Raw genomic sequence first — 230,686 nt, 5'->3', positions numbered from 1 at the left:
CAACTGTAGAACCAGAACCACCATGAAAAACAAAATCAATGTGATTATGAGGTAGGTTGTGCTTTTTTGATAAATATTCTTGTGAGTTTTTAAGAATTTTCGGTGTCAGCTTTACATTGCCAGGTTTGTAAACACCATGAACGTTACCAAAGGCAGCAGCAATGGTAAACTGATCACTTACTTTTATGAGTTCCTCATACGCATATGCTACTTCTTCTGGTTGTGTGTATAATTTAGAATCATCCACATCTGTATTATCTACACCATCTTCTTCGCCACCTGTTATACCTAATTCTATTTCCAGAGTCATGCCCATTTTACTCATGCGCTCAAGGTAGGTCTTACATATTTCGATATTTTCCTCTAATGGTTCTTCAGATAAATCAATCATATGAGAACTGTATAGGGATTTTCCTGTTTCCTTAAAATGTTGTTCACTGGCATCCAATAACCCATCGATCCATGGCAGTAATTTCTTTGCGCAGTGATCCGTATGTAATATGACAGGCACACCATAAGCTTCTGCCATCAAGTGAACGTGTTTAGCTCCAGCAATTGATCCAGCGATTGCTGCTTTTTGATCTTCATTACTAAGACCTTTTCCAGCATTGAATTGCGCACCACCATTAGAAAATTGAATGATGACTGGTGCATTTAATGCTTTGGCTGTTTCAAGTACGCCGTTGATGGTGTTGGATCCTATAACGTTGACCGCTGGAAGCGCGAAGCCTTTGTCTTTAGCTAATTTAAAAATCTCTTGAACTTCCTTTCCTGTTGCAACGCCTGCTTTTATGTTGTGACTCATGTGTTTTTGGTTGAATAATTAAAAATCAAAAATAAAGAAAATTTGACTAATATCTTAGGTTTTTTGAGACTTTGAAGTAGCTAGAGTTAGCGCAAACGATATCGTGAGGACCGTCTTTACAACTTTAAAAAGGATAGTTAACACCAATATTGTAGACGGCTTTACTAAAGTTGTAATCCTTAAACCAACGTTCGCCTAATTCTCTTGACGGGTCATAGGTTTTAAAGCCAATATCACCTCTTAAGACAAAGAATCCGAAATCATATCTAATACCGAAACCAGACCCGACGGCCATATCTCTCAAAGAGCTAAATCCATCAAACGTGGCTCGGTCATCCTCAACATTATCAAACACATTCCAGATGTTACCTGCATCTACGAAAACAGCACCATTGAACCGACCAAGAATATTAAATCGCTGTTCAGCACTTAAGGTAATTTTAAGGTTAGCTTCATTAAATTCGTTGGTAGTTAAAGAACTTCCTGGTCCGAGATTATAGGCTGTCCAAGCACGAATGTCGTTTGGTCCTCCAGCAAAGAAACTTTCGGCAAAAGGGATACTGTTAGAATTTCCGTAGGGAATAGCGATACCAAAATAGGTGCGTATGGCAAACTCATTATTTCTGCCTAAATCCCAATGTTTTACATAATCGACCTCCGTTTTTGCATATTGTGAAAATGGCACGCCGAACATCTCATAACGACCATCTGCGTTACGAGATAAGTTGAAAACACTGGATAAATTAGAGAGTAAATTACCCGCCAATTCTAACCGCAATCTCAAAATTGAGAAGTCATTGTCAAATAAATTCTCACGTCTATTCTTTATATAGTTAAAGCTTGATGAAAAAATCAAGTTGTCTTCAGTAAGACGGTCTTTTCGCTGCTTGATGTTATTAACTGTGATATAATTATCATCATTTGGTGTTAGGGATGTGTTATTATTTAGAACATCATTGATAAAAGCATCCGCTGGAGAAAACGGATTGGACAGACTAGAATTATTTAGTGTTTCGTTATTACCAATATAGGCAATGTCTCTAGCTATGGAATTCAACCTATCGAAAGACGTCGTGTAAACACCAAAATAGTTATTGGTGTTCAGGTTTTTTACAAATTGAACATTAAACAAGTCTAAATTGTTAGTCACTTTCGTCGAAGGATACCAATTGTAATTAACGGTTCCTGTAAATGCTTGTTTGTCTAATCCAATGTTACGCTGACTGGTCGCATTTAAACTAATACGCGTACTTGGCGACATGTACTTTGGAATGATTTTCTCAGTATTAAAAGGCAGAAAAAAACGTGGAATTTTCAAGTTTAAATTTCCACCAAGTTCGTTGATGTCGAAAAATTGATCTTTGCTGTTGGAGGCATCCTTTGAAGAACCAATGGCTCCAAGAGCCGATATTTCCAAAGTTTCAGCGCCTCTAAAAATGTTCCGAATAACCAAACCTGTACTAAAGGCAAAACCAATGGTTTGAATATTACTTTGAGACACTTCGAAACTACTAGTGAGCTCGAATTTTTTCTTTGGAACCAAAAATATATTAGCTGTAAGTGTCGAATCTGCTTCGTTTTCGACATATTCAATTCTGGGATATCTGAAGGCTTGTAATTCACTCAAATATCGGTACGTTCGTGTTCTGTCTAAATCTCTAAAGACTTCATTTTTATTGATAAAAACAGCATCTGTAATTGCTTTGGGTCGGTATTTAAACTTGTCAAAACTGTATAAGTGGTAATCTTTAAATTGTATGGAATCGGTGATGACGTCATTTCGATTTTCATTTTTAAAATCAGTAAAAATATTGACATCTTTTATTTTATAAATCTTAAAAGGGACTCTTGTAATGGAGTCCTCGACCCGAATTGCTCTATCTGCGATGAGCAAATCAGTATTAATTTTTTTGTTGGTATCAATGGTGTCTAAATCAAACGTGATGTAGTCTTGTCCAAAATGATAATAGCCAGAATTACGCAAAGAAGCTGTTAGTCGGTCGCGTTCTTCTGAATAATTAGCTTCATCATATTGCTGTCCTTTTTTAATGAGAGAACCACTCTTTAATTGTTGGCGATATAATGAATCCATACTTGGCGTTTTTATAAATGCCTTTATGGAATCTAAAATATAGGGATCTCCAGTAGTAACCTTATATGTGACATTAGCCCTCTGACTGCTATCTTTTTCAGTTTCAAAAGAGGTTTCTACATTAAACCAACCTTTACTGAAGTAGTACTTTTTTAAGGCATTGGCTGTTTTTTCTGCGCGCTTTTCATCGTAGATGACTGGAGCTTCTCCTGTTTTTTTTAACCAGGTATTGAATTTTTTTCTAGACTGCAACTCACGATAAAATTGTTTCTTAGACAGAAGTTTTGTTTTCCAAGCGACTTTCCGTGGATTATCCAGAACTTTCGCTTGTAATATCGAGTCAATGTTGGGTCTTGCAAGGTTATAAATATGGATACGTAATGGCACGCCTAAAAGTTTGCCATTGGGTTTTTGGTAGATGAGGTTATTAACTGTTTCGGTATTGGTCTTTTTATCATTCACCAAAACGGTATTATCAACCAAAAGGTGCTCATCTTCACCAACCCGTTTCATGACATTACACGAAAACATCGTGCATAGCAAACCGCAGAATAATATCTTGGATAAACGTATTTTCAAAAAAGAAGATGTTAGCATTTAAGTTATGACCAAATTTACGGTTTTATTGTCTTGTTATCATAACAAATAATAGACCAAAAAAGTATTACTTTGTATTTTAGGCTCTATAACACAAAATTAAATACATTTTAATGCTTACAAAGAACCATATTAAATTAATTGCAAGTCTGCATCAAAAAAAATACAGGCAACAACACGGGCTCTTTGTTGTTGAGGGAGTAAAAGGCGTTCAGGAGTTTTTAAATTCGCATTTTGAATTGTTTCATTTGTTTGCAACAGAGCCTATTTTTGACGCTAAAACCATTGAGATTTCCGATAAAGAACTGAATAAAATAAGTCAGTTAAAATCACCTAATAAAGTCCTTGCGGTCTTTAGAATTCCTGAGCAAAAAATGACGACTCCTCAAGGATTGGTATTAGCCTTGGATGATGTACGTGATCCTGGAAACTTAGGAACCATCATAAGACTTTGTGATTGGTTTGGAATTGAGAATTTGGTTTGCAGTAAGGCAACCGTTGATTGTTATAATACCAAAGTTGTTCAGGCTACCATGGGTTCTTTAACACGCGTGACTATTCAGTATGTCGATTTAGAACATTATATGAAGTCAGCTTCGATACCAGTTTTTGGAACTTTTATGGATGGTGATAGTATTTACTCGGAAGAACTTCCTAGCGAGGGCATTGTCATTATGGGTAATGAGGCCAATGGTATTTCAGACGCTATTGCCAAATTAGTCACCAAAAAATTGCGCATTCCGAGATTTGGAAAGCTTCAAGCTACAGAGAGTTTAAATGTCGCTACCGCTACAGCCATCGTGTTGAGCGAATTTAAAAGATCGTAAAGGATCAATAGTTTACTGAAACGTAAAATTTAAGAAAATACCGCGTGTTTTTAAGGTGGTAATGTTGCTGGTCCAAGGACTGTTCGGATCTTCATCACGAACCAATTCATCGTTGAGGGCAAAAACACCGCGAATAGAAGGTGTGAATTTAAACCATTGGTTGTAGAAATCTACACCAACACCCAACTCATAGAATAGCACATTTTTTTTAGTTCTAAATTGGCCAGCAGCATTATCATCAGGATTTTCTTGATTACTGGATAAGTTGAGCGCCATGGAAAACCCTCCTATAATGAAAGGTTTAAAATTGTTCAGTCGTTTTGTTGAGACTTTGAGTAAAAGTGGAAAATGAACATACGTCGATTTCACCTCGCGCATTAAATCGGCATTTGTAAAGTCAATACCATTAAAATAGCTTGGGTCATATAACAAGGTTCTCGTGGTTATAAAGAGTCCTGGTTCAAATCTGAGATCAAAATATTCATGAAGGCGAAGATTTGAAATTAATCCAACACTGAAGCCCATATTGGTTTCTACCAAGATATCTTTTTTGTCTTGTTCGTAATTGAACTGATAGTCGTAATTGTTCAAGCCAAGATAGAAACCCCAAGACACTCTTTTTTTGTCAAAGTTCTCGATGTTTTTAATTTTTTCTTTGCTAAATAATTGAGCATTAACGCCTTGTGTGGCCAAAATTAAGGTTAAAACGATCAGTATTTTTCTCATAAATATTACGATAATGACGTATCAAGTATGTTTTAAGCTTTAGATGCTGTGTAAATGGTGGCAACACCCAAAGTTTGTGGTTTGTCTTGCACGTTAATAAACCCAATTTTACGTAAAATATTGTTTAAAACCTCGCCATATGGAAAAACAGATGCAGATTCACTCAAATAAGCATAAGCAGATCGATCTTTTGAGAAGAGTCTCCCAATGGTTGGTAAAATGTATTTTGAATAAGCTTTGTACCCTTGTTTGAATGGGGTTTTAGTAGGTACAGACGTTTCTAATATCACAAATATACCGTTGGGTTTCAAGACTCTTAAAATTTCAGCTAGGCCCTTTTCCAGATGTTCAAAATTACGCACACCAAAAGCTACAGTTATGGCATCAAAGCTATTGTCTTCAAAGGGTAAGTTTTCAGAATCACCAATCACCATTTCAATTAAATGACCCAATTCTTTTTGCTTAATTTTTTGTCGACCAACTTCTAACATGCCATCGCTAATATCCAAGCCTACAATTTCTTTAGCACTCGTTTTTGTTAAACTTATAGCCAAATCTCCTGTTCCAGTAGCAATATCCAAAATACGTTCTGGTTGGGTTTCAGAAACTATAGCAACAACCTTATTGCGCCATTTTATGTCAATTCCAAAAGAAATTACACGATTGAGACCATCGTATTCTTTTGAAATATTATCAAACATTTTAGTGACCTGTTGCTTTTTATTCAACTCACTATCCTTGTAAGGCGTAACTTTTGAGGACATTATTTTTTTTTGCAAATATACTTAAAACTAATAGCTTTAAATAATTTGTGACTTACTTTTAAGAGCATAGTATTCACATAATAATGTGCTATATTTGTATGTTTTTTTGAATAAACAGACGGATGAAAATTATAATTGCAGGTGCAGGAGAAGTTGGGTTTCATTTAGCCAAGTTATTGTCTTATGAATCACAAGAGATTACATTAATAGATATCGATAAAAATAATCTAGCTTATGCGAGTGATCATTTGGATATCAGAGTCATCAAAGGTGATGTGACATCCATTGCGATTTTGAATGAAGCACGAATTAATAATTCCGATTTATTTATAGCTGTAACGTCTTCAGAAACCACCAATATTACGGCTTGTGTGCTGGCAAAACAGTTAGGTGCGAAGCAAACCATTGCCAGAATTTCAAATTCTGAATTTCTAGATGAAAAGGATGAAGTTGGATTTACCAAATTTGGTATTGATGAATTAATTTCACCAGAAATCCTCGCAGCGGCTGAAATAGAATTACTCCTCAATCAATATGGCTTTAATGATAGCTATGAATTTGAAGAAGGAGCCTTAACCATGTTGAGCTTAAGGTTGTCAAGAACGGCAAGTTTTGTTGGTAAAACGGTCAAGGAAGCTGCTCAAGTGTTTCCAGAATTGCATTTTGTTCCTATTGCTATTCAACGTTTTGGAACACAATATACGATCATTCCAAGAGGTGATACCGAATTCAAAGAAGGTGACAAAGTGGTGTTTATCACTTCAAAAGGTGGAGACGATGAACTCTTCCAACTTTCGGGAAAAGTGCGAACGGAACTCAAGAATATCATGATTCTTGGTGGTAGTAAAATTGGTTACAAGACAGCGCGTGATCTATGTCATGGTAAATTTAATGTCAAGCTCATTGAAAGTGACAAGGAAACGGCCTTCGAATGTGCCGATGATTTGCCAAATGCCTTGGTTATTAATGGTGATGGTAGAAATGTAGAGTTGCTGGAAGAAGAGAATATTGGTAATATGGATGCCTTTATCTCTGTTACGGGAAATTCTGAAACCAATATCATGTCTTGTCTCGTAGCCAAATCGAAAGGTGTTAAAAAAACGATTGCCTTAGTTGAAAATATGGATTATTATCAACTGTCTCAATCTATTGGTATTGACACACTGATTAATAAGAAACTTTTGGCAGCCAACAATATTTTTCGTTACATAAGACGCGGTGAAGTATTAGCGATGACCAAGTTGAGTAATATGAATGCTGAATTGTTGGAGTTTGAGGTAAATTCAAAATCAAAAATTACTGAAAATGTTATCAAAGATCTCGATTTTCCGCGATCAGCTATTATTGGAGGTGTTATACGAGACGAAATTGGTATCATTCCTTTAGGTGATTTTCAAATTCAAATTGGGGATAAGGTCGTTGTCTGTTGCTTACCAAGATCGATTACCAAGGTTGAAAAATTCTTTTTCTAATTTTTAATTAATGAAGCTCAATTACAGAATCATTTTTCACTTTTTCGGGTTACTGTGTTTATTCAATGGCGGATTTATGTTATTGTCTACGATTATTAGCCTTGTGTACAAGGACGGTGTGACCATAGAACTAATGGGAGCAGGTTTGATTGTACTTCTGATGGGTGTCATCGCCATGTACTTGACGAAAAATCATAAAAAGGAATTGAGCAAAAGAGATGGTTACATCGTTGTGGCTTTTGGTTGGATTGTTATGGCCTTAACTGGCACATTACCCTATTTAATAACGGGTGCTATTCCTAGCTTTACAAATGCCTTTTTTGAGACCATGTCTGGTTATACGACCACAGGCGCTAGTATTTTAAATGATATAGAGTCTATTCCTAAAGGTGTTTTATTTTGGAGAAGTATGACACATTGGATAGGAGGTATGGGAATTATTGTATTAGCCATTGCCATTCTTCCATTGTTAGGAATAGGAGGGATGCAATTGTTTGCTGCAGAGGCTCCAGGACCTAATGCAGATAAACTCCATCCAAGAATTACCGATACTGCGAAACGATTATGGCTGATTTATTTCGGATATACAGCGGCTGAAACTATTTTGCTCCAAGTGGCAGGAATGTCATTCTTTGATGCTATTAATCATTCGCTTTGCACCTTATCTACAGGAGGTTTTTCAACAAAAAATGCCAGTGTAGCTTATTGGAATGGTCAACCAATCATTCAATATATTATCATTGTTTTCATGTTTTTGGCTGGAACAAATTTCGTATTGAGCTACTTTGCCTTTAAGGGTAAGGTTCAAAAAGCCATTCGTGATGAAGAATTCAAACTCTATTTTAAGTTTATTTTCCTGTTTACAGTCATCGCATCATTGATTATTTATTTCCGGGCAGATTTTGGAATTTCCTCAATAGATCATCCTATGGTTTGGGGAAAAGCGGAAGCATCCATTAGGCACGCCTTATTTCAAGTAATTGCCATTATAACCACCACAGGTTTTGTAACTGCAGATTACACCTTATGGACTCCATTTTTAGTAGTGTTTTTCTTTGGACTCATGTTTTTAGGTGGTTCAGCTGGAAGTACATCTGGAGGTGTCAAAGTGGTGAGGCACATGATTATGATAAAAAATGGCTTTTTAGAATTTAAACGTGCACTGCATCCCAATGCGATTTTACCAGTTCGTTACAATAAAAAAGCGGTTAATGGTGAAATTGTATTTAACATACTAGGTTTTTTCATTTTGTATATGTTATCGTTTATCGTTGGAGCATTGGTGTTTTCTATGTTTCAAATAGATTTTGAATCGGCCGTAGGATTATCGGCATCAAGCCTAGGGAATGTAGGTCCTGCGCTTGGGAATTATGGACCAGTTAATAATTATGCGGAATTACCTGCTTTGGGTAAATGGTGGGCTTCTTTTTTAATGCTTATTGGACGATTGGAGTTGTTCACGGTCCTTATTTTATTGACACCTTTTTTCTGGAGAAACCGATAAATTTTCAAAATAATTTAGAAATAAATGTTGATTGGAACTATTAATATTTATAGGTGTTTCCCGTGTTTTATATTGATATTAAACGATTTATGAATGAATCGCTTTGTAACATTTTTATGTTACCTGCGTCTTATTTGTATAATCAATAACTTTATCAATCATGGAATTAGTATTAACATCACAAAAATTAGAACCTTCCCCCGAACGTAAATTAACGACACCTTTTGTTAGACCTGAAGGTTTGTTAAATTCAAACTATAAGTCTGTCGTTAAGTGCAATTTACAACACACGAATGCCTCTTCTATTTTCGGTGTGAAGCAATTAATAAAAAGCAGACAATATAAGATTACTTCAAGTATTGAAACCGTATTAAAGCTGTCTGTTTTTGTTACGGTATTAGCCTTTATTATCTAAGTAAACATGTCTGATGGCCTTTAGGGGTAAGATTGCAATAAGACTAAGACTAAGAACTTTCTCAAGAAATGATGGCAATGGCTGTGGTATTCTAAATCATACCACATGCCATACTTTAGGCGATCAAGGATATTTTCGTCTTCGATGTTATTAGGTTTTAAAAGTAATTCGAGACAATTTAAATACTGAAAAGCGTCATAGTAAATGACCTTAAGTTTAACTAAATCACTAAATAATTATGGGAGGAGCAGGATCAATGATGCATATGATAACGTCGTTAAAAAATAATAAGAGACGACATAAAAATCATGTGCCATTTCGTAAAAATAATGCTGAGAATCGTTTTAAAGAGAAACCAGCCTATGATTTTCCTGAAGCGACTCCTGAAATTCTTATGAAGATTAAAGCTGAAACGATAAAAACTCAAAGGACGATTTTGATGAGAACCATCGTGATATTTATTGTTTTGGTGGTATTACTTATTTTGGCATTTATCTAAAATCAATAACTATGCCTCTTGGAGAATCAATGATTAGCTCTTTGAAGAGTAACAAAAGCATCATGCTTGATAAAACATCAAGGTTTAGGAAAACACTTGGTGGCTACAATAAAAAAAAGAAATCAAGCTTTGATTTTCCAGATGCCAAACCAGAATTGTTGGTACACATCAGACAACGTGCAAAAAAAGATCATACCAAGAGACTAATGGTTGTTATATTTCTTTTTGTCACAATTGCTGTAGGTGTGGGATTTTTATTGAAACATTTTAATGTTATCTAAATTTAGCTCACCGCTTCTTTTATGCGTTTAATGGCTTCTATAATTTGTTCTTGTGAAGCCGCATAAGAAATTCTAATACAGTTCGGATTTCCAAAAGCTTCGCCAGTAACGGTCGCCACATTCGCAAACTCTAATAAGAATAAAGAGAAATCTGAAGCATTCGCAATAGTTTTTCCTTTGAGAGTTTTTCCGAAATAATGGGAAATATCAGGGAATACATAAAAGGCGCCTTCTGGCACATTAGTTTTGAAGCCTTCAATATCATTTAGCAAGTTTAAAATGAGTTCGCGTCTCACCTTAAATTGATCTATCATATACTGCACTCTTGAAGGTGGCTCGTTCAAAGCTGTGATTACGGCTCGTTGTGCAATGCAATTCGCACCACTAGTGACCTGACCTTGCATTTTAGTACAGGCCTTTGCGATGGTTTCAGAAGCACCAATGTAGCCAATTCTCCAGCCCGTCATAGCAAAGGCTTTAGATACGCCGTTTACAGTTACCGTTCTATCATACATGTCTTCAAATTGTGCCATGCTTGCATGATCACCAATAAAATTGATATGTTCATAAATTTCATCAGAGACCACAATAATATTCGGATATTTTTGAAGGACATCTGCTAAGGCTCTCAATTCATCTTTACTGTAAACAGAGCCACTTGGATTACAAGGAGAGCTGTACCAAATCATTTTGGTCTTAGGCGTTATGGCATCCTCAAGTTGTTGTGGTGTGAGTTTAAAGTCATGGTCGATGCTGGTTTTTACTTCGACTGGTACACCCTCGTTTAATTTTACAATATCACTATAACTCACCCAGTAAGGACAGGGTAATATCACTTCATCGCCAGGATTCAATAAGACTGCTGCAATGTTTGCTAAAGATTGCTTTGCTCCAGTTGAAACAACAATTTGAGATCTTGAATATTGAAGTCCGTTATCCCTTTTAAATTTTGTAATGATGGCATCTTTTAATTCCACATAACCATCCACAGGTGAGTAGGAATTATAATCGTCGTTGATGGCCTGGATGGCCGCTTCTTTTATAAAATCCGGTGTGTTGAAATCGGGTTCCCCCAAACTTAAACCGATAATATCTTTTCCTTCTGCTTTTAGTTCTCTCGCTTTTGCAGCCATGGCAAGAGTGGCAGATGTTGCCATGTTGAGAACTCGATCTGAAAGTTGTGCCATTAAATTTATATTGGTTTTTTTAGCTCATTACTGGTTTTGTTCCCATTTCTTTTAAAAATCTGAAGTGGGCAATAATCGCTTTTCTTGTGGTTTCGTATTCTTTATACGGTAAATTGAATTCTTTAGCAGTATCCCGAACAATTTTAGATATTTTCCCATAATGAATATGACTAATATGAGGAAATATATGATGTTCCACCTGATGATTGAGACCACCAGTATACCAGTTTATGATTTTACTTTTAGCACCAAAATTAACGGTTGTTTTGAGCTGATGAATTGCCCATGTGTTTTTCATGGTGCCATTTTCTTCAGGGAGTGGCATTTCAGCTTCATCCATCACATGTGCTAACTGAAATACGACACTTAAGATAAGACCTGCTACATAATGCATGACAAAGAAACCTATCAAAATTTTCCACCAAGCGATGTCTAGAACCAACATTGGAATAACAATCCAAATCGCTACATAAATGAGTTTAGAGATAACTAATTTACTCCAATTCCAAACGGGATTAGGTAATTTTCCATAAGATAATTTGCGTTTCATGTAACGATACATTTGCTGGAAATCAGTCGTAATCGCCCAATTTATGGTTAATAAGCCATATAATAACACCGAATAATAGTGTTGGAACTTGTGATATTTACGCCATTCAGAATGTTTTGAAAATCGCAAAATACGCCCAGCTTCTAAGTCTTCATCATGACCATGGATATTCGTGTAAGTGTGATGTAACACATTATGTTGCACTTTCCAATTATAAACATTACCAGCTAAAATGTAGATGCTACTGCCCATGAGGCGATTGATCCACTCTTTGTTTGAAAACGACCCATGATTCCCATCATGCATCACATTCATTCCAACGCCTGCCATACCAACACCCATGACTATAGTCAATAGGAGTTGCGCCCATCCTGGAATTTGTAAAGTAAGTATTAAAAAATAAGGTGTGAGAAATAAGGAAAACATGATAATGGTTTTTAACCATAATTTCCAGTTTCCAGTACGCTTGATATTATTTTCTTTGAAATAATTATTTACGCGTTTGTTTAATGTTCTGAAGAACTTTGCCGAGTCCGTTCTTGAGAAAGATAAAGTTTGATTTGCCATTAATCTACATATTTTCAATATAACGTCAAATTCTTATAATGTTATATTTCAAGGCAAATATAAATAATAAAAGCTCCTTTAACTGTAATAAAATGCTAAAAATATCCACATAAAATTGTCTATTTTTGTGAAAATTTCAATTAAATGGAGCTTATACACCGTTATTTTCCAAATTTGTCAGACAAACAAATTGATCAATTTCAGCGATTAGAACGTCTTTATCAGGACTGGAATGTCAAGATCAATGTCGTATCTAGAAAGGATATTGACGAGCTTTACTTACGTCATGTGTTACATTCATTAGGAATAGCTAAAGTGATCCGTTTTAAAGACCAATCACATATTTTAGATGTTGGTACAGGTGGTGGTTTTCCCGGGATTCCGTTAGCGATATTACATCCAGAAAGTCAATTTCATTTAGTGGATAGCATTGCAAAAAAGATAAAGGTGGTAAATGAAGTGGTTGAAGGTCTAGGTTTGACTAACGTGAAAACGAGCCATAGTAGGGTGGAGGACATTGACGAGCAATTTGATTTTATTGTGAGTCGTGCTGTTGCCGCGATGCCTACATTTGTCCATTGGGTGAAAGGCAAGATTGCTAAAACACAGCGCCATGAACTGAAAAATGGGATATTGTACCTGAAAGGAGGTGACCTCAGTGAAGAGCTTAAAACTTACCAAACGGCGACGATATATAAGTTAACAGACTATTACGAGGATGATTTTTTTGAAACGAAAAAAGTGGTGCACTTACCCTTAAAATTTAAGGGTTAGAACCTAACCTTACAGATCTGTCATTAGTTAAAAGGACGTTGATACACTGAGGGAAAATCCAGTGTTTTGAGGCACGAACCTGCAAATACCACCAACACAAACTAAGCCCCCTCTTTGTCGGCCGTAGCTTCCCATAATTCTTGTTGCGCCTTTCGTATAACTACCACCAAATGTGTAATAATGGATTTGAAGATCTTCATCAGGATTCCCGTAATTCCATATATCAGTCGCATAGACGCTTAATCTACTATTGAAATTATATTCCAAAGTGCCGCCTGCCCAGTTTTTCGCTCTTTCGGAAAATTCATCATTTGAAAATAGATGCGAGAGTTCCATTCTAAGTGATTTTCCTTTATTAAATTTACGAGTTACTTCTCCCACAAGAGCAGTCGCATTGACTTCCCCAGTACGATCTTCAACATAGCGCGCATTGTAAAAGGTGTTCACTATCGTTACAATAGATGACCACTTAGGAGCCCATTTTTTTCTTACTTCAAGGCTCAATTCTTCAAAGTACTTTTCACCAAACCCAAAGAAATCCGTGTCTCCATAAGTTCTGTCAACAATATTGAAATCGCCTTTCAAGCCAGACCATGAGGCATAATTAAACGCTAGTTTAGTTCCGTATTTGCCACCGAGTTTCGTGTCTTTTTTGATGTTGTAATAAATGTCAACTTGCCCACCAATTTCACCTGCTTTAAACAGAGGATTAAATGTAAGCCTTGGTTGCGATTGATACACGTAGATATTCGTTAAGCCGTAGTCTTGTTGTTTGGTTAATGCTGGAATGAAGTTGATGTAATTTTGGTTAAATACATTGGCTGATTCATCACGTTCTGAGAAAAAAGCCATATTCTCCATCCTTCTAAAAGTCGCATCAATGCCCAGCCCAGAAGTCGCATATCCTACATTGAAAAGGACAGCACTACCATCAAAATAGACATCATTGATAGTATTGCCTAATTCTGTGTATACGTCTTCACTTTTGATAATATATTCTAAACCTGAATAAAAACCACCTTCAGAAAGACCAAGTCTAAATGAATAGGAATTTGTTAATGACTCAAAATTAGGATTGTCAATATCCAAATCTTCATCCCTACCCACATAACTTAAGCCCAGATCTAAACCAGTCGTTTCAAATTTAAACAAGGTGCCAAGGTCGACATCGGTATTAAATCCAAAGATGCTACCATCAGACACTTCAAAACCATCACGTTGTCTTCCATATAGAGCTGAAATTTCTACAGTATTTATAGGTCTATACTTCACATTAGCACCACGAATGGCATTATTAATTCCTAATTGTCTATCCTCCCATGATCGTAAAATAAGTCCGCTTCCAAATTGTTCATAAAAGTGACCAAGCGTTACCTCCAACTTTTCATTTCGATAACCAGCTGCAAATGTCCCTACATCTGTTCCTTTGTATTTTGGATAAAAATTGAGGATTGCATTGGGTTCATAAGATTCAATTTGCAAATGAGCAAACCAATTCTTGTAGTTATAATTTAATCTGAGATAGTTATTTGATCTAAAATGATCTTCTTCTTGAAAATCTCCCGTTTTGGGATCATCGATATAATATTGTGAGTTAGATTCGATTCCGCCACTTAATTTTCCGTAATTTTTTTCTTCTTGAGACCATACAAATAGAGGGATGCATAGCAAAAGTGCTAATAATTTAAATTGATCCATTAGGTTTGATGTGAAATAGTTAGTTGTGAGATTTATTTAGAGAACTCTCTGATTTTTTCATAAAGCTCATCTTCAGTGCCAGGAGTATATCCTGAATGTCTATATACAATTTTGTTATTCTTGACGAGTAAAGTTAATGGTACGGTTGGTGCGTTAAGGAGTCTTTTTAAGTCGCTATTGGTATCTAACAAAACATCAAATTCCCAACCTTTTCCATATACTAAAGGCTTAACCCTTTTTACCGTTCTAGAATCATCTACTGATACCGCATAAAGTTTTACATTAGTTTCATCCATCCAGTCTGAATATACTTCATTGATGGCATCCAACTCATTTTTACAAGGAACACACCACGTTGCCCATAAAGACAAAATTACTAGTTGATCATTTTCGGAGATAGTTTGTAAATCGACACTACTACCATCTAAAGATTCCATTTGTAGATTCGGCAATACGTCTTGCCCTAAGGCAAATGAATAAAAGCAGATGGTTAAGATTAGAGTCGTTAGGGTTTTCATTTGATAATTTTTTAATAGTTCTTTTGAACAAAGTTAGTTTATTTTCTAATTTTTCTGTGGAAAGATCAAATAAATAAAATTTAAAGATATATATTCGTAAATCTTAAAAATTTAACACTTATAAATTTAGTATTATGAAAATCAAAAGTTTAACAAAAGTATTTCTTTTTGTTGCTGTTGCTGCCCTTTTCTCTTGTAGTTCTTCGGATGAAAATAATGATGGAGGCAATAGTGGACCATCATCGATTTCTGTGACTGCAAGTTCACAATTTGTGGATTTTGGAGGTACAGTAACTTTTACTGTTAAGACCAACGAAGGTCTTGACGTGACATCAGAATCAACTATTTTGGTCAATAGCCAGGCTGTTGCAGGAAATTCATTTACCGCAACTGAAACAGGAGATTACGCTGTTACAGCTACCTACGGTGAATTAACAAGTTCAGCGATTAATGTGAATGTATTGCCTGTTTTAGTAGGTATTGAAATTGTTCCAAATAGTACGACTTATAACATTGGAGATCGTGTTGAATTTACGGTTTTAGGAATAGATAATGATGGAAATACAAGTAATATTACTTCAGGATGTGATTTTATAATTGATGGAAATGATGCATTTACAGGGAATGTTGTCATTCCAGGAGCTGTAGGTTCTATAACAGCCTATGCAACGTTTGGAGAATTTACTAGTCAAACTGAAACTGTTACGGTTACGGATAATGCTTCAACGCCTGGTACGTATCAGAAAAAAGCATTAATTGAAGATTATACTGGTACATGGTGTGGCTATTGCCCAAGAGTTTCTTATGCCATTGAATTATCAAAAGAGCAATCAGAAAATGTGGTAGCTGTTGGTATTCACAATGGTGATCCTATGGCTAATTCATTTGGAAGTCAAATGGAGAATGCTGTAAATATCACAGGATTCCCTACAGCTTATATTAACCGTTCTGAACTTTGGGATTTCCCAGAGCCAAGTAATGTGTCACAAGTAACTAGTAAAGCAAATGGCGTTACTACTGGTGGTATTGCAGTTAATACAGCGATTAAAGGAAATAACTTATCCTTTTTAGTGAGTGCTGGTTTTGGTGAAAATATTTCAGGAGCTAAATTAGTAGTCTTCTTATTAGAAAGTGGATTGGTTTACAATCAAACAAATTATACAACTTATTATGGTGGTGGAGCGACTATAAACAATTTTACGCATGACCACGTTTTACGTCATTCTTTCACAAGTGTACTTGGTGATAACATCTCGGCTTCAGATGCTGTGGGAGGAAATACGTATCGTATGAAAATGGACTATGTTGTACCGAATAACTTAGTACAGAATCCAGCTAAAATAGAAATCGTTGCGATGTTGTTAGATGCTAATGGCGAGCTAATTAATGTTAATATGGCTAAAGCTGGAGAGTTCTCAGATTTTTAATAAGGATTTGAATAATACATAAAAAAAAAGAGGTTAGAACATTCTAACCTCTTTTTTTTATACACTACATTCGTGATGTTACTGTACAATAATTTTTGTTTTGTATTGATAAAGGTCTTGCGTCTGGATGCTTAAAATATACATGCCTGATTCTAACTGTAACGGTAGTGTTGTGCGTCTACTTAATGATTGATTTGTAGTCTTTAAAACTGTTTTCCCAGTAACATCAACTAGTGATATACGCACATTTTCAATAACATTACTACTTAAAATAGTTAGTTCCTCTTTCACAGGGTTCTTTTCAACTTTAATGGATGTGATTGCTTCAAAATTGCTGTTAGATAAAGTTTCAGGTATAATTTCACTTAATGCAAAAGCGACATTTTGCTCTGTTAATTGCACATGATTTTCATTGTCATCTGGCATATACCAATTCACGAAAGGCGTGCTGTTAATAGTATCACCATTATCAGGAATTCCTAAATCAATAGTATGAAACCAGTTCACTTCGTTATTTGTTACTTCTAAAGCCATACCGCTCACCGATGGTATAAAACTAAATTTATCTAGCTGTAAAGCTCCTATAAAATCACCAATCAATCCTGTACTGCCTAATCCTTCAGTAAATCCGCCTAAATCAAATAAACCTCCGGAAGAAGCATCAACACCATCACTAAAACTTGGCGCTTCAGCGTCGACTTCAATATCAAAAATATCGATAAAGCCTAAGAACACCACATTGATTTTACTAATGAGAGCTGTTGTATTTGCACTTGGTGTAAGATTGATTTGTATGGTAGCATCTGTAGAAGGACCAACACCAACGAAGGTGTCGTTTAAAACAGTAAAGCCAGGTGTAACGGCTGTATTTGTGATTGACTGAAAAGGTGTTCCAATACCACTCCCATTGATGATGGCAACGTTTCTTGTGTTTTCAGGGAAACCAGTGGCTGTTAGTGAATTGATGTTAGATTCAAAAGTGACTCTATAAGGATGTGCTTCTGGTAAAAGTTTTGTAGGATCAAAATTTACAGGATCTCCATCAATTAAATGTGATTCAAAATGATCAACCAATAACTGTCTGGCAGCAGGCGATTTGAGAAGTCCATTAACAATTCCTTGTAATTCTACGACATTTAAATCTGCCCCGAGTCCGAAACCTAAGAAATTAAATTGATGTTGAAAACCGAGGGGAATATTGGCACCAAGGTGAGGCGAATCAAAAGAAATCCATAATCTCGTTTCATGATTTTGGGAATTGTTCTCCATATAATTAAGAGCATAACGAGAGATCAAACCACCCATACTTGGTCCAATAATTACTAATTCTTCATCACCTACCTTGTCAGCGTTTAAGGTGTTGATGAGATCTACTAATAGCATAGCGTTTCGTTCGATAAAATCGGCGCCACCATCCACTAAGGTGCTTCCTGGGTAATCAAGTTCGTCAATGACTAAGTCGGCGTTGTTATCTGTAGCGTCATCAATGATTAGTAAGGAATTGTCTGCGAGTCTGAAATATGAAGGAAAGTTCAAAATGACAACATCAAATCCTTGAGCTCTAACCAAATCAGCAAGATTTTGATTGCCTTCTGACCCTGTGAAGTCTAGTAAACTATAGAGTCCAGGGACTGTTCTACCATCTCCAGGATCAAATCCATCGACGAGTATGATAGGTTTGTCAAGGACACCAGTATCGGTATCTAAAAAAATCTCATATTCTCCTAAACCTGCAAAACTAGTAATTCCAGTGTAGCCGCTTAAGTCAGGAGCAATGGTCGATTCAAACTCAACAGTTTGAGCTTGCAAGAAGAATGGTGATAACAATAATAGAAAAACGTATTTTTTTACCATGATGCATGATTTATAGATTAGATTAACAAGATACAAAGTTTCAGTAAGTTAATAAGATGTTACTATAGGTTTTGGATGAATACTCAAAAAAAATCCCCAAACTGTCAAGCTTGAGGATTCGTTTTTAAAGTCTTTGCTTTAATTTACCCTAAAAAAGGATATTTGTAATCTGTAGGTGTTACAAAGGTTTCCTTGATCATTCGAGGTGATACCCATCTCAATAAATTTAGGGCACTACCAGCTTTATCATTAGTTCCGGATGCTCTTGCACCTCCAAACGGTTGTTGTCCTACAACAGCACCCGTTGGTTTGTCGTTAATGTAGAAGTTTCCAGCGCAATTTTGTAAGGTCTTAGTGGCTTCTTGGATCGCGTATCTGTCTGTAGCTAAAATAGCACCAGTTAGTGCATATTCGCTAGTGCCATCAACTAGTTTTAAGGTTTCAGAATAGTTGTTTTCGTCATAAACATATATGGTAATCACAGGTCCAAATAATTCGGTGCACATGGTCGTGTATTTCGGGTTGGTTGTGACGATAACAGTTGGTTCAATAAAATAGCCTTTACTTTTGTCGTAATTTCCACCAACAATAATTTCTGCATCGGCATCCGCTTTTGCACCATCTATGTATTTCGCGAGTTTATCAAATGAACCCTCGTGTATCACTGCTGTAATAAAATTACTCATATCTTCTGGAGATCCCATTTTAAAAGAATTGACATCTTCTATGACACGATCTTTAACCGTTTCCCAGATATTTGAAGGAATGTATGCTCGAGAAGCTGCACTACATTTTTGTCCTTGAAACTCAAAAGCGCCTCTTGTAATTGCAGTGGCAACCTGAATCGGATTTGCCGTTTTATGGGCGATAATAAAGTCTTTTCCTCCAGTTTCACCCACGATACGAGGATACGTTTTATAATTGTGAATATTATTTCCTATTTTTTTCCATAGTTCTTTGAAAATGAATGTTGATCCTGTGAAATGTAATCCAGAAAAATCTGGACTATCCATAACAACATCAGTAATCATTGCAGGATCACCAAAAACTACATTAATCACGCCATCTGGTACGCCAGCTTCTTTAAAGACATCCATGATGACTTTTGCGGAGTATATCTGACTATCACTAGGTTTCCATACAACGACATTACCCATCATAGCCATACACGATGGCAAGTTGCCTGCAATAGCTGTAAAGTTAAAAGGGGTAACTGCATAAGTAAATCCTTCAAGAGGTCTATATTCTAATCTGTTCCAAGCACTGCTTGTACTTTCTGGTTGATCATGATAGATATCTGTCATGTATTGTACGTTGAATCTTAAAAAATCGATTAACTCACAGGCAGAATCAATTTCAGCTTGGTGTATCGTTTTAGATTGCGCAATCATTGTCGCGGCATTTATTTTTGCTCGGTAAGGCCCTGCAATTAATTCAGCAGCCTTCAGAAAAATACCTGCACGTTGTTCCCATGGAAGCTGAGACCAATTTTTTCTGGCTTCAAGAGCCGTAGCAATCGCTTCTTCTACATGAGATTTTTCGGCTAAATGATACGTGCCAACTACATGCTGATGGTCATGCGGTGCCGACATGGTTTTGGTATTACCAGTAGAAACGTCTTTGCCATTAATATAAAGAGGGACATCAATTTTAGTATTCCACATGTCCTTATATGCTTGTAAGACTTCTTCGCGCTCAGGAGATCCTGGAGCGTATGTCTTTACAGGTTCATTAATAGCTATTGGTACATTGAAAAATCCTTTTCCCATGGTGTATTTAAATTTATAATTATGTGTTCTTTTGAAGGTGCAAAGTTACGATATTTTTGACGACTATGTAAGTGAAACAACCTTAAAACAAGGTTAAAAATAACAGTAATTTTTTGTAAGTTGCTCACATAAATAAAATCATGAACGACGCCTTTATTCTTACGTTGGCTTATCCTGAGACTATCGTATCTCATGCAGAAGAGTGGTATTCGCCACTTTTGCGATTTGCCTTTATTGGAAATAAGGCTCATGTTAGGGCAGGCCATGCAGCATTGGTATTGATTGATAAATCAACAGGAATTTTAGAATATCATGATTTTGGAAGGTACATTACGCCTTCACCCAATGGTAGGGTGAGAGGGCGTGAAACTGATTTTGAACTGCACTTTCCTATTGTAGCAGATATTGCAAATGATCGCATTCTGAATTTAGAGGACATTTTGATTTTTTTGGCAACACACCCAAAATTGACCCATGGTGATGGTGATTTATATGCTTCGGTATGTAATGCAGTTAATTATGATTTGGCTAGAGCACATATAGATATGATGCAAAATAAAGGGTTTATTAGGTATGCTGCCTTCATAAAAGATGCTTGTAATTGCGCCCGATTTGTAACTGATACTTTGATTGCATGTGTTACCGATGATACGATAAAAAAAGAGCTCGTGAATTCCAAAAGATTTACACCAAGTACGATCGGAAATGTGGTGATTGCTGATACTGAAAATGATATTTTGGTAATCACAGAAAGCGGTATTATCTCTGAATTCTCTTCAACTGTAAGTAAGGAAAACAGACGCTTGTTTCTAGATACTCTCAATGGCTATAAACCAAGTTTGAAAGGCACTTTAGAACCTAAGCACAATTCAGAGAGGAAGGAACATGCTCAATGGTTAGGAGGTATTGCGGCAGGCGCATGGTTTGAATTGTATGATACAGAGAACTATTGGGAGTTTAGATTCAGGCGAATTTCACCTTACGGTCACATCGATTGCGATGGGGTGTATAACATTTGTTCTGAGGGTTTCGATATAGAGCGCCATTACCAATTTGTACACTATTCCAATTGCCGATTTTTCCATATTCAGCAGGCTGACATGACGTATAGGTTCGATTTTTTGGATCACTACAATTAGTTCAACGCGAAAGGTGCACTTAATTTGAAGGAAGGAATAATGACTTTGAACTTATTGGTATTCGTAAAATTAACCATATTATAATGCCCTTGCATTGCCCCAAAAGGCGATGTTAATAAACAGCCAGAGTTGTATGTATGGGATTCACCTGGTTTAAGGACCGGTTTTTTGCCGATAACACCTTCTCCTTCGATAACTTCTACATTGTTTAAGGCATCCATTATTTTCCAGTATCTCGAATTGAGTTGTACAGAATCTTTACTTTGATTTTCAATCGTTACTTTGTAGCCAAACGCAAAATGTACCTTATAATTTTTATAGAAGGTGCCTTCGAAAGAGGTTTCGACAGAAATTTTTATGCCACTTGTAACTTGTTGAACCATGAAGTAATTTGAAATAATAGCTTACAAAAATAACTAAATTCCCACTAAATATGGGCACTTTTTTAAAATTAAGCAAATTTTTAACAACTTTTAAATGCGCTACCGACTAAGTGAATTATAAATCGGTTGAATGCTCAAAATCTTCGATGGTTTTAAAAAAGTTTATAATGTCTGTTTCCTCCAAAACACTATTGATGGTCACCATTCTTACAAATTCTTGATCTCTGAATTGTCCGAAACCAACCATTAATTCAGCATGATCATAAAGTGCTGTACATAATAAATTAGCAGGAATGTTTTTATAGTTAAAACATACAGAAATGGAGTTGTCAAAACTGTATAATGTGTAATCTTTATGTGATCGGATGTAGTTTCTCGCAATTTCTGCTAATTCAAATTGTTTGTTGACTAAAGCTCTAAGACCATTACTCCCTATCGATTTCCATAACGTCCATAATTTTAAGGCATCATTACGTCGGCCACATTGAATAGATGTTTTTCCGAGGTTAAAATCGTCATCGTTTGTTTGGTAAAGGTATTCGGCTTCATTAGAAAAAGACTCGTATAAGTATTTTTTGTCTTTTACCACGATTATTGAGCAGCTTAATGGTGTACCAAGCATTTTATGCGCATTGACGCTAAATGAATCGGTGAGCTCAATGCCTGCTACCAAATGCTTGTAAGAGTCACTAAAAATAACTGCACCACAGTAGGCACCGTCGAGGTGTAACCAAAGCTGATGAGATTTACAAACTTTACTTATGGCCTTAATATTGTCAAAAGCACCCAAGACGGTTGTTCCGGCCGTGGCATTGACAAAAAAAGGTTGAAATCCTTTGGCTTTATCCATGGTTATTTGACGTTCCAAATCCTCAGCGAGCATCTCACCTCGATCATTTGTTTTTATCGTTCTCACCTGCTGTCTGCCTACACCAATAAATGCGGCATTTTTAGCTATTGAATAATGCGATACTTCTGAAGTATAGAGCGTCATTTTAGAAGTGACTCCCGACATACGAACGTTAGGATCATGTTTGTCGCGCGCCATTAAAGCAGCCATAAAATTACTCATAGATCCACCTGGCGCAAAGGTGCCATCAGATGTTTCAGGATATCCTATGATCTCACATATTTTATGAAGAATGGTTTTTTCAATTCCTACCTGCGGACCAGCAACTTTATAAGTGTACATGCTATTGTTAAGCATGACTGCCAACAAATCTCCCAGCGTCGCTCTACTCATTCTTCCACCAAACAGTTGATTGAAAAATTTACGTGAAGCCGTTTTTGGAGTGTACTTAATAATGGCTCTCAAGGCAGCTTCAAAATCACGGTCTATAGAACCTTCAGCATGAAGTTCAAGATCTAAAGTTTCATAAAGTGAATTGGTGTCAATTGGTTTTGCTACTGGATGCTGTTGCTCTTCGGAAATTAATGTTGTGACAAGTTCATTAAATAAGGTTAAGTCGTTTTGCATAAATCAGTACTGTTCAAAATTTTGGCTTTGTGTAAATTTATTCCTATTTTTTCAGAATGATAAAGAAAACACTTAATAATATCCCGAGCTACCATTGAAATCTTCAGCATACCTTCAAAACTTAATAGACTTGTTGTCGGATTCGAGCAAAGATGATTACAGTTCCATATTGAATAATTTCAATTTTGAAGCTATAGACTTTGGTCCTTTCCTTAATTGGTCTGATGAAAAGTATACGCGTAATTGTCTTTACCGGGATTCTAGATTTGAACTTATTTTGCTCTGCTGGGAAAAAGGTCAGGAAACGGCTGTGCATGGGCATGATGGTGAGGATTGCTGGGTTTATTTGTTGGAGGGACAAATGGAAGAAGTTTTTTATGAGATGAATCCTCAAAAAACACTAGAACGTTTAAATGCGCATCGCGTGGTGCCAAAGCAACTGACTTTTATGAATGACAGATTAGGATACCATAAATTGAAAAACATTCATCAAGGTAAATCAATGAGTTTACATGTGTATGCCAAGCCTATTGACAATTGTGTGTATTTTGATGAAAAAACAGAAGCATTCCAAAAGGTGAGCCTATCCTACGATACTGTGCCGGAACCGATTGAATAGAATCGACTTAATTCGAGATGTTGACAGAGGTCGCTTCGCCAAATCCGATGAGTTCATCAAATCTCGCACCCAAATCCCTGTAGTAAACTAACACTTTATAATTGTTTTCCGTTTGCCAAAAATTACCACTTATTAAACCTTCATTGAGCTTACCATTTTTATCTACAACCACATATTTATAATTGTAAAAACCTTGCTTTAACTTTATAGCAACTTCATAACGACCGCTTTCGCTATTAAAGGTGAGCTTATTATTACTGGTTAAAGCGTAATTATTAAAGTTTCCGTAGACATAGATGTCGCTACCATCAGTGAGTTTGGGATAATTAAGCGAAAAATGAACATAAGTATAATCTGCTTCAATATCAGTGTCGTCCGTGTCAATGGCGGTCACGAGGAAGTTACCGTTTATGTCTGGATTGTAGGTGTATGGCTGATTTGCGCGTGGTGCATCAGCAAATAAATAACTGTGATAAATATCCTGTAAATCTATAAATTGAACACCTACATTGGCGCCTCTCACATTTTTAGTTTCAAAAAACCGATATTCATTACTGGCCCAAAAAGCGGTTTCGTTGGTATATTTATAAATGAGTTCATTGCCTATTGTATATTGCGGCTTGACACCAGTAATGGCTGTATTGAGGTTGTTGTTTTGTATGATAAGGGTATTGACCGTACGTTTAGGATTGTTAAGATTCATGCCGCCCGAATTGATAGTAATGTCAACACTTTGTTTGCTTTCTATAAATTTAACATCGCGCATCCGTTTGATAGCAACACCAACACCTAAGCGTTCTTTGTATATCATGAATTTTCTAGTAAAAACGACTTCTTGATTTTCATCATATATAGAGATGATGTAATTGCCCGATTTGGTAAGAGCACGCGTTTGTTGATTTGGGATTTGTAAATCGTAATGGGAGTATAATTGATAGGCATTAAAGGAATTTCTGTAATTAATAATACGGTAATTATCAAAGCCATCCATGTATTCCATTTTCACAAGGTTGGATCTGGTCCAATCAAAATTGTAATGTTCAATAGTGTAGTAGAAGTCGGGTTCATTAGTAGTGAGGACATCAAATTCTAAATGAAAGGCCTCACCTAAACGAATGATAGGAAGTTGACCTTGGGAAGACGTACGGCTTCTAAAAGTTATGGTTTTAATATAATCAGGAGGATGAATTTCCGATGTTTGAGAAAATCCTTGTGCTACAAAAAGCAGCGTTAAAAGTAAAAAACAGGCCTTTTTAATCATTAAATTCAGTTTGATAGGTAAAGATAAACAAAATCTGTGCCTTTGTGTAGTCATATTATTTAGAATGAATAAAAATAATAAACTTAAAATGTCAGACTATTTTATTACACAGTAAATTCGTAAATTTGCACGGATTTTTAGACAACTAATTTCAATATAAAGCGTATGTCAAAAGACATTAAAATTAAAAAAGGTCTGGATATTAAACTTGTTGGTGAAGCTGAAAAAACAGTAGAACAAGCCATTATAAGTAATTTCTGCACGATCAGACCTGAGGATTTTCACAGCGTTGTTCCAAAACTTATTGCAAAAGAAGGTGCCACTTTAAAAGTAGGTGATGTGATCTTTTATGATAAATCACACGAGGACGTTAAGTTTGTTTCTCCTGTTTCTGGAACGGTTGTAGAAGTGCAAAGAGGTCCTAAAAGGCGTATCGATGCCATCAAGATCCAAGCGGATAAGGAGTCATCCTTTAAAGACTTTGGAAAATTTGATTTGACTTCAGATGCTGAAAAAATAAAATCACACTTATTGGCATCTGGATGTTGGCCATTTATAAAGCAAAGACCTTATGATGTGATAGCTAATCCAAATAAATCGCCAAAAGCTATTTTTATTTCTGGTTACGCTACCGCTCCTTTGGCGGCCGATTTAGATTTTGTTCTTCAAGGTAAAGAGGCAGAATTGCAAACCGCTATTACTGCATTGTCCAAATTAACAGAGGGTAGTGTTCATATTGGAATTGGATCTAATAGCTCACCTTTATCAGGAATGAATGATGCTGTTATTCACAGTGTTTCAGGACCACATCCATCTGGAAATGTAGGGACGCAAATCAATAAAATTGATCCTGTCAATAAAGGAGAAACCGTTTGGACTGTAAACGCACAAGATCTTGTGATCGTTGGAGAATTATTACTTACAGGTAAATTCAATGCTGAACGTATCGTCGCATTAGCGGGTTCATCGGTCAAGAAACCAAGATATTTCAAAACCAAGATTGGAAGTGAAGTAGCAACGATGGTTTATGATAATGGCGTAGATAAAGATGGAAATGATCGCATTATTTCTGGAAACGTCTTGTCTGGTAAACAAGTGAAACCTGACGGAAGTTTAGGATATTACGATAATCTAATCACAGTAATTCCTGAGGGTGACGATTATGAATTTTTCGGATGGAACAAACCTGTTTTTGATAAAATTTCAACGTCAAGAGCGTTGACTTTCTCTTGGTTGAGTCCGAAGAAAAAATACGATTTAAATACGAATACAAATGGCGAGCATCGTGCCTTTGTTGTTACAGGTTCGTACGAGGAAGTGTTTCCATTAGATATTTATCCAATGCAAATCCTTAAGGCTTGTAAATATGAAGATTTAGATGAAATGGAAGCTTTAGGAATGTACGAAGTAGCTCCTGAGGATTTCGCATTGACAGAATTCATATGTGTGTCTAAACAACCACATCAAGATATAATCAGAAAAGGTTTAGACTTAATGCTTAAAGAAATAGGATAATGGGTTTAAAAAGTAACTTACATAACTTAAAGGAAAAATATAAAGGAACCAAAATGGCTCCCGCGTTTAACGCACTGCACACCTTTTTATATTTACCAAATGAGACCACGCATAATGGCACTCATATAAAAGCAGCTGATGATTTAAAACGTACGATGAATACGGTAATCATGGCGCTTATACCTTGTTTAATTTTTGGCATGTATAATGCTGGTTATCAGCATTATTTAGCACTAGGAGAGATTGAGGCTTCCAATGGCTTTTTAGGTGCAACATTCTGGACAATAGATAATTTAATTGTTGGTTTAACTCAAGTGTTACCGCTTGTTGTGGTGTCTTATGGTGTTGGATTGGCCGTTGAATTTTTATTCGCAGTAATCAAAGGACACGAAGTTGAAGAAGGCTATTTGGTAACGGGAATGCTTGTGCCGCTAATTGTACCAGTTGATATTCCGTTATGGATGCTTGCCGTTGCAGTCGTTTTCGGTGTGGTTATAGGAAAGGAAGTGTTTGGTGGAACAGGAATGAATATTTTAAATCCAGCACTAACCATTAGAGCCTTTCTATTCTTCGCCTATCCAACATGGATGTCTGGTGATAAAGTTTGGGTACATGGTGCGGTAGAACGCGATCAAATGATTGCTGCAGGAGCAGACAATTTGGATGCGATTTCTGGTGAGACCATCTTAGGAAGTCTTGCCCAAAATAACGCTGTGGATTACAGTGTTTGGGATATGTTCTGGGGATTAATTCCTGGATCGGTTGGTGAAACATCAAAGTTCTTGATTATCATCGGTGCTTTGTTCTTAATATTTACAAAAATAGGAAGCTGGAGAATCATCCTTTCAACGCTTATTGGAGCATTGACAATGGGATTAATATTCAATGGTGTTGTTTCAGCTGAATGGATTGGTGAGTCAAGTAAATTCTACGGATTAATGAACGTCCCGTTCTGGCAACATTTAATCATTGGTAGTATTTTATTTGGTGCGGTATACATGGCTACAGACCCTGTAACTGCCTCGCAAACTAATAAAGGAAAATGGATTTACGGATTTTTGATCGGTTTTATATCTATCATGATTCGAGTATTTAATCCAGCCTATCCAGAAGGTGTGTTCTTAGCTATTTTGTTAATGAACGTTTTTGCACCAACCATTGATCACTATGTGGTTCAAGGTAATGTCAAACGTCGTATGAAACGTCTAAAAGTAAAAACTGCTTAAGCGATGGAAAAAAGAACAGATAAAAATTCGTATACCATTATATTCGCCATAGTTATGGTGTTTGTTGTAGGTGCGTTGTTAGCGTATTTAGCGTCATCATTAAAACCTACAATTTCTGAAAATCAGCGTTTAGAGAAACAACAGAATATTCTCTATGCGATGGGTATCAATAACAATGAAGAAACTAGTGCCGTTTTTGTGTCTACGGAAGAGGCACCTGAATTGTTTACCCAAAACATTAAAGAGCAATTAGTATTGGAATCTAAAGACGGTCAAATCATTAATGAAATGACCAGACAAGAATATATGGATGCCAACAATGGTCAAGAACCTTACTTGATTGATATCAAAAAACAAAAAAGTAATGCCAAAAATGGTAATGCTCGCAAGCTACCATTATTTGTTGGCGAAAAGGATGGTAAAACCGTTTATGTTGCGCCTATTTACGGTAAAGGACTTTGGGATGCCATTTGGGGTTACATAGCTATTGATAAGGATATGGTCGTTCAAGGTGCTTACTTCGACCATAAAGGTGAAACACCTGGGTTGGGTGCAAATATCAAACAACGCTATTTTATGGATGACTTCTACGGCGAACATTTACTTACTGAAAACGGTGCTTTTAAAGGTATTACAGTTGCCAAAGGAAATGCAGATCCGAAGAATGAAGATAAAACAGACAATGAAGTAGACGCTATAGCAGGTGCTACAATTACTGGCGATGGAGTTACAGCCATGATAAAAAGTGATTTAAAACTCTACAAGCCCTATTTTGATAATCTAAAAAAACAATCTAACTAATATGGGACTACTTTCAAAAAAAGACGCAGCTCTAATAAAAGACCCTTTAGCAGATAATAACCCAATTACAATTCAGGTTTTGGGTATCTGTTCTGCCTTAGCAATTACAGCAGAGCTAGAAGCATCTATCGTGATGTCAATTTCAGTATTATTTGTATTGGGTGTTGGAAACGTTGTTATCTCTTTAATGCGTAATATCATTCCGTCAAAAATTAGAATTATCGTACAATTAATCGTTGTAGCGACCTTAGTAATTATAGTCGATTTGGTGTTAAAAGCTTTTGCCTATGAACTTAGTAAGACCCTGTCGGTTTTCGTCGGACTTATTATCACGAACTGTATCATCATGGGACGTTTTGAAGCTTTCGCACTAGGAAATGGACCTTGGCGTTCATTTTTAGATGGTATCGGAAATGCTTTAGGATATGCCGTTATTCTAATCATTGTTGGGTTTTTTAGAGAGCTTTTCGGCTCCGGAACCTTATTAGGAATTCCTGTATTAGGGGATCCAATTGAAAAAACAGGATTGTATAGTATTGGCTATGAAAATAATGGTTTTATGCTATTATCACCGATGGCTTTGATTGTCGTAGGTATCATTATTTGGGTACAACGTTCAAGAAATAAAGATTTAGTAGAAGATTAAAAGTTAATCCTAGCATAGGATTTAAACGCTCAGAATATGGAACATATAGAATTATTTTTCAAATCAATATTTATAGATAACATGGTATTCGCCACCTTCCTAGGAATGTGTTCGTACCTTGCAGTTTCTAAGAAAGTATCAACAGCTGTGGGATTAGGTGCAGCCGTTATCTTCGTTTTGGCCATCACAGTACCACTCAACTGGTTGTTGGATCAGTACATTTTGCAACCTGGAGCATTATCTTGGTTGGGTGCTGAATATGCCGATTACGATTTAAGCTTTTTATCATTCATCATGTTTATCGCCACGATTGCCACTATGGTACAACTGGTAGAAATAGTCGTAGAGAAATTTTCACCGTCCTTGTATAATTCGTTGGGGATTTTCTTACCGTTAATCGCTGTGAACTGTGCCATCTTAGGTGGGTCTTTATTTATGCAATCTCGTGAAATTGCGACCTTAGGTTTAGCAACTACCTATGGTGTTGGATCAGGAATCGGTTGGTTTTTAGCCATATTAGCCATTGCAGCTATTCGCGAAAAGATAAGATATTCAAGTGTACCACCTGCATTAAGAGGCTTAGGTATCACATTTATCATAACGGGTTTAATGGCTATCGGATTTATGAGTTTTGGTGGTATGTTAACTGGTGGTGATGACGAAGAAAAGGAAACGAAAACGGCTCAGATGGAGTCTGAAGTAGATAAGAAAGAGTCAACGGATAAAACGTTGGTGGCTGAAGGGAATCTTAATAACAACACTAAAATAGAAGAGTAGTATGATTATTTTAGCAGCAGGAACAGGAGGAACGGTTTTAGCAACAGTAGTAGCGTTTTTAGTGGTAACGCTCATATTGGTATTGTTGTTATTATTTGTAAAACAAAAATTATCACCATCTGGTCCAGTGACCATTAAAATTAATGGTGAAAAAGAAATAGAAGTCGCCTCTGGAGGGACTTTATTGTCTACATTAGGTGGTGAAAAAATATTCTTACCATCTGCTTGTGGTGGTGGTGGAACTTGTATTCAATGTGAATGCCACGTCCTATCTGGTGGTGGTGAAGCCTTGCCTACAGAAACACCTCACTTTAGTAGAAAAGAATTACAAAATGGAGCGCGTTTATCATGTCAAGTAAAAGTGAAGCAAGACATGGAAATTACGATTCCTGAAGAGGTTTTCGGTATCAAAAAATGGGAAGCAACCGTTGTAAGAAATTATAATGTAGCCTCTTTTATCAAGGAATTTGTTGTTGAAATTCCTGAAGATATGAATTACAAGGCTGGTGGCTACATTCAAATTGAGATACCACCATGCGAAATAAAGTATTCAGATATTGATATTACTGCACACCCAGAAGAGCATGAAACACCTGATAAATTTCAAGCAGAATGGGATAAATTTGGTCTTTGGCCTCTCGTTATGAAAAATGACGAAACGGTAGAAAGAGCCTATTCCATGGCTTCTTATCCAGCTGAAGGACGTGAGATCATGTTGAATGTTCGTATTGCAACACCACCATGGGATCGTAATAAGAATGCATGGATGGATGTCAACCCTGGGATTGCGTCATCGTATATCTTCGCTCAAAAACCTGGAGATAAAGTAGTGATTTCAGGCCCTTACGGTGAATTCTTTATCAATGAATCTGAAAGTGAAATGTTATATGTTGGTGGTGGTGCTGGAATGGCGCCAATGCGATCACATTTATACCACCTTTTCAAAACCCTAAAAACAGGAAGAAAAGTTACCTATTGGTATGGAGGACGTTCTAAGCGTGAGTTATTTTACATAGATCATTTTAGAGCTTTAGAAAAAGACTTCCCTAATTTTAGATTCTTTATGGCTTTATCTGAGCCACTGGAAGAAGATAACTGGAAAGTTAAAAAAGATATTAATGACGAATCAGGTGATGGTTTCGTCGGATTTATTCACAATTGTGTGATTGATAACTACCTGAATCATCACGATGCTCCAGAGGATATTGAATTATATTTCTGTGGACCACCACTAATGAACCAAGCTGTTCAGAAAATGGGTGAGGATTTCGGTATTCCTGATGAACACATCCGATTTGATGATTTTGGAGGCTAGTTCAATAGTTAACTTAAATATAAAAGCCAACTCGTTAATGAGTTGGCTTTTTTTTTGGACTAAATTAAAATCTCAATAGCTGAGTTCGTATTTAGGACGATCGTTTTCAAATTCGAATAATTTGGTGTAATCCATAACATTTGGAACCTGATCTAGTTCGCATAACAGTGTAATCACGGCTGCAAGTCCTTCAAAAAGTAAGTCTTTGTCTTTTGGATTATTGGGTCGTTTATGAGATCTATGAAAGGGTAATTGGTAACGACAAGCTTTTAAGAACGTTGCTTCTATTTGAAGTAACTCGTATGGTGAATAACCATTAAAACGTCGTCCTAAACTTTGATGTACTTTTCCAATATAATTCAGGTTCAAAGTACCGTGTTCGTCTGACAGGTGTTTCCAGGCATCGGTACGATCCAAAATATTCCCAACAGCACAACTCTTACAGCACTCTGGGTGTAACTCATCATTATGAAACGCATGATAGAGCTTTTGAATGGCTTGTTCTAAACGATAGGATGTTTTCATGTGGATATATCTGATGGTTTTTTTCGACATTAAAAGATACAAAAATCTTCGGAATTGTAAATCGCTACAAAAAGTTTAAGAAGATGTGGCTACTTATATTCTATAATGATAAACACAGCGGTCTTATCACCAATATTGAGAACTTCGTGTATGGACAGTGCTTCTTTGCTAAAAGTATACCCACTTGGAACGTCAACTTCTCGCGTTCCCGTGGAGTCTGTTATTCTAAAAGTACTACCTGTAACAGTATAGCCGACATGCGGATCGTGATAATGTTTTTCGTGACCTATACCTGGAGGAAAGGTACATCGCAATACTCGTATCTCATCATTTTCTTCAAGCACTTCAGCAACTGGCTTCCCCTGCCACCCGGCTTCTAATGGGTCTGGTAAATTGGGCTTATTGTTACAATTCAACAGCAACAAAAATAGACCGAAACATCCGCAAAATTTGCTGCTGTTCAAGCGATAGTAATGATTAAAATTCATACGATAAATTTACAATTTATTTATAGCTAACATAACAAAATAGAAGTAATGAACGTTACAATTGATATGAAAAAACTTCTACTTAGTATTTTAATTTTGTGTGCTTTGTTTGTGGTTGCCTATCAATTCAAACCTGTTAAACAAGTGGTAGAGTTGGTTGCGGCGAAAGCTGAACCGATTCAGTTAATCAACAAAGATAGTACTACCATTAAATCTAGAGTAAATGCACCTTTAGGTTACCAACGTGCTGTTTATGCTAAAGGAAGTTTTGAGGAATACCTTCGGAATTATAAATTAAAACCTTACGGAACACAAATTATAAATTATGATGATTCCCCTTATTTTTGGCAACGAGGACATATTGGTGTCTTAGAGGTGCCTGTTCCGAAAAACGGTTTGCAACAATGTGCAGATGCACTCATAAGAATTAGAAGTGAATACCTATGGGACAACAATCGTAAGGACGAGATAGGATTTAATTTCACTTCTGGTCATTACTTTTCTTGGATAAAATATGCTGAAGGCTACAGACCACAAATTAATGGTAATAAAGTGACCTTTATAAAATCGGCAGCAGCCAATCACAGCAAGGAAAATTTTTATAAGTATCTCAATTTGATTTATATGTATTCAGGAACATTGTCACTTTTTAATGAGTTGCCAGCTATTGAAAACGCCAGAGATTTAAAAATTGGTGACATGCTTATCAAAGGTGGCTCTCCTGGTCATATCGTGATGATAGGCGATGAGGTAGTCAATGCTGAGGGAGAGAAACTATTCTTGTTGTTTCAGGGTAACACACCTGCACAAAGTGTTCACCTAGTGAAAAATCTTGAGGATGCTCAGATATCGCCATGGTACCAATTGGAAAAGGGTGCTGTAGTTCCTGTATCAAATTACACGTTTTATGATGCTAAGTTTGTAAGGTTTAAATAGCAAGTTTGTATCTTTGTGCCATGGGCAAAGCATTATCAAAACAAGAATTGCACAACCTTGCAATGAACCATGTAGGAAAAGATCTTGAACAAAGAGGCTTTGAGTTTGTAGCGATAAATAGTCAGCTTAAAAGACATCCACAATTTGTCTGTATTGATAAAAACAGCCAGTACTTCTTTGTTATCGTAAGAGCTGTTATTCTCCCAGAAAATCCAAATAATTATGACGTCATTTGGATGGAAACTTTTAAGAAGCATGCTTCAGAAAAAGATGCTAAAGTGCTATATGCTGGTGTTGGTCTCGGAAATCCTGAAGGTGAGCATCTACCCATTTATCTCAATGAGGAATACCTGATTGAGTACAATGGTATTCAAGTTATAGAAACCAATTTAAACTAAATGAAATATCTTACGTTTTTTGTCTTGCTCGTGATGGTCTTTTCTTGTGAAAGTGATCTAGAAAATACCAAATTATCAGGTCCAGTGTTTGGCACATCGTATACCATCATTTATGATGGAGAAATGGACTACACAGAGCAAATTGATAGTCTGTTTGAAACGGTGAACCAATCTTTGTCTACCTATATACCTAATTCTGATATTTCTAAAATAAATAGGAATGAACCAATAGCAATTGATGAACATTTCAAAATTGTCTTGGACGCTTCAAAACGTATCCATAAAGCGACAAATGGTGCTTTCGATCCCACGATAGGAATTGTAGTCAACGCTTGGGATTTTGGTCCTAAAGGAAAAATTGTAGAATTGGATAGCATGAAAATTGACAGTATGATGCAATATGTTGGATTTGATAAAGTGAATCGTGTGGATGATAAGGTGTTGAAAATGCAAGGTGCTTTTTTAGATTTTAATGCCATAGCTAAGGGTTATGGAGTGGACGTCATTGGTACATTTTTGGAAAGTCAAGGCATTCAAAATTATTTGGTTGAAATTGGTGGAGAGATTCGTGTGAAAGGTCAAAATCTAGAAAAGGGTAGTCCATGGAAAGTCGGTTTGGATGAGCCGCGATTTGATGGTGAGCAATCCGTTTACAAAGCTATCAGTTTGAAGGATGAAGCCATGGCAACCTCTGGTACTTATAGAAAATTCAAGGTTGATGATCAAGGTAATCGTTATGCTCATATTATTAATACAGAAACAGGTTACCCAACAAAAACAAATGTTTTAAGTGTCTCTGTCATTGCCGAAGATTGTATGACCGCAGATGCTTATGCCACAGCTTTTCAAGCGATGGGAATTGAAAAGGTCTCATCCTTTTTGGAAACGCATCCTGATATTAAAGTGTTCTTTATTTATGAGAATGATGACAAGGCGTTGGAAACATTAAGTATTAATAACTTTCCTAAAGATTAGGCTTGTATGCAACAGGAATAATTTCGCCTTTAGCTAAACAATATTTTTCAATGTCTTCTGCGGAAAGTTGAGCCGTATAATCGACTTCTTCGACTTTAAAACCAACGCTGCGCAGTTTGTCAAAATAATCACGACCATACACACGAACATGGTCATATTGTCCGAAGATTTTGGCACGTTCCGCTTTGTCTGTGATAGTATCATCTTCAAAGGTCACGTCCCTTGACAAGTCCTGAGGTATTTGAAAGATACCGTAGCCACCAGGTTTCATAACGCGATACAATTCTTGCATTGCTTTGGTGTCATCAGGAATATGCTCTAATACATGATTACATAAAATAACATCATAGCTATTATCTTCAAACGGAAGGTTACAAATATCCGCTTTGACGTCGGCAATCGGTGATAGCAAGTCCGTAGTAGTGTAATTCAAGTTCTTAAGGTTCCTGAATCGTTTTAAAAAGCATTGCTCTGGTGCAAAATGCAGTACTTTCTTTTCCGCAGAAAAAAAATCGGTATCACTTTTTAAGTAGAGCCATAATAGGCGATGCCTTTCTAAAGACAATGTTGATGGCGATAGTACATTATGACGTTGATTGCCGTAGCCGTAAGGCAGAAAGGATCTAAAACACCTACCATCAATTGGGTCTATGTAAGTATTGCCCTTTAATAACAACGCCAAAATGGGACGAGCGACATAACTTAACCTAATTAATAAAGGTCTTGGGATGGTGTTTAATATGAGTTTAAATAGCGATTTCAATGGTTTTCAACTTCTATGGACATATCACTTGAAATAAGGTTTGAAATACCATTCCATAGTTCGATACGATACGAAAGTGCCGCCTTGGCTACTTGTAAGACATCATCCCATTTTTTGGAATCACGACCACATAATTCTTCAATCATCTTTAATGATAAAGGACCGTGTTCATCACCATCTAACTCAATATGTCTATTCAAATAGTAAGTGAGTTTATTATAAGATTGATCTTTGGTTTCAGATTGATTAATAATCTGTAAAAACATGTCTGGAATCACGTCCTCTCTACCAAAAGTAAATGCAGCAGCGATTTTGTGAGTTTCATTTGTAGCGATGATATCAAATGTAAACTGTATGAATCTTTTCGTTTCTAAAGGTAAGTCTAAATGGTTAGCGGCCTGTTCAATCGAAACGCCTTTTGTGATTTCAGCAATAAACGAGCTAATAGTTTCTGTATGGGCACCAATTTGATGCATGGCATCGAGGTACATTTCAAAATGGCTTTTAGGTTCACCTAATTCATTGATATCGCTTTCTTCACCTAGCACAATCTCATTGATAAATCGTGCTGTAGATGCATGTTCTACTGGTGTCCATGGGACCTTAGTAGTGGTTAATTGATTCTGAAGGGCTTTAAGCAATGACATAAAGTCCCAAACGGCAAATACGTGCTGCTCCATAAAGATTTTAATATCTTCCAAAGTAGATAATGTGCCGTAAATTTTATGATTGTTGAGTTGCTCCCTTAAAGGTAATAAAGCGACTTCAAGCTGTTTTATAGACATAATTTGAAATTAAAGTACAAAGGCTTCTTTTCTAAATTCATCTTCTTCATTGGATGAAATACCTAATGCTTCATGTACGTAAGCAAATGTTGAAAGGATTTCTGGTTTGCCATCTACAAGCGCTACGTCATGTTCAAAATGTACGCTTGGCTTTCCGTCTTGAGTGACTATGGTCCAACCGTCTTTCAATTGCTTTACACGATGCGTTCCTCCATTAATCATAGGCTCAATGGCAACCACCATTCCTTCAATAAATTTTTTACCGCGACCTCTACGACCATAATTTGGCATTTCAGGATCTTCATGCATTTTACGACCTAAACCATGACCCACGAGTTCTCTTACAACACCATATCCATGCGATTCACAGTGGTTTTGTATAGCGTAACCAACGTCTCCAACGCGATTTCCTTTTTTAAATTCGCGGATACCAACATACAACGACTCTTTAGTCACTTCTACCAGCTTTTTAGTCTCAGGTGTTACTTCACCGATTTCAAATGTATACGCATGATCACCATAAAATCCATTCATAAGGGCTCCACAATCTATAGAGACGATATCACCTTCCTTTAACGGTGTATTGGTTGGTAAGCCATGTACTACTGCTTCATTGACACTACATAAAAGTGTTGAAGGACAATCATATAAGCCTAAAAACCCAGGTAAGGCACCTTGTTCTCGAATGAAATCCTCAGCTAATTTATCCAGTTGCATGGTGGTTACGCCTGCTTTGACTTCCTTAGCAAGCATTCCTAAAGTTTTAGATACTACCAACGCACTCTGACGCATTAATTCAATCTCTTCTTTTGTTTTTACTATAATCATCGTTTGAAAAATATGTGCAAAGATACTTAAAATTAAAAATGTTTTTCTTTTTTACAGAAATATGATAATTGGCAGTTTTTATGTTTAACTTCTGTCCTAATTTTGTAATAGCAACTAAAGTCAATAGTTATGTATAAGTCGGTATCTGCAGAGGAAGCGGTGAAAGTTATTACCTCAAATAATAGAGTTTATATTCAAGCGGCTGCGGCTGCTCCGCAAGCCCTAATTAAAGCGATGACCGCAAGGCACGAGGAATTGAGAAATGTAGAAATTTGTCATTTGCATACAGAAGGCCCAGCGCCTTATGCCAACCCTGAACTCACTGAAAGTTTTCATGTCAATTCTTTCTTTATTGGTAAGAATGTGAGACATACTTTAAAAGCGGGAAATGGCTCGTATACGCCAGTTTTTTTAAGTGAATTGCCGCTTTTGTTTAAAAGACGAATCATTGATTTAGATGTGGCACTCATACAAGTGTCCATACCAGACAAACACGGCTATTGCTCTTTAGGGGTTTCGGTTGAAGCAACATTAGCCGCTATAGATAATGCTACTTATGTGATTGCGCAAATAAACAACGAAATGCCAAGAACTCATGGCGCAGGGATTATTCACGTTTCGGAAATTGACTATTTTGTGGAGTTTAATGAGCCATTACCAACGCATCCGGTCACCACGCCAACAGATATTGAGGACAAAATTGGCGGATTTGTGGCTAACTTAATTGAAGATCGCAGTACATTGCAAATGGGTATTGGAAATATTCCGAATGCGGTATTGGCAAGATTAACAAATCATAAAGATTTAGGATTACATACAGAAATGTTCTCCGATGGTGTAATCGATTTGATTTTAAAAGATGTGATCAATGGCAACTACAAAGGAATTGATAGAGGAAGAGCCTTAACCACTTTTTTAATGGGCTCTAAACGGTTATATGATTACGTTGATGATAATCCCTTCATTGAGATGAGAGCTTCCAACTATACGAATGATGTATCCATCATTAAACAGAATCCCAAAATGGTTGCGATCAATTCAGCGATAGAGGTGGATGTTACAGGACAGGTTTGCGCGGACTCAATTGGACCTCATATGTATTCAGGTGTTGGTGGTCAAATGGATTTTATAAGAGGTGCTTCATTGAGTGAAGGTGGTAAAGCGATAATAGCTCTACCTTCGACGACTAAGAAAGGAATAAGTAGAATCGTTCCGTCTTTAAAGCCCGGAGCAGGAGTAGTAACAACCCGGTCTCATGTACATTATGTTGTTACGGAATACGGCGTTGCTAATTTATATGGAAAGACTATAAAAGAGCGGGTCAAAGCCTTGGTTGAAATTGCTCATCCAGACCACAGAGCGTCTATTGATAGAACCTACTTTAATTTAATTGCTGGTATCGTTTAACGTTTGAGAAAAGAGAAGAAGCCTTTTTTCTTGGTTTTAATATCTGGAATCTCATTAGTAATTAATTGATACACCTCTCCCCATCCAAGTACACCACCGATATTTCTATCGTCAATGTAAATGTCTGCATAAATTTTTCTGCTAACAGAGTCGTCATATTTTTCTTCAGGAAAACTTTGATTCACTGCGTAAAATGTGATACCGTGATCTTTACAAAATGCTACGGCTTCATCTAATTTGGAACCACTTCGATAGGTCCATAGAATGAGTCGGTGTCCATCTTTTTGGAGTCGCTTCATCGTCTCGAAGGCGAAGATTCGAGGTTTCCCAATTTTCGGGTATGCATCTTCTACGATGGTGCCATCAAAATCTACAGCTACAACTAGTTTATCTTGAAAATTCATGAGCTAATTTTTATGAAACACAAATTTACAGAAATTATCATACTAATGAATGTTGTGTCATCGCCTCAGGTTGTTCAATACCCATGAGCTTCAAAATAGTTGGTGCAATATCACCTAAAATACCATCTTTAATGACTGGCTTTTCATTGTCAATAAGGATTACCGGAACAGGGTTGGTAGTATGAGCTGTATTTGGTGTGCCATCTGGATTAATCATGGTTTCACAATTGCCATGATCTGCTATTAAAATGGTCGTATAGTTATGATCTAATGCTGCTTCTATAACTTCTTTCACACAAGTGTCTACGGCTTCACAGGCTTTTATCGCTGCCGCCATATCACCAGTGTGTCCTACCATATCACCATTCGCAAAGTTCAAACATACGAAATCAACCTCTTCTTTTTTGAGTTCAGGTATTAAGGCATCTTTCAGTTCAAAAGCGCTCATTTCAGGTTTCAAATCATAGGTAGCTACTTTTGGTGAGTTTCTTAAAATTCTAGTCTCACCTTCAAAAGGTGTTTCTTGGCCTCCAGAAAAGAAAAAGGTGACATGCGGATATTTTTCCGTCTCGGCAATTCTTATTTGTTTTTTATGATGTTTTTCTAGAACTGCTCCTAATGTGTCAGTCAAGTTATCCTTATTAAAAACCACATTTATTCCTGAGTACGATTCATCGTAGTTTGTAAGCGTTACGTAGTGCAGGTCTAATTTGTGCATATTCTGCTCATGGAAATCTTTTTGAGATAATGCTTCCGTTAATTCACGTCCACGATCTGTTCTAAAATTGAAGAAGACTACCACGTCGCCATCCTTAATTTTAGTAATGGGTTGGTCGTTTTGATCAACCATCACAATTGGTTTTATGAACTCATCCGTAATGTTTTCATTATAACTTTCCTCAATGGCTTCCGTCGCTGATGTCGCAAAATGCCCCTTTCCATGAACCATGGCATCATAGGCGAGTTTAATACGCTCCCAACGTTTATCTCTATCCATTGCATAATAGCGTCCAGTGATAGACGCTAACTCTGTACGGGAATTTTTAATATGGTTTTCCAAGGATGTGATAAATCCAAAACCAGATTTTGGATCTACATCTCTTCCATCGGTAAAGGCATGTACGAAAGAGTTTTGAACACCATACGCATTTGCCGCGTCAATTAGGCCGAACAAATGGTCAATATGGGAATGAACACCACCATCACTAACCAAACCTAGAAAATGTATCGGTTTATTATTGCTTTTTGCATAATCAAAGGCATCAACCAAAGTTTTTTCATCTTTCAAGGTGTTGTTTTTAACGGCTAGATTAATTTTTACAAGATCTTGGTATACAATTCGTCCTGCTCCTAAATTCATATGTCCAACTTCACTATTTCCCATTTGTCCTTCGGGTAGACCAACGTGCAAGCCGTCTGTTCTCAAAGTTGCGTTTGAGTAATTGTGATAAAGTGAATCTATATAATAAGTTTTGGCATTATCTATTGCAGAAACTTTCGGGTCTGGAGACAAGCCCCAACCATCCAAAATCATTAAAATTACTTTTTTGTCCATAGTTGAAATATTAGAGTTTCAAAGATAAATGTTTCATGTTGTTATTCTATTAATCACATTGGAAAATCTCGTTAGTTATCAATTAATTATTTGATCTTTTCCTTATGTTGAAGTCATGATTTTAAATTATGATAGCATTAACAGATTTGTTTACAAAGAGTTAAATAAATGTTATTAAACATTTTTTTGTGTAACACTATTGAAAATATATCGTCTCTTTAGTATAATCAAAAAACATAAATCAATTTAATTAAAATCTTTCATCATGAAAAAATCAGCAGTAATTATCGCATTGGCATTAGGGTTCTCTTTTACAACCTTGAATGCTACCAACAACATTGTAACTCCAGTTAATCTGGAATCTCACGAAACTTTGACCAAAAGAGTGGTAGATCCTTTTTGTATCTCTATTGTAAAAGGAGATATTGAAACGGTTAAAAAGCTTATCGACTTAGGACAGAACATCAACAAAAAATCTAATGGATTGACTCCAGCGATGTATGCCGCCAAATACAACAGGTTAGACATTCTTAAGCTACTTGTTGAAAAGGGCGCTAAGTTAGATCTGAAATCTTCAAAAGGGATGACAGCAGAAAAATATGCTGAACTCTCTAATGCAAAAGATACATTGGCATATATCAAAGGTTTAGAGTCTTAAAAACATGTTTCAGTAGAATGAAGCAATTATTTGAGTTAGTTAGTTAAAATGCACTTTAAGTTTTTAAAGTGCATTTTTGTATTTTTCAATAGACTCTTGAATTTTCTCTATTCTATTATCAGGATCAGGATGCGTACTTTGGAATTCTGGCACTCGGTTAGGTCCAGTAGCAGCTTTTAGAATTTCCATAACACCAATCATTTCATTTGGATCATAACCGGCTCTCATCATAAACCTAACACCTAGGTCATCACTCTCTAATTCGTCATCTCTTCCATTTGTTAATAGTGTTTGCTGCCCAATACCACTTACTAATCCGCCAATATCACCACCTACAGAACCTGCTGTAGCTAATCCTTGCCAATATTCGCTTTCCGCTATACGTTCAGCACTATGTCTTCCTAGAACATGGCCTATTTCATGTCCGAGAACACCCGCTAGTTGATCTTCATTTTCTAGTTTAGCAAATAACGCATAGGTGATAAATACTTGTCCGCCTGGAAGTGCAAATGCATTGATTGTATTTGGATCTGCGAGTAAATGAAATTCATATTTATAAGGGGTTTCATTGGCAATACTACTATTAACTAGTTTATTGCCAACATTATCAACCATGGCTTGGTATTGGTTATTTGGATGAAGTCCACCATGTTGTTGTGCCATTTGTGGCGCACTTGCCAAACCAATTTGTATTTCCTTATCAGGAGACATGGATATCGTCTGCATTCTACCCGTGTATGGGTTCTCTTCTCTTTGGCTACAGCGTTTTACAACGAAAAAGAGTGCTATTGCTACACCAATAAGCAGTCTAATCTTTAGGTTTCTTCCTCTCATGATTGAAATAATTAGTATATAAATTTACAAAAGTTCTGGATTTATATCCAAAATATTTTGGTTTAAGTAATTCGATATGAATTCGTCAGAAAAATGATCGCCTCCCAAGAGGTCTTCTGAAGTTATGATATGTTTTAAATCGCGTTTCTGAAAGGCTTTTAAATAAGCTTTTGATAAGGGTTTATAACTATAGTGCCAAGGTTCATACTTAAATCCTTGACGATTAGTTAGGTTGGTGTAAACTAAATGAAATCCATAATCATTGGCATGTTTATCCATCCATTTTTTCAATTTTGAGTAGCAACCATTATCATTAAAATGTCGCGGATGTAATACGTTGGCCGGTTGTGGAACATTACCATCGATAATATCTAAATCTGTACCCCAATGATGTCTTGAAGTTCCAGGTATTGTGGAATATTCGATAATTTTTTTGATGCTTTCAGTTGGATTTAGACCACTGTTGATATTTTGCTTGTACTTGCGCTCCCAAATACGATTCTGATGCGCGTAACTTCGGTAACTGGAAACCACCTGAATGTGTATGTTACTATTTCTTGCTGCCGATGAAAGTTTTAGAAAAGCTTCATGTGCTTCTTTTCGCAATTTATAGGATGCCCCAAAAAGTTTTGGATGTCCTTTTCCTATAAGGTCTTCATAAGAGATAAGAGATTGCTCACTCTGAAAAAGGTGAGAGGGCAATAGAGTTAAACCAGCTCCTAATAAAGAAGTGTTTTTTAAAAATGTACGTCGTTTTATCATGATTCATTTAATACATTAAATGTGCCAATAATATCTGAAATGATATGAAACTCAAACTTAACTAAAATATTTATCTTCACTTAAAAATTTAGTCATGCCATTTCAATTTAAGATTATAGACAATTCTCAAATTTTTGACGTCATACCTTTGATTCAAAAATTGACGAGCCAAAGGTTTTCTGATGAAGTTTTGCAACAAAGATTTGCAGAGATGGTCACCCAAAATTATGAGTGTGCTGTCATATATGAAGATTTGGATTTGATTGGCGTTTCCGGATTGTGGTTTAGCACGAGGCATTATGCTGGAAAAAGTGTTGAGTTAGACCATGTGTATATTGATGAAGCCTACAGAGGTAAAGGACTAGGAAAACAATTTTTAAAATGGATTTACGACTATGTGAAAGTCAAGGGTTGTGAATCTGCGGAATTAAATACTTATGTCAACAATTATCCGTCGCATAAGTTTTACTACAATGAAGCATTTGAAATTTTAGGCTATCATTTTTTTAAAAAGTTGTGAATTCTTATTCGCCTAAATAAAAAGATATTTTATATTTGCCGTCGCAAAGGCGAGAGTAGCTCAGTTGGTAGAGCGTCAGCCTTCCAAGCTGAATGTCGCCGGTTCGAACCCGGTCTCTCGCTCTAAAAGCTTCACTTAAATTAGTGAAGCTTTTTTTTATGTAAGTTGACTTAAATCCGTACCTGTTTTTATTTCATAAGGTGTTTTGTCATATTCAAAAATTCGAGCGTCCAAGGTTCCTTTTAAAGAAATTTGTTGACCTTTCACTTCTAGCCAACTCCCTTCTCTTAGACCAACTACTGGTTGCGTATTAAATTTATGAAATTCCTTAATTCGTGTCTCACGAGTTTCACCCATATGCTTGCTAGTGGGATCAGGATCTAAATAATGTGGATTAATATTGAATGGGACAAAACCAAAGGTTTTAAAACTAGGAGGATACACAATTGGCATATCGTTCGTTGTGTTTATGGTGAGTCCGCAAATGTTACTACCAGCACTCGTACCTAAATAAGGCGTGCCGTCATTGACAACCGTTTTTATGGTGTCTATGAGATCGTGTTTGTAGAGTTGATTTACCAATACAAACGTATTACCACCACCAGTAAATATAGCTTGTGCATTTTTGATGGCTTCTTTTGGATTATCAAATTCATGAATACCTCTCACTTTCTTATCAATTTTATCAAAAGCTTGTTGAATGCGTTCCGTGTAGGTGTCATGTGTTATACCACTTGGTCTTGCATACGGAATAAATAGAATTTCTGAGGCATTTTTATAGAATTCTTGTAAAGGCGTCATTAAATAATCCAATGGCTTTCCACCATGAATTGTTGAAGTGCTGGCTATAAGTATATTTTTCATTGGATGTAATTTGTTGTAAATTTAGATAAAGGATTAATTTAACAAAAGTTTAGTGCGCCTTTATTAATAATTTAAGGTTTCAAATCTTTACTTTACTTAAAACAACAACTATGAAAAAAATTTTACTTCTACTATTGACATTTTCTTTTACTTACTTAGGCGCTCAAAATTTGGAACGTATTGAGGTTGAAGGTAAGATTATCGTGGAAGGCGATGATGTTGAAGGCATCACTGTTTTTAACACATCTTCTAATAAAGGAGTTATCACTAACGAAAAAGGCGAATTTAAAATTGCCTTAGCGCTCAACGATTTTATTGAGTTTCGGGCCTTACAATATCAAAATTTTGATTTAAAAGTGAGTCAGGCGATAATTGATTCTAAAAGAATGCGTGTGTTTCTAATAGAAGAAATTAATAAGCTCGATGAAATACTAGTATTAACCAAAGGTTTAACGGGAGATTTGGGAACAGATGTTTCATCAGTCCAGACGTTTAATCCAAAATTGGATGCTTTATATTTTGGTATTAAGCGAAGTGATGAATATGAGTTTAGTGATGATAATCGTTCAAGTATAGAAAATGAAGTTGTTCATTCTCAAGCACGCACCATGGTAAACGGATTGAATATTGTTAATGTCGTTGATCAGTTACTGTTGCCATTATTCAGAAATAAAATAAAAGACAAGGAGGCTTCTGGCGTGCCGGAAGTGCCAACCACTTCGGTGAAATATTATTTTGGATCAGAATTTATCATCGATAACTTTAATATACCAGAGCATCGGGTCGAAGAATTTATAAGGTTTGTGGAAGATGATGAAGATTTTGACGTGACGTTACTCAATTATGGTAGGGAATTAGAGTTTTTAGAATTACTGTATCAAAAAAGTCTCATTTTCCTAAAATCTGGTGGTGATAAAGAGTAAGCATTTATTTGTTTTTATACTACTTTTTTGTGCGCCGAATCTCGAAGCACAAACACAAGACATCACTGGTAAGATTTATGCCAATGGTGAAGTTTCAGGAATTCATGTTTTGAATATTTCTGCGAGTAAATTTAGTGTTAGCGATGATGAAGGTAATTTTGTGATACCTGTTCGCTTAAGTGATACCGTCATCGTTTCAGGAGTGCAGTATAAACGATATCAGCTAGTTATAGATGATATAATCATGCAGGCTAAACAAGTAATTGTGAACCTTGAAGCTGGTGTTAATGAATTGGATGAGGTGGTTGTTGGTAAGGTGTTAACAGGTGATTTGATGACTGATATTGAAAATAATGAATCTAAGCGCGACATAAATTTCTATGATTTGGGAATACCTGGTTATACTGGGCCAAGAATGACACAAAGTGAGAGACGCTTATATGAGGCCAACAGTGGTGGTGGAATTGTGCCACTTAACCCATTAATTAATTGGATTACAGGACGAAATAAGCGTTTGAAAGCCCAGATAAAACGAGAAGCGTTGGAAGTGGCCAGAAATGAAGCCGAAGCCAAATTTTCAAAATTGCTTTTTGAGGACGATACCCTGAGTGCATCTATGCGGAAGGAATTTTTCTTCTTTTGTAGTGATGACCCCAAATTTAAACAAGTAAGTGATCGAGGTACAGACCTAGAAATGTTGATGTTTTTACAAGAAAAACTGAGCCAATTTAAATTACAAATTGAAGAAAAATAAAGACATATTCATTCTGTTGGCGGCTTTCTGCTTGGTCCTTGCAGTTCCTGCACAAACGATTAATTTAAAAGGAAAGATTACAGCCAATGCCGATGTTGGGCATATTCATGTTCTTAACATTTCAGCTAAAGAATATACAGTCTCAGATGATCAAGGCCAATTTGAAATTCCGGTAAACGTAAAAGATACCCTCTTAATTTCAAGCGTCCAGTACATCCCTCAGCACATACAAATCACTAAAGAAATTCTGGACAGTAAGACACTAAATGTCGTTCTTGAAGATAGGGTCAACGAGCTAGACGAAGTGGTTGTTGGAAAGGTGTTGACTGGTAATTTGCTCATAGATGTTGAAAACAGTGATGCCCAGCGTGATATTAATTTTTATGACCTTGGAATTCCTGGCTATACAGGAAAACCTAAAACCCAAAAGGAACGTCGTTTGTATGAAGCAGACGCAGGAAAATCCATTGTGATAGCACCTTTATTCATTGGTATTAACATTCATAAGATCCTCAATAAGATTTCAGGTCGTACAAAGAAACTTAAAAGCCATGTAAAATTGGAAGCTCAAATAACCTGTATGAACCAGATGACCTCCGAGTTTAAGTCCTTACTGTTTGCAGATGAATCGATTACCGATGCCATGATAGCCGATTTTTTCTATTACGCAGCTGAAGACCCAAAGTTTACAGAATTATGTAGCGATTACAATAGTTTTGAAGTTTATAAGTTTTTGGTTTCAAAATTACAAGCGATAGACGACGACAATTCTCAGTCTAAGGATTAAATCCATTCAAGTATTAACATTTTTTAAGACCTTATTTTTTGATAAAATGGCTATTTTTACAACTTAATGATTGTTATGAATGCCATAAGGCTTACTATTTTAGCTTTAATATTTCCCTTATTTACCGCTGTTGCCCACAAATATTATGTGAGTGTGACACAGGTAAGTTATGTCAAGGAGAAACGAGCGGTTCAAATGATATCCCGAATTGATATTGCGGATTTAGAATTGACCTTACAAGAACGTTATGATTCATCTATCAAACTGACTGATATCAATGAAAAACCTATAGTCGATTCCTACATTAAATCTTATTTAGATCAAAAATTACAAATCAAGATTAATACACAAAAAACCGCTTTCAATTTTATAGGAAAAGAATACCAAAACGACCTGATCGTTTGTTATTTGGAAATAGAAAATATTGACGCTATCAACACCATTGAAATTAAAAACGCATTACTCTTTGATAGGTTTTCAGACCAGAAGAATATTGTAAAAACTAAAATAAACGGATCGGTCGAGAATTTAATTTTCACGAGAGAACAACAAGACCAATACTTAAACTTTAAATAATTCAACCCTTTTTAATTACATCTATGAAATTACTAAAATACATGTGTTTGTCCATAGCTTTTTTGTCACTAAATGCTTGGGCACAGGATCAAGAACAAGATCGTAAACCTGGTCATACAAATCAGAATAAATTTAAACAGTTGTATGATGAGTTTTCGACACCAAATATGTTTCGAACCGGTTCTGGAGCACCTGGTCCTGCGTACTATCAGCAACAAGCTGATTACAAAATGGATATTGAAATTAACGATGAAACCGCTGTACTAAGTGGTAATGAAACCATTACTTACACCAATAATTCTCCTGACGAGTTGAGCTATTTATGGGTGCAATTAGATCAGAATGTACGTCAAAAGGACTCGCCATCTCAAGATATTGGTACGAGTCGAGTGGCACCAGCTTTATCGGCATCTAGATTTGCGTCTTCTTATATGGAAGAGCGTTTTGATGGTGGATTCAATATTGAAAAAGTGACAAGTACAGATGGTAAAGCACTCCCTCATACCATACACCAAACCATGATGCGTATTGAGTTGCCTAAACCAATGAAGACTGGTGATAAGTTTTCTTTCAATATCAAATGGTGGTATCAGATAAATAATCATGTAACCGATGGTGGACGTTCTGGCTATGAGTTATTCCCTGACGGAAATAGAAACTATGTAATCGCGCAATTCTATCCTAGAATGGCTGTTTATAATGATGTAGAAGGTTGGCAAAACTCTCAATTCTGGGGTCGTGACGAATTTGCGCTTCCATTCGGAAATTTTGAAGTAAATATAACGGTTCCTGCAGATCATCTCTTGGACGGTACAGGCCGACTTACAAATAGAAAAGACGTGTTCTCAAGTGATATGATGAAGCGTTATGAAAAAGCGAAAACATCTTATAAAGAACCGGTAGTTATAGCGACACAAGAAGAAGCTGAGGCAAGAGAAAAATCCCGCTCAAAGAAAAAGAAGACTTGGAAATTGTCCGCAGAAAATGTTCGAGATTTTGGTTTTGCAACTTCAAGAAAATACATATGGGATATGATGGCCGTAAAAATTGGTGATAAAGACGTTATGGCTGTGTCTCTATACTCTAAAGAAGGAAATCCTCTTTGGGAACAATGGTCTACAAAAGCCGTGGCTAGTACATTGAAATCGTACTCTCGAATGACTTTCGATTACCCTTATCATAAAGCCATTTCAGTACATGCAAGACGCCAAGGAATGGAATATCCAATGATTTGTTGGAATTATGGTAGACCAGATGAAAATGGTAATTATGATGATCGCACAAAATATGGTATGATGAGTGTGATCATTCACGAAGTTGGGCATAACTTTTTCCCAATGATTGTGAATAGTGATGAACGCCAATGGACTTGGATGGACGAAGGACTAAATACATTCATGCAATATGTTGCAGAGCAAGATTTTGGAGAGTGGTATCCAGATGCCTTATCTCCAGGAGATGAAACTTACCCATCGCGTCGTGGACCTGCCAAAAATATTGTGAGGTATATGGGAGGTAATCAAGATTATATTTCGCCTATCATGACCAAAGGTTTGAATGTATATCAGTTTGGTAATAACGCCTACGGAAAACCAGCAACAGCCTTAAATATTTTGAGAGAAACGGTTATGGGACGTGAATTGTTCGATTATGCCTTCAAGGAATATGCACAACGCTGGATGTTCAAACACCCAACACCTGAAGACTTTTTCCGTACGATGGAAGATGCATCCGCATTCGATTTGGATTGGTACTGGAGAGGATGGTTTTATACAACAGATTGGGTAGATATAGGTCTTAAAGATGTTAAAAAATATTACGTGTCTTCAATCCCTAATCAATACGCCAAAAATTATGCGGAAAGTAGAAGTTTGAATTTAGATGATCTTGATTTAGTTTACTTAACAGAAGAAGGTAGTGAAGAGTTTGACGAAAAATTACGTCAAGGGACCTCAGAAGATAATTCACCAACCTTGAAAGCTTATCTTTTGGATAATTTTACGGCTGAAGAACGACAAAAAATGCAGCAGCCTAAATATTTTTATGACATTACTTTTGAAAAACCAGGTGGTTTAGTTATGCCTATTATTGTTGAATATACTTACGCAGATGGAACATCTAAAACAGAAACGTATCCAGCACAAATTTGGCGTTATAATGATAACGAGGTCACTAAAGCGATTGCTTCAGAAAAAGAAATCGTTTCAATTACGATCGATCCAAAACAAGAAACAGCGGATATTGATACTACCAACAATTCATGGCCAAAAGAAGTGGAGGATAGTGAATTTGATAAATTCAAAAATAAAGTGAAAGGTTAATCATTCACATTTAAATTAAAAAAAAAGACCGGCTTTTACAGCCGGTTTTTTTATGTTTTTTGCTGTACACATACCATGAGCAACAGAAGCTTGTAGAAATGGTGTTAATTGTATAATTAATATCAAAACATCTCATTATATTTGCAACGTGATATACAAGTCAACATTATTATTTATCGGAACAACAGAAGTAATGTTTATACTTCTCGTGGTGGTCATGGTGTTTGGTGCCAAACGTATACCTGAAATTGCTAAAGGTATGGGTAAAGGTATGAGAATGTTACGCGACGCTACCAACGATATTAAAACTGAAATCACCAATAGTGCCGAAAAGCAAGGTATTGATACAAGTGTCACTAAAGACATTCAAGAGGAGATCAATAAGGTGAAAGATGATCTTGAAGATTTTACGGGTTCCATCCGAAGAAACCCTTAATTGCTAATTCAGCAGAAATCATAACTTATTTTTATTCATATCGTAATATTTAGTGCGATAAAACTCTAATTATTTAATATATTTAGGAAATCATTAACCATCTAAATCTTATTAAATGAAAAGAATGTACTTAAAGGTAGTGCTATTACTAGCCATTACCATCGTATCTTGTGCTAAAGAAGATGCTATTATTGAAATTGAATCTCAAGAACATCAATTTCCAGAAGACCCACTTACCGTCCAAGAAATCAATCAACGAATTAGTGAAACATTGAGAGCCACAGGTGATTTCGATTGGAATAAGGTGGATGCTCATTTCTTATGGAGTGCTGTGATTCATGGACAAAATGTTTTAACTATAGGCTATGGTAATGAAGGTCAAAGCTTTAGTGAAACTAGAGACACCGAATTGGAAAATAAAAAGAATGGCTTGATTGAAATTGTACTCGAAAAGGAAGGCATTGATAAAAGTGACCTAAAACTTGTGGAGCAAGAGATTTTGACGGTTATCGATGTAGGCGTAGAAAATATCGCAACCATTATTGCCCTTAAAAACCATAAAGACGTCCGTTATTTGGAACCTAATGGATATAATTTATTTGTGTTTGATGAAGTTGAAAGATCCAGTTCTGGATGTGATAAAAATGGCGATTACATAAATGCATCCCACTATACCACCGTTAGCCCAAATAACGCTCAAGTATCTTGGCATTTTGGCGAGCATAATATTCAGCAGGCTTGGGGACTCACGACTGGATCAGGAGTTACGGTTGGATTAATTGATACTGGTGTATCACAATCGCAGTACCTGTTGAATTCGTCAGGATTTAATGACGGTTATTCAAATGGTCGTTTTGTTCAAAAGTATGGCACCTTCATCGATTCGAGTTGGTGGTGGTCTAGCAATTACGATGGTCCTCATGATAAATGTGGACATGGTACGGCCATGGGATCTACCATAGCGTCACCACGAAATGATAATGGTATGCCTGTTGGTGTTGCTTATAATTCGAATTTGGTGGCATATAGAGCCACCGAAGACGTTCTTTTAAATGACTATCATGAGCGTAAAGGAGTGTCTCGCGCCTTAACAGAACTAGGGAATAGGAGCGATGTAAAAATTATTTCTATGTCTATCGGTTATGTTTGGTCCATAGGAAATATCAAAGATGCGGTTAAATACGCTTACAGTAAAAATAAACTGATCTTTGCGGCTGGTGGAACTTCCACAAGTTTTACAAACGGGTTTGGCGTTATCTTTCCAGCTACCATGAGTGAGACAGTAGCCGTTACAGGTGTCGATGACGGTAGCAACTATGAGCGTTGTGAAACTTGTCATAGTGGTGATAAAATTGATTTTACCATTATTATGGAAGGTGATAATAACACGAGTAAGGCACCTCCAGTTCTAGGGTTTTATAATGGTGACCGCAGATATACTGGTGGTTCTTCGGTAGCCACTGCTACAACAGCAGGTATCGCAGCACTTGTTTGGTCAAGACACCCAACATGGAGCAGAACTCAGGTTTTAAATAGATTGAAACAATCCTCAGATTTCTATCCGTATAGAAATGGCAGTTTTGGTTATGGAAATATTGATGCTTGGCAAGCTGTTCAATAATAATCAAAAATAAGATTAATTGAAACCTCTGCACAAGTAGAGGTTTCTTTGTTTTTAAATGGCTTTTTTCCATATTAAAGCAAGATTGATGGCTGAATTGTCGTTGAAATTTGACCCTGTGACTCATTTAAAAATCCTCGTTTTAAGGATGTATTTCATCGATTTTACGCTGAGAACTATGAATTTCAACGCTAAAAAGATGCATTCAACGATAATATTGCATTATTACTGATACAAACAAATACATTGTGGTTCCCAAATTAACCTATACTGAATTATGAAAGCAAACCTACTTTACTGTTTTCTGTTATGTCACCTCTTGTCTTTCGGTCAAACCGAAAGAGCTCTAATCAATAAAATTGATAGCATCAATGAGCAAGCTCTTTATCATTATCGCAGTAACGAGCTTGTAAAATCTTTTAATGCCTTTAACACAGCAATTAAATTATCAGATTCTATTAAGGATCACTATGGCAATGCTGTGGCTAATTTCACTATTGGTAAGATTTACAATTATATGCAAGATGATAACAAGGCTGAGGTAAGTTATACTCGAGCCATTCAAGCATCGAGATTAGCAAGTGATAATTTTATTTTGGCAAGCTCTTATTTAAACTTGGGTAAGATGTTTATGCGTCATGAACCGCCAACCAAAGCCATTCCATATTTAGAGAAGGCCTTGTATTATACGAATAAACATGAGCTTCGTGATCAAAATAATAAAGATTGTAAAAATGAGATCCTGTTTGAGACACATATCATTTTGGCAAAATTATATTTGGAAATTTCAGATACACAGAATGCGTTGATATATCTTTCCAAGGCGGAACGAGATTTAAAGCATATCAATGACCAAGGATACTCGGAAGCCCAATGGAATTTGGTTTTTGGCGAGTACTGTATCTATAAAGAATTATATAATAGTGCCAGTATGAAGCTAAACAAAGCAGCTGCTTTGTTGGAACAGCATAATGTTGGTAACGCAGAGAATAAAAAGGAACTACTGAGTGCTATCTATGAAAAATTGTCGACATGTTATGCTTGGTTAGAAAATGATAGCCGCGCCTATCAAACACTTCTCATTCATAATTCGTATAAAGATGAATTATTAAATGAAGAGCGAATCAGACAAGATATTATTGCCAAATCGAAATTGTCCATAGAGAATTATAAGAATGTAGCGCAATTGGCGAATAGCGAACGAATAGAGCAGTTGGTCGCAAGTAACAAGATAAAGAATGTCAATATTATTATTTCCATCATGGTCTTTTTACTTGGTATTTCATTATTAACCATGTATAAAAGTTATAGCTCTAAACGAAAGTTAAGTGATATTCTTAAAGCAAGGAATAAAGAATTAGAACTCGCTAAAAATGAGGCTGAAAAATCTTCAGAATTAAAAAGTAACTTCATCTCCAATGTGACCCATGAATTGAGAACACCACTTTATGGTGTTGTAGGATTGACATCTATTCTCTTAAAGAATAATAGTTTGAGTTCAAGAGATACGAAATTTTTAAAATCTTTAAAATACTCAGGAGATTATCTATTAAACTTGGTGAATGATGTCCTTCAAATTGAAAAAATTGAATCCCAAAAAATTGAACTTAAAAATGTCACGGTCAATATCCGACTATTAATAGAAAATTTAGTTAATTCATTTGATTATCGCTTGGAGGAAACAAATAATGAACTGCAAATTAGCATTGATAAGCATATACCCGAATTTATTAAATGTGATAATGTGAGGTTATCTCAAGTATTAATCAATCTGATAGGAAATAGTATTAAGTTTACTGAAAATGGGAAAATCCATATTCGAATCTTGCATCTAAATACAGTAGGTGATCACGTGAGTCTTCGTTTTGAAATCGAGGACAATGGTCCGGGAATTCCAAAGGAAAAACAAAAGACTATTTTTGAGAATTTTTCACAATTAGACGATAATAGCAATACGAATTATCAAGGTACGGGATTAGGTTTACCAATTTCAAAAAATATCATTGAGCTTTTTGGAAGTGTTTTAGAAGTGGAGAGTGAGATCAACTCAGGAACCATATTCAGCTTTGAATTAACCTTCGATATTGATAGAGAAGCTAAAGCCAATGTTAGGAAAGTGAATAAAACAAGGGGTCGATCTACAGGATTGAATAGAAAGTACAAGATTTTGGTCGCTGAAGACAATAAAATCAATCAAATAGTCACACAAAATTTATTACATAAAGAAAACTATGAGTGTGTCATTGCGAAAAACGGACAGGAAGCTGTTGAAATTTTTGAGACGACGCATTTCGATTTGATTTTAATGGATATTAATATGCCAATTATGGATGGTAATGAGGCCACTAAAATAATTAGAGCCTCAAATGCCAATGTACCAATTATTGCATTAACGGCAGCAGATATTGAAGAGGTGAAAGGTAATTACCAACTTATAGGTTATGATGATGTCATCACAAAGCCATTTGATAATTATGAATTTTTTCAAACGGTTTCAGAACATATTGAAAAATACAAATCAATACATCATGCGGAATTAAATGAACCTAGACTCGTAAAAGTGTCTTAAGTGTTACTTTTTCCTGCTAATGGTCAAGCCGTCCCTAATGGGAAGGACAACTGTTTCAACTCGAGCATCATTTTTTAAAAGTGTATTAAACGCCAAGACTGCTTTAGTCGATAGGTCTTTATCAGTCACTGGCTCTATCACTTTACCATGCCAAAGCACATTGTCTGATAAGATAATTCCACCAGGATTAAGCTTGTCAATAATCGCATGAAAATAATTGACGTAATTGGGTTTGTCGGCATCTATAAACACCAAATCAAAGGTTTTATCGAGCTGAGGAATGATTTCAAGCGCGTTCCCCAAATGCTGATGTATGTTGGATCCGTATTCCGAAAGATTAAAATATTTCCGTTGAAAATCTACAAGCTCTTCATTAATATCTATCGTATGTACCTCACCTGATGGTTGTAAACCTTCAGCCAAACAAAGGGTCGCATAGCCTGTAAATGTGCCTAATTCCAATATGGACTTAGGTCTTACTAATTTTGAAATCATACTCAAAATACGACCTTGATACGGCCCAGAAAGCATGATTGGTTGTAATACTTTTTGATAGGTTTCTCTTGTGAGCTGTTGTAGTAAAATTGGCTCATCTTCAGAATGAGACACAACATACTGGTCAAGTTTATCAGGTAAGAAATGCATTATCCCAAGATACGTTTGTAGAGTTTGTCTTTTTGTGCTTGATTATCACCGCAAAGCCACTGTATCACATTGTCCTCCCAAATAGCGTCGCGTTCGTCTTCTGTGATAATAGCACGCTCGATTGCTAAATCCAATATCTTACCAGGATAGGATGATTGTTTTTCGCTTTCCATTTCTCCTAAGGGATAAGGGTCGTCAAGTCCCATAAGAACCTGCTTTGAAGTTTGATTTTTAATGAGCAACTGTAAGCCACCAGTATCATGTACTAAGGTGTCAAAAAAGATGTTTTTATGACCTACAGCTTTTCTAGGATGGCTTTTTCCTTCAAATAAATCTGGTCTGCCATCAAACCCTTGAATACGTCGTCCTAAATTAATTTGTGCGAGTTGTCCGCCATGAGCAAAACAAGTACGCATATTAGGGTATTTATCTTGGTAGCCGTTAAGCGTGAGAAAATGATAGGCATCCGCACATTGTGCTAACATCCAAATTAGATGAAAACGCCATGAGGTATTTTCTAATTTAATAAATTTTTCACCATCGTATGGATGAATTTCTACGGCTAGGTTATACTTATTGGCCAATTCGAAAATAGGTTCGTTTTCTTCATCGAAAATACAACGCCAAGTGCCAATCGTATCCATATAGTGGGTTGGTAAACACAGTAATTGCATTCCTAATTCCTCCACGCAACGCTCTATTTCCCAGCAAGCACCTCTTACAAAACCAGGATGAACGACAAATCCACACGTAAATTTACTCGGATTCTCTTTTTGAATGCGAGCATTAAAATCGTTTTGAAACCTTAAAGCTTGTTTCATCTCCTCTACACGCAGTCCGTTTCCATATAATTGCGACAGGTTGAGCACTACGGCATGATCAATTTTAAAGCGTTCCATCCACGCCAATTTTTCATTCAGAAAGAAACTAGAATCGGTTATTGGTCGGTTCCAATCCTTTTGAAGCATAAATTTACGGTCTTTATCAACCCAAAAAATACCTTTGTCTTTCATGAACTGAGGGATTTCCTCAGGATAAGGTAATAGATGTGAGTGACCGTTTATTCGTAATTTACGTTGGTTTTCCATAGAATCATACTTCGTTTAAACAAAGCATTGGGTTTTACAATTGGTGTTTTAGTTTTCTAATTGTACTTTTTTTGGTGCTTCCATGACACTGCCACAATTCGGACAAGTGCGTTTACCTTCATCACCATAATATTTGTCAAATATTTTAGGCATATCGGTTTCAATATTATCTAAAGTAAAGTCTTCCTCATATAATTTGGTGGTACAGTTTTCACAAAACCAAAGCAAGGCATCTTGAACACCTTCTTCTCTTGGATATTCAATCACCAAGCCTACCGTATTAGCGCCACGTTGAGGAGAATGTGGTACTTTTGGTGGCAATAAAAAGATGTCACCTTCCTTGATGGTGATGTCTTTAGGTATTCCATCATCAATAACCTTAAGTGTGATATCACCTTCCACCTGATAGAAAAATTCAGGGGTCTCGTTGTAATGGTAATCCTTGCGACTATTCGGTCCACCTACAACCATCACTATAAAATCACCATCTTTCCAAACCACTTTATTACCAACTGGTGGTTTTAAAAGATGTCTATTTTCCTCAATCCAGGCTTTAAAGTTTACGGGTGGATATAATTTACTCATTGTATAGTGTTTTGGGCGTTTCCCTGTCGGGTCAGGCTTTCAAGGCTCGCACTCAAAGAGGTGCTCAAACAAACCTTTCAATCCTTAACGCAGATTCTCAATCCTATAAAATTAGTAATAAATTTTGGAATTGATACGCTTATAAAGACTTTGTTCGTCCGCCATCAACAGGAAGATTAATTCCATTTATATAGCTCGCACATCCACTCGCTAAAAATGTAATGGCTGCCGCCAGCTCCTCAGGTTTGGCGAATCGCTTTGCAGGTACTGCATTCTTCATACTATCCGCAGCTTCTTCTTGGGTTTTTCCTGTTTTTACCGACTTGTTTTTGATGATTTCGTTCAATCGTTCAGTGCCTGTTGCACCAGGTAAAACATTGTTCACCGTAATGCCAAACGCTCCTAATTCATTGGCCAAGGTTTTACTCCAATTGGCAACGGCACCTCGTATGGTATTACTAACACCAAGACCGTCTAAGGGTTGTTTAACAGATGTAGATATCACGTTCACTATGCGACCATAACCTTCACTTTTCATAAATGGAACAAGGGTTTGTGCTAGCACGTGGTTGCATTTTAAATGTTGCGTAAATGCACTTTCAAATTCCGCTAGTTCCGCAGCAAAGACAGGACCTCCTTTAGGGCCACCTGTATTATTCACCAGTATATGAAATCCATGATGCTTATCGATATATTGTGACACTTTAGATCGCAAGGCCTCAGGATTAGAAAAATCGGCAACAATATAACTGTGGTTTCTATGTGACGGTAGTTCTGCTAAAGTGGACTTTAGTTTGTCCTCATTTCTGGCGATTAGGGTCACAATCACACCTTCTTCCGCTAAGGCTAGGGCAGTGGCTTTACCAATACCAGCAGTACTGCCACATACCAAAGCATATTTATTATTTAAGTTCAGATTCATAATTTTTGTTTTAATACTTTATACACACGTTCTTGGCTTCCGTAAAAAAACGGAGTGCTTCAAATCCACCTTCTCGACCAACACCAGATGCTTTGACGCCTCCAAATGGTGTTCGTAAATCACGCATCATCCATGTATTGACCCATACAATGCCTGCTTGTAGTTGATGACTCATACGCATCGTCCGTTTAAGATCGTTCGTCCATAGCGTTGCCGATAAACCATATTTTACACGATTCGCCATTTGTAAAACGTCATCTTCATCTGCAAATGGCATGATCGTTACCACTGGACCAAAAATTTCTTCTTGATTCACGCGACAGGTATCATCTTTAACCTCTATGACCGTTGGTTCCAGGTAATAACCATTTTCAAAGCCCTTTACCTTGACTTCTTCACCACCACAAAGGACAACGCCATTTTCAGATTTGGCAACGTCTATATAAGCTTTTACTTTCTCTAAGTGAGGTTTTGAAACTAAAGCACCAATGTCTGTATGGGCTTCAGAAGGATGACCTACTTTGAGTTGCTTGACTTTAGATATAAAGTCTGATTTAAATTGTTCGTAAATGGTAGCTTCTACAAAAATGCGACTTCCACACAAACAAATTTGACCTTGGTTAGCGAATGACGAGCGCACCGTCGTATTGAGCATATCGTCATAATCACAATCTGCAAATATGATATTAGGGTTTTTACCGCCTAATTCTAAAGATAATTTTTTGAACATTGGTGCAGCTGTCCGAGCAATGTGAGCTCCCGTGGCAGTGCCTCCTGTGAAACTAATGGCTTTAATATCTGGATGCTCAATAATTGCCTGACCAGTTGTGGTCCCAAGCCCATGAACAATATTTAAAACACCTTTAGGTAAGCCAGCCTCGTTGCATAGCTCTCCTAATAGGTAAGCGGTCATTGGTGTCACTTCACTGGGTTTTGCTACAACACAATTTCCTGTTGCTAAGGCTGGAGCTATTTTCCAAGTGAATAAATAGAGCGGTAGATTCCATGGTGAAATACAACCTACCACTCCTATGGGTTGTCTTAAGGTGTAATTAATCGCTTGTTGACCAACACTTTCGTGACTTTCACTAGCGAATTGCGTAATCGCATTTCCGAAGAACCTAAAATTACTTGCCGCTCTTGGAATATCAATGCTTTTAGCCAAAGCAATAGGCTTACCATTGTCTTTGCTTTCAGCTTCAGCAAAACGCTGTAAGTGAGACTCTAATAATTCTGAAATCTTAATGAGAATACGACTGCGCTCTTCTAAAGTAGTTTGTGACCAACTAGGAAAGGCAGATTTTGCCGCAATGTAGGCATTGTCAACATCGGCTTTCGAGGAGTTCGGGATCTGCCCATAAACGGTGCCATTAGAAGGGTTGTAGTTATCCAACCACAGCTGGTCTATAGGATCGTGAAAATTACCGTTAATATAGTTTTGGATGTTCATTTATTGCTTTTTATAGGCCATGACTTTTATTTCAACTACCAAGTCTGGATGCGGTAATTGATGCACGGCAACTGTCGTTCTCGTAGGACCTGTGGCTTTATCGAAAAACTCAGCATAGGCTTTGTTATAACCTGCAAAATCGTTCATGTTAACCAAGAAAGAGGTCACATCTACCACGTCTTTTAAAGAAGCGCCTACTTTATTCAGGTTGCGATCTATATTATTTAAAACTTCCCGAGTTTGTACTTCAGCATTTAATCGCTTTGTCCCCATTTCGTCTATTATATCGACACCTGCAATGCTATTATCTGGTCGACGCGAACTGGTTCCAGATACAAAAATAAAATCACCAACTTGCTTCACATGTGGATAGGCACCTCTTGGTGTAACAATTTTTTCGCTCATAAGTTCATTATTTAATGATGAAGGGTTTTTGCAATGCGATCTTCATCCAATATGTTATCTGTTTCTTTTTTTACTTTCTCGAGAATCACGTTTAAATCATCCGTTGCATGTATGATGCCATCATCTAACATGTTCAAAATGGCTTTGTCTTGCGCACGTCCTCTGAGCATCGCTTCACGATAGCCAATATGTTCATTAAAAGTTACCAAACTATATTTCGAGGAGTAGGAGTCAGGAAATGCTTTCTCCAGGGCCATTTCAATTTTGCGTTTATCTTGAAATATCGGATTGGCGACGTGGTCTTTCATTTCATGAAAATTGTCAATCGCCAAATCAGCAATAGCATCTGTATCTTTTTTTCTTGTCTTTTCATATGCGCTAAAAACGGTTTCCCAGTCACCCTCATACTTGTCCAAAACAGCATCAAATTCCACAACGTCCTCAAACGACGCATTCATGCCTTGCCCATAAAAAGGGACGATGGCATGGGCAGAATCTCCCATAAGTAAGGTGTTACCTTTATAGTGCCATGGAGAACATTTGACCGTTCCAAGGGCTGCGGTCGGGTTTTCAAAGAAATCAGTGACCAAATTTGGCATGAGTTCTAACGCATCTGGGAATTCTTTTTGGAAGAATTCGGTCACTATTTCAGGCGTGATTAAGTTGTCAAAATTATAGTCACCTTCACTATGAGATAGAAATAAAGTTACTGTAAAACTTCCATCAAGATTTGGCAAAGCGATGAGCATGAAATCTTTACGAGGCCATATATGCAAGGCATTTTTGTAGGTTTTGTAACCACCGTTTTCCGCTGGTAAAATGGCTAACTCTTTATACCCATGTGTCAAATAATTTTGTGAGAAACTAAATAGAAATTTTTTCTTTAAATAGTAACTCTTTCGCAAGGCTGAACCAGCACCATCAGTGGCAATGATCACATCGGCATCCTCAATAAATTCATCCTTAGTGACGTAGTCTTGAAATCTGGCCGTGGTATTTTCAAAATCGACAGATTTACATTTTTTATTAAAATGAATTGTGACATTGTCGTGTTTTTCAGCTTCCGTAAGGAGTAAGCCATTGAGTTCGCCTCTGGAAATAGAATTGATATATTCATGCTCACGGCCACTGTAATTCGACATAAAGGTATGGCCTTCCTTGTCGTGAATCATCCGACCGTTCATGGGAATACACAAGTCCTTAACCTTATGCTCAATGCCAACTAATTTCATCGCTTTATTCCCGCGATCGGAAAAAGCCAAGTTGATGGAACGACCTGCTGAAATATCTGTTTTTCTTAAATCAGGCCGCATTTCATACACGGTGACATTATAACCTCTTTGACCCAAGCGTAAAGCCAATAGACTACCGCATAATCCTGCACCGATAATTAAAATATTTTGTTGTTTCATAATATAGTCTTTAATCGCTCCACTAAATAATAAATATCCTGAAATGAGTTATAGAGTGGAACAGGCGCACATCTGATCACGTCAGGTTCTCTCCAATCTGTGATAACACCTGCTTCTGTTAGTTTGTGGTGTAGCGATTTATCTGCTTGTTTCACTTGTATGGATAACTGACAACCACGTTCATTTGGATTACTAGGCGTAATAATATTAATATGTGGATTGTTGAGCTGGTTGATAAGGAATTCAAAATAACCAGTCAAATGCTTTGATTTTTCACATAGATTTTCAAATCCTGCCTTTTTAAAAACATCAAGTGAAGCACGTATAGCCGCCATCGATAAAATTGGAGGATTGCTCAATTGCCAACCTTCCGCACCCGGTAATTGATCAAATTCATCGCGCATCTTAAAACGGGTTTCTTTGTTATGAGACCACCACCCAGTAAATCTGTTCAAGTCTTTGTTATGAGCATGACGTTCGTGAACGAAAGCTCCTGATAAACTACCAGGACCAGAATTCAAATATTTGTAAGTACACCAGACGGCAAAATCTGCTCCCGATTCGTGAAGATTCAATGGGACGTTTCCAGCACCATGCGCGCAATCGAAGCCTACCATACAACCATTATCATGACCTAGTTGGGTAATGCGTTTTAAATCGAAGAATTGTCCTGTATAATAATTAACGCCACCAATCATCACCAATGCAATTTCGTCGCCTTGTTCCTCAAAGATGGCTTCGAGGTCATCATAATTAGCTAGTTCTTCGCCGTCTCTCGCTTTCCAAAGTATTAAACCTTCCTTTTCATCGTAGCCATGATGACGTAACTGGGATTCTACGGCATATTTGTCACTCGGGAAAGCGTCAGCTTCAATTAATATTTTATAACGTTTCGCTGTAGGTTTATAGAAACTTACCATCATGAGATGGAGGTTCGCTGTCAGTGAGTTCATCACGACTACTTCTATAGGTTTTGCTCCAACGATGGTTGCCATCGTATCGGTCAAAAATTCATGATAGTGTAACCAAGGATGTTTGCCTTCTGTGTGACCTTCAACACCGAGATTAGCCCAATCTTCTAATTCTTCATCTAGGTAAGTTTTAGTGATTTTTGGCTGTAACCCAAGGGAGTTTCCAGTCATATAAATTAAGGGATTACCATCCTTGTCTTTTGGGATGTGAAACTGGTTTCTGAACTCAGATAATGGGTCGTTTTGATCTTGCTGTTGTGCAAATTCAAGGCCTAATTGATAGTTGGACAAGATTGTTGGTTTTAAGTTGTCTAACAAAAATAAGAATAATTACAATAGTAGACGATGGAAGAAGGGCGCATTTCAGAAAGAAAAAACGCAGCTTTTTGTTATCTTTAAAGAAATATGAAAGCCATGGGAAAAACAAAAGAATATAGTAATGATGAATTAACCATCGTGTGGAAACCAGATGCTTGTATTCATTCTGGGATTTGTGTAAAAGGACTAGGGGAAGTGTTTCAGCCTAAAGAACGTCCCTGGATAAAAATAGATGCTGCATCTAACGACGCCATGATAAAACAAGTGAAGGCTTGCCCCTCTGGCGCCTTAAGCTATTACATGAAAGACGACGCTAATCAAGAAGCTGAAACCCTTGAAACTAAAATTGAAGTGATGGACAACGGGCCATTGATAGTTTATGGGACCTTGATGGTGACGCATCGTAATGGTCGAGAGGAGAAGAAAAACAAAACCACGGCATTTTGCAGATGTGGCGCCTCTAAAAACAAACCTTATTGCGACGGAACGCACACAGAATCAGATTTTAAGGACTAAGAAAAAGCGCTTCATCTTAAAAGATAAAGCGCTTTGAATATATATGGACGCCTTTGGCGGAATATTTTATCATATATACGTCCATATGTTCTGTTTTGGATGCCGAATGCTCCTATTTTAATATTTTTTTAAGAATTGATCTGTTTCGTTTACTCAACATGAATATCTGAAAACCTTAAGTTCCAATTGCCATTCTGTTTTTTATGGTCCATAGCCAATTTTAGTCCGTTATAGGTTTGATAGTTTTCAAAAGTCGTTGTCATTGTTGGTGTTTTAGAATTTCCTTGTCTAAATACCCATTCCCGAATCATATAATCATCATCAAAATAAATGTCATAGGCATCGCCAGGAGTGTAGCCTCCTTTCTCACCGTAGGTTAGAGTAATTTTATTGAGCGATTGTTTTGAAATAGGGGCCACATCTTTTGATGGTTCTGAGATCGTTTTATCTTCATCCCAAACGAGTTGAAATGGAATCAATAGCCAAAATTTGTCATTAACAAAAGCTTTGTCGGCATTTAATGGGACGCTGTCCAATTTTTTTCGATGGAATTTTACATCTTGCTCCCCTGCCTGCATCATGACGCTATCTTGTTTAGGAAACCAGGTCCAAGATCTTCCATTGCCTCGAATCGTGTCTCTGTCGACTTGAAATGTGAATTCGATTTTTGAAACATCTTTCCAGTATTCTAAGCCGTGAGCTTTGGCAATTTTTTCAGCAGCGCTAAGATTTAAATTGTCTTCAGGAGTGGTTGCTGCCGTAGCGGTTTCTTTTGAATCTGTTTTACAGGACATCAAAAATGTCATCAGGAAAATAATTTTGAATATACGCATCATAAATTTTTCTTGTAAAGGTATGAAAGTCTTTACATTTCCGTCGTAATCATTATTTTAGAGCTTAAAATTAAAGATTATGAGCGAGCATTATTTTGAAGTCAATAGGAAAACATGGAATGATAAGGTTGCGATACATGCCGATAGTGCTATGTATAATCTCAGGGCATTTAAAAATGGGGAGACGTCTCTAAAACACTACGAACTTAGTGCTCTAGGAAATGTTAAAGGAAAATCGCTTTTGCATCTGCAATGTCATTTTGGGCAAGACACACTAAGTTGGAGTAGACGTGGTGCCCATTGTTTAGGTGTCGACCTAAGTGATGCAGGAATTGAATTAGCTAAATCTTTGAACAACGAGTTGCAATTAGATGCTGAATTTGTACGATGTAATGTGCTAGATACATCTGCTCATGTAAAAGATACCTTTGATATCGTTTTTACGAGTTACGGTGTTATTGGGTGGTTGCCCGACTTAAAGCCTTGGGGACAAATGATTGCCGAACGCCTCAAAAAAGGTGGTGTGTTTTATATGGTTGAATTTCATCCCATCGTTTGGATGTTCGATTATTTGGATGGTCAATCAGTGATGAAGTATGGATATATGCAAGATGAAGCAATTTATGAGGAATATGAAGGGACTTATGCTAATCAAAATTCAAAAATGGTTAGCAAGGAATATGGCTGGAATCATGGATTGAGTGAAGTTGTGAATTCCTTGATATCGGCTGGTCTAAAAATTGAGTTTTTAAATGAACATGATGAAAGCCCGTATAATGTATTGCCAGATTTAGTAGAAACCAAATCTGGCAATTTTGTAACTAAGGATAAATTATATCCGCTTATTTTTGAAATTAAAGCAACAAAACTTTAATTTTTCACAATCAATTTTGATCCGAGTGACTGATTGTCAGAATAAAAAGTCATAAGGTAGGATCCTGTACTGAATTCAGACATATTTATAGATGACATGTTGTTTTCGATGCGCTTCGTCATGATGTGTTGCCCTACAAGATTGTAAATTTTAACTTCCTTTAATTGGATACTTGAGGTAATGTATATCATGCCGTTCGTCGGATTTGGATATAGCTTCATACTAACAGACTCTTGATCATTGACACTTAAGCTATCATCAGTTATGTCTATGCTTCTAGAACTTGTGTAAAAGTCATTTGGTCCAACACTATAAGTAATGGTGTAGTTGCCAACAGCCGAAGCAGATACATCTATGATTCCGGTGTTTGGATCTATCATTAATCCAGCTGGCGTGCTCGAAAAGACACCATCACTAATACCTGTAATTGCAGGTGTAGGATCCGTATCTGTAATATCATAGCTCGTTTCTGTATATGTAAACTCTGAAAAATTATTATAGTGAATATCGATGTAATCTAAAATAATATTAGCGAAATCGATGGCAAATGGTTCTAAGGTATTTGGCATGGCGTCGTAAGGTGCGCCTAGATCTCGTACACGATCATTCACAACGGTCATCACACCGTCGATGTTTCCACCACCACCAATACTCATGGGACCACCAGTGCCGTCTCCAGATCCATGACGTCGATTATTGTAAGAATCGCCATCGTAATAGGCATTGCCATGTGGCATGGTGTCGTCACAATTATCTGTTCCAAATGAGGAATTACTAGGAACCGCTCTGTATCCTGAATTCACACCGCAACCTTGATATCCAGTTTCAGAACCAGAAGGATCAATAGAGTTATAAAAGGTGCCAGGAGCATCTTTAAATAACTGACCAAGACTGTTGGTACCTCTCACTAAATCTTCATGAGATAAGTTGTTAAGGTTGTTCATGACTAAACTCTTGATGGTCGATTTATCTATAATTGTTGATACATTCAAATCACTGGAATTTAATTCAGAAGACGAGATGTTATAACCAATCTCAATTCTAGGAATAACGTTACTTTTTCCTTGTAGGTCGATATAAAGCCCTTTTCCCCAATTGGCTTCTACAGATTGGCTAGCATCATTGATGAAATTATGAAAATCACTCCAGTAGGATGCAGCGTGACTATTAGCACAAGATCCAGGACTTACCATCAGGTTAGGATCCATTTTTGAGCGATGTAAGTTGTTAATAATGATATGGGCATAACCGCCAGTTTGAGCAAATATTTCATCTTGTATACGTCGTGCTAAAATATCTGTATTGACATCTCTTTCAATGGTACCACAAGTTCTGTCTGGTAAGTTGGCATCGTTGTCGTCATAAAAAACACCACCAATAGTCTCTCCTGAAAGTAGAACACCACCGTGTGGTACCGAGATAATGATAGGTAAATTACCTGGGATATATTCTATGTATTCATTCTGAAAACTACTAAATATTGATACGCCAGGTGTTTGGGCAGTTGCCATATAAGTGCCAATGGCAAAACAGAGTAGGTAAGTAATTTTTTTCATCGTTATTGTATTTCAGATTTGGGACAATCTTTGTTAGTAACGGGACTAAAATACAAGTGTTTACGACAAAAAACCAAATTTTATCGACAAGATGTAAAAATTAGTGAGAATTAACTTTCAAAACTTCTGGCATTTTCGCTTTAAAACGGTTTAATCGCGGAATAGACACGTTCCTGATATAGCCATTGTTTGGGTGGAGTCTTTCATAATTTTGGTGGTAGTCTTCGGCTATCCAAAATTTTTGGAACGGATAGATTTCAGCGGCTATCGGACTATCAAGTGCTTCTGCTAACGCCTTCTTTTTCGACTCAATAATTTGTTTTTGCTCATTATTTTGATAAAAAATAATGGATCGGTATTGGGATCCACGATCTGGGCCTTGACCATTAACTTGAGTGGGATCCTGCGATGCAAAATAGACGTCTACCAAGGTTGAAAAACTAACAACGTTAGGATCATAGATCACTTCAACTGCCTCTGCGTGACCAGTCTTACCCGTATTGCTCAATTCATAGGTTGGATTTTCCGTATGGCCACCTGAATAACCATTAATGACTTCTTCCACGCCTTTTACGCTTTCATATACCGCTTCAACACACCAAAAACAGCCACTGGCAAAATACGCTTTAGCTTTTCCATTTTCTATGGGTACTTCCTTTGGTTCTGCATTGATCACGGCGAGTTGCTTATCGTTATTTTGTGCTGTGTTTTGACAGCTCATTAATAAGACAAGGACGATTGTTGGAAGGAATCTTTTCATGTAAATTTCTTTTTATTTTTTACTTGGTCGTAATAAGTTACCAAAACTTAATAGCATTTTTGTGAAAATTATATTAAAATGAAAAAGCCCTTGTCAAATTTGACAAAGGCTTTTACTTACTTATGATTTAATGGATTAAAGTTTGGAAAACATTTTTTCCATTTTTTCTTTTTCTTCTTGCGCGAGTTCTGCATCTACTAAGATACGACCACTGTGTTCGTCAGTAATGACTTTTTTTCTTGAAGCGATTTCCACTTGAATTTGAGGTGGAATCGTAAAGAAAGAACCTCCAGAAGCACCTCTTTCGATTGGCACAACTGCTAAACCATTCTTGACATTGTTTCTGATGCGTAAATACGCATTTACCAGACGATCATCCAGTTTCTTTTGGAAATCCTCGGATTTTTTAATCAAGGCTTCTTCTTCTTTTTGAGTTTCCGCTAAAATGGCATCTAATTCACTTCTTTTGTGCTTTAAATGTGTTTTACGGTCTTTCAGACGGTCTTTTGTTTCGTCTATGACTTCTTTTTTCTGTTCAATTTGAACTTTAAATTCTTTAATATGTTTTTCAGCCAATTGAATTTCCAATTCTTGGAACTCAACTTCTTTTGTTAAAGAATTGTATTCTCTGTTATTTCTAACATTCTTTTGCTGTTCAGAGTACTTTTTGATAAGCGCCTTCGCTTCTTCAATCAAGTTTTTCTTTCCTTTAATCTGATCATCGATTAAATCAAGGTTGGTTGCGAGCTTTTCAAGTCGTGTATTTAAGCCTTCAACTTCATCTTCTAAATCTTGCACCTCTAAAGGAAGCTCTCCTCTAACGTTTCTTATTTCATCGATTCTAGAATCAATTAATTGTAAATCATAGAGTGCTCTTAACCTATCTTCAACAGATGCTTCAGCTTTTTTTGCCATAATTATAAATACTTTACCGGATTTGTATGCGTCGTTGATAAAACGACTGCAAAATTAGTAATTTTTTTCGAGAGATAGTCTACTAAAAAGTTTTTTGTGAACTGTTCACTTTCATAATGCCCAATATCTGCCAAAATAATGTCGTTTTCCGCAGAAAAGAAGTCGTGATATTTTAAGTCCGCTGTGATAAACACATCCGCACCAGCTCTTTTCGCAGCGCCAATGGCGAAACTCCCTGAGCCACCTAATACAGCCACTTTGTTGACGGTATCTTTTGAAATTTCTGAATGCCTAATACATGAAACATTCATCGTTTCTTTTACGAAATCAAAAAAATCAGTGATGTGTTGCTCTTTTTGTAAGTCACCAACCATGCCAATACCAATGTTCTGGTTGTAATTATCAAGAGTGCTAACTTCAAAGGCCACCTCTTCATAAGGATGGTGTTTAAAAAGCGTTTGTAGCAAATGCGATTCAATATGTTTGTTAAAGGTCACAGATATTTGGGTCTCTTTTTCTTGATGTAAGACGCCTTTTTCTCCAATAGTAGGATGAGACTGTTCGTTTCCTTTGTATGTCCCAGTTCCTTCTAGATTAAAACTGCAATTTTCGTAATTACCAATATTTCCTGCCCCAACTTCAAATAAAGCTTTTCTCAAAGCTTCACTATCATTTATCGGAACATAGGTAGTGAGTTTTTTTATCGTGCCTTTTTGAGGTATCAAAATTTGTTTATTGATGAGACCGAGTTGATCACAAATGATGTCATTAACGCCCTTGATAGCATTATCAAGAGCCGTATGAATAGCATAAATAGCAATATTGTTGGTAATGGCTTTTAAAATCGTTCGCTCAACATAGGTCTTCCCTGTAATTGATTTTAGGCCCTTAAAAATAATAGGATGAAAGCTAACAATGAGATTGCAATTTTTCTGAATAGCTTCATCAACAACAGTTTCAAGTGTGTCTAAAGTTACCAATACACCCGTTATATTTTTACTTATGTCTCCAACTAAAAGTCCCACGTTATCAAAGTCTTCGGCGTATTCTAAAGGCGCTAATGCTTCTAGGTGGTTAATCACATCTTGAACAGTCATATTATTGTAGTGTTGAGTTCAAAAACAAATATAAAATATTAACTTCGTTCTAATGAAGCTACTTAGAAAAATACTTTTTCCTTTTGTACCTATATATTATATCGTGGTGTGGGTTCGAAATAGATTATACGATATGGGATGGAAATCGTCCAAATCATATGATCTACCCATCATTTGTGTTGGTAACCTCAGTGTTGGTGGTACAGGAAAAACACCGACGATTGAGTACTTAATTTCGTTTCTTAAGGAGACGCATCTCGTGGCTACCTTGAGTCGTGGTTATAAGAGGGAAACCGAGGGTTTTATAATTGCAGATTCGTCGTCTACTGCCAAAGATATAGGTGATGAACCTCTACAATTCTACAGGAAGTTCGATCATATTATTGTGAGTGTTGACGCCAATAGACAGCGTGGAATTTCTCAGCTGAAAGCATTAAAGCAACCCGATGTGATTTTATTGGATGATGCCTTTCAGCATCGGAAGGTGAAGGCAGGATTCAATATTTTGTTAACTACCTACAATCAACTATATGTGGATGATATGGTGTTGCCCACTGGAAATTTGAGAGAGCCGAAAAGTGGTGCAAAACGTGCGACAATCATTTTAGTCACTAAGTGTCCAGAAAATTTAACTGAAGCAGATAAAGCGCAGGTCAAACTGAAGATAAAGCCTTTAAGTCATCAATCGGTATATTTTAGTACCATCTCCTATTCGGATCGTGTTTTTTCTTCGGAAACAAGTCAACCAATGACATACTTAAAAGACAAGTCGATAACTTTGGTTACAGGAATTGCAAATCCACAACCCTTGTTAGATTATCTGGTTGAGTGTCAGATCACATTTGAACATCTTAATTTTAAGGATCATCATACGTTTTCAACTGCAGACATTGCATTGTTATCTCAAAAGCCCTATATATTGACTACCGAAAAAGATTATGTGAGGTTAAAAGACGAACCTAAGTTGGATGCCTCTCAATTGTTTTATTTACCTATGTCATTCGAAATAGACGAAGAAGCAGCTTTTAAAAAACAGATAGCTACTTTTATAGAGTCCTATTAAACGGAGGCACTATTATTTTCATTGACAGCTAGAACTTCAAATAATTTTTTCTCGAAGTCTTCTTGTTTAAAAGGTTTCGAAATAATATCATCAAAACCAGCTTCATCAAATTCGTGCATTTTGTCTTCAAGAGTCACAGCAGTCAATGCAAAAATGGTAAGCTCTTTATCAAAAGTTCTAATAATCTTGGTGGCTTCTAAACCACTTATTCCAGGCATATGGATATCCATTAAAACAACATTATAATTGTTTTGCTTGACTTTCTCTACGGCTGCTTCGCCATTGTCTACGATGTCACACTCCAGATTCATTTTATTTAGAATCTTTTTGGTAATCATTTGATTGATCTTGTTGTCTTCAACAATCAAAATCTTGATGTTGCTTATGTCCAATTTGCTAATGTTTTTAGAATAATCCTCTTTTTCAATTTTAACAGTTTCTGGAGCGTAGGTTAACGGAATTTCGAAAAAGAAGGTGGTGCCTTTTCCTAATTCACTTTTTAAGTAGATTTTTCCTTTTAATATTTCAATAAGTCCTTTAACGATAGACAAGCCTAGACCTGTACCGCCATATTTCCTATTAATTTGAATGGAGCCTTGGGAGAAACTCTCAAACATATTGTCTTGCTTTTCTTTAGAAATACCGATACCGTTATCCTCAATTTCAAATCTTAAAACGTGATCATCGCCCTTTTGGGAAATACTGTACACACGTACCCAGATGTCGCCATCTTTGGTGAATTTGATGGAGTTACCAATAAGGTTGATTAAGATTTGGGAAATCTTTAGGTTATCACCTATAAACGTTTCAGGAAGGTCTTTTTGATATTCGTAATGCATCTTCACATTGTTATCCAATGCTGAATTGTTAAGAGCTGAACACACATTTTCTACCTTCGTTTTTAGATTGAATAGCACTGGGTCAAGTTCAACTTTGTTGGCTTCAATCTTGTTTATTTGAAGGATGTCATTGATGAACGTCAATAGATAATCTCCAGAGAATTTCAGTGATTTTAAATGTGGTATTTGTTTTGGGTTTGGTTCTTCCTCTAATAACATATTCGTTAAGCCTGTGACCGCATACAGTGGTGTACGTAGCTCATGGGTCACGGTAGATAAGAAGTTAGCCTTCGTTTTGGAGGCTAGCTCCGCTTTTTTCATTGCTTCAATAAGATCATCATTTTTTTCTTGAAGCATGTTGTTCGACTTAAGCCTGATGTTATTGTTTTTATACAACGAGAGTGTTAATAATGATAGTATTGTAATTAATGCAATACTTAAGATGGTCGTTATTTTAGCAAGGTTGCTGTCTGATTCTTGTTTTTCCACCTTTGTTTTTAGCTTCTGAAATTCAGCAGCATTGTAAGTTTCTAAGTATTCTGCTCTTTTTTCAGGTGAAAGGTTAGCCCGTTGGATATTCAAAATAGAATCAGATAATGCTACATGTTTTTCTAAATACATGTAAGCCTTCTGATAGTTCTTATCGTTTTCGTAAATATCACTTAAGGTTAAGTACCCTTCGTTAATGTTTTCTGTAAGGTCATTGAGTTTAGCAACTTCCAATCCCTCATTGGCTAGCTTGATACCTTGCTTATTGTTGCCTAATTTATCGAATACTTTTCCGCTGTAAATCAAGGCATTAGAAAGGATGTCGTTTTGATTCGTCTTTCTGGCAGAAACAATAGTATTCTCTAACAGAGATTTGGCTGTTTTATAATCTTTTAGATTGTAATGTACTTTGGCTTCGTTCAGCGTTACCTCTGGAATTTGATCTTCTAAATCTTCTTCCTCAAATAAGGTTTTAGCAGATTTTAGATACTCTAAAGCATCGCGATATTCAGCCATGCTCGCATGAAGTGCACCTTTGATGCTGTAAGTTACAGCCAAGTTTTTCGCGTCATTTAATTCTCTTTGAATTTCTGCAGCTTTTGTTAAGGAGACAATGGCTTTGTCAAACTCATTGACCGTAAACTGAAGTTTTCCAATTTTAGCATGAAGAATCCCTTGGTATTCCTTGTCATCAATTTGAATGGCAAGTTCCAACGCTTTTTTTAGATTATCTTTTGAGTTGAAATAATCACCACGTTCCCGTTCAAATTCAGATTGGGAGATGGTGTTTTCGATACGCAATTTAACCACTTCAACGTCTTCTATATCATCGTTTTGTGCAGATATTGCGCAGGTAAAAACAAGTAAAAAAGCAACTATGTATTGTTTCGTTTGGGACATATTTGGCCACTTTTATTGGACAAATATAAATATTTATTCGATAAAAGACACTATTTCATCGATAAATTGCAAATTAAATCTAGAATTCTACTGGAGTAGCCAGTTTCATTATCATACCATCCCACTATTTTCACCATGTTTCCGATAACGGAGGTCATTTGAGAATCAAAAATACAAGAGTGCGTGTTTCCTACAATATCGATAGAAACAATAGGGTCTTCAGTATATTCTAAAATGCCCTTAAGTTTGGTTTCTGAAGCCGTTTTAAACGCGCTATTAATATCTGCAATGCTCACGGTTTTTTCCACATTAAGCGTGATATCTGTAAGAGATCCGTTGGCTACTGGAACTCTAATTCCACAACCTCCTATGACGTCTGATAATTCAGGAAAAATTTTAGTTAATGCTTTAGCAGCACCAGTCGTAGTTGGTACGATTGATTGTCCTGCAGCTCGTGCTCGACGCAAGTCTTTGTGAGGTTGGTCATGTAAACTTTGGTCTGTTGTATAGGAGTGTACCGTAGTGATGTACGCTTGTTTTACACCACAAAGCTCCTTTATTACTGAAATCATCGGAGCCGCATTATTCGTGGTGCAAGAAGCATTGGAAATAATAGTTTCAGACCCATCAATGATATGATCATTAATGCCCAAAACGACTGTTTTTATATCATCTTCAACTGGAGGAACGGACAGAATGACGCGTTTGGCACCGTTCTTAATATGATGTTTAAGCGTTTCTGAAGTTTTAAACCTTCCGGTTGCTTCTATGACAAAGTCGACGCTATATGGCGACCAATCCATCTGCTCTGGATGATTGTGATTGAGCAATCTAATGGATCGATCATTTAGAATGATTGATTGTTCAGTATGATCAATGGCGTGTTTTGAAACGCCATGAATACTGTCGTATTTCAGCAAGTGACTTAATGTTCTTGCATCAGCTAGGTCATTTATGGCAACTACCTGGATGTCGTCTCTATCTTGGATAAGTCTAAAGACACGTCGCCCAATGCGACCAAATCCGTTAATGCCAACCCGAATCATTAATTAATATGTTTTTGAGCTTTATAGGAGGATCTAACTAAGGCGCTACTTTCTACATGTCTGAAGCCAAGATCTAAACCAATTTCTTTATATTCATCAAACTGATCTGGTTGAACGAAGTGATGCACTGGTAAATGTTTTTTACTTGGTTGCAGATACTGTCCGATGGTCACAACGTCCACATCATTAGCTCTCAGGTCGTGTAGTGTTTCTATAACTTCTTCTCGTGTTTCGCCTAAGCCTAACATGATACCAGATTTGGTTCGACGCTGACCTTGTTGCTTCAAATATTTCAAAACACCTAAACTCCTGTCGTATTTGGCTTGAATCCTAACCGCTCTGGTTAAACGTCTTACGGTTTCTATGTTATGCGACACGACTTCAGGTGCTACATCTATAATTCTATCGATGTGTTGCTCTATACCTTGGAAATCTGGGATAAGCGTCTCTAAGGTTGTCTCAGGGTTCATACGTCGCACAGCCTTTACGGTTTCACTCCACATGATACTTCCCATGTCTTTGAGATCATCGCGATCTACACTCGTCAGAACCGCATGCTTAATGCCCATGATCTTTATCGATCGCGCCACTTTTTCCGGTTCGTCCCAATCCAATGTTTCTGGTCGGCCAGTCTTAACGCCGCAAAAACCACAAGAACGCGTGCACACATTTCCTAAAATCATAAAAGTGGCAGTACCTTCTCCCCAGCATTCACCCATATTGGGACAACTACCAGAAGTGCAGATAGTATTCAATTTATATTTGTCGACCAATCCTCTTAGTTCCGTATACTTCTTGCCAGTTGGCAATTTAACGCGAAGCCATTTAGGTTTCGGCTGTCTTTCAACGACAGGTTTCGATGCAGTTTCAGTATTCATTAACACAAGTTTCTAGTTGGCAAAGATACAAAGTATAATTGTAACCATGCATCATAAAAGAGATAGATACCAGATGCTAAATCCAATTAAAAAGAGAATGCCCATCCAACTTAGAATATGCATTTTCAAACTAGGTCGCCATGATTTTGGTGTATGTTTGCTACTAATGAGTTTATAGTTAATGATGGCATAGAAAGGAGCAGTTAAAAACGATAAAACTGTTGCGATTTGAATGAGAAATCCCATTTCCGACTGAAACTTGAAAAATATAAGTATACTGCCAGAAATTAAGATGAGCATCCAAATTAAATACATATGTTTCGGACTTTTCTTAAATAATAATTCGGTGGTTTTGGCCATGGCGCGTGGTGACGCATCTAATGTTGTTAGTGTGGTACTGAACATGGTCGTAAAAGCCGCGATACCAATAATAATATAAGACCATTCACCCAAGTTATTCGTATATAAGGCTATGAGTTGATTGGAAAATGGTCCCGCTTTATCACTAAATGTTTCACCGCTATTGAACATGACAAGCGCGCCTAAAGAAATAAATCCAATTCCAATAATGATTGTGGCGATAAACCCGACATTGAAATCAAAGAGCGTTGACTTCACATTATAGTCTTTCGTTACTTTTTGTTTTTCAATGGCCCAAAGTGAATGCCAGATAGAAATATCTAATGGAGCTGGCATCCAACCCATGAATGCTATGAGAAATCCAAATTCTACGGCATTGGGAATATAGGCTTGAAAAGATACAGAGCCTGAGTGGTTTTTTGCAGCAAAGAATACCGCAATCAACGTGCTCACGGTGAGAATCACGACAATAAATTTCATTAATCGGTCTAGAAATCTATATTTGCCTAAAATCAAAATAGCAAAGCTAATCACTAATATTATGACGGTCCAATATTCAGGGGAAATGTCAAGTCCAAAAATAGAGGTAGCTAAACCAGCTGTCACAATAGTCACAGCTGTTTGAATCGTGAACATTGTTGCAAATGTTAATACATAATACGTGATTAAAACACCTTTTCCTAGCCTTTTATAACCATCTAACAGGGTTTCACCGGTTGCTAAAGCGTAACGAGGGCCAAACTGGAAGAAAGGATATTTGAATATGTTTACCAATAAAAGTGCCCAGACCAACCCAAATCCAAATTCTGCACCAGCTTTTGTAGATTGAATAAGATGCGAGACACCAATAGCTGCTCCAGCAAACAATAAACCTGGACCTATTTTTTTTAATGACCACGTCATTATTCTTTAGTAATAATCTCTGCCAACAGTTTTTTAGCCCTTAAAAGTTTTACTTTGACATTGTTGATAGGTTCATTCAGCGATTCTGAAATTTCTTTGTAGCTAAACTCTTGGAAATATCGTAAATTAATGACTTCCTGATAGTGTGGTTTCAGTTTTTTGATATCACGTAGTAATTTCGCTAAATTCTGTTCTGTAATCAGTTTATCTTCTGGTGAAGGCGATTCGTCAATAATGGTATAGTAACCATCATTTTGTTCATTACTGGAAGTGCCAGAAATTGTCGAATTTTGCTTTCGTATTAAATCGATATGAATGTTTTTTGAAATGGTAATCAACCACGTTAGAAATTCATAGCGATCATTATAAGTATGTATCTTATCAAATGCTTTTGAAAAGGTTTGGATAGTAATATCCTCTGCATCATTTTCATTTTCAGTACGCTTCAATTGAAAACCATAAACACTGTTCCAAAACTTATCTAATAGATAATTAAATGCTATTTGGTCATTCTTTTTAGCTCTTTCAATCGCGTTTTTTACTTCCAATGTGTTGGTTTTGATATAAGATTTGTTATAAATATAAAGAATTGAAAAATAATTAAGAAGAATTCAAGAATAGGTGAAATGAAGATAAGATCTTTTTCATTCAGCTTTTTTGCAATGGTGTAAAGCGTGGCAAATTGCGTGATAAATCGTATAGCGACTAATCCCACCATCAGTTCCCAATTTTTTGTGATGCTCAACAAAAAGATGGCTAATATCCAAAATAATACTTGCGATATGTAAAATAGCCCGAGAAGTAATTGATGTTTCAATTTATAGTGTGACGCTGTGCTAATATGTCGGCGTTTCTGAAGCACCCACGCTTTAAATGTTTTTTTTGGAACAGAGATCGTAAAACTGTCTTTGTCCAAACAGATGGTTGTATTGTGTTTGGTAGCCATTTGATTTACAAATAAGTCATCATCACCAGATTTAATCTGCATATGACTCATAAAACCGTTGGCTTCAAAAAACAGGTTTTTCTGATAAGCTAAATTTCTACCAACACCCATGTAAGGCTGACCCATCAATGTGTACGAAAAATACTGAACAGCTGTCATGAATGTTTCAAAGCGTATAAGCGCATTAAGCAAGGATCCTTTTATTTTTTGATAAGGACTATAGCCTAGATTCATCGTTTTTTGAGCATTGAATGAAAGGCTCATGAGATAAATCCATTGGTTAGAAACAGGTTTACAATCAGCATCCGTAAATAGAAGTAGGTTGTGCTTTGCTGCTTTTATTCCTAATGTAAGCGCATATTTTTTATTTCCCCAAAACGCTTCAATCGGCTTTACATCCACAATTTTAACGTTATCGTAAGTCGCTTTAAAGGTTTTCATCACTTCCAACGTGTCATCAGAAGAATGGTCATTTATCAAAACAACTTCAAAATCAGGATAGGATTGTGATAGGATTGCAGGAAGGTTTTTTTCGAGGTTTTCTGCCTCATTTTTGGCACAGATGATAACAGATACAGGAATTCTAGGACTGGTCTTTTTTTTTTGTTTTAACCCAGCAAGTTTACCGAAAATAAACCCGTAATATATAATTTGAACAATAACAATTGCAACGAAAACGTAGAATAATACGTCGTAGAAATTAAGCAAAGGTTAGGAGTGTTGAGGTTCGTTACAATTCTCAAATTGATCGGGTGTTTTACCACAAAAACCACAGGCTTCACCTTCTTGATTAAGCATTGGATTTTGACTCGCGCAGGTGCCAGCAAATTTGCCGTCTTTTTTCGCCCACAATTTAATGGCAATCCCAGCGACTCCCAATCCTAAAAGAATTAATGTGATGAGGATAAGTTTCATAGTCATCTTATTTTGTGCAAAGATAAATATTTTGTCGGTGTTTTCGTCAATTAAATATGGTCAATTATGTCAGGGCCTAAATTGATTTGTGACTTTGTAATGTGTTTAAGTGTCTTATAATTAGTAATTTAATATTTTCTAACTAACAATTAAACATTATGAAAAAATTATTGGCAGAGTTCTTCGGAACATTTTGGCTTGTATTTGGAGGATGCGGAAGCGCTGTTTTTGCGGCGGCATTTCCAGAATTGGGAATCGGATTCACTGGTGTTGCACTGGCTTTTGGTTTAACGGTTTTAACGATGGCATATGCTGTTGGACACGTTTCTGGAGCTCACTTTAATCCTGCTGTTTCCATCGGGCTTTGGGCAGGAGGAAAATTTCCTGCAAAGAAATTACTGGGCTATATCTTAGCTCAAGTGATTGGAGCTGTTGCAGCTGCTGGACTATTATTTATGATCTTAACTGGTAAATCTGACTTCGTTGATATAGGAAGTTTTGCTGCAAACGGCTATGGAGAATTATCACCTGGAGGTTATGGTATGATGTCTGTATTGATGACAGAGTTTGTGCTGACCATGTTCTTTTTGTTAATCATTCTAGGAAGTACGTATCCGAAGGCTCCTAAGGGTTTTGCGGGTATTGCCATAGGTTTGGCTCTAACCTTAATTCATTTAATTAGTATTCCTATTTCTAATACGTCTGTCAATCCTGCACGTTCAACGAGTCAGGCTATTTTTGCTGGTGGAGAATTCACCGCACAACTGTGGTTATTCTGGCTAGCTCCAATAGCAGGTGCATTGGTCGCTGGATTTATTCACAAGACATTGTTTAGTAAAGCCTAATAAACGAATGCATAAAAAAAAGCCACTACTGTTTAAGTAATGGCTTTTTTTTATGCTTTAAACTTATTAATTATTCTTAGTCTTCAAGGCAATTTCTGCAACGGCACTATCAGATGATTTAATTTTACTATCATTTTGTTCAATAGTAATTGCTAAACCTAGAGCATCTTCCATATATGGTATGGATTGAAGTTCTGTGTCTGAAGGATCCAAAATGCCCAGATTGATCATACGATCTTGCATTTCTGCCCAAATTTGATAAGAGTGATTTTCTGGTAATTGTGGTAAAGAAACCACATCTATCATTGATGTTTTTTCAACTGCATTGATGTAAGCCACAGTCTTCAAATCTTTGGCACGTTCGTTACCTCTCAAGACATATTTTTCAGTTTCAGGATTGTTCAGTTTCATGAACTGACGCATCACATCATCCAATTTTTTATTGTTATTATCAATATCACTTCTTAAATCAAAGATTTCATCAACAACCACTTGGTTTTCACGTAATAATTCTTGATTTTGCTGGTACATCATAAAAGCCGTTGCTCCAAACACGACAGCGATAACACTTGCCGCGATGCTGTACCAAGGTGTGCGACGTCTCGAAGTTGTCATTTTTACTACAGGAGTGGTGTCGTCTTCGATGCTATTTATAACGCTATCAAGCACAAAACTTGGCGCTTCAACAGCATTGGCCTTAGCAAGAATTTCCAGATTGTCTTGCAATCTTAGATATTCACTTTCCACTTCTGGATAGGTCTCAATATAGTGTTCTACTTTCAGGCTTTCTGAAGCAGAAGTTTCATCTAGTATATACTTGTCAAGTAAACCAGATTGAAAAAAAGTATGTAATTTTTTTTCCATTATTAATTCATTTCTGGATCGAAAACTTTTTTTAGTTCCCTCAATCCAATTTTTAATCTAGACTTGATGGTACCTAAAGGTATGTCCAACTCATCACTTGCTTCTTGTTGCGTCATGCCCTCAAAAAACAAGGCTTTCAATACAATTTGATACTTTTCGTCTAAGCGTCCAACATGATCTTTTAAATCCAAGACATCTTGGTTTAAACTTGCTGTTGGTAAGATATATACGTTAGATTTGTCGATTTGGACTTCTTTCTCGAATCTATTATTAAAACTTCTTAGTTTATCGATGGCTGTATTTTTGGCAATTCGATAGAGCCAAGTGAATAATTTGGCTTTTTTCGCATCGTATTTTTTAGCGTTTTTCCAAACTTTTACAAAGGTTTCTTGAAGGGCATCTTGAGCCAATTCTTCATTGATAGTAACTTTTAAAATAACGCCATAAAGACTATCTGCATAATTTTCATAAAGAAGATTAAGCGCTTTTTTATCGCCTTGAGACAGCAATTCCACTATTTGTTTTTCTATAGGTGTGCTCAAAAATTAAAAATTTAAAAAAAAATAAATTTTAAAACGTCCAAAATTTAGTTTCAATCGTATATATAAATAAGATGGTAAAATTACTAAATTATTACCAAGAACGGAATTTAATCCAATAACATATAATTTCTGTGGAATAGAATTTTTTCTTCCAAAAGGAAAATTGATTAATAGCATTTTCAAAAACCTATTCTGTAGTGAACAAAAGCCTCAAGTCATTGAGGCTTTTTGTTTATATAATATTGACTTCCGCCTCAATATGAATCTCAAAAATACGGTAAACAGTTTGTTGAATGAGCTCCGATAACTTCAAAATTTCTTTCCCGCTTGCCCCTCCGTAATTGACGAGCACTAAGGCTTGCTTTTTGTGAACACCATAATTACCAAAGGTTTTACCTTTAAATCCAGCCTTTTCAATCAGCCATCCCGCAGGAACTTTGATGTCGGTTTCCGATACCTCATAGAAAGGAACATCTGGAAAATGGCTCTGTAAATTTTTAAATTGCGCTTTTGAAATGATTGGGTTTTTGAAAAAACTACCTGAATTCCCAATGTCTTTGGGATCTGGTAATTTACTTTTCCGAATAGCAATAACCGCTTCTGAGATGGTTTGAATAGTCGGTTGCTCAACGTTCATCCTTTCCAACTCAGCAGAAATGGCACCATAACCAGTGCGTAATAGATGATTTCTAGTGGTGAGCTTAAAAACCACACTTACGATGATGTATTGACCTTTGACTTCATTTTTAAAGATGGAGTTACGATAGCCAAACTGACATTCCGCATTGGTAAAAACTTCTACTTTTTGAGTTGTTATATTGAATGCTTTACAGGATACAAATGAATCTTTTAATTCAACACCATAAGCACCAATATTTTGAATAGGACTGGTACCCACGTTACCTGGTATCAGAGAGAGATTCTCTAGTCCGCCATAATCTTGGTCCAAAGTCCATTGTACGAATTCATGCCAATTTTCTCCAGCTTGACATTCGACGAGGACATGCTGGTCTTTGGTTTCTAGAATCTGCTTTCCTTTTAAATTTAAATGAATGACTAAGGCATCTATATCTTGGGTAAGCAACATGTTACTACCACCACCCAATATAAATTTATTTGGATAACCTTCTAAACTGTAAACAGCTCGAAGATCCTCGGTTGTAGTAACAGAAACATAGTGCTTAGCTATAACATCAATACCGAATGTATTATAGGGTTTTAAGGATATTTGATTTTGAATGTGCACTAGTCTTTATATACTTTTAAGGCTTCTTTTAAAATATGAACAGCTTTCTTTAAACTGTCTGTATTCAGGACATAGGCAATTCTAATTTGGTTTAGTCCAACGCCAGCACTACTGTAAAATCCAGCTGCAGGAGCCACCATGATCGTTTCCCCATTAATGTCAAAAGACTCTAACAACCATTGAGCAAAGGCATCAGAGTTTTTGATTGGCAATTGTGCAATACAGTAAAAGGCGCCTTTGGGAGTGCCTACTTGTACACCTTCTATTTTACGGAGTTCTTCTATTAAGACATTTCTTCGCTCTTGGTATTCTTCAATAACATCATCGAAATAACTTTGTGGTGTTTCAAGCGCAGCTTCACTAGCAATTTGGGCTAATGTTGGCGGACTCAATCGTGCTTGTGCAAATTTCAAGGCGGTTTTAATAACATCTTTGTTTTTTGAAACCAAACAACCGATTCTTGCACCACACATGCTATAACGTTTAGACACAGAATCTATGACAATGGCGTAATCGTCTAATTCTTTTTCTTGTAAAATTGAATAATGTTTGGCGCCATCATAGACAAATTCTCGGTAGACTTCATCTGCGATTAGAAATAAATCATGTTTTTTAACAATCGCAGCTAATTTTTTAATTTCCTCTTTCGAATATAAATAGCCCGTTGGATTTCCAGGATTACAAATGAGAATGGCCTTGGTTTTGGACGTGATTAATTTCTCAAATTCCTCAATAGGAGGTAAGGCGAAATTATCTTCAATTTTAGAGATTACAGGAACGACTTTTACGCCTGAAGCCGTTGAAAATCCATTGTAATTGGCATAAAATGGTTCAGGTATGATGACTTCATCGTCTACGTCCATAATACTTCCGAAGGCAAATAATAACGCTTCACTTCCACCCGTTGTAACGATAATATCATCATGACTTACATGAATATCATTCTTGGCATAGTAGTGAGCGATTTTTTTGCGATAGCCTTCAGAGCCTTCAGAGCGAGTGTAGGCTAAAATATCTAAGGAATGAATTTTAACAGCATCTAAAGCTAATTGAGGGGTTTTTATATCGGGTTGTCCTATGTTTAAATGATATACTGTTTTTCCTAGTTTGTAAGCATTTTCAGCATAAGGGACTAATTTTCTTATTGGAGATTCTGGCATTGAAGCTCCTTTTTGGGAAATCGTTGGCATCTCTTTAAATTTTGAGGGTAAAGTTCTGAAAATTATCTTAAAGTTTATTTAAAAAAGCGAGTGAATAATATCAATCGTAATAAAGATTAGTAAATTAGTGAACGTACTTATGATCAATTCCAAAAAAACATACGCTTTATCATTAGTTTTAATGTGTTGCTTTCTCCTATCTTTTGGGCAAGGTGCCTTCAATATGCCTGGAAAAAAAAGTGACAAAATCAAATTCCAGCTGATTAACAACTTGATCATTTTACCCATTGAACTAAACGGCGTGCCATTATCTTTCTTATTAGATACAGGTGTTAGTAAACCCATTTTATTTAATATAACTAATACAGATTCGCTTCAGATTAAAAACGTAGAAACGGTATATCTAAGAGGACTTGGTGGAGGAGAGCCTATTGAAGCTTTAAAATCAAGTCGTAATTTTTTTAAATTGGGCGATGCTATCAATATTAATCAAGATATTTATGTGGTGTTTGACGATTCCATAAACTTCACTTCAAGGTTAGGAGTGGATGTTCACGGGATCATTGGTTATGATATATTTAAAAATTTCATTGTTGAAATTAATTATGTCTCACAGTATATTAAACTCAATAAACCTGAATCTTATAAATACAGACGATGTAAGAAATGTGAAGAATTCAATCTCTCTTTCTACAATAACAAGCCCTATGTGGAGGCAGAGGTGAAAATTGATACTTCTTTTGTTCCTGTTAATCTTTTGATTGATACTGGTAGTAGTGACGCCTTATGGCTTTTTGAAGATGAAACGCTTGGAATTCAGCCATTGCAAAACAAAAGGTTTCATGATTTCTTAGGAAAAGGACTTAGTGGGAATGTTTACGGCGAACGTTCTAAAGTTAAGACCTTCAAACTAAAATCATTTGAATTGCGCAACGTCAATGCCGCGTTCCCAGATTCAGCTTCTATTAGTCACGCTAGAAAGCTCAAAGGGCGAAATGGAAGTTTTTCTGGTGAGTTATTGAAGCGCTATCATCACATATTTGATTTTCAACGTGCCAAAATTACGATGAAGAAAAATGGGAATTTCAATGCGCCTTTCTATTACAATCGCAGTGGCATTATTCTGGAGCAAAGTGGCTTCAAAGAAGTAAGGGAAGAAGAAGATAGAAGTATTAAAAGTTATGGTACAAGAGGTGAAGGAAATACGCAGGTAGACCTGAGTAAATATTACAAATATTCCCTAAAGCCTATTTATTCAGTATTTGAATTGCGAAAAGGATCACCAGCAGAAAAAGCAGGGATTATGGTGGGCGATGTTATTTTATCAATAAATGGTAAAAAGACAAGTAATTTAAAATTGCAAAATATTGTGAGATATTTCAAGAATGATGTTGGCAAACTCATACGCTTAACGGTAAATCGTAATGGTCAAACGATGTACTTTCAATTTAAATTAGAGAACGTATTTAAACAAAAAAAACTCCCATAATGGGAGTTTTTAATCTTTTGTGTTGAAGTGCTTATTGCTCCATCACACTTTTATTCTTTTTTTCCAAGACATTTGTCTTACTTGGATCAATCACTAAACCTTTAATTTTTAAAGCTACAGTAGGTGTTTCAGCATTAGAGGTTACAGTAATGGTTTTTCTTATTGGATTCACTCTATTCGTGTCATATTTCACTTCAATCTCTCCAGATTCACCAGGTAAAATAGGACCATCAGGCTTCTTAGGCACAGTACATCCACAGGTTGACTTTACATTAGAAATGATAAGAGGCGCATCGCCTGTATTTGTAAATTCAAACACTCTCACACCATTCGAACCTTTTTCGATGGTTCCGTAATCAATCACATCTGTTTTAAATTCAATTTTGGCTACTTTCTTGTCTTGGGCAAAAGCTCCAACACTTAAGAAGGCAACACATAACATTATTACTAATTTTTTCATCATTTAAATTTTTAAATTGATACTATCAAAACTACTCACTTTTTACGATTCTGCAAAATAAATTAGTTGAACGACCTTTTAAATTAACATTAATTATGTTTTAGTTTGTCATTAATTGATGTAATCATTTCGCAAAAAAAGAAATATAAGTACTTTTGCTTTTAATAAAGCAAAAACAATACCAAAGCATGGACATCCCATCAAAATATTCAGCTAAATCAGTAGAAAGCAAATGGTACAATTACTGGATGGAGCATAACTTTTTTCATTCAGAACCCGATGAAAGAGAGCCTTATACCATAGTGATTCCACCACCAAACGTCACTGGAGTTTTACATATGGGTCATATGTTGAATAATACCATTCAGGATGTGTTAATACGTCGTGCGCGTTTGCAAGGTAAAAATGCCTGTTGGGTACCAGGTACAGATCATGCGTCTATAGCTACTGAAGCTAAAGTTGTTGCCAAACTGAAAGCGCAAGGCATTGATAAGAATGATTTATCGCGCGACGAATTCTTGAAACATGCTTGGGAATGGACCGAAGAATACGGTGGCGTGATCTTGGAACAACTTAAAAAGCTGGGCTGTTCCTGTGATTGGGATCGGACGAAGTTCACGATGGATGATGAGATGAGTGAGGCGGTTATTAAGGTGTTTGTGGATTTATACAATAAAGGCTTGATTTATAGAGGTTATCGTATGGTTAATTGGGATCCTGAGGCCAAAACAACCTTGTCTGATGAAGAGGTGATTCATGTAGAAAAACAAGGATTGCTTTATTATCTGGAGTATCAAGTAGAGAATAGTGATGAGAAATTAACCATCGCAACAACACGACCAGAAACGATTTTTGGTGATACGGCTATTTGTATCAATCCTAATGATGAACGTTTTTCTCATTTAAAAGGAAAAAAGGCGATTGTTCCTATTTGTAACAGGGTCATTCCTATTATCGAAGACGACTATGTAGATATGGAGTTTGGAACAGGATGCCTTAAAGTGACGCCAGCGCACGATGAAAATGATAAGGTGTTAGGTGATAAATATCAGTTGGAAGTTGTCGATATATTTAACGATGATGCGACACTTAATAGCTATGGTTTACACTTTGAAGGACTAGATCGTTTTGAAGCAAGAAAAGCGGTTGCCAAAGAATTAGAAGCACAGCATATCTTGGTGAAAACCGAAAACCATATGAATAAAGTAGGAACTTCTGAGCGTACGAAAGCGGTTATTGAACCGCGTTTGAGTGATCAGTGGTTTTTAAAAATGCAAGATTTGGCACAACCTGCTATTGATGCCGTGCTTAAAACAGGTGATGTAAAATTATTCCCTAAGAAATTTGAAAACACCTATCGACACTGGATGGAGAATATCCGAGATTGGAACATTTCAAGACAGTTACTTTGGGGACAACAAATACCTGCTTATTATTATGGTGATGGTTCATCTGATTTTGTAGTGGCTGAAACTGCAGAGGAAGCCTTAAAGTTAGCTCAGGAGAAATCTAGTAATCCCGATTTAACTGCGGCAGATTTAACGCAAGATGCAGATGCTTTGGACACCTGGTTTAGTTCTTGGCTGTGGCCTATAAGTGTTTTTGATGGTATTCGTCATCCAGAAAATGCAGAGATACAATATTATTATCCGACAAACGACTTAGTAACTGGACCTGATATTTTATTTTTCTGGGTCGCGAGAATGATCATTGCAGGTTATGAATATAAAGGAGAACGTCCTTTTGAAAATGTCTATTTAACAGGCTTAGTGCGCGATAAACAACGACGAAAAATGTCGAAGTCTTTAGGGAACTCACCAGATGCGCTGAAACTGATTGATGATTATGGAGCAGATGGTGTTCGTGTTGGTTTGTTGTTGAGTTCTGCCGCAGGAAATGATTTGATGTTTGATGAAGATTTGTGTCAGCAAGGCAAGCAATTTGCTAATAAAATATGGAACGCTTTTAGGTTGGTAAAAGGTTGGGACGTAGACACAGAAATTAGTCAGCCTAACTCCAGTAAAATTGCCATAGAATGGTTTGACTCAAAATTCCAAAAGACCATTTCAGAAATTGAAGATCATTTCAGTAAATATCGTTTGAGTGATGCGTTAATGGCCACGTATAAGTTGATATGGGATGATTTTGCCTCTTGGTTATTAGAAATTGTAAAACCGGCTTACCAGCAACCAGTAGATGGTAAAACCTTCGAGAGTATTAATAGCATCTTTGAAGATATTTTAAAAATTTTACATCCATTCATGCCATTCTTGACGGAAGAAATATGGCATTACATTAAAGAACGCACTCCAGAGGAGGCTTTAATAATTGCTAGCTGGCCAGAGTCCAAACCGATCAATCATCAATTGATTTCAGAATTCGACTTTGCAGCTGAAGTGGTGTCAGGTATCCGAAATATTAGAAAGCAGAAAAATATTGCTTTTAAAGAAGCCATAGGGTTTTCTGTAGTTAATAATGACAATGTCACAACAACATTTGATGAGGTAATTACTAAACTTGGCAACTTGGAGGAATTTAATTATATAGATGAGCCTTTGGAAGGAGCTTTGACATTTCGCGTGAAATCGAATGAATACTTTATTCCTATGGAAGGAAGTATTGATGTAGAAGCTGAAATCAAGAAATTGACGGATGAATTAAATTACACGGAAGGTTTCCTAAAATCGGTACAGAAGAAATTATCTAATGAGCGCTTTGTAAGTGGTGCGCCAGAGCAAGTCGTCGCTTCCGAACGTAAAAAAGAGGCAGATGCCTTGGCTAAGATTGAAACGATTAAAGCGAGTTTAGACAGCTTGAATTAGTTATCTCGCTTTGGCTTAGGTTGCTATAACTCAAATCCAAAAAATAGAAGTGCGGTCATATTTGGCAGTCATCTTTTACCATTCGTTAATCTTATTGCTATCTAGCTTCACAAAAATAAAGAGTAGTATCGTAAAGCCCCAAAGTCCGGAGCCACCATAGCTGAAAAATGGTAACGGAATACCGACGGTAGGAATAAGCCCCATAACCATACCTGTATTTATCGTAAAATGTAAAAATAGGATAGAGGCTACGCCATAACCATAAACGCGACTAAATTGAGATTTTTGGGATTCAGCGAGGTAAAGGACACGAATAATGAGCGCCATAAAAAGCAAGACCACAAATGCGCTGCCAAAAAATCCCCATTCCTCACCTACAGTGCTAAAAATATAATCGGTTTCTTGCTCTGGCACGAATTTTCCTGTAGTTCTCGTACCTTGCATAAATCCTTTGCCAGTTAAGCCTCCAGAGCTAATAGCTTTTTCAGATTGAATGAGATTATAGGCCTCCTCTTTTTTCATCTGCTCTAATTTGTTAGGATCTTTTTCCAGACGCAACCAAAGACTAATTCTATTCTGTTGATGTGGTTTTAAGACATGTTTGTAAAATAAATTGACACCCGATGAAAAGGAAATACAGACCAAAAGTATGACGATATATTGTAGGATTGACGCGCGCTTTTTCTTCCGAAAAAAATACATACCTGTTATGAATAATCCTGCAATAACAGACGTCACAATGATGCCAAATTTTAAACTAAGCACGGCAAGGATAATTACAGAAAGTGCAATGGCTAAATATATTTGCTGTAGGCCTTCTCTATAAAAGACAAAAAAGAAGGAGGCATATACCAAGGTGCTACCAGCGTCGTTTTGCAGTAATATTAATATCGCTGGAATCATAATGATGACCACAGCCTTCAATTGATCCTTTAAGGTATTCATGTCAGTTTGGAGATCACTCATATATTTGGCGATGGCAAGTGCCGTGGCGAATTTTGCAAATTCACTAGGTTGAATGGTCATCGAACCAATGCCATACCAAGAGCGTGCACCATTCACATCCTTACCGAAGATAAATAAACCGACTAAAGCCAGCATAGCAACAATGTATATCACACTGGCGAACTGTTCATAAAACTTCGCTTCAACTGAAAGGATGAGTACAATAAGAACAAAGGTAAGCCCAATAAATACAGCTTGTTTACCATAGAGTTGGCTCATGTCAAAATAACTTTGAATATCGCCTTCATGAGAAGCAGACATGATGTTCAGCCAACCAAATCCGACCAGTAATAGGAATAGGCCAATGGTTATCCAATCAAATCTAAAACTTCTGTTGGTTTCTCTATCCATTGTCAGTTATTATTACCGTTGGGTTCAATTCTAATAGAGCTGTTAAGATCATCATTTTTTGGTGCCTTTACTTTTTCAACAACTTGAAGCGTTGTTTCGCCATTAATCTTAAAAGGCTCTCCGGAATAAGGCTTAGCATATTCATTTTCCAAACTATGCGTGAGAATCCAATCTTCCATGTCGGTTCTCGTAATCTCGCCTTTAATGTACTTTTCTATCATTAAACTCGCCATACGACCAGCAAATCGACTTCCCCAGTAACCGTTCTCTACAAAGACGGCAATTGCGATTTTAGGATTGTCTTTTGGCGCAAAAGCGACGAATATGGAATGATCGGTTAGCTGTGTTTTGACACCATCAATTTTCATAAAATTTTCGGCAGTACCTGTTTTTCCACAGATATCGATACCAGGAATTCTTAAAGTGGCTGCTGTTCCTTTATTATAAACATCAAACATGCCTTGCACTACCGGTTCAAAATGTCTTTTATCAATAGAGGTATGATTAGGGGTCGTATATTTACTAGGAATCGTATCTCCTTCAATGGCTTTTATAATGTGCGGTGTGTAATAATAGCCACGATTTCCTATGGCTGCTGCCATATTAGCTAATTGTATAGGCGTAGCTTCAACTTCTCCTTGTCCAATAGCATTGGAAACGATATAAGTAGATCCCCAACGATTATCACCATAAGCTCGATCATAGTAATCTCCATCAGGAATTCTGCCACGTTGGCCGACGGGCAAATCGTAGCCCAAATAATTTCCAAGTCCGAAACTCCTAGCATGATCTGCCCAAATATTCATGCCTCGGCCAGCATCATCATATTTGTCAATTATCCTTCTGTAAACATTTACGAAATAGGCATTGCAAGATTGTGCGATGCCATCATTCATATTGACAGGGCTTTTATGATGGTGGCAACCTGTGAGCCTTCTGCTTCCGTAGTAATAGCCCATTCTACAAGTCACTTTGTCATCAACATCAACCACATCTTCTTGAAGCCCGATAAGTGCATTTATCACCTTAAAAGGAGAGCCAGGTGGATATTGTGCTTGTAGACCTCTGTCCCAAGTAGGTTTGGAAATCGTGTCTAAAAATAATCTCGAAAAATTTTTGTTTCGTTCGCGTCCTACCAACAAGTTGGGGTTATAACTTGGACCAGTCACTAGCGCTAAAATTTCCCCATTTTCAGGATCGATGGCCACAATACCTCCTCGTTTATTGGTCATCAATAGTTCGCCATATTTTTGTAATTCGGAGTCTATTGTAATGGTGATGTCTTTTCCAGGTTGTGGCAAGGTGTCAAATTTGCCATCTTTGTATGGTCCGATGTTTTTATTAAAACGGTCTTTTTGAATAAATTTTATGCCCTTAACGCCTCTCAAGACATTTTCATAAGACAACTCGATCCCTTGTTTACCAATGAGGTCACCCATTTTGTAATAAGGTTGTTTTTCAATGATACGTTGATTGACTTCACCGATATCTCCAAGGACATTGGCACCTATGGAGGTTTGATAATCTCTAAGAGACCGTTTTTGGATGTAGAAACCTTCAAATTTCCGCATTTTCTCTTGAAGCACTGCATAGTCTCTTTTCGATAATTGAGGCACAAATACCGATGGTAATCTTGGTGAGTAATGGTAGGCTTTTTCGTAAGTTTTTTTAAAATCCTCTTTGGTGATTTTTAGTAAATTGCAAAACTCTAAGGTGTCTAGTGGCTCGACTTCTCTAGGAATGACCATGACATCATACGACGGTTGATTCGCTACTAGGAGTGTGCCATTTCTGTCATATACATAACCGCGTTTTGGATAGTCGTAAACTGTTCTAATAGCATTATCTTCAAATATGCTGTAGGCTTTTTTATCATATACTTGCAAATAAAACAAGCGCGCAATAAATAAAAGTCCTACAAGTACTACAGTTATTAATAGTAGAAGTTTCCTCATCGTTGTTTGTTACTGAAAAGTATTGAGATTAGTATACAAAGGATAATAGTAAAAATACTTGAAAATAACGTTTTTTGAAGGAGTAAAATTATGTTTGAAATGTTAAAAATTTCTAAGAGAAACATCATGAGATGATGAGTCAAAGTAAGAATCGTAAAATAGATGACACGATTACCAAATTCTGTGTTATTGAATTTGATGGTTTGATGTTCATAAATCATTCCGAAGGCGAACTTTAAAACCGTAGGTCTTATAAACGCAATTAAGACACAGGCTGCAGCATTGATGCCACCTGAGTCTGAAAAAATATCGACGAATAATCCCAACATAAAACTTAAAAAAATAAAAAGCGTTCTATTGTTGTTGACTGGGAATAGCAGGATGAACAATATGTAAGGATACGGATTAATGTATCCCATAAAATTGATATGATTGAATACCAGTGCCTGTGCTAGAATGAGCACTACAAATCTCACGATATTATTGATGTTGAGGCTATTCATCTTCAGGGTTTTCAAGACGTTTAATTTCTTCAGCATCTAGATTTTCAATCACATATACGTGTGACAAATTGGTCATGTCATTGAATAACTTCACGTTTACCGTATAAGTATCTCCACTTACATCTAACACAAAATCCTCTATCGTCCCAATTAGTATGCCTTGTGGGAATATAGATGACTGTCCGCCAGTTGTAATGGTGTCTCCCTTTTTTACTGGTGCAAATTTGGAAATGTCAATGAGTTGCACATAAGCCGTTGATTTGGCATTCCAAACGAGAGAACCAATATGGTTTGAAGATTTTAATTGCGCATTTATTCTGCTTTTAGTATTAAGTACAGATAATGTTCTGGCATAGCCGTTGGAGGTATTGTCAATAATCCCTACTATACCTTTGGAAGTAATCACTCCGAGGTCTTCTTTAATACCATTTTTTTCTCCCTTGTTAAGGGTTAGGTAATTTTTAGTAGACGCATAATTATTATTGATGACTTTAGCTGTCTGAATTTTATAACGTCCGTCATATGAGACACTATCAACTATTTTTTGAGAATTTTCAATGGAATCACTCTGATTTAAAACCTGAGATCGCAATAGTTTGTTTTCCTCAAGTAAAATCTCATTCTGAGTTTTGAGATCAAAATAGTCGGTAATACCATGTGCACTTTCATAAATTCCGCCTGTTATAAAATTAGCCGAATTAATAAATTTGCTTTTATGATAAGAGTGCGATTGGATAGTAAGCGCCAGAGATATACAAAACAGCAACAGAAACAAAAGAAATGTCTTGTTTCTTAGGACAAAGTTTATAATTTGTTGCATGTTAAGGTATTATCTGAGTTATTTAATCAATACACTCTTAAATTTTGGTAAGTTTTTGAGTGTAATCCCTGTACCTCGAACCACTGCTCTCAATGGGTCTTCTGCGATATACACAGGCAAATCTGTTTTTTGCGATAGTCGCTTGTCTAAACCTCTCAACATAGAACCACCACCAGCTAAATAAATACCAGTATTATAAATGTCAGCAGCTAATTCAGGAGGTGTCTGAGACAAGGTTTCCATGACGGAGTCTTCGATTCTTAAAATGGACTTGTCAAGGGCTTTTGCAATTTCACGATAAGAAATTTGCACTTGTTTCGGCTTTCCAGTTAATAAATCACGACCTTGAACACTCATTTCTTCTGGAGGTAAGTCTAAATCTTCCGTAGCTGCGCCAATTTGGATTTTAATTTTTTCAGCAGTACGATCTCCAACATATAAATTGTGTTGTGTTCGCATGTAATAAATAATATCATTGGTAAAAACATCACCAGCAACTTTCACCGATTTATCACAGACGATACCGCCAAGTGCGATGACAGCAATTTCTGTTGTACCACCTCCAATATCGACAATCATATTTCCTTTCGGTTGCATGATATCGATGCCAATACCAATAGCGGCTGCCATTGGTTCATGAATGAGGTATACTTCTTTTCCATTCACGCGTTCACAGGATTCTTTTACGGCTCTCATTTCTACTTCCGTAATACCAGAAGGAATACAGACGACCATGCGCAATGCAGGCGTAAATAATTTCTTTTTTAAGGCAGGAATATTTTTTATAAACATGCTGATCATTTGCTCAGAAGCATCAAAATCAGCAATAACACCATCTTTAAGTGGTCTTATGGTTTTGATGTTTTCATGTGTTTTTCCTTGCATCATGTTGGCCTCTTTACCAACAGCGATAATTTTGCCTGAAATTCTATCTCTTGCTACTATGGAAGGGCTATCCACAACAACCTTGTCGTTGTGTATGATAAGTGTGTTTGCAGTTCCTAAATCTATGGCTATTTCTTCTGTTAAGAAATCAAAAAATCCCATGCGTTATTCGTGTATTATGAGGTCGTTATTTTATAAATTATTTGGTGTTTTGTAAATGTAATAAAACTTAATAAATATTTAAGTTTTATTTCGAGTTCAATTTATGACTCATTAAGATATAGCTCTTTCTTTTAAACGTTTCATTTTTGGTTTTAGACGTTTCAAACTAAAAATTGTTCTTTTAGTGTTTGAAATGTCGCGTTCCCGTCATCACCATAGCTAAACCATGCTCATTACAATAATCAATACTCAATTGATCTTTGATCGATCCTCCTGGTTGAATCACAGCTGTAATCCCTGCCTTATCAGCAATCTCTACACAATCAGGAAATGGGAAAAATGCGTCACTTGCCATAACCGCACCTTGAAGGTCAAAATTAAATGATTTTGCCTTATGGATAGCTTGATTAAGTGCATCAACACGACTGGTTTGTCCAGTGCCACTCGCGCATAATTGCTTGTTCTTTGCTAATACGATGGTATTCGACTTTGTATGTTTACATATTTTTGATGCAAAGATTAAATCTTCTAACTCGTTATTGCTTGGTGTCTTTTGAGTCACTTCTGAGAGGTCTTCAATACGATCGGTTTTATGGTCTTTGTCTTGAACTAAAATACCATTAAGACAAGTTCTAACAGTTGTTGCCGCAAACTCAACATCCTTTAGAATCAAGAGAATTCGATTCTTTTTGCCTTTTAATACTGTTAAGGCATCTTCAGAGAATGAAGGTGCAATAACGACTTCACAAAACAGGGAATGAATTTCTTCAGCCGTGTCTTTGTCTATTTCCGTATTAGCGATTAAAATACCTCCAAATGCCGAAACAGGATCACCTGCCAAGGCATCTACATAGGCCTGATGGATTGTATCTCGTTGTGCAAAACCACAAGCATTATTGTGTTTAAGAATAGCAAAAGTTGGTGATTCACCCTTAAATTCATTCATTAAATTTACAGCGGCATCCACGTCTAATAGATTGTTGTAACTTAGTTCTTTACCATGTAATTTGGTAAATAATTCATCAAAATTTCCGAAGAAAAATCCGCGCTGATGAGGGTTCTCACCATATCGTAAGACTTGACCATTGGTTTCACTTATTTTTAAAGAAGCGATATCATGGTCTGCATTAAAATAATTAAAGATGGCAGAATCATAATGAGAAGACACGTTAAAAGCTTTGGCAGCAAATAATTTTCGATCTTCCTCAGAAGTTTCACCGTTCTTTGTTTTAAGGATGTCTAAAAACGTGTTGTAATCGTCTACAGAAGCGACACAAACAACATCGTCATAGTTTTTAGCTGCTGCTCTGATAAGTGAAATACCGCCTATATCAATTTTTTCGATAATATCTTGATGTGTGGCTCCCGAAGCTACTGTTTTTTCAAAAGGGTATAGGTCGACAATGACTAAATCGATTTGAGGGATATCAAAATCTGCTAGCTCAGCGACGTCTTTTTCATTGTTTTGACGATTCAAAATACCTCCAAAAACTTTTGGATGTAAGGTTTTAACACGTCCTCCAAGAATGGACGGATAAGAAGTGACCTCTTCTACTGGAATGACGTTAACGCCCAGTTCTTTGATGAATTTCTCCGTCCCACCTGTAGAATAAATAGTGACATTTTGTGCCTCTAATTCTTTGACTATAGGTGCTAATCCATCTTTACTGAATACAGAAATTAATGCCGATTTAATACGTTTGTTGTTGCTCATTGTTGTGTTGTTGTCGTTGTGTTTCTTTAGCGGAAACTATGTTGTGAAAATTAAAGCCCAAAAATACATAATTACAAGAGTTATTATAAGTCAAAACCAGAGTTTATTTAAGTTTTTTGTAACAATAAATTGTTGAAAACGTCCTATCTTTAAATCTGATTAAAATCAACCTGATACTATGCTGGTTTACTTAAGATTATTCAAAGAGAGTTTTTCATTTGCTATCAACGCGTTACGAAACAATAAACTGCGTACGTTTTTGTCGCTCTTAGGCATTACGATTGGGATATTTTCTATTATAGCAGTGCTAGCTGCAGTTGATTCTTTGGATAGAAGCATTAAGGATCAATTGAGTGGCTTAGATAAAAACACCATGTATCTCACTAAATATTCGTTTGGTCCGACAGACGTGCCGCGATGGCAACGTGACAATTTTCCACAGGCCGAACATGACGACTTTGAATTTATACAAAGGAATGTACCTGATATTGATGCCATTGCTTATGTAATATTTGGAGGTAATGAAAATTTGAAGTATGAAGGAAATACAGTGACTGGTGTAAATATTACTCCCGTGTCAAACGGTATTTATGATATTGAAAACTTTAAAGTTGAACAAGGGCGTTTTTATACAGAATCGGAATCAATTTCAGGAGCGAATGTGATTGTTTTAGGAAGCGATACCGCTAAAAATTTATTTGATGATCTCAATCCTATTGGTAAAACTATTCGAGGATTTGGTAGAAAACTAACCGTTATAGGTGTGCTGAAAAAAATGGGAAGTGGCTTAGGCGACTCTCCAGATGAAAGGGCTTATGTGCCTGCTAATTTTGTAAGACGATTCAGAAATGGAGGCGTAGAAGGTCTCCCTGGAGCTGTCATCATAAAACCTGAAAAAGGCGTGGATATTGGAGCCTTTGAATCGGTTCTTAAGCAAAAGTATAGAGCTTATCGTGGCTTGAAAGCGGATGAGCCTGATAACTTCTTTGTAAATAAATTATCTGGTTTAACCGACTTTGTAGATGGGATTATTGGTTTCTTGAATGGTGCAGGGTGGGTGATCAGTGCTTTCTCACTTTTGGTCGGTGGCTTCGGGATTGCCAATATCATGTTTGTGAGCGTTAGAGAGCGTACGAACTTGATTGGAATTCAAAAATCTTTAGGAGCTAAAAACAAGTTTATCTTGTTTCAGTTTTTATTTGAAGCTATAATACTATCCGTCTTAGGTGGTTTAATTGGCATCATCATGGTATGGTTGATCTCATTAGCCGCCACAGCCATGGTGGATGATTTTGAATTTATTTTATCCTTTGGAAATATATTTTTAGGTTTCGGATTGTCGACGTTTATCGGTTTGATTTCCGGTTTGGTACCTGCTTTTTCGGCTTCAAGGTTAGATCCTGTGGAAGCGATCAGAACGGGTATGTAAGAATTATTTTTGAGCGTCTAAAAGTTTGGAAACCTTCTCGCATACAAATTCCAAGAAGCGTTCATCCGCTTCAGTAAAGGGATCGGGTGTATTGGAATCAATATCAATTTGCCCAATATTTTCTCCATTCACAAAAATTGGAATGACGATTTCAGCTTTAACAGTTATACTACAAGCAATATAATTATCCTGTGCGCTTACATCGGGTACAACAAAATTTTGATTAGACACAGCCACTTGTCCGCAAATGCCCTTCCCAAAAGGGATGATTTCATGGTCTGTAGGTTCACCCACATAAGGCCCTAACTTCAATTCATTTTTGTCACCATTCTTAAAATAAAATCCAACCCAATTATAATAGCTTACCTCATTTTCAAGAAGTTCGCATATCGCCAAGAGTCTCTCGTTAACCGTATGTTCTGTCTGAGAGATGATTGTTTCTACTTGGGTTTTTAGGGCTTCAAAAGTCATAGTGTCGAAAATTTTTGTAAAAGTATTTAAAAAGTGTCATTTCTAGTTTCATTTTATATAAATTTAACTCTGAATGAAAGCACTCTTGTTAAAATATAAATCTGTAATCAAGTTTATCTTGACCTTTCTTTCGGTTTACATGGTGCTTACAATCGCCTATAAGTTGTATTTGGATATGTCGGAAGATTCAATCTATTATCCAGATTATATCACAAATTTGGTCGCCAGGCAAAGTCAATTGTTGATTGAGACTTTTGGGTATGACGCACAAATTATACCACATGAAGAAGAACCCTCAATGAAACTATTGGTGAATTCTAAATTTGTGGCGAGAGTTGTGGAAGGTTGTAATTCGGTGAGTGTCATTATTCTATTCCTTTCTTTTATTGTAGCGTTTGCGGGAAAATTTAGGATGACTTTTTTTTACATACTGTCGGGAAGTGTTTTGATATATACTATCAATTTAATTCGAATTGCCATTTTATCAATAGGTTTGTACAATTACCCTTGGCGACGAGATTTGTTGCATACTGTCATTTTCCCAATGATCATTTACGGCATGGTATTTCTGTTATGGATGTTTTGGGTGAATCGATTTTCAAAAAATATAAAAAAGCATGCGTAATCCAATCACTTTTATAGTACTCATGGTACTTTTTGTATTGCTCGTTTTGATTCGTGTGTTTGAAAATGAATTGTTTTATGATCCTTATTTGCTGTTTTTTAAAAGTGACTATTTATATGTCGATCATCCCAGACGCGAAATTTTAAAATTGAGCTTGTTCACAACTTTACGCTTTATTCTGAATTCAGGGATTTCATTAGGAATCATATATCTATTTTTTAAGGATAAATCCATCGTTAAATTTTCCTTAGTCATCTATGTAGTGGCTTACGTTATATTAATGAGCTGCTTTCTGTATTTTGTAATTAACCCAAAACAAGAAGATTATTATCTGTTTTTTAATATAAGACGATTCCTGATACAGCCTTTAATATTGTTGTTACTGCTTCCTGCGTTTTATTACCATAAATTGAAGCAATAAGTTAATGATTGTTTAAATAAAAAGGAATGTCATTGCTTTTTAGTAAATTTGCATCATGCTGAAACAGTATATATATAAGCTAGGATCTGTAGCAATGGCATTAACGTTATTGTTTTCAACGATCTCATTCACCGTAGAAAAGCACTTCTGTGGCGACACGCTTATTGATGTAGCTATTTTTAGTCCGGCTGAAAAATGTGCTATGGAAGCCTCTGAAATGGAGCAGCAAGAAGTGATTAAGAAGTCCTGTTGTAAAGATACTTTGGATCTCATTGAAGGTCAGGACTTGCTTACGAAGAACACATTTGATGATCTCGATTTTCAGCAGGAATTATTCTTGATTGCTTATGTGGACTCCTATAGAAATTTGTTTCAGGTGGTTCCCAAACAGCATATTCCTCACAAACATTATATTCCACCCAACTTGGTGCTTGATATTCAGGTTCTTGACCAAGTATTTATCATTTGATTTTTAGTTTTCTCAAGCTTATTAAAGAGGACCAGCAACTTTGTTGGTTTATAAACTATTAATTAAATCAAATAACATAATGACACATACATATACGGTTACAGGAATGACCTGTAACGGCTGTAAAGCGAAGGTAGAAGAAACACTTCGTGCTGTTACTGGTATTAGTGATGTTTCTGTGGATTTAGAATCTTCCGAAGTAAAACTCACGATGACTGAGCATATTTCATTGGATGAATTAAAGCAGGTATTACCAGATAAATATGATATTTCAGAAATGGAACGCAAGAATGTTTTTACGAATACTGCTGAGGCTTCTGACAACGAACCGAGTGAACTAAAACAGTTATTGCCGTTATTTCTCATATTTGCCTATCTTCTTGTCGCCTCCATTCTATTGAATCTGAATCCATTTGAAGTCAACGGTTTTATGCTGGATTTTATGGGTTTGTTCTACATTGTTTTTAGCTTTTTCAAACTATTGGACTTAAAAGGATTTCCGAAAAGTTTCAGAATGTATGACCCACTAGCCAAACAAATACCCTTGTATGGTATGGTCTATCCCTTTATTGAATTAGCCTTGGGAATGCTGTTTCTCATGCGTATTCAAATACCTGTGGCTTTAATCATAACGATTGTTATTTTAGGAATTACTACCATTGGTGTAACACGTACCTTATTGGATAAAAAGACCATACAATGTGCGTGTTTGGGTACCGTTCTAAAATTACCCATGACTAAAGCAACATTTATTGAAAATACCATCATGATTATCATGGCAGTCATTATGTTATTCAAAACCTACACATACTAATGAAATATATTTTATTTATTTTAATATGCTTTCCCAGCCTTTTAATGTCTCAAGAAAAAATTGATGGGATTATTTTGGAAGCAAATTCTGAAAACACCACTATTCCCTTGGCAGGAGCCAATGTATTTTGGCTGGATACTTCTGTTGGAGTGGTGACCGATATAGAGGGGCGTTTTAGTATACCCTATCAATCTAGTTACCAGCAATTGGTGGTAAGTTACGTAGGTTATCAAACGGATACCATTCAAGTGAGTTCCCCAAAATATATTCGGCATTACCTAAAGCCCTCAAGTGCATTGGATCAAGTTACGGTAACTTCAAGAAAACAAGCCACTGCTAAGTCTTATCTGAAAGCGGAGAATGTTATTACGGTGAGTAGTGACGAGCTGTTAAAGGCAGCGTGTTGTAATTTATCAGAGAGCTTCGAAACCAATCCGTCGATTGATGTGAATTTTTCAGATGCCATTTCTGGTACGAGACAAATTAAAATGCTCGGATTGACGAGTAAATATATCTTAATTACGACGGAGAATATTCCGTCCATTCGTGGAGCATCACAAGCTTATGGTTTGAGTTTTATTCCTGGAACTTGGGTGGAGAGTATTCAAATTACTAAAGGTGCAGGAAGTGTGGTCAATGGCTTTGAGAGTATTGCAGGTCAAATCAATACAGAGTTACGCAAGCCTTCATCAGACGATCGCATTTTTGTAAATGCCTATGCGTCTGCAAATGGACGATTAGAGTTGAATACACATTTAAATACCGAAGTGAGTGATACATGGAGTACTGGTTTGTATGTTCACGGGAATTTAAGGAATCAAAAATTTGACAAGAACAACGATAGTTTTTTGGATGTTCCTTTAAAAAAGCAAATCAATATCATGAACCGTTGGCAATACACAAATCCTGAGAAAGGACTGGTTAGTTTTATGAACCTTAGGTATTTGTCAGACAACAATCAAGCAGGTCAATTAGATTTTGATCCTGATAACGACCGTTTAACCATGAATGCTTGGGGTAGTGAAATTGCTACCGAACGTTTTGAGTTCACGACCAAGTTTGGCTATGTCAATCCCAATATTCCATGGCAAAGTTTAGGTGTACAGTTGGCTTTTAGTAATCATAATCAAAATTCTTATTTTGGGTTGAATGAATACAATATCAATCATAATAGTGTGTATTCCAATGTCATTTATAATTCCATTATAAGTGATTCCAGACATAAAATAAAAACAGGTCTTGGTTTTACATACGACCATTATGATGAGTTGGCCGTTGGTACAAATTTCGAGCGTAGCGAGCGATCTGCAGGTGCTTTTTTTGAATATGCCTATGATAATTTAGACAAGTTAACCTTAACGGCAGGATTGCGTTTTGACACACACAATTTGTTAGGAGCGTTTATCACACCTAGATTGCACCTTCGTTATACGCCTTGGGAGAAATCTGCCATCAGGTTTTCAATTGGTCGCGGTAAGCGAAGTGCCAATATTTTTGCTGAAAATCAAAACCTATTTGCGACATCCAGAAGTATCAATATTTTAAATTCGGATGGTCCTATTTATGGCTTAGATCCAGAAATTGCCTGGAACTATGGCGTCTCCTACTTACAAGGATTTAATCTCTTCGGAAGAAAGGCGGATGTCACATTGGACTTCTACCGAACTGATTTTCAGAACCAAGTCGTGGTTGATTGGGAAAATCCACAGCAGGTGAATTTTTATAACTTAACAGGCGAAAGTTTTGCCAATAGTTTTCAATTGGAATTTAATTATAATGCCTTTGAGAATTTTGATTTGAGAACCGCTTATAAGTATTATGATGTTCAAACAGATTACGCCGTTGGCAAACGGTCAAAACCTTTAGTGCCTAAGCATCGTTTTTTTGCGAATGCGTCTTATGAAATCCACTCAAAAAAAGCTGTAGATTCCCAATGGAAGTTTGATCTTACCTACAACTGGTTAAGTGAACAACGATTTGCATCGACAGAGACAAATCCTGTTGCTTATCAATTACCAACAGAATCGCCTACCGTTGGCACTTTGAATGCTCAAGTCACTAAAGTGTTTTCTTCAAAATTTGAAGTATATTTAGGAGGAGAAAATATCACTAATGTGAGACAAAGCAATCCTATTTTAGGTGCAGATGACCCTTTTGGACCCAATTTTGATACCACTTTTGTCTATGGTCCGATTTTTGGAAGTATGTATTATGCAGGATTGCGATTCAAACTGAAATAAAAAATAATTTAAATAAACTATCAAATGAAAAAAATAATTGTATTAGTCACGCTGTTGATGGCAGCCACAGTTTTTGCTCAAGATAAGAATGCTAAAGCATCGTTGGAAGTAGATGGCGTTTGCATGATGTGTAAAGAGCGTATTGAGAAAGCAGCGATACGTACCAAAGGCGTAAAGTCGGCCATTTGGAATGTAGAAACACATGAGCTAAAGCTCATATATGATGCGCGAAAAACAAATTTAGATACCATAAGAAAACAAATTGTTGCCGTAGGTCACGACACCAAAGAATTAAAAGCTTCAGAAGAAGCTTATAATACGGTTCATGCGTGTTGCAGGTATCGTGATATAGAGGTACAGAATGATCATAAAAACTAAGTCAGTTTTAGTTAAATTCTTCCCAATGAAAGTATCTTGCAATATGACAATGCTGTACCTTTAGTATAGATTTTAATTTTTAAATTATTTAAGAATTATGGGACAAGAAAAGCAAGTTGGGAAGCCTAAAATAACCAAAGCTACTAAGAAATTAGAAGCTAGAAAGGCACCAAAAGCGACTTCAAGAAAGAAGTAGTTTTTGATGGGGTCCATTGTATATGGACTTGTATAGGGTAAGTTACAAATGAGAGCACTTTGATTAAAGCAAGGTGCTTTTTTTTATCGACATATTTTAATTTTAACAGTTTGCGGAATGATATTTGTGACATAAGAGGCATAACATGATAGCCTAACCCAATTGTAACACTATTATTATGAAAAACATTACCAGCTTATTTGCAACACTGATTCTAGCCCTTTTTATGGTTTCTTGTGAGAATGAAACTACCAACAATCCGTCTGAGGTAACTGAGGATTTGGTGAGTATTCAAGAAATCTTTATGGAGAATTCTATCACTACTTACACCATCAACAGCGGATTAAACACACAAATTGATTACGGGTCCAATAGTTATCAAACACAGACTTTTAGTAATGGTAAAATGGTCATGATTGAGTATTTCAACAATGGTTTGAACACTGGTTTTGAGTCCTTTGAATACGATTCTAGTGATCGTATTGTAATGGCAACAAGATCTTTTATAGCTGATAACATAACCACTGTGCGCAATTACGAATATGTTGGAAATGATATTCTCGCCACAAAATCAGAATACGACGATAATGATAACTTGTTAAACCAAACAACTTATACCTTTACGTTAAATGCGAATAATCGCATTGTACATTATGAAAATATTGATGGTTCTACGTATTGGGATGCATCATACACGAACGGGAATTTAACTGGATTTACGGCAAGTGGTTATGGAAATGATGTGGATGGAACTGCTACTTTCACTTATGCGTCTGAACTTGCAAGTGCGCCATATCAAAAGGAAAGCTACCGCTATGGAAGCGAATGGAAAAATAACGTGATGTTGATTCAAACAGGAAATTACGCGTTTAAGCAATTAGCAGAATTAGGAGCTAATTATTTAACAGGATATACGTTTACAGTAACGTCTGATCCTAACAGAACTATCACCTTAGATGTGACCTATGAATTTGATAGTTTAGGAAGGCTAACAGAACAAGCAAAGACTAAAATGTTTTTTGAAAGTCTTCAAACGCGCGTTCTAACCTATGAGTATCAATAAATAGCGCGTTGATAATTTTGCTATTAAAAGAATGTCCGAATTTGGTGTTGGAAGTAATTATATAACGGGATATACTTACACGGTAGCGTCTGATCCGAACATGACAATCACATTTGATGCGACTTATGAATTTGATGCATCGGGAAGATTATCCATGTTTACTAGAAGTAAATCAATTTATAATAGCTCACCATTAATAACCGTTTTTAATTATGAATATGAATAAGGCTAACTTATAGCTTGCGACTTTGGAAGGTGTCATTTTTTTTATTTGCACTTAATTTTAGAGGCTTTTCATCCTGTAATAAATTCCTAAAGTTTGATCTGGTTTAAAAAATAAGCCCTTGATTCTTATCAAGGGCTTTTTTATTTCTCTGAACTCATTTCTTATGGTATTTATCCTTAAGAGTGAGACACTCATCTGTGGCGATTTGCTACTACATCATGCCTGGCATACCACCACCCATTGGAGGCATTCCGCCACCAGCTGGTGCTTCTTCTTTTATATCTACAAGCGCACATTCAGTCGTCAAAATCATTCCTGCAACAGAAGCTGCATTTTCTAAGGCGATACGTGTCACTTTCTTCGGGTCAATAATTCCCGCTTTCAACATATCCACATATGTTTCGGTCTTAGCATCAAAACCAAAATCTTTTTTGCCTTCTAGTACTTTGTTGATGACTACAGAACCTTCGCCACCAGCATTGGAAACAATTGTTCTCAATGGCGCTTCAATCGCTCTAGCAACAATCTGAACACCTGTGGTTTCATCAAGATTTTCAGTCGTAATTTTTTCTAAGACAGAGATGGCTCTTACAAAAGCAACACCACCACCAGCAACAATACCTTCTTCTACAGCTGCTCTCGTGGCATGTAAGGCATCATCAACTCTATCTTTTTTCTCTTTCATTTCAACTTCAGATGCTGCACCTACATAAAGGACTGCTACACCACCAGCTAACTTGGCCAATCGCTCTTGTAATTTTTCTTTATCATAGTCACTCGTCGTTGTATCAATTTGTGCTTTGATTTGGTTCACACGCGCTTTAATATCGGAAGACTTACCAGATCCATTAACGATGGTAGTATTGTCTTTATCAATCATGACAGACTCAGCAGTTCCTAGCATGCTCAAATCGGCATTTTCAAGAGAAAATCCGCGTTCTTCCGAAATCACCGTTCCACCAGTAAGGATGGCGATATCTTCTAGCATAGCCTTACGACGATCACCAAAACCAGGAGCTTTAACAGCTGCTATTTTTAAACCACCGCGTAATTTGTTCACTACCAAGGTGGCTAAAGCTTGTCCTTCAACATCTTCAGCAACAATCACTAATGGACGACCAGATTGTGCCACAGGTTCTAAGATAGGAAGGATTTCCTGTAGATTTGAAATTTTCTTATCAAACAACAAGATGTAAGGGTTTTCTAAATCTGCCACCATTTTATCAGAGTCGGTTACAAAGTAAGGAGAGAGGTAACCTCTATCAAACTGCATACCTTCAACAACATCAACGTAAGTGTCAGTTCCTTTGGCTTCCTCTACAGTAATCACTCCTTCTTTACCAACTTTATCAAAAGCTTTGGCGATTAATTCACCAATGGTATCGTCATTATTTGCTGAAATGGATGCGACTTGTTTGATCATTTCAGAAGAATTACCAACTTTCTTAGCTTGTTTTTCTAAGTTCTCAGTAATGGCTTGAACCGCCTTTTCTATACCGCGTTTTAAATCCATTGGATTCGCACCAGCGGCAACATTCTTCAGACCTTCCTTAACGATGGCTTGCGCCAAAACGGTCGCAGTCGTGGTACCATCACCTGCCAAATCATTGGTTTTAGAAGCCACTTCTTTCACCATTTGAGCTCCCATATTTTCAAGCTCGTTTTCCAATTCAATTTCCTTTGCTACGGAAACACCATCTTTGGTGACTTGAGGAGCGCCGAATGAACGACTGATGATAACATTTCGTCCTTTTGGTCCTAAGGTTACTTTTACTGCATTTGCTAATGCATCAACACCGCGTTTTAAACCGTCACGTGCTTCAATATCAAATTTTATATCTTTTGCCATTTTATTTTTAGTTTTTAAATATTAAACAATTGCTAATATGTCACTCTCTCGCATAATGAGGTAATCTTTACCTTCAAGTTTTAATTCTGTACCAGCATACTTTCCGTAAAGCACAGTATCGCCAGATTTTACAGTCATAGGTTCATCTTTTGTGCCATTACCAACAGCGACAACCTTCCCTTTTTGAGGTTTTTCTTTTGCGTTGTCTGGAATGATGATTCCTGAAGCTGTTTTGGTTTCAGCTTCAACAGGTTCTATTAGAACTCTGTCCGCCAATGGTTTTATGTTTAAGCTCATTGTTTTGTATGTGTTTTAAATTAATAAATTATTGTTAACGCTTAAGCGTTATGCTAAAAATGTGCCAATAGATGCGGACTGACAAAGTTTCAGTAACAAAAAATGCCAACTGTTAAAGTTGGCATTTTTTGTTGTCTTTTTCTGTACTTTCTAAGGATTCAAAGAATCTTGAGGCGTTGCGATATCATCTGAAGATGTATCTGTTGAAGGCGCAACTGGTGTTGATGTTGAGGTCTCTTCACCACTCATGATTTTAGATTCTGCCGATCCACCTGCACCAGGTATCGCTAAATTTGAAGCTAATATCAAGGCTAATAATAAGGTGGCCAATGCCCAAGTACTTTTATCCAAAAAGTCGGTTGTTTTTTTAACACCGCCTAATTGCTGAGTGCCTCCACCACCAAACGATGAGGATAATCCGCCACCTTTAGGGTTTTGAACCATAACAACAACCACTAGTAAAAATGATACTAGGACAATAAGGATTAAAAATATAGTAAACGTATTCATTAGTTCTGTGTATTATTTTCTTGTAATTCTTTTACTGCTTTAATTTGGTCTGCAAAGAAACCACTTTTTTCTGGATATTTCAAACTTAATATTTTATAAGATTGAATTGCCTTTTCGTAATTGTTTTGTTCGAGGTAAATTCTGGCTAAAGTCTCTGTCATGAGTCCGTCATGAGCTACTTTGTCATCGTCTACAATGGTGATTTTAGGACGGTCTTTAGATGGAATTATTTTAGGGTTACTCTCAAGGAATTTGTCAATAAGTTCAAATTTCTTGGTTTTGTGATCAGATTTTTCCGTTGTGTCATCTTGAGCATCAGTCGCTATGATATCTGTTTTTTCTTTACTCCTATCTATTGGTTTAAAGGATGTGATTTTTAACCATTCCGTAAACGAATGCTTTTCTTGTTTGTCAAATTCAAGCGGTTTACCAATTTGTAATTTTTCCTCAGGAGTTTCTTCGATGTGTTTGGCATCGATATCTAGAATGACATTTTCGGGCGTGGTGTCTTTGAGTGATAAAAAATGCGCCACATCTTCTGGCTTTACCTTTTGTTCGAACAAGTTAGGATCTAATACACCTTGCGTGTTTTTAATGTGCTCTTTTAAGGCATCATCAATTGTCACACTCTTATTGACTGAAATATCATCAGCTTCATGTACTGTGATAGACTTGAGATGTTCAGAATTCTGCTTAATTACTTGGGAAATTTCATTCTGATTGAAGGCTTCCGAAGTAATATAATCAAAAAGAATACTTCTATCGGTGGTGTAAGAGGCGGTTATTTTTAATTCCTGATTGTATTTATAGCTCCCTTTGTTTTTGAGTCCTTTCAGATATAATGCGCGCGCCGATTGGAAGTAAGGGTAGCTAGAGATAAGCTCATTTAGCGATGATGTTTGATCGCTGGTAATGTGTTGTGGGTTTTGTAATATGTATGTAAAATCTGAATTATTCATTTACCATTTGGCTAATGTCGCATTAAAAATATCCTGTGTAAGTCGCTCAAAAATCTCTTCGTGAGCGGTGTCTTTCTGAGCACCTTGAAGCAATTCACTACCGGCATAATCATAAAAAAACGAAAAAGTTTGCTCAAATTCTTCATCAGGTTCATTTTTATCAAAAAAACGAACGCGCACACCAACGGTCAATCTGTTTTGCGCGGCTGTACTGTTGGCCTGTGCTGTAGTAGGCGAGATGCGATACTCGGTAATTTCACCTTCATAAACTAAATCACCATTAGATGTTACCAAACTTAAATTCGTTTGATTAAGTATCAGATCTTGTAAGGCTAAGGTAAAATCTCTATCAAATCCAGGCTCCACCAAATTGGAATTATTTTGAAAGTAATTCACTTGAAACGTTTCAATATTGTCTTTAATAGAGGTTCCGGTAAAGGAATAGGGACCGCAACCAAAAAACAACATTGGTAAGCAAAAAATAAGGATATGTTTTATGGACTTCATGTACAAAGTTGACAATGTTTTATGTTTCAAAAATAGCTTTTTATCTATCCGATTGTCCTAAAGTTTTCTAAATTTTTTATTCAGGTATGATGTCGCCTTGATAATAGTAAACAGCATAATCAGATTCTGAACCAATTCCTAACTCATCTTGATATTGCCTAATAACGGTATGCGGAAGATTGTAATCATTATATGTATAGAGAAAATTAATTTGAGAAGGGTCTGAATAATTAATGCCTGTTAAGTTATTGGCCGAAATTAGAATATCTAATTTTGAGGGTTGTTCTCCAAACATTCTGATAAATCCATAGATGTCGATCAAATTGGTAGAGCCATAAAGCGGGTTGGTATTTGAATCATGCCAAAAGTCGACGCAATCAGTATCGCCACATATGTTTTCGACATTATTGGTATATTGATTGGCTTCAAAATCACTACAATATCCCCATTCGCTTTCTTCGCCAGTGTTGGTATTGGTTTGTTCGCCTCCATAATAATAACAGAGTTGAACAATTGGGTTGCCATCATAAAGGGTATACTTAAAATAATTAATTTCATATTCTTCAATAATGTCTCCGTTGATATCTTCGAATAAATAAGGGCCATCAATGGAATAGGTTTCCGTTTCGATATAATAATTATCTGATTCATAAAACTCAAAATTTCGATCACCTATTTGAGTCACTCTATTGCTCGCGTCATAAATGATGTCTTCAGAGCTTATGAGTGTGCCATTGGAAGTTGTGGTTGTTAGGTTGGTGAGCTGCTGTGCATCATTAAACGTAAAATAATAATGTTTGTCAAATGTTTGTAATTCCTTGAAACGGCCATTACTGTCAAACTTGTACCTATTTGTAGGATTACCTTCTGAGTTTAAAATATGATATTCTGCAATGATTGTTGGGTCGAAAGCCTCGCTAGAAATGAGGGTAATCGTGGCATCATCACTGGTATTTCCGTCATTATTGTCGCCATCGTCACTAATGTCATTGATGCTGTTGTTTTCTGGAGATACAGCAGTCGCCATAAGACTATGACTGATCCCACCAGCATCCACATCGCTTTGCGTAATAGTGTAATTAGCAGTGTAAGTCGCGGTTTCGTTGGTTTGTAATGTTCCTTCATCACTTCCTGAATCTGACCCTAAAAACGTAATTGGGGTGGTTAAACTCAAATTGGTATCGGAGAGATTTTTCAATGTAGAAATAATGGTCAGATTTGTTAAAGGAACATCACCATCGTTAGTTACAGTAATGCTGTAGGTTAGTAGGTCGTCTGCGCCCAGATAATTATTACCGTTATCTTCTGAATCAACTTCGTTAGTGATTTTTAGAGAGGGATTTTCAGTTGGCTCGTTGATATCATTTTCACTGCTACATGAGTAAACTATGAGCACGAACAATGAAAACATTATTTTTAAAGGACGCTTCATAAATTGATTCATTATTGTTGGTTGTCCTGTAAAGATAATAAAATCAATAAATTACAAATCGTATTGCTTTATTTTTCTGTAGAGCGTACGTTCACTAATTCCTAATTCAGCGGCAGCTAATTTTCGTTTGCCTTGATGGCGTTCTAAAGATTTTTTTATCAGCTCTAATTCCTTATCCTGTAGAGACAAGGTTTCTTCTTCCTCGATCTCTTCAGCAAAATGATATTTATCAGTGTTTTGATTTTTATCTTCTACATCAAAGGTGTCTTCTGTTTGCTCAGGAATCGCTAAAATTTCCAAATCCTCAAAGGCCTCTTCGGCACTATCGTTTTGTGGCTCACCATAAATCTTTTGTATCAAACCTTCATTGTCTTTTTTGACGTCAGAAACATTGCCGCTTTTCATCAATTCCATTGTCAATTTTTTAAGGTCATTCAAATCACCTTTCATGTCAAATAGAACCTTATACAAAATTTCACGTTCGTTACTAAAATCACTTTCAGATTTTGATGCATTAATGACTGCAGGTAAGTTGTTGCTTCCGCTAGGCAAGTATCCTTGTAGAGTACCCACGCTTATAGTACGGTTTTGTTCCAATACCGAAATTTGCTCGGCCACATTTCGCAGTTGTCGGATGTTACCATTCCAACGATGTTTTTGTAAAACCTCTACCGCGTCATCGGTGAGTTTGATGGTAGGCATTTTATATTTTAGAGCGAAATCGCTTGCAAATTTTCTAAATAATAAGTGGATGTCTTCCTTTCGTTCTCGTAAGGGAGGAATATTGATGTCTACGGTACTGAGACGATAGTAAAGATCTTCACGGAACTTTTCTTTTTTAATCGCTTCAAACATGTTAACATTAGTCGCAGCGACAATTCTAACGTTGGTTTTTTGAACTTTGCTAGAACCTACCTTGATGAATTCGCCATTTTCCAAAACACGTAATAAACGGACTTGTGTGGTCAGCGGTAATTCTCCTACTTCATCTAAAAATATCGTACCACCATCGGCAACTTCAAAATAGCCAGAACGGGTTTGAGTTGCGCCTGTAAATGCTCCTTTTTCATGTCCAAATAATTCACTGTCGATGGTGCCTTCAGGGATGGCACCACAGTTTACGGCAATATATTTTCCGTGTTTACGATGTGATAGTTGGTGAATGATTTTTGGAATACTTTCTTTTCCAACACCACTTTCTCCAGTCACGAGTACTGAAATATCAGTTGGTGCCACCTGTATCGCTTTTTCAATGGCGCGATTAAGTTTTGGGTCATTTCCAATGATTCCGAAACGTTGTTTAATAGCTTGAATGGATTCCATAGATAAATATGATGCTGCTGTTGTTAATTGTAGTTTGAATAGCCTGTAGCTTCACCAATAAGTGTTGCACTTGTACAGTCGGTAATATGCACAGTCACTAAATCACCAACCTGGTAATGCGCTTTAGGAAATACAGCTACGATATTTTGCGACGTTCTTCCCGACCATTGTTCGCTTGATTTTTTTGATTGGCGTTCTATTAATACTTCAACGGTCGTATTGAGATACTCTTTGGTTCTTATTTCACTATGTTCACGTTGACGCTGAACAATTTCAGCTAAACGTCGTTTTTTTACAGCTTCAGGAATATCATCCTCCAATTTTCGTTCTGCTAGTGTTCCTGGTCGTTCTGAATAAGTAAACATGTATCCAAAATTATACTTCACATAATCCATGAGACTCAAGGTGTCCTGATGGTCTTGTTCCGTTTCCGTAGGGAAACCAGAAATCATATCCTGACTAATGGCACATTCTGGAAGAATCCGTCTAATGTTATCAATAAGTTCAAAATATTCCTCTCTCGTATGTAAGCGATTCATCGCTTTGAGTATGCGATCACTACCACTTTGAACAGGTAAGTGAATATGCTTGCATATATTGTGATACTTAGCCATCGTTTCAATAACATCTAAGGTGAGGTCCTGCGGATTTGATGTCGAAAAACGAATGCGCATTTTTGGTTGTGCCTTAGCACACAATTCTAATAAATTCGCAAAATTAACAGCCGTTGCCTTCTGTAGGTCTGAGGCTTTATCAAAGTCTTTTTTGAGTCCACCGCCATACCATAAATAGCTATCTACATTTTGCCCCAAAAGGGTAATTTCCTTATAGCCTTTTTGCCATAAGTCGTTAATTTCTTCGATAATACTTTGAGGATCACGACTGCGCTCACGTCCACGTGTGAAAGGAACCACGCAGAACGTACACATATTATCACAACCGCGCGTAATGGATACAAAAGCAGTGACGCCATTCGTGTTTAATCGCACAGGTGCTATATCTCCATACGTTTCTTCTTTAGATAAAATAACGTTAATCGCATCACGACCTTCATCAACTTCAGCCAATAAGTTAGGTAAATCTTTATAAGCATCAGGGCCTACAACAAGATCTACTATTTTTTCCTCTTCTAAAAATTTAGTTTTTAGGCGTTCGGCCATACAGCCTAACACACCCACTTTCATTTTAGGATTGATACGCTTTACGGCGTTGTATTTTTCTAATCGTTTTCTAACGGTTTGTTCTGCTTTATCACGAATGGAGCAAGTGTTTACCAATACTAAATCAGCATCTTCAAGACGTTGCGTGGTATTATAACCTTGCTCTGAAAGTATAGAAGCTACGATTTCGCTATCACTAAAGTTCATAGCACAGCCATAACTCTCAATAAAGAGTTTTCGGTGATTTCCAACTTTTTGTTCTAAAACGAGGCTTTCACCTTGTTTGTTCTCATCTATTGTTTTCTCCATAAATCGTCCTAAAGCGTTGTACAGTCAATTAGCATGCAAAGATAGTATAAATTTAAGGATTATGACAAAGTGTCATAAGTGAAATATGTTTGGAGTTGTTCATTTTTTTTCATTAATTAACGCAACCTTTTTAAGGTATTTCCATCTAATAGGTAAACCAAAAGATATGAGAGTAACCAAACACATTTTGATAATGGTATGTTGTATGGCGTTGTTTATGAATACACAATGTGATGATGATGAAATGCAAGCATCGCCATGTGATCAAACCGTTGTTGTAGATGCCGGCTTCTATGAAACGGCAGAAACTGATGTGTATGAGTATATCGCTTCTGAAATTGTAGACAATTGTCTTACCATTGAAATTGCGGCTAGTGGATGCGACGGTAATTCTTGGAGTATGGTTCTCGTTGATTCTGGGAGCGTTGCTGAATCATTGCCAGAGCAACGCTATCTAAAATTTGTGTTTGGTAATGATGAAACCTGCTTGGCCGTTTTTTCCAGATCAAGATCCTTTGATTTAACTGCTTTACAAGTGGAAGGGAGCAATGATATCCTATTAAATATTGAAGGGTTTCCAGAACCACTACTTTATAGTTACTAACTCATACAACCCATTGCCATGAAAAAATTAGTCTTTGTTTTTATCATTATATGTTGTTGGTCCTGCAATAATGATGACAACCAATTTGAGACGGTCGTAGTGGCTATCCCTCAAACCATAACAAAAACAGCATTGCGTTCTGCCGTTGAAATTCAATCACCTAAGCCTATATTAAATGTAGGCAAGGTGTATGCGTACCAAGAATTTATTTTTATTAATGAAAAGTTTAAAGGGGTTCATGTGTTAGATAATTCTAATCCAACGGCACCACAGCAAGTGAGTTTTATTTACATTCCTGGAAATGAGGATATCTCTATAAAAAATGATTATTTGTATGCCGATAGTGCCATCGATTTGGTCGTTTTTGATATTGCGAACATTTCGAGTATTACTGAAGTAGGTAGGTTGGAAGATGTATTCGAGATATACGATTATCAAATTCCTGAAGGCGCCGATTTTTTGGATTACGGCGAATTTGCGTCTGATACCGATGTTATCGTTGGGTGGGATTTGATTGAAGAACGTCGGGAGGTTTCTCAAGGTGATGATGTATTTACTTTTGATGGTGCTGAAGCTGGTAATACGAATACCATTGGTGTGGGAGGTTCTTTGGCGCGTTTTCAGATTGTTTCAGATTACCTGTATACGGTGGGTGAATCACAAATGAATACCTTCGATATCTCTAATCTTCTTCAACCAAATTTAGTATCTACAACCTACGCTGGATGGCGTATCGAAACCATGTTTCATGCTGATGGTTATCTCTATCTAGGTGGTGACAACGGTATGTTTATTCACAGTTTGGGAAATCCAGCGTCACCCGAATTTATTTCAGAATTCACACATTGGGAAGGTTGTGATCCAGTGGTGGTGGATGGCAATTATGCCTATTTAACTTTAAGAGGCGGGAATTTTTGTGGTCAAGATCAAAGTGTTTTAGAAGTTATCGATGTCACAGATAAAAGTCAGCCGCAGTTGATAGGACAGTATGAATTAGATAATCCATACGGTTTAGGTTTTAAGGGTAATCATTTGTTTGTCTGTGATGGTACTTCAGGATTGAAGGTGTTTGATAAGACAGATCCATCAGATGTACAACTGTTGCATGCCTTTAACGATGTGCAGGCTACCGATGTGATTCCTTTAAATGATAAACTACTTATGATTTCAGATAATGCCCTTTATCAATATGAGTATGTTGGTGAAAATACAATCACATTGTTAAGTACCTATATACTGAATTAAGAATTGAAAATTTAGAATTGAAGCCCGATATGTTCGGGCTTTTATTGTTTAAATAACTTAGATGAAAGTCATTGTTTTTAGGATAAAATACCATGGATTTGTATTTTAATTAGGAAGATAAATTTTTTTTGACATACATTTGTACCCTCAAAAAATCACATATGCCGAAGAATTTAGTCATTGTAGAGTCACCAGCTAAAGCCAAAACCATCGAGAAATTTCTTGGAAAGGATTTCAAAGTAGAATCCAGTTTTGGACATATAGCAGACTTGCCTTCTAAAGAATTGGGAGTTGATGTTGAAGGTGATTTTAAACCTAAGTATCAAGTTTCAAAAGACAAAAAGGACGTTGTCAAAAAGCTCAAGGAGCTAGCCAAGAAAGCCGAAATGGTTTGGTTAGCAAGTGATGAGGATCGAGAGGGTGAGGCCATTGCTTGGCATTTGGCGGAGACTTTAGGCTTAGATAAATCTAAGACCAAGCGTATTGTATTTCATGAAATCACGAAGACAGCCATTCAAAAAGCCATAGATAACCCAAGAGGTATCGATTATGATTTGGTAGATGCGCAACAAGCAAGACGTGTATTAGATAGGATTGTTGGTTATGAGTTATCTCCCGTATTATGGCGTAAAGTCAAAGGAGGCTTATCAGCTGGACGTGTACAATCGGTTTCTGTAAGACTCATTGTGGAACGCGAACGCGAAATTCAAGAGTTTACACCAACGGCGTCATTTAGAATAGATGCAGAGTTTTCTAATGAAGACGGCCAAACATTTAAGGCTAAACTTCCGAAGAACTTTAGCACAAAAGAAGAGGCTTACAAATTTTTAGAATCTAACGCTAGTGCAAATTTTAAAGTAGCTAATCTAGAGAAAAAGCCAGCTAAGAAATCGCCTGCAGCGCCATTTACAACATCTACTTTGCAACAAGAAGCCTCTCGTAAATTAGGGTTTTCGGTGAGTAGAACTATGAGTAACGCACAACGTTTATACGAAGCAGGTCTCATTACTTATATGAGAACCGATAGTGTGAATTTATCTGATGAAGCACGCAATGGAGCACAAGCAGAAATTGAAGCGGCTTATGGTGCTGATTTTAGCAAACCAAGAAATTACAAAGGAAAATCTAAAGGCGCACAAGAAGCTCACGAAGCCATTCGTCCAACAGATTTCAAAAGACATACAGTGAATATCGAACGTGATCAAGCACGTTTGTACGATTTAATTTGGAAACGTGCCATTGCTTCACAAATGAGTGATGCTAAGATGGAACGTACCAATGTAAAGATTGAAGCTTCAACACATAGCGAAACATTTACAGCTAATGGAGAGGTCATCACATTTGAAGGGTTTTTAAAGGTATATTTAGAAGGGACGGATGATGAGGACGTGGAACAAGAAGGTATGTTGCCAGCTATGAAAGTCAATGAAACTTTATTGAACAGTTACATTACGGCTACTGAGCGTTTTTCTCGTGCACCATATAGATATACAGAAGCGTCTTTAGTAAAACAGCTCGAGGAGTTGGGTATAGGTCGACCGTCTACATATGCGCCTACCATTTCAACGATTCAAAATAGGAATTATGTGGAAAAAGGATCGAATGAAGGCGTTGAGCGTGACTATTCGCAGTTAGTGTTGCAAGAAGGGAAATTAACAGAGAAAAAACTGACCGAGAAAGTTCATAGCGATAAAGGAAAATTAGTACCTACAGATATAGGGATGATTGTGACAGATTTTTTAGTCAATCACTTTGGAGGCATCTTAGATTATAATTTCACTGCCAAGGTGGAAGCTGATTTTGATGAAATTGCTGAAGGAAAAGAAGATTGGACTAAAATGATGAAGGACTTTTACAAAACCTTTCATCCAAAAGTTGAAGATGTTCAAGAAAATGCCGATCGTGAATCTGGTGAACGGGTACTCGGTACAGATCCGAAAACTGGAAAAAAGGTGAGTGTCCGTTTAGGAAAGTTCGGGCCTATGGTGCAAATAGGAACTGTGGATGATGATGAAAAACCACAATTTGCAAGTTTGTCACCAGACCAGCAGTTAACGACGATTACCTACGAAGAAGCCATGGAACTTTTTAAGCTTCCAAAGCAGTTGGGAACGTATGAGGGTGAATCAGTGGAAGTCAATAACGGCCGATTTGGACCTTATGTGAAGTTCGGAAAGAAATATGTATCCCTTCCAGCCGGAACTAATCCAGTAGATGTAGAGATGGATCAAGCCATCGAGCTTATTAAAGAAAAACAAAAAGCAGACGCACCTATATATATGTATCAGGATTTACCTGTTCAAAAAGGTAAAGGACGATTTGGTCCATTTATTAAATGGAACAACATGTTTATTAACGTCAATAAAAAATACGATTGGGATAATTTATCTGACAGTGATATCGTAGAATTGATTGAAGATAAAATCCAAAAGGAAAAAGATAAACTGATCCATCATTGGGAAGATGAAGGTATTCGAGTTGAAAAGGCTAGATGGGGAAGGCATAATATCATCAAAGGTAAAATAAAGGTAGAGCTACCTAAAACCGTTGATGTTTCAGAAATGACCTTGGAAGAAGCTAAGGCTCATATTGAAAAAAAGGCGCCTAAGAAAAAAGCAGCGACCAAAAAGAAAAGCACCAAAAAGAAAACGACGTCTAAAAAGTAACATCAATGAATTTTAATTTTTTGTCTCCTGTTCCTGATTCAGTATTAGCTCATAATGAACTATTGTCTGAGCAGGCCTTAGGGAAAAAAATTAAGATTCATTCGGCACAACATGGGATTCCAGATTTGGATGACGTAAAACTCGCCATCATTGGTGTAAAAGAAAACAGAAACGATGTCAATTATATGGGAGAAGATCTTAGCTTCGATACCATAAGAACATCCTTATATTCTTTGTTTCCTGGAAATTGGCATACGACTATAGCAGATTTGGGTGATATTCCAGCTGGAGCTACCATAGAAGATACGTATTACGCTTTAAGAACTATTATTGCGTTGCTCATAGAAAAAAAAGTCATTCCTATCATTATTGGAGGTAGCCAAGATTTAACCTATGCTAATTATCGCGCTTATGACACGATGGCTCCTATGGTCAATATAGTTAATGTTGATAGTAATTTTGATTTGGGCGATGCCTCGGTAGAAATGAAGAACAACAGCTTTCTTGGTAAAATCATTTTAGAGCAACCTTATAATCTATTTAATTACTCTGCTATAGGATATCAGACCTATTTCAATTCTCAAGAAGAAATAGACTTAATGGAAAAACTATATTTTGAAGCTTATCGATTAGGAGAAGTTACACATGCTATTAATATGGTGGAACCAGTAATGAGAGATGCGCATATTGTGACCATGGATTTAAAAGCGGTTAGGGCAGCTGAAGTCGGTGCGAAGCAGAAATTTTCACCAAATGGTTTTGATGGTAAGGAGATTTGCGCCATTGCTCGTTATGCTGGAATCAGTAATAAGGTGTCGTCATTTGGTATATATGAATTCAAGACCACTAAAGAACTGGATGCAACACCAATGCTTATCTCTCAAATCATTTGGTACTTTGTGGAAGGTGTAAACTGTCGTGTTAAAGACGACGATTTTAAAAATGAAAGTCAGTATCAAAAATTTAATGTGCTGATTGAGGATGATGAGCTGATATTCTATAAAAGTATTAAGACAGGACGTTGGTGGATTGAAATACCTTTTTTGCCAAATGTCAATAATAAATTAAAAAAGCATACGTTATTACCATGCACGCATGAAGATTATGTTGAGGCAAGCCATGGAAAGATACCAGAAAGGTGGTATAAAGCATATAAAAAGAACAGTTTTTAGTATATTTAGCATAAATTAGCTGGGTAGTTTTTAATCGATGAAATGTTAACTTTTTGGGATTAAGTGCAAAAAAGATTAAAAAAAAGTTGGTTTTTACAAAATATATAAATATGTTTACTGCCTTGAAAAAAACAAGGACACTATTTAACACATAATTACAACTAAATAATTTAACCTCGAGTTTCTATGAATATTAAGAAGTTTGCTTTATTAACAGCCGTTCTAGCCCTATTGGTTAGTAGTTGCAACTCTGGTGACAGAGGCCAGCTTGTAGGCGTTAAAGGAAAGAAATGGCATCCCGAAAAACCTTATGGTATGGTACTTGTTCCTGGAGGAGCATTTATTATGGGGAAGTCGGACGACGATTTAGCTGGAGTACAAGATGCTCCAACGCGAACCGTAACAGTACGAGCATTTTACATGGACGAAACAGAAATCACTAATAGTGAATATCGTCAATTTGTAGAGTGGGTGAGAGATTCAACTTTGAGAACAAAGCTAGCAATCCTTGCTGATGAAATCGGTGAAACTCCTGGAAATGGAGGTATTGGTGAATTTGCATTTAGTGATGCAGATCCTGATAATATGACCGTTTATGAGAAATACATGTATAATAACTATAGTGGTCTTGGCCCAACAGGTTATGAAGGTCGAAAATTAAACAAAGAAGTGGATTTGATTTTCGATACAGCCGATTATCCTGATGAATACTATGCCGAAGTCATGGACACGATGTACCTACCAATCGAAGAGTCTTACAACGGACAACGTACATGGGATGTGAAAAAATTCAAGTTCCAGTATAAGTATATGGACATCCAAAAAGCCGCTAAAAATAGAGATTTAAGACGTAAGGATGTGATCGTTACTGAAGAAGTAGAAGTGTATCCAGATACGACAGCTTGGATTAGAGATTTTTCTTACTCTTATAATGAGCCAATGCACAACGATTATTTCTGGCATGATGCTTATGGCGACTATCCAGTTGTAGGTGTGTCTTGGAAACAAGCGAAAGCATTTTGTCAATGGAGAACGCTATATCACAATTCTTACAGAAAGTCGAAAGGAAGACACTTTGTGAACTCTTACAGGTTACCTTCTGAAGCAGAATGGGAATATGCGGCTCGTGGTGGGCTACAAGGAGCCACTTACCCTTGGGGTGGGCCTTATGCTAAAAACGATAGAGGTTGCTTTATGGCGAACTTCAAACCATTACGCGGCGACTATGCGGCTGATCAAGCTTTATATACTGTTGAGGCAGATGCTTATGAGCCAAATGATTTCAACCTTTATAATATGGCAGGAAATGTGTCAGAGTGGGTTCAAGGATCTTACGACGCCGCATCTTATGAATATATGGCATCATTTAATCCAAGTGTGAATAATCCTGATAACACACGTAAAGTAGTACGTGGTGGATCATGGAAAGATGTCGCATACTTCTTGCAAGTAAGCTCTCGAGATTACGAATATGCCGATTCAGCAAGAAGTTACATCGGTTTCAGAACTGTTCAAGATTATATGGGAACAGAAGTGACCAAAAATGCAGCAACTAATTAATTAACTAAACTAAATATTATTAATCTACTTAAGTACAATACGACTTAAAACTAAAAAAACAAAATTATGGCACAGAAAGGAAACATCACAATCACAAACATGGTCTACGGACTTGGAGCAGCAATCGTAATTGTTGGAGCTTTATTTAAAATTCAGCACTGGCCATTCGGTTCTGAAATCTTAACTATTGGAATGATTGTAGAGGCCTTGGTATTTACATATTCAGCTTTTGAAAGACAACAGTCAGAATTAGACTGGTCGTTGGTTTATCCAGAATTAGCAGGAGGAACGACTACTGCTAAGAAAATGAAAAAAGAAGAGCCTAAAGATGCTGAAGGTTTATTATCTAAAAAATTAGACAACCTGTTAAAAGAGGCTAAGATTGACGGTGAGTTAATGGCAAGTCTTGGTAATAGCATCAAGAACTTTGAAGGTGCTGCTAAGGGAATCAGCCCTACAGTTGATGCTATGAATGCTCAAAAGAAATATAGCGAGGAAATGTCTTTAGCTGCAGCGCAAATGGAATCTTTAAATAGCTTATACAAAGTGCAAATGGAAAGCGCTAATCGTCAAGCTGCTATCAACGAAGAATCAGTTGCTAATGCAGAAAAACTTAAAGAACAAATGCAATCCTTAGCATCTAACTTATCATCATTGAATGGTGTATATGGAGGTATGTTATCTGCAATGAACAAAAACTAATTAGTTTTTTGAACTATAATTAATTAACTACTAAAAACTAATTAACATGGCAGGAGGAAAATTGTCTGCAAGACAGAAAATGATTAACTTAATGTACTTAGTCTTCATCGCAATGATGGCTATGAACATGTCAAAAGAAGTATTATCTGCTTTTGGTTTAATGGAGGCGAAATTCGCCGATTCCAATGAACTAACTGGAGAGAGAAACGAAGCGTTACTTGCTGATCTTGAGAAAAAGTCTGAGGAAAAACCAGAAGAATTCATGGTGCCAGCGGCGAAAGCAAAACAAGTAAGTGTTGCTTCTACAAATTTCTTTAATTACTTAGAAACTTTAAAAAATGATCTTCTAAGAGAAGGAGATTATAAGATTGACCCTGAAACTGGAAAGTTACCGTTCGAATCTATGGATAAAACCGATATTCTTGATGAAGCTTGGTTTACTGGAGATCGATTGACTAAAAAAGGTCAAGAGGTAATGAGTAAGATTGAAGAGTACAAAACGTCAATCCGAGATATCCTCGGTAAGGACGTGAAGGCCTCAAAAGTTCTTGCGAACTTCGAAAAGACTTTCAGTACTGAAAAGGTTGAAAATAAAGACGGGAAGAAAATTGATTGGTTAGATTACCATTTTCAAGGATTCCCAGCGATCGCATCTTACACGAAATTAACAGCATTTCAAAATGATGTTGAGGTAACGGAAGCGAACATTATTAACTACTATCTAGGTAACGTATTAACAGATGCGGTTTCTTTAGATAAGTATAAAGCTATTATCTTGGCAGATAAATCAGCATTCTTTGCTGGTGAGAAATTCCAAGGTCGTGTAGTGATTGGTAAATATGCGAAAGTACCACCAACAGGTTTAAGTATCGGTGGCGAAGCTATCGATTTAGATAAGGCTATTGATTCTACAGGTGCTGCGCGTTTAGATTTTAACGTAGGTGGTGTTGGAGAACATGAAATCGATGGAACCTTTACTTTTATGGAAGATGGTAAGCCTTTAGAAATTCCAATTAAAGGAAACTATGTGGTAGTACCGCGTCCAAACTCTGCAACGATTTCTGCAGATAAAATGAATGTAGTATATCGAGGCGTTAATAACCCAATGACTATCTCTTTTGCTGGTGTGCCAGATAATAAAGTGACAGCATCTGGAGCCGGATTAAAAAGAGCTTCTGGAATGGGTAAATATACCATGGTACCAACATCTGGTAGAGAGGTAACTATTAATGTAACTGCAACCTTAGATGATGGATCTAAAGTAAGTGATAAAGCTGTATTCCGTATCAAGGATATTCCTAAGCCAGCTGGTCGAATGGCTGGTCAAACAGGAACAGCGAAATTACCTAGAAACAACGTAGCTATTGGAACTGTAGAAGCTGTATTGGAAGATTTCGATTTTGATTTACCACTCACAGTGACTGGATTTAAAATCAAAGTGGAAGGAAAACCTTCAATCACTTGTTCAGGTAGCAAATTGAATGGTGCGGCCAAGTCGGCCTTACAAAGTGCAAAGCGTGGTTCGCAAGTACAGATATTTGATATCAAATCAAGAAGTTCTGGACCTGCAATCAAGCCAGCGTCACCATTAATTATAGAGTTGACTAACTAATCAACTGTATAGCTTAAAGTAACCCAAATTAAAAATTAAAAAGATGAATTATAAATTTTTATTATCAATCATTGCCACTGTGGGTTTGACATCAAGTGTATTAGCGCAAGCCAATATATTAAATGCCAAGACACCACAAGAGGTGGGTGTTAAAACAGAAGCACAATTAGCATTGGATAATGACGAGCCTTTAGAATACGGCTATGTTGATGATAGAGACATACTGTTTTCTAAAATGACTTGGGAAAAAGTAGTTTTAGATGAGCGTGTTAATTTTCCATTATACTTTCCAGTAGACACCAATAATATTGGTCAGGAAAGACGTTCGTTATATCACACGTTGATTAAAGCGGTAAAGGATGGAAGAATTGAAAACGTTTATAATGATTCATACTTTCATCAAAAAAGAACTTTAAAGGAACTTAAAGATATCACAACTAGAGTAGATACTTTAGATATTGGATACGATCAGTTAAATGCTGATGGCTATGTGTCACCAGAATACATTACAGTGACCAATATTGAAGCGTATCATATTAGTGCGTATTTAATCAAAGGCCTTTGGTACTTTGATAAGCGTCATGGTGAACTTAAGTATCGTATTCTTGGAATTGCGCCAGCAGCACCAGATGTGAACTTTTTAGATTCTGAAGATGAAACACAAAAACTTCCAAACGCATTATTTTGGGTATTTTATCCTGAAGCAAGAGAAGTGTTGCACGAAGGAAAAGCATTTAATAATAAGAACAGTGCTATGCCTATTACCTTCGATCACTTGTTAAATTCAAGACGATTTAACGGTTACATGTACAAGGAAGAAAATGTCTATGGTGATAGAGAAGTGAAGGAATATGTTGCAGACAATGCTTTGATGCAACTATTGGAATCTGACCGTATCAAAGACAAGATTCGTAACTTCGAACAGGATATGTGGTCTTACTAAGCAAATCTTATAAATACATAGAAAAACGCTCACTCTTTTTAGTGAGCGTTTTTTATTTGCTGTATTTTTACCTTTATGAATAAGGTAGATTACATTGTGGTAGGTTGCGGCTTGGCTGGTATCGCATTTTGTGAACAATTACGTATGGCGCGCAAATCATTCATTGTATTTGATAATCAATCACAGCAATCCTCTCGTGTGGCAGCAGGTTTATTCAATCCGGTGATTTTAAAACGATTTACCAAAGTGTGGAACGCGTCATCTCAATTATCCTTAATGCGACCGAAATACGACGCGTTGGAAGGACTTCTTAAAGAGAAATTCATCCATGATGTGCCCATCTATAGAAAGTTTGCATCCATACAAGAACAGAATGAATGGTTTGTTGCAGCTGATAAACCCATTCTAAGTGAATTCCTTTCCCTTAATTTAAAACAAAACAGTAACCCTTCAATCAAAGCGGAGTTTGGTTTTGGTGAGGTCTTAGAAACAGGGAGAGTTCATACGTCATTATTGGTGGCATCTTATAAGAAGTTTCTCAAGGAGACTCATCGTTTAGTTGAGTCCAGTTTTAATCATGATGAACTAAAAATAGCAGTGAATACTATTACTTATCAAAATATCGAGGCTGGGCAAATCGTCTTTGCAGAGGGATTTGGATTAGTTCAAAACCCCTTTTTTAAGTACTTACCTCTTAATGGAACGAAAGGGGAAATGCTCACTATAAAAGCGCCTACTTTACAGTTAGACGTTATTTTAAAATCTTCTGTTTTTGTCGTGCCGTTGGGATCAGATTTGTACTGGGTAGGTGCAACTTATGAAAGAGATGATAAAACCCATACGGTTACTGAAATGGCAAAAGAAGCGCTATTGAGTAAGTTGAAGGATATCATAAAATGTGATTTTGAGATCGTCGAACAGGTCGCTGGGATTCGACCTACAACCAAAGATCGCCGACCTCTAGTGGGTGTTCACTCTTCCTATAAAAACATGTCTGTATTGAATGGTTTAGGAACAAGAGGTGTGATGATATCTCCTTATGTCGCACAACAATTATTCAATCATATAGAACACGGAAGTCTTCTCGATCCTGAAATTGATATCAAAAGATTCAAAAATTAATCTTTATTAGCTAAGTGTTTGTCATAGCTCATAAACATGTTAATCCAAATATTTCTTGAGAGGCGCATAATGATTGGTCCAAATACTAATAGGGTTCCTATAATTGACATAAAGGCGACAAATAAAGAGGATTCTAGCATCAAAAAACTGATGATAAATGCTGCAACGGCAAAGGCGATTCCAACACCATAACTTACATACATCGACCCGTAGAAAAATGACGGTTCTAAACGATACCGTGTTCCACAATGAGAGCAATGCTCATTTATTTTTAAAACATCACGTAAAACATAAGGATTCTTCGTAGTGTACATAGACTCCTGGTGGCATTTAGGACAAGCTCCTGTGAAAATGCTATAAATTTTTGTGCCTTTTAACATGATATAAATTTGTTTACTTTTGCGCTTTGTATGAAATACAAATTTACGCTTTATTAAATAATCTTATGTAACCTAAGTAGCAAATGCTCAACATCCATAATCTATCCATATCATTTCAAGGTGAATATCTTTTTGAAGACATAACTTTCAAGTTAAGTCCGGGAGACCGTATCGGATTAATCGGTAAAAATGGTGCGGGAAAATCGACCTTGCTGAAAATTCTATCTAAAGAGATGGAACCAGATACTGGCCAGATTGCTGCGGATAAAAATCTGAGTATTGGTTTTTTAAAGCAAGACATTGATTTTGTTTACGGAAGGACGGTCTTGGAAGAGTCCTACGAAGCCTTTGAAGAAATCAAAGCTTTAGAAGAGAAAATGTCTTATGTGAATAACCAATTAGCTGAACGTACCGATTATGAAAGTGAAGGTTACAATCAGCTGATGATAGATCTGAACGATATCCAACATCAATATGAGATTATTGGAGGCTACAATTATCAAGGTGAAACAGAGAAAATACTACAAGGATTAGGTTTTAAAAGAGAAGATTTTGAAAAACTCACCGACACCTTTTCTGGTGGTTGGCGTATGCGAATTGAACTGGCAAAGTTACTCTTACAGAATAATGATATTTTACTGCTGGATGAGCCTACCAATCACTTAGACATCGAATCTATCATATGGCTAGAAGGGTTTTTGAAGAATTATACGGGAGCAGTAGTTATTGTGTCGCATGATAAGATGTTCCTCGATAATGTTACCAATCGAACCATAGAGATTTCCCTCGGAAGGATTTACGATTATCCCAAACCCTATTCTAAGTTTTTGGTGTTGAGAGAGGAAATTAAGACACAACAGTTAGCATCTCAGAAGAACCAGCAAAAACAAATTGAACAAACGGAAAAGCTCATCGAAAAATTTCGTGCAAAGGCCAGTAAGGCCACCATGGCACAATCACTTATCAAAAAGTTGGATCGCATGGAGCGCATAGAAGTAGACGAGGACGATAACAGTGTGATGACGCTCAACTTCCCTATTTCAATTACACCAGGTAAAGTAGTCGTTGAAGCGAATGATGTGTCTAAAAGTTACGGTGATAATCAGGTGCTTTCAAAAATTAGTTTGATGATTGAACGTGACAGTAAAACGGCTTTTGTTGGGCAAAACGGACAAGGGAAATCGACCTTGGCAAAAATTATTGTAGGTGAACTCAAATATCAAGGTGATTTAAAGTTAGGTCACAACGTTCAGATAGGTTACTTTGCTCAAAATCAAGCGGAATATCTCGATGGCAGTAAAACAGTTTTAGATACCATGATTGATGCGGCCAATGAAAGCAATAGAAGTAAAGTACGAGATATTCTTGGATCATTTTTATTTAGAGGAGATGAAGTTGAAAAATATGTAAGAGTATTGTCTGGAGGAGAGCGAAATAGATTGGCTTTAGCTAAATTAATGTTACAGCCTTTAAATGTCTTAGTGATGGATGAGCCTACGAATCACTTGGACATAAAATCTAAGAATGTACTCAAAGAGGCATTAAAAAAGTTTGAAGGCACGTTGATTTTAGTATCGCATGATAGAGATTTTCTGCAAGGGTTAGCGAATGTTGTTTATGAATTCAAGGATCAAAAAATCAAAGAGTATTTAGGTGATATTGATTTTTATTTGGAACAGCGGAATGTTGAAAATTTACGTGAGGTTGAAAAACGTACGGTTATCAAAGAAACTCCTAAGGAAAACAGTAAACAATCTTACGAAGCGCAAAAGAAACTTAAATCGCTCAATAATAAGCTCAGTAATATAGAGTCTAAAATTAGTCAACTAGAGAAAGCTATAAAATCGGATGACGTGGACTTAGCTACTAATTATGATAGCACAGTGGCTGATAAAACATTCTTCGATAAATACAAGGCAAAGAAAGAAACCTTAGCCAAGCTCATGCAAGATTGGGAGACCATTCAATACCAATTAGAAGAGCTCACCTAAGTGCGCTCTACGTTTTAAGTTTTTTTTAACTTCTGCCGATGAGCAATTGAATATTTTTGTAATTCATGTGATTTTAATCTTAAATCAAGATTAAAATCAGAATATAACCATCAAAATTCAGCTAATGAGGAAGTTCCTATTATTTGCAATTGGCGTGCTAATTATCACAGCAGCCTCAATAGGCGCCTATATTATTATAAAGAATAATAATAAGCCCAAACCAAAAATTGAGAAGGTCATCAAGACCGTGTTCGCTCAGACAGTGCAAAATTCTACAGTACCTATAACAATTCCTGCCAATGGGAATTTGGTAGCTAAGAACCGATTGGAACTGTTTTCAGAAGTTCAGGGAATTTTTCAAGGAAGCTCACAAACTTTTAAAGCTGGACAATCTTACACTAAAGGACAAGCTCTTATACGAATCAATTCTAGTGAATATTACGCGTCTGTCCAATCGGCTAAGAGTGAACTTTATAATCTCATTACGTCATTGATGCCAGATTTAAGATTGGATTATCCGGAAGCTTATCCAGCATGGGAGACCTATCTGAACAATTTTGATATGAGTCAGAGTGTGAAACCTTTGCCAAATCCCTACAACGACAAAGTGAATTATTTTGTTACTGGTCGTGGTGTGCAAACAGCATATTACAACGTTAAAAATTTAGAGCAAAGATTGGCAAAATATAGTATTTATGCGCCATTCGACGGTGTGCTTACAGAGGCTTTGGTCAACAAAGGCACCTTGGTAAGACAAGGTCAAAAATTAGGGGAGTTTATTGATACCTCCGTGTATGAACTCGAACTTTCTATTGGTAAGGCCTTTAGTGATTTGTTAGAGATTGGTGAACAAGTAACGCTTAATACGCTGAATAAACAAACAAATTATACAGGAACTGTCGCTAGAATCAATGGAAGAATTGACCAATCTACTCAGACAGTATCTGTTTTTGTGGAAGTGAAAGGAGCCGATCTAAAAGAAGGATTGTACTTAGAAGCACAGTTAGACGCTAAAGACATTCCAAACGCGGTTAAAATATCGAGAAAACTATTAGTAGATCAGTCTGAAATCTTCATTATTAGAGATAGTATTTTGGACATCATTGAAGTGGAGCCCGTTTATTTTTCTCCTAAGGAAGTGGTTGTTAAAGGTATTCCTGATAATACCCTTATTCTGTCTAAATCAGTTCCGGGTGCTTATGCAGGCATGTTGGTAAAAGTAAATGAAGAGAAGACGGCTTTAGAAGACCAAACTGAAAACTAGGATGAGAAAGGTCATAAGTTATTTTATTAAATACGAAGTCGCCGTAAATGTCTTAATTATCGCATTTCTTATTTTTGGCGTGCTTGGTATGATGCGCTTGAAATCATCATTTTTCCCATTGCAAGAATCAGAGACGATTTCCATTAACATTGCGTATCCGGGAGCGGCACCTCAAGAAATTGAAGAAGGTGTTGTTTTGAAGATTGAGGATAACCTCAAAGGTCTCATTGGTGTCGATCGCGTCACTTCAACGTCTCGTGAAAATGGTGGAAGTATAACTGTAGAAATCGAAAGTGACGAGGATATTGATGACATGCTTGCTGAAGTGAAAAATGCCGTAGATCGTGTGCCTAATTTCCCAACAGGTTTGGAACCATTGGTGGTTGCCAAACAAGAACGAATACGGCAAACCATCGATTTTGCGATTAGCGGAAGTGACATAGAACTTACGGCACTCAAACAAATTGGGCGTCAAATTGAAAATGATCTTCGAGCTATGGAGGGCATTTCGCAAATTAATATTTCTGGTTATCCTGAGGAAGAAATCGAAATTGCGGTACGTGAAAATGATCTCTTAGCATACAACTTAACGTTTACTGAAGTAGCTAACGCCATATCGCAAGCCAATATCTTAACCACAGGTGGTAATATTAAAACGGAGGCTGAAGATTATCTGATAAGGGCTAATAATAGATCATATTATGGTAACGAGCTCAATAATCTCGTGGTTAGAGCTCGAGAGGATGGAACTGTGGTAAGACTGCAGGATGTGGCAAGCGTTAGGGATCGATTTTCAGAAACGCCAAACGCCTCGTACTTTAATGGTAATGTAGCGGTGAATGTTGAAATTACCAATACAAACAGTGAAGACCTTATCTCAACGGCCGAAAAGGTAAATGCCTATATTGACGAGTTTAATCAAAAGTATACGGGTGTCCATATAGATGTGGTAAGTGATTCTTCCATTCGTTTGAATCAGCGAACGCAATTGCTCTTAGAAAATGGCGCGATGGGAATTTTGCTGGTACTTTTCTTTTTGTCCCTATTTCTAAATACAAGATTGGCTTTCTGGGTAGCTTTTGGTTTGCCTGTAGCCTTTTTAGGAATGTTCATTTTTGCGGCACAGTTTGATGTGACCATCAACGTACTGTCGCTCTTCGGAATGATTATCGTTATTGGTATTTTAGTAGATGATGGTATCGTTATCTCGGAGAACATCTATCAGCATTATGAAAGTGGCAAGCCAAGAATACAAGCTGCTATCGATGGTACTATGGAAGTGCTGCCTGCAGTGCTATCCGCTATTATCACCACGGTTTTAGCCTTCTCTACATTTCTGTTTTTAGAAGGTAGAATAGGTGATTTCTTCAGTGAGGTTTCCGTAATCGTTATACTCACCTTGGTCGTATCACTCGTGGAAGCCTTAATTATTTTACCTGCGCATATTGCACATTCAAAAGCATTGGTCAAATTAACTCAAGAGGAAAAAGATGAAAAAAAGGGAATTGCGAAATTATTTCTCAAGCTCCGAAAATTTAATGAGTATGGTGATCGGTTTATGGTATACTGTCGCGACAATATCTATAGTCCCATACTTCGATTCGCGCTCAATCAACGTTTTATAACATTTGCAATATTATTAGCATTGATGATTCTCACCATTGGTGCAAATCAAGGAGGTATTATAAAAACGTCATTTTTTCCGAGTATAGCGAGTGACCGTGTGAGTATCGACTTACTAATGCCTGAGGGAACAAACCCGAAGATTACGGATTCCATCATCACGTTGGTAGAATCAGCAGCATGGCGTGTGAATGAAGATTATACGAAGAGACAATCGGGAAATAAGCAAGTGGTTGAAAATATTATTAAGCGTGTCGGACCAGGTAACAACAAGGCCAGTTTGAGTGTGAATTTGTTGCCAGGTGAAGAACGTGATTTTGCCTCTCCAGATATTACGAATTCTATTCGTGAAGAAGTGGGTGAGGTTTACGGTGTTGAACGCTTAACTTTTGGATCTGGTGGTAATTTCGGAGGAACTCCCATTTCAATTTCCTTATTAGGAAATAACACAGAAGAATTGAAAAAAGCAAAAGCTGAAGTAAGAAGTGTTCTGGAAAATAATGCGCTTTTGGCTGATATTTCAGATACAGACCCTGAAGGCATCAAGGAAATCAATATTGAATTGAATGAAACAGCTTATGCACTCGGATTAAATCTTCGAGAGGTCATGAGCCAAGTAAGGGCTGGTTTTTTTGGATTGCAGGCTCAAAGATTTCAACGTGGTCAAGACGAAATCCGTGTATGGGTTCGCTATGATAAATCCAATCGAGCATCTATCAATGATTTGGATGATATGCGAATTGTTACACCAACTGGGCAACGTGTGCCTTTCGGTGAGATTGCATCCTATTCCATAAAGCGAGGCGATGAGAGTATCAGTCATTTAAATGGCCAAAGAGAAATACAAGTAAATGCTGATTTGAAAGATCCCAATGGCAGTGCTGTTGAAATTTTGAATGATCTAAAAACGAATATCATGCCTGAAGTCCTTTCAAAGTATCCTACCGTTGGTGTGTCTTATGAAGGGCAAAATCGTGAAAAAGATAAATTGGCAAATTCTGCAAATGGTGTGATTCCTGTCGTGATTGTTTTAATTTATGTGGTGATCGCATTTACCTTCCGAAGTTACAGTCAGCCACTCTTATTAATATGCTTAATTCCTTTTAGTTTTATAGCAGTTGCTTGGGGACATTGGTACCATGACTTTCCAATAAATATACTTTCAGCACTCGGGATTATTGCACTTATTGGAATTATGGTAAATGACGGATTGGTGCTCATTGGTAAATTTAATTCTTATTTGAAATCAGGAATGCCTTTTGATACGGCGTTGTATGAAGCTGGACGTGCAAGATTTAGAGCTATTTTCTTAACATCGTTAACCACTATTGCGGGAATTGCACCATTGCTTGTTGAGAAAAGTAGACAGGCACAGTTTTTAAAACCTATGGCTATTTCTATTGCTTATGGTATTGGCATTGCAACGCTATTAACCCTGGTTATTTTACCAGTGCTGTTATCTGCCACTAATAGTTTTAAAACGGGAACCAAATGGTTAGCTACAGGAAATAAAATAAATAAGGAAGATGTAGAACGGGCTATAAAAGAACAAAAAGTAGACGATGAACATTAAAAAAATTCTCATAGGTAGTTTGGCTTTTTTAGGGATTCAAGGGTTTTCTCAGCAGCTATTAACCACTGAAGAAGCAATGACATTAGCTTTAGAGCATAACTACGGAATTAAAATCGCGAAAAACACGGTAGAAGTCGCTAAAAATAACACGGATATATTAAATACGGGCTATTTGCCAACACTTACAGGCAATGCAGGTGCAACTATCGATAAGCAAAATACTGAAGGTGAATTGGCCAATGGTGAAACGAGAGTGGCTGAAGGCGCCGAAACCCGACGCTATAATGCTTCGATTAATCTCAATTACACCTTATTTGATGGTTTGGGTCGTAGGTATAATTACAAACGCTTAAAAGAACAGCATCAATTATCAGAATTGGAAGCTCGAGAGACCATCGAGACCACGCTTATACAGTTATATTCTGTCTATTACACGGTCGCACAACTTTCAGAAAACACCAATGCACTTGAACAAACCCTTGTCATTTCAAAAAATCGTCTGACACGCGCTGGATATCAGTTTGATTATGGGCAAAACACGAAGTTAGAAGTGTTAAATGCAGAAGTTGATATTAATAATGACAGTATCAACCTCATCAATATTAAACAGCAATTAAGAAATACAAAACGTGATTTGAATTTTGTTTTAGGCAATCAACTCACTGAGACATTTGACGTCAATACGGATTTGAGTTTTTTACTAGCTTTAAATAGAGAAGAGTTATTGGCGAAAACAAAAGCTAATAATGTGTCCTTGCTACAAGCTGAAAAAAACATCACGATTAGTGAGTTTGATATTAAGACGAATAAAGCTCAGTTTTTACCAACAGTTGGCTTGATTGGGTCTTATGGCTGGAATGAATCATCAAATAACAGTCCGTTAGCGTTTACCCTTCAAAATACGTCCTCTGGAGTTTCTGCAGGTTTGAATTTAACATGGAATTTATTTGATGGTGGAGGTACAATCACTCGTGTTCAGAATTCAAAGATTATTTTAGAGAACCAAAAACTTTTGAAAGAACAATTACAGATTGATATCGAGCGAAATTTTAATAATGCGTGGGATGATTATCAGAATAAACTCGTCATTTTTGAAGTCCAAGAAGATAATATCCGAACAGCTCAAAATAATTTTGAGCGTACAGAAGAAAAGTTCAAGCTAGGTCAAGTGACCTCCATTGAATTCAGACAAGCACAGCTTAATTTATTAAACGCAGAACTCAGTAGGAATCAGGCCAAGTATGATGCTAAATTAGCAGAGCTAACGGTATTGCAACTAAGCGGTGAACTACTTAATGTTGACTTCTAAAATTCATAATGAAATAGACGATGGAAGAGTATTTTTTTCAATGTCCTTATTGCTGGGAAACCATTTCCATGTTAATCGACACCTCACAATCGCAACAGCGGTATATTGAGGATTGTGAAGTCTGCTGCAACCCCATCCAACTTCATATTGGGATAGAAAACCAAGAGATTATAAGATTTGAGGCTCAAAACATTGAACAATAGTATTTTATGTAAAATACTGATAAACAGTTATTTAGATAATTATTCGATGAACAGCAATGCATTTCGTCGAAAAAAATTGTCATATTAACGATATTCAATTACATTCGTGATAGTAATTTGTCCCCTCACCAAATCTATCACATTATGAAAACCGCTAAACTCACATTATTGTTGTGCTTGACTACCTTATTGTCCTTCGGTAGTGTTTCCACAAAAGAAAAACAAGCTTTAGAAGACTTATATCACGCGACCAATGGCGAACTTTGGAGAACAACGTGGAATCTTAACACGCCTGTTAACGAATGGCATGGTGTTGTTGTAAAAGATGATAAGGTCATAGAATTGAACTTAGAATTCAATAATCTAAAGGGTGAACTTCCAGAATCAATTGGAGATTTGATTCACCTCAGACATATCAACTTATTTAGAAATCAAATTACGGGAGCAATTCCATCAACGATAAAGCAGTTGAAATCATTGGTTACTCTAAATATGGCATTTAACATGCTGAATAAAGAGTTACCTTCTGAAATTGGAGAATTATCCTCATTAAGGAAACTGCAACTGTTTATGAATAGTATCGAGGGAGAAATTCCTGCTGCTATTGGACAACTTACTCATTTAAGTCATCTCGAATTATACAGTAACCAGTTGTCTGGTGAATTACCGCAAACCATTGGTGAATTGAAAAACTTAAAACAACTTTTATTGAGTAGTAATAGGCTCTCGGGTACATTGCCTTCCGAGCTTGCAAATGCTCAAAATCTTGAAGTTATCAGTGTTTTTGACAACAATTTTTTCGGGATGTTACCAAATACCATTTGCGGCCTAAATAACTTAGAAGAATTGATCATTTCTAACAATGCGTTTTACGGAAACTTACCAACAGATTTAGCGAGTTTAACAAACTTGAAAGTCTTATTAATTGGGAACAATAATTTTGAAGGAGAATTAGCAGCGATCAAAAAAAACATGCCAAATCTCAAACAATTTGACTTTGTTGATGTTAACAATCAAGGCACAATTGTCACCTTAGATGCTGAGGATGAGAATTAATATACATGGAGTTTTAAATTAGAGAAATGACTCTCAGCAATTATTTGTTGGGAGTTATTTTTTTAAATCAAAAAAAGCTGTTATATTTGCAGTCCTAAAATGATGGAGTTGGTTTAATGAGCCAAAAGTTAAAAGCTAAGTTTCTCATTTTTTGATTACATCGCGGGATAGAGCAGTAGGTAGCTCGTCGGGCTCATAACCCGAAGGTCACTGGTTCGAGTCCAGTTCCCGCTACTAAGAAGCTCCTTGAGAAATCAAGGAGCTTTTCTTTTGGAATTAACCGAAGTTGACTTCAAAGTTGATTCCAAAATAAAAGTTCTTATACGAAGTAATTGAGCTTCTTTGGGCTGTCTCTTTTGTTCTGGTCCAACGAGCAAAGCGAGTTAATCCAGTTCCCGCTACTAAGGCGAAAGTCACTAAAATCAACGGATTGTGTTTTCACAATCCATTTTTTTATGCAAAACATTTGTGAAATGATTACCTTCGAGGTTCAAAATGAACTGATAGAATCAACGAATGTTTTTTTAAATTATGGTAAAAATGCTTGTGCAAAATCAAATTGTTGGGGGACATCAATTACTATTGGAAGCGAAGGAGATATACAACTCATTACGCCACTTTATTATTGAAAAATAAAAGGGGTGCAAGTTTTTATTTTTCTAAAAACGGTTCTGGTCCAAATGATTCTTGCAATTAAAATGTTAAGGAAGTTTAACACCAATTAGGACTGGAAGATCTATTGATATAAAAAAGAAATAAAATGAACAAAATTAAAACTGGGATATTTTTTACAATATCTATCTTCTTTACAACTATGGCTATTGCGCAAGTCGAGCCTTTATATAATTATGACGATTTAGAACTTGATGATGAATTTCCTGGCTATTTTGTATATAAAATAAAAGGGCAAAAATATTATAGGTATGATAATAAAATTATAAAAAATGAAGAGGCTATTATTTATAATGATGTAATCATAAGAGATAAAGATACTATTTATAGTGTCAAAACTGATGACATAATTTATTACTCAATCTACAAAAAAAGATATTTATTTGTTTCCTATTATCCAAAAGAACAGAAAGGTTCTTCTTTAGGTTTTTCAATAAGACGATTAGAAAAGGTTGATGTAATTGATTTAAAAAATCCTTTGAAAAAATGGCATTTTAATTTTAGAGAAATTAGAGGTCCATTGAGTTTAGGTGGTATTTCCAAGTTTAAACCAAATACTGGTGAGATTATATTTAATTATAAATTTTCTATTGATACAAATAATAAATCAAAATCAATACCTACTCATAATTATCGTGGTAGATATTAATGATAGTCTTTTAAAAAAGGTCATAGGTTAGAGCATGATTATAAATAATTGAAAATCCACACATCGATAATGATGTAGTGCTACGTCCAAAGCACTTTTAAACTAACCAAAAAATTTGTAATGGATTTGAACCAACTATATTTTATTTGACAAATCCTAGAATAAGAGCTAAAAAAAGGATAGAAAAGAATACCTGACAAAAACTGGCAAATATGCTGAAAAAAATTAATCTTCGTATAGTTCTTATCTTGTTAATTACTTTATTAATATTTGTTTTATCAATAAATGATTTTTTTTGGAAAGTCTTAGATTTTAACTATAAAAATTTTAAAGCAGAAAAGGTAGATAAACAAAAATTGGCTCAATATTATGATGTGTTTAGAATGACGTATTATTTTCAAAATAACACAGAAAAGGAATTCTTGGAGTTTGTTAAATTAAAGGATGAAAAATTTTTTGAGTCCCTATCGAGGAATGAAATAAAACTTTATTTAGTGCCTGAAATTAGACGAACTGTTGATCTTGAGGGTGTTTACTATATTTCTAATAAAGTTGATAAAGAATTATATTTATATGATTTTTCTAAATATCAATTTAATATGTTGTACGGAATAAAAGATGGACTTATTTTTCCGTTAAAAAAGATTAGTAGGTTAGAGGTTTTATCAAAAATTATAGATTGTGATCCTAAAAGAATAAAGTTAGATCTTTTTAGTTTAGAATCGAATTTAAATGCAGATTTAAAAAAACCTGATTATTATTTTATTAAATTCGAAAAAGGGCAATTTCAATTTACAGAAGGCTTAGATGAAGAATATGTTAAAGTATTATCTGCCGATGAAGATATTTTAAATTATTCGAATGATTATGACACTGTATTTCTTCAAATAAACTTTGAAGAATCAAGTAAATATTATTGTGATGAAAGCGTTGATTCTTTAAATTAATTAATATGGTAGCTCAAAATACTAGACTGTTAAACCTATAATATTTATATTATAATTTTAAGAATTCAATTCAATTCAAGACTTGTTAGAAATAAATAGGTTTAATTAAATAGTGGCGCGGGAGTTCAATAAAAAAGCTGGTTTTTTTATGCTTACTAAGTATGAAATGAATGATTCGCTACTTAATTTCCAATCAATATTTGCTTGCTCGTCATACCCAAATTCGTTTCTACTGAAATGATATAGCCACCAACAGCTAAATTGGAAATAGGAAGTTTCAAGATATTATCACTATTAGGAGAGTTTATGTCAGTCCATGTGCGAACCACTTGCCCTAACACATTATATAATGTGCATTTTGTTATGGAAATAGTCGGTGACTTAGCGATATGAATCTCGTTCAAATTATTGACGTAACTAATGTCAATCGCATCTTTAATATTTGAATCTACAGAAAGTGTCTCACTATTCGCAAATACGATAAAAAACCGGTTATGATACTGTCCAGATTCTAAATAAATTTGATAACTAATGTCGTTTATCTGATGGTAGGAACCTAAAAGAGCATCAAAGACATAAACGTCAATCTCACTGTCAAAATTTTCTAATTCATCCAAGCCAATTTGATTAATGCCTGATGTGCCTACAGATATATGTAAAGGGTAAACACTGTCATCGGAGAAAGGACCTACTCCCTGAATAATATACGATGCTCCATCAATGTCCCATGACATATCGCTTGAAAGTGATTCCGTATTTATTCCGTCGTAACCATAGTTAACACCATCGTCAGCTAAACCGTTGGGAACAAACGCTAATAGTAGTTGTCGCTTGGCATTTTCGGGCGATGTAAATGAAACTCTAAGTCGCTTTATGCTCGTTTCATTAGGTGTTGTATCTTCTGAAGCTTCCGTAGTTCTCATAAATACAGATCCTGAATCGGAAGGACCTGTCACCATTTCTTTAACAAAAACTCGCTGATCATTTTCAAATAACACTGAACCACCTGTAGTATTGCTTACAACATAAAATCCTTGGGCTACAGGAATATAGCGTTCTGGAATTTTTGAAGGTGTTCCATTACTACTTATTTCGGGTGGAGACACCGCACCAACACCTCCTGAGAGATTATAGGCAGCATAGCCTCCTTCATATTCAGATAATACATGGCTCGTATTCGTGTTGAAATGTTCCCAGAAATACAGGGTTCCTTGTGTGGCAGAAACATTATCATTTATAAATGTATGAGCGTCTAAGGCTGAAGGATAAGGATTGCCAACAAGGGCTTGATTTCCGGAGGTAATAGGTATCGTAATTGTCCCATTATTAGGTTGCCCGATAAACGAATAATTTTGAAGGGCACTACTACTACCACTGCCTTTCATAATGAAACCTAACCCTACATCAATGCTTGAATTTTCATCCACTGCTTGCCAGTCTGCATAAGAGTTCTCTGGAAAATTTTCATAGGTATAGAGCCAACGATTACTCAATGTGATTGGATTGGTTGTAGGATCTGCATCGTGATTGCTAGTCCATTGCACATTCATGTTGCCATCAAATAACATATTGCCTATGGTGTAGGTATTGCCATCGTTACTTACTGGAGCGCTCCAATAGTTGTAATTGTATAAATTAGATGTGCCTTGTTGATCTCTAATGAGTCGACCGTTGCCACTGTAATCAATCACGCTTCCCATATCCTGTAGCAGTTGTGATTCGCCCATTAAATGCAGTGTCGCATTAGGATTATTAAGTTTCAAGTAATCAGTTATTCTGAGGCCTTGACCATCAGTCGTATTTGAATTTTCAATAGTTAGTATATTCGAGTCAACGATGAGTCCCAATACCGTAATGTCACGATCGCCTGAAGACACATCATGACTCGTGCTCACAATATTCCAATCAATAGGTGTGCTGCCATCTATTGCCGTACTGCCAGGAATAAGTTGAGAAGTGCCATGTAACCATGTGTTGCTGTCATCCCAAAGACCTGTCGCTTGAGTTTGATAGGGAATTGGTGCTGTTTCTGGTTGAAACGTTGTCATAAAACGTAAGGTCCCATCAATGGTATTCGCATTATTCGATAGCAAAACACCTGAACTGATATCCGTGTTTTGATTCATTTTGTAATAAGCATCTAGATTACTCCAAACAAGCCCATTGATAGGCAACGGAATACTTACACCATAAATATTACCATCAATGACATTTGTTATAGGATTCTCATTCGTAATTTCTTGATTCATCATGAACCTGATCTGATTAGGATCTAACGCTGTATTCCAAATTCGAAATTCGTCCAGACCACCATCAAAATATAAATCAGCGGCCACAGGCGTTACAATGGTTTCTTCCATCGCGCCAAGAATAAAGTCTACTGAATTGCTAATTGGTGCAACACCATTCATAGAAGCGATGTTAACGCCATCTACATACAAGGTATAAAGTGAACCGCTGTGAGAGATAGCAATGTGATGCCAAGTATTATTCTGAATTTGGTAAGGCGCTGTTGACAGTGATAAGCCATTATTCCAATTGAAAGACACCACGTTATTTACGATTCTCAGGTCGTAACCATCTACTTGATTATTAGTCTCACGTTTCGATAAAATCGTTTGAACATTGGCGCTACTTTGTTCGGATTTGACCCAAATTTCAATAGTGAAATCACCTGTCACATTGAAATTGTCTCTAAATGTAATATTGTCATCAACACCATCAAAATCTAAAGCATCACATCCTATAAACGTGATGGCTACATCGTCGCTAGAATCTGGACAGCTTCCTGGGTAGTCCAAACTCCAAGTTAAAATGTAAGTTTCGCCAATGTCGCCAGTAAAGGTGGCGTTGGCATCTGTAGGATCAGAGAAACTAAAGCCGCTCGTTTGACCCGAACTTACACTCCACAATCCTGTCGTAAGTCCGCCTGGGCTGTTGGCGTTTAATACATAGGAGGTATTCGTACACACGGTATTGACATAGTCCATGCCTGCGTTGGCGACACTATTAGTGTTGTTGATGGTCACGTCAAAACTGCAAGTAGCAGTATTTCCAGCGTCATCGGTAAATTCAAAAGTATTGGTGGTGGTACCTATCGGAAAAAAACTACCGCTGCTTAAGCCGTTTAATTGATTAATGCTAACGGTGGCACTACAATTGTCCGTTGCAGTAGGAACTGCAAAGTTGACGATCGCACCACAGTAACCAGCATCTGTATTTTGGATGATATCTGAAGGACAGGTGATGGTTGGTGCTTCAGTATCTTCAACCGTGATATTGAAACTACAGGTTGTAGAATTTCCATAGGCATCAACCACTTCAAACGTATTAGTCGTGGTCCCAAGTGGGAACATACTGCCAGAGCTTAATCCGGCTGTTTGCGTGGTCATAACTGTGGAGCAACTGTCAGTGCCAATTGGAGTTGTATAGTTGACAACAGCCTGACATTCATTTAAGTCATTTGAGACCGTTAAATCTGAAGGACAGACTATGGTTGGAAGGGTCGTGTCTACAACCTCGATAGTTCTAATGACTTCAACGGCAGGATTATTGGCATTATCTACAACATTATAGGTAATCAGATAGGTGCCAGGTGTAGCGGTATCCAAACCTGAAATATCCACAACCAAGTCTGAAGCATAATCAATACCAAAGCAAGGATCTATGGCTGTAGCACCCAACTCGATATAAGGAGAACATGCCTCTATAACTTGTGGATTGTCTCCTATTAAAACAATGTCTGGAGCAGTGACATCGGCCACCACTACTGTTCTTGTGATTTGGTTAGCAACATTTCCACTGGCATCAGTAACATTATAAGTCACCGTATACGATCCTAAATTAGAAGTGTTTACTGTCGAATTATCAATGACTACATTAGACGAAATATCACCAACACAACCATCATCTGCTATGGCACCTAATTCAGTGTAAGTAGAGCAGTCCCCAATTGTTATAGGGTTTGGGCCAATTAATGATAATGTCGGTGCTGTGGTATCTACAACGGTAATTGTTCTAATAACTTCAATCGCGGAAGCACCTGCGACATTGGTCACATTATACGTGATGGTGTAAGTGCCTGGTGTGGTGACATCTAAATCAGAATCATCGATGATAATATCTGCGGAAATATCGCCTAAACAATTATCGATAGCTATGGCACCTTCTTCTGTGTAGGTATCACAAGCTTCAATGGTTTGCGTAGCAGAACCGTTAAGAGTTATTACTGGAATTTGATTGTTGACGACAGTAACGTCCATACTACAAGTCGTTGTTAACCCATCCGAAGCCGTCGCTGAAAATGTCACTGTTGTAGTTCCTAGTGGGTAGATACCGCTGGCGTCTAAACCACCAGCATTAAAATCATTACTCGTGCTCACAATACTGCAGTTATCAGTTGCAATCGCATCAGGAATAGTTACAGTAGCAAAGCACTCTCCAGCATCTGTATTGACGGTTATATTGGACGGACACGTTATGCTTGGTGGTTCATCATCTGTGATTGTGACATTTTGCGTGCAATTAACAGTATTGCCGGCAGCATCAATGATGACCCATGTAATCGTCGTAGTACCAACAGGAAATTGCGTTCCAGGAGGAATGCCAGTTGGTTGGGTGTTAAGACCAACGCAATTGTCAAAAACTGAAGGCACACCGAGTTGTTTCGGATTTCCAGGGAAATTATTCACAACGGCATAACAGAAACCAGGATCATTGGTGTAGGTAACATCGGGCGGACAAATAACTGTTGGAGCTGAACTATCATTTATTGTAACTGTAAAACTGCAGCTTTGGGAGTTATTGGAGGCATCTGTGACGGTATAGGTAACGGTTGTTGTTCCCGAAAGAAAATTCTCAGAACTGGCATCATTGATGCCATTAATCGGACTAGCGCCAACAGTAGCTCCAGTTAACGTGTAGGTTTGTGATACAATAGAACCGCAATTATCACTAACGGTAGGCGTCAATGATGGTAATAAATGAATACAGGCAATGCTAACGTCAGAAGGACATGTGATCGTTGGTGGAGTGACATCAGGACTACACTGGCTAAAGCAATGATATGCGCTTAAGAATAAGAAACTTACAAGAATGCAGAGTTGTCGCATAAATCTATTAAAAACAGAGAGCTCTGTTTAAGGTTTTAGTTTACTATATTTTTGATTGGTTTAATGAGGTTCATAGGAATTTTGGGGAAGGCTAAAAGTACGTTTAATCGTAAGCATGCTAAAAATTAATCGATTAACGGTTGGTTTAAGGTATTAATATGCATATTAATAATGAGCTTTTCAAATTCAGGAGAGCGTTAATCAAAAAAAGAAGACCAAAGCGACTTTCGTTTAATTTTCCATTAAACCCCAATACCACACATTTGGTCGAAAATGTATGACTTTCATCGTAATTCTAAACAGAACGCTTGGATTACTCGAAATAAAGTAAGATTTTTAACATGCTATTAATCAACTATCCTTCTCGTAAGAGTCGTTGAGAATCGACCAAATTCTACATTAAATTTTAAATGATTGAAGCCCTTTCGTAGACGCTTTAATCACACTTGTGTGATGGTACTAATATTAACTAACACTCATCACAATGAAACATCTTATCCTTAAGTTATCAACTGTTTTATGCTTATTATTCACGGTTGTCGTTCCAAGTCAAACTATGACTTTTGATTCGTCGGCAACTGAGCCTGGCTTTTCTATCTCTGGCTTCTTATGGGATACTAGTGGCGTTCTTTTTCCTGCCGCACCCAACGTGAATTCGGTTATGACGATTCAAAAAAATCAATTTTGCTTTGACGCTACCAGTTTTAAGGTGGCTTGCTTTGCGGGAGGAGGATGCGCTTTTCCTTCAAACGGTACATGGCGAGTTTGGTCTAATCGAGGAGATGAAACAACCTTTGTTATTGGGAGTAATCCAAATCAAATTGTGTCTCTAGGTTGGTCAGATGTACAATGGGTGAAGATTCAACTTCAGGATCCTGGGACTGCTGGTACTAATCAAACTTTTGATTTTGATGATTTTGTATATAGTGTGCCTGTGAAGACACCAGCAGCTATACCCACGATTTCAGCAAGCGCTAATCCGTCTTGTCCAAATGCAGACGTCGTACTGAATATTTCTGGTAATTTAAATGATGCAACATCATGGTATGTTTACAATACGAATTGTGGAACAGGATTTTTGAGTTCCACGACAGGATCAACTATCACAGTATCGCCAAATGTAACAACTACCTATTATATCAAGGGTGTTGACGAAAAGGGATGTGTTATAGATGGGGATTGTGGTAGTATTACCATTAATATGAAAACGCCTTCTACGAGTTTAGCTAATGTAGTGACTAGTGCTAATAATATTTGTCCAAATGAAACTGTAACGCTAACTGCCAGTGGTGGAGTAAATGGTGACGGTGCATCAATTGTCTGGTATTCAGGGCCAAATGGTACTGGATCAAATATTGGAGTAGGTACTTCCATCTCAGTAACACCTTCTACAACTACTACTTATTATGTGAGAAGAGAAGGAGACTGTAACACTACTTCTGATAGAAGCATTACGATTAACGCCGATGATACTCAAGGCCCTAGTTTAGTATGTAATGACATCAATTTATATTTAGATGATTCTGGAAATGCAACGCTTAGAGCGAATGCTTCAGCTGATTTTTCTGGAACACAGGGAACAGGGAATTGGTCTTATGGTAAATTTCCTATAGCCAATCCGAATGCTTACAGTGATTTGCCAAACTTTACAGGGTTTGTTTGGAACAATCCCGGAGTAGGTGCCATCTTGGACTTCCCTCAGTTAGATCCCAATGGTGGTCACCCACAATTTGAAGGTTTAAATGCTGCTGTTAGACGATGGACGAGCAACATGGATGGAACAATCTATGTATCAGGTGATTTTTATGATAGAGATACGAATTGTGGCGATGGTGCTAATGTGAGAATTTATAAAAATGGAACTCAAGTATATGAGTATTTAAATATTCCTGGCAGTTCTGTGCCATATAGTATATCATTGTCCGTTTCAAATGGTGATGTTATTGATTTTGCCATTGATCCAAAATTTGATGCTGCTTGTGATGACACTCATTTTACTGCCAATATTGACGTTGCAACAGCTACGGATAACTGTGGCTTGGATGCGATTACATTCAGTGCGACGTCTTTCGATTGTGATGATGTTGGTAGCAATACCATTTCTATTGTTGCCAGCGATATCCACGGAAATACTAGTAACTGCATGCCAACGATTACAGTTGTGGATTCAGTGTTCCCTGTAATTGAATGTATAGCTGATATCAATGCAGATGCGGCCAATGCCCTTGGAGTTCAGGTGAATTGGACAGAACCAGTAGTTACTGATGATTGTCCTAATCCTAGCATTTCTGTTAGCTCATCACCAACGACAGGTTTAAACAATGGTTCTGTGTTTCCTATTGGAACAACAACCGTCACTTATACAGTAACTGATGGTTCTGGAAATGCTGTAGATTGTTCATTTGATGTGATAGTTCAAGGATTAGCACCAGAAATTGAATGCCCTGAAAATATTACGGTCAATACAGATGCGAATACCTGTGGTGCTTTTGTTAATTTTGAAGCGACCGATCCCGTCGGTATTCCTGCCTCAACCATAACTTATAGCATAGAACCTGGTTCCGTATTTGGATTAGGTACTGTGACAGTGAGTGCTACAGCCACAAATTCAGTTGGTAGTTCGTCGTGTGAATTTGATGTAACAGTCATAGATAATGAATCACCAATAATAAGCGGTTGTCCAACAGGTTTTGATGTTTTTGTTGACGCTAATGGCAATGTGGAATCCATTGATTTATCCGATTTCACAAATGCAGGTGTCACTTACTCTGATAACTGTGATATAGATACCTTTGAAGTTAGCGAGAATAGCTTTAGTTGTTCAGATATTAGCGCTTTAGGATCTGGAGTGACTTTATGGATCAATGAGTTTCACTATGATAACTCTGGAACTGATACAGGTGAATTTGTAGAAGTGGCAGGCGTTGCAGGAACCAATCTCTCGGATTATAATATCGTGCTATATAATGGTAGTGGAGGAGTAGTATACAATACCATTAACCTTTCAGGAGTCATAGATGACGAAGGTAATGGCTATGGAGCCGTTGACTTCCAGTTGCCAACAAACGGTCTACAGAATGGTCCCGACGGCATTGCTTTGGTAGATAGTGCTAGTACTGTATTGGAGTTCATTAGTTATGAAGGTAGCTTTACAGCCACTGATGGTCCTGCGAATGGATTGACATCTGTAGATTTGGGTGTTGATGAGAATTCAGGAACCATTAGCGGTGAATCACTTCAATTAACGGGAAGCGGTAGCACTGGATCCGATTTTACATGGAGTGGTCCTTCAACTGATAGCCCTGGAAGTCTTAACTCCGGACAAACAATAGTAATTTCTGGTCCGCAGGTAACCTTAACAGTCACAGATGTGAATGGGAATGTGTCAACTTGTACAGTGCCAGTTACGGTAATTGATAATGAGTCACCTATTATAAGTGGATGTCCAACAGAATTCGAAGTCTTAGTAGATGCGAATGGTAATGTGGCATCCATTGATTTAGCAGATTTCACGGAGGAAGGAGTGACTTACTCCGATAATTGCGGTATTGACACCGTAGAAGTTAGCGAGAATGCCTTTGACTGCTCAGATATTGCATCGCCAGAATCAGTGGCTATCGTATGGATTAATGAGTTTCACTATGATAATTCTGGAACTGATACCGGTGAATTTGTAGAAGTGGCAGGCGTTGCAGGAACTGATCTCTCGGGTTATAGTATCGTGCTTTATAATGGTAGTGGTGGTGTCGTATACAATACCATTAATCTTTCAGGAAGTATCGATGATGAGGGCAATGGTTATGGAGCGATAAGTGCATTTATTTCAGGCATTCAGAATGGTGCTCCAGATGGCATTGCTTTGGTAGATAATGCCAATACGGTGCTGGAGTTCATTAGCTATGAAGGCAGCTTTACAGCCACTGATGGTCCTGCGAATGGTTTAACCTCTGTAGAGGTTGGATCAGAGTCTAGTGGTACCGAAATTGGTGAATCACTTCAATTAATTGGAAGCGGCAGTACTGGAACGGATTTTACATGGAGTGGCCCTTCAGAGGACAGTCCAGGAAGTCTCAACTCCGAACAAACAATAGCAATTTCTGGACCGCAGGTAACCTTAACAGTCACAGACGTGAATGGGAATGTGTCAACTTGTACAGTGCCAGTTACGGTAATTGATAATGAGGCACCTATTATCTCGTTTTGTCCAACTGGTTTTGATGTTTTTCTAGATGAGAGTGGTAATGCAGACGCTATTGATTTCAATGATTTTCTGAATGCTGGAATTAGTTACTACGATAATTGTGGAATAGATACCGTTGAGGTTAGTGAGAATAGCTTCAGTTGTTCAGATATCGGTTCTTCAGAATCTGGAGTTAGCATTTGGATCAATGAGTTTCACTACGATAATGCGAGTACTGATATAGGTGAATTTGTAGAAGTAGCAGGCGTGGCAGGAACCGATCTCTCGGCTTATAGTATCGTGCTATATAATGGTAATGGAGGTTCAGTATATAATACAGTTAATCTTTCAGGGAGTATTGATGACGAAGGAAATGGTTATGGCGCTGTAAGTGTATTTATCTCAGGCATTCAGAATGGTTCTCCTGATGGCATTGCTTTGGTAGATAATGCCAATACAGTGTTGGAGTTTATCAGTTATGAAGGTGACTTTACAGCCACTAATGGTCCTGCTAATGGGTTAACGTCTGTTAATGTCGGATCTGAATCAAGTAATACCCCTAGCGGTGAATCACTTCAATTAACAGGAAGTGGTAGTACAGGATCCGATTTTACATGGAGTGGTCCTTCAACGGATAGTCCAGGAAGTCTCAACTCCGGACAAACAATTTCAACGTCTGGCCCTCAAGTGACGCTTACATTGACTGATAATAATGGTAACGTGTCAACGTGTACCGTACCCGTTACTGTTATCGATAATCTGGCACCTGCAGTTGTATGTCCGAGTGACATTGTGGTTAGTAATGATGCTGGAGAATGTGGTGCTTTGGTGCCATTTGAAATTGATGTTAATGATAATTGTGATGGTGCAACTGTGGCTTCATCCATCGCTTCAGGTAGCTTTTTCGATGTTGGAACTACTGAGGTTACTGTGACAGGCACGGATGCATCTGGAAATGAATCGATATGCACCTTTACGGTGACAGTTGAGGACAATGAAGCACCTCAAATTGTGTGTGCGCCAGGTGGTGTGAGATCAACTGATCTTGGAACTTGTGAGTATGTTGTCTCGAATGGCGAATTTGATGCTAGTTTTACAGATAATTGTACGTCACCAAATGCGTTATTGACAAATAACATTAATAATTCTAATAGTTTAGATGGTGTTGCTTTTCCACAAGGTATCACAGAAGTAACTTGGACCGTTGATGATGGTAATGGCCAACTGGCTAGTTGTATTACGACGATAGAAGTTCAAGACAATGAAGCGCCAACCATTGATTGCGCAGAATATCAATTATTCCTAGATGGAAATGATGGTTCCGGTACTATTGATATTGCTGATGTATTAGGTTTTGCAACTGATAATTGTGATTCAGATTTAGATATTTCCTTGTCTCAAACAAATTTTGATTGTGGTGATATTGGAGGAGATTTGAATGATTTAATCATTTCAGAGTATGTTGATGGTTCGGTAGATGAATTTGGTCTGGATATCCTAAAATGTATTGAAATATTTAATGGAACTGGTGCTACAGTATCCTTAAACGATTACGAGTTATACGTCTATGCCGATGGAAGTTCAACACCAACAAGCACGTTTGCGTTGGGAGGAACCATTGATGATCGAGGTGTTTTCACTATTTGTTATCCAAACAACAATCAGCAAGCTAACGGACAAGTACCAATCTTATATAATGGAAATGATGCTATTGCATTGGTGAATAATGGTGCTCAAGTCGATTTACTAGGAATCATAGGAAATGATCCAGGAGCGACAGGTTGGAGTAATGGTAGTGTTTCTACGGCTGGTACCACCTTAGTAAGAAACGTAGATGTTTTAGAAGGTGCTACGACAAATAACACGATTGCATTTTTGGATGAATGGACGCAATATGCACTTGATGATGTGTCCAACCTAGGAACACATGACATTGAAATTGAAGGTTTTGCCAATAATGTCGTTATTACGGTGACAGATGATAATGGTAATGTCTCCACTTGCGAAGCTAGTGTTACCGTTATTGATAATACCAATCCAATTGCAATTGCTCAAGATGTTGAGGTGGTATTAGATGCTAGTGGTAACGGTTCAACCTCGGCCGTATTGGTGAATAATGGTTCTTATGATAATTGTGCGATTGGACCATTGCAGTTAAGCCAGACCACATTTACTTGTGCCGATATTGCGACCAATCCGAATCCGGTGACATTAACGGTGTTTGATGTTAATGGGAATTCATCAACAGCGAATGCTTTTGTAACCGTTATTGATGATACAGATCCTACAGTACAAACGCAAGATATTACGGTGCAATTAGGTGCTGGTGGTAATGTATTGATTACAGCGGATCAGATTGATGATGGTTCAAGTGATGCCTGTGGAATTGCGTCAATCTCTGTCTCTCCAAATAACTTTAGCTGTGGTGCAGTAGGTGAAAATACGGTGACATTAACTGTTACGGATAATAATAACAATGTAAGCTCTGCAACAGCAATTGTCACGGTGGAGGATGTTACACCACCAACAGCTGTTTGTGAAGATATCACAATCACTTTGAATGAAGATGGCGTTGCTTATATCACAACTTCGGATATAGGCAGTAATTCTTTTGATAATTGTGGCATTGGGTCTTCGAGTGTATCACCTGCTATATTTTCTTGTGAAGATCAAGGCGATAATACTGTAACGCTAACGGTTACTGATGTTCATGGTAATCAATCTACATGTACAGCTATTGTGACTGTTGAAGGAGATTTCCCTGAAGTGGAAATTACGCAGGATGAATTACCTGAATTTTGTCAAGGTGCAGCCGTTGTCTTAACCGCTAATAGTGATTTAGCGACTTCTTACTTGTGGTCAACAGGTGAGACCACCCAGAGTATTGAAGTTGAAGGCGATGGTACCTACAGTGTTACGGTCACTTCAGCAACAGCTTGTACGGCTTTTGCTGAATACACAGTAGGCGGATTTGATGCTGGTAGTTTGATTTCGGCTTATACGATTCTTGCAACAGACCGTGTGTTCTTGCAAGGTAATAATTTAGTAGAGTCTGGTGGTGTTGGAGTGACAACACCTGGAACAGGAAATATTAAATTGCACCAAGCGAGTACGGTTGTGGATTTCGGACAAGCAGCCACATTCAATTTAAATCAAGGAAGTACCATCGGCACGCAAATTTTTGCGCCTGCGAACCCAACACTTCCTAATTTCGTCTTTAATACCGAATCTACTGCGGCAAGTCCTGACGCTATTGTAGGTAACAACCAGACACAAACATTAACAGCGAGCGTTTATGACGTTGTTGATATTGGAAATAATGCAACGGTGACGTTTACACAATCAAATGTGTATATCAATGAATTGATAACTGGCAACGATGTGACCATTGAGTTTGATGGTTGTGCTAACGTGTTTATTAATGAAGCCTTTAATTTATCTCAAAATGGTGTGATTAATGCCAATGGTAATAAAGTTGTCTTCTATGTTGATGGTGATGTTCAGATCAATAAAGGGTCGAATGTTCGAGCCAGTATCTACGCAAATACCACGCACAAAATTCTGGCCAAAGGTCAAAATGGGAATGGTAATAACGATCCAGAGCCAACATATATGAAAGGGCTATTTATTGCCGATGTCGTTCAGGGTACTAAAAATGTGATATGGAGTAGTGATGATTTATGTGACCCATGTCCAATAGAAGCACCATCAAGTAGCAATCCTCCCGTGGTATTTGGTGGAGACGACTTCAGAGTGATGGCATATCCTAATCCAACAGCAACGGAATTTTCAGTAAAAGTCATTACTGAAAATATGCAGGATGATATTCAGTTGGATGTGTTCGATATGAGTAATAAACAAGTACATTCTAATACCTTCACCTATGATGAGTTATATAAATTCGGAAACGAGCTCGAATCAGGTGTTTATATTGTTAAAATAAGACAGGCCAATTCGGTTAAAGTCATTAGACTGATCAAGCGATAAGTTTATCGTATGTGATTATCTTAACTGCAAAAGCTTCAAGGCAACTTGAAGCTTTTGTTATTATATCCTAATGACTGAATGAAGGGATGTTTAATGAGATTACGATTTTTAGATGTTTTGACTTATCAGGTGATAAATCTCATTTTTAAATATTTCAGAAGGTATTATTACGGGCAATTGCTCGAATTAAAATAATCCTTTTTGAAATTTTGAAATCATGATTTTTGAGAGGTTTCTCAAGCCATAAAAAAAGCCTCTAGACTTTCTCTAGAGGCTTTTTTTTAAAGCTATTTTTTAAGTTTTAATGTGGCAGCTTATCTTTTAGTAAGCCATATAAAAAGGTACCAATTACCGAAGCAACGATGACAATAAGTATAGGGACAATGCCAACACCCACTAATGTAAACATAGGTCCAGGACAAGCTCCAGCTAATGCCCATCCTAATCCGAAGATGATACCACCAAACATGTAACGACTAAAACTCCTGTTTTTATCATTGAATTGAATGGTTTCTCCATAAAAGGATTTGATATGGAATCGTTTGATCAGTTGCACCAAAATGACACCAACTACGATAGCCGAAATTATAATGCCATACATGTGAAAGGAATCAAATTTAAACATTTCGTAAATTCTAAACCAAGAGGCTGCTTCGGATTTAAACATCGTAATTCCGAAAATAATACCAATGACTAAATATATAAGTGTTCTCATAGTACTAAAAAATTAGTGGGAAAATTAAATGAATCATCACAAGCCCTCCGATGAAAAATCCAATGACAGCGATAAGAGAAGGGATTTGTAAATCGCTTAATCCTGAAATGGCATGTCCTGAAGTGCAACCACCTGCGTATCTTGTACCAAATCCAACCAACAAACCTGCAAGGGCTAATAATCCAACGCTTTTTAGATCCCATAAGGCATCCATGTTGAAAAGTTCAGATGGGACATAAGCTTCACCTGCATCATTAAAACCTAAGGCATTTAAATCTGTGATTGTATCAGGATTGATGGCTACAGACATATCAGTTGATAGAAAATGCGAGCCTATAAAACCACCAATAATGGCTCCAAGAACCACCACTAAATTCCACCTCTGGGATTTCCAATCAAAATTGAAAAATTCAGCTTTTTTACCTGCACCACATATGGTACACATGGTTCTTAAGTTACCAGACATTCCAAAATTCTTTCCTACCATTATCAGTAAGAACATGATAAAGGCTATCATCGGGCCAGAAATATACCATGGCCAAGGTTCAAAAATCCAATTCATAGAGTTATATTATTTTTGCAAATAAAGCATATTCTAAGCGATTTAGATGTAACCTAGGTTACTTATAAGGTCATATTAATAAAATCCGTCACTATGAATAGTGACTCTTCGATCGAATCCGAAATATCAGAGTCTATTGAGATCAAAGAAAAAATAATGTTTGAATTCAATAGCTTGTCTCGTCGAGCTTTACTTTTCCTCTGAATGTACGATATACAAAAACCGTATAGCCTAAAACCAAAGGCGTTCCTATTGCTACAAATGTGAGCATAATTTTCATGGATTTCGTAGATGCTGCTGCATTGTAGATGTCGATACTGTGTTTAGGATCAATGGTTGAAAATAATAGAGTTGGATAAAGCTCTATAGCCACTAGTGCTAGCATAAGTGCGATACTGGTTGCCGAAAAGAAAAACGCCCATTTATAGCTTCTTTTCTTAGCGAGTCTTGGCACATTGGCAATGCTTAAAAATGTTAGTAGCGGCACAATAAATAGCTCCGGCGAAGATTTAAAATCATCTGATAGATGTGGAATATACAATAAGGTGTATAAGGTAGTAATGCCATAGCTTACCATAAAAAAGATAATGGCTTTATTTAAAAGTAGCGTTAATTTCGCAAATTGCCGACCATCGGTTTTGAGCAGCAAATAGATTGCGCCATGAGTCATGAACAAGAATAAAGTTGTAAATCCCGTCATAAGGGAATACGGATTTAGAAACTCGAAAAAACCAGCACCTAGATACTGAAAGTCCTCGCCAATGGCAATTCCTTGGAGCACATTACCCAAAACGACGCCCAATAAAAAGGCCAACATAATACTTGATACGCTGTAAAGTACGTCAAATGTTTTTCGCCATATGGGCCAAGATTCTTTACCTCTAACTTCGATAGAAATACCTCTTAAAATAAGAAAAACCAAAAATAGCATAAACGGAATGTACATACTCGAGAAAAATGTTGCGTACATGACAGGAAATCCTGCAAACAAGGCGCCACCGCCAATGACGAGCCAAACTTCGTTACCATCCCAAACAGGACCCACGGCGTTCAGGGCGATCCGTCTACTTATGTCACGTTTAAAAAAGAGATGCCAGGCACCCGCTCCAAAGTCGAAACCATCCAAAATCGCATAGCCAGAAAATAGACCGCCTACTACTAAAAACCACCAGGTAGGGTAATCGATGCCAAAAAGTGTTTCCATAGTTAATTAGTTTCCAGTGATTACTTCGGATATTTCTTTGGTTAATGGGCGATCGTCATCATCTTCTTCATTGTAGGGCCCATGTTTTATTTTCTTATTTAGCAGATAGATAAATAAGGTAAACAAAAAGGCATAGACCACCATGAACAACACTAATGAAAATAACACTTGATTATCACTGACAGCTTGTGAAAAAGCATCTGAAGTTTTTAGCAATCCATAAACAACCCACGGTTGCCTACCCATTTCTGCAGCAAACCACCCAACTTGATTGGCAATTTGAGGTAATATAGCAGCAAAGACGAATAGCCATAACAACCATCGTTTATCAAATAGCGAGCCACGCCACCATAAAAACACCGCCATCAAAGTTAATGCGATCAGCGCCATTCCGATAATGATCATAAGATGATAAAACTGAAATACCGCATTTATTTGTCCGGGACGTTCATCTTCAGGAAACGCGTTTAAACCTTTTACAGGTGCCTCTAAATCATAATGCAGTAAAAAGGAAAGACCACCAGGAATTTTCAGCCCAGAAACTTCTTGACGCTCTTTGTTGACCCAGCCCAAGAGATACATGTCTGCTGGGCCGCTCTCATCAAAATGACCTTCCATAGCTGCTAATTTCGCCGGTTGATTAACGGCGACACCTTCTGCCGATTTATGGCCGGTCAACAATTGTCCCAACGAAAATACTGTTGCTACGACCAGTGCTATTTTAAAGGCTTTTTTTGATATACTCACATAACGTCCTTTTAAGATATAGAACGCATGGACGCTTAAAACTAAGAAGGCACCTGCTAAAAACGCACCAAGCCAAACGTGGGTAAGTCGATCTATGCTGGAAGGATTAAATACCATCGCCCAAAAATCGGTAATTTCTGCTCTAGCGTTTAGACCCTTACCTACAATATGGTAGCCCGCTGGTGTTTGCTGCCAACTATTGGCCACAACAATCCAGACAGCAGAGAACATCGAGCCCAAGAAAACTCCAATGGTTGCTACTAAATGTACCCAAGGTTTTACGCGATTCCAACCAAAAAGTAAAATGCCGAGAAAACCGCTTTCCAAAGCAAATGCAAAAATACCCTCTGCGGCCAAGGCGCTTCCAAAGACATCACCAACATAACGAGAATAGACAGCCCAATTGGTGCCAAATTCGAATTCCATAACAATACCTGTGACCACACCAATACCGAAGGTCAATGCAAAAATTTTAGTCCAAAATTTAGCTAATACATGGTATTGTTTCTTCTTGGTTTTTATGTAAAAACTTTCAAAAATCACCATCAATAATCCGAGACCGATACTCAATGGTGGATAGATGTAGTGAAACGCTATCGTAAAAGCAAACTGAATTCTAGCGAGAATTTCGGTATCCATAAATCAGAGAATATTTACCCATCTAAGTTAATAATATGAGCTTCTTAAATAGGTAACATAAGTTACATATTGACAATTGTTATTTGAAATCGTTGACGGATTCACCAAGGTCGTACACAGTCACATCTTTCAATGCCATTTCCAGAATACTGCTTCCTGCGGCACTTCTGTAGCCACCAGCACAATGGACGACAATGGGTTTGTCGGTTGAAATTGTTTGAGCAGTTTTTCGCAAATTATTGAGTGGGTGTGATTTGGCGGTTTCAAAGAATTTTTCGTCAGCGACCTCACTAGCATTTCTAATATCTATAATGGTGTATTGTTCCGGGTGTGTCTTGAAGTCCTGTAAATTCAATGTTGGAGTTTTAACCAAGTCTTCGCCATTTAGCGTGATGACCTTCTTAAGTTGTTCTTCATAACCAATTTTTGCAATTCTCTCTAGTATATATTGTTTGGAATCTTCATTGTCGATAACAAGCGTAAATGCTTCCTCAGGTTGCACAATGGCACCTAACCATGTTTCAAATTTGTGCGTATCTGAAAGCCCTTGAATGTTAATGCTTCCAGATAAATGTCCTTTTTTAAAATCAGAGGCGTCTCTGACGTCAACAATGAGACCTGTTGCAGTGGCATCTTTTTCAAAAGGAATACGATCTATAGCTGGCTCTAAATTTTTTGCACCGATTTTATTGATGTCGACATTAAAACCAAAATAAGAAGGAATAAAGGGTTGTCCTTCAAGAATGGTATCCATGAACGCTTCCTTTGTTTGGGTTTTAAAAGCCCAATTATCGCGACGTTCAGTACCGAGAGTACTACTGGCCGCATCACTCAGATTCTTGCCACATAAAGACCCTGCGCCATGGGCTGGATAGACCATGGCATCATCTGGGAGGTTATTGAACTTTGTGGTGATGGTATCATACATCATCTCTGCCAGTTCTTCGCGTTTAGCCTTCATATTTCCAGCCTTTTCCCGAAGATCAGGTCGACCGACATCTCCAATAAATAACGTGTCTCCTGTAAACAATGCGGTTTCATCACCCTCCGTAGCCACTACCGTAATACTGTCGGGTGAATGTCCTGGAGTGTTTATGGCTTTTAAAACGCAATTACCAATGTTCAAGAGGTCTCCTTGGTCAAATTTTTGGTGCGGGTAATCTGCTCCTAACTTTTCACTATTGTAAATGGTAGCGCTAGTTTCTTTATGTATTTCCAAATGAGCACTCACAAAGTCTGCGTGTGGATGCGTTTCAATAATAGCAACTATTTTGGCGCCATGTACTTTGGCATGGTCATAATAAATTTTCGGATCGCGTTCAGGATCGATGATGGCCATTTCTCCATTGCTAACAATGGCGTACGAGTAATGAGCTAAAGGTTTATATTCAAATTGTTTGATGTTCATAAATGTTAAATTTTAATTTTAAAAAGGGCTTAGAGTAGTCACACAGAAAGCCCTTAAAGTTAATTTTAAATATTCTTTTTTGCTAGATACCAAGTGATTTTCTCTATCGAATCGTCGTCTAAGCGCGCATTCAATTCGTCCAATGATTTTGGTGGAGGTACAATGGCCTTATCGCCTCTTTTCCAATCCAAAGGCATGGCTACTTTGTATTTATCTGAAACTTGCAAGGCATCCAAAGCCCTTAGAATTTCATCCATGTTGCGGCCTACATTGAGTGGGTAATACATAATGAGTCTGATTTTCTTTTTAGGATCTATAAAAAATACGGCTCTTACAGCAGCTGTTTCACTTTCGTTGGGTTGAAGCATTCCGTATAGTTTAGATACTTTCATGTCCAAATCAGCAATGATAGGGAAATCAAAATATACTCCAGTATGCTCTCTTACATTTTGTACCCAGCCTAAATGTGCATGGATACTGTCGATGCTTAAGCCTAGCAACTCAGTATTCAAAGCTTCAAATTCAGCCTTTCTAGTGGCGAATCCGCTCATTTCAGTAGTACAAACAGGCGTAAAATCTGCTGGATGAGAGAACATGACTGTCCATTTGCCTTCAGCAAATTCCGACATCCTAATAGGACCTTTGGTCGTTAAGGCTTCAAAATCAGGTGCCGTATCACCAATTCTAGGCATGGCGTATGTTGTTTCATTAAATTGATCTTCAGTATTCATAATAGTTTTAATTTATAATTAATATTTACACCATAAATTTAAACTATATATAAGTGCTAGGCAGTAACATAGGTTACATAGCACAGATGATACGTATTTTTAAAAGACGCTATAAACGTTTAGGAAAAAATCTACCAGTTCTATTCTTATAAGATCTATAGCTAGGGAACTTTTGCATGAGTTGCTGTTCTTCATAATTCGATTTAAAAAAGAAGAGTACATACAACAATGTAGTGATGATTAATTTGTAGATGGAATTGGAATAAAATGCATAGCCAGCGCAAGTAAGTAGGATGCCCGTGTAAATGGGATGACGGCTATAGCGATAAAGCCCATAAACTATAAGTTCAGAATTTGATCGTGGCGTTGGAAAAGGTGAGATCTTGGTGTTTAATTGGATAATGGCTATAGCGACGATAATCATACCTATAAAAGCGATGCTTAATGCCGAGGCCCTTTGGTAAAAGGAAAGTTCAAACTCAAAAAGATTAAAGTCCCATAGATACAATACAAACAATATCATTTGTAATGCGACAAACCCATAATCTTTTTTTTGTAATGTCATTTAAAAAATAGAGGTAAGATGACAGGTCATCCTACCTCCAACTTTAATTAAAATTTAATCTATCAATAAGCTATACATCTTTCCCTTTCATCATTTTGTTCCAATACAAATACGGAAGCATGTATTTTTTTAATAACCATAACCTCCAGTGTTCTTTTGAACTATCAAAAATAAGCATTTGTTTCAATTTTGGATCTGGAGTGAAATTACTATCATAATCAAATTCTGCTAAGGTCATTTTGCCGTATGCCGTAACTAAAGGGCAAGAGGAATAGCCATTATAAGATTTAGTTCCTAACATATTACGAGCAATTAATAAAGAGATATTATCGACAACTACAGGAACTTGTTTCCTTATAGCAGCACCCGTTTTTGCAGTTGGTAAGGCTGCTACATCACCAAGCCCAAAAATATTTGGATACTTTTTATGTTGCAATGAATGATGGTCTACATCCAACCAACCAGCGTCATTTACAAGATTTGACTCTCTTATAAATTTAGGAGCGGTTTGAGGTGGCGCTAAATGTAGTAAGTCGAATGGCATTTCAATGATCGTATCACCAGACTGTTTTTCTCCCAAAGAATTATCCTCAACAATGATGCATTGATTTTCTTCCGGTGCTGTATTTCTAAAGTACACGATTTTTTTATCGGGATCAATTTTAAATGGAGCATAATAAGGCTTGAAATGGATGCCATATCTGTGAATGACTTGCATCAAAGTGTCTTTTATAGGCTTTACCCCAAAGATGACACTTCCAGGAGTTGCAAATACCACATTGGTTTTATCGGAAAGATGTTGCTTTTTGAAATAATCTGCAGCCAGATAAGCAATTTTTTGTGGTGCACCTCCACATTTGATAGGTGTTGTGGGTTGTGTAAAGACAGCATTGCCACCTTTAAAATTTTTAATTTGTTCCCAAGTATGTATCGGATTTGTATAATTGCTACAAACGACGCCTTTCTCCATCGCCTCAGGAAGTCCTTCAATAAGTTCGGGTGCCATCACCAAACCAGGCGCAACGACGAGATAATCATAGGTGATAGCTCCAGTTACTTTGGTATGAACGGTATTATGGTCTGCATCGAATGACGTTGCATAATCTTTAATCCATGTGACACCTTCGGGAATCAATGATGCCATGGGACGAGCCGTTTTTTCAAAGTCATAGGTTCCAGCGCCCACCAATGTCCATGCTGGCTGATAGTAGTGTGTGTCTGCAGGCTCAATAATTGCGATGTTCAACTCCTTGTTTTTATTTCTGAGTTGCGAAGCCATCATAATTCCAGCCGTACCGCCTCCAATAATTAAAATTTGATGATGTGTAGTCATTTTAGTTGCAGTTTTGATGTGATTATAAATTTAAAGCATATAATTAATGAAAAGTGTAACTTAGGTTACAGATGAACCATTTCTATTCCTGTAATTTCATGTATTATTTAAATCAGATCATTTTGTTACCTTTAAATGATGAGGTAATTTACAAGATTATTAATCTCTGTTAGTCATACCATAGTTACGCGACTAATGTTTCAAGAGTTAGATGAACTTATATGAATAAATATTTCGATGCCTTTAGTAATGCTTTTTTTGGTACCATAGATTGGACCTGGAAGTCTATTATTTTTGAGGTGCCTTGGTACACCAATTATTTTTGGGGCTTGATCATTATTTCTTTTGTGGTCTGGCTTTTGGAAATTGCATTTCCATGGCGAAAGAATCAATCGGTTTTTAGAAAAGACTTCTGGTTGGACGCCTTTTACATGTTTTTCAATTTTTTCATATTTGCTATTGCCATTAGTGGATTTTATAAATTGTTGCAAGTTGCTTTTGCCGATTTAGGAATTAAAGAAGATTCTCTTGCATTATTTCATCCTTCTGGTTGGCCAATGTGGATTCAATTATTAGTGTTTTTTATCATATTGGATTTTGTTCAGTGGTTTACACATACCTTGTTACATAAATACCCTGTATTATGGCGCTTTCATAAAGTGCATCACAGTGTGAAAGAAATGGGTTTTGCGGCACATTTGCGTTATCATTGGATGGAAAACATTTTGTATAAACCTCTGAAAACTTTTGCCGTCATGATATTATTTGGTTTTGAGCCAGAGCAGGCGTACATCGTGCACTTTTTTGCTATTGCCATTGGACATTTAAACCATTCCAATATTAAAATAACTTACGGACCTTTAAAATACATTCTCAATAATCCTGTCATGCATTTATATCACCATTCCTATCACTTACCTGAAGGAACTTATGGTGTAAACTTCGGAATTAGTTTAAGTCTTTGGGACTATATGTTTAAGACCAACTACATTCCAGAGGATAGTGGTACCATCAAACTCGGCTTTCCGGGTGATGATAAGTTTCCGAAGGGATTTGTGGGTCAAAACACTTATGGCTTTACTAAATCAAAAGATTAGCTAATCGTTGTTGTCATTGATGTGGTTAATTACTTGATCTATCAAATCGTTCTTTTGAATCATTCCAGACGCACGCCATTTTATAGCACCTTTCTGGAATAGTATAAAGGTTGGGACGCCTCTTACTTGATACTTCGCTGCCAGACCTTGATTTTTGTCGACGTCTACCTTAAGAATAGTGACTCTGTCGCCTAAATTAGCTTTCACCTCTTTGAGAATAGGTGACATCATTTTGCAAGGCCCACACCATTCAGCAAAAAAATCGATAAGAACTGGCTGTTCTCCATTGATGATATTTGAAAAATTAGATTTCATAACTGATTATTTAGATATTCTGATTCGACGCCCATTGTGAGGCTGTTCATTTCTGTAATTGTTCAACGGCATAAGTGCACGTAGTTGCTCTACTTGTTTCAAGGATACTGTAATTGGGTCCTTAAAGATAAACCATTCTACGCTTTCGCTACAAGGAGGAGTTGTTAAAGAACCTGTATAGTTAAAATAAGTCCGATGCTTTGGTAGGTTTAGGTTCATGTCGAAGGCTTGGTCTACCTTTGCAGTTTGGCCAGGAAGAACTGGTAAGAAACTCTCCAAGAAATCAAATGGTTCGCTACTTTGACCTTCTTTTGCCATCACAGCAATGACGGCGTATTCTCCATCATCACTCATATGTACTAGGTGCAATACCAATGGATACCTGATGCCATCAATCAGATGTTCGGCAGGTTCATGAAAATGAAACTGCTTTAAATCAAATCTCTTCTGATTTAGGGTCATATAGTCACCAGTGTCAAAGTTGTACTGTATGGAATGACCATTATTGACCACATCATGTATGTGCGTACTCTGTGAATAATTGATGTCTAGTGGTGCCAGAGTCGTATCACTGTCATAATTAACAATGTTGATTGGTGATTGGTATTTACCACCACAATCGGAGTTGACCTCGATTTCCTTCCAATAGGTTGGACCCATTTCTCCTTCGTAACTCCAATGTTTATCTTTATGCGAAACAACGGTCTTTCTTTTAGAAGGTTCAATCGTTTGTGTGGTGTTTTGGCATCCAATGGCTAGGACGAGTAAAATTAGTGTAAAATGTATGGATTTCATCGTTTATATATGATAGGTCAGAGTGGTTTCCCAAACATGATTATTGATAAACAGATCATTTCTTTTTGCAAAAATATCGTGATATCCTGTTCTGATTTTAATGTGCTCGCTAATTTTAAATATGAGACCAGCAAACATCCAGTTTTGATCTAACTTTTCTGGTCTTAGCCGATTTCCGAAGTCTAAAAAAGCTTCATCGTATAAGAAAAGGCTTATGGACTTTCCCTCTAGAGGAATGGCCATCTGAAGTCTATAACGAAACCTGTTTTTGTGTTTTCGACCATCGATGTGATAGGCATCAGTGTCTTGTAATACGAGGTGGTCGATGAAACGTTCTTCAAACCGTATTCTGTGACCAAATGAGAATTTTGAAAATTGCTGTTTGATCATCAATTGCTGAAATATATTCTGTTCATTCACATCAATAGGTGTGCTGAATTCTGAAAATTGGAAGTTTTTGATATAGCTATAACCCAATGCTAAGTCGATATTATTTTCAACTTTATAATGAACTAGAGGTCGCACTACTATTTGTTCCCAATCGGATAAAAAATTAGTGCGTCGTACGTTCAATTCAGCATTGACATACCAGTGTTGACTGATTGTTTTTACCACATTCAAAGTGTTCCAGCTACTGTGATTTTTCACCACCAACTCTTGTCCTAATGACAATTGGGAAAGCCATAGAAATGATAACAGAAAAAGCCTATTTTTCATGGGTTACTCTTTATAATCAATGCGCCACATACCGCGAACTTCATTAACGGCGTAGCCTGTAGCTTGGTCTGATGGATAGAGTGTAGTGATTTTGTCGAAAACGTCTTGCTCAATATCCTTCAATGGTTGACCATGACATTGTAGGCACATGGAATTGGTAATAATGGGATAGTAATCCGTTACATGACCGTTTGATTTTTCCTTGTGATATATATCAGTTTCACCATTTATCAAGTGCTTTTTGAAATTCTTGATGATGACTAATTCTTCAGAATTCGCTTGATTATTTGGGTTTCTAGCGTTGTCTGAAACCCGTTTAATCGCGACATTTTGTACTTGGGCCATGCTATCGGTAATAGGATACGCTTGTTGGTTGCAAAAAGCGACAGCTTCGAGTGTTCCTTTTTTTTGAATAGTTCCCATTAAGTTTTTGCCGAGTTCCTTCTTGGTGTTTAAGGCATAAGTCAGACCTTTGTTTTCTTTAGTTTCTTCTGAAGAATTATGGTGTTGTTCGTTTTTGATACCGTCATTTCGGTACTTCATTTTTCCGTGACTTTCTTCTTCGATATGTTGTTTGAACCACTCGGGTTCATCAATTTTGTGGTCGTACATGTAGTCGGCAATAAGTTTGATGTCCTCTTCGGAAAAAAGTTGATATGGCATCACGCCAAAACGTCGAACAGCACCTCGCATTTTTGAATTTTCTGCTGAAGGTTGCTTGACGAAATCCCAGATGGCATTGCCGAAGGCTTCTTTTGAAATATCATCATTCATATAGTGGGATTTGACGGCTACCATGGGAGGTGCTATACGTGCGTTATGCGCTGTTGTCGGATTGTGACAGACATAGCAGTTTTTCTCCAATAAGGCTTTTCCAGGGTGCTCTTGATTGGCTGTAAGGGTTACTGTATCAATTTCTGATGTTGTCGTATACACCGTTTTTTTTGATTGGTTACAGCTAGTTATGGTTATAAGTGACCATAGACTTATGATGGTTGCAAATAGATGTTTTTTCATGATAATTAGCTTATTTTTCCTGAGGCACAACTTACATAGGATTTTACTTTAGAAATCATGGAGTTTCCTTCATTTATAGATGGATACCCCAAATCCTTTAATTTGGTTAACACGGCTTCTCCATCATTTGGATGAATCATGCAGAAGGTTACTGCTCCATGGTCAATATCGATTTCTACACTTGAGATATTCTCTAATTTCGAGATATGTGAAGTGATGGTTTTTGCACAACCACCACATTTTAGGTTTTGAACTCTTATAGTTGTTCTCATACTTTAGTTTTTAAGCAATTTAGCGTCTATACGCTTATTGTGCAGTAACTAAAGTTACACAGAACGATGATTAAAGTAAATTAATTGAGAGGTGCTTTGGCGACTTGAATTGTGTGAATGTTTGGTTAATTCCAGTTCATATAACCACCTTTCAAATCAAAGATGTTTTTAAATCCAATACTGTCAAGTTTTTTGGCCGCTTTTTGACTTCTATTTCCCGATCTACAATAAATAAAGATGGGTTGTTCTTTATCGTAACCCTTAATTGCTTTGATAAAATTAGAGGTGTCAAAGTAATCGATATTCACAGCATTTTTTATATGGCCTGATAGGTATTCTCGAGGTGTGCGAACGTCAATTAAGGTTATATTTTTTGAAGATATTGCAGCTTTGAAAGACGCTTTGTCTAAAATAGTTATGTGATCAGATTTTTGAGGATGACCACCGAAAAGTAAAGAAAGGAATGACATGTATACTAAAATTAATTTCATAGATAATTATCTCAACTGAAATAAGGATCAGTGTTATATTTTGAAAATAGTTGTGATTTTTTACGGATTTTCAAAAAAAAAAGGAACTGCCAATCGTGACATCCCCTTTACGATTATTACATCTTTTTAAAGTTGTTATTCGTTTTAATAATTAGGACTTTTGAGAGGGTGTAATGGTCTCTCCTTGCCATTCCATCATACCTCCAATTAAATTGTAGGTTTTTTCAAAGCCTAAATTTTCCATTAATTGGCAAGCTTGTCCACTACGATTGCCACTTCTGCAATAAATATAATAGGATTTACTTTTATCCAATTTTTGGATTGTATCCATGAATAAGGATGTGTCGAAAATATCGACCATCATAGCATTTTCTAATATACCTTCGGCACATTCATTGGGTGTTCTGACATCCATAATGATGGCTTGATCATCTTGCGCAATTAACTGTCGCCACTCGGCTTGTGTGATATTTTTCATATTGATAATTATAAAGTTGTAGGACAAACAAAATCTGACACAGGAATATTGGTTTCTCGGATTGCTTTAAAGCCTCCTTGAACATCTATGAGATTATGAATGCCACGGCTTTTTAAAATGGATGCGGCAATCATACTGCGATAGCCTCCAGCACAATGCACATAAAATTGTTGTTCCTCAGGGAATTCTGCTAAATAATTATTGATAAAGTCAAGCGGTGTGTTATGTGCATCTATGATATGCTCAGATTTAAATTCACTTTCTTTTCTTACATCAAAGGTCGGGACTTTGTCTTCGCTTAGGATCTCTTCAAATGTCTCCGCTGAAATCGTACTTACCACATCATAGTCAAAAGCTGATGTTTTCCAAGCTTCAAATCCGCCTTTCAAATAACCTAGCGTATTATCAAAACCAACACGCGATAATCTCGTCACAGCTTCTTCCTCTCGACCTTCAGGAGCGACCAATAAAATAGGTTGTTTGACATCGGCAATGAGCGCACCTACCCATGGTGCAAAGCTGCCATCCAATCCAATAAATATAGATCTAGGAATGTGACCTTTGGCGAAATCATCTTGATGTCTTACATCCAAAACAATAGCGCCAGTTTCATTGGCAGCAGCTTCAAACGCTTTAGGCGAAAGTGCCTGAGTACCGCGTTTCAGAACATCATCGATATCATCATACCCTTCCTTATTCATTTTTACATTATCTGGGAAGTATTGTGGTGGTGGTAGGAGTCCGTCTGTTACTTCTTCTATGAACTCTTCCTTAGTCATATCTGAACGTAACGCATAATTCATTTCCTTTTGATTCCCTAATGTGTCAACTGTTTCTTTCATCATGTTTTTTCCGCAAGCCGAACCAGCTCCATGAGCAGGATAAACAATCACATCATCAGACAAAGGCATTATTTTTTCACGCAAACTATCAAAAAGAAAACCAGCGAGATCTTTTTCCGTTAGTTCACCCATTTTTTGTGCTAAATCTGGACGACCTACATCTCCTAAAAACAAGGTGTCACCACTGAAGATAGCATGGTCTTTCCCGTTTTCGTCACGTAATAAATACGTGGTGCTTTCCATCGTGTGACCTGGTGTATGCAAAGCCACAATTGTGACGTCACCTAATTTAAACTCCTGTCCGTCTTTAGCTATGATAGCGTCAAAAGTAGGATTGGCGTTTGGCCCAAAGATAATAGGAGCCTCAGTGGCTTTAGCCAGTGTGATATGACCACTAACGAAATCTGCGTGGAAATGTGTTTCAAAAATATATTTGATTTTGGCATCGTCCTGCTTGGCCCTATTTAAATAAGGTTTGATTTCTCTTAAAGGATCTATAATCGCAACCTCACCTTTGCTTTCAATGTAGTAGGCGCCTTGTGCAAGGCAACCTGTATATATTTGTTCAATCGTCATTTTGAATGTCTTTATTTACTGTGTAAAATTACTTTGTGTACAAAAATAACACAGTAACTCTTGTTACATATGACTAAATTTAATAAAAAAACTCCTGTTTGAGAATTTAACAGGAGTTTTAACATGACTTTAAAAGGTCTATAATAAGGTCGTCGGACAAACATATTCAGATCGAGGTATTTCGGTTTCGGAAACCGCATCAAAACCACCTTTGACATCCACGAAATTATGCCATCCACGCTGTTTTAATATCGACGATGCAACCATACTGCGATAGCCGCCAGCGCAATGTAGAATAAAGGGTTTGTCTTTTGGAAATTGCGATAAGTGCTGATTAATTTCATTCAGCGGCACGTTAAGTGCATCGATAATGTGTTCTGAATCATATTCACTCTTTTTCCTTACATCAATAATTAATGGTTTTTCCTTGTTATATCTTTCTTCAAGAGTTTCAGCAGAAATACGCATGGTAGTTTCAAAATCTTTGCCGCTATTTTTCCATGATGAAAAGCCGCCTTTTAAATAGCCTACAGTTTGGTCATAACCTACTCTTGACAACCTAGTGATGGCCTCTTCTTCTTTACCAGCATCCGTAATCAGTAAAATTTCTTGTTGAACATCTGGTATCATTTCACCTACCCATTGGGCGAAATTACCATCTAAACCAATGTTGATACTGTTAGGTATAAATCCTTTTGCAAAGTCTTCAGCGTCACGGGTATCAAGCATCAATGCGCCTGTTTCATTCGCTATTATTTCAAATTCATCTGGAGACAAAGACTTAGTAGCTCGATCCATGATAGTATCTAAACTTTCATATCCTTGAATATTCATTAACACATTTTGTGGGAAGTAACCAGGAGGCGCTGTAAGTCCGGTTAATAAAACGTTCTTAAACTCCTCTTTAGTCATTTCTTGTAATGCATAATTGGTTCTTTTTTGATTTCCTAGTGTGTCTGTGGTTTGATCACTCATCATTTTACCACAAGCTGATCCAGCACCATGATTAGGATACACGATCAAATCATCACTAAGAGGCATAATTTTATTGCGTAATGAATCATATAAATGACCCGCTAACTTATCCTCTGTAAGTTCTGATACCACATGCTGGGCCAAATCTGGTCGTCCAACATCACCAATAAACAAGGTGTCTCCAGTTATGATACCATGCTCTTTTCCGTTTTCATCTATTAGAAGATAGGTTGTGCTTTCCATGGTATGACCAGGTGTATGGATTGCTTTCACTTTATAGTTGCCCACTTTAAAGACTTCGTTGTCTTTAGCAATAGTAGCTTCATAAGCTGGTTTTGCTCCTGGTCCAAAGACAATTTCTGAGCCTGCTTTCTTTCGTAGATCCAAATGACCACTTACAAAATCGGCATGAAAATGTGTTTCAAAGACATATTTGATTTCGGTATTATCTATTTGAGCACGATCTATATAGGGTTGCACTTCTCTTAATGGGTCAAAAACAGCAGCTTCGCCGTTACTTTCAATATAATAAGCAGCATGAGCAATGCATCCTGTATAAATTTGTTCTACTTTCATTTTATTTTGATTTAATTGTTAAACAGATTAAAAGTAGTAACTATCTAATTATGTTAAGGTTACATTGGTTACACAAGAGAAAATAGTTAAAAAAAAATGACTTTTATCATAAAAGTCATTTTTTATAAATGTGTAAGATAATTTATTGTTCCACAAAAAACTCCATGTAAAAAATGAACACAGCCATGACGAAAATAAAGTAGCCAAAGCCTTTTTTTAGTTTGTTTCCATTGATAAAGTTACTGAGGTAACTTCCTACGAAGATACCAACAAAAGAAATTGCTGTAAAAACAGATAAAAACGTCCAATCAATAGCCATAGTCATCGCATCACCGAGGAAAAAACCGAGCAACGACTTAAATGCGATAATAATTAAGGATGTACCAACAGCAACTTTCATTTCAACGTTGGCCAAAATTACGAGTGCTGGGATGATTAAGAAGCCACCACCAGCACCAATCATTCCAGTAATTGCGCCAACGATTAGGCCTTCTACTAAGATAAGAGGATAGTTATACTTTACAATACGATCGCCTATGGCAGGTTTGTCTTTTCGCTCTTTTAACATAGAAATTGCTGCAGGTATCATAAGGATTGCAAAAAGACCAAACATGGCCATTCTTCTCGTAAATTCAAAATCGGCAATATGAAATAAAACATTGGGCAATGCTGGAACAACATAATGTCTAATAACCGTAACACCAATAATTGCTGGGATACCAAATACTATAGCAGTTCGCCAGTCTACATATCCCTTAAAATGTTGCTTTATACCACCAAGCAATGCACTTGCTCCTACAATAAAAAGTGAATACGCTGTAGCTGCTTTTTCGTTGATAGAAAAAAGATAGGCCAACACTGGTACGGCTAAAATGGATCCACCACCACCAATAAGACCTAAGGAGATCCCAATAACTAAAGCACTTATATATCCAAAAAGTTCAAGTAATTCCATAATGAGGTAAAATGTTGATGCGAAATTAAGATACTATTCGCCATCAAGAAGTAACTTTGGTTACATAGCTAATCTAAATTGATGATTTTTATATAATTTCTATGTAATTCTATTTTTCCAAGAGTTTCCAATTTTTTAAGAAGTCTTGAGATAACCACTCTTGAGCTATGTAATTCATAAGCTATTTCTTGATGAGTGTTTTCGATAATGGACGTTTTATTAATTCTTGACTTCTCCCTTAAATATGCCAAAATCCGTTCATCTAGATTATCAAAGGCTATACTATCAATGGTATGGAGCATTTCATTGAGCCTATTATGGTAACTTTCAAAGACGAAATTTCTCCACGATTTGTATTTGGCTGTCCATTCCTCCATTTTTCGGATGGGTATCATGATGAGTTTCGCGTCTGTCTCTGCAATGGCGCGGATTTCACTTTTGGTTTGACCCATACAGCAAGACATTGTAACAGAGCAGGTCTCTCCACGTTCCAAATAATAGAGGAGTAGTTCATTGCCATCATTATCTTCTCTGAGTACTTTTATCGCTCCAGAAATTAAAAGTGGCATTCCTTTTACATAACTTCCTATATCCATGAGTTTATATCCAGCAGGAACCTCCTTAAATGTTCCTACCTGTAAGATGTCATTTAAAAGGTCCTTTTCAAAAAGGTGGCCGTAACTTTTCTTTAGTTCTTCTATCATTTTGACTGTCAATTATAACGTGTATTTTACAACTAGAGCATTAACTCATGTATGAGACCAAAAAGGTAAACAAATCGCTCATAGGTATAAAATTTCTATTTAAAATAATTTCTTTACGCTTCTTCCATATGCTAAATTTCAAGGGCATCGTAAAACATTCTGTAAAGTTATGTATTGAAATGACCATTTAAAGTAACTCAGGTTACAAAAGGATTGAAGCAACTAGGTTTTTTTCAGAATTTAATGGTACAGAAAGATTCCTATGGGTTTTTTATTTTTGTGACATGATAGATAATTTTGAAAACGAATTCTTCGGTATAGGTATTCAGAACGGCAAAACGCCAGAAAACCTCGGAGTATTATGGCGTTCAGCACAAAATTTAGGTGCCAGTTTTATATTTACGATAGGGAACCGATATGCGAAACAAGCCTGTGATACTCACAACGCTGTTAAGTCAATGCCCTATTTTCATTACAAAAATTTTGAAGCCTTTTATAAAAACCTCCCAAAAGGAGCAAGGCTGGTTGGTGTAGAGTTAACTAAAGATGCTGAGCCACTAGAATCATTTCATCACCCGAGGCGCTGCGTCTATTTGTTAGGTGCTGAAGATCATGGTCTGTCTAATGATGCCATTAATAAAAGTCATTTTTTGGTTAAATTTAAGTCAGAATTGAGTCTCAATGTCTCAGTAGCTGGAAGTATTGTGATGTATGATCGCGGTATTGCAAAACCGCGACAATGATTATTTTCAATCTAAAAAATCACGAAATGGCAACGATTTAAGCAGAATTCATTCTTAAAGGTTGTAACTTTGCGAAAAATGTAACAATGCACAAAGCAGGTTTTGTAAATATTATCGGGAATCCCAATGTGGGTAAATCCACCTTGATGAATGCTTTTATCGGAGAGAAATTATCTATTATCACGTCGAAGGCGCAAACCACACGTCATCGTATCCTAGGCATTGTAAATGGTGAGGATTTTCAAGTCATTCTCAGCGATACTCCCGGAATTATCAAACCAGCCTATGAACTTCAAGAGTCGATGATGGATTTTGTGAAGTCGGCCTTCGAAGATGCGGATGTGTTATTATACATGGTGGAGATTGGAGAAAGTGAATTGAAAGATGAGTCTTTTTTTAAGAAAATCACCAATTCTAAAATTCCAGTATTACTACTTCTAAATAAAATTGATAAATCAGATCAAGAACAATTGGAATCACAAGTCCAAATCTGGTCTGAGAAAGTGCCAAATGCTGAAATTTTTCCTATTTCGGCATTGGAAGGGTTTAATGTAAATGAAGTTTTTAATAGAATTATTGAATTGCTTCCTGAGTCTCCCGCATTTTATCCGAAAGATCAGTTAACAGATAAACCGGAACGATTTTTTGTAAATGAAACGATCCGAGAAAAAATCCTCATGCACTATAAAAAGGAAATTCCTTACGCTGTTGAAATTGATACCGAAGAATTTTTTGAGGAAGACCAAATTATTCGAATGCGTTCAGTCATCATGGTAGAACGAGAAACGCAAAAAGGCATCATAATTGGACATAAAGGATCTGCTTTGAAACGTGTAGGTGTCGAGGCTAGAAAAGATTTAGAAAAGTTTTTTGGCAAGCAGGTGCATTTAGAATTATACGTTAAGGTCAATAAAAATTGGCGAAGTGATCAGCGACAGCTGAAACGTTTTGGTTACAATCAAAGGTGAAATCTAAAGATATCGTCTTCTTAGGATAACCTTAACTTTACGTTGGTCGGTTAATTTTAAACTCAAAATTAATTAAACCGAACCAAAATGAAAATTTTATCCAAACCAATGCTGGTATTCATAATGTTGCTAGCATTTTCATGCCAAAAAGATGATTTTACCGAAACACAAGAATCGTCAATTCAAGATCGTAAATCGAAAAACTTCAATGTCAATTTTCAATACAAATCTACAATTACTGTAGGTAGAGAAGGTGCTACCGAAATTGCTGCCTTCGATGCAATTAATCATAGGTTATTTGTGGTTGATGCAGACCAAGATCAAATTTTGGTTTGGGATATTTCTGATTTAGATTTTCCTAATGCCTTACCCTCAATTTCTGTAGCTCCAGGTGCACCAAATAGCGTGAGTGTACATAATGGTCAACTCGCAGTAGCTGTTGAAGCCGATAATAAACAAATGCCAGGAAGTATTAATGTATACGATACTAACTCTTTGAATTTAATACAAAGTTATACCGTTGGAGCCTTACCTGATATGGTCACGTTCTCACCGAATGGTCAATATTTGGTGTCTGCGAATGAGGGGGAACCCAATGATGATTATGATGTGGATCCTAATGGGTCTATCAGTATTATTGAAGTTGTTAGTGGGCAAGTGACTACACTTACCTTTGAACAGTTTAATAATCAAGAAACAGACTTAGAAGCGGATGGATTTAGGGTATTTGGGCCTAATGCGACACTAGCGATGGATGTGGAGCCAGAATATGTGGCTATTTCTAAAAATTCAAATGATGCTTGGGTGACTCTTCAGGAAAACAATGGAATTGCCAAAGTTAATTTGCAGTCTAAACAAATAGAAGCTATTTATCCGCTTGGATTTAAAGACTATAATATGCCTGGCAATGAAATCGATCCTAGTGATCGTGATGGTATGAAGACTTTGTCTAATTGGCCCGTATTTGGGATGTATCAGCCAGATGCTATCAAGTATGTTAAAATAGGAGGTGTGGATTATTTGTTTACAGCGAATGAAGGTGATGCACGTGATTACGATGGTTTTAGTGAGGAAGAGCGTGTGGATGATTTGAGTTTAGATTCTGCCATATTTCCTTTGGAAGCCGATTATCAAAATGACGCTAATTTAGGACGATTGGAAGTGACTTCAACTTTGGGATTAGGAGCCAATGGTTTGTATCAAGACTTATACAGTTATGGCGCGAGATCATTTTCAGTATGGTCAGGAACTGGCGATTTATTATATGATAGTGGAAATGAGATTGCTGCAAGAACATTAGCTTTAACTCCAGATCGATTTAATGATGATGATGGCAGGAGTGATGCTAAAGGCGCAGAGCCAGAGTCTGTTGAAATTTTAAAAATACAAGGCAATAAATATGTATTGTTTGTAGGATTAGAGCGAAATGATCAAGTTTTAGTATATGATATTTCTAATCCGTTAGCACCAGAATTTATTTCAATTTTATCACATTCAGGTGATGAAGCTCCTGAGGGGTTATTGGCCATTTCGAGTCAAGAAAGTCCTACTGGAAAAGATTTATTAGTTGTATCCAACGAAGATAGCGGTACAATTACGTTTTATGAAAATCAACAATAATATTTTCAATGTTCATTAGGAAGCCTCAGTATTTTTGCTGAGGCTTTTTTTATTCTGTCTATAATTGTTAAACTCCTGTATTCGATTACTTTTTAGGATGTTTTTCATAAATTGATCTAATTGACGCATTTCTTCTGCAGCTATTTTTTTTCCTAGTCGGCCTCCCAAGTAAAGAGCAAACCACAAAAGAATCATCAGTAGCGTTAAAAATAGTGGTATGGCATAATGGCTATCTAAACGCCAATTCACATAGGTCCAGATTCCAAATCCTATGAATAAACTAGCAACCATGAAATGTAAAAACATGAACATGGTCCAAACGGTTGGGTTGGGACCAAATAAACCATAGATAGTACTGGTTTTTTCTTGATCGTTTTTATTGATTTCTAAATGCAGTTGTGGCGACCAGAAATGTTGTTTCTCCTTCGGAATTTTAATAAATATGTGATCGTCTATTCGGGACACGATAAACGCTGATTGCTCCTTATCAGCAGCTTCAAAAAGCTTTAACAAGCGATCATTTTCTTGATGAATAATCAGTTTAAATCGCGGTCGTAAAATGATCTCGTTAACGTTCGACATTTTAATTTTGAAATAGTCATTCAAATTACTATTTTTTGTGGAATAATAGTTAACATATAATCTTTAACTTAAAAATCACACTGCATCAGGACTTATTTAGTATTTTTGCAGACTATTCCGAAGGAAACTATAAGTTATGAGTAATATTGTCGCCATAGTAGGTCGTCCAAATGTTGGTAAATCTACTTTTTTTAATCGCTTGATACAGCGAAGAGAAGCCATTGTGGATGCCGTTAGCGGTGTAACACGTGACAGACATTACGGAAAAAGTGACTGGAACGGGAAAGAATTTTCCTTAATTGATACAGGCGGATATGTCAAAGGCAGTGACGATGTGTTTGAAGCTGAAATAGATAGACAGGTTGAATTGGCAATCGATGAAGCTGATGCGATTATTTTTATGGTGGATGTAGAAGCAGGTGTCACAGGCATGGATGAAGATGTCGCAAGGCTATTAAGAAAGGTAGACAAACCCGTATTTTTGGCCGTCAATAAAGTGGATAATAACAAACGAGCAGAAGATGCCGTAGAATTCTATTCGCTAGGATTAGGAGATTATTTTACAATCGCCAGTATTAACGGAAGTGGTACAGGTGATTTATTAGATGCTTTGGTGGAAGCTTTACCTGAAAAGGACGATGACGACGTAGAAGAAGAACAGTTGCCTAGGTTTGCAGTTGTGGGAAGACCCAACGCTGGGAAATCTTCTTTTATCAATGCGTTAATTGGTGAAGATCGCTATATCGTTACTGATATCGCCGGAACAACTCGTGATTCGATTGATACAAAATACAACCGTTTTGGCTTTGAGTTTAACCTGGTGGATACGGCTGGGATTAGACGAAAATCAAAAGTGAAAGAAGATTTGGAGTTCTATTCTGTGATGCGTAGTGTACGAGCTATTGAACATTGTGATGTTTGTATGCTGGTTTTAGATGCCACCAGAGGATTCGACGGACAAGTACAAAATATATTTTGGCTGGCAGAACGTAACCGCAAAGGTATTGTGATATTGGTCAATAAATGGGATTTGGTGGAAAAAGACACACAATCCACTAGAGATTTTGAGCGTGTGATCCGAAAGGAAATTGAACCATTTACGGATGTGCCGATTGTTTTCATATCTGTACTCAACAAGCAACGTATTTTCAAAGCGATTGAAACAGCGGTTGAGGTGTATAACAACCGAACGAAAAAAATAAAAACCAGTAAGTTAAATGAGGTCTTACTGCCGATTATAGAAAATTATCCACCTCCAGCGTACAAAGGAAAATTTGTGAAGATTAAATACATCATGCAATTACCAACGCCGCAGCCACAGTTTGCATTCTTTTGTAATCTGCCACAATATGTAAGAGAACCTTACAAACGTTTTTTAGAAAATAATTTAAGGGAACATTTCGATTTTAAAGGTGTGCCTGTTAGTGTCTACATGCGTAAAAAATAATTGAAACAACCTATATATGAACAAGACGTATTTTTTAGTGATAGCCACACTGCTTTTGGCAATGTTTAGTGCTTTCACCCAAAATACGCCACCCACAATTACTGTTTCAGGGGATCAAGATTATTGTGCTAGTGCACCAATGCCTATCGTGACTAGTGTAGTTATTTCAGATCCAGATGTAGGTGATGCCACACTAGAAAACGCTTTTGTTCAAATTTCTGAAGGTTATAGTGTGAATCAAGATATCTTGGTATTGGATGGTACATTTCCGAATATTACCGCTACTTGGAATGTTGCTGAAGGTAAACTCACACTAGAAGGTCCAGCCACTTTTACAGAGTTTGAAGCAGCAATTAGTAGTGTCACTTTTCAAACAACACAAGTGGTATTTACCCAAGATAAATTTTTCTCAATTAATTTAGGCGACGCCAATTTTTTACCATCTACGGGACATTATTACTTGTATGTGTCTGATCCAGGCATCACTTGGACGACGGCACGTAACAACTCAGAAACGCAAACATATTTTGGTCTTCAAGGATATTTAGCGACTTTAACGAATGCTGAAGAGGCGCAATTTGCTGGTGAGCAAAGTCCAGGATTAGGATGGATAGGGGCGAATGATGCTGAAACCGAAGGTACTTGGAAATGGGTCACAGGACCAGAAGCCGGACAAACCTTTTGGATAGGGCAGTTTAACGGTGGACCACCAAATGATGAATATTCCAATTGGAATGTTGGTGAGCCTAATAATTTTGGTAATGAAGATTATGCACATATCACAGATCCATCTATCGGAAATATTGGTTCATGGAATGATTTGCCCAATCAAGGCGATCCTTCGGGACCAGGTAATCCCTATTATCCCAAAGGCTATTTGGTAGAGTTTGGTGGTATGCCAGGAGATCCTGAAATTAATTTGTCAGCAAGTACGTCCATTATCACACCGAGAATAGAAACGAGTTCCAATCAAGCTTGCGGTGAAGGTACATCGATATTAAGTGTAAATACGAATACACCCAATGTTTTGTGGTTTGCTTCAGAAACGGCTTCGGAAGTTTTAAATTCTGGTGATACTTATGAAGTGGCTTTAACCGAAACTACTACTTTCTGGGTGATGCCTTTATTCGATAACTGTAGTAATGGTGCACGTTTTCCTATCACAGCTAATTATGTGCCAAGTCCAGATGCTTTGGATGTGACAATTGCTGATTGTGATGATGCTATTCAAGATGGTTTTATTGCCTTTAATTTAAGTTTGTATTTTGAAGATATTACCAACGGTGTGACCCAAGAGCGCAACGTAAAGTTTTTTGAAAATGCCGATTTAACTGATGAGATTTTGGAGTCAGAAAGCTATATAAACACCACGAATCCTCAAACGATCTATGCACAGGTTATCGATACGGCTTCTGGTTGTACAAGTACCGCTGAAGTCTTACTTCGCGTCAACATGAATGCTTTAAACTCAGCGATCTTGACCGTCTGCGATGACAACTCAGAAACCGGAGTGGTAAGTTTTGACTTGTCACAAGCAGAAACGCAAATTTTAGCTGATAACCCTCAAAATTTAGATATAGCATTCTATGAAACCTATGATGATGCTTTTATGCAAGTGAATGTGCTTCCAACTAATTTTACCAATACGATGCCTTATAATCAAGTCATTTATGCTCGAACAGAAGACAATGGTGATTGTTACGGAATTACACAGGTTGAATTGGTAGTCAATCCTTTGCCTAACATTAACGACCAAGAAGTCTTGTTGTATTGTCTAAATAGTTTTCCGCAAACTATTACGCTCAGTGGTGGGATTGAAGGAGATATTCCAAATAATTATTATTACAACTGGTCAACAGGAGAAACAACCATTGCTATTGAAGTTAATGAAGTAGGAACGTATACGGTAGAAGTGGCTTTTGTGAATGGTTGCTCCAAAACGAAAACCATCATTGTGGAACCTTCTAATATAGCTACTGTGGAAACCGTCATTGTTGAAGATCTCAACGCAAATAACGTCATTACAGTGTTGGTGTCAGGAGAAGGTGTGTATGAATACGCGATTAATGATAGCTTTGGACCCTATCAAGCTTCAAATACTTTCAGTAACCTTGAAGCAGGTATTTATACGGTTTACGTGAAGGATACTAAAAATGATTGCGGTATTGTATCAGAAGATGTTTCCGTGATTGGCTATCCTAAGTTTTTTACTCCCAATGGTGATACATTTCATGACACTTGGCAATTAAAGGGTGTTTCAGAACAATTTCAACCTAATAGTAAAGTGTTTATTTTTGACCGCTTCGGAAAACTGCTCTATACTTTAAATTCTCCATTTGATGTTTGGGACGGGACGTTCCAAGGACAGCCATTACCTTCATCTGACTACTGGTTTTCGGCGACACTAGAAGACGGTAGGACTTTTAAGAGTCATTTCACTTTAAAACGATAATCAACCCTTCTTTTGATGCATACTAATAACGTCACCTAATTAAAATTTGTGTTAAAAAGTAAAGTAAAGTTTACATAATGTAAATAATTGTTTACTTTTGTGATGTAATCAATTCAATTTATTATCATGAAAAGCAACTATTTATTGTCGAATAAATTTAAATTACCAGGTTGGATTCTGCTGATTGTTGGTCTAATAACAGGTACAGGATTCATATTATCAAACTTAGAAACGGATATATTAACAATGAAGGTATTAGCAATCATTGGAGGTGGTGATTCGGTGTTGGTAGGTTCATCGGTTGAATCGTCTAGTGATTTTTTTCAGATTATTGAGAACAGTATCGTAGATGAGTTAATCACTATCGCCATTATTGTTGGTGGATTTTTCGTAGGCTTCTCTAAAGAAAAAGTAGAAGATGAGTTTATTTACAAGTTGCGTAATGACTCTTTGGTTTGGGCTGTGATATTCAATTATATTATTCTCTTACTTACCGTACTCTTTGTCTATAATTTTTCATTTTTTAATGTGTTAGTTTATAATATGTTTACACCCTTACTGTTTTTTATTATGAGATTTAATGTGTTGAAATTAAAGGCGAATCATGAAGAATAACATCAAAATAGAACGTGCTAGATTTGATATGACTCAAGCGGACCTTGCCGAAAAAATTGGTGTGAGCAGGCAGTCTATTAATGCCATCGAAAAGGGAAAGTATATTCCATCAACATTATTGGCTCTAAAAATTGCACAATTGTTTCAATTGTCAGTTGAGGACTTATTTTTTTTGGAAGACCATGAATAAGTTAGTTTTATAATAAATTTAAGAAAATTCATACGAAAACGGTTTTATATTCGTTTCAACAAATGCTACTAATCATCAATCAATCAAATTCATGAAGAAATTCTTTTTTTTCATCTCATTACTCTTTTGTATTTCTGCTGTATCTGCACAATCAAAATCTATCAAAATAAACGGAACCGTATTATCCGGCGATAATCAGAGTCCGTTGGAATCTGCAACCGTTTATTTGGAGCGCGTCAAGGATAGTAGTCTGGTAACCTATACCATCACGGATAAAGAGGGGCAATTTGAATTATTGACTGATACTAATGACGACAAGTTGAACTTATTTATCGATTATGTAGGATATCAAACATTTTATAAGCAGTTACTTATAGATAAAGAGCTCATTGATTTAAAATCTATCGAGTTGAATATTAGTAATTCCTTGGATGAGGTAGTCATCAAATCTAGAGCTCCAATCACCATAAAAAAAGATACTTTAGAATTCAATGTCAAATCTTTTAAAACAAAAAAAGACGCTAATGTTGAGGATTTGTTGAAACTATTACCGGGTGTTGAGGTTGATGAAGCTGGTAAAATTACGGTAAATGGAAAGGATGTTAGTAAGATATTGGTGAATGGGAAACCGTTTTTTGGTGATGACCCTACCATCACAACCCGAAATTTAACAAAGGATATTATTGAAAAAATACAGATTACCGATACTAAAACTAAATCAGAGGCTTTTGCGGGTGAAGAAGGTGATAAAGAAAATAAAACCATTAATTTAACCATAAAGGAAGAGAACAATAAAGGAATTTTTGGAAGGGTGGCTGCAGGAGCAGGAACGGATGAGCGTTACGAATTTGCAGGCATGGTAAACGTCTTTGACAATGATAGGCGCGTGAGCGTTCTGGCAGGTGGTAATAACACTAATTCTCCTGGTTTTAGTTTTGGTGAAATTCAAAAAATGTTTGGAGGAGGCTATAGCATGAGTATGAATAGCAATGGCTCCTTTGCTATCGATGGTAGATCTTTTGGTGCAGGACAGGGCATCACAACTTCTCAAAATGTTGGTGCAAATTATGCCGATCAATTAAGTGAAAAAGTAGAGATTTCTGCAGATTATTTTTATTCAGGGAGTGATTCAGAAAATGAAACGATAACAGAGCGTGAAAATATATTACCTGATTCCCGATTTTTTTCCGATTCGCGATCTAAAACCGTTAGTGATAGTCAGAATCATAGTGCAAATTTAGGTTTTGATATAGAAATAGATTCTACATTTTTAATGAATGTCAAACCATCCTTTAGATGGTCTAAAGCAACAACTTCTTTTTCACAAGAGGAAGAAACGCGAGATGAAGCTAACAATCCAACCAACGCATCAACAACCGCCTCTTTTGTGGAAAATGATGCCAAAACCTTTCAGAATGAATTTGATCTGACCAAACGTTTTGGAAATAAGGGTGCTTTTTTAAAGTTTGAAATGGATAATGAATTCAACGACAGAAGCTCTGATGATTTTTTAACGTCTGAAACGAATTTTTTCAATGCAGTAGATGAAGATATTTTAAGAGATCAATTAACCACCTCCGAAATGGATTATCGCAGATTACGGCTTTCTTCAACTTATCGTTTACCACTAAAGGCCAAAGAGCTATTTTTAGATTTTAGTTATGATTTTAGAAATGAAAACAGAACCAATCTGAGAAGTACCTTCGATAGAAATGAAACAACAAATGCCTATGACGATTTTAATTTTGATCTGAGTACCGATTTTCAGTATTTAAATCAGGAGAATACACCATCAGCTAGAATAACCTTACGAAAAGAAAAATGGTCGACGAGCTTTAGAACAAGTTACGTCTTTAGAACATTGGAAAATAGAGATTTTCTCAGACCAGAATTGAATCTGAAGCGCCGATTTGAAGCTGTAGAATTACGGGCTTATTTTAATTATAGGTTTAGTGACAAAGCATCGATGTATAGTGGTTATTCATTAAATAATTCACCACCAAGTCTTAATCAACTACAACCATTTCAAGATGTCTCTAACCCGTTAAATACCGTTACGGGAAATCCGAATTTGGAACCCACCAATAGCCACCGTATTTATGCAGGATACAATGCGTTTGACTTTCAGAAAAAAACAGGTGTTTATAGTTATTTAAGTTTGAATTTCAACAATAATCAAGTGGTGTCAAGAACCATTGTAGATCCAGAAACACTAAAAAGAACCACGACATTCGCCAATGTTAATGGTAATTATGATGTCTACGGAAATATCAATTACAGCAAATCTATTAAAGCAGATTCCTTAAAGACTGTCAAATTTGATATCGGAATCTCTGCGAATTTGAATCGTAATGTGAACTTCAATAATGAAGTACAATATAAAAGTAATGTGACGTCGCTTACACCAAGCTTGGGATTGCGTTTTAATTGGAAGGAAGTCATGGAGTTTCGACCGAGATACCGACTAACTTACACAAATAACACCTACGACATACCGACGTTTGAAGATATTAATTTTATTAGGCATGATTTGGATTTAAATTTAACCACTTTTTTGCCTAAACATTTCGAATGGACCAATAGTATTGATTTTAATTACAACCCGAATGTTGCGCCTGGTTTTCAGAAAAGTGCCTGGTTCTGGAATTCTACTTTGGCTTATTCCTTCATGAAGGATAAGGCGATTTTAACGTTGAAGGTTTATGATTTGCTTGATCAAAATACCAATGCAAGACGTCGTGCCACAGAAAATTACATCCAAGATTCGCAAAGTACGGTATTGCAACAATATGTTATGTTGAGTTTTAGTTGGAAATTTAATAGTTTAGGCTCAAAAGGGGAAACTGGCCCGAGCAATTTCTATATTCTGGATTAATGCCATTGCTCCATAATAGTATCTAAGCCCTTTTTTCAAAGTCAATGATCATTTGACTGAGAGTATCGATTTGATACATGTTGAAGACATTTGACAAATCGAGCACCACTTGTTGTAATTCATTTTTAGGAAGAGAACCAGTAGTCTACTGGGATACGAGTCTCTTATTTGCATGCACAAACTAAGAATAGAGCGCTAATGATAAAAAAGTGTTTCATTTATTTAATTACCAACTACCACCAGCACCTCCACCAGAGAATCCACCTCCACCGAAGCCTCCGCCGAAACCTCCACCAGAGAATCCGCCTCCAGAGCTACCTCCGCCAAATAGTCCTCCACTCGAACTACCGCCTCCATAGCTGCCACGACCCATATTGCTCAGAATAATCGCGTCCAAAATACTCGTGCCATTGGTTCGATGACCACCGCCTTTTCCGCCACCTTTCCTGTTTTTGGTGATAGCAATGATAAAAATGATAAAAAAGAAGATGATAAAAAGAAAGAAAACGATTGGAAATGCACTAACATTATCAGATTTGCGAGTCCCTTTATATTTTCCTTGTAGGACCTCAAAAATAGCGTCAGACCCTTTATTGAGACCTTGGTAATAATCACCACGCTTAAATTCAGGGATGATGACATTTCGTGTGATTTCACCAGTAATTCCTGCGGTAAGGCGGTCTTCCACACCATAACCTGGTGAAATCCATATCTTGCGATCATCTCGGGCAAGTAAAATGAACACACCGTTGTCTTCTTTCTCCTGGCCAATTCCCCATTCATGGGCCCATTTGGGTGTTAAAAGTCCTATGTTTTCACCTTTGGTACTCGCGATGATGGCAACCACAATTTGGGTGGAAGTCGTATCCGAATACCTGATAAGTTTTTCTTCTAAGCTTTGCTTTTCACTAAGTGTTAATAGGTTAACATCATCATAAACACTGGTTTGATTTTCAGGAATAGGCGGAATGTCAAACTGCGCATTTGCCGTAAACCAAAAGCTATTTACAACGCTGAGGACACCAACTAATATAATTTGTGCTTTAGACATTGATTTATCCTTTAGAAATATCATCTGATAGTTCATTTATGTTGCCATGATGCCAAGGGAAATGAGCCTCCAGTTGTTCACCAGCCTTCAAAACACCTTCAACCAATCCTTCCTTGAAACGCTGTTCTTTAAAATGATGTTGCATCGTGTCTCTGGTACTATCCCAAAAACCATTTGGGACGACATCATTGACACCTTGATCACCATAGATTACAAAGGTTTTGGTTTCTACGGCAACATAAATCAAGACACCATTACGAAGCTTGGTATTATCCATTTTCAGGTAATGGAACACCTCCATAGCTCGTTCGAAAGGATCCAATTTGGAAGACGCTTCAATATGGATTCTAATTTCGCCTGAAGTTTTATGTTCCGCTTTACGTATTGCTTCGATAATCTCTTGCTCTTCTTTAGCGGTGAGAAATGCCTCGACTTTTGATACCATTACTTACCAAAGTCAAATTCTACATCCACTGGTTTTTCTGCACCAGCATCTGCATCGTAATAAGGTTTCTCATCATAACCTAAAAGTCCCGTCATTAGAGACTGCGGTGCTTTTTGAACATATTGGTTGTAAGGTTTGATAGCTTCGTTGTAACGTGTTCTAGCCGTTTGAATCGTATTTTCTGTACTAGTCAATTCATCCTGCAGTTTCAAGAAGTTTTGATTGGCTTTTAAATCTGGATATTTTTCAACTACTAATAATAAACGAGACAAAGCACTGCTTAATCCACTTTGTGCTTGATTAAATTTTTCCAAACTCTCCGGACTTAGATCATCCGCATTATTAATATTTATTTCTGGCTTAGTGGCTTGTGCTCTTGCTTTAACAACGGCTTCCAAAGTGCTTTTTTCAAAATCGGCTGCGCCTTTAACCGTGTTCACTAAGTTGCCAATCAAATCATTACGACGTTGGTAAGACGTTTGAACATTTCCCCAAGCTTCATTGACGTCTTCGTTGAGGTCTACAGAAGTGTTTTTTACATTCACACCCCAAAGCACCAAAAGTATGATAACAACAATTGGTAGGATCCATTTTTTCATAGTGATATAGTTTTAAAGTTGTGATTTAATTTTAATAAGCTGTGCCTTGATACCTTCTAGTTTTTCTATAATCTGAAATTTATCTAAGGATTCTTTTTTTTCTTCCTTCAAATGTGTTTTGGCACCTTCAAGCGTAAAGCCTCGTTCTTTAACTAAATGATAAATAAACTTTAGATTCTTGATATCTTCAGGTGTAAATTTTCGATTGCCTTTGGCATTTTTTTTTGGCTTTAAGATATCAAATTCCTTTTCCCAAAATCGAATTAATGACGTATTTACATCGAAAGCCTTGGCCACCTCTCCAATTCCATAATAACGTTTTTCTGGAAGATCAATGTGCATGGGCTTAGTCTAAAGATTGATTTTCTAATGAGGCTTTTTCCAATAATCGTGCATATTCTTCCGCAGTTAAGTTGCCGTAATAGAAGTTGATTGGATTAATGCGTTCACCATCCTTAAAAACTTCATAATGCAAATGAGGCGCTTCTGAACGTCCAGTGCTTCCAACATAACCAATCAGATCACCGCGTTTTACTTTTTGATTCGCACGTACGTTGTACTTATATAAATGCGCATATAACGATACATAGCCGTAGCCATGGTCTATTCTAATGTGATTTCCATAACCAGAGGAATTACTGTCGGCACGTGTCACAACTCCATCACCAGACGCATAAATTGGTGTGCCTCTTGGCGCTGTAAAGTCCATACCAAAATGAAACTTTCTGACCTTAGTGAAGGGATCTGTTCGATACCCATAACCTGATGCCATGTGTTTTAAGTCTTTGTTTCTCACTGGTTGAATGGCAGGAATTGAAGCTAGAAATTTTTCCTTGTCTTCCGCTAAGACAGCAATTTCATCTAAAGATCTTGATTGGACGACTATCGCTTTTTGTAAAACATCCAAACGCTTATTGCTTTCAATGATGAGTTTGGAATTGTCATAGCCTTCATATTTTTTATAACGATTAACACCTCCAAATCCAGCACGACGTTGTTCTTCTGGTATCGGATTAGCCTCAAAATAAAGTCTGTAGATGGAATTGTCACGTTCTTCAACACTTTCCAAAGCAGCGAAAGCATTGTCTACACGTTTGTTAAGTAAATTGTATTGTAATTGTAAATTGGTAAGTTCGTGTTTTAAAGCACGCTCTCTCGGTGATTCAATAAACTGACTGGCCATAAAGACAATCAAAAAAGCAAAAAGAGCCGATGCCAATAAAAACAACATGGCAAACTTAATTGTCTTGCCTTTCTTTCGCTCTATTTTGCGATAAGAAAGTGTTTCAGGATCGTAATAATATTTTACTTTAGACATATCTTAAAAAGTTCTATTTTTGCAAGAATAATAGAACGTTTCACAAATATATAAATTGTTTCCTATTTATAGTAATTTAAAAGGAACAAGGTTTTTTAACAATCAACGCATGAAGTCTCAAGACATCAGAAGTACATTTTTAAATTTTTTCAAAGACAAAAATCATAGTATTGTCCCTTCGGCACCCATGGTTCTGAAAGATGATCCCACCTTGATGTTCGTTAATTCTGGTATGGCACCTTTTAAGGAGTTTTTCCTTGGAAATGCTCAGCCAAAAAACAATCGAATTGCCGATTCTCAAAAGTGTTTGCGTGTTTCAGGAAAGCATAATGATTTGGAGGAAGTAGGTTATGATACGTATCATCATACGCTTTTTGAAATGCTTGGCAACTGGAGTTTTGGTGATTACTTTAAAGCTGAAGCCATTGCATGGGCTTGGGAACTGCTCACAGAAAAATTCGGTATTGATAAGGATATTCTGTACGTGACGGTATTTGAAGGAAGTAAGGACGCAGATGATTTGCCAATGGACCAAGAGGCCTACGATATTTGGAAACAGTACATTTCTGAAGACCGCATCTTAATGGGTAATAAGAAGGATAATTTTTGGGAAATGGGTGATCAAGGTCCATGTGGCCCTTGTAGTGAGATACACGTAGATATACGCTCTGCTGAAGAAAAGGCGAAAGTGGATGGTAAAACACTAGTCAATATGGATCATCCTCAGGTTGTTGAAATATGGAATTTGGTCTTCATGCAGTACAATAGAAAAGCTGATACCTCCTTAGATATCCTACCTGAAAAGCACATAGATACTGGTATGGGGTTTGAACGTTTATGCATGGTGTTGCAAGGTGTTCAGTCTAATTATGACACCGATGTTTTTACACCAGTAATCCGTGAAATTGAAACAATCACCAATAAGGATTACGGGAAAGATGATAAAATTGATGTTGCCATTAGAGTGATTTCCGACCATGTGAGAGCGGTTGCCTTTTCCATTGCTGACGGACAATTACCTTCCAATAATGGTGCTGGATATGTCATCAGAAGAATTTTACGTCGGGCGGTACGTTATGGCTTCACCTTTCTTGACAAAAAGGAACCTTTTATTTTTAGGCTAGTAGAAGTACTTGTGAATCAAATGGGTAAAGCTTTTCCAGAGTTGAAAGCTCAAAGACAATTGATTGAAAATGTGATTAAGGAAGAAGAAGCGTCATTTTTAAGAACCTTGGAACAAGGTTTGGTCTTGTTAGATCGTATTATCGAGAATTCAAATACGAAGGAAATTTCTGGAGCTAAGGTTTTTGAACTAAAAGATACTTATGGTTTTCCAGAAGATTTAACCGACTTAATTCTTCGAGAAAACGGATTTACTTATAACGTAGAGGATTTTCAAAATAAACTCAAAGCACAGCAAGAACGTGGAAAGCAAGCGTCAGAATTAAAATCTGATGATTGGACCGTTCTAATTGAAGATGAAGAGCAAGAGTTTATAGGTTTCGATACGCTTGAAACGCAAGTGAAAATCGTCAAGTATAGAAAAGTGACGTCAAAAAAAGATGGTGAATTATATCAACTCGTATTTAATATAACGCCTTTTTACGCAGAAGGTGGTGGTCAAGTAGGAGACAAAGGCTACCTTGAAGATGCGCATGGTGATGTAGTTTACATCGTTGATACTAAGCGTGAAAATAATATCGCGGTTCATTTTGCTAAGAATTTACCAAAACATATTCATGAATCTTTTAAAGCAACGGTTGATGCGAAACAGCGTTATCGCACAGAGTGTAACCATACTGCCACGCATCTATTACACCAGGCGCTGAGAGAGGTTTTAGGAACACATGTAGAACAGAAAGGTTCTGCAGTGCATTCGAAATATTTAAGATTCGATTTCTCTCATTTTTCTAAATTGACGGTTGACGAACTTCGTGATGTGGAGAACTTTGTCAATAGAAGAATTGATGGAAAACTGCCTTTGCAAGAACAACGCAATATTCCAATGCAAGAAGCTATTAACGAAGGAGCTATGGCGCTATTTGGCGAAAAATATGGTGATACCGTTAGAACGGTTCGTTTTGGACAGTCAATCGAATTATGTGGCGGAACACATGTGAATAATACAAGCGATATCTGGCACTTTAAAATTGTTTCTGAAAGTGCTGTGGCTTCAGGAATTCGTCGAATAGAAGCTATTACAAGTGATGCTGTAAAGGATTTTTATCACGAAAATAACCGTGCGTATTTTGAAATGAAAGATTTGCTTAATAATGCGAAGGAGCCAGTGAAGGCTTTAGAAAATTTGCAAGAAGAAAATCTACAGCTTAAGAAGCAAATTGACCAACTTTTAAAAGAAAAGGCTAAGGCTGTTAAAGGCGACCTTAAAAATGAGTTGAAAGAATTGAACGGCATTACTTATTTGACTAAAAAATTAGATTTGGATGCCAGTGGTATCAAGGATGTTTGTTTTGAGATGGGAAGTCAATTCGATAATTTGTTTTTACTCTTTGGAGCTGAAAATGATGGAAAGGCGATACTGTCTTGCTACATTTCAAAAGAACTGGTAGCAAGCAAAAACCTGAACGCTGGACAAATTGTTAGAGAACTTGGAAAGCACATCCAAGGAGGTGGAGGCGGACAGCCATTCTTTGCAACCGCAGGAGGAAAGAATCCACAAGGCATTGAGCAAGCCTTAGAAGCAGCAAAAGACTATATCAAGTGAATTTTCATACCTCAATACCTTTAAAAACACAAGCTTTTGACCAGATCGATTACCATTCAAAAGTGCTGCTTTTAGGGTCTTGTTTTTCGGAAAATATAGCTGATAAATTTGATTATTTTAAATTCCAAAATCTTAGAATTCCGTTCGGTATTTTGTTTCACCCGTTAGCAATCGAACGGTTCATCACGACTGCTATCAATGAAAAAACCTATACGGATAACGACCTGTTTTTTCACAACGAACAATGGCATTGTTTTGAAGCGCATTCGCGATTGAGTCATGCCTCTAAAGATGCTGTAATTGAAAATTTAAATAGGTATAGAAAGCAGACTACGCAAGAATTAGAAACAGCCACGCACATCATCATCACATTGGGAACGTCATGGGCCTATCGTGATATAGCTTCTGATCAATATGTGGCGAATTGTCATAAGTTGCCTCAGAAAAAATTCTTGAAGGAACTACTATCTATAACCCAAATATCTGAATCGTTACAATCGATGATCAGTTTGGTAAGACATATGAATCCGAAAGTTACTTTTATATTTACGGTGTCACCAGTAAGGCATCTAAAAGATGGGTTTATAGAAAATACGCTGAGCAAATCACACTTGATTTCCAGTATCCATGAGGTTGTCGATCCTAGGCATCACCACTATTATTTTCCTTCCTATGAAATGATGATGGATGAACTTCGTGATTACCGATTTTATAAGGAGGATATGATCCATCCTAATACAACGGCTGTCAATTACATTTGGAAACGTTTTAGTGAGGTTTGGTTATCCAAAGGTGTAGAAGACACGATGAACTTGGTTGATGAGGTCCAGAAAGGTCTGGCACACCGACCATTTCATCCAGATTCGGAAGCACATCAAGCATTTCTTCAAAAATTAAAGGATAAGCAATCACTTTTAGAATCTAAGTTTTCGCACATGACTTTTTAAAAATACGTCATTTGTCGTATTGTCTCACCTTCCTTTAAGTTGCACTTTTGTCTCATTAATAACCATAAATCATTCAACAATGAGAAAATTTAAACAACTTTTAGTAATAGTTATGACCCTATCGGTTATGTCAATCACATCCTGTTCTAGTGATGATGATGGTGGCGGACCAGGTAATGCACCTTCCGGTGTTTTAGTAGCTAAAGTCGATGGTGCTTCGTACCAATCTATGGAAATATCATCATCGGCCACGATTGCCAATAATGGAAACAATTTAATCATCATAGCAACCAATAGTGACGGTAAAGCATTTTCTTTCACTATTTGGGGTTATGAAGGTGTCGGAACTTATACCATAGGTGGTGATATCAATATAGCCAATGTAGCTTCCTACACTGAAACGGATGTTGACTTGAACAATCCGCAAAATTCAACGACAGAAATTTGGCAAGCGCCATTTGATGATACTGTTGCAGGAGAGCTCAACGTATCTGAGGAAACTGAAACGAACCTCAAAGGAACTTTCAGTTTTACGTGTAAAAACGTTAATGGTGATCAATCTATAAAAAATATCACTGACGGTTCATTTGATTTAGGGATTCAAGTCAACTAAGATATTCAAACATGAAAAAGCTATTAATTCAATTCAAGAGCTTAGTGATGGTTGCACTCATAATGGGTGCGACTTCACTACATGCTCAAAAAGCAGAAGCTCCAGATCAAAGCTATAACTTAGGTGCAAAAATCAATGAAATGACACTTACCGTTGGAGGTGTCTTGGTGGTCGCTACCAATGATGGTTTGGTAGGAATAAAACCTACAGAAAGTCAGCCCGTATTCACATTCAATAATTTTGGGAAGCTAAAGCCCGAAGAGACAGACTTTATACCTAATTCGCCTTATATCGTGGTGTCTCAAGGTGTCGGTTCGAAATTAGCTGGATTAACTAAGACCAAGCGCGCTGTCATTGATTATGTGCAAGGTCGTGTTATTTTTAATTCAGAAGACGATAGTTGGAATCAAATTTATACTTGTAATGTCATTTTACCACAAAATAAATTGGTCGTTAGTGGTATTCAGAAAATTGGCGATAAATTTGAAAAAATGACGCCAAAAGTTGCGGTTTATGATTTGGCGACTTCCAAATTAGATTACAGTTTCTTTTTAGACAAACCTGGACGTGTTGGTGTGGGTAAAGACTTTAGTGTAACTGGAACTCCTTTATTACTAAAAGAGTTTTTAATCATACCGACTGCGCAAGGATTGTTGGCAAAATCACATAGCGGTGATGATTTGTGGCAAACCAAAATTAAGAATATCAATTGGATGGTTTCTGACGCTGCTGAAAATGAAATTTATGGATTTGAAACCACGTCCAATGGCAGCAATACGAGAATTCACAAAATTGGTAAAAATGGTGCAGAACTTTGGGAAGATGATCGCAAGGTAAAAGGCATCGTGTCCAACTTCGAAATATTACCTCAAGGCTTAGCTGTAGTTAGTAACAAGAGTGATGGTGGTAGCAATAGTGTGTTGTCACAAAAGAATGAGTCCGTTATTGCTTTTCTAGATGCTAAAACGGGAGAGGACTTATGGGATAAGGCTCCAAAAACGAAAGGTTATGTTCAGCATTTTTATGTGATGGATGATGGCATTCTTTTCGGGATTCAATCTGGAGGTATTAATAAAATTTCATATGATGGTCAGACGGTATTTAAAAAGCCGTTAAAGACAGGTGAGAACATTTTGGTCATGGCGCATTCACCTCAAGGACTCATTTACATTACAGGCGAAGATGCTAATATTGTGAATTTAAATACGGGTGAACAAGTATGGGAGAAACCATTGAAATACAAGAATTCACCAACGGTAGCTTCAACATTTGATAGTGATAATAATCGTTATTTAATCGCTGCCAATGACATTATTTATGCTATTGATGCCGAAAGTGGAGATATCAAAGAATTGGCAACATTTGATTTTGAAGAAAAGGAGTCGCCAGATGCGATGGAGATTCGAAATGGAAACGTATTTTTAAGCTCATCTCAAAATGTGATGTTGTTAGATGCTCAAGGTAATAAGAATTACCATGAATATTTTAAATCGCCATCAAAGAGTGGTTTTATGAAAGCGCTCACGGCAGTAACGGCAGTCGCCTCTACAGCTTTGGCTGCGGCTCATGCTTATAAGGCTGGAATGAATAAAACTGGTTATGGCAACAGTTTGAGAGATTACAATGATTTTGGGAAGGAAAATAAAAGAGCTGCAGACATGTTCGCATCCATTGGAGACGCATCATTTAAAATGCTTTCTCAAAGATTTAAAGCGAGTTCAGCGACAGAAAATTCACAGTTTATACTAACGAAACTTGATTCTGGTGTTGGATTAGTAAAGGTAAATAAAGATACAGGAGCCGTTGAAAAGGAGATTGTTTTGAAGAATAAAAAACCAGAATATCAAGTAGATGAATTAGGTGGCTTTTTATTTTATAAAGCCGACGATGAGACTGTTTATGCTTACAATCTTAATAATTAAATCTTGTTGTTGAGATTATGATTAGGCGTAATTATTTATCGATTACGCTTAATCTTTTTTAATTGCTTCTTATCGAAAAAATCCTACAATAACATGATGAAGTCTATATATTAGCAATGCTATTAATCAATTTTCATAAAAGAGCGTCAGTTTGTTTTGTTGTCCTAAAGAGGCTATCAAATCTGATGCTTTTTTTATACCCTAGAATGAAATCGGTACTTTCTTTTATTTTCTTTTTAGTTTTTGCAAATCAACAAATTGCGGCTCAGAATTTGGATGTCATGATAGACGATTTACGTCATGAGTCTAATGATTCGCTTATCCAAGTAAAAGCTGAGAACTTACTGAAGGTTATCAATAAAAAAGAGGATAAAAGCCTCTTGGGAATCGTTTATTATTATTTGGCGATTGCACATGATCAAACGTCACCGTCAAAAGCGCTTGAATTCTATAAAAAAGCAAACCCATACCTTGAAACTTACCATCAAGAATTTATAAAAGATGCGTATTACAGACAGGCTAATATCCATACCCTTTTTTCAGAATTTCCTGAGGCGATAAAAATGGCACTTAAGTCCTTGGAGTACAATCAAATTCAGAATAATGAAGCAGAGGTGCAACGAGATATGTCCTACATAGGATATATTCATGATCGTATGTACGAATTTAAAGCGTCCATTACTTGGAATCGCAAAGCATTAAAATTAGCTAAAAAGCTAAAAGACTCTATGGCTATTGCCTTGTGTTATGGACGGATAGGCATTGCTTACGACGAATTAGCAGAGAAGGACGACTTTAATAAAAAGCTTTTTGATAGCGCCTTGTATTATAATATCAAAGCGGCAAAATTGTCTGAACAATCTGGGAATCTGGGTTTCGCGAGAACGACCTATTCGAATATAGGTAATAGCTACAGTAAATTAAAAGACTATAAGAAAGCTGAAGAATACACCTTAAAGTCCTTAGCAGTTCCAGGTTTTGAAGCTTTAAAGGGTGTTACCTTAGTGAATCTAGGTAAGATATACTTAGAAACGGGACGTTATGAGGCGGCAAAAAAAATCTTGGATAGTGCCATGAGGAACACCTTGACCTACGGTACGAGAAAATACCAACTTGAAGCTTATTATAGAATGCACGAACTGGATGTAAAGAAAGGGGATTATAAAAATGCTTTAAAAAATTATATCGATTATAAGTCTATTGAAGATTCCCTTTTGAATGAAACCAAGACCAAACAAATCGTGGAGTTTCGTGAGCAATACAAAACGGCTGAAAAAGAGCGACAAATACTCATGCAACGTGCAGAAATAGCTGAAAAAAATCTAACTATTCAAAAGCAAAACTATGAGATCTACAGTGCTATCGGACTAGCAGTGATATTAGGTCTAATAGGATTTTTATTTTACAAACAACAACAATTAAAAAATAAACAACTTAAAAAAGAGAATGAGCTGAAAGATGCCTTGATAAAAATTGAAACACAGAATAAATTACAAGAACAGCGTTTGCGTATTTCAAGGGATTTACATGACAATATTGGCGCTCAACTCACATTTATTATTTCATCAATCGATAACCTAAAATATGGTTTTAAAATTGATGATGATAAACTAACTCAAAAACTAGAGCGGATTAGTGCCTTTACAACGTCTACCATTTACGAATTACGAGATACGATTTGGGCCATGAATAAGGCCGAAATATCCTTGGAGGATTTACATTCAAGAATTTCAAATTTCGTTGAGAAAGCCAATTTAACAACAGATAGTGTTCATTTTAAGTTTCTGTCAAACATGTCGGATATGGCGCAGTGCAAGTTTTCATCGGTTCAAGGCATGAATATTTACCGTATTGTGCAAGAGGGACTGAATAATGCCATTAAATATTCTGAAGCCAAGCATATTACCGTGACCTTCAACAGAGAGGCTGATGTTAATAAAATGACCATCGTTGATGATGGGAAGGGATTTGATATGGCTAACATTCAATTAGGAAACGGCTTAAATAATATGAAAAAGCGCGCTGCTGAAATGGCAGCTGAGATTCAAATAGACTCAAAAAAACAGGAGGGAACTTGTATTACTTTGACTTTTTAATAAGGTCGTTTTTTATGTCGAAAACCGTATTTATGAGCTTGTAATTTTAAACCAAAAAATTATGATTATTAAAATAGCCATTGTCGATGATAATACGTTTCTCATCAACGCTGTAAAAGAAAAACTGTCATTTTTTGAGGATTTTAGTGTGAAATTCACAGCCAAAGACGGTTCAGATTTAATCAATCAATTGGAAGAAAATCACAATTTAGATCTCATTTTAATGGACATCGAAATGCCTGTGCTAAATGGCATAGAAACCACTGAGATTATCAAAAAAAAATACCCACATATCAAGATCATTATGCTCACAGTTTTTGATAACGATGAACATATTTTCAATGCGATAAAAGCAGGTGCTGATGGCTATTTGTTGAAGGAGATTAATGCCAAGGATTTGCATGATGGCATTCTTGACACCTTAAATGGCGGTGCTGCAATGAACCCATCTATTGCTTTAAAAACCTTAAAATTATTACGTAATCCATTCAGTATTGAAAATGAAAAGGACAAGGAGGATATCAAATTATCCAATCGCGAAACCGAAGTTCTAGAGCATCTAAGTAAAGGACTTAATTACGTGCAAATAGCTGAGAATTTGATATTGTCAAAAGGAACCATAAGAAAGCATATTGAGAATATCTACCGTAAACTACAAGTTCACAATAAGTTGGAAGCTGTTCAAAAAGCTAAAAAAAATAATCTTATTTGATTTTGACACTATCCGGCACCAATACGGTGTAGTCGCCATGATTTCGTATCACATCTCTCACAATCGAAGAGGAAATGTAGGAGGTTTTCGCTGCAGTTAATAAAAACACGGTCTCAATTTTAGAGAGTTTTCGATTGGTGTGCGCAATGGCTTTTTCAAATTCAAAATCGGCCGGATTTCTTAAACCTCTTAGGATAAATTTGGCATTGATTTCTTGGCAGAAATCAACCGTAAGACCTTTGTAAGTAACGACTTTTACCTTTGGTTCGTTGGCGAAAGCATCTTCAATGAATTTTTTTCGTTCTTCTAATGAAAACATATAGGTTTTATCCGAGTTGATGCCTATGGCCACCACAACTTCATCAAATAGTTTGATACCTCGTTTGATAATATCATAATGCCCATTGGTTATTGGATCGAAAGATCCTGGAAATAATGCTCGTTTCATAAATTTTTTAAAAGCGATGCGTGATGTTTAGTGGTTAAAGATAATTATAAATTATTTGAGCGCTTCTTCAATCGCATTTTCAAACAAATCCTTGAGACTAATACCTGCTTCCGCAGCTTGTTGCGGTAAAATACTGGCACCAGTTAATCCAGGAACAGTATTCACTTCTAACAGGTGAGGTTCACCATCCATAAAGATATATTCGCTTCGGCTAAACCCTTTTAATCGCAGTACTTCGTAAACTTTTTTAGCAGTGGCCTTTACTTTTTCTGTTAAGTCGTCATCTATACGAGCAGGTGTAATTTCTTGTGATTGTCCAAGGTATTTTGCTTGGTAATCGAAAAAATCATTATCGGATACAATTTCCGTAATTGGCAAGACTGTTATGTTTCCTTGGAAACTGATGACACCTACAGACACTTCAGTACCATCCAAATAAGATTCAATAATTACTTCATCATCTTCTTTAAAGGCAACCTCAAGCGCCTTATTTAGAGCTTCTTTCTTGTACACTTTAGTAATTCCAAAACTGCTACCAGCTCTGTTGGCTTTAACAAAACAAGGTAAGCCAACCGCTGTAACAATAGCCTCTTCGTCTATGGTATCGCCAAGATTTACAAAATAGGATTTCGCGGTTTTGATGCCATAAGGTTTTAAGGCACTTAGACAATCGCGTTTGTTAAAAGTTAATGCGGCTTGATACATACCACAGCTCGTATGAGGTAAATTGATTAGCTCAAAATAACCTTGCATAAAACCATCTTCTCCTGGCGATCCATGAATCGCATTAAAAACACAGTCAAAGGTTATTTTAGTTTCATTCACCATGACCGAGAAATCGTTTTTATCTATCCGGAATTCTTCATTAAAATCGTTTACAAACACCCACTTGTCTTTAAAAATATGAATGCGATAGGCATTGTATTTGTTTTTGTCGAGGGTATCAAAAACCATTTGGCCGCTTTTGAGGGAGATATCATATTCGCTGGAGTAACCTCCCATGATGATGGCAATATTTTTTTTCATTTACACTGAATTTGTTTTCAGATTCGTTTTTCATCAACAATAAAACCGATGAATTATCAGTTAAGCTAAAATACCAAATAAACCCATAAAAAAAACCCTTTCGTTTTTATATATTTGTCGCAGTGTAAATTTATTATACGATTTCATGAGTCTTGTACAGTTTCTTAAGAGTAAAACATTTTTAAAGCAGTTAGCTTTGGCTGTTATCGCCTTGTTAGTGATAGTATTTTTAACAATGCAATGGCTCAAGAGTACAACTAATCATGGAGAGTTTATAACGGTGCCTGATTTAAAAGGGAAAACTCTAAGTACTGTTGAAATTGAATTAGATGATAACGATCTGGTTATGGAAATTCAGGATTCGGCGAATTACAATCCGAAATATCCTAAGTTTTCAGTGATAGAACAGTATCCGAAAGCCGGTGCGCAAGTGAAAGAAGATCGAAAAATATACCTTACTTTAAATCCGTCAGGATATCGAAAAGTGGCTGTTCCGAATATTGTTAGAAGAACATTCCGTCAAGCCAAACCAACATTGGAGACTTTAGGTTTTGAAGTTGGAGAGGTGACTTATGTGAATGATATTGGAAAGGATGAGGTGATTGCTATAAAACACAAAGGAACCTCCATTGAAGCAGGTGATTTACTACCGCTCACCTCAAAGATCGATGTCGTTTTAGGCAACGGAAAACGCGGATCTAATTAAGTCATGACTACAGAACATACGACAGAAGATAAGAATGATGATGAATTATTCGAGCATCATGCTTTTACAGTAGATAAAGGGCAATCACCCTTGCGTATTGATAAATATTTAATGAATCGTATAGAGAATGCGACTCGGAATAAAATTCAAGCGGCTGCAAAAGATGGGAGTATTTATGTGAATGATATCCCTGTTAAACAAAATTACAAGGTCAAACCACTAGACAAAATTAGAGTTCTCCTCGAACATCCTCCTTATGAATACCTACTAACTCCAGAGAACATACCTTTAGATATCGTGTATGAAGATGATACACTTTTGGTGATTAACAAACCCGCAGGTATGGTAGTACATCCTGGTCATGGTAATTACTCAGGAACCCTAATAAATGCTTTAGTCTATCATTTTGAAAATTTACCGAACAATTCAAGTGAGCGTCCTGGTTTAGTCCATCGTATTGATAAAGATACAAGCGGACTTTTAGTAATTGCCAAGACAGAGCAAGCTATGACGCATCTTTCTAAACAGTTTTTTAATAAAACTAGTGAGCGCGAATATGTGGCCTTGGTTTGGGGCAATGTCTCAGATGATGAAGGTACTGTTGAAGGTCATATTGGTAGACATCCTAAAAACCGATTGCAAAATACCGTTTTTGAAGGCGATGACGAAGATAAAGGGAAACCAGCTATAACACATTATAAGGTTATAGAGCGCTTGGGTTATGTCACCTTGATATCCTGTAAATTAGAAACAGGTCGAACCCATCAGATTCGGGTTCACATGAAACATATTGGTCATACCTTATTTAATGATGAACGCTATGGAGGCGAGCGCATTCTAAAAGGAACAACATTCACGAAATACAAACAATTTGTTGAAAATTGCTTTAAAATTTTGCCGAGACAGGCGCTTCATGCAAAGACCTTAGGATTTAAACATCCCAAAACTGGTGAACAATTGCGTTTTGAATCAGCCATTCCAGAAGATATGCAATTGTGTATTGAGAAGTGGCGACATTATGCCAAACATCAAGAATAAAATTAGATTTGCATACATTGAAAAAAATGTTAAATTTGTGTAAGAATTTTATGATAATCATATGAAAAGAAGAGACTTTATAAAGAAATCCGGACAAGCATTAGCGATCACGTCTGTAGCAAGTATTATTGGTTTATCCGCTTCATCTTGCTCTTCAGACGATTCAGATTCGTTTGATGATGGGTATTATGGTGATGGCTATTACGATGATGGTTATTATGATGATGGCTATTATGATGATGGTTATTATGATGACGGTTACTACGACGATGGCTATTATGATGATGGCTATTAAAAGTGCATAAGCGATCTATCTGTGGATAGGTTGACAATGATATGGTGTTTTTTAAGTTATACGGACTCGTGTAATTTAAAAAACACTTTTATTTCAAAGAGGTTTGTTAACTTGCATCCCTTTAACAATTAAAACATTCGGATGAGCTCGCATGCCAATGCCCCAAAAACAACAATTCTAGTATACAAAAGTTACGGCGGAATTGGAGATATCTTTTTTACAATTCCTTCATTATACCTTTTGAAACAAAAATTTGAAGAAGTCACATATGCGACCCAGCCGAGACTTGTTGATTTCTTTAAACGTCATTTAAAAGGTATTGCCGTAGTAGATGAAACTCTAGTTGATGCCACGTCCTATGATACCGTTATTGAACTTGGGAACTATCCACGCTTTAATAATGATGCTGAAAAACAGCCGCAGATTGTATATCATACTCACAAACGAGTCAAACAGCATTCCATCGAGCACTATAAAGATGGTATTATTTCAGAATTTCCTGATATAAAAAAAACAGGCGATCCTTATCCTTTTTTTGATAGAAGAGAGGCGAACGAGCTCTATTATACCGTACACCCTGGGGCTGGCTTTATTTTGAAAGCGTGGCCAATAGATTATTATGCAAAATTGATAGAACTCATTCATGAGCAATATCCACAATTCAAAGCAAAAATTATTATTGGACCCGACGATCCTAACCCAGAACCTTATTTTACAAAAGAGGGACTATCTTATGAATTAATAACCGGCAATATTGATGAGGTCGCGCACGAGGTTTCTGGTGCGAAGTTCCATATAGGAAATGACGCGGGAATTACCCATTTAGCGGGCGCTTTTAATATTCCAATATTGACTATTTATGGTCCAACAGGGCCAGGCTCATGGGGCGCTTTTTCAGAAAATGTTGAGCTCATATGGGGAAAACGAGGTCATTGTAATTTAAAATGTAATTATAATGTCATTATCAATTGTGGCGATAGGGTTTGTCTTAATAAGGTTTCACCTGAAAAGATGATGATGTTGCTCAAGAAATTGCTACATAAAATCTGTAAGACATCAACAACAAGTTTCTTTTTGAATCCAGATTATTCGATACTAATCGAAGACGATAGTTATATTTTCAAAAGTGAACAACAGGAATACTTGTTGGAGGTTAAGGATTTTGAAAGTAGAAAATTCCTAGCGAATCATTTAACAGATACAGGCATAACTATTGAAAAAATGCCAAGTCAGTTCGAAGAAACTTTTGAAGCTTTTGTTCAGTTAAACGTGTTTTTTCCGAACCCTATTATAAATTTAGAGACCACTAATTCCAATGCTTAAATTAGATAATGTGACCTTGTTGGGTGTTGATTGTGTAGACATTCACAAGTTGATTTTAGCTGCTAATATTTCAGAAAAAGCCATCCAATTTCATTCAGTAAAACTCCTTACTCATTTTGACGTTGCGGATGATCGTATAGTAAATATAAAGCCTATTACCTCGCTTGAAGCTTATAGTGAGTTTATGATTAAGGAGCTGTATAAGTATGTTGACACGGCGTTTGTTCTGGTAATCCAAGCAGATGGTTTTGTGCTCAATCCTAAGCGATGGTCAGAAACGTATTTGTCTTACGATTATATTGGTGCTCCTGTGTCTTGGGGAATGGGGAATGGTGGTTTCAGTTTGCGCTCAAAGAAGTTGTTGCAAGTCCTTGCGAACGAGCAGGAATTCAAAATTTGTCATCCAGAAGATCTCAGAATATGCAAAACCTATAAGCCTCTATTGGAATCCAAAGGTATTGTTTTTGCGCCTTCAGATTTGGCTCAAAAGTTTAGTGTTGAGAATAATACATGGAATGGGCAATTTGGCTTCCACAATGCCGACATCGCGCTTTGGGATAGTGATGAGTATACAACAACTGAAGAAGAACGCCAATTTGCTGAAGGCATCCAAGAAGAAAAGGACCATTCTAAGACGATACAATTAAGTTATGTGGTGCAATTGTATTTGGAAGATAATACGTCAGATCCTTTAGAAGAACTCATAAAGATTTACAGTGGTTACAGTCGTGATTTATTAAAAAAAATACACTTTGTATTCGTGGATGATTGCTCGCCAATACCAATTGAAATCCCTGAGGATACGTTTCTAAACTACACCTTACTTCGGATAAAGACAGATATCACGTGGAATCAAGGTGGTGCTAGAAATTTAGGGGTTAAGTATGCTAAATCTGAAAATATTATTGTGACCGATTTAGATATTGTGTTTCCTGAAAATTTATTGGAAAGGTTGGTAGACTATCAACTTCCTAACAATGCTGTTTTTAAGTTTAATACCATGTCTAATTTTAAATTGGTCAGACCGCATGTCAATGTCTTCTTTATGTCTAGAGCCACATTTATGAAAAGTAATGGTGTGGACGAAGCGTTTTCTGGGCATTATGGTATGGAAGATATTTTCTTTTTCTACTTGCAAAAGGCTTTAGGTACGAAGTTCTACCTTTACAGTTATTCTAATATTGTTCACAAAGAGCATAAAGATTCTGATAAAACACAACACAACAGGTTGAAACGTACACAAGGTGTCAATGAAAAGTTAATTGATGAAAAGTTGAAAATTATTGAATCCTCTGATCAACCATTGGATGCAAGAAGTGAGTTATATCTCAATTTCAAATGGGAGCTCGTCAAAGAACACCTACAAAAATAACCGCTATAAATTTTTCTTATTAACCTATAGAAATATTTAAAATAATCGAGTTGAAAAGATGGTTTGAGAATTGTAAATTTGACTCAAACTTGAATACATGAAACTCGTATTATCACCAGCAAAATCTTTAGACTACGAAAGTAAATTGCCAACAGCGACTTCAACGCAATCCTGTTTTTTAGGAGAAGCAGAACGTTTGAATAAGTTACTGAAAAAGAAATCAGCTAAAAGTTTGTCTAAGCTCATGCATATCTCTGATAATTTAGCACAATTAAATTACGAGCGCAATCAAGAATGGGAATTACCTTTTACATCAGATAATGCTAGACCAGCAGTTTATGCGTTTAACGGCGATGTTTACAGAGGTTTAGATGCCTACACGATTGACACTAAAAAACTCGATAAGTTGCAAGATACAGTCCGCATTATTTCAGGACTTTATGGCTTACTAAAACCATTGGATTTAATTCAACCTTATCGCTTGGAAATGGGTACAAAATTTCCAGTCGGAAAACATAAAAATTTATACGAATTCTGGAAAAAACAAATTACAGAACGCTTAAATGAGGAACTTGAAGAAGAGGAGTTATTTCTGAATTTAGCGAGTAATGAATACTTTAAAGCTATAGATACCAAAGCCTTGAAAGTTCCTGTGATTGATGTCAAGTTTCAAGAATTTAAATCTGGTAAATACAAGACTATTGGCATTTTCTCTAAACAAGCCAGAGGTTTAATGACCAGATTTATCATAGATACCAATGCTGAGACATTGGACGACATCAAAGGTTTTGACTATGATGATTATCGATTTACAGAAGATTTGTCTTCAGAAAACCAGTTGGTGTTTACAAGGTAATTAGGCCTTTTTATTTGGATTGATTTTGTCTTCCGTCTTTGGACGCTTCTTAATTCTCGGACGTCTAACGCCAAAGGTGCCTCTGTGAATTTTCCCTCTTTTCGATTTTTTATCGCCTTTACCCATAAATTTAGTCGTTTTAAATTGTGTGTTCTTAAGATACTAATTATTTTAAAGTTACTTTAGTATTTTAGCGTTTTATCTTAGAAAATACATGTACTACTATTTAATTGTCGCCTTTCAGGCATTTTGCATCTATCATTGGTTTAAGAATAAAAATGATTACTATTGGGTGTTTTTAATCTTGTTTTTACCACTTCTTGGGTGTATTATTTATTTGATAACTCAGGTTTATAACAAAAGGGATGTAGACAAATTGCAAGAAGAATTTACGACCATAATCAACCCTAGTAAAAAGATTAAGGACTTGGAAAATACCTTGGCATTTTCAGAAACGTTTCAGAATAGAGTCAATTTGGCCGATGCCTTATACGAGAATAAAGATTTTGAAAATGCTATTAAACATTATGACATAGCCATTTCTAAGGATTTTCAAAATGACACCTATGTTGGCTTTCAATTGATCAAATCTTATTTTTTCTTAAATCAATATGATAAGGTCATCGCTATTGCCAAAAAGTTTGAAGATCACAGAGAGTTTCAGGGGAGTAAAGTGCAGTTTTTTTATGGCTTGTCATTGGCAAAATCTGGTAATATCAAGTTGGCAGAGACACATTTAAGGGCTATTGATCAGCGCTATTCAAATTATGAAGAGCGACTCGTGTACGCCCAATTTTTACTAGAACAAGATCAAACAGATCAAGCCAAAAGCATCCTCAATGCTATAAATGATGAATCGCAACATATGACTGCTGTTAATAAACGTAAGTATAAACAAACCATCAGGCAAGTGCAGCATCTTTTAAATTCGCTATAAGTGTTTTTGCATGAACACCCATATAAACCTTTCATAACCCATTCTACGAAAAAACTTATCGTGGGTACCTTACCACCTCCCAGATTCAGTACAGGAGAATTACTTCCGAAAGATGTGGATTTCTGCTATGGCAGTTATTATAATTCTTTGTGGTTATATATTGATGAGATTCATCAGCTAGGTTTGAGATACGATCATTCGAAGATAGCTGTGAACCAACGCAAAACGTTTTTAAAAGATCATCATATAGGTGTTTGCGATATTGTTCAAAGCTGTGAACGAGAAAAAATAGATGCATCCGATTTAGGAATGCAAAATGTACAATTAAGAGATGTTGTTGGTTATCTGCGGAAATATCCGCGCATAGATACCTTGTTATTTACAGGTGGTAATAGTAAAAATGGTCCTGAATATTTCTTTCGTAAGCATTTAAAAACCTATCAACTGAATTTAAATGTACAGAGTTCTGAAGTACCAAGAATTCATCATTTTAAATTAGGGAATAGAATTATTAAAACCGTTTCTCTAACATCGTGTTCTGGTGCGGCAAATATTTCCATTAGTCGATTGCCACTATACCGTCAATTAAAAGCTAAAAACCCGGACTTCAATACCTTCGATTTCCGTGTGATGCAGTATCGGGAATTTTTTTAGTCAATACTTAGGGTTTTATCCATTTTTTCAGAATGGCAATTTGACCTAAATGATAATGCGTGTGCTCTATAATACCTGTAATATTATCGTAGTAAGAACCGTATTTATCATCCACAAAAGTGGAATGAATGCGAGCTTCCGGAAGCACCTCGATATGTGTTGCTAATGCTTCTGCTTTGTCTAAAATAGTTTGGCACATCGATTCCCATTCTTGAGCACTCGAGATTTTTGGATGGTCATAGCTGAACTTGTCTCTGATTACTAAAGGCTGGCCCTCGAAAACGTTCAAAACACCAGATATATAATAACCAATATGATATGTTAAAGCTAGAATTGAATTGGTGTTTTTAACTTGTAAATTAGCTTCTTCCCAGCTGATATTTTCCAATTGCGATTTCAAATTAGAGCTGGTCCAGTTCCCACCAAAAAAAACACCTCTGAAGTGACTTGCTAAACTTTTTGATAATTGCATAACTAATGTGTAAAAGGTTTGAAATTAAAAAAAAATATCGAATTCCATCAGATTTTTTATATTTACAAATGATAGAAAATTTTCTACATTATGTTTGGAGTCATAAAAAGTTTGATGTGTTACACCTCAAGACAACACAGCATCAAAAATTAGATATTGTCGCGGTAGGTACGCCCAATCCTAATTCTGGTCCTGATTTTTTCAACGGACAAATAAGAATTGATGACCAATTTTGGGCTGGAAATATTGAAATCCATGTAAAAAGTAGTGATTGGTTTGTGCATCGTCATGAAAGTGATCCTGCTTACGATAATGTCATTCTTCATGTGGTATATGAAGACGATACCTCCATTTTTCGAAAAGATAATTCAGTCATTCCAACACTTGAGCTAAAACCCTATTTACATCCCTCACTACTGGATAGATTTCATAAGTTATTTAGAACTAAGAAATCATGGATTAATTGTGAGGAAGATTTTAAGGAAGTTAGTGAGTTTACGCGATCGCATTGGTATGAGCGATTATTCGTAGAACGTCTTGAACAAAAATGTCAGATGATTCATGGCTTGATGACCGATTTAAATCAAGATTGGGAGGCCATTCTTTTTAAGATGTTGACCAAGAATTTTGGATTAAAAGTGAATGGTGACGCTTTTTTTAGTTTGGCGAATGCGATAAATTTCTCAGTCATTAGAAAATTACAGCACAATCCAATGCAACTAGAAGCATTATTGTTTGGTCAAGCTGGTCTGTTGGATATTGAGACTGATATCGCATACCAACAATCCTTGTCTTCAGAATACCGCTATTTAAAGCAAAAATTTCAATTGAAAGAAGAAGGCATGATTCGTATGCAATTCTTTAGATTGCGACCCTCTAATTTTCCCACTATCCGGTTGTCACAATTGTCTCAACTTTACAGTCGCCAACATCAATTATTTTCAAAAGTGATGGAAATAGAGACACTTTCTGAGTATTACGAGTTGTTGCAAGTGCCAACATCGCCTTTTTGGGATAATCACTATACGTTCAGTAAAAAAGTAAAATCCAGTAAAAAACGAATGACCAAGGCGTTTGTGGATTTGCTTTTAATTAATACAATACTGCCTATGAAGTTCAGCTATGCGCGGCAACAAGGACAACATATGAACCAGCACATTCTAACGATTTTACAGGATATTAGCAGTGAAAAAAATACCATTGTTAAAGGTTTTGAACGTATTCATAAGGCTTCAAAGTCGGCTTTCGAGTCACAAGCTTTGATTCAACTTAAAACGCAATACTGTGATAAAAATAAGTGCTTAAAATGTGCTATTGGTAATGCATTGTTAAGTAATAAATTTTAAATTGCAGTATGAAATTGTTTTATCAGATCCTCTATTATTTTCAAAAGCGCGGATTTTACGTTTGTCAGCGTATCGCAGATCGTTTAGGAATTAGAGCCAAAGTGGTTAGGACATCTTTTATGTATTTGGCATTTGTTACTTTGGGGTTTGGTTTTGCTCTGTATTTATTTTTTGCATTCTGGATGAAAATAAAAGATATTGTTTACACGAAACGCTCTTCCGTATTTGATTTATAAACTATGAATCCATTGATTAAATTTTTTCGCGTAAAAATCTACACAGCTGTTTTCCTCTTGCTGGTCATCATGGTGATAGGTGTATTAGGATTCAGAATCATGTCTGATTATTCTTGGATTGATTCGTTTTATATGACCGTTATTACCATTACGACTGTTGGTTTTGGAGAAGTACAACCATTAGATGATAACGCGAAGATATTCACCATATTTTTAATATTGGCAAGTGTAATTATTTTAGGTTATGCCATTACAGTGATTACCGAATATATTTTGAGTAAGAATGATTTTGAAGAATTAAAACAGAGAAAAATGCAAAAGAAAATAGACAATCTGAGTAACCATATCATTATCTGTGGCTACGGGAGAAATGGGAAGCAGGCTGCTAAAAAGTTATTAGCCTATAAAAAGCCTTTTGTAGTGATTGAAAAGGATAAAGATATCATCGATAAATTTCAAAGTGAGATGGTGCCATTTGTTCAAGGGAATGCGAATGAAGATGATATTTTATTGCTGGCTGGAATAGATAGAGCCAATACTTTGATTTCAGCATTACCAAATGATGCCGACAATCTGTTTGTAGTACTTTCAGCAAGGCAAATCAATACTAGTATGAATATTATAAGTCGCGCATCACAGGAAACATCTTATCAAAAGCTCAAATTGGCTGGTGCGAATAATGTGATTTTGCCCGATCGTATTGGAGGTGATCATATGGCCTCATTAGTCGTGGTTCCTGATCTTATTGAATTCATTGATAATTTAGCAATTGTTGGAAAGTCAAATATCAATATTGAAGAAATAGCCGTTGAAAAATTGTACAATGCCGCAAATATAAAAACCATTCGTGATTTAGATTTGCGTCAGAAAACAGGTTGTACAGTTATTGGTTTTAAGGATGCGAATGGCGAGTACATTGTGAATCCTGAAGCCGACCTGAAATTGGTGCCAAATTCAAAAATTATTGTTTTGGGACGACCAGAACAAATTCAAAACTTAAATTCGCTTTACGACATAAGTTAATGCAAGAATCCATTTTAACAAGGTGAACTTTAAAAAGTCGTTTTTTTTTAGCATCTTGTGGCTTTATTAAAACTAACTAACTTAAATAATACGACACATGAAGAAATTTCTTCTTTCATTTTTTACATTAATCACACCATTTTTAACGTTCGCCCAAGAGAGTACTTCTGAACGCATTGATGAAGTCTTTAAGACCTACACAGGTTGGTTTGTTGAAGGCATTTTTTATGAAATTCCATTCACAGATACATTTCAAATTCCTTGGGTATTGATTGTATTAATAGGTGGAGCATTATTTTTTACCATTTATTTTAAGTTTATCAACGTTACAGGTTTTAGGACAGCCATTCAAGTTGTTCGTGGAAAATATGAAGATATTGAAAAGCATGGTGTTGATACCTTGTATGGTGACCAAACGGATAATGAGGATGTCTTTGAAACGATTCGTGATGAAAGTGCCGATGGTGAAGTGTCCCATTTCCAAGCCTTGACAGCGGCATTATCTGCTACGGTAGGTTTAGGAAATATTGCCGGTGTAGCGGTAGCGTTATCTATTGGTGGTCCTGGTGCGACGTTTTGGATGATCATCGCTGGACTTCTAGGAATGGCTTCAAAATTTGCCGAGTGTACACTTGGAGTTAAATATCGTGATGTCGGAGAAGATGGTACCGTTTATGGTGGACCAATGTACTACTTGACCAAAGGGTTAAAAGAAAAAGGTGCTGGAGGATTAGGTAAAGTATTAGCCGTCTTGTTTGCCATATTTGTCATTGGTGGATCGTTTGGTGGTGGAAATATGTTCCAAGCCAATCAAGCGGCAGCACAGTTTACCAAACTGTTTGACTTAACAGGTGAAAACGCTGGTTTGTTCTTCGGAATAGGAATGGCAGTGTTAGTTGCCATCGTTATCATTGGAGGTATCAAGAGAATTGCTTCTGTGACTGAAAAAATTGTGCCTTTTATGGCTGGTATCTATGTCTTGGCCGCTTTAATCATATTATTTGCCAACTTCACTCTTATTGATGATGCCTTTGGAGCCATTATTAGTGGCGCATTTACACCACTTGCTGGATTAGGTGGTGTTATTGGTGTGATGATTCAAGGCATACGACGTGGTGCTTTCTCTAATGAGGCTGGTGTGGGTTCTGCAGCAATTGCCCATTCCGCGGTGAGAACCAAGTATCCTGCTAGTGAAGGTATTGTGGCTTTACTTGAGCCATTTGTAGATACGGTGGTTATATGTACTATGACTGCCTTGGTAATTGTTATTACCAATTTTGATGGTGGGTTTATGGAATATGGTGTGGCCGTTACAGAAGGTGTTGAATTAACAGCAACCGCTTTTGATACAGTGATTCCTCATTTCTCAATTGTCTTGACGATTGCCGTTATTCTATTTGCTTTTAGTACCATGATTTCTTGGTCTTACTACGGCATGCAAGGTTGGGTGTTTTTATTCGGAAAAGGAAAGCTTACCGATTTAGTTTATAAAGTATTATTCTTATTATTCGTTGTGGTCGGAGCTTCTATTAGTTTGGGAGCAGTTATTGATTTTTCAGATGCCATGATATTCGCTATGGTGGTGCCTAATATTATTGGTGTGGTTATGCTGTCGCCAGTGATTAGAAAGGAATTGAAAAAATATATGAATGCGATCAATAAAAAGGAAGAAGCTATTGATGATGGCGCCACTGATCTGGTAGATAAAATGTAATATATAAATACAATGAATATAAAATCTCACTTCATGTTTTCAAAACAACAAAGGAGTGGGATTTTTTTGTTGTTATTACTAATTTTAATATTTCAATGTGCCTATTTTTTTATTGACTTTTCGTCGGAAGCATATAACGTAGATGCACAGGAACTCGCCAAATTCGAAACAGAAATTGAAGCATTGCGGTTGGCTAAATTAGCAGATTCTAAACCCAAGGTTTTTCCGTTTAATCCAAATTTTATAACCGACTATAAAGGGTATACGCTCGGCATGTCTAATGCTGAAATTGATCGCCTACTAGCTTTCAGAGCAAAAGGGAAATGGATCAACTCAGCTCAGGATTTTCAAGAAGTCACAAAAATTTCCGATTCCTTGTTACAAACAATAGCACCATTGTTCAAGTTTCCGGAATGGGTGACAAATCCGAAACCTAAAACCTACACCAATCAAAAATTTTCACCAAGCAATACTCCTAAGACATTCGAGCAAAAGCAAGACCTTAATACGGCTTCAGAATCTCAATTGAAGCGCATCTATGGTATTGGTGAGAAACTCTCTGAACGCATTGTAAACTATAGAACCAAAACAGGTGGTTTTGTAGCCGATATTCAGCTTAAAGAGGTGTATGGTTTATCTGATGAGGTTATCGAAAATGTTTTAAAAGAATTCACCGTAAAAACAGGAACACCTATTACTAAAATTAATATCAATACGGCCACTATTGAAGAATTGGTTCAAGTGAAGTACATTGATTATGAAATTGCTTATAATATTCTTGAAGCACGCACGCTTAGAGATGGATTTAAATCTTTGGACGATTTACTAAAGGTTAAAGATTTTCCGATTAAAAAAAGTGATATAATTAAGTTATATTTGACACTAGATTAAGAATCAAAAAAATTGCAGATTATGAGCAGTAGGTACTTCACCGAAGAGCATGAATTATTTAGACAGAGTTTAAAAGATTTTCTACAAAAGGAAGTCGTTCCACATATTGAAAAATGGGAGAAATCCGGTCACATCGAGCGTTTTATTTGGGAGAAATTTGGAGAAATGGGTTTCTTTGGGTTAGCTTATCCTGAAGCCTATGGAGGCATGGATTTAGATCTATTTTATACTGTTATTCTATTAGAAGAGCTTCAAAAAATTGAATCTGGTGGATTTGCAGCAGCCATTTGGGCACATGCTTATTTAGCAATGACCCATGTGAATAAGGAAGGTGATGATGCTATTAAACAAAAATATTTGACACCTAGTATCACTGGCGAAAAGATAGGATGTCTCTGTATTACCGAACCGTTTGGAGGGAGTGATGTGGCAGGCATGAGAACAACAGCCGTTAAAAAAGGGGATTCATATGTTATTAATGGGTCTAAGACGTTTATTACAAACGGCGTTTATAGTGACTACCTTGTAGTTGCAGCCAAAACGAACCCTGAACTCGGAAACAAAGGGATCAGTATTTTTATTATGGATCGTGATACACCTGGAATTTCTGCATCAAAGCTAGATAAATTAGGTTGGAGAGCTTCAGATACAGGCGAAATTGCCTTTGATGATGTGACAATTCCAGCAGCCAACCTTATGGGTGAAGAGAATATGGGTTTCCCTTACATCATGCAGCATTTTGCCTTGGAGCGTCTGATTATGGGAATCAATGCGCATGCTAGAGCAGAACATGCCTTAGATTATGCTAAAGCATACATGGGAGAGCGTCAAGCTTTTGGAAAATCGATAGATAAATTTCAAGCGTTGCGTCATGCCTTTGCCGATTGTTATGCTGATATGTTGATGTGCAAGGAATTTAATTATACCGTTGCCGATAGATTGAATAAAGGAGAATATGTCGTTAAGGAAGCTACAATATCTAAATTGCGCTCGACTAAAATGGCCGATGAGGTGATTTATCAATGCCTACAATTTTTAGGTGGTTATGGTTATATGGAAGACTATCCTATGGCAAGATTGTTGCGAGATAGCAGATTAGGACCAATTGGCGGTGGTACTTCTGAGATTTTACGTGAGATCATTGCAAAAATGGTGATTGACGATAAAGATTATAAGCCAGTAACATAGCAACCATACGACTTGAATGAGTTCAAGTTTCAGTTTGATTTAAATCATATGTCATGCATAGACAAAACATAAAAAAAGGCCTACTTGTGTTGAATTTCTTGGTGGTTTCACTTGGTTTTTCGCAAACTGAAGTTAAGAACAAAATTCTTGATTTTGGAACATTAATGCCTATTGAAAGCGCTAGTATTTATGTTAAAAATACGACCATTGGTACAGTAAGTAATGCCGATGGTAAGTTTGTACTTCAAGTACCTGCGGAATTTACCACAGACACCTTAATTATTTCTTCTATTGGGTACAAGAGTTATAAAATTCCGGTGAATGAGTTTGATAACTCCATAGATGTCTACTTAGAAGAAGATGTGGCTTCCTTAGATGAGATTGTACTCATTGCTGAAACAAGACCTAAGACTGGTAATGATATTGTTTTAAAAGCGATTGAAAAGCTCGCTGTGAATTTGCCAGATTCAGCGTATATCCAAAAAGGTTTTTTAAGACACAAGGAGCGAAATAAAATTGAATTTAAGTGGCTCATTGAAAGCGCTATCACTGTTTATGATTCTGGTTACGGTTCTCAAAGTGCAAAGCATCTTAAAATCAATGTAGATCAAATGCGAAAAAGTTATGATTTACGTGATGTAGATAGTATTTTTTCCTATGTATCCTATAAAAATCAAAATTCAAGAAGCAGAATTAAACCTCGCGACGTCAAAAGAAGCAGTTTGAGTACCAATCAGTTAGTGAAGGCCATCAAATGGAATGATAACAGAGTCAACGGCTTACAGAATATTTTTCAAGGAAAACTCAACTTATTACGCAATTCTCAAGATACAAAGGCGCTTTTTGGTGCGGATATTTTAGATAAACATCAATTTACATTGGATACGCTTCTTGTGGATAATGATCGGAAATTATATAAAATTAAAATTTCTGAGAGTAGCGATTTTGTTGGCCTAGGAACCAAAGGTATTTTTAACGAAGGTTACATTGCACAAGGATGGTTGTATATTTATTATGATAACTACGCCATAAAAAAAATCGAGTATGAATTGGTAGCAGCCTCTGATGCACAGAAGGTGCGAAGCAAACGTTTGTTTGATACGCAGGTCAATCATAAATTGATTATCACATATATGGAATACCAAGATAAAATGTATCCTAACTATATCTATTATGAAACACCTAAGTTGGTCAACGTTGGTTTTAAGACTGATGAAAAGGTTAGTGATGAAGAAAAGGAACGTTACAATAAAGAAGAACGCTATTATTATACAGTGCAAGAAATTTTGTTTTCAGAAATCATTCTAGACAAGGAAAAAATTGCATTGGAACTTCAAAAGGACTGGGATATGGATATCTTTTCACCCAAACCTTATAACAAGGACTTCTGGAAAAACTACAACATTCTTCTTGAAAGTGAAGAAGATGAAAAGCTCATTGAGGATTTAAGCACTAAAGCCTCGCTTTTTGAGGATGAATAGTATTTAAAATACTTCTCTTAAAACTGGCATTTTAAGAAATTATCAAAAAAATAGCTTTTATTTTATCGATGTAAGGTATTATAGACGATTATTTTGATGATTTATCAACACGAAAACGTTTTCGTAAAATAATTGGTTTGGGTGACGTCACATATTTACGTAACTTTTATACGTAACCAAATCATAAATCTTATGAAAAATATGAAGTACTTAGGCATGGCATTCATGATGACTTGCCTTTTTAATTGTGAGCACGATGTTATATCTGATTCACAAGAACCTACACAAAAAGAGACGAAAACAACTTTCCACGAGCAACGGGCTGGATTAAAACCTATTGGCGAAGGCGTCATGATGCAAGCCTTTTATTGGGATGTTCCTGCAGGTGGCAATTGGTGGAATACTATTAATTCTAAAGTAGCTGATTGGAGTAATGCAGGTATCGATGCTATTTGGCTTCCACCAGCATCAAAAGCTCAAAATGGCCCTTTCTCAATGGGCTATGATCCTTTTGATTACTACGATTTTGGAGAATATAATCAAATGGGAAGTGTGGAAACGCGATTCGGGTCTAGAACTGAACTTACCAACATGATTAATACAGCGCATCAAAATGGCTTAAGCGTAATCGCAGATATTGTCATTAATCATAATAGTGGTGGAGCCAGTGAATACAACACGTACACAGGTGGTAATACTTGGACAGATTTCAATCCGCTTTCCGGTAACTTTTACCGTTCGGCTACAGACTTTCATCCAAATAATGTGCACTCCAATGATACAGGTGCTTTTGGTGGTTATCCAGATCTATGTCATCACCAAAGTTATGTTCAGGATTGGCTGTGGAAAAATTCGAATAGCGTCGCCAAATATTATAGAGATGTTATTGGTTTTGATGGCTGGCGTTTTGATTATGTTAAAGGGTTTGAGCCATGGGTTGTAAAAGATTGGAAGAATGAAGTTGGAGGATTTTCAGTGGGAGAATACTGGGATAGTAATGTGTCGACATTAGATTGGTGGACAGGAGCTGCCGAAGTGAGCGCTTTCGATTTTGCTTGTTACTATAAAATGAAAGATGCCTTCATGGGAAATAACCTTACCGTTTTAAATGATAATATGCTTTGGAAACAAAATGCAACGAGAGCAGTTACTTTTGTAACTAATCATGATACGGACGAGATTATCAATAATAAGATATTAGCTTATGCCTATATCTTGACACATGAGGGATACCCAACAGTGTTTTATAGAGATTATGAAGAGTGGCTCAATAAAGAACGATTAAATAATTTAATCTGGATTCATAATAATTTAGCTAGTGGTAGCACCACCATTTTACATGCAGATACAGATGAATATGTGGCAAAAAGAAATGGTAGTGGTGGTCCTGGATTAGTGGTATATATCAATAATTCAAACTCCTGGCAGGAGCGATGGGTGGAGACCAACTGGTCTAGTACGGTTATAAAAGATTATACAGGACATTCTGGTTGGGAGCCAACGACGCAATCTGGAAAATGGGTGAAAATTCAAGCACCACCAAAAAGTTACTCTGTGTGGTCGGTGAAATAGTGCGATTATAATTTTTATTTTTTTAGTTGTAGGAATAAAATTAGTTTTTATATTTGCAGCCTTAAAAATTCTAAAAGAGAGGAGGTTAAGAACTATGTTAATAATTCCAGTAAAAGAAGGAGAAAATATAGATAGAGCGTTGAAGCGTTTCAAACGAAAGTTTGTAAAGACAACGATCAAGAATCAATTGCAAGAACGCAAACAATTCACAAAACCTTCTGTAGCTCGAAGAGCACAAATTCAAAAAGCACAATACATCCAAGGTCTTAGAGATCAAGAAACGTATTAAACGATGTTTTGCAATTATATAAATCCTGCTTTAACAAGCAGGATTTTTTTTGCACTTGGGTGAACATCTAAAAATATTGTACATTTAAACTTATTGAGGTGCCAAAAGAATCATATGAGTTTTAAACCATTTTCAGATTATTTATTATTAGAGAAGAATTATTCCAAACTAACAATTAAAGCCTATGTAAATGATCTCGAGGAGTTCAAGTTATTTGTTCGTTCCGAGTTCGATAGTCCTACAATCACTGATGTGAATTATCAGCAAATTAGGCATTGGATAGTGTCACTAGTAGACAATGGTATAAGTAATAGAAGTATCAATAGAAAAGTATCGTCGCTTAATACCTATTTCAAATTCCTTCTGAAAATTGAGCGCATTGAAGTGAATCCTCTCAATAAACACAAAGCGCTTAAAGTGAGTAAAAAGATTCAAGTCCCTTTTTCCGAAGAAGAAATGAAGGAAATGGTGGATGCTTTGCAATCGGCCAAAGATTTTGAAGGCTTGCGCAATAGGTTAATCATAGAATTGTTTTATGCTACAGGTATTAGACGTATAGAGTTGGTTCAGTTAAAATTATCTGACCTTGATATTGCCAATAAAACGTTAAAGGTTTTAGGTAAAAGAAACAAGGAACGTTACATACCTTTAATAGATTCTGTAGTTGAAACAATTGACTTATATATGATTGAGAGAAATGCTCTAGAAAAAATTCAAGATAAAAGCTATTTGTTTTTAACAAAAAAGGGCGTTAAAATTTATGAAACTCTTGTCTACAGAATTATAAATAACTACTTTAGTAATGTATCCACCAAAGTAAAAAGGAGTCCACACATTTTACGGCACTCGTTTGCGACTCATTTACTAAATCAAGGTGCGAACTTAAACGCTGTTAAAGAACTTCTTGGCCATTCAAGTTTGGCAGCAACACAAGTCTATACACATAATAGTATAGCTGAATTAAAAAAAGTGTATGCAAATGCACACCCAAGAAGTAAGAAGTAATATTGTCTAACTAATAAAGAATGATTATGAAGGTAAACACACAATCTGTAAATTTTACAGCAGACAAAAAGTTAATTGATTTTATCCAAAGACGCATGGACAAACTAGATTTGTTCTATGATAAGGTCATTCAATCCGATGTGTATCTAAAAGTAGAAAACACCAGTGACAAGGCAAACAAAATTTTTGAAGCAAGGGTTAAAGTTCCAGGAGATAGTTTTGTCGTTAAAAAACAGTGTAAGACCTTCGAAGAAGGAACAGATATAGCTGTTTCATCTCTGGAAAGACAACTTAAAAAGCGAAAAGAAAAATTAAGAGCACATATATGATAAAATTTTTCAAAAAATGTTTTGAATAAATAAATAAATCTTTACATTTGCAGTCCGTTAGAAATAGCGGGCTTTTTTTATAGCGAAAAAGTTATAGAAAAGCCGATGTAGCTCAGCTGGCTAGAGCAGCTGATTTGTAATCAGCAGGTCGTGGGTTCGAGTCCCTCCATCGGCTCTTTAAAAGTCTAAAAATAAAAGTGTTGTTTTTAGCATAGTTCTTTAAAATTGGGGAGATACTCAAGCGGCCAACGAGGGCAGACTGTAAATCTGCTGACTACGTCTTCGCAGGTTCGAATCCTGCTCTCCCCACAATAGTATTTTTAACAAGCGTTGTTTTTTATTAAATAACAGGTTGAAAATTGGAAATCCATTCATTTTGAATTGCGTTTTTAAGAAGTAATTTAAATGATAAAAGCGAGAGTAGCTCAGTTGGTAGAGCGTCAGCCTTCCAAGCTGAATGTCGCCGGTTCGAACCCGGTCTCTCGCTCTAAGTTTAAACCATCAATAATTGGTTTAAAAGTGAAGTAAACGTTTCTGTTTAGCTTACAACCTTTAAAGCCGGTGTAGCTCAGGGGTAGAGCGTTTCCTTGGTAAGGAAGAGGTCACGAGTTCAAATCTCGTCATTGGCTCTTTTTTAAATTGAGAATTAAATTGAACACTAATATAAATTAAGATTAAATAAATTAAACATGGCAAAGGCAACTTTCGATCGTTCAAAACCACACCTTAATATTGGTACTATTGGACACGTAGATCACGGTAAAACAACTTTAACTGCTGCTATTACTAAAGTATTAGCTGATGCAGGTTTATCTGAGGCAAGAGATTTCGATACAATTGATAACGCTCCAGAAGAAAAAGAAAGAGGAATTACAATTAATACATCACACGTTGAGTATCAAACAGCAAATCGTCACTACGCTCACGTTGACTGTCCAGGTCACGCCGATTACGTGAAGAACATGGTTACTGGTGCTGCTCAAATGGACGGTGCTATTTTAGTTGTAGCTGCTACAGATGGTCCAATGCCACAAACTCGTGAGCACATCCTTTTAGGACGTCAGGTAGGTATTCCACGTATCGTTGTATTCATGAATAAAGTGGATATGGTTGATGATGATGAGTTATTAGAATTAGTTGAAATGGAAATCAGAGATTTATTGTCTTTCTACGAGTACGATGGAGATAATGGTCCTGTAATTGCTGGTTCTGCTTTAGGCGCACTTAACGGTGAGCAAAAATGGGTAGATACAGTAATGGAATTAATGGAAGCTGTTGATAACTGGATTGAAGAGCCAGTACGTGATATGGACAAGCCATTCTTAATGCCTATTGAAGATGTATTCTCAATTACTGGTCGTGGAACTGTTGCTACAGGTCGTATCGAAACAGGTGTTGCTAATACAGGTGATCCAGTTGAGATCATTGGTATGGGTGCTGAAAAATTAAACTCTACTATTACAGGTATCGAGATGTTCCGTCAAATCCTTGATAGAGGTGAGGCTGGAGATAACGCTGGTATCTTATTAAGAGGTATTGAGAAAACTCAAATCTCTAGAGGTATGGTAATTACTAAGCCAGGATCTGTAACACCACACGCTAAATTTAAAGCTGAGGTTTATATCTTGAAAAAAGAAGAAGGTGGACGTCACACACCATTCCACAATAACTACCGTCCACAGTTTTACGTACGTACAACTGACGTAACTGGAAACATTGCGCTTCCTGATGGTGTTGAAATGGTAATGCCTGGAGATAACCTTACTATTACAGTTGAATTAATTCAACCAATTGCAATGAACGTTGGTTTACGTTTCGCAATCCGTGAAGGTGGTAGAACAGTAGGTGCAGGTCAGGTTACTGAAATTTTAGACTAAATATTTATTAAATAAATATTAATTAAGGTGTCTTGTTTTTGCAAGACGCCTTGATTTATATTTACGGGTTTAGCTCAGTTGGTAGAGCACTGGTCTCCAAAACCAGGTGTCGGGAGTTCGAGTCTCTCAACCCGTGCAAATACATAATCAAATGGCAGGAATTGTAAATTATATAAAAGAATCTTTTGGAGAGTTAAAGAACAATGTCTCTTGGCCAACATGGTCAGAAGCACAAAGTTTAACTGTTTTAGTGGCTGTATTTTCTATCATATTCTCATTAGCTATTTGGGGAGTTGATACTGTTTTTAGTAAAGTGATTAAGGCTTATTTTGAATTAATTTAACTTCATAAGATAACAGAAAGAAGCATGTCTGAAACTAATGTAAATAAAAAGTGGTACGTCGTTAGAGCGGTAAGTGGTCAAGAAAATAAGATCAAAACTTATATTGAAAATGAAATTTCAAGATTAGGTTTAGAGGATTATGTAGATCAAGTACTAGTTCCAACTGAAAAAGTCATCCAGATTCGTAATGGGAAAAAAATAAACAAAGAGCGTGTTTACTTTCCAGGTTACATTATGATTCAGGCTAACTTAAGCGGTGAGATTCCACATATTATAAAATCAATTACAAATGTTATTGGGTTTCTAGGCGAGACAAAAGGAGGAGATCCTGTGCCGTTAAGACAATCTGAAGTGAATAGAATGTTAGGTAAGGTAGATGAGTTGGCTGTGGATGCAGATGCAAATATAGCAATTCCTTACACGGTTGGTGAGACTGTTAAAGTAATTGACGGTCCTTTCAATGGATTCGACGGTACGATTGAGAAAATTAATGAAGAGAAGCGTAAACTTGAAGTTATGGTTAAGATTTTCGGAAGAAAAACACCATTAGAATTGAGTTATATGCAAGTTGATAAAGTATAATAATTGTTACATATATAGATCGTATATCTTTTTTGCTTCCAAATGAAGAGATATACAAAACTAAAAATTTTAAAATGGCAAAAGAATTAGGTAAAGTAGTTAAATTACAAGTTCGGGGAGGTGCTGCGAATCCGTCGCCACCGGTTGGACCCGCTTTAGGAGCTGCTGGAGTTAATATCATGGAATTTTGTAAACAATTCAACGCCAGAACTCAGGATAAGCCTGGTAAAGTTCTTCCGGTAGTGATATCTGTTTACAAAGACAAGTCGTTTGACTTTGTTATTAAAACTCCTCCAGCTGCAGTACAATTATTGGAAGCGGCCAAAGTAAAAAAAGGATCTGGTGAACCGAACAGAAAGAAAGTAGCAAAAGTAACTTGGGATCAAGTGAAAGCTATTGCAGAGGACAAAATGCAAGATTTAAATGCATTTAGTGTTGATTCTGCGATGAAGATGGTTGCAGGAACTGCAAGATCAATGGGAATCACAGTTAAAGGTGGAGAAGCACCTAACTAAAAATTTTTGAAATGGCAAGAATAACAAAAAAGAGAAAAGACGCTTTAGCTAAAGTAGAGAAGAATAGATTGTATTCTATCGAAGAAGCGACTGAATTATTAAAAGAAATCACGTATACAAAGTTCGATGCCTCTGTTGATTTAGCTGTAAGACTTGGAGTGGATCCTCGTAAGGCTAATCAAATGGTGAGAGGGGTTGTTTCCCTTCCCCACGGAACAGGTAAAGACATGAAAGTTCTTGCTTTAGTAACTCCAGACAAAGAGGAAGAAGCTAAGGCGGCAGGAGCTGATTACGTAGGATTAGATGAGTACCTAGAAAAAATCAAAGGTGGTTGGACAGATGTTGACGTTATCGTTACTATGCCAGCAATCATGGGTAAATTAGGTCCATTAGGTAGAGTATTAGGTCCAAGAGGTTTAATGCCAAATCCAAAGACAGGAACAGTAACTATGGATGTTGCGAAAGCAGTATCTGAAGTTAAAGCTGGTAAAATCGATTTTAAAGTAGATAAAACAGGTATCGTTCACGCTCCAATAGGTAAAGCATCATTTACTGCTGATAAACTTAAGGACAATGCAATGGAATTGTTAACTACTCTAAATAAGTTGAAACCAACTGCTGCTAAAGGAGTGTACATGAAAAGTATTTTCATATCTAGCACGATGAGTCCAAGTATTGCAATTGATACAAAAATAGCATAAGTAGTTAAATCTTTATTATTATGACAAGAGAAGAAAAATCACAAGTAATTGAAGAGTTAACTGCTCAGTTAGCAGATAATACAAACATTTATCTCGCTGATATATCTGGATTAAATGCAGGTAACACTTCAGATTTGCGTCGTGCTTGTTTTAAAGCAAACGTAAAATTAAACGTAGTTAAAAATACATTATTAACGAAAGCTATGGAAGCTTCTGAAAGAGATTTCGGTGATCTTCCTTCAGTTTTAAAAGGTAATACCTCTGTAATGTATTCTGAAACTGGAAACGCTCCAGCTAAAGTTATCAAAAACTTCCGTAAAAAATCTGATAAGCCTTTGCTTAAAGGAGCTTTTATAGAAGAAGCGATATACATTGGTGATGATCAATTAGACATGTTAGTCGATATCAAGTCTAAAGAAGAATTGATTGGAGAAATTGTAACCTTGTTACAATCACCAGCTAAGAATGTTATTTCAGCACTTAAATCAGGTGGTGGAACATTAGCAGGTATCATCAAAACATTATCCGAGAAAGAAGGATAAACAACTAAGTACGCACTTAAACAAATTATATTTATTAAAAATTATTAAAAACGATAGAAATGGCAGATTTAAAAGATTTCGCAGAACAATTAGTTAATTTAACAGTAAAAGAAGTTAATGAATTAGCTACAATATTAAAAGACGAATATGGTATCGAACCAGCAGCAGCAGCTGTTGCAGTAGCAGCAGGTGGAGCAGCAGCAGGTGGTGATGCCGCTGAAGAAAAATCAGAATTCGACGTAATCCTTAAAGCAGCAGGTGGTTCTAAATTAGCTGTTGTAAAATTAGTTAAAGAATTAACTGGTTTAGGATTAAAAGAAGCAAAAGGTTTAGTAGACGAAGCACCAAGCCCAATCAAAGAAGGTGTTGCTAAAGACGAAGCAGAAGCTCTTAAAGCTCAGTTAGAAGAAGCAGGAGCAGAGGTTGAGCTTAAGTAAGCTTAACTAACCTACAAATTATGGTTTAGGTCTTCCGAAATCCTCGGAATGACCTAAACCCTTTTGTGTATAAAAAAGGTACACAAATAAACTAGTTATTTTTTTAATCAAAATCTCGTTCATCGATGTTAGCAAATACAGCTGAAAGATTAAATTTCTCTTCCATAGTAAACAGAACTGAGTATCCGGACTTCCTGGATATTCAAATAAAATCCTTCCAGGATTTTTTCCAGCTAGAGACAAAATCAGAAGAAAGAGGAAATGAAGGCTTATATAACACCTTCATGGAGAACTTTCCAATTACGGATACACGTAATCAATTCGTATTAGAATTTTTGGATTATTTTATTGATCCACCTCGATACACAATTGAAGAATGTATAGAAAGAGGGTTAACCTATAGCGTGCCATTAAAAGCACGATTAAAATTATATTGTACAGATCCAGAACACGAAGATTTTGAGACTATCGTACAAGATGTATATTTAGGGACCATCCCTTACATGACACCTAGCGGAACTTTCTGTATCAATGGCGCAGAGCGTGTGGTAGTTTCCCAATTACATAGATCTCCAGGTGTATTCTTTAGTCAGTCATTCCATGCCAACGGTACGAAATTGTACTCTGCAAGGGTTATTCCTTTTAAAGGATCTTGGATTGAATTCGCAACAGATATCAACCAGGTGATGTATGCTTACATCGACAGAAAGAAAAAATTACCGGTAACAACCTTATTTAGAGCTATCGGATTTGAACGTGATAAAGATATTTTAGAGATTTTTGATCTTGCTGAAGAAGTTAAAGTATCAAAATCTGGACTTAAAAAAGTCATCGATCGTAAACTTGCCGCACGTGTATTAAATACATGGCATGAAGATTTCGTTGATGAAGATACAGGTGAAGTGGTATCCATCGAGCGTAATGAAATTGTATTAGATCGTGACACGGTTATCGACAAAGATAATATCGAGGAAATCCTCGAGGCTGGTGTGAAAACAATTCTTTTACACAAAGAAACGTCACAGCAAGGTGATTACGCCATCATACATAATACCTTACAAAAGGATCCAACAAACTCTGAAAAAGAAGCTGTTGAACATATTTACCGTCAATTACGTAATGCCGAGCCGCCAGATGAGGAAACCGCTCGTGGTATCATTGACAAATTATTCTTTTCTGATCAACGTTACTCTTTAGGTGAAGTAGGTCGTTATAGAATGAACAAAAAATTAGGTCTTGATATTGGAATGGATAAGCAAGTGCTTACCAAAGAGGATATCATTACCATCATAAAATACTTAATTGAGTTAATTAATTCCAAAGCGGAGATTGATGATATTGACCACTTGTCTAACCGTCGTGTTCGTACAGTTGGTGAACAATTATCTTCGCAATTCGGTGTTGGTTTAGCGCGTATGGCTCGTACGATTCGCGAACGAATGAACGTTCGTGATAACGAGGTATTTACGCCAATTGATTTGATAAACGCTAAGACGTTATCGTCGGTTATCAATTCGTTTTTTGGAACCAACCAATTATCTCAATTTATGGATCAAACCAATCCATTGGCTGAAATTACGCACAAACGTCGTTTGTCTGCATTAGGGCCTGGTGGTTTATCAAGAGAAAGAGCAGGATTTGAAGTTCGTGACGTTCACTACACACACTACGGAAGATTATGTCCTATCGAAACACCTGAAGGACCAAACATTGGTTTGATTTCTTCTCTATCAGTATACGCGAAGGTGAATGCTATGGGATTCATCGAAACACCTTACAGAAAAGCAGAAGGTGGTGTTGTTGATATTAAAAACGCACCAACGTATTTAAGTGCCGAGGAAGAGGAAGATATGTTGATCGCTCAGGCTAATATTAGTGTGGATGATAAAGGTAAGATTCTAGAAGATAAAATTATTGCACGTCAGGAAGGTGATTTCCCTGTGATTGATCCAGCAAATGTGGATTATACAGATGTAGCTCCAAACCAGATTGCATCGATTTCTGCATCGCTTATTCCGTTCTTGGAACATGATGATGCGAACCGTGCCTTGATGGGCTCTAACATGATGCGTCAGGCCGTACCATTATTACGTCCGCAGGCACCAATTGTTGGAACAGGACTGGAACGTCAAGTAGCGTCAGATTCCAGAGTGTTGATAAATGCTGAAGGAAATGGTGTTGTCGAGTATGTAGATGCTAATGAAATTGTCATTAAGTACGAGCGTACGGAAGAGGAAGCTATGGTTAGTTTTGATAGCGATACCAAAACCTATCCTTTAGTGAAGTTTAGAAAAACCAATCAAGGGACGTCTATCAACTTGAAACCTATTGTAACAAAAGGTGATAAGGTTGTTAAAGGACAAGTACTTTGCCAAGGTTATGCTACTGAAAATGGTGAATTAGCACTAGGTCGTAATATGAAAGTGGCATTTATGCCATGGAAAGGTTACAACTTCGAGGATGCGATTGTGATTTCAGAAAAAGTAGTACGTGACGATATATTTACGTCCATTCATATCGATGAGTATTCATTAGAGGTAAGAGATACCAAATTAGGTAATGAAGAACTGACTAATGATATTCCTAACGTTTCAGAAGAGGCTACGAAAGACCTTGATGAAAACGGGATGATTAGAATTGGTGCTGAAATCAAGCCAGGTGATATTCTTATCGGTAAGATTACACCTAAAGGAGAATCTGATCCTACGCCAGAAGAAAAATTATTACGTGCCATCTTTGGTGATAAAGCAGGTGATGTCAAAGATGCGTCATTAAAAGCGTCTCCATCATTACATGGTGTTGTAATTGAGAAGAAATTATTCTCAAGAGCTATTAAAGACAAGCGTAAAAGAGCTAAGGATAAAGAGGATATTGAAGCATTAGAAAATATCTATTACAAGAAATTTGACGATTTACAAGCCGTTTTAGTTGAAAAATTATTTGCGCTTGTCAATGGTAAAACTGCTCAAGGTATTTATAATGATTTAGGAGAGGAAATCATTCCTAAAGGTAAGAAGTATACCTTGAAAATGTTAAATGCTGTGGATGATTATACGCATTTAACTTCAGGTACATGGACTACCGATGATCACTTAAACTCTTTGGTAGCTGATTTGATTCACAACTATAAAATTAAGGAGAATGATCTTCAAGGATCATTGAGACGTGAGAAGTTTACGATTTCTGTAGGTGATGAACTACCAGCTGGGATCATTAAACTAGCGAAGGTATACGTGGCTAAGAAACGTAAACTAAAAGTTGGTGATAAAATGGCAGGACGTCACGGTAACAAAGGTATTGTGGCTCGTATCGTTCGTCAAGAAGATATGCCATTCTTAGAAGATGGAACACCAGTTGATATCGTGTTGAACCCATTAGGAGTACCATCTCGTATGAATATCGGACAGATTTATGAAACGGTTTTAGGATGGGCAGGACAAAAATTAGGACGCAAATATGCAACCCCAATTTTTGACGGTGCTACTTTAGATCAAATCAACGAATTTACAGATGAAGCAGGTGTACCAAGATTTGGACATACCTATCTGTATGATGGTGGTACAGGAGATCGTTTTGATCAACCAGCAACCGTTGGTGTGATTTATATGATCAAACTAGGACACATGATTGATGATAAGATGCACGCTCGTTCAATTGGACCATACTCTTTGATTACGCAACAACCTCTAGGTGGTAAAGCACAGTTTGGTGGTCAGCGTTTCGGTGAGATGGAGGTTTGGGCACTTGAAGCATATGGCGCTTCTAGTACCTTACGTGAGATCTTAACAGTAAAATCTGATGATGTTATAGGTAGAGCTAAAACTTACGAAGCTATCGTTAAGGGAGAGCCAATGCCAGAACCAGGACTACCTGAATCTTTCAACGTTTTAATGCACGAATTGAAAGGCTTAGGATTAGATATTAGATTAGAAGAATAATTTGAAAAATTTTGCTAGTAAGGACAGGTTTCGACCTGTCCTTACGGTAACCACATAATATTATGGCAAGAAGACAAGATAAGAATACAGTACAGAGATTTAATAAAATCTCCATTGGTTTGGCATCTCCAGAATCTGTTTTAGCAGCATCTCGTGGTGAAGTGTTAAAACCTGAAACTATTAATTATCGAACACATAAACCAGAACGTGATGGTTTATTCTGTGAGCGTATTTTTGGTCCCGTAAAGGATTTTGAATGTGCTTGCGGTAAATATAAAAGAATACGTTACAAAGGTATCGTTTGTGACCGTTGTGGTGTTGAAGTTACTGAAAAGAAAGTACGTCGTGATCGCGTCGGACACATCAACCTTGTTGTGCCAGTCGCACATATTTGGTACTTTCGTTCATTACCTAACAAAATAGGTTATTTATTAGGCTTACCTTCTAAGCGATTGGATATGATTATCTATTATGAAAGATATGTCGTTATCCAACCAGGTGAAGCTAAGAATGCCGATGGAGAACCATTACAAAAAATGGATTTCCTTACAGAAGAGGAGTACTTGAATATCATGGAGTCCCTTCCTCAAGAAAATAGACATTTGGATGACACAGACCCTAACAAGTTTATTGCTAAAATGGGAGCTGAGTGTTTAATCGAATTGTTATCGCGAATCGATTTAAACGAATTGTCTTTCGAATTACGTCATAAAGCAAATACTGAAACATCTAAACAACGTAAAACGGAAGCTTTAAAGCGTTTGCAAGTAGTTGAGGCCTTTAGAGATTCTAACGCAAATAGAGAGAATAAACCAGAGTGGATGATCATGAAGGCTATTCCAATTATTCCACCAGAATTAAGACCTCTAGTGCCATTGGATGGTGGACGATTTGCAACCTCAGATTTAAATGATTTATACCGTCGTGTTATTATCCGTAACAACCGTTTAAAGCGTTTAGTTGAAATTAAAGCACCAGAAGTAATTCTTCGTAATGAAAAACGTATGTTGCAAGAATCAGTAGATTCATTATTTGATAACACTCGTAAGGCTTCTGCTGTTAAGACAGATTCTAATAGACCATTAAAATCATTATCTGATTCCTTAAAAGGTAAGCAAGGTCGTTTCCGTCAAAACTTACTAGGTAAGCGTGTCGATTATTCCGCACGTTCGGTAATTGTTGTTGGACCAGAATTGAAATTATTTGAGTGTGGATTGCCAAAGAATATGGCTGCTGAACTTTACAAGCCTTTCATCATCAGAAAACTGATCGAAAGAGGGATTGTAAAAACGGTTAAATCTGCTAAGAAAATTATAGATAGAAAAGAACCTGTGGTTTGGGATATCTTGGAGAATGTCTTGAAAGGACATCCAGTACTCTTAAACCGTGCCCCTACATTACACAGATTGGGTATTCAGGCATTTCAACCGAAACTAATTGAAGGTAAAGCAATCCAATTACACCCATTAGTATGTACGGCGTTTAACGCCGATTTCGATGGTGATCAAATGGCGGTGCATTTACCATTAGGACCAGAAGCGATTTTGGAAGCGCAACTATTAATGTTGGCATCACATAACATTTTGAATCCTGCAAATGGTTCTCCAGTAACGGTACCTTCTCAAGATATGGTACTTGGTCTATATTACATGACCAAACTACGTAAAACGGATGAGACTTACACCGTAAAAGGTGAAGGGTTAACCTTCTATTCTCCTGAAGAAGTAACTATTGCTTACAACGAGAAGAAAGTAGATTTGAATGCTGGTATCAAGGTACGTACAAAAGACTTTAATGAAGAAGGCGAGTTGACTACTCAAATTATTGAAACGACTGTAGGTCGTGTGCTTTTTAACGAAAAAGTACCTGAAGCTGCAGGATATATCAATGAGGTATTAACAAAGAAATCTTTAAGAGATATCATTCACGGTATTCTTAAAGTAACAAGTGTACCTGAGACAGCGGCATTCCTTGATGAGATCAAAACTTTAGGTTATAAATTTGCCTTCCAAGGTGGATTGTCTTTTAGTTTAGGTGATATCATTATTCCAGCTGAAAAGCAAGATATGATTGATAAGGCCAATGGCTTGGTTGATAACATTATGGGTAACTATAACATGGGATTGATAACGAATAATGAGCGTTACAACCAAGTTATTGATATCTGGACATCTACCAATGCTGAATTGACGGAATTGTCAATGAAACGTATTCGTGAGGATCAACAAGGATTTAACTCCGTGTTTATGATGCTTGATTCTGGAGCTCGTGGATCTAAAGAACAGATTCGTCAGTTAACAGGTATGCGTGGATTAATGGCGAAACCTAAAAAATCGAATGCAGGTGGTGGTGAGATTATTGAAAACCCAATTCTTTCTAACTTTAAGGAAGGACTTTCAATTTTAGAGTACTTTATCTCAACGCACGGTGCACGTAAAGGTCTTGCCGATACAGCCCTTAAAACGGCCGATGCTGGTTACTTAACACGTCGTTTGGTAGATGTTTCACAAGATGTGATTATTTATACTGAAGATTGTGGAACGTTGAGAGGTATTGATGTAACGCCATTGAAGAAAAATGAAGAGATCATTGAAACCCTAGAAGCTCGAATCGTTGGTCGTACATCATTGAACGATGTTTATGATCCGTTAACTGAAGAGTTATTAGTGGAAGCTGGTGGACATATAAATGATGCGATTGCAAAACGAATTGGAGCCTCTGCTTTAGACTCAGTTGAAGTGCGATCTGCATTAACATGTGAGGCCAAAAAAGGTATTTGTTCTAAGTGTTACGGTCGAAATCTTGCCACAGGTAAGATGGTTCAAAGAGGAGAAGCTGTTGGTGTCGTAGCCGCACAATCTATTGGAGAACCAGGAACGCAGTTGACACTTCGTACATTCCACGTAGGTGGTATTGCTGGTAACATTTCAGAAGAAAATAAATTGACTGTTAAATTCGATGGAATTGCTGAGATTGAAGATCTGAAAACAGTGAAAAGTACAGATAGTGAAGGTAATAATGTAGATGTGGTTATTTCTCGAACTTCAGAATTGAAGTTGGTTGATGCCAAAACAGGTATTACTTTAAGTACTAATAATATCCCTTACGGTTCATTTATTTACGTGAAACCTGGAGATAAAGTGAAGAAAGGTGATGTGATTTGCCAATGGGATCCATACAACGGTGTGATTATTTCTGAATTCGCTGGTAAAGTGAAGTACGAAAACATCGAACAAGGGGTCACATATCAAGTAGAAATTGATGAACAAACTGGTTTCCAAGAGAAAGTTATCTCTGAATCTAGAAACAAGAAATTGATTCCTACGCTTCATATTGAAGATTCTAAAGGTGAAACGATACGTTCGTATAACTTACCAGTTGGAGCTCACCTTATGATAGACGATGGTGAGAAAATTAAGGTTGGTAAAATCTTAGTTAAAATCCCAAGAAAATCGGCTAAAGCAGGTGATATCACAGGTGGTCTTCCACGTGTAACAGAATTGTTTGAAGCACGTAACCCTTCTAACCCAGCTGTGGTAAGTGAGATTGATGGTGTGGTATCTTTCGGAAAAATAAAAAGAGGTAATCGCGAGATCATCATTGAGTCGAAACTTGGTGAAGTGAAGAAATACTTAGTGAAATTATCTAATCAAATTCTAGTTCAGGAAAATGATTATGTAAAAGCGGGTATGCCATTGTCTGATGGTTCGATTACACCAAATGATATTTTGAATATCAAAGGCCCAGCAGCTGTACAACAGTACTTGGTTAATGAAGTTCAGGAAGTGTATCGATTACAAGGTGTGAAGATTAACGATAAGCACTTTGAAGTGGTCGTTAGACAAATGATGAGAAAGGTACGAATTATTGATTCTGGAGATACTATTTTCTTAGAGGATCAATTGGTACATAAATCTGATTTCATTGAAGAAAATGATAAGATTTTCGGATTGAAAGTAGTTGAAGATGCTGGAGATTCTGAAAACTTGAAAGCTGGTCAAATCTTAACTTCGAGAGAGTTAAGAGACGAGAATTCCATTTTACGTAGAGAGGATAAGGCGCTTGTGACTGCGAGAGATGCTCAACCTGCTACGGCAACGCCAATCTTACAAGGAATTACAAGAGCATCATTACAGACAAAATCATTTATTTCTGCGGCTTCCTTCCAGGAAACGACTAAAGTACTAAATGAAGCAGCTGTGAATGCGAAAGTAGATGATCTTGAAGGATTGAAAGAGAATGTGATTGTCGGACATAGAATTCCTGCTGGAACAGGTGTTAGAAAGTTTGATAACATCATCGTAGGTTCTAAAGAAGAATTCAATGAAATGATGAAAGCAAAAGAAGAAATGAATTATAACTAACGGATTTTAGATGTCATAGAATCATCGAATTTTTATAATTCAAATCTATAAATACTAATAAAATCCCGTTATCAACGGGATTTTATTTTAAATACTAAGACTAAAACAAACTATTATGGCAGAAGATAATAAACCGAAAAAACCAGGAATCAATATAGAGTTAGATGAAAAAATTGCGGAAGGTACGTATTCGAATCTTGCAATTATCAATCATTCGGTATCCGAATTTGTTGTTGATTTTGTTAGCATTATGCCTGGAACGCCTAAAAGCAAAGTAAAATCCAGAATCATTCTAACACCACAACACGCCAAACGCTTATTGAAAGCATTAGGAGACAATGTGCAACGATTCGAAAAAGCACATGGAGAGATCAAAGACTATGAACAGGCTCCAATACCGTTGAATTTTGGACCAACAGGTCAGGCATAGTATTATTAAAAAGCCCTTGGTACGTTTTAAGTATCAAGGGCTTTTTTCGAAATAGTGTAGTCAAGCATGGTTAGTTATTTCGGAATGCTTCAACCGAATAAAAGTTCTTGTTAAGCTACTTTAGCGAGCTTGTCTCTTTGCATATACTTATTTCTGAGAAAGTTGTACAGCAATTTTAGGGCAATAAAAATCATTAAGCCACTTCTTTATTTGAGTGACACTGCAAGGCGCCTGATGGGCACTTCTTAACTTGCTTCATAATTTTTTTGGTGGATGCACCATCTAAATCTATCCAAGGAATGACAGATTGACGGAAAACATTTGAAAGTTCTTTAGCACAACGCTCAGCGTTTATGCACTTACACGGATTGTAGGTTACAGTAATATCGCTATTACTGAAAACATTAGGATTTGTTTCCATGAGTAGATCAATTTTGGGGTTTTAATCGTCATTAAATTTAGAAAACGAAAACGTTCTCGTTACTTAATCAACGATTAAAAGTATAAAAACATCGACAAAAAACAAATTATTTTCAAATTATTAGATGAACGGTAAGGTGGTTTTAGTTAAATTCAGAAGTAAAATGAAAGGTAATACTTGGATATTTCTGTTGTGTCATTTGCAAAGAAAACGGCGAATCAGCTAAAAATACTAGTTGTCCGCGCTTATCCTTTGCTAAAAATCGTTGTTTGACTCTCAGAAAATCCTTGTACTCGTCACTTTTTTTATCCTTAGTCTCTATCCAACAGGCTTTATGCACATTTAAGTTTTCATAGGTACATTTGGCACCATACTCATGCTCTAATCGGTATTGTATCACTTCATATTGTAAAGCACCAACAGTACCGATGACCTTTCTGCCATTGAGTTCAAGTGTAAACAGCTGTGCCACTCCTTCGTCCATGAGTTGATCAATTCCTTTATATAATTGCTTAGATTTTAAAGGATCCGCATTGTTGATATATCTAAAATGCTCTGGAGAAAAACTAGGCACACCTTTGTAATTTAATGCTTCACCTTCAGTTAAGGTATCTCCAATTTTAAAATTTCCTGTGTCTTGTAAGCCTACAATGTCTCCAGGATAGGATATGTCTACAATCTCTTTCTTTTCAGCAAAAAAGGCATTCGGACTGGAGAATTTCATTTTTTTGTTGTGCCTTACATGAAGATAAGGTGTATTTCTTTTGAATTCTCCAGACACAATTTTAATAAAAGCTAAACGATTCCTGTGGTTAGGATCCATATTAGCGTGAATTTTAAATACAAATCCTGTAAACTTATCTTCTTCAGGTTTCACTAAGCGCTCTTCACTGTGCTTCGGTCTTGGCTTCGGTGCAATTTCGACAAAACAATCCAACAATTCCCTAACGCCAAAATTGTTTAAGGCAGAGCCAAAGAACACGGGTTGCAACTGACCATTTAAATAGGCGTCTTTATCAAATTTTGGGTAAATACCTTCCACCAATTCGATCTCATCTCTCAATGTTTGAGCTGCTTTATCTCCAACTAGCCGATCTAATTCTTCTGAATTTAGATCTGAAATTTCAATGGTCTCTTCGATGTCTTTTCGACTATCACCACTAAATAGGTTGATATTCTTTTCCCATATATTATAAATTCCCTTGAAGTCATAACCCATACCAATTGGAAAACTTAAAGGCACAACTTTCAAGCCTAATTTTTGCTCAATTTCATCTAATAAATCAAAGGCATCCTTACCTTCACGGTCCATTTTATTGATGAAAACAATCATAGGAATGTTACGCATCCTACAAACTTCCACGAGTTTTTCAGTTTGTTCCTCAACACCTTTGGCAACGTCAATAACTACGATGACACTATCAACCGCAGTAAGTGTTCTAAACGTGTCTTCCGCAAAATCCTTGTGACCAGGCGTGTCTAAAATATTAATTTTAATACCATCATATTCAAAAGCCAAAACCGAGGTCGCGACAGAGATACCACGCTGTCTTTCAATTTCCATAAAGTCACTCGTAGCACCTTTTTTAATTTTATTACTTTTTACAGCACCAGCCTCTTGAATGGCACCTCCAAATAATAATAATTTTTCAGTCAATGTGGTTTTTCCAGCATCAGGATGGGAGATAATTCCGAAGGTTCGTCGTCTGTTGATTTCTTTTGTAAAGCTCATAGATTTTGTAAGTGGGTGCAAATATAATTGATATTCGCAAGACATTATAATCTAATTTCGTTTTGTTAGAAAGGTGTTAAGTAATTGATTTGAAGCTGTTTTTATTGAGCATTGTTAAAGTGCAATTAATACCGATAAAGATTTTTATTGAGTATTTCATCGATTATTTTAAAACATAAACGAAAAAGAAAATACTTGTTAAATGATTCTTAATAAGAATTCCTAATATTGTGTAATGATTGCCCTTTATGGTTTTCCATAATAAGAAGATTAATAGCACTATTTTGAACCTACAAAACATAAGACAAACCTGTAGTTATATGTGTCGCATATAACAAGGTTTTTTTTGTTTTATCCATATGTGTTTGTTTAGTGTGAATTGATTCATGGTAATCAGTTAAACGATAAATAATTTACACTGAGCATATATGAAAATCTTTACTCGATTCTCGTTTTTAAAATTCATTTCATTTATTGGAGCGTTTTTGATGGTTTCATTAACGTATGGACAATCAATACCGCAAACAGGTAACACGACGGATGCCGTAGGTAGTCAGAACTGCTTTAATTGCGCACCTACTGGTTGGGTGGATGCTGGAGGAACACCAGATGTTTCTGATTCCGTGAATGCATCGTCTGTTGGTTCTTGGGATGCCCAACCTATTCCACTTCCACCAAATGGTCATACATCATGGTTGTCGTTGAGAGATCTTGGACCATCTGGCTTTGAAGAAACGGTTTCAACAACGATGACAGGGTTAATTCCAGGCCGCTTGTATGAAGTAACAGTATACTCTGGAAGCTGGTTATCTGCTGGTTATGCGCAATTATATCTTGATGCATTTCGATATCAGATAGGAACAAATCCGAGTCAGTTCAAACCAAGTGTGACACAAGATTCTTGGGAAACTACAAAAATTAGATTTTACGCTTCAACAGTATCTGAAGCCTTGATATTTCAACCAGGGAATAATGCACCAGGGACGCCATTTGACGCCACTGCGTGGGAATCTGTTCAAATTTCAATAACTCTAGATGCTATTGAACAGCCTGATAATGATGGTGATGGTGAATTTGATGATACGGATTTAGATGATGATAATGATGGTATTTTAGATACGGATGAAGCTAATGGTAATGATCCTGATGGTGATGAGGATGGCGATAACATCCCTAATTGGAAGGATATATTTGATGACAATATTAGTAGTGATGGAAGCACCACGAGCTATGTAGATGCTAATAACGACGGCATTCCTGATGTATACGATTTCGATGGCGATGGCATTCCGAATCACTTCGATACGGATAGTGATAATGATGGTTGTCCCGATGCTATTGAAGCCGCAGGTGGATTTATTCCTTCTGACTTAACAACGAGTGATAACTTGGCGGATGTTGATGAAGGACAAGTAAACGCCCAAGGTATTCCAACAGATTTAGGAGGTAATTCTTATGCGCAAGCAACTTCAGCTGCAGTATTAGATGCTTCAGATGATAGCGCATGTAATAGAATTATTGCCAGAGATGATGATTTTAGTGGAACACCTATTATTGGTGCTCTTGGCGGTTCGACTGCGAGTGTTTTTGCCGATAATGGTAATGGCGCTGACGATGCAGATTTTGTATCGGCTACAGACGCGAATATTTCCGATAATATCAGTATTACGAATGATGGCGGATTAACAGGCGTTTCAATTAATACCGATGGGACCATCGATGTCCCAGCCGGAAGCACCGCAGGAACCTACACAGTCACTTATCAAATTTGTTTGGAGGTGGATCCTACAATTTGTGATACGGCAGATGTGACTATTGAAGTTGAGGCAACGGTTGTTGCAGAAGATGATGATTTCAGTGGTGCGCCAATAGATGCTGTCGCAGGAGGTACCACCACAAGCGTTTTTGCTGATAATGGTAATGGTACCGATTTGGCCGATGGTGTCGCAGCGACCGATGCAAATATTTCAGATAATATCAGTATTACGAATGATGGCGGTTTAACAGGCGTCACCATCAATACCGATGGAACTATAGATGTTCCGGCTGGAAGCACCGCAGGAACTTACACAGTGACTTACCAAATCTGTTTGGAATCTGATCCTACCATTTGTGATATAGCAGATGTGACTATCGAAGTGGATCCAAGTATTTCCGCAGAGAATGACGATTTTAGTGGAGCACCAATAGATGCTGTTTCAGGAGGTACAACCACCAGCGTTTTTGCTGATAATGGTAATGGTACCGATTTGGCCGATGGTGTCGCAGCTACGGATGCGAATATTTCTGATAATATCAGTATTACGAATGATGGCGGTTTAACAGGCGTCACCATCAATACCGATGGAACCATAGATGTTCCGGCTGGAAGCACTGCTGGAACTTACACAGTGACTTACCAAATCTGTTTGGAGGTGGATCCTACCATTTGTGATACGGCAGATGTGACTATCGAAGTAGATCCAAGTATTTCCGCAGAGAATGATGATTTTAGTGGAGCACCAATAGATGCTGTCGCGGGAGGTACAACAGGAAGTGTTTTTGCCGATAATGGTAATGGTACCGATTTGGCCGATGGTGTCGCAGCTTCCGATGCGAATATTTCCGATAATATCAGTATTACGAATGACGGCGGTTTAACAGGTGTCACCATCAATACCGATGGGACCATAGATGTTCCGGCTGGAAGCACAGCAGGAACTTACACAGTGACTTACCAAATTTGTTTGGAGGTGGATCCTACAATTTGTGATACGGCAGATGTGACTATCGAAGTAGATCCAAGTATTTCCGCAGAGAATGATGATTTTAGTGGAGCACCAATAGATGCTGTCGCAGGAGGTACAACAGCTAGCGTTTTTGCTGATAATGGTAATGGTACGGATTTGGCCGATGGTGTCGCAGCTACGGATGCAAATATTTCAGATAATATCAGTATTACGAATGATGGCGGATTAATAGGCGTCTTAATCAATACCGATGGTACCATCGATGTTCCAGCTGGAAGCACAGCAGGAACCTACACAGTGACTTACCAAATTTGTTTGGAGGTGGATCCAACCATTTGTGATACGGCAGATGTGACTATCGAAGTGGATCCAAGTATTTCTGCAGAGAATGATGATTTTAGTGGAGCACCAATAGATGCTGTCGCGGGAGGTACAACAGCAAGTGTTTTTGCCGATAATGGCAATGGTCCTGATTTGGCCAATGGTGTCGCAGCTACGGATGCAAATATTTCAGATAATATCAGTATTACGAATGATGGCGGATTAACAGGCGTCACCATCAATACCGATGGTACTATAGATGTTCCGGCTGGAAGCACTGCTGGAACTTACACAGTGACTTACCAAATCTGCTTGGAAGTGGATCCTACCATTTGTGATACAGCAGATGTGACTATCGAAGTGGATCCAAGTATTTCTGCAGAGGATGATGATTTTACGGCAACTATTTTTAATCCACAAGTAGGTGGTGCCACAACAAGCGTTTTTGCCGATAATGGTAATGGTACCGATTTGGCCAATGGTGTAGCTGCAACAGATGCAAATATTTCAAACAATATAAATATCAGTAATGATGGTGGCTTATCAGGTGTCACAATAAATACAAATGGCACCATCAATATACCTGCTAATAGTTTACCAGGAACTTATACTATTGAATATCAAATTTGTCTTGAAATTGACTCCCTAGTTTGTGATACAGCTCAAGTATCTATTGTGATTGGGGCATGTACCGATTTCCCAACTAATGATTGTGATGGTGATGGCGTCATTAATGCTGCAGATATTTGTCCAGGTTCAGATGATAACGCTGATGCCGATGGTGATTTAGTGCCTGATGGCTGCGATGACGATGATGACAATGATGGTCTTTTAGATGCTGATGAAAGAGGAGAAACGATTAGTGCTCCGCCTTTGTGTGGAAGTCAGACAGTATTTGATTTTAGTGCTATCGCTACTGAAGAATCTGGTGATGGCAATGTTGCTACATTATTGGAAGGTGAAGTGTTTCGATTCGCTAATGTTACAGCTGGAACAGATGCCTTGGTAACTTTAGTTGAATTTAATAATGCAGTTGTAGATATTTTAGATGATAATTTTTCCGATCCAGAATACTTTAAACCTGGGTCAAGAATTGAATATTTAAATGCTGGAGAAGAAGGTTATGTGGAATATAATATTCAATTGGTTCAAGCAGGAACTACAATTCCTGTAAGTTTCTCAGAAGTATTCGTAGGTTATAACGATATGGATGGAGATTTGGATTTATTTGAAAGAAATAGATTGCCATACCCTGTGAGTTATGTTCTTGATAATCCAACAACGATTACAATAGATTCAGAACCTAACTTCTTGGTGGCGACATCAGGTAATGTTAATTATCCTGGATCTTCCAATGCGAATCCATTTTTAAATATTACCGCGAGCTATAATAACTTCTCGAGTTATACTTTTAGATTAGGAGTGGTTGCTACGAATCCTATTAGCGACCTTGTTCGTTACCATAGTGTTTTATTTGATTGCGCTACAAATTTTGTAGATCCGCAAACTACAGATCCGGACACCGATGATGATGGTACGCCTGATTATTTGGATTCAGATAGTGATAATGATGGATGTCCTGATGCTCTTGAAGGAGATGGTGGCTATACGATTTCAGATTTAGATGGTGATGATAGTTTAGGTGATAATGTAGATGCCAATGGTGTTCCGCAGGATGTTTCCAACAATAGCTTACAACAAAATGATGTGAGTTCAACAGATCCAACAGTTAGCTTATGTTCTGAAATTAATATGACCAAAACAAGTAGTTTGGACTTAGGTGCTGATGGTGTGGTAAGTGTTGGTGATATTATTACTTATACTTATACGGTCAGTAACTTAGGAGGTGTCACCCTTTTTGATGTGACGGTCACTGAAGACGCAGCCGACTTTTCCGGAACAGGAACTTTACCAACACCAGTATATGTAAGTGGCGGAGCAGACTTAGATGGTGATGCAGACCTTGAGGACTTAGCTGTAGGTGCAGGTACGATTGTTTACACAGCTACGTATGCTATTACACAGGCTGATATTGATGCAGGTGTGGTTACCAACCAAGCGACTGCTAGTGGTAATGATCCAGCAGGTAACAGTATCACAGATGATAGTGATGATCCAAGTGATCCAACCAGTGATGATGATCCAACAGATACGGTTATTCCACAGAACCCATCAATGTCTCTTACCAAGACAAGCAACCTAGATTTAGGTGCTGATGGTGTGGTAAGTGTTGGTGATGTTATTACTTATACTTATACGATTAGCAACACAGGCGATGTGACCTTATTTGACCTAAGTGTCACTGAAGACGCAGCCGATTTTACTGGAACAGGAACTTTACCAACACCAGTGTATGTTAGTGGCGGAGCAGACCTAGATGGTGATGCAGATCTTGAGGATTTAGCTGTAGGTGCAGGTACGATTGTTTACACAGCTACCTATGCTATTACACAGGCTGATATTGATGCAGGTGTGGTTACCAACCAAGCGACTGCTAATGGTAATGATCCAGCAGGTAACAGTATCACAGATGATAGTGACGATCCAAGTGATCCAACCAGTGATGATGATCCAACAGATACGGTTATTCCACAGAACCCATCAATGTCGCTTACCAAGACAAGCAATCTAGACTTAGGAGCTGATGGTGTGGTAAGTGTTGGTGATATCATTACTTATACTTATACGATTAGTAATACAGGAGACGCTACATTGTTCGATGTGACAGTTTCTGAAGACGCTGCAGATTTTACTGGAACAGGAACCTTACCAATACCAGTATATGTAAGTGGCGGAGCAGACTTAGATGGTGATGCTGATCTTGAGGATTTAGCTGTAGGTGCAGGTACGATTGTTTACACTGCTACCTACGCTATTACACAAGCTGATATTGATGCAGGTGTGGTTACCAACCAAGCGACTGCTAGTGGTAATGACCCAGCAGGCAATAGTATCACAGATGATAGTGATGATCCAAGTGATCCAAC

General features: G+C 36.8%; 205 protein-coding genes and 7 tRNA genes (1 of these 212 cut by a window edge). 116 read left to right on the top strand and 96 right to left on the bottom strand.

The genetic code is table 11. The features are described 5' to 3' along the window. Both fbaA and tamL read right to left on the bottom strand, forming a co-directional pair. Positions 1-805, bottom strand: partial view of a class II fructose-bisphosphate aldolase gene (gene fbaA / locus ACU8DI_RS01060; RefSeq protein ID WP_447110882.1) — the 5' portion only. It extends 263 nt beyond the left edge of the window; only the first 805 of its 1,068 coding nucleotides appear in the window; it begins with the start codon at positions 803-805; its stop codon lies beyond the left edge, outside the window. Between the two features lie 124 nt (positions 806-929). Then, the gene (gene tamL, locus ACU8DI_RS01055; protein WP_447110881.1) at positions 930-3,494 is read right to left on the bottom strand and encodes a translocation and assembly module lipoprotein TamL; all 2,565 of its coding nucleotides are present in this window, start codon (positions 3,492-3,494) and stop codon (positions 930-932) included. A 113-nt stretch (positions 3,495-3,607) separates the two neighbouring features. Here tamL and ACU8DI_RS01050 point away from each other — a divergent pair, with 113 nt between their 5' ends. Next, positions 3,608-4,321 carry a TrmH family RNA methyltransferase gene (locus ACU8DI_RS01050; RefSeq protein WP_447110880.1) on the top strand — a complete coding sequence of 238 codons (714 nt, stop codon included), beginning with the start codon at positions 3,608-3,610 and terminating at the stop codon, positions 4,319-4,321. A 12-nt stretch (positions 4,322-4,333) separates the two neighbouring features. Here ACU8DI_RS01050 and porT read toward each other — a convergent pair whose 3' ends face one another. Together porT and ubiE are read right to left on the bottom strand one after the other, a co-directional pair. Then, positions 4,334-5,047, bottom strand: coding sequence for a type IX secretion/gliding motility protein PorT/SprT (porT, locus tag ACU8DI_RS01045; protein ID WP_447110879.1), 714 nt, complete (start codon positions 5,045-5,047; stop codon positions 4,334-4,336). A 32-nt stretch (positions 5,048-5,079) separates the two neighbouring features. Beyond that, positions 5,080-5,811 (bottom strand): bifunctional demethylmenaquinone methyltransferase/2-methoxy-6-polyprenyl-1,4-benzoquinol methylase UbiE, encoded by a 732-nt coding sequence (gene ubiE, locus ACU8DI_RS01040; RefSeq protein ID WP_447110878.1) that lies wholly within the window; start codon positions 5,809-5,811, stop codon positions 5,080-5,082. A 122-nt stretch (positions 5,812-5,933) separates the two neighbouring features. Here ubiE and trkA point away from each other — a divergent pair, with 122 nt between their 5' ends. The 5 genes from trkA (at position 5,934) to ACU8DI_RS01015 (ending at position 9,982) form a co-directional block, all read left to right on the top strand. Beyond that, on the top strand, positions 5,934-7,283 hold the full coding sequence (trkA, locus tag ACU8DI_RS01035; RefSeq protein WP_447110877.1) for a Trk system potassium transporter TrkA: 1,350 nt from the start codon (positions 5,934-5,936) through the stop codon (positions 7,281-7,283). A 10-nt stretch (positions 7,284-7,293) separates the two neighbouring features. Continuing rightward, a complete protein-coding gene (locus ACU8DI_RS01030; protein ID WP_447110876.1) occupies positions 7,294-8,787 on the top strand; it encodes a TrkH family potassium uptake protein in 1,494 nt (497 codons plus the stop codon). A gap of 160 nt (positions 8,788-8,947) precedes the next feature. Further along, entirely contained in the window at positions 8,948-9,202 is a 255-nt protein-coding gene (locus ACU8DI_RS01025) for a hypothetical protein (RefSeq protein WP_447110875.1), read from the top strand. 238 nt (positions 9,203-9,440) lie between these two features. Beyond that, positions 9,441-9,701, top strand: coding sequence for a hypothetical protein (locus ACU8DI_RS01020; protein ID WP_447110874.1), 261 nt, complete (start codon positions 9,441-9,443; stop codon positions 9,699-9,701). 11 nt (positions 9,702-9,712) lie between these two features. Then, the gene (locus ACU8DI_RS01015) at positions 9,713-9,982 is read left to right on the top strand and encodes a hypothetical protein (protein WP_447110873.1); all 270 of its coding nucleotides are present in this window, start codon (positions 9,713-9,715) and stop codon (positions 9,980-9,982) included. A 2-nt stretch (positions 9,983-9,984) separates the two neighbouring features. Here ACU8DI_RS01015 and ACU8DI_RS01010 read toward each other — a convergent pair whose 3' ends face one another. After that, positions 9,985-11,169, bottom strand: coding sequence for a pyridoxal phosphate-dependent aminotransferase (locus tag ACU8DI_RS01010; RefSeq protein ID WP_447110872.1), 1,185 nt, complete (start codon positions 11,167-11,169; stop codon positions 9,985-9,987). 19 nt (positions 11,170-11,188) lie between these two features. Further along, a complete protein-coding gene (locus ACU8DI_RS01005; RefSeq protein ID WP_447110871.1) occupies positions 11,189-12,286 on the bottom strand; it encodes a fatty acid desaturase family protein in 1,098 nt (365 codons plus the stop codon). A gap of 144 nt (positions 12,287-12,430) precedes the next feature. On the opposite strand from ACU8DI_RS01005, the gene rsmG reads away from it, so the two are divergent. Beyond that, on the top strand, positions 12,431-13,060 hold the full coding sequence (gene rsmG, locus ACU8DI_RS01000) for a 16S rRNA (guanine(527)-N(7))-methyltransferase RsmG (RefSeq protein ID WP_447110870.1): 630 nt from the start codon (positions 12,431-12,433) through the stop codon (positions 13,058-13,060). Between the two features lie 27 nt (positions 13,061-13,087). Here the strand turns inward: rsmG and ACU8DI_RS00995 are convergent, their stop codons facing one another. Next, positions 13,088-14,758 (bottom strand): DUF6029 family protein, encoded by a 1,671-nt coding sequence (locus ACU8DI_RS00995; RefSeq protein ID WP_447110869.1) that lies wholly within the window; start codon positions 14,756-14,758, stop codon positions 13,088-13,090. Positions 14,759-14,790: 32 nt separating this feature from the next. Beyond that, a complete protein-coding gene (locus ACU8DI_RS00990; RefSeq protein ID WP_447110868.1) occupies positions 14,791-15,276 on the bottom strand; it encodes a TlpA family protein disulfide reductase in 486 nt (161 codons plus the stop codon). A gap of 134 nt (positions 15,277-15,410) precedes the next feature. On the opposite strand from ACU8DI_RS00990, the gene ACU8DI_RS00985 reads away from it, so the two are divergent. Then, positions 15,411-16,703, top strand: coding sequence for an Omp28-related outer membrane protein (locus tag ACU8DI_RS00985; RefSeq protein ID WP_447110867.1), 1,293 nt, complete (start codon positions 15,411-15,413; stop codon positions 16,701-16,703). A 78-nt stretch (positions 16,704-16,781) separates the two neighbouring features. On the opposite strand, the gene ACU8DI_RS00980 is transcribed toward ACU8DI_RS00985, so the two are convergent. Together ACU8DI_RS00980 and pruA are read right to left on the bottom strand one after the other, a co-directional pair. Next, positions 16,782-18,557 carry a T9SS type A sorting domain-containing protein gene (locus tag ACU8DI_RS00980; RefSeq protein ID WP_447110866.1) on the bottom strand — a complete coding sequence of 592 codons (1,776 nt, stop codon included), beginning with the start codon at positions 18,555-18,557 and terminating at the stop codon, positions 16,782-16,784. Positions 18,558-18,700: 143 nt separating this feature from the next. After that, a complete protein-coding gene (gene pruA / locus ACU8DI_RS00975; RefSeq protein WP_447110865.1) occupies positions 18,701-20,326 on the bottom strand; it encodes an L-glutamate gamma-semialdehyde dehydrogenase in 1,626 nt (541 codons plus the stop codon). A 140-nt stretch (positions 20,327-20,466) separates the two neighbouring features. Between pruA and ACU8DI_RS00970 the strand changes: the two genes are divergently transcribed. Further along, positions 20,467-21,465, top strand: coding sequence for a DUF6695 family protein (locus tag ACU8DI_RS00970; RefSeq protein ID WP_447110864.1), 999 nt, complete (start codon positions 20,467-20,469; stop codon positions 21,463-21,465). On the opposite strand, the gene apaG is transcribed toward ACU8DI_RS00970, so the two are convergent. Further along, entirely contained in the window at positions 21,462-21,848 is a 387-nt protein-coding gene (gene apaG / locus ACU8DI_RS00965) for a Co2+/Mg2+ efflux protein ApaG (RefSeq protein WP_447110863.1), read from the bottom strand. The genes ACU8DI_RS00970 and apaG overlap by 4 nt on opposite strands. Before the next feature lie 115 nt (positions 21,849-21,963). Continuing rightward, positions 21,964-23,325: a pyridoxal phosphate-dependent decarboxylase family protein gene (locus ACU8DI_RS00960; RefSeq protein ID WP_447110862.1), complete on the bottom strand. Its 1,362-nt coding sequence runs from the start codon at positions 23,323-23,325 to the stop codon at positions 21,964-21,966. 94 nt (positions 23,326-23,419) lie between these two features. Here ACU8DI_RS00960 and ACU8DI_RS00955 point away from each other — a divergent pair, with 94 nt between their 5' ends. Then, positions 23,420-23,944, top strand: a complete 525-nt coding sequence (locus ACU8DI_RS00955; protein ID WP_447110861.1) for a cysteine dioxygenase — start codon at positions 23,420-23,422, stop codon at positions 23,942-23,944. Between the two features lie 7 nt (positions 23,945-23,951). Here the strand turns inward: ACU8DI_RS00955 and ACU8DI_RS00950 are convergent, their stop codons facing one another. Next, entirely contained in the window at positions 23,952-25,205 is a 1,254-nt protein-coding gene (locus tag ACU8DI_RS00950) for a type IX secretion system plug protein (RefSeq protein WP_447110860.1), read from the bottom strand. 165 nt (positions 25,206-25,370) lie between these two features. Here ACU8DI_RS00950 and ACU8DI_RS00945 point away from each other — a divergent pair, with 165 nt between their 5' ends. Genes ACU8DI_RS00945 through nqrF form a run of 6 tightly spaced genes read left to right on the top strand, consistent with a single transcriptional unit; the run spans position 25,371 to position 31,485 of the window. Next, positions 25,371-26,720 carry a Na(+)-translocating NADH-quinone reductase subunit A gene (locus tag ACU8DI_RS00945; protein WP_447110859.1) on the top strand — a complete coding sequence of 450 codons (1,350 nt, stop codon included), beginning with the start codon at positions 25,371-25,373 and terminating at the stop codon, positions 26,718-26,720. Further along, the gene (locus ACU8DI_RS00940; RefSeq protein WP_447110858.1) at positions 26,720-27,946 is read left to right on the top strand and encodes an NADH:ubiquinone reductase (Na(+)-transporting) subunit B; all 1,227 of its coding nucleotides are present in this window, start codon (positions 26,720-26,722) and stop codon (positions 27,944-27,946) included. Before ACU8DI_RS00945 ends, ACU8DI_RS00940 begins: the two co-directional genes overlap by 1 nt. A gap of 3 nt (positions 27,947-27,949) precedes the next feature. Beyond that, on the top strand, positions 27,950-28,747 hold the full coding sequence (locus ACU8DI_RS00935) for a Na(+)-translocating NADH-quinone reductase subunit C (protein WP_447110857.1): 798 nt from the start codon (positions 27,950-27,952) through the stop codon (positions 28,745-28,747). Position 28,748: 1 nt separating this feature from the next. Beyond that, positions 28,749-29,393 carry an NADH:ubiquinone reductase (Na(+)-transporting) subunit D gene (locus ACU8DI_RS00930; protein ID WP_447110856.1) on the top strand — a complete coding sequence of 215 codons (645 nt, stop codon included), beginning with the start codon at positions 28,749-28,751 and terminating at the stop codon, positions 29,391-29,393. Positions 29,394-29,429: 36 nt separating this feature from the next. Next, on the top strand, positions 29,430-30,170 hold the full coding sequence (gene nqrE, locus ACU8DI_RS00925) for an NADH:ubiquinone reductase (Na(+)-transporting) subunit E (protein WP_447110855.1): 741 nt from the start codon (positions 29,430-29,432) through the stop codon (positions 30,168-30,170). Between the two features lie 4 nt (positions 30,171-30,174). After that, positions 30,175-31,485, top strand: a complete 1,311-nt coding sequence (nqrF, locus tag ACU8DI_RS00920; RefSeq protein WP_447111555.1) for an NADH:ubiquinone reductase (Na(+)-transporting) subunit F — start codon at positions 30,175-30,177, stop codon at positions 31,483-31,485. A gap of 72 nt (positions 31,486-31,557) precedes the next feature. Here nqrF and ACU8DI_RS00915 read toward each other — a convergent pair whose 3' ends face one another. Then, a complete protein-coding gene (locus ACU8DI_RS00915; protein WP_447110854.1) occupies positions 31,558-32,010 on the bottom strand; it encodes a Na(+)-translocating NADH-quinone reductase subunit F in 453 nt (150 codons plus the stop codon). Positions 32,011-32,099: 89 nt separating this feature from the next. Then, positions 32,100-32,426 (bottom strand): cupin domain-containing protein, encoded by a 327-nt coding sequence (locus ACU8DI_RS00910; protein WP_447110853.1) that lies wholly within the window; start codon positions 32,424-32,426, stop codon positions 32,100-32,102. Positions 32,427-32,546: 120 nt separating this feature from the next. Here ACU8DI_RS00910 and ACU8DI_RS00905 point away from each other — a divergent pair, with 120 nt between their 5' ends. From ACU8DI_RS00905 to ACU8DI_RS00895, 3 genes are read left to right on the top strand one after another with little or no spacing between them, the layout of a single operon-like run. Then, positions 32,547-33,434 (top strand): DUF4846 domain-containing protein, encoded by an 888-nt coding sequence (locus tag ACU8DI_RS00905; RefSeq protein WP_447110852.1) that lies wholly within the window; start codon positions 32,547-32,549, stop codon positions 33,432-33,434. Positions 33,435-33,454: 20 nt separating this feature from the next. Then, positions 33,455-33,832, top strand: a complete 378-nt coding sequence (locus ACU8DI_RS00900) for a Na(+)-translocating NADH-quinone reductase subunit F (protein WP_447110851.1) — start codon at positions 33,455-33,457, stop codon at positions 33,830-33,832. Then, positions 33,833-34,807: an FAD:protein FMN transferase gene (locus tag ACU8DI_RS00895; RefSeq protein WP_447110850.1), complete on the top strand. Its 975-nt coding sequence runs from the start codon at positions 33,833-33,835 to the stop codon at positions 34,805-34,807. It abuts the gene before it with no gap. On the opposite strand, the gene ACU8DI_RS00890 is transcribed toward ACU8DI_RS00895, so the two are convergent. From ACU8DI_RS00890 to map, 3 genes are read right to left on the bottom strand one after another with little or no spacing between them, the layout of a single operon-like run. Further along, positions 34,797-35,570 carry a class I SAM-dependent methyltransferase gene (locus tag ACU8DI_RS00890; protein WP_447110849.1) on the bottom strand — a complete coding sequence of 258 codons (774 nt, stop codon included), beginning with the start codon at positions 35,568-35,570 and terminating at the stop codon, positions 34,797-34,799. The two genes, ACU8DI_RS00895 and ACU8DI_RS00890, sit on opposite strands and share 11 nt — an antisense overlap. Next, positions 35,567-36,355 (bottom strand): DUF3050 domain-containing protein, encoded by a 789-nt coding sequence (locus ACU8DI_RS00885; RefSeq protein ID WP_447110848.1) that lies wholly within the window; start codon positions 36,353-36,355, stop codon positions 35,567-35,569. Before ACU8DI_RS00885 ends, ACU8DI_RS00890 begins: the two co-directional genes overlap by 4 nt. Positions 36,356-36,364: 9 nt before the next feature. Then, positions 36,365-37,183, bottom strand: coding sequence for a type I methionyl aminopeptidase (map, locus tag ACU8DI_RS00880; RefSeq protein WP_447110847.1), 819 nt, complete (start codon positions 37,181-37,183; stop codon positions 36,365-36,367). Positions 37,184-37,312: 129 nt separating this feature from the next. On the opposite strand from map, the gene ACU8DI_RS00875 reads away from it, so the two are divergent. Beyond that, positions 37,313-38,590 carry an acetyl-CoA hydrolase/transferase family protein gene (locus tag ACU8DI_RS00875; protein ID WP_447110846.1) on the top strand — a complete coding sequence of 426 codons (1,278 nt, stop codon included), beginning with the start codon at positions 37,313-37,315 and terminating at the stop codon, positions 38,588-38,590. Here the strand turns inward: ACU8DI_RS00875 and ACU8DI_RS00870 are convergent. Beyond that, positions 38,587-38,994, bottom strand: a complete 408-nt coding sequence (locus ACU8DI_RS00870; protein ID WP_447110845.1) for a BT0820 family HAD-type phosphatase — start codon at positions 38,992-38,994, stop codon at positions 38,587-38,589. The two genes, ACU8DI_RS00875 and ACU8DI_RS00870, sit on opposite strands and share 4 nt — an antisense overlap. Positions 38,995-39,031: 37 nt before the next feature. After that, positions 39,032-40,549 (bottom strand): 2,3-bisphosphoglycerate-independent phosphoglycerate mutase, encoded by a 1,518-nt coding sequence (gene gpmI / locus ACU8DI_RS00865; RefSeq protein WP_447110844.1) that lies wholly within the window; start codon positions 40,547-40,549, stop codon positions 39,032-39,034. Positions 40,550-40,814: 265 nt separating this feature from the next. Here gpmI and ACU8DI_RS00860 point away from each other — a divergent pair, with 265 nt between their 5' ends. Continuing rightward, a complete protein-coding gene (locus ACU8DI_RS00860; protein WP_447110843.1) occupies positions 40,815-41,207 on the top strand; it encodes an ankyrin repeat domain-containing protein in 393 nt (130 codons plus the stop codon). 63 nt (positions 41,208-41,270) lie between these two features. Here the strand turns inward: ACU8DI_RS00860 and ACU8DI_RS00855 are convergent, their stop codons facing one another. Continuing rightward, positions 41,271-42,041 (bottom strand): M48 family metalloprotease, encoded by a 771-nt coding sequence (locus tag ACU8DI_RS00855; RefSeq protein WP_447110842.1) that lies wholly within the window; start codon positions 42,039-42,041, stop codon positions 41,271-41,273. Between the two features lie 24 nt (positions 42,042-42,065). After that, positions 42,066-42,803, bottom strand: coding sequence for a M15 family metallopeptidase (locus ACU8DI_RS00850; RefSeq protein ID WP_447110841.1), 738 nt, complete (start codon positions 42,801-42,803; stop codon positions 42,066-42,068). Between the two features lie 94 nt (positions 42,804-42,897). Here ACU8DI_RS00850 and ACU8DI_RS00845 point away from each other — a divergent pair, with 94 nt between their 5' ends. Together ACU8DI_RS00845 and ACU8DI_RS00840 are read left to right on the top strand one after the other, a co-directional pair. Beyond that, positions 42,898-43,323, top strand: a complete 426-nt coding sequence (locus tag ACU8DI_RS00845; RefSeq protein ID WP_447110840.1) for a GNAT family N-acetyltransferase — start codon at positions 42,898-42,900, stop codon at positions 43,321-43,323. A 49-nt stretch (positions 43,324-43,372) separates the two neighbouring features. Beyond that, positions 43,373-43,445, top strand: a tRNA-Gly gene (locus ACU8DI_RS00840). A 34-nt stretch (positions 43,446-43,479) separates the two neighbouring features. On the opposite strand, the gene pepE is transcribed toward ACU8DI_RS00840, so the two are convergent. Then, a complete protein-coding gene (gene pepE / locus ACU8DI_RS00835; RefSeq protein WP_447110839.1) occupies positions 43,480-44,187 on the bottom strand; it encodes a dipeptidase PepE in 708 nt (235 codons plus the stop codon). 110 nt (positions 44,188-44,297) lie between these two features. Here pepE and ACU8DI_RS00830 point away from each other — a divergent pair, with 110 nt between their 5' ends. The 8 genes from ACU8DI_RS00830 to ACU8DI_RS00795 all read left to right on the top strand — a co-directional run bounded on the left by ACU8DI_RS00830 (position 44,298) and on the right by ACU8DI_RS00795 (position 54,174). Further along, entirely contained in the window at positions 44,298-45,110 is an 813-nt protein-coding gene (locus ACU8DI_RS00830) for a carboxypeptidase-like regulatory domain-containing protein (protein ID WP_447110838.1), read from the top strand. Continuing rightward, positions 45,097-45,864, top strand: a complete 768-nt coding sequence (locus tag ACU8DI_RS00825) for a hypothetical protein (protein WP_447110837.1) — start codon at positions 45,097-45,099, stop codon at positions 45,862-45,864. Before ACU8DI_RS00830 ends, ACU8DI_RS00825 begins: the two co-directional genes overlap by 14 nt. After that, positions 45,851-46,651 (top strand): carboxypeptidase-like regulatory domain-containing protein, encoded by an 801-nt coding sequence (locus tag ACU8DI_RS00820; protein ID WP_447110836.1) that lies wholly within the window; start codon positions 45,851-45,853, stop codon positions 46,649-46,651. The genes ACU8DI_RS00825 and ACU8DI_RS00820 overlap by 14 nt, the downstream gene beginning before the upstream one ends. Before the next feature lie 75 nt (positions 46,652-46,726). Next, the gene (locus tag ACU8DI_RS00815; RefSeq protein ID WP_447110835.1) at positions 46,727-47,227 is read left to right on the top strand and encodes a DUF6702 family protein; all 501 of its coding nucleotides are present in this window, start codon (positions 46,727-46,729) and stop codon (positions 47,225-47,227) included. Positions 47,228-47,250: 23 nt separating this feature from the next. Then, positions 47,251-49,548: a M1 family metallopeptidase gene (locus ACU8DI_RS00810; RefSeq protein WP_447110834.1), complete on the top strand. Its 2,298-nt coding sequence runs from the start codon at positions 47,251-47,253 to the stop codon at positions 49,546-49,548. Positions 49,549-49,699: 151 nt separating this feature from the next. Then, the gene (locus ACU8DI_RS00805) at positions 49,700-49,984 is read left to right on the top strand and encodes a Sec-independent protein translocase subunit TatA/TatB (protein ID WP_447111554.1); all 285 of its coding nucleotides are present in this window, start codon (positions 49,700-49,702) and stop codon (positions 49,982-49,984) included. A gap of 115 nt (positions 49,985-50,099) precedes the next feature. After that, positions 50,100-51,605: a S8 family peptidase gene (locus ACU8DI_RS00800; protein WP_447110833.1), complete on the top strand. Its 1,506-nt coding sequence runs from the start codon at positions 50,100-50,102 to the stop codon at positions 51,603-51,605. A gap of 277 nt (positions 51,606-51,882) precedes the next feature. Continuing rightward, positions 51,883-54,174, top strand: coding sequence for an ATP-binding protein (locus tag ACU8DI_RS00795; RefSeq protein WP_447110832.1), 2,292 nt, complete (start codon positions 51,883-51,885; stop codon positions 54,172-54,174). 3 nt (positions 54,175-54,177) lie between these two features. On the opposite strand, the gene ACU8DI_RS00790 is transcribed toward ACU8DI_RS00795, so the two are convergent. The 8 genes from ACU8DI_RS00790 to kynU form a co-directional block, all read right to left on the bottom strand. Further along, on the bottom strand, positions 54,178-54,819 hold the full coding sequence (locus tag ACU8DI_RS00790; RefSeq protein WP_447110831.1) for an O-methyltransferase: 642 nt from the start codon (positions 54,817-54,819) through the stop codon (positions 54,178-54,180). Beyond that, entirely contained in the window at positions 54,819-55,907 is a 1,089-nt protein-coding gene (locus tag ACU8DI_RS00785; protein WP_447110830.1) for an amidohydrolase family protein, read from the bottom strand. Before ACU8DI_RS00785 ends, ACU8DI_RS00790 begins: the two co-directional genes overlap by 1 nt. 48 nt (positions 55,908-55,955) lie before the next feature. Then, on the bottom strand, positions 55,956-56,492 hold the full coding sequence (locus ACU8DI_RS00780; protein WP_447110829.1) for a 3-hydroxyanthranilate 3,4-dioxygenase: 537 nt from the start codon (positions 56,490-56,492) through the stop codon (positions 55,956-55,958). A 139-nt stretch (positions 56,493-56,631) separates the two neighbouring features. Further along, the gene (locus tag ACU8DI_RS00775) at positions 56,632-57,414 is read right to left on the bottom strand and encodes an SDR family oxidoreductase (protein ID WP_447110828.1); all 783 of its coding nucleotides are present in this window, start codon (positions 57,412-57,414) and stop codon (positions 56,632-56,634) included. Positions 57,415-57,424: 10 nt separating this feature from the next. Continuing rightward, a complete protein-coding gene (locus tag ACU8DI_RS00770; RefSeq protein ID WP_447110827.1) occupies positions 57,425-58,864 on the bottom strand; it encodes an aldehyde dehydrogenase in 1,440 nt (479 codons plus the stop codon). Beyond that, complete coding sequence (locus ACU8DI_RS00765) at positions 58,865-59,269, bottom strand: RidA family protein (RefSeq protein ID WP_447110826.1); 405 nt, start codon at positions 59,267-59,269, stop codon at positions 58,865-58,867. 11 nt (positions 59,270-59,280) lie between these two features. After that, on the bottom strand, positions 59,281-60,684 hold the full coding sequence (locus ACU8DI_RS00760; protein ID WP_447111553.1) for an FAD-dependent oxidoreductase: 1,404 nt from the start codon (positions 60,682-60,684) through the stop codon (positions 59,281-59,283). Further along, the gene (gene kynU / locus ACU8DI_RS00755; RefSeq protein ID WP_447110825.1) at positions 60,678-61,943 is read right to left on the bottom strand and encodes a kynureninase; all 1,266 of its coding nucleotides are present in this window, start codon (positions 61,941-61,943) and stop codon (positions 60,678-60,680) included. Before kynU ends, ACU8DI_RS00760 begins: the two co-directional genes overlap by 7 nt. A 123-nt stretch (positions 61,944-62,066) precedes the next feature. Between kynU and ACU8DI_RS00750 the strand changes: the two genes are divergently transcribed. Continuing rightward, entirely contained in the window at positions 62,067-62,486 is a 420-nt protein-coding gene (locus ACU8DI_RS00750) for a (4Fe-4S)-binding protein (RefSeq protein WP_447110824.1), read from the top strand. Positions 62,487-62,635: 149 nt separating this feature from the next. Here the strand turns inward: ACU8DI_RS00750 and ACU8DI_RS00745 are convergent, their stop codons facing one another. After that, on the bottom strand, positions 62,636-63,292 hold the full coding sequence (locus ACU8DI_RS00745; protein ID WP_447110823.1) for a hypothetical protein: 657 nt from the start codon (positions 63,290-63,292) through the stop codon (positions 62,636-62,638). Between the two features lie 106 nt (positions 63,293-63,398). On the opposite strand from ACU8DI_RS00745, the gene ACU8DI_RS00740 reads away from it, so the two are divergent. Then, on the top strand, positions 63,399-64,193 hold the full coding sequence (locus ACU8DI_RS00740; RefSeq protein ID WP_447110822.1) for a class I SAM-dependent methyltransferase: 795 nt from the start codon (positions 63,399-63,401) through the stop codon (positions 64,191-64,193). Here ACU8DI_RS00740 and ACU8DI_RS00735 read toward each other — a convergent pair. The 4 genes from ACU8DI_RS00735 to ACU8DI_RS00720 form a co-directional block, all read right to left on the bottom strand. Continuing rightward, on the bottom strand, positions 64,190-65,749 hold the full coding sequence (locus ACU8DI_RS00735) for a T9SS type A sorting domain-containing protein (protein WP_447110821.1): 1,560 nt from the start codon (positions 65,747-65,749) through the stop codon (positions 64,190-64,192). The two genes, ACU8DI_RS00740 and ACU8DI_RS00735, sit on opposite strands and share 4 nt — an antisense overlap. Positions 65,750-65,849: 100 nt before the next feature. Beyond that, complete coding sequence (gene msrA / locus ACU8DI_RS00730; RefSeq protein ID WP_447110820.1) at positions 65,850-66,509, bottom strand: peptide-methionine (S)-S-oxide reductase MsrA; 660 nt, start codon at positions 66,507-66,509, stop codon at positions 65,850-65,852. A gap of 135 nt (positions 66,510-66,644) precedes the next feature. Further along, complete coding sequence (locus ACU8DI_RS00725; RefSeq protein ID WP_447110819.1) at positions 66,645-67,424, bottom strand: zinc ribbon domain-containing protein; 780 nt, start codon at positions 67,422-67,424, stop codon at positions 66,645-66,647. A 2-nt stretch (positions 67,425-67,426) separates the two neighbouring features. Continuing rightward, positions 67,427-68,521 (bottom strand): Nif3-like dinuclear metal center hexameric protein, encoded by a 1,095-nt coding sequence (locus ACU8DI_RS00720; RefSeq protein WP_447110818.1) that lies wholly within the window; start codon positions 68,519-68,521, stop codon positions 67,427-67,429. A gap of 52 nt (positions 68,522-68,573) precedes the next feature. Between ACU8DI_RS00720 and lpxK the strand changes: the two genes are divergently transcribed. Continuing rightward, the gene (lpxK, locus tag ACU8DI_RS00715) at positions 68,574-69,584 is read left to right on the top strand and encodes a tetraacyldisaccharide 4'-kinase (RefSeq protein WP_447110817.1); all 1,011 of its coding nucleotides are present in this window, start codon (positions 68,574-68,576) and stop codon (positions 69,582-69,584) included. Here lpxK and ACU8DI_RS00710 read toward each other — a convergent pair. Genes ACU8DI_RS00710 through ACU8DI_RS00680 form a run of 7 tightly spaced genes read right to left on the bottom strand, consistent with a single transcriptional unit; the run spans position 69,581 to position 76,860 of the window. Further along, positions 69,581-71,812: an ATP-binding protein gene (locus ACU8DI_RS00710; protein ID WP_447110816.1), complete on the bottom strand. Its 2,232-nt coding sequence runs from the start codon at positions 71,810-71,812 to the stop codon at positions 69,581-69,583. The two genes, lpxK and ACU8DI_RS00710, sit on opposite strands and share 4 nt — an antisense overlap. Before the next feature lie 50 nt (positions 71,813-71,862). Further along, complete coding sequence (gap, locus tag ACU8DI_RS00705; RefSeq protein ID WP_447110815.1) at positions 71,863-72,858, bottom strand: type I glyceraldehyde-3-phosphate dehydrogenase; 996 nt, start codon at positions 72,856-72,858, stop codon at positions 71,863-71,865. Then, on the bottom strand, positions 72,858-73,736 hold the full coding sequence (gene lipA, locus ACU8DI_RS00700; protein WP_447110814.1) for a lipoyl synthase: 879 nt from the start codon (positions 73,734-73,736) through the stop codon (positions 72,858-72,860). The genes gap and lipA overlap by 1 nt, the downstream gene beginning before the upstream one ends. Before the next feature lie 51 nt (positions 73,737-73,787). Next, positions 73,788-74,999 carry an Nramp family divalent metal transporter gene (locus ACU8DI_RS00695; protein ID WP_447110813.1) on the bottom strand — a complete coding sequence of 404 codons (1,212 nt, stop codon included), beginning with the start codon at positions 74,997-74,999 and terminating at the stop codon, positions 73,788-73,790. After that, entirely contained in the window at positions 74,999-75,547 is a 549-nt protein-coding gene (locus tag ACU8DI_RS00690; RefSeq protein WP_447110812.1) for an RNA polymerase sigma factor, read from the bottom strand. Before ACU8DI_RS00690 ends, ACU8DI_RS00695 begins: the two co-directional genes overlap by 1 nt. Then, positions 75,538-76,653, bottom strand: coding sequence for a glycosyltransferase (locus tag ACU8DI_RS00685; protein ID WP_447110811.1), 1,116 nt, complete (start codon positions 76,651-76,653; stop codon positions 75,538-75,540). Before ACU8DI_RS00685 ends, ACU8DI_RS00690 begins: the two co-directional genes overlap by 10 nt. Before the next feature lie 3 nt (positions 76,654-76,656). Beyond that, positions 76,657-76,860: a membrane or secreted protein gene (locus tag ACU8DI_RS00680; RefSeq protein WP_447110810.1), complete on the bottom strand. Its 204-nt coding sequence runs from the start codon at positions 76,858-76,860 to the stop codon at positions 76,657-76,659. A gap of 158 nt (positions 76,861-77,018) precedes the next feature. On the opposite strand from ACU8DI_RS00680, the gene aqpZ reads away from it, so the two are divergent. Next, on the top strand, positions 77,019-77,705 hold the full coding sequence (aqpZ, locus tag ACU8DI_RS00675) for an aquaporin Z (protein WP_447110809.1): 687 nt from the start codon (positions 77,019-77,021) through the stop codon (positions 77,703-77,705). A gap of 66 nt (positions 77,706-77,771) precedes the next feature. Here aqpZ and ACU8DI_RS00670 read toward each other — a convergent pair whose 3' ends face one another. The 4 genes from ACU8DI_RS00670 to ACU8DI_RS00655 all read right to left on the bottom strand — a co-directional run bounded on the left by ACU8DI_RS00670 (position 77,772) and on the right by ACU8DI_RS00655 (position 81,547). Beyond that, a complete protein-coding gene (locus ACU8DI_RS00670) occupies positions 77,772-78,569 on the bottom strand; it encodes an anti-sigma factor domain-containing protein (protein WP_447110808.1) in 798 nt (265 codons plus the stop codon). 2 nt (positions 78,570-78,571) lie between these two features. Further along, positions 78,572-79,111, bottom strand: coding sequence for an RNA polymerase sigma factor (locus ACU8DI_RS00665; protein WP_447110807.1), 540 nt, complete (start codon positions 79,109-79,111; stop codon positions 78,572-78,574). Positions 79,112-79,343: 232 nt separating this feature from the next. Next, a complete protein-coding gene (murB, locus tag ACU8DI_RS00660) occupies positions 79,344-80,357 on the bottom strand; it encodes a UDP-N-acetylmuramate dehydrogenase (protein ID WP_447110806.1) in 1,014 nt (337 codons plus the stop codon). Then, a complete protein-coding gene (locus ACU8DI_RS00655; RefSeq protein WP_447110805.1) occupies positions 80,357-81,547 on the bottom strand; it encodes a pyridoxal phosphate-dependent aminotransferase in 1,191 nt (396 codons plus the stop codon). The genes murB and ACU8DI_RS00655 overlap by 1 nt, the downstream gene beginning before the upstream one ends. 193 nt (positions 81,548-81,740) lie before the next feature. Here ACU8DI_RS00655 and ACU8DI_RS00650 point away from each other — a divergent pair, with 193 nt between their 5' ends. Then, complete coding sequence (locus ACU8DI_RS00650; RefSeq protein ID WP_447110804.1) at positions 81,741-83,006, top strand: aspartyl protease family protein; 1,266 nt, start codon at positions 81,741-81,743, stop codon at positions 83,004-83,006. 31 nt (positions 83,007-83,037) lie between these two features. Here the strand turns inward: ACU8DI_RS00650 and ACU8DI_RS00645 are convergent, their stop codons facing one another. Then, the gene (locus ACU8DI_RS00645; RefSeq protein WP_447110803.1) at positions 83,038-83,466 is read right to left on the bottom strand and encodes a DUF1573 domain-containing protein; all 429 of its coding nucleotides are present in this window, start codon (positions 83,464-83,466) and stop codon (positions 83,038-83,040) included. A gap of 188 nt (positions 83,467-83,654) precedes the next feature. On the opposite strand from ACU8DI_RS00645, the gene ACU8DI_RS00640 reads away from it, so the two are divergent. Further along, positions 83,655-86,288: a valine--tRNA ligase gene (locus ACU8DI_RS00640; protein ID WP_447110802.1), complete on the top strand. Its 2,634-nt coding sequence runs from the start codon at positions 83,655-83,657 to the stop codon at positions 86,286-86,288. A gap of 75 nt (positions 86,289-86,363) precedes the next feature. On the opposite strand, the gene rodA is transcribed toward ACU8DI_RS00640, so the two are convergent. The 6 genes from rodA to purH form a co-directional block, all read right to left on the bottom strand. After that, a complete protein-coding gene (rodA, locus tag ACU8DI_RS00635; protein ID WP_447110801.1) occupies positions 86,364-87,644 on the bottom strand; it encodes a rod shape-determining protein RodA in 1,281 nt (426 codons plus the stop codon). 2 nt (positions 87,645-87,646) lie between these two features. Further along, entirely contained in the window at positions 87,647-89,599 is a 1,953-nt protein-coding gene (mrdA, locus tag ACU8DI_RS00630) for a penicillin-binding protein 2 (protein WP_447110800.1), read from the bottom strand. Next, positions 89,596-90,102, bottom strand: coding sequence for a rod shape-determining protein MreD (locus ACU8DI_RS00625; protein ID WP_447110799.1), 507 nt, complete (start codon positions 90,100-90,102; stop codon positions 89,596-89,598). Before ACU8DI_RS00625 ends, mrdA begins: the two co-directional genes overlap by 4 nt. Further along, complete coding sequence (gene mreC / locus ACU8DI_RS00620) at positions 90,095-90,922, bottom strand: rod shape-determining protein MreC (RefSeq protein WP_447110798.1); 828 nt, start codon at positions 90,920-90,922, stop codon at positions 90,095-90,097. The genes ACU8DI_RS00625 and mreC overlap by 8 nt, the downstream gene beginning before the upstream one ends. A gap of 18 nt (positions 90,923-90,940) precedes the next feature. Further along, positions 90,941-91,969, bottom strand: a complete 1,029-nt coding sequence (locus ACU8DI_RS00615; RefSeq protein ID WP_033960946.1) for a rod shape-determining protein — start codon at positions 91,967-91,969, stop codon at positions 90,941-90,943. Positions 91,970-92,150: 181 nt separating this feature from the next. Continuing rightward, positions 92,151-93,683, bottom strand: a complete 1,533-nt coding sequence (purH, locus tag ACU8DI_RS00610) for a bifunctional phosphoribosylaminoimidazolecarboxamide formyltransferase/IMP cyclohydrolase (RefSeq protein ID WP_447110797.1) — start codon at positions 93,681-93,683, stop codon at positions 92,151-92,153. Positions 93,684-93,861: 178 nt separating this feature from the next. On the opposite strand from purH, the gene ACU8DI_RS00605 reads away from it, so the two are divergent. Next, positions 93,862-95,112: an ABC transporter permease gene (locus ACU8DI_RS00605; RefSeq protein WP_447110796.1), complete on the top strand. Its 1,251-nt coding sequence runs from the start codon at positions 93,862-93,864 to the stop codon at positions 95,110-95,112. Positions 95,113-95,115: 3 nt separating this feature from the next. Here ACU8DI_RS00605 and ACU8DI_RS00600 read toward each other — a convergent pair whose 3' ends face one another. After that, positions 95,116-95,583, bottom strand: coding sequence for a GAF domain-containing protein (locus ACU8DI_RS00600; RefSeq protein WP_447110795.1), 468 nt, complete (start codon positions 95,581-95,583; stop codon positions 95,116-95,118). Positions 95,584-95,656: 73 nt separating this feature from the next. Here ACU8DI_RS00600 and xrtF point away from each other — a divergent pair, with 73 nt between their 5' ends. The 8 genes from xrtF to ACU8DI_RS00560 all read left to right on the top strand — a co-directional run bounded on the left by xrtF (position 95,657) and on the right by ACU8DI_RS00560 (position 102,015). Next, positions 95,657-96,208: an exosortase family protein XrtF gene (gene xrtF / locus ACU8DI_RS00595; protein ID WP_447110794.1), complete on the top strand. Its 552-nt coding sequence runs from the start codon at positions 95,657-95,659 to the stop codon at positions 96,206-96,208. Further along, entirely contained in the window at positions 96,201-96,629 is a 429-nt protein-coding gene (locus ACU8DI_RS00590) for an exosortase F system-associated membrane protein (protein WP_447110793.1), read from the top strand. The genes xrtF and ACU8DI_RS00590 overlap by 8 nt, the downstream gene beginning before the upstream one ends. Positions 96,630-96,684: 55 nt before the next feature. Continuing rightward, positions 96,685-97,098, top strand: coding sequence for an HYC_CC_PP family protein (locus ACU8DI_RS00585; RefSeq protein WP_447110792.1), 414 nt, complete (start codon positions 96,685-96,687; stop codon positions 97,096-97,098). Positions 97,099-97,177: 79 nt separating this feature from the next. Then, positions 97,178-97,912: a heavy-metal-associated domain-containing protein gene (locus ACU8DI_RS00580; protein WP_447110791.1), complete on the top strand. Its 735-nt coding sequence runs from the start codon at positions 97,178-97,180 to the stop codon at positions 97,910-97,912. Further along, positions 97,912-100,152, top strand: coding sequence for a TonB-dependent receptor (locus ACU8DI_RS00575; protein WP_447110790.1), 2,241 nt, complete (start codon positions 97,912-97,914; stop codon positions 100,150-100,152). Before ACU8DI_RS00580 ends, ACU8DI_RS00575 begins: the two co-directional genes overlap by 1 nt. A gap of 24 nt (positions 100,153-100,176) precedes the next feature. After that, positions 100,177-100,530: a heavy-metal-associated domain-containing protein gene (locus ACU8DI_RS00570; protein WP_447110789.1), complete on the top strand. Its 354-nt coding sequence runs from the start codon at positions 100,177-100,179 to the stop codon at positions 100,528-100,530. A 374-nt stretch (positions 100,531-100,904) separates the two neighbouring features. Continuing rightward, positions 100,905-101,789, top strand: coding sequence for a hypothetical protein (locus tag ACU8DI_RS00565; RefSeq protein WP_447110788.1), 885 nt, complete (start codon positions 100,905-100,907; stop codon positions 101,787-101,789). 31 nt (positions 101,790-101,820) lie between these two features. Beyond that, positions 101,821-102,015, top strand: a complete 195-nt coding sequence (locus ACU8DI_RS00560; RefSeq protein ID WP_447110787.1) for a hypothetical protein — start codon at positions 101,821-101,823, stop codon at positions 102,013-102,015. Positions 102,016-102,226: 211 nt separating this feature from the next. On the opposite strand, the gene groL is transcribed toward ACU8DI_RS00560, so the two are convergent. From groL to miaB, 8 genes are all read right to left on the bottom strand, one after another. After that, positions 102,227-103,864: a chaperonin GroEL gene (groL, locus tag ACU8DI_RS00555; protein ID WP_447110786.1), complete on the bottom strand. Its 1,638-nt coding sequence runs from the start codon at positions 103,862-103,864 to the stop codon at positions 102,227-102,229. A gap of 21 nt (positions 103,865-103,885) precedes the next feature. Further along, positions 103,886-104,161, bottom strand: a complete 276-nt coding sequence (gene groES / locus ACU8DI_RS00550) for a co-chaperone GroES (protein WP_447110785.1) — start codon at positions 104,159-104,161, stop codon at positions 103,886-103,888. A gap of 150 nt (positions 104,162-104,311) precedes the next feature. Beyond that, entirely contained in the window at positions 104,312-104,671 is a 360-nt protein-coding gene (gene secG / locus ACU8DI_RS00545) for a preprotein translocase subunit SecG (RefSeq protein ID WP_447110784.1), read from the bottom strand. Further along, positions 104,671-105,630, bottom strand: a complete 960-nt coding sequence (locus ACU8DI_RS00540) for a hypothetical protein (RefSeq protein ID WP_447110783.1) — start codon at positions 105,628-105,630, stop codon at positions 104,671-104,673. Before ACU8DI_RS00540 ends, secG begins: the two co-directional genes overlap by 1 nt. Beyond that, positions 105,631-106,137: an LptE family protein gene (locus ACU8DI_RS00535; protein ID WP_447110782.1), complete on the bottom strand. Its 507-nt coding sequence runs from the start codon at positions 106,135-106,137 to the stop codon at positions 105,631-105,633. A 76-nt stretch (positions 106,138-106,213) separates the two neighbouring features. After that, on the bottom strand, positions 106,214-107,581 hold the full coding sequence (locus ACU8DI_RS00530) for a DUF7507 domain-containing protein (RefSeq protein WP_447110781.1): 1,368 nt from the start codon (positions 107,579-107,581) through the stop codon (positions 106,214-106,216). A 39-nt stretch (positions 107,582-107,620) separates the two neighbouring features. Then, a complete protein-coding gene (locus tag ACU8DI_RS00525; RefSeq protein WP_447110780.1) occupies positions 107,621-108,892 on the bottom strand; it encodes a sigma-54 interaction domain-containing protein in 1,272 nt (423 codons plus the stop codon). Between the two features lie 23 nt (positions 108,893-108,915). Next, positions 108,916-110,361, bottom strand: a complete 1,446-nt coding sequence (gene miaB / locus ACU8DI_RS00520) for a tRNA (N6-isopentenyl adenosine(37)-C2)-methylthiotransferase MiaB (RefSeq protein WP_447110779.1) — start codon at positions 110,359-110,361, stop codon at positions 108,916-108,918. A gap of 166 nt (positions 110,362-110,527) precedes the next feature. Here miaB and ACU8DI_RS00515 point away from each other — a divergent pair, with 166 nt between their 5' ends. The 9 genes from ACU8DI_RS00515 to ACU8DI_RS00475 all read left to right on the top strand — a co-directional run bounded on the left by ACU8DI_RS00515 (position 110,528) and on the right by ACU8DI_RS00475 (position 121,987). Continuing rightward, positions 110,528-110,965, top strand: coding sequence for a hypothetical protein (locus tag ACU8DI_RS00515; RefSeq protein WP_447110778.1), 438 nt, complete (start codon positions 110,528-110,530; stop codon positions 110,963-110,965). 18 nt (positions 110,966-110,983) lie between these two features. Further along, entirely contained in the window at positions 110,984-112,210 is a 1,227-nt protein-coding gene (locus tag ACU8DI_RS00510; RefSeq protein ID WP_447110777.1) for an LVIVD repeat-containing protein, read from the top strand. A 161-nt stretch (positions 112,211-112,371) separates the two neighbouring features. Further along, entirely contained in the window at positions 112,372-114,876 is a 2,505-nt protein-coding gene (gene topA / locus ACU8DI_RS00505; protein WP_447110776.1) for a type I DNA topoisomerase, read from the top strand. Between the two features lie 5 nt (positions 114,877-114,881). After that, the gene (locus ACU8DI_RS00500; RefSeq protein ID WP_447110775.1) at positions 114,882-116,048 is read left to right on the top strand and encodes a formimidoylglutamase; all 1,167 of its coding nucleotides are present in this window, start codon (positions 114,882-114,884) and stop codon (positions 116,046-116,048) included. A gap of 192 nt (positions 116,049-116,240) precedes the next feature. After that, positions 116,241-117,608 (top strand): type IX secretion system lipoprotein PorK/GldK, encoded by a 1,368-nt coding sequence (gene porK, locus ACU8DI_RS00495; protein WP_447111552.1) that lies wholly within the window; start codon positions 116,241-116,243, stop codon positions 117,606-117,608. Positions 117,609-117,674: 66 nt separating this feature from the next. Further along, positions 117,675-118,310 (top strand): type IX secretion system motor protein PorL/GldL, encoded by a 636-nt coding sequence (gene porL, locus ACU8DI_RS00490; RefSeq protein WP_447110774.1) that lies wholly within the window; start codon positions 117,675-117,677, stop codon positions 118,308-118,310. A 46-nt stretch (positions 118,311-118,356) separates the two neighbouring features. Further along, complete coding sequence (gene porM, locus ACU8DI_RS00485) at positions 118,357-119,922, top strand: type IX secretion system motor protein PorM/GldM (protein ID WP_447110773.1); 1,566 nt, start codon at positions 118,357-118,359, stop codon at positions 119,920-119,922. 43 nt (positions 119,923-119,965) lie between these two features. Continuing rightward, positions 119,966-120,865: a type IX secretion system ring protein PorN/GldN gene (gene porN / locus ACU8DI_RS00480; RefSeq protein ID WP_447110772.1), complete on the top strand. Its 900-nt coding sequence runs from the start codon at positions 119,966-119,968 to the stop codon at positions 120,863-120,865. Positions 120,866-120,940: 75 nt separating this feature from the next. Then, the gene (locus ACU8DI_RS00475; RefSeq protein WP_447110771.1) at positions 120,941-121,987 is read left to right on the top strand and encodes an NAD(P)/FAD-dependent oxidoreductase; all 1,047 of its coding nucleotides are present in this window, start codon (positions 120,941-120,943) and stop codon (positions 121,985-121,987) included. Here ACU8DI_RS00475 and ACU8DI_RS00470 read toward each other — a convergent pair. Further along, entirely contained in the window at positions 121,984-122,370 is a 387-nt protein-coding gene (locus ACU8DI_RS00470) for a DUF983 domain-containing protein (protein WP_447111551.1), read from the bottom strand. The genes ACU8DI_RS00475 and ACU8DI_RS00470 overlap by 4 nt on opposite strands. Positions 122,371-122,450: 80 nt before the next feature. Here ACU8DI_RS00470 and ACU8DI_RS00465 point away from each other — a divergent pair, with 80 nt between their 5' ends. From ACU8DI_RS00465 to ACU8DI_RS00420, 10 genes are all read left to right on the top strand, one after another. Then, positions 122,451-124,358, top strand: coding sequence for an ABC-F family ATP-binding cassette domain-containing protein (locus ACU8DI_RS00465; protein ID WP_447110770.1), 1,908 nt, complete (start codon positions 122,451-122,453; stop codon positions 124,356-124,358). Between the two features lie 124 nt (positions 124,359-124,482). Continuing rightward, positions 124,483-125,622, top strand: a complete 1,140-nt coding sequence (locus ACU8DI_RS00460; protein ID WP_447110769.1) for an efflux RND transporter periplasmic adaptor subunit — start codon at positions 124,483-124,485, stop codon at positions 125,620-125,622. A 1-nt stretch (position 125,623) separates the two neighbouring features. Beyond that, positions 125,624-128,818, top strand: coding sequence for an efflux RND transporter permease subunit (locus tag ACU8DI_RS00455; protein ID WP_447110768.1), 3,195 nt, complete (start codon positions 125,624-125,626; stop codon positions 128,816-128,818). Then, the gene (locus ACU8DI_RS00450) at positions 128,808-130,127 is read left to right on the top strand and encodes a TolC family protein (protein ID WP_447110767.1); all 1,320 of its coding nucleotides are present in this window, start codon (positions 128,808-128,810) and stop codon (positions 130,125-130,127) included. The genes ACU8DI_RS00455 and ACU8DI_RS00450 overlap by 11 nt, the downstream gene beginning before the upstream one ends. Positions 130,128-130,147: 20 nt before the next feature. Next, positions 130,148-130,330 carry a CPXCG motif-containing cysteine-rich protein gene (locus ACU8DI_RS00445; RefSeq protein ID WP_447110766.1) on the top strand — a complete coding sequence of 61 codons (183 nt, stop codon included), beginning with the start codon at positions 130,148-130,150 and terminating at the stop codon, positions 130,328-130,330. Positions 130,331-130,474: 144 nt separating this feature from the next. Then, a complete protein-coding gene (locus tag ACU8DI_RS00440; protein ID WP_447110765.1) occupies positions 130,475-131,386 on the top strand; it encodes a leucine-rich repeat domain-containing protein in 912 nt (303 codons plus the stop codon). A 161-nt stretch (positions 131,387-131,547) separates the two neighbouring features. Next, positions 131,548-131,620, top strand: a tRNA-Met gene (locus ACU8DI_RS00435). Positions 131,621-131,841: 221 nt separating this feature from the next. Beyond that, positions 131,842-132,015 (top strand): hypothetical protein, encoded by a 174-nt coding sequence (locus ACU8DI_RS00430; protein ID WP_447110764.1) that lies wholly within the window; start codon positions 131,842-131,844, stop codon positions 132,013-132,015. 131 nt (positions 132,016-132,146) lie between these two features. After that, positions 132,147-132,707 carry a hypothetical protein gene (locus ACU8DI_RS00425; RefSeq protein ID WP_447110763.1) on the top strand — a complete coding sequence of 187 codons (561 nt, stop codon included), beginning with the start codon at positions 132,147-132,149 and terminating at the stop codon, positions 132,705-132,707. Between the two features lie 212 nt (positions 132,708-132,919). Beyond that, the gene (locus ACU8DI_RS00420) at positions 132,920-133,654 is read left to right on the top strand and encodes a hypothetical protein (protein WP_447110762.1); all 735 of its coding nucleotides are present in this window, start codon (positions 132,920-132,922) and stop codon (positions 133,652-133,654) included. 182 nt (positions 133,655-133,836) lie between these two features. On the opposite strand, the gene ACU8DI_RS00415 is transcribed toward ACU8DI_RS00420, so the two are convergent. Then, a complete protein-coding gene (locus ACU8DI_RS00415) occupies positions 133,837-138,642 on the bottom strand; it encodes an HYR domain-containing protein (RefSeq protein ID WP_447111550.1) in 4,806 nt (1,601 codons plus the stop codon). 607 nt (positions 138,643-139,249) lie between these two features. Here ACU8DI_RS00415 and ACU8DI_RS00410 point away from each other — a divergent pair. Beyond that, positions 139,250-146,932, top strand: coding sequence for an HYR domain-containing protein (locus tag ACU8DI_RS00410; RefSeq protein ID WP_447110761.1), 7,683 nt, complete (start codon positions 139,250-139,252; stop codon positions 146,930-146,932). A gap of 301 nt (positions 146,933-147,233) precedes the next feature. Here the strand turns inward: ACU8DI_RS00410 and ACU8DI_RS00405 are convergent, their stop codons facing one another. The 8 genes from ACU8DI_RS00405 to ACU8DI_RS00370 all read right to left on the bottom strand — a co-directional run bounded on the left by ACU8DI_RS00405 (position 147,234) and on the right by ACU8DI_RS00370 (position 154,836). Then, positions 147,234-147,647, bottom strand: a complete 414-nt coding sequence (locus tag ACU8DI_RS00405; protein ID WP_447110760.1) for a DUF6691 family protein — start codon at positions 147,645-147,647, stop codon at positions 147,234-147,236. 4 nt (positions 147,648-147,651) lie between these two features. Continuing rightward, positions 147,652-148,209, bottom strand: coding sequence for a YeeE/YedE family protein (locus tag ACU8DI_RS00400; RefSeq protein ID WP_447110759.1), 558 nt, complete (start codon positions 148,207-148,209; stop codon positions 147,652-147,654). Positions 148,210-148,375: 166 nt separating this feature from the next. Continuing rightward, entirely contained in the window at positions 148,376-149,413 is a 1,038-nt protein-coding gene (gene cydB, locus ACU8DI_RS00395; protein ID WP_447110758.1) for a cytochrome d ubiquinol oxidase subunit II, read from the bottom strand. 6 nt (positions 149,414-149,419) lie between these two features. Further along, positions 149,420-150,799, bottom strand: coding sequence for a cytochrome ubiquinol oxidase subunit I (locus ACU8DI_RS00390; protein ID WP_447110757.1), 1,380 nt, complete (start codon positions 150,797-150,799; stop codon positions 149,420-149,422). Positions 150,800-150,878: 79 nt separating this feature from the next. Further along, positions 150,879-152,207, bottom strand: a complete 1,329-nt coding sequence (locus ACU8DI_RS00385; protein WP_447110756.1) for an MBL fold metallo-hydrolase — start codon at positions 152,205-152,207, stop codon at positions 150,879-150,881. 65 nt (positions 152,208-152,272) lie between these two features. Then, positions 152,273-152,938: a peroxiredoxin gene (locus ACU8DI_RS00380; RefSeq protein ID WP_447110755.1), complete on the bottom strand. Its 666-nt coding sequence runs from the start codon at positions 152,936-152,938 to the stop codon at positions 152,273-152,275. A gap of 109 nt (positions 152,939-153,047) precedes the next feature. Then, complete coding sequence (locus ACU8DI_RS00375) at positions 153,048-153,503, bottom strand: methyltransferase family protein (RefSeq protein WP_447110754.1); 456 nt, start codon at positions 153,501-153,503, stop codon at positions 153,048-153,050. Between the two features lie 70 nt (positions 153,504-153,573). Continuing rightward, positions 153,574-154,836 carry an FAD-dependent oxidoreductase gene (locus ACU8DI_RS00370; RefSeq protein ID WP_447110753.1) on the bottom strand — a complete coding sequence of 421 codons (1,263 nt, stop codon included), beginning with the start codon at positions 154,834-154,836 and terminating at the stop codon, positions 153,574-153,576. A 221-nt stretch (positions 154,837-155,057) separates the two neighbouring features. Between ACU8DI_RS00370 and ACU8DI_RS00365 the strand changes: the two genes are divergently transcribed. Next, on the top strand, positions 155,058-155,933 hold the full coding sequence (locus tag ACU8DI_RS00365) for a sterol desaturase family protein (RefSeq protein ID WP_447110752.1): 876 nt from the start codon (positions 155,058-155,060) through the stop codon (positions 155,931-155,933). On the opposite strand, the gene trxA is transcribed toward ACU8DI_RS00365, so the two are convergent. The 11 genes from trxA to ACU8DI_RS00310 form a co-directional block, all read right to left on the bottom strand. Further along, positions 155,934-156,248, bottom strand: a complete 315-nt coding sequence (gene trxA / locus ACU8DI_RS00360; RefSeq protein WP_447110751.1) for a thioredoxin — start codon at positions 156,246-156,248, stop codon at positions 155,934-155,936. It abuts the gene before it with no gap. Between the two features lie 6 nt (positions 156,249-156,254). Next, positions 156,255-157,043 (bottom strand): carbonic anhydrase, encoded by a 789-nt coding sequence (locus ACU8DI_RS00355; RefSeq protein ID WP_447110750.1) that lies wholly within the window; start codon positions 157,041-157,043, stop codon positions 156,255-156,257. A gap of 3 nt (positions 157,044-157,046) precedes the next feature. Beyond that, positions 157,047-157,760: a DUF2490 domain-containing protein gene (locus tag ACU8DI_RS00350; protein WP_447110749.1), complete on the bottom strand. Its 714-nt coding sequence runs from the start codon at positions 157,758-157,760 to the stop codon at positions 157,047-157,049. Between the two features lie 3 nt (positions 157,761-157,763). Then, positions 157,764-158,777 (bottom strand): c-type heme family protein, encoded by a 1,014-nt coding sequence (locus ACU8DI_RS00345; protein ID WP_447110748.1) that lies wholly within the window; start codon positions 158,775-158,777, stop codon positions 157,764-157,766. Positions 158,778-158,782: 5 nt separating this feature from the next. Next, the gene (locus ACU8DI_RS00340; RefSeq protein ID WP_447110747.1) at positions 158,783-159,049 is read right to left on the bottom strand and encodes a heavy-metal-associated domain-containing protein; all 267 of its coding nucleotides are present in this window, start codon (positions 159,047-159,049) and stop codon (positions 158,783-158,785) included. A 125-nt stretch (positions 159,050-159,174) separates the two neighbouring features. Continuing rightward, positions 159,175-159,519 carry a rhodanese-like domain-containing protein gene (locus ACU8DI_RS00335; RefSeq protein WP_447110746.1) on the bottom strand — a complete coding sequence of 115 codons (345 nt, stop codon included), beginning with the start codon at positions 159,517-159,519 and terminating at the stop codon, positions 159,175-159,177. A 172-nt stretch (positions 159,520-159,691) separates the two neighbouring features. Further along, positions 159,692-160,018 (bottom strand): rhodanese-like domain-containing protein, encoded by a 327-nt coding sequence (locus tag ACU8DI_RS00330; protein ID WP_447110745.1) that lies wholly within the window; start codon positions 160,016-160,018, stop codon positions 159,692-159,694. 8 nt (positions 160,019-160,026) lie between these two features. Next, positions 160,027-161,436: an MBL fold metallo-hydrolase gene (locus tag ACU8DI_RS00325; protein WP_447110744.1), complete on the bottom strand. Its 1,410-nt coding sequence runs from the start codon at positions 161,434-161,436 to the stop codon at positions 160,027-160,029. 138 nt (positions 161,437-161,574) lie between these two features. Next, a complete protein-coding gene (locus ACU8DI_RS00320) occupies positions 161,575-162,987 on the bottom strand; it encodes an MBL fold metallo-hydrolase (RefSeq protein WP_447110743.1) in 1,413 nt (470 codons plus the stop codon). 142 nt (positions 162,988-163,129) lie between these two features. Continuing rightward, complete coding sequence (locus tag ACU8DI_RS00315; RefSeq protein ID WP_447110742.1) at positions 163,130-163,942, bottom strand: sulfite exporter TauE/SafE family protein; 813 nt, start codon at positions 163,940-163,942, stop codon at positions 163,130-163,132. A 68-nt stretch (positions 163,943-164,010) separates the two neighbouring features. Then, complete coding sequence (locus tag ACU8DI_RS00310; protein WP_447110741.1) at positions 164,011-164,646, bottom strand: Crp/Fnr family transcriptional regulator; 636 nt, start codon at positions 164,644-164,646, stop codon at positions 164,011-164,013. 284 nt (positions 164,647-164,930) lie between these two features. Here ACU8DI_RS00310 and ACU8DI_RS00305 point away from each other — a divergent pair, with 284 nt between their 5' ends. From ACU8DI_RS00305 to ACU8DI_RS00295, 3 genes are all read left to right on the top strand, one after another. Next, the gene (locus ACU8DI_RS00305) at positions 164,931-165,389 is read left to right on the top strand and encodes an RNA methyltransferase (protein WP_447110740.1); all 459 of its coding nucleotides are present in this window, start codon (positions 164,931-164,933) and stop codon (positions 165,387-165,389) included. A gap of 86 nt (positions 165,390-165,475) precedes the next feature. Further along, complete coding sequence (gene era, locus ACU8DI_RS00300) at positions 165,476-166,357, top strand: GTPase Era (protein ID WP_447110739.1); 882 nt, start codon at positions 165,476-165,478, stop codon at positions 166,355-166,357. Positions 166,358-166,444: 87 nt separating this feature from the next. After that, positions 166,445-167,977: a choice-of-anchor I family protein gene (locus ACU8DI_RS00295; RefSeq protein WP_447110738.1), complete on the top strand. Its 1,533-nt coding sequence runs from the start codon at positions 166,445-166,447 to the stop codon at positions 167,975-167,977. Positions 167,978-167,992: 15 nt separating this feature from the next. Here the strand turns inward: ACU8DI_RS00295 and ACU8DI_RS00290 are convergent, their stop codons facing one another. Continuing rightward, entirely contained in the window at positions 167,993-168,559 is a 567-nt protein-coding gene (locus ACU8DI_RS00290; RefSeq protein WP_447110737.1) for a GTP-binding protein, read from the bottom strand. A 136-nt stretch (positions 168,560-168,695) separates the two neighbouring features. On the opposite strand from ACU8DI_RS00290, the gene der reads away from it, so the two are divergent. The 5 genes from der (at position 168,696) to ACU8DI_RS00265 (ending at position 176,138) form a co-directional block, all read left to right on the top strand. Then, positions 168,696-170,006, top strand: coding sequence for a ribosome biogenesis GTPase Der (gene der / locus ACU8DI_RS00285; RefSeq protein WP_447110736.1), 1,311 nt, complete (start codon positions 168,696-168,698; stop codon positions 170,004-170,006). A 16-nt stretch (positions 170,007-170,022) separates the two neighbouring features. After that, positions 170,023-172,458, top strand: a complete 2,436-nt coding sequence (locus tag ACU8DI_RS00280) for a T9SS type B sorting domain-containing protein (RefSeq protein WP_447110735.1) — start codon at positions 170,023-170,025, stop codon at positions 172,456-172,458. A gap of 126 nt (positions 172,459-172,584) precedes the next feature. After that, positions 172,585-173,073 carry a hypothetical protein gene (locus tag ACU8DI_RS00275; RefSeq protein ID WP_447110734.1) on the top strand — a complete coding sequence of 163 codons (489 nt, stop codon included), beginning with the start codon at positions 172,585-172,587 and terminating at the stop codon, positions 173,071-173,073. Next, a complete protein-coding gene (locus ACU8DI_RS00270; RefSeq protein ID WP_447110733.1) occupies positions 173,063-173,263 on the top strand; it encodes a helix-turn-helix transcriptional regulator in 201 nt (66 codons plus the stop codon). The genes ACU8DI_RS00275 and ACU8DI_RS00270 overlap by 11 nt, the downstream gene beginning before the upstream one ends. 91 nt (positions 173,264-173,354) lie before the next feature. Continuing rightward, positions 173,355-176,138: an outer membrane beta-barrel protein gene (locus ACU8DI_RS00265; RefSeq protein WP_447110732.1), complete on the top strand. Its 2,784-nt coding sequence runs from the start codon at positions 173,355-173,357 to the stop codon at positions 176,136-176,138. Between the two features lie 226 nt (positions 176,139-176,364). Here ACU8DI_RS00265 and ACU8DI_RS00260 read toward each other — a convergent pair whose 3' ends face one another. From ACU8DI_RS00260 to ACU8DI_RS00240, 5 genes are read right to left on the bottom strand one after another with little or no spacing between them, the layout of a single operon-like run. Beyond that, positions 176,365-177,189 (bottom strand): TPM domain-containing protein, encoded by an 825-nt coding sequence (locus tag ACU8DI_RS00260; protein ID WP_447110731.1) that lies wholly within the window; start codon positions 177,187-177,189, stop codon positions 176,365-176,367. A gap of 4 nt (positions 177,190-177,193) precedes the next feature. Then, positions 177,194-177,634, bottom strand: a complete 441-nt coding sequence (locus ACU8DI_RS00255) for a TPM domain-containing protein (RefSeq protein WP_447110730.1) — start codon at positions 177,632-177,634, stop codon at positions 177,194-177,196. Then, the gene (locus ACU8DI_RS00250) at positions 177,634-178,233 is read right to left on the bottom strand and encodes a LemA family protein (RefSeq protein WP_447110729.1); all 600 of its coding nucleotides are present in this window, start codon (positions 178,231-178,233) and stop codon (positions 177,634-177,636) included. Before ACU8DI_RS00250 ends, ACU8DI_RS00255 begins: the two co-directional genes overlap by 1 nt. A 12-nt stretch (positions 178,234-178,245) precedes the next feature. After that, the gene (locus tag ACU8DI_RS00245) at positions 178,246-178,575 is read right to left on the bottom strand and encodes a MerR family transcriptional regulator (protein ID WP_447110728.1); all 330 of its coding nucleotides are present in this window, start codon (positions 178,573-178,575) and stop codon (positions 178,246-178,248) included. A gap of 4 nt (positions 178,576-178,579) precedes the next feature. Then, entirely contained in the window at positions 178,580-179,551 is a 972-nt protein-coding gene (locus ACU8DI_RS00240; protein WP_447110727.1) for a M23 family metallopeptidase, read from the bottom strand. A 109-nt stretch (positions 179,552-179,660) separates the two neighbouring features. On the opposite strand from ACU8DI_RS00240, the gene alaS reads away from it, so the two are divergent. The 6 genes from alaS (at position 179,661) to ACU8DI_RS00210 (ending at position 188,566) form a co-directional block, all read left to right on the top strand. After that, positions 179,661-182,276: an alanine--tRNA ligase gene (gene alaS, locus ACU8DI_RS00235; protein WP_447110726.1), complete on the top strand. Its 2,616-nt coding sequence runs from the start codon at positions 179,661-179,663 to the stop codon at positions 182,274-182,276. Then, on the top strand, positions 182,273-183,223 hold the full coding sequence (locus ACU8DI_RS00230; RefSeq protein WP_447110725.1) for a GSCFA domain-containing protein: 951 nt from the start codon (positions 182,273-182,275) through the stop codon (positions 183,221-183,223). Before alaS ends, ACU8DI_RS00230 begins: the two co-directional genes overlap by 4 nt. Before the next feature lie 79 nt (positions 183,224-183,302). Further along, on the top strand, positions 183,303-183,836 hold the full coding sequence (locus ACU8DI_RS00225; protein WP_447110724.1) for a DUF6252 family protein: 534 nt from the start codon (positions 183,303-183,305) through the stop codon (positions 183,834-183,836). Positions 183,837-183,847: 11 nt separating this feature from the next. Then, positions 183,848-185,758, top strand: coding sequence for an outer membrane protein assembly factor BamB family protein (locus tag ACU8DI_RS00220; protein ID WP_447110723.1), 1,911 nt, complete (start codon positions 183,848-183,850; stop codon positions 185,756-185,758). Positions 185,759-185,964: 206 nt separating this feature from the next. Next, positions 185,965-187,854 carry a tetratricopeptide repeat-containing sensor histidine kinase gene (locus ACU8DI_RS00215; protein ID WP_447110722.1) on the top strand — a complete coding sequence of 630 codons (1,890 nt, stop codon included), beginning with the start codon at positions 185,965-185,967 and terminating at the stop codon, positions 187,852-187,854. Positions 187,855-187,915: 61 nt separating this feature from the next. Beyond that, positions 187,916-188,566 carry a response regulator gene (locus ACU8DI_RS00210; RefSeq protein WP_447110721.1) on the top strand — a complete coding sequence of 217 codons (651 nt, stop codon included), beginning with the start codon at positions 187,916-187,918 and terminating at the stop codon, positions 188,564-188,566. Here ACU8DI_RS00210 and coaD read toward each other — a convergent pair. Both coaD and ACU8DI_RS00200 read right to left on the bottom strand, forming a co-directional pair. Beyond that, on the bottom strand, positions 188,559-189,014 hold the full coding sequence (gene coaD, locus ACU8DI_RS00205) for a pantetheine-phosphate adenylyltransferase (RefSeq protein WP_447110720.1): 456 nt from the start codon (positions 189,012-189,014) through the stop codon (positions 188,559-188,561). The genes ACU8DI_RS00210 and coaD overlap by 8 nt on opposite strands. A 51-nt stretch (positions 189,015-189,065) precedes the next feature. Further along, positions 189,066-190,040 (bottom strand): D-alanine--D-alanine ligase, encoded by a 975-nt coding sequence (locus tag ACU8DI_RS00200; protein ID WP_447110719.1) that lies wholly within the window; start codon positions 190,038-190,040, stop codon positions 189,066-189,068. Positions 190,041-190,185: 145 nt separating this feature from the next. Here ACU8DI_RS00200 and ACU8DI_RS00195 point away from each other — a divergent pair, with 145 nt between their 5' ends. From ACU8DI_RS00195 to yaaA, 6 genes are all read left to right on the top strand, one after another. Continuing rightward, entirely contained in the window at positions 190,186-190,746 is a 561-nt protein-coding gene (locus ACU8DI_RS00195) for a PASTA domain-containing protein (protein WP_447110718.1), read from the top strand. Positions 190,747-190,749: 3 nt separating this feature from the next. Beyond that, a complete protein-coding gene (locus ACU8DI_RS00190) occupies positions 190,750-191,784 on the top strand; it encodes an RluA family pseudouridine synthase (protein ID WP_447110717.1) in 1,035 nt (344 codons plus the stop codon). A gap of 61 nt (positions 191,785-191,845) precedes the next feature. After that, positions 191,846-192,079: a hypothetical protein gene (locus tag ACU8DI_RS00185; RefSeq protein ID WP_447110716.1), complete on the top strand. Its 234-nt coding sequence runs from the start codon at positions 191,846-191,848 to the stop codon at positions 192,077-192,079. Positions 192,080-192,220: 141 nt separating this feature from the next. Further along, entirely contained in the window at positions 192,221-193,402 is a 1,182-nt protein-coding gene (locus ACU8DI_RS00180) for a glycosyltransferase family 9 protein (RefSeq protein WP_447110715.1), read from the top strand. Beyond that, positions 193,395-194,774, top strand: a complete 1,380-nt coding sequence (locus ACU8DI_RS00175; RefSeq protein WP_447110714.1) for a DUF5672 family protein — start codon at positions 193,395-193,397, stop codon at positions 194,772-194,774. The genes ACU8DI_RS00180 and ACU8DI_RS00175 overlap by 8 nt, the downstream gene beginning before the upstream one ends. Before the next feature lie 97 nt (positions 194,775-194,871). Beyond that, positions 194,872-195,630 (top strand): peroxide stress protein YaaA, encoded by a 759-nt coding sequence (yaaA, locus tag ACU8DI_RS00170; RefSeq protein ID WP_447110713.1) that lies wholly within the window; start codon positions 194,872-194,874, stop codon positions 195,628-195,630. Here yaaA and ACU8DI_RS00165 read toward each other — a convergent pair whose 3' ends face one another. Beyond that, positions 195,631-195,756, bottom strand: a complete 126-nt coding sequence (locus ACU8DI_RS00165; protein WP_447110712.1) for a 30S ribosomal protein THX — start codon at positions 195,754-195,756, stop codon at positions 195,631-195,633. It abuts the gene before it with no gap. An 88-nt stretch (positions 195,757-195,844) separates the two neighbouring features. On the opposite strand from ACU8DI_RS00165, the gene ACU8DI_RS00160 reads away from it, so the two are divergent. After that, the gene (locus ACU8DI_RS00160) at positions 195,845-196,567 is read left to right on the top strand and encodes a hypothetical protein (RefSeq protein ID WP_447110711.1); all 723 of its coding nucleotides are present in this window, start codon (positions 195,845-195,847) and stop codon (positions 196,565-196,567) included. Next, complete coding sequence (locus tag ACU8DI_RS00155) at positions 196,568-197,221, top strand: uracil-DNA glycosylase family protein (protein ID WP_447110710.1); 654 nt, start codon at positions 196,568-196,570, stop codon at positions 197,219-197,221. A gap of 7 nt (positions 197,222-197,228) precedes the next feature. Here the strand turns inward: ACU8DI_RS00155 and ACU8DI_RS00150 are convergent, their stop codons facing one another. Further along, a complete protein-coding gene (locus tag ACU8DI_RS00150; protein ID WP_447110709.1) occupies positions 197,229-197,693 on the bottom strand; it encodes a DinB family protein in 465 nt (154 codons plus the stop codon). Between the two features lie 68 nt (positions 197,694-197,761). Between ACU8DI_RS00150 and ACU8DI_RS00145 the strand changes: the two genes are divergently transcribed. The 26 genes from ACU8DI_RS00145 to ACU8DI_RS00020 all read left to right on the top strand — a co-directional run bounded on the left by ACU8DI_RS00145 (position 197,762) and on the right by ACU8DI_RS00020 (position 222,496). Continuing rightward, positions 197,762-199,039 carry a DUF2851 family protein gene (locus ACU8DI_RS00145; RefSeq protein ID WP_447110708.1) on the top strand — a complete coding sequence of 426 codons (1,278 nt, stop codon included), beginning with the start codon at positions 197,762-197,764 and terminating at the stop codon, positions 199,037-199,039. A gap of 8 nt (positions 199,040-199,047) precedes the next feature. Next, complete coding sequence (locus tag ACU8DI_RS00140) at positions 199,048-199,275, top strand: PspC domain-containing protein (RefSeq protein ID WP_447110707.1); 228 nt, start codon at positions 199,048-199,050, stop codon at positions 199,273-199,275. A gap of 3 nt (positions 199,276-199,278) precedes the next feature. Then, the gene (locus ACU8DI_RS00135; RefSeq protein ID WP_447110706.1) at positions 199,279-200,298 is read left to right on the top strand and encodes a potassium channel family protein; all 1,020 of its coding nucleotides are present in this window, start codon (positions 199,279-199,281) and stop codon (positions 200,296-200,298) included. A 97-nt stretch (positions 200,299-200,395) separates the two neighbouring features. Beyond that, complete coding sequence (locus tag ACU8DI_RS00130) at positions 200,396-202,012, top strand: alanine/glycine:cation symporter family protein (protein WP_447110705.1); 1,617 nt, start codon at positions 200,396-200,398, stop codon at positions 202,010-202,012. Positions 202,013-202,045: 33 nt separating this feature from the next. After that, complete coding sequence (locus ACU8DI_RS00125; RefSeq protein WP_447110704.1) at positions 202,046-202,903, top strand: ComEA family DNA-binding protein; 858 nt, start codon at positions 202,046-202,048, stop codon at positions 202,901-202,903. Between the two features lie 21 nt (positions 202,904-202,924). After that, positions 202,925-204,091, top strand: coding sequence for an acyl-CoA dehydrogenase family protein (locus tag ACU8DI_RS00120; RefSeq protein ID WP_447110703.1), 1,167 nt, complete (start codon positions 202,925-202,927; stop codon positions 204,089-204,091). 53 nt (positions 204,092-204,144) lie between these two features. Then, a complete protein-coding gene (locus tag ACU8DI_RS00115; protein ID WP_447110702.1) occupies positions 204,145-205,572 on the top strand; it encodes a carboxypeptidase-like regulatory domain-containing protein in 1,428 nt (475 codons plus the stop codon). Between the two features lie 192 nt (positions 205,573-205,764). Continuing rightward, positions 205,765-207,144, top strand: coding sequence for an alpha-amylase (locus ACU8DI_RS00110; protein WP_447110701.1), 1,380 nt, complete (start codon positions 205,765-205,767; stop codon positions 207,142-207,144). A 94-nt stretch (positions 207,145-207,238) separates the two neighbouring features. Then, positions 207,239-207,433 carry a 30S ribosomal protein S21 gene (gene rpsU, locus ACU8DI_RS00105; protein ID WP_447110700.1) on the top strand — a complete coding sequence of 65 codons (195 nt, stop codon included), beginning with the start codon at positions 207,239-207,241 and terminating at the stop codon, positions 207,431-207,433. A gap of 114 nt (positions 207,434-207,547) precedes the next feature. Next, positions 207,548-208,438 (top strand): tyrosine-type recombinase/integrase, encoded by an 891-nt coding sequence (locus tag ACU8DI_RS00100; protein WP_447110699.1) that lies wholly within the window; start codon positions 207,548-207,550, stop codon positions 208,436-208,438. Between the two features lie 26 nt (positions 208,439-208,464). Then, complete coding sequence (hpf, locus tag ACU8DI_RS00095) at positions 208,465-208,767, top strand: ribosome hibernation-promoting factor, HPF/YfiA family (RefSeq protein WP_447110698.1); 303 nt, start codon at positions 208,465-208,467, stop codon at positions 208,765-208,767. Between the two features lie 101 nt (positions 208,768-208,868). Then, positions 208,869-208,942: transfer RNA gene (locus tag ACU8DI_RS00090), tRNA-Thr, on the top strand. 52 nt (positions 208,943-208,994) lie between these two features. Then, positions 208,995-209,076, top strand: a tRNA-Tyr gene (locus ACU8DI_RS00085). Positions 209,077-209,181: 105 nt separating this feature from the next. Next, positions 209,182-209,254 (top strand) — tRNA-Gly (locus ACU8DI_RS00080). Between the two features lie 70 nt (positions 209,255-209,324). Continuing rightward, positions 209,325-209,396, top strand: a tRNA-Thr gene (locus ACU8DI_RS00075). 60 nt (positions 209,397-209,456) lie between these two features. Then, a complete protein-coding gene (gene tuf, locus ACU8DI_RS00070; protein WP_447110697.1) occupies positions 209,457-210,644 on the top strand; it encodes an elongation factor Tu in 1,188 nt (395 codons plus the stop codon). Between the two features lie 63 nt (positions 210,645-210,707). Then, a tRNA-Trp gene (locus ACU8DI_RS00065) sits at positions 210,708-210,780 on the top strand. A 15-nt stretch (positions 210,781-210,795) separates the two neighbouring features. Continuing rightward, the gene (gene secE, locus ACU8DI_RS00060; protein ID WP_447110696.1) at positions 210,796-210,987 is read left to right on the top strand and encodes a preprotein translocase subunit SecE; all 192 of its coding nucleotides are present in this window, start codon (positions 210,796-210,798) and stop codon (positions 210,985-210,987) included. Between the two features lie 24 nt (positions 210,988-211,011). Then, positions 211,012-211,569, top strand: a complete 558-nt coding sequence (gene nusG, locus ACU8DI_RS00055) for a transcription termination/antitermination protein NusG (protein ID WP_447110695.1) — start codon at positions 211,012-211,014, stop codon at positions 211,567-211,569. 74 nt (positions 211,570-211,643) lie between these two features. Next, positions 211,644-212,084: a 50S ribosomal protein L11 gene (rplK, locus tag ACU8DI_RS00050; protein WP_447110694.1), complete on the top strand. Its 441-nt coding sequence runs from the start codon at positions 211,644-211,646 to the stop codon at positions 212,082-212,084. Between the two features lie 11 nt (positions 212,085-212,095). Beyond that, positions 212,096-212,785 (top strand): 50S ribosomal protein L1, encoded by a 690-nt coding sequence (rplA, locus tag ACU8DI_RS00045; protein WP_447110693.1) that lies wholly within the window; start codon positions 212,096-212,098, stop codon positions 212,783-212,785. Positions 212,786-212,805: 20 nt separating this feature from the next. Continuing rightward, complete coding sequence (gene rplJ, locus ACU8DI_RS00040) at positions 212,806-213,327, top strand: 50S ribosomal protein L10 (RefSeq protein ID WP_447110692.1); 522 nt, start codon at positions 212,806-212,808, stop codon at positions 213,325-213,327. Between the two features lie 59 nt (positions 213,328-213,386). Continuing rightward, positions 213,387-213,764, top strand: a complete 378-nt coding sequence (rplL, locus tag ACU8DI_RS00035; protein WP_447110691.1) for a 50S ribosomal protein L7/L12 — start codon at positions 213,387-213,389, stop codon at positions 213,762-213,764. Between the two features lie 125 nt (positions 213,765-213,889). Continuing rightward, positions 213,890-217,702 (top strand): DNA-directed RNA polymerase subunit beta, encoded by a 3,813-nt coding sequence (rpoB, locus tag ACU8DI_RS00030; RefSeq protein WP_447110690.1) that lies wholly within the window; start codon positions 213,890-213,892, stop codon positions 217,700-217,702. Between the two features lie 62 nt (positions 217,703-217,764). Next, positions 217,765-222,066 carry a DNA-directed RNA polymerase subunit beta' gene (gene rpoC / locus ACU8DI_RS00025; RefSeq protein WP_447110689.1) on the top strand — a complete coding sequence of 1,434 codons (4,302 nt, stop codon included), beginning with the start codon at positions 217,765-217,767 and terminating at the stop codon, positions 222,064-222,066. Positions 222,067-222,181: 115 nt separating this feature from the next. Further along, positions 222,182-222,496 (top strand): DUF3467 domain-containing protein, encoded by a 315-nt coding sequence (locus ACU8DI_RS00020; protein ID WP_447110688.1) that lies wholly within the window; start codon positions 222,182-222,184, stop codon positions 222,494-222,496. 193 nt (positions 222,497-222,689) lie between these two features. Here ACU8DI_RS00020 and ACU8DI_RS00015 read toward each other — a convergent pair whose 3' ends face one another. Both ACU8DI_RS00015 and ACU8DI_RS00010 read right to left on the bottom strand, forming a co-directional pair. Next, positions 222,690-222,917: a (4Fe-4S)-binding protein gene (locus ACU8DI_RS00015; protein WP_447110687.1), complete on the bottom strand. Its 228-nt coding sequence runs from the start codon at positions 222,915-222,917 to the stop codon at positions 222,690-222,692. A gap of 142 nt (positions 222,918-223,059) precedes the next feature. Next, the gene (locus ACU8DI_RS00010) at positions 223,060-224,649 is read right to left on the bottom strand and encodes a peptide chain release factor 3 (RefSeq protein WP_447110686.1); all 1,590 of its coding nucleotides are present in this window, start codon (positions 224,647-224,649) and stop codon (positions 223,060-223,062) included. A gap of 428 nt (positions 224,650-225,077) precedes the next feature. Here ACU8DI_RS00010 and ACU8DI_RS00005 point away from each other — a divergent pair. Beyond that, positions 225,078-230,686 (top strand): beta strand repeat-containing protein (locus ACU8DI_RS00005; protein WP_447110685.1); only part of this gene is annotated, 5,609 nt, incomplete at its 3' end.

The organism is Psychroserpens sp. BH13MA-6, from assembly GCF_052983595.1.
This window is presented reverse-complemented; position numbering and strand designations above follow the sequence as displayed.

Coding starts and splice junctions, on each gene's coding strand:
- tamL (WP_447110881.1), bottom strand. CDS start 3,494: ATGCTAACATCTTCTTTTTTGAAAATACGTTTATCCAAGATATTATTC.
- ACU8DI_RS01050 (WP_447110880.1), top strand. CDS start 3,608: ATGCTTACAAAGAACCATATTAAATTAATTGCAAGTCTGCATCAAAAA.
- porT (WP_447110879.1), bottom strand. CDS start 5,047: ATGAGAAAAATACTGATCGTTTTAACCTTAATTTTGGCCACACAAGGC.
- ubiE (WP_447110878.1), bottom strand. CDS start 5,811: ATGTCCTCAAAAGTTACGCCTTACAAGGATAGTGAGTTGAATAAAAAG.
- trkA (WP_447110877.1), top strand. CDS start 5,934: ATGAAAATTATAATTGCAGGTGCAGGAGAAGTTGGGTTTCATTTAGCC.
- ACU8DI_RS01030 (WP_447110876.1), top strand. CDS start 7,294: ATGAAGCTCAATTACAGAATCATTTTTCACTTTTTCGGGTTACTGTGT.
- ACU8DI_RS01025 (WP_447110875.1), top strand. CDS start 8,948: ATGGAATTAGTATTAACATCACAAAAATTAGAACCTTCCCCCGAACGT.
- ACU8DI_RS01020 (WP_447110874.1), top strand. CDS start 9,441: ATGGGAGGAGCAGGATCAATGATGCATATGATAACGTCGTTAAAAAAT.
- ACU8DI_RS01015 (WP_447110873.1), top strand. CDS start 9,713: ATGCCTCTTGGAGAATCAATGATTAGCTCTTTGAAGAGTAACAAAAGC.
- ACU8DI_RS01010 (WP_447110872.1), bottom strand. CDS start 11,169: ATGGCACAACTTTCAGATCGAGTTCTCAACATGGCAACATCTGCCACT.
- ACU8DI_RS01005 (WP_447110871.1), bottom strand. CDS start 12,286: ATGGCAAATCAAACTTTATCTTTCTCAAGAACGGACTCGGCAAAGTTC.
- rsmG (WP_447110870.1), top strand. CDS start 12,431: ATGGAGCTTATACACCGTTATTTTCCAAATTTGTCAGACAAACAAATT.
- ACU8DI_RS00995 (WP_447110869.1), bottom strand. CDS start 14,758: ATGGATCAATTTAAATTATTAGCACTTTTGCTATGCATCCCTCTATTT.
- ACU8DI_RS00990 (WP_447110868.1), bottom strand. CDS start 15,276: ATGAAAACCCTAACGACTCTAATCTTAACCATCTGCTTTTATTCATTT.
- ACU8DI_RS00985 (WP_447110867.1), top strand. CDS start 15,411: ATGAAAATCAAAAGTTTAACAAAAGTATTTCTTTTTGTTGCTGTTGCT.
- ACU8DI_RS00980 (WP_447110866.1), bottom strand. CDS start 18,557: ATGGTAAAAAAATACGTTTTTCTATTATTGTTATCACCATTCTTCTTG.
- pruA (WP_447110865.1), bottom strand. CDS start 20,326: ATGGGAAAAGGATTTTTCAATGTACCAATAGCTATTAATGAACCTGTA.
- ACU8DI_RS00970 (WP_447110864.1), top strand. CDS start 20,467: ATGAACGACGCCTTTATTCTTACGTTGGCTTATCCTGAGACTATCGTA.
- apaG (WP_447110863.1), bottom strand. CDS start 21,848: ATGGTTCAACAAGTTACAAGTGGCATAAAAATTTCTGTCGAAACCTCT.
- ACU8DI_RS00960 (WP_447110862.1), bottom strand. CDS start 23,325: ATGCAAAACGACTTAACCTTATTTAATGAACTTGTCACAACATTAATT.
- ACU8DI_RS00950 (WP_447110860.1), bottom strand. CDS start 25,205: ATGATTAAAAAGGCCTGTTTTTTACTTTTAACGCTGCTTTTTGTAGCA.
- ACU8DI_RS00945 (WP_447110859.1), top strand. CDS start 25,371: ATGTCAAAAGACATTAAAATTAAAAAAGGTCTGGATATTAAACTTGTT.
- ACU8DI_RS00940 (WP_447110858.1), top strand. CDS start 26,720: ATGGGTTTAAAAAGTAACTTACATAACTTAAAGGAAAAATATAAAGGA.
- ACU8DI_RS00935 (WP_447110857.1), top strand. CDS start 27,950: ATGGAAAAAAGAACAGATAAAAATTCGTATACCATTATATTCGCCATA.
- ACU8DI_RS00930 (WP_447110856.1), top strand. CDS start 28,749: ATGGGACTACTTTCAAAAAAAGACGCAGCTCTAATAAAAGACCCTTTA.
- nqrE (WP_447110855.1), top strand. CDS start 29,430: ATGGAACATATAGAATTATTTTTCAAATCAATATTTATAGATAACATG.
- ACU8DI_RS00915 (WP_447110854.1), bottom strand. CDS start 32,010: ATGAAAACATCCTATCGTTTAGAACAAGCCATTCAAAAGCTCTATCAT.
- ACU8DI_RS00905 (WP_447110852.1), top strand. CDS start 32,547: ATGAACGTTACAATTGATATGAAAAAACTTCTACTTAGTATTTTAATT.
- ACU8DI_RS00900 (WP_447110851.1), top strand. CDS start 33,455: ATGGGCAAAGCATTATCAAAACAAGAATTGCACAACCTTGCAATGAAC.
- ACU8DI_RS00895 (WP_447110850.1), top strand. CDS start 33,833: ATGAAATATCTTACGTTTTTTGTCTTGCTCGTGATGGTCTTTTCTTGT.
- ACU8DI_RS00885 (WP_447110848.1), bottom strand. CDS start 36,355: ATGTCTATAAAACAGCTTGAAGTCGCTTTATTACCTTTAAGGGAGCAA.
- map (WP_447110847.1), bottom strand. CDS start 37,183: ATGATTATAGTAAAAACAAAAGAAGAGATTGAATTAATGCGTCAGAGT.
- ACU8DI_RS00875 (WP_447110846.1), top strand. CDS start 37,313: ATGTATAAGTCGGTATCTGCAGAGGAAGCGGTGAAAGTTATTACCTCA.
- ACU8DI_RS00870 (WP_447110845.1), bottom strand. CDS start 38,994: ATGAATTTTCAAGATAAACTAGTTGTAGCTGTAGATTTTGATGGCACC.
- gpmI (WP_447110844.1), bottom strand. CDS start 40,549: ATGGACAAAAAAGTAATTTTAATGATTTTGGATGGTTGGGGCTTGTCT.
- ACU8DI_RS00860 (WP_447110843.1), top strand. CDS start 40,815: ATGAAAAAATCAGCAGTAATTATCGCATTGGCATTAGGGTTCTCTTTT.
- ACU8DI_RS00855 (WP_447110842.1), bottom strand. CDS start 42,041: ATGAGAGGAAGAAACCTAAAGATTAGACTGCTTATTGGTGTAGCAATA.
- ACU8DI_RS00850 (WP_447110841.1), bottom strand. CDS start 42,803: ATGATAAAACGACGTACATTTTTAAAAAACACTTCTTTATTAGGAGCT.
- ACU8DI_RS00845 (WP_447110840.1), top strand. CDS start 42,898: ATGCCATTTCAATTTAAGATTATAGACAATTCTCAAATTTTTGACGTC.
- pepE (WP_447110839.1), bottom strand. CDS start 44,187: ATGAAAAATATACTTATAGCCAGCACTTCAACAATTCATGGTGGAAAG.
- ACU8DI_RS00830 (WP_447110838.1), top strand. CDS start 44,298: ATGAAAAAAATTTTACTTCTACTATTGACATTTTCTTTTACTTACTTA.
- ACU8DI_RS00815 (WP_447110835.1), top strand. CDS start 46,727: ATGAATGCCATAAGGCTTACTATTTTAGCTTTAATATTTCCCTTATTT.
- ACU8DI_RS00810 (WP_447110834.1), top strand. CDS start 47,251: ATGAAATTACTAAAATACATGTGTTTGTCCATAGCTTTTTTGTCACTA.
- ACU8DI_RS00800 (WP_447110833.1), top strand. CDS start 50,100: ATGAAAAGAATGTACTTAAAGGTAGTGCTATTACTAGCCATTACCATC.
- ACU8DI_RS00795 (WP_447110832.1), top strand. CDS start 51,883: ATGAAAGCAAACCTACTTTACTGTTTTCTGTTATGTCACCTCTTGTCT.
- ACU8DI_RS00790 (WP_447110831.1), bottom strand. CDS start 54,819: ATGCATTTCTTACCTGATAAACTTGACCAGTATGTTGTGTCTCATTCT.
- ACU8DI_RS00785 (WP_447110830.1), bottom strand. CDS start 55,907: ATGGAAAACCAACGTAAATTACGAATAAACGGTCACTCACATCTATTA.
- ACU8DI_RS00780 (WP_447110829.1), bottom strand. CDS start 56,492: ATGAGTAAATTATATCCACCCGTAAACTTTAAAGCCTGGATTGAGGAA.
- ACU8DI_RS00775 (WP_447110828.1), bottom strand. CDS start 57,414: ATGAATCTGAACTTAAATAATAAATATGCTTTGGTATGTGGCAGTACT.
- ACU8DI_RS00770 (WP_447110827.1), bottom strand. CDS start 58,864: ATGAACATCCAAAACTATATTAACGGTAATTTTCACGATCCTATAGAC.
- ACU8DI_RS00765 (WP_447110826.1), bottom strand. CDS start 59,269: ATGAGCGAAAAAATTGTTACACCAAGAGGTGCCTATCCACATGTGAAG.
- ACU8DI_RS00750 (WP_447110824.1), top strand. CDS start 62,067: ATGGGAAAAACAAAAGAATATAGTAATGATGAATTAACCATCGTGTGG.
- ACU8DI_RS00745 (WP_447110823.1), bottom strand. CDS start 63,292: ATGACATTTTTGATGTCCTGTAAAACAGATTCAAAAGAAACCGCTACG.
- ACU8DI_RS00740 (WP_447110822.1), top strand. CDS start 63,399: ATGAGCGAGCATTATTTTGAAGTCAATAGGAAAACATGGAATGATAAG.
- ACU8DI_RS00735 (WP_447110821.1), bottom strand. CDS start 65,749: ATGAAAAAAATTACTTACCTACTCTGTTTTGCCATTGGCACTTATATG.
- msrA (WP_447110820.1), bottom strand. CDS start 66,509: ATGAAAAGATTCCTTCCAACAATCGTCCTTGTCTTATTAATGAGCTGT.
- ACU8DI_RS00725 (WP_447110819.1), bottom strand. CDS start 67,424: ATGGCAAAAAAAGCTGAAGCATCTGTTGAAGATAGGTTAAGAGCACTC.
- ACU8DI_RS00720 (WP_447110818.1), bottom strand. CDS start 68,521: ATGACTGTTCAAGATGTGATTAACCACCTAGAAGCATTAGCGCCTTTA.
- lpxK (WP_447110817.1), top strand. CDS start 68,574: ATGAAGCTACTTAGAAAAATACTTTTTCCTTTTGTACCTATATATTAT.
- ACU8DI_RS00710 (WP_447110816.1), bottom strand. CDS start 71,812: ATGTCCCAAACGAAACAATACATAGTTGCTTTTTTACTTGTTTTTACC.
- gap (WP_447110815.1), bottom strand. CDS start 72,858: ATGATTCGGGTTGGCATTAACGGATTTGGTCGCATTGGGCGACGTGTC.
- lipA (WP_447110814.1), bottom strand. CDS start 73,736: ATGAATACTGAAACTGCATCGAAACCTGTCGTTGAAAGACAGCCGAAA.
- ACU8DI_RS00695 (WP_447110813.1), bottom strand. CDS start 74,999: ATGACGTGGTCATTAAAAAAAATAGGTCCAGGTTTATTGTTTGCTGGA.
- ACU8DI_RS00680 (WP_447110810.1), bottom strand. CDS start 76,860: ATGAAACTTATCCTCATCACATTAATTCTTTTAGGATTGGGAGTCGCT.
- aqpZ (WP_447110809.1), top strand. CDS start 77,019: ATGAAAAAATTATTGGCAGAGTTCTTCGGAACATTTTGGCTTGTATTT.
- ACU8DI_RS00670 (WP_447110808.1), bottom strand. CDS start 78,569: ATGGAAAAAAAATTACATACTTTTTTTCAATCTGGTTTACTTGACAAG.
- ACU8DI_RS00655 (WP_447110805.1), bottom strand. CDS start 81,547: ATGCCAACGATTTCCCAAAAAGGAGCTTCAATGCCAGAATCTCCAATA.
- ACU8DI_RS00650 (WP_447110804.1), top strand. CDS start 81,741: ATGCCTGGAAAAAAAAGTGACAAAATCAAATTCCAGCTGATTAACAAC.
- ACU8DI_RS00645 (WP_447110803.1), bottom strand. CDS start 83,466: ATGAAAAAATTAGTAATAATGTTATGTGTTGCCTTCTTAAGTGTTGGA.
- ACU8DI_RS00640 (WP_447110802.1), top strand. CDS start 83,655: ATGGACATCCCATCAAAATATTCAGCTAAATCAGTAGAAAGCAAATGG.
- rodA (WP_447110801.1), bottom strand. CDS start 87,644: ATGGATAGAGAAACCAACAGAAGTTTTAGATTTGATTGGATAACCATT.
- mrdA (WP_447110800.1), bottom strand. CDS start 89,599: ATGAGGAAACTTCTACTATTAATAACTGTAGTACTTGTAGGACTTTTA.
- ACU8DI_RS00625 (WP_447110799.1), bottom strand. CDS start 90,102: ATGAATAGCCTCAACATCAATAATATCGTGAGATTTGTAGTGCTCATT.
- mreC (WP_447110798.1), bottom strand. CDS start 90,922: ATGCAACAAATTATAAACTTTGTCCTAAGAAACAAGACATTTCTTTTG.
- ACU8DI_RS00615 (WP_033960946.1), bottom strand. CDS start 91,969: ATGGGATTTTTTGATTTCTTAACAGAAGAAATAGCCATAGATTTAGGA.
- purH (WP_447110797.1), bottom strand. CDS start 93,683: ATGAGCAACAACAAACGTATTAAATCGGCATTAATTTCTGTATTCAGT.
- ACU8DI_RS00605 (WP_447110796.1), top strand. CDS start 93,862: ATGCTGGTTTACTTAAGATTATTCAAAGAGAGTTTTTCATTTGCTATC.
- ACU8DI_RS00600 (WP_447110795.1), bottom strand. CDS start 95,583: ATGACTTTTGAAGCCCTAAAAACCCAAGTAGAAACAATCATCTCTCAG.
- xrtF (WP_447110794.1), top strand. CDS start 95,657: ATGAAAGCACTCTTGTTAAAATATAAATCTGTAATCAAGTTTATCTTG.
- ACU8DI_RS00590 (WP_447110793.1), top strand. CDS start 96,201: ATGCGTAATCCAATCACTTTTATAGTACTCATGGTACTTTTTGTATTG.
- ACU8DI_RS00585 (WP_447110792.1), top strand. CDS start 96,685: ATGCTGAAACAGTATATATATAAGCTAGGATCTGTAGCAATGGCATTA.
- ACU8DI_RS00580 (WP_447110791.1), top strand. CDS start 97,178: ATGACACATACATATACGGTTACAGGAATGACCTGTAACGGCTGTAAA.
- ACU8DI_RS00575 (WP_447110790.1), top strand. CDS start 97,912: ATGAAATATATTTTATTTATTTTAATATGCTTTCCCAGCCTTTTAATG.
- ACU8DI_RS00570 (WP_447110789.1), top strand. CDS start 100,177: ATGAAAAAAATAATTGTATTAGTCACGCTGTTGATGGCAGCCACAGTT.
- ACU8DI_RS00565 (WP_447110788.1), top strand. CDS start 100,905: ATGAAAAACATTACCAGCTTATTTGCAACACTGATTCTAGCCCTTTTT.
- ACU8DI_RS00560 (WP_447110787.1), top strand. CDS start 101,821: ATGTCCGAATTTGGTGTTGGAAGTAATTATATAACGGGATATACTTAC.
- groL (WP_447110786.1), bottom strand. CDS start 103,864: ATGGCAAAAGATATAAAATTTGATATTGAAGCACGTGACGGTTTAAAA.
- groES (WP_447110785.1), bottom strand. CDS start 104,161: ATGAGCTTAAACATAAAACCATTGGCGGACAGAGTTCTAATAGAACCT.
- secG (WP_447110784.1), bottom strand. CDS start 104,671: ATGAATACGTTTACTATATTTTTAATCCTTATTGTCCTAGTATCATTT.
- ACU8DI_RS00540 (WP_447110783.1), bottom strand. CDS start 105,630: ATGAATAATTCAGATTTTACATACATATTACAAAACCCACAACACATT.
- ACU8DI_RS00535 (WP_447110782.1), bottom strand. CDS start 106,137: ATGAAGTCCATAAAACATATCCTTATTTTTTGCTTACCAATGTTGTTT.
- ACU8DI_RS00530 (WP_447110781.1), bottom strand. CDS start 107,581: ATGAATCAATTTATGAAGCGTCCTTTAAAAATAATGTTTTCATTGTTC.
- ACU8DI_RS00525 (WP_447110780.1), bottom strand. CDS start 108,892: ATGGAATCCATTCAAGCTATTAAACAACGTTTCGGAATCATTGGAAAT.
- miaB (WP_447110779.1), bottom strand. CDS start 110,361: ATGGAGAAAACAATAGATGAGAACAAACAAGGTGAAAGCCTCGTTTTA.
- ACU8DI_RS00515 (WP_447110778.1), top strand. CDS start 110,528: ATGAGAGTAACCAAACACATTTTGATAATGGTATGTTGTATGGCGTTG.
- ACU8DI_RS00510 (WP_447110777.1), top strand. CDS start 110,984: ATGAAAAAATTAGTCTTTGTTTTTATCATTATATGTTGTTGGTCCTGC.
- topA (WP_447110776.1), top strand. CDS start 112,372: ATGCCGAAGAATTTAGTCATTGTAGAGTCACCAGCTAAAGCCAAAACC.
- ACU8DI_RS00500 (WP_447110775.1), top strand. CDS start 114,882: ATGAATTTTAATTTTTTGTCTCCTGTTCCTGATTCAGTATTAGCTCAT.
- porL (WP_447110774.1), top strand. CDS start 117,675: ATGGCACAGAAAGGAAACATCACAATCACAAACATGGTCTACGGACTT.
- porM (WP_447110773.1), top strand. CDS start 118,357: ATGGCAGGAGGAAAATTGTCTGCAAGACAGAAAATGATTAACTTAATG.
- porN (WP_447110772.1), top strand. CDS start 119,966: ATGAATTATAAATTTTTATTATCAATCATTGCCACTGTGGGTTTGACA.
- ACU8DI_RS00475 (WP_447110771.1), top strand. CDS start 120,941: ATGAATAAGGTAGATTACATTGTGGTAGGTTGCGGCTTGGCTGGTATC.
- ACU8DI_RS00465 (WP_447110770.1), top strand. CDS start 122,451: ATGCTCAACATCCATAATCTATCCATATCATTTCAAGGTGAATATCTT.
- ACU8DI_RS00460 (WP_447110769.1), top strand. CDS start 124,483: ATGAGGAAGTTCCTATTATTTGCAATTGGCGTGCTAATTATCACAGCA.
- ACU8DI_RS00455 (WP_447110768.1), top strand. CDS start 125,624: ATGAGAAAGGTCATAAGTTATTTTATTAAATACGAAGTCGCCGTAAAT.
- ACU8DI_RS00450 (WP_447110767.1), top strand. CDS start 128,808: ATGAACATTAAAAAAATTCTCATAGGTAGTTTGGCTTTTTTAGGGATT.
- ACU8DI_RS00445 (WP_447110766.1), top strand. CDS start 130,148: ATGGAAGAGTATTTTTTTCAATGTCCTTATTGCTGGGAAACCATTTCC.
- ACU8DI_RS00440 (WP_447110765.1), top strand. CDS start 130,475: ATGAAAACCGCTAAACTCACATTATTGTTGTGCTTGACTACCTTATTG.
- ACU8DI_RS00430 (WP_447110764.1), top strand. CDS start 131,842: ATGCAAAACATTTGTGAAATGATTACCTTCGAGGTTCAAAATGAACTG.
- ACU8DI_RS00425 (WP_447110763.1), top strand. CDS start 132,147: ATGAACAAAATTAAAACTGGGATATTTTTTACAATATCTATCTTCTTT.
- ACU8DI_RS00420 (WP_447110762.1), top strand. CDS start 132,920: ATGCTGAAAAAAATTAATCTTCGTATAGTTCTTATCTTGTTAATTACT.
- ACU8DI_RS00410 (WP_447110761.1), top strand. CDS start 139,250: ATGAAACATCTTATCCTTAAGTTATCAACTGTTTTATGCTTATTATTC.
- ACU8DI_RS00405 (WP_447110760.1), bottom strand. CDS start 147,647: ATGAGAACACTTATATATTTAGTCATTGGTATTATTTTCGGAATTACG.
- ACU8DI_RS00400 (WP_447110759.1), bottom strand. CDS start 148,209: ATGAATTGGATTTTTGAACCTTGGCCATGGTATATTTCTGGCCCGATG.
- cydB (WP_447110758.1), bottom strand. CDS start 149,413: ATGGAAACACTTTTTGGCATCGATTACCCTACCTGGTGGTTTTTAGTA.
- ACU8DI_RS00390 (WP_447110757.1), bottom strand. CDS start 150,799: ATGGATACCGAAATTCTCGCTAGAATTCAGTTTGCTTTTACGATAGCG.
- ACU8DI_RS00385 (WP_447110756.1), bottom strand. CDS start 152,207: ATGAACATCAAACAATTTGAATATAAACCTTTAGCTCATTACTCGTAC.
- ACU8DI_RS00380 (WP_447110755.1), bottom strand. CDS start 152,938: ATGAATACTGAAGATCAATTTAATGAAACAACATACGCCATGCCTAGA.
- ACU8DI_RS00375 (WP_447110754.1), bottom strand. CDS start 153,503: ATGACATTACAAAAAAAAGATTATGGGTTTGTCGCATTACAAATGATA.
- ACU8DI_RS00370 (WP_447110753.1), bottom strand. CDS start 154,836: ATGACTACACATCATCAAATTTTAATTATTGGAGGCGGTACGGCTGGA.
- ACU8DI_RS00365 (WP_447110752.1), top strand. CDS start 155,058: ATGAATAAATATTTCGATGCCTTTAGTAATGCTTTTTTTGGTACCATA.
- trxA (WP_447110751.1), bottom strand. CDS start 156,248: ATGAAATCTAATTTTTCAAATATCATCAATGGAGAACAGCCAGTTCTT.
- ACU8DI_RS00355 (WP_447110750.1), bottom strand. CDS start 157,043: ATGAAATCCATACATTTTACACTAATTTTACTCGTCCTAGCCATTGGA.
- ACU8DI_RS00350 (WP_447110749.1), bottom strand. CDS start 157,760: ATGAAAAATAGGCTTTTTCTGTTATCATTTCTATGGCTTTCCCAATTG.
- ACU8DI_RS00345 (WP_447110748.1), bottom strand. CDS start 158,777: ATGAAAAAACATCTATTTGCAACCATCATAAGTCTATGGTCACTTATA.
- ACU8DI_RS00340 (WP_447110747.1), bottom strand. CDS start 159,049: ATGAGAACAACTATAAGAGTTCAAAACCTAAAATGTGGTGGTTGTGCA.
- ACU8DI_RS00335 (WP_447110746.1), bottom strand. CDS start 159,519: ATGTCATTCCTTTCTTTACTTTTCGGTGGTCATCCTCAAAAATCTGAT.
- ACU8DI_RS00330 (WP_447110745.1), bottom strand. CDS start 160,018: ATGAAAAATATCACACAAGCCGAGTGGCGACAGTTAATTGCGCAAGAT.
- ACU8DI_RS00325 (WP_447110744.1), bottom strand. CDS start 161,436: ATGACGATTGAACAAATATATACAGGTTGCCTTGCACAAGGCGCCTAC.
- ACU8DI_RS00320 (WP_447110743.1), bottom strand. CDS start 162,987: ATGAAAGTAGAACAAATTTATACAGGATGCATTGCTCATGCTGCTTAT.
- ACU8DI_RS00315 (WP_447110742.1), bottom strand. CDS start 163,942: ATGGAATTACTTGAACTTTTTGGATATATAAGTGCTTTAGTTATTGGG.
- ACU8DI_RS00310 (WP_447110741.1), bottom strand. CDS start 164,646: ATGATAGAAGAACTAAAGAAAAGTTACGGCCACCTTTTTGAAAAGGAC.
- ACU8DI_RS00305 (WP_447110740.1), top strand. CDS start 164,931: ATGATAGATAATTTTGAAAACGAATTCTTCGGTATAGGTATTCAGAAC.
- era (WP_447110739.1), top strand. CDS start 165,476: ATGCACAAAGCAGGTTTTGTAAATATTATCGGGAATCCCAATGTGGGT.
- ACU8DI_RS00295 (WP_447110738.1), top strand. CDS start 166,445: ATGAAAATTTTATCCAAACCAATGCTGGTATTCATAATGTTGCTAGCA.
- ACU8DI_RS00290 (WP_447110737.1), bottom strand. CDS start 168,559: ATGTCGAACGTTAACGAGATCATTTTACGACCGCGATTTAAACTGATT.
- der (WP_447110736.1), top strand. CDS start 168,696: ATGAGTAATATTGTCGCCATAGTAGGTCGTCCAAATGTTGGTAAATCT.
- ACU8DI_RS00280 (WP_447110735.1), top strand. CDS start 170,023: ATGAACAAGACGTATTTTTTAGTGATAGCCACACTGCTTTTGGCAATG.
- ACU8DI_RS00275 (WP_447110734.1), top strand. CDS start 172,585: ATGAAAAGCAACTATTTATTGTCGAATAAATTTAAATTACCAGGTTGG.
- ACU8DI_RS00270 (WP_447110733.1), top strand. CDS start 173,063: ATGAAGAATAACATCAAAATAGAACGTGCTAGATTTGATATGACTCAA.
- ACU8DI_RS00265 (WP_447110732.1), top strand. CDS start 173,355: ATGAAGAAATTCTTTTTTTTCATCTCATTACTCTTTTGTATTTCTGCT.
- ACU8DI_RS00260 (WP_447110731.1), bottom strand. CDS start 177,189: ATGTCTAAAGCACAAATTATATTAGTTGGTGTCCTCAGCGTTGTAAAT.
- ACU8DI_RS00255 (WP_447110730.1), bottom strand. CDS start 177,634: ATGGTATCAAAAGTCGAGGCATTTCTCACCGCTAAAGAAGAGCAAGAG.
- ACU8DI_RS00250 (WP_447110729.1), bottom strand. CDS start 178,233: ATGAAAAAATGGATCCTACCAATTGTTGTTATCATACTTTTGGTGCTT.
- ACU8DI_RS00245 (WP_447110728.1), bottom strand. CDS start 178,575: ATGCACATTGATCTTCCAGAAAAACGTTATTATGGAATTGGAGAGGTG.
- ACU8DI_RS00240 (WP_447110727.1), bottom strand. CDS start 179,551: ATGTCTAAAGTAAAATATTATTACGATCCTGAAACACTTTCTTATCGC.
- alaS (WP_447110726.1), top strand. CDS start 179,661: ATGAAGTCTCAAGACATCAGAAGTACATTTTTAAATTTTTTCAAAGAC.
- ACU8DI_RS00225 (WP_447110724.1), top strand. CDS start 183,303: ATGAGAAAATTTAAACAACTTTTAGTAATAGTTATGACCCTATCGGTT.
- ACU8DI_RS00220 (WP_447110723.1), top strand. CDS start 183,848: ATGAAAAAGCTATTAATTCAATTCAAGAGCTTAGTGATGGTTGCACTC.
- ACU8DI_RS00215 (WP_447110722.1), top strand. CDS start 185,965: ATGAAATCGGTACTTTCTTTTATTTTCTTTTTAGTTTTTGCAAATCAA.
- ACU8DI_RS00210 (WP_447110721.1), top strand. CDS start 187,916: ATGATTATTAAAATAGCCATTGTCGATGATAATACGTTTCTCATCAAC.
- coaD (WP_447110720.1), bottom strand. CDS start 189,014: ATGAAACGAGCATTATTTCCAGGATCTTTCGATCCAATAACCAATGGG.
- ACU8DI_RS00200 (WP_447110719.1), bottom strand. CDS start 190,040: ATGAAAAAAAATATTGCCATCATCATGGGAGGTTACTCCAGCGAATAT.
- ACU8DI_RS00195 (WP_447110718.1), top strand. CDS start 190,186: ATGAGTCTTGTACAGTTTCTTAAGAGTAAAACATTTTTAAAGCAGTTA.
- ACU8DI_RS00190 (WP_447110717.1), top strand. CDS start 190,750: ATGACTACAGAACATACGACAGAAGATAAGAATGATGATGAATTATTC.
- ACU8DI_RS00185 (WP_447110716.1), top strand. CDS start 191,846: ATGAAAAGAAGAGACTTTATAAAGAAATCCGGACAAGCATTAGCGATC.
- ACU8DI_RS00180 (WP_447110715.1), top strand. CDS start 192,221: ATGAGCTCGCATGCCAATGCCCCAAAAACAACAATTCTAGTATACAAA.
- ACU8DI_RS00175 (WP_447110714.1), top strand. CDS start 193,395: ATGCTTAAATTAGATAATGTGACCTTGTTGGGTGTTGATTGTGTAGAC.
- yaaA (WP_447110713.1), top strand. CDS start 194,872: ATGAAACTCGTATTATCACCAGCAAAATCTTTAGACTACGAAAGTAAA.
- ACU8DI_RS00165 (WP_447110712.1), bottom strand. CDS start 195,756: ATGGGTAAAGGCGATAAAAAATCGAAAAGAGGGAAAATTCACAGAGGC.
- ACU8DI_RS00160 (WP_447110711.1), top strand. CDS start 195,845: ATGTACTACTATTTAATTGTCGCCTTTCAGGCATTTTGCATCTATCAT.
- ACU8DI_RS00150 (WP_447110709.1), bottom strand. CDS start 197,693: ATGCAATTATCAAAAAGTTTAGCAAGTCACTTCAGAGGTGTTTTTTTT.
- ACU8DI_RS00145 (WP_447110708.1), top strand. CDS start 197,762: ATGATAGAAAATTTTCTACATTATGTTTGGAGTCATAAAAAGTTTGAT.
- ACU8DI_RS00140 (WP_447110707.1), top strand. CDS start 199,048: ATGAAATTGTTTTATCAGATCCTCTATTATTTTCAAAAGCGCGGATTT.
- ACU8DI_RS00135 (WP_447110706.1), top strand. CDS start 199,279: ATGAATCCATTGATTAAATTTTTTCGCGTAAAAATCTACACAGCTGTT.
- ACU8DI_RS00130 (WP_447110705.1), top strand. CDS start 200,396: ATGAAGAAATTTCTTCTTTCATTTTTTACATTAATCACACCATTTTTA.
- ACU8DI_RS00125 (WP_447110704.1), top strand. CDS start 202,046: ATGTTTTCAAAACAACAAAGGAGTGGGATTTTTTTGTTGTTATTACTA.
- ACU8DI_RS00120 (WP_447110703.1), top strand. CDS start 202,925: ATGAGCAGTAGGTACTTCACCGAAGAGCATGAATTATTTAGACAGAGT.
- ACU8DI_RS00115 (WP_447110702.1), top strand. CDS start 204,145: ATGCATAGACAAAACATAAAAAAAGGCCTACTTGTGTTGAATTTCTTG.
- ACU8DI_RS00110 (WP_447110701.1), top strand. CDS start 205,765: ATGAAAAATATGAAGTACTTAGGCATGGCATTCATGATGACTTGCCTT.
- rpsU (WP_447110700.1), top strand. CDS start 207,239: ATGTTAATAATTCCAGTAAAAGAAGGAGAAAATATAGATAGAGCGTTG.
- ACU8DI_RS00100 (WP_447110699.1), top strand. CDS start 207,548: ATGAGTTTTAAACCATTTTCAGATTATTTATTATTAGAGAAGAATTAT.
- hpf (WP_447110698.1), top strand. CDS start 208,465: ATGAAGGTAAACACACAATCTGTAAATTTTACAGCAGACAAAAAGTTA.
- tuf (WP_447110697.1), top strand. CDS start 209,457: ATGGCAAAGGCAACTTTCGATCGTTCAAAACCACACCTTAATATTGGT.
- secE (WP_447110696.1), top strand. CDS start 210,796: ATGGCAGGAATTGTAAATTATATAAAAGAATCTTTTGGAGAGTTAAAG.
- nusG (WP_447110695.1), top strand. CDS start 211,012: ATGTCTGAAACTAATGTAAATAAAAAGTGGTACGTCGTTAGAGCGGTA.
- rplK (WP_447110694.1), top strand. CDS start 211,644: ATGGCAAAAGAATTAGGTAAAGTAGTTAAATTACAAGTTCGGGGAGGT.
- rplA (WP_447110693.1), top strand. CDS start 212,096: ATGGCAAGAATAACAAAAAAGAGAAAAGACGCTTTAGCTAAAGTAGAG.
- rplJ (WP_447110692.1), top strand. CDS start 212,806: ATGACAAGAGAAGAAAAATCACAAGTAATTGAAGAGTTAACTGCTCAG.
- rplL (WP_447110691.1), top strand. CDS start 213,387: ATGGCAGATTTAAAAGATTTCGCAGAACAATTAGTTAATTTAACAGTA.
- rpoB (WP_447110690.1), top strand. CDS start 213,890: ATGTTAGCAAATACAGCTGAAAGATTAAATTTCTCTTCCATAGTAAAC.
- rpoC (WP_447110689.1), top strand. CDS start 217,765: ATGGCAAGAAGACAAGATAAGAATACAGTACAGAGATTTAATAAAATC.
- ACU8DI_RS00020 (WP_447110688.1), top strand. CDS start 222,182: ATGGCAGAAGATAATAAACCGAAAAAACCAGGAATCAATATAGAGTTA.
- ACU8DI_RS00015 (WP_447110687.1), bottom strand. CDS start 222,917: ATGGAAACAAATCCTAATGTTTTCAGTAATAGCGATATTACTGTAACC.
- ACU8DI_RS00010 (WP_447110686.1), bottom strand. CDS start 224,649: ATGAGCTTTACAAAAGAAATCAACAGACGACGAACCTTCGGAATTATC.